Annotated in this window: 164 protein-coding genes and 5 tRNA genes (1 of these 169 only partly in view); 105 read left to right on the forward strand and 64 right to left on the reverse strand. The window is 41.0% G+C overall.

Going from position 1 to position 203,404, the window contains the following annotated elements; translation table 11 throughout:
• The 4 genes in view from A9267_RS10590 to A9267_RS10605 are tightly spaced (each overlapping or abutting the next) and all read right to left on the reverse strand, a layout consistent with a single transcriptional unit that may run on beyond the window.
• Window positions 1–646, reverse strand: the 5' portion of a protein-coding gene (locus A9267_RS10590) for a beta-ketoacyl synthase N-terminal-like domain-containing protein (protein WP_082972333.1). Its footprint begins 5,390 nt before the window's first position; only the first 646 of its 6,036 coding nucleotides appear in the window; the start codon lies at window positions 644–646; the stop codon falls past the left edge of the window.
• The gene (locus A9267_RS10595; RefSeq protein WP_065109127.1) at window positions 643–2,919 is read right to left on the reverse strand and encodes a PfaB family protein; all 2,277 of its coding nucleotides are present in this window, start codon (window positions 2,917–2,919) and stop codon (window positions 643–645) included. Before A9267_RS10595 ends, A9267_RS10590 begins: the two co-directional genes overlap by 4 nt.
• Window positions 2,916–11,330 carry a type I polyketide synthase gene (locus A9267_RS10600; protein ID WP_065109128.1) on the reverse strand — a complete coding sequence of 2,805 codons (8,415 nt, stop codon included), beginning with the start codon at window positions 11,328–11,330 and terminating at the stop codon, window positions 2,916–2,918. Before A9267_RS10600 ends, A9267_RS10595 begins: the two co-directional genes overlap by 4 nt.
• Window positions 11,327–12,199, reverse strand: a complete 873-nt coding sequence (locus A9267_RS10605; protein ID WP_065109129.1) for a transcriptional regulator — start codon at window positions 12,197–12,199, stop codon at window positions 11,327–11,329. Before A9267_RS10605 ends, A9267_RS10600 begins: the two co-directional genes overlap by 4 nt.
• Window positions 12,200–12,571: 372 nt before the next feature.
• Between A9267_RS10605 and fusA the strand changes: the two genes are divergently transcribed.
• Window positions 12,572–14,599: an elongation factor G gene (gene fusA / locus A9267_RS10610; RefSeq protein ID WP_065109130.1), complete on the forward strand. Its 2,028-nt coding sequence runs from the start codon at window positions 12,572–12,574 to the stop codon at window positions 14,597–14,599.
• Window positions 14,600–14,804: 205 nt separating this feature from the next.
• The gene (locus A9267_RS10615; protein WP_156669142.1) at window positions 14,805–15,683 is read left to right on the forward strand and encodes a 4'-phosphopantetheinyl transferase family protein; all 879 of its coding nucleotides are present in this window, start codon (window positions 14,805–14,807) and stop codon (window positions 15,681–15,683) included.
• A gap of 193 nt (window positions 15,684–15,876) precedes the next feature.
• Here the strand turns inward: A9267_RS10615 and A9267_RS10620 are convergent, their stop codons facing one another.
• Entirely contained in the window at window positions 15,877–17,871 is a 1,995-nt protein-coding gene (locus A9267_RS10620) for an alkyl/aryl-sulfatase (RefSeq protein WP_065109132.1), read from the reverse strand.
• A 129-nt stretch (window positions 17,872–18,000) separates the two neighbouring features.
• On the opposite strand from A9267_RS10620, the gene A9267_RS10625 reads away from it, so the two are divergent.
• Window positions 18,001–18,960: a LysR family transcriptional regulator gene (locus A9267_RS10625; RefSeq protein WP_197495526.1), complete on the forward strand. Its 960-nt coding sequence runs from the start codon at window positions 18,001–18,003 to the stop codon at window positions 18,958–18,960.
• Window positions 18,961–18,998: 38 nt separating this feature from the next.
• On the opposite strand, the gene A9267_RS10630 is transcribed toward A9267_RS10625, so the two are convergent.
• Both A9267_RS10630 and queF read right to left on the reverse strand, forming a co-directional pair.
• A complete protein-coding gene (locus A9267_RS10630) occupies window positions 18,999–19,637 on the reverse strand; it encodes a pseudouridine synthase (protein ID WP_065109133.1) in 639 nt (212 codons plus the stop codon).
• 86 nt (window positions 19,638–19,723) lie between these two features.
• Window positions 19,724–20,578, reverse strand: a complete 855-nt coding sequence (queF, locus tag A9267_RS10635; RefSeq protein WP_055023106.1) for an NADPH-dependent 7-cyano-7-deazaguanine reductase QueF — start codon at window positions 20,576–20,578, stop codon at window positions 19,724–19,726.
• A gap of 59 nt (window positions 20,579–20,637) precedes the next feature.
• Between queF and syd the strand changes: the two genes are divergently transcribed.
• On the forward strand, window positions 20,638–21,285 hold the full coding sequence (gene syd, locus A9267_RS10640; RefSeq protein WP_065109134.1) for a SecY-interacting protein: 648 nt from the start codon (window positions 20,638–20,640) through the stop codon (window positions 21,283–21,285).
• 125 nt (window positions 21,286–21,410) lie between these two features.
• On the opposite strand, the gene A9267_RS10645 is transcribed toward syd, so the two are convergent.
• Window positions 21,411–22,184 (reverse strand): Zn-ribbon-containing protein, encoded by a 774-nt coding sequence (locus tag A9267_RS10645; RefSeq protein ID WP_055023104.1) that lies wholly within the window; start codon window positions 22,182–22,184, stop codon window positions 21,411–21,413.
• 79 nt (window positions 22,185–22,263) lie between these two features.
• Window positions 22,264–22,599 carry a hypothetical protein gene (locus tag A9267_RS10650; RefSeq protein WP_065109135.1) on the reverse strand — a complete coding sequence of 112 codons (336 nt, stop codon included), beginning with the start codon at window positions 22,597–22,599 and terminating at the stop codon, window positions 22,264–22,266.
• Between the two features lie 194 nt (window positions 22,600–22,793).
• Here A9267_RS10650 and A9267_RS10655 point away from each other — a divergent pair, with 194 nt between their 5' ends.
• Window positions 22,794–23,180: a DUF3192 domain-containing protein gene (locus A9267_RS10655; RefSeq protein ID WP_119968756.1), complete on the forward strand. Its 387-nt coding sequence runs from the start codon at window positions 22,794–22,796 to the stop codon at window positions 23,178–23,180.
• Window positions 23,181–23,193: 13 nt separating this feature from the next.
• Here A9267_RS10655 and A9267_RS10660 read toward each other — a convergent pair whose 3' ends face one another.
• Complete coding sequence (locus A9267_RS10660) at window positions 23,194–23,424, reverse strand: DUF2789 domain-containing protein (protein ID WP_065109136.1); 231 nt, start codon at window positions 23,422–23,424, stop codon at window positions 23,194–23,196.
• 127 nt (window positions 23,425–23,551) lie between these two features.
• Here A9267_RS10660 and A9267_RS10665 point away from each other — a divergent pair, with 127 nt between their 5' ends.
• Both A9267_RS10665 and A9267_RS10670 read left to right on the forward strand, forming a co-directional pair.
• Window positions 23,552–24,181 carry a GNAT family N-acetyltransferase gene (locus A9267_RS10665; RefSeq protein ID WP_065109137.1) on the forward strand — a complete coding sequence of 210 codons (630 nt, stop codon included), beginning with the start codon at window positions 23,552–23,554 and terminating at the stop codon, window positions 24,179–24,181.
• 57 nt (window positions 24,182–24,238) lie between these two features.
• Window positions 24,239–24,562 (forward strand): DUF962 domain-containing protein, encoded by a 324-nt coding sequence (locus A9267_RS10670; RefSeq protein ID WP_065109138.1) that lies wholly within the window; start codon window positions 24,239–24,241, stop codon window positions 24,560–24,562.
• Window positions 24,563–26,233: 1,671 nt separating this feature from the next.
• On the opposite strand, the gene A9267_RS10675 is transcribed toward A9267_RS10670, so the two are convergent.
• Entirely contained in the window at window positions 26,234–26,620 is a 387-nt protein-coding gene (locus A9267_RS10675) for a DUF3301 domain-containing protein (RefSeq protein WP_055023098.1), read from the reverse strand.
• Window positions 26,617–27,642 carry a DUF3549 family protein gene (locus A9267_RS10680; protein ID WP_065109139.1) on the reverse strand — a complete coding sequence of 342 codons (1,026 nt, stop codon included), beginning with the start codon at window positions 27,640–27,642 and terminating at the stop codon, window positions 26,617–26,619. Before A9267_RS10680 ends, A9267_RS10675 begins: the two co-directional genes overlap by 4 nt.
• A 120-nt stretch (window positions 27,643–27,762) precedes the next feature.
• Here A9267_RS10680 and A9267_RS10685 point away from each other — a divergent pair, with 120 nt between their 5' ends.
• A complete protein-coding gene (locus tag A9267_RS10685; RefSeq protein WP_065109140.1) occupies window positions 27,763–28,080 on the forward strand; it encodes a YqcC family protein in 318 nt (105 codons plus the stop codon).
• Between the two features lie 10 nt (window positions 28,081–28,090).
• Window positions 28,091–28,939: a tRNA pseudouridine(65) synthase TruC gene (gene truC / locus A9267_RS10690; RefSeq protein WP_055023095.1), complete on the forward strand. Its 849-nt coding sequence runs from the start codon at window positions 28,091–28,093 to the stop codon at window positions 28,937–28,939.
• A 196-nt stretch (window positions 28,940–29,135) separates the two neighbouring features.
• Here the strand turns inward: truC and A9267_RS10695 are convergent, their stop codons facing one another.
• Window positions 29,136–29,318, reverse strand: a complete 183-nt coding sequence (locus A9267_RS10695) for a hypothetical protein (protein WP_055023094.1) — start codon at window positions 29,316–29,318, stop codon at window positions 29,136–29,138.
• 157 nt (window positions 29,319–29,475) lie between these two features.
• Between A9267_RS10695 and A9267_RS10700 the strand changes: the two genes are divergently transcribed.
• The 3 genes from A9267_RS10700 (at window position 29,476) to purU (ending at window position 32,490) form a co-directional block, all read left to right on the forward strand.
• Window positions 29,476–29,937, forward strand: coding sequence for a flavodoxin (locus A9267_RS10700; protein ID WP_055023093.1), 462 nt, complete (start codon window positions 29,476–29,478; stop codon window positions 29,935–29,937).
• Window positions 29,904–31,361, forward strand: coding sequence for a PTS transporter subunit EIIC (locus tag A9267_RS10705; RefSeq protein ID WP_065109141.1), 1,458 nt, complete (start codon window positions 29,904–29,906; stop codon window positions 31,359–31,361). Before A9267_RS10700 ends, A9267_RS10705 begins: the two co-directional genes overlap by 34 nt.
• A gap of 259 nt (window positions 31,362–31,620) precedes the next feature.
• A complete protein-coding gene (purU, locus tag A9267_RS10710; protein ID WP_065109251.1) occupies window positions 31,621–32,490 on the forward strand; it encodes a formyltetrahydrofolate deformylase in 870 nt (289 codons plus the stop codon).
• A gap of 104 nt (window positions 32,491–32,594) precedes the next feature.
• Here purU and dapD read toward each other — a convergent pair whose 3' ends face one another.
• From dapD to map, 3 genes are read right to left on the reverse strand one after another with little or no spacing between them, the layout of a single operon-like run.
• Window positions 32,595–33,419 carry a 2,3,4,5-tetrahydropyridine-2,6-dicarboxylate N-succinyltransferase gene (dapD, locus tag A9267_RS10715; RefSeq protein ID WP_055023091.1) on the reverse strand — a complete coding sequence of 275 codons (825 nt, stop codon included), beginning with the start codon at window positions 33,417–33,419 and terminating at the stop codon, window positions 32,595–32,597.
• 20 nt (window positions 33,420–33,439) lie between these two features.
• Window positions 33,440–36,019 carry a bifunctional uridylyltransferase/uridylyl-removing protein GlnD gene (gene glnD / locus A9267_RS10720; protein ID WP_065109142.1) on the reverse strand — a complete coding sequence of 860 codons (2,580 nt, stop codon included), beginning with the start codon at window positions 36,017–36,019 and terminating at the stop codon, window positions 33,440–33,442.
• A 24-nt stretch (window positions 36,020–36,043) separates the two neighbouring features.
• Entirely contained in the window at window positions 36,044–36,835 is a 792-nt protein-coding gene (gene map / locus A9267_RS10725; RefSeq protein WP_065109143.1) for a type I methionyl aminopeptidase, read from the reverse strand.
• A gap of 336 nt (window positions 36,836–37,171) precedes the next feature.
• On the opposite strand from map, the gene rpsB reads away from it, so the two are divergent.
• The 17 genes from rpsB (at window position 37,172) to tilS (ending at window position 57,132) form a co-directional block, all read left to right on the forward strand.
• Complete coding sequence (gene rpsB / locus A9267_RS10730) at window positions 37,172–37,900, forward strand: 30S ribosomal protein S2 (RefSeq protein ID WP_055023088.1); 729 nt, start codon at window positions 37,172–37,174, stop codon at window positions 37,898–37,900.
• Window positions 37,901–38,017: 117 nt separating this feature from the next.
• Window positions 38,018–38,869 (forward strand): translation elongation factor Ts, encoded by an 852-nt coding sequence (gene tsf / locus A9267_RS10735; protein WP_055023087.1) that lies wholly within the window; start codon window positions 38,018–38,020, stop codon window positions 38,867–38,869.
• Window positions 38,870–38,936: 67 nt separating this feature from the next.
• Window positions 38,937–39,665: a UMP kinase gene (pyrH, locus tag A9267_RS10740; RefSeq protein WP_055023086.1), complete on the forward strand. Its 729-nt coding sequence runs from the start codon at window positions 38,937–38,939 to the stop codon at window positions 39,663–39,665.
• A 127-nt stretch (window positions 39,666–39,792) separates the two neighbouring features.
• Window positions 39,793–40,350, forward strand: a complete 558-nt coding sequence (gene frr / locus A9267_RS10745) for a ribosome recycling factor (protein ID WP_055023085.1) — start codon at window positions 39,793–39,795, stop codon at window positions 40,348–40,350.
• 83 nt (window positions 40,351–40,433) lie between these two features.
• Window positions 40,434–41,258 carry an isoprenyl transferase gene (locus A9267_RS10750; RefSeq protein ID WP_055023084.1) on the forward strand — a complete coding sequence of 275 codons (825 nt, stop codon included), beginning with the start codon at window positions 40,434–40,436 and terminating at the stop codon, window positions 41,256–41,258.
• Window positions 41,259–41,279: 21 nt separating this feature from the next.
• Window positions 41,280–42,137 carry a phosphatidate cytidylyltransferase gene (locus A9267_RS10755; protein ID WP_065109144.1) on the forward strand — a complete coding sequence of 286 codons (858 nt, stop codon included), beginning with the start codon at window positions 41,280–41,282 and terminating at the stop codon, window positions 42,135–42,137.
• 6 nt (window positions 42,138–42,143) lie between these two features.
• Window positions 42,144–43,334, forward strand: coding sequence for a 1-deoxy-D-xylulose-5-phosphate reductoisomerase (gene ispC, locus A9267_RS10760; RefSeq protein ID WP_055023082.1), 1,191 nt, complete (start codon window positions 42,144–42,146; stop codon window positions 43,332–43,334).
• A 14-nt stretch (window positions 43,335–43,348) separates the two neighbouring features.
• Window positions 43,349–44,710, forward strand: a complete 1,362-nt coding sequence (rseP, locus tag A9267_RS10765; RefSeq protein ID WP_065109145.1) for a sigma E protease regulator RseP — start codon at window positions 43,349–43,351, stop codon at window positions 44,708–44,710.
• A 30-nt stretch (window positions 44,711–44,740) separates the two neighbouring features.
• Window positions 44,741–47,224 carry an outer membrane protein assembly factor BamA gene (gene bamA, locus A9267_RS10770; protein WP_065109146.1) on the forward strand — a complete coding sequence of 828 codons (2,484 nt, stop codon included), beginning with the start codon at window positions 44,741–44,743 and terminating at the stop codon, window positions 47,222–47,224.
• Between the two features lie 56 nt (window positions 47,225–47,280).
• Window positions 47,281–47,778, forward strand: coding sequence for an OmpH family outer membrane protein (locus A9267_RS10775; protein ID WP_055023079.1), 498 nt, complete (start codon window positions 47,281–47,283; stop codon window positions 47,776–47,778).
• Entirely contained in the window at window positions 47,778–48,797 is a 1,020-nt protein-coding gene (gene lpxD / locus A9267_RS10780; RefSeq protein WP_065109147.1) for a UDP-3-O-(3-hydroxymyristoyl)glucosamine N-acyltransferase, read from the forward strand. Before A9267_RS10775 ends, lpxD begins: the two co-directional genes overlap by 1 nt.
• Window positions 48,798–48,834: 37 nt before the next feature.
• Window positions 48,835–49,296 carry a 3-hydroxyacyl-ACP dehydratase FabZ gene (gene fabZ / locus A9267_RS10785; RefSeq protein WP_055023077.1) on the forward strand — a complete coding sequence of 154 codons (462 nt, stop codon included), beginning with the start codon at window positions 48,835–48,837 and terminating at the stop codon, window positions 49,294–49,296.
• On the forward strand, window positions 49,293–50,063 hold the full coding sequence (gene lpxA / locus A9267_RS10790) for an acyl-ACP--UDP-N-acetylglucosamine O-acyltransferase (RefSeq protein WP_065109148.1): 771 nt from the start codon (window positions 49,293–49,295) through the stop codon (window positions 50,061–50,063). Before fabZ ends, lpxA begins: the two co-directional genes overlap by 4 nt.
• Window positions 50,064–50,071: 8 nt before the next feature.
• Window positions 50,072–51,241, forward strand: a complete 1,170-nt coding sequence (gene lpxB, locus A9267_RS10795; RefSeq protein WP_065109149.1) for a lipid-A-disaccharide synthase — start codon at window positions 50,072–50,074, stop codon at window positions 51,239–51,241.
• Window positions 51,238–51,867, forward strand: a complete 630-nt coding sequence (rnhB, locus tag A9267_RS10800) for a ribonuclease HII (RefSeq protein WP_065109150.1) — start codon at window positions 51,238–51,240, stop codon at window positions 51,865–51,867. Before lpxB ends, rnhB begins: the two co-directional genes overlap by 4 nt.
• 214 nt (window positions 51,868–52,081) lie before the next feature.
• The gene (dnaE, locus tag A9267_RS10805) at window positions 52,082–55,555 is read left to right on the forward strand and encodes a DNA polymerase III subunit alpha (protein WP_065109151.1); all 3,474 of its coding nucleotides are present in this window, start codon (window positions 52,082–52,084) and stop codon (window positions 55,553–55,555) included.
• 83 nt (window positions 55,556–55,638) lie between these two features.
• The gene (tilS, locus tag A9267_RS10810) at window positions 55,639–57,132 is read left to right on the forward strand and encodes a tRNA lysidine(34) synthetase TilS (RefSeq protein ID WP_082972335.1); all 1,494 of its coding nucleotides are present in this window, start codon (window positions 55,639–55,641) and stop codon (window positions 57,130–57,132) included.
• A 180-nt stretch (window positions 57,133–57,312) separates the two neighbouring features.
• Here tilS and dgcS read toward each other — a convergent pair whose 3' ends face one another.
• Complete coding sequence (gene dgcS / locus A9267_RS10815) at window positions 57,313–58,200, reverse strand: diguanylate cyclase DgcS (RefSeq protein WP_065109152.1); 888 nt, start codon at window positions 58,198–58,200, stop codon at window positions 57,313–57,315.
• Between the two features lie 200 nt (window positions 58,201–58,400).
• On the opposite strand from dgcS, the gene A9267_RS10820 reads away from it, so the two are divergent.
• Window positions 58,401–60,353: a monovalent cation:proton antiporter-2 (CPA2) family protein gene (locus A9267_RS10820; protein ID WP_065109153.1), complete on the forward strand. Its 1,953-nt coding sequence runs from the start codon at window positions 58,401–58,403 to the stop codon at window positions 60,351–60,353.
• A gap of 114 nt (window positions 60,354–60,467) precedes the next feature.
• A complete protein-coding gene (locus tag A9267_RS10825) occupies window positions 60,468–63,710 on the forward strand; it encodes a DEAD/DEAH box helicase (RefSeq protein WP_065109154.1) in 3,243 nt (1,080 codons plus the stop codon).
• Between the two features lie 8 nt (window positions 63,711–63,718).
• Here A9267_RS10825 and A9267_RS10830 read toward each other — a convergent pair whose 3' ends face one another.
• The 6 genes from A9267_RS10830 to A9267_RS10855 all read right to left on the reverse strand — a co-directional run bounded on the left by A9267_RS10830 (window position 63,719) and on the right by A9267_RS10855 (window position 71,467).
• A complete protein-coding gene (locus A9267_RS10830) occupies window positions 63,719–64,939 on the reverse strand; it encodes a CDP-glycerol glycerophosphotransferase family protein (RefSeq protein WP_156669143.1) in 1,221 nt (406 codons plus the stop codon).
• 106 nt (window positions 64,940–65,045) lie between these two features.
• Entirely contained in the window at window positions 65,046–65,438 is a 393-nt protein-coding gene (gene tagD / locus A9267_RS10835) for a glycerol-3-phosphate cytidylyltransferase (RefSeq protein WP_055023069.1), read from the reverse strand.
• A gap of 45 nt (window positions 65,439–65,483) precedes the next feature.
• The gene (locus A9267_RS10840; protein WP_055023068.1) at window positions 65,484–66,878 is read right to left on the reverse strand and encodes a sugar phosphate nucleotidyltransferase; all 1,395 of its coding nucleotides are present in this window, start codon (window positions 66,876–66,878) and stop codon (window positions 65,484–65,486) included.
• 8 nt (window positions 66,879–66,886) lie between these two features.
• Window positions 66,887–68,800 (reverse strand): WecB/TagA/CpsF family glycosyltransferase, encoded by a 1,914-nt coding sequence (locus A9267_RS10845; RefSeq protein WP_065109155.1) that lies wholly within the window; start codon window positions 68,798–68,800, stop codon window positions 66,887–66,889.
• 266 nt (window positions 68,801–69,066) lie between these two features.
• The gene (locus A9267_RS10850) at window positions 69,067–70,125 is read right to left on the reverse strand and encodes a glycosyltransferase family 2 protein (RefSeq protein WP_065109156.1); all 1,059 of its coding nucleotides are present in this window, start codon (window positions 70,123–70,125) and stop codon (window positions 69,067–69,069) included.
• 10 nt (window positions 70,126–70,135) lie between these two features.
• Window positions 70,136–71,467: an oligosaccharide flippase family protein gene (locus A9267_RS10855; RefSeq protein WP_065109157.1), complete on the reverse strand. Its 1,332-nt coding sequence runs from the start codon at window positions 71,465–71,467 to the stop codon at window positions 70,136–70,138.
• A gap of 434 nt (window positions 71,468–71,901) precedes the next feature.
• On the opposite strand from A9267_RS10855, the gene A9267_RS10860 reads away from it, so the two are divergent.
• A complete protein-coding gene (locus A9267_RS10860; protein WP_055023064.1) occupies window positions 71,902–72,261 on the forward strand; it encodes a hypothetical protein in 360 nt (119 codons plus the stop codon).
• Window positions 72,262–72,272: 11 nt separating this feature from the next.
• Here the strand turns inward: A9267_RS10860 and A9267_RS10865 are convergent, their stop codons facing one another.
• The 6 genes from A9267_RS10865 to A9267_RS10890 form a co-directional block, all read right to left on the reverse strand.
• Window positions 72,273–73,556: an O-antigen ligase family protein gene (locus tag A9267_RS10865; RefSeq protein ID WP_065109158.1), complete on the reverse strand. Its 1,284-nt coding sequence runs from the start codon at window positions 73,554–73,556 to the stop codon at window positions 72,273–72,275.
• Window positions 73,496–75,094: a GumC family protein gene (locus A9267_RS10870; RefSeq protein ID WP_225442201.1), complete on the reverse strand. Its 1,599-nt coding sequence runs from the start codon at window positions 75,092–75,094 to the stop codon at window positions 73,496–73,498. The genes A9267_RS10865 and A9267_RS10870 overlap by 61 nt, the downstream gene beginning before the upstream one ends.
• Before the next feature lie 10 nt (window positions 75,095–75,104).
• Complete coding sequence (locus A9267_RS10875; protein WP_055023062.1) at window positions 75,105–76,316, reverse strand: polysaccharide biosynthesis/export family protein; 1,212 nt, start codon at window positions 76,314–76,316, stop codon at window positions 75,105–75,107.
• A 55-nt stretch (window positions 76,317–76,371) separates the two neighbouring features.
• Window positions 76,372–76,767 (reverse strand): STAS domain-containing protein, encoded by a 396-nt coding sequence (locus tag A9267_RS10880; RefSeq protein WP_055023061.1) that lies wholly within the window; start codon window positions 76,765–76,767, stop codon window positions 76,372–76,374.
• 617 nt (window positions 76,768–77,384) lie between these two features.
• The gene (locus A9267_RS10885; protein ID WP_055023060.1) at window positions 77,385–77,783 is read right to left on the reverse strand and encodes an ATP-binding protein; all 399 of its coding nucleotides are present in this window, start codon (window positions 77,781–77,783) and stop codon (window positions 77,385–77,387) included.
• A gap of 200 nt (window positions 77,784–77,983) precedes the next feature.
• Window positions 77,984–79,171: a fused response regulator/phosphatase gene (locus A9267_RS10890; protein WP_055023059.1), complete on the reverse strand. Its 1,188-nt coding sequence runs from the start codon at window positions 79,169–79,171 to the stop codon at window positions 77,984–77,986.
• A 256-nt stretch (window positions 79,172–79,427) separates the two neighbouring features.
• Here A9267_RS10890 and A9267_RS10895 point away from each other — a divergent pair, with 256 nt between their 5' ends.
• Together A9267_RS10895 and A9267_RS10900 are read left to right on the forward strand one after the other, a co-directional pair.
• Window positions 79,428–82,916, forward strand: a complete 3,489-nt coding sequence (locus A9267_RS10895; protein WP_065109159.1) for a PAS domain S-box protein — start codon at window positions 79,428–79,430, stop codon at window positions 82,914–82,916.
• A 26-nt stretch (window positions 82,917–82,942) separates the two neighbouring features.
• Window positions 82,943–84,469, forward strand: a complete 1,527-nt coding sequence (locus tag A9267_RS10900; protein WP_065109160.1) for a sigma-54-dependent transcriptional regulator — start codon at window positions 82,943–82,945, stop codon at window positions 84,467–84,469.
• A 120-nt stretch (window positions 84,470–84,589) separates the two neighbouring features.
• On the opposite strand, the gene A9267_RS10905 is transcribed toward A9267_RS10900, so the two are convergent.
• The 4 genes from A9267_RS10905 to A9267_RS10915 all read right to left on the reverse strand — a co-directional run bounded on the left by A9267_RS10905 (window position 84,590) and on the right by A9267_RS10915 (window position 87,950).
• Window positions 84,590–86,059, reverse strand: a complete 1,470-nt coding sequence (locus A9267_RS10905; RefSeq protein ID WP_065109161.1) for a capsule assembly Wzi family protein — start codon at window positions 86,057–86,059, stop codon at window positions 84,590–84,592.
• Window positions 86,060–86,230: 171 nt separating this feature from the next.
• Entirely contained in the window at window positions 86,231–86,689 is a 459-nt protein-coding gene (locus tag A9267_RS10910; RefSeq protein ID WP_065109162.1) for a hypothetical protein, read from the reverse strand.
• A gap of 125 nt (window positions 86,690–86,814) precedes the next feature.
• Window positions 86,815–86,970: a hypothetical protein gene (locus tag A9267_RS21780; protein WP_156669144.1), complete on the reverse strand. Its 156-nt coding sequence runs from the start codon at window positions 86,968–86,970 to the stop codon at window positions 86,815–86,817.
• A gap of 368 nt (window positions 86,971–87,338) precedes the next feature.
• Window positions 87,339–87,950, reverse strand: a complete 612-nt coding sequence (locus A9267_RS10915) for a LysE family translocator (RefSeq protein ID WP_055023054.1) — start codon at window positions 87,948–87,950, stop codon at window positions 87,339–87,341.
• A gap of 198 nt (window positions 87,951–88,148) precedes the next feature.
• Between A9267_RS10915 and A9267_RS10920 the strand changes: the two genes are divergently transcribed.
• On the forward strand, window positions 88,149–88,760 hold the full coding sequence (locus A9267_RS10920) for a tRNA-uridine aminocarboxypropyltransferase (RefSeq protein ID WP_065109163.1): 612 nt from the start codon (window positions 88,149–88,151) through the stop codon (window positions 88,758–88,760).
• A 45-nt stretch (window positions 88,761–88,805) separates the two neighbouring features.
• On the opposite strand, the gene A9267_RS10925 is transcribed toward A9267_RS10920, so the two are convergent.
• From A9267_RS10925 to A9267_RS10935, 3 genes are all read right to left on the reverse strand, one after another.
• Window positions 88,806–90,278 carry an NAD(P)/FAD-dependent oxidoreductase gene (locus A9267_RS10925; RefSeq protein WP_065109164.1) on the reverse strand — a complete coding sequence of 491 codons (1,473 nt, stop codon included), beginning with the start codon at window positions 90,276–90,278 and terminating at the stop codon, window positions 88,806–88,808.
• 89 nt (window positions 90,279–90,367) lie between these two features.
• Window positions 90,368–90,676: a 2Fe-2S iron-sulfur cluster-binding protein gene (locus A9267_RS10930; RefSeq protein ID WP_055023051.1), complete on the reverse strand. Its 309-nt coding sequence runs from the start codon at window positions 90,674–90,676 to the stop codon at window positions 90,368–90,370.
• A gap of 29 nt (window positions 90,677–90,705) precedes the next feature.
• Window positions 90,706–91,902, reverse strand: a complete 1,197-nt coding sequence (locus tag A9267_RS10935) for a cytochrome P450 (protein WP_065109165.1) — start codon at window positions 91,900–91,902, stop codon at window positions 90,706–90,708.
• A 264-nt stretch (window positions 91,903–92,166) separates the two neighbouring features.
• Between A9267_RS10935 and A9267_RS10940 the strand changes: the two genes are divergently transcribed.
• On the forward strand, window positions 92,167–92,538 hold the full coding sequence (locus A9267_RS10940; protein ID WP_065109166.1) for a hypothetical protein: 372 nt from the start codon (window positions 92,167–92,169) through the stop codon (window positions 92,536–92,538).
• A 150-nt stretch (window positions 92,539–92,688) separates the two neighbouring features.
• Window positions 92,689–93,138, forward strand: coding sequence for a hypothetical protein (locus tag A9267_RS10945; RefSeq protein WP_065109167.1), 450 nt, complete (start codon window positions 92,689–92,691; stop codon window positions 93,136–93,138).
• Between the two features lie 85 nt (window positions 93,139–93,223).
• Here the strand turns inward: A9267_RS10945 and A9267_RS10950 are convergent, their stop codons facing one another.
• The 10 genes from A9267_RS10950 to A9267_RS10995 form a co-directional block, all read right to left on the reverse strand.
• Entirely contained in the window at window positions 93,224–95,854 is a 2,631-nt protein-coding gene (locus A9267_RS10950; protein WP_065109168.1) for a glycoside hydrolase family 3 C-terminal domain-containing protein, read from the reverse strand.
• Window positions 95,855–95,965: 111 nt separating this feature from the next.
• A complete protein-coding gene (locus A9267_RS10955; RefSeq protein WP_231919076.1) occupies window positions 95,966–96,721 on the reverse strand; it encodes a DUF6445 family protein in 756 nt (251 codons plus the stop codon).
• A 65-nt stretch (window positions 96,722–96,786) separates the two neighbouring features.
• Entirely contained in the window at window positions 96,787–98,304 is a 1,518-nt protein-coding gene (locus tag A9267_RS10960; RefSeq protein ID WP_065109169.1) for a tryptophan halogenase family protein, read from the reverse strand.
• 119 nt (window positions 98,305–98,423) lie between these two features.
• Window positions 98,424–99,437 carry a cupin-like domain-containing protein gene (locus A9267_RS10965; protein ID WP_065109170.1) on the reverse strand — a complete coding sequence of 338 codons (1,014 nt, stop codon included), beginning with the start codon at window positions 99,435–99,437 and terminating at the stop codon, window positions 98,424–98,426.
• Between the two features lie 41 nt (window positions 99,438–99,478).
• Window positions 99,479–100,198 (reverse strand): SapC family protein, encoded by a 720-nt coding sequence (locus A9267_RS10970; RefSeq protein WP_055023044.1) that lies wholly within the window; start codon window positions 100,196–100,198, stop codon window positions 99,479–99,481.
• Between the two features lie 79 nt (window positions 100,199–100,277).
• Window positions 100,278–101,867 carry a tryptophan halogenase family protein gene (locus A9267_RS10975; protein WP_065109171.1) on the reverse strand — a complete coding sequence of 530 codons (1,590 nt, stop codon included), beginning with the start codon at window positions 101,865–101,867 and terminating at the stop codon, window positions 100,278–100,280.
• 267 nt (window positions 101,868–102,134) lie between these two features.
• Window positions 102,135–105,134: a TonB-dependent receptor gene (locus tag A9267_RS10980; protein WP_065109172.1), complete on the reverse strand. Its 3,000-nt coding sequence runs from the start codon at window positions 105,132–105,134 to the stop codon at window positions 102,135–102,137.
• A 944-nt stretch (window positions 105,135–106,078) separates the two neighbouring features.
• On the reverse strand, window positions 106,079–107,083 hold the full coding sequence (locus A9267_RS10985; RefSeq protein WP_065109173.1) for a LacI family DNA-binding transcriptional regulator: 1,005 nt from the start codon (window positions 107,081–107,083) through the stop codon (window positions 106,079–106,081).
• A gap of 240 nt (window positions 107,084–107,323) precedes the next feature.
• Window positions 107,324–108,643, reverse strand: a complete 1,320-nt coding sequence (locus A9267_RS10990; RefSeq protein ID WP_065109174.1) for a glycoside-pentoside-hexuronide (GPH):cation symporter — start codon at window positions 108,641–108,643, stop codon at window positions 107,324–107,326.
• 56 nt (window positions 108,644–108,699) lie between these two features.
• Window positions 108,700–110,034 carry a GH1 family beta-glucosidase gene (locus A9267_RS10995; protein ID WP_065109175.1) on the reverse strand — a complete coding sequence of 445 codons (1,335 nt, stop codon included), beginning with the start codon at window positions 110,032–110,034 and terminating at the stop codon, window positions 108,700–108,702.
• Window positions 110,035–110,332: 298 nt separating this feature from the next.
• On the opposite strand from A9267_RS10995, the gene A9267_RS11000 reads away from it, so the two are divergent.
• The 7 genes from A9267_RS11000 to A9267_RS11030 all read left to right on the forward strand — a co-directional run bounded on the left by A9267_RS11000 (window position 110,333) and on the right by A9267_RS11030 (window position 120,454).
• A complete protein-coding gene (locus A9267_RS11000) occupies window positions 110,333–111,628 on the forward strand; it encodes a sugar MFS transporter (protein WP_065109176.1) in 1,296 nt (431 codons plus the stop codon).
• 62 nt (window positions 111,629–111,690) lie between these two features.
• Complete coding sequence (locus A9267_RS11005; protein WP_065109177.1) at window positions 111,691–114,330, forward strand: glycoside hydrolase family 3 protein; 2,640 nt, start codon at window positions 111,691–111,693, stop codon at window positions 114,328–114,330.
• Between the two features lie 134 nt (window positions 114,331–114,464).
• Complete coding sequence (locus tag A9267_RS11010; protein WP_065109178.1) at window positions 114,465–116,531, forward strand: glycoside hydrolase family 16 protein; 2,067 nt, start codon at window positions 114,465–114,467, stop codon at window positions 116,529–116,531.
• 325 nt (window positions 116,532–116,856) lie between these two features.
• Window positions 116,857–117,678 carry a 3'(2'),5'-bisphosphate nucleotidase CysQ gene (gene cysQ, locus A9267_RS11015; RefSeq protein WP_231919078.1) on the forward strand — a complete coding sequence of 274 codons (822 nt, stop codon included), beginning with the start codon at window positions 116,857–116,859 and terminating at the stop codon, window positions 117,676–117,678.
• Window positions 117,679–117,773: 95 nt separating this feature from the next.
• Window positions 117,774–118,679, forward strand: a complete 906-nt coding sequence (gene mak, locus A9267_RS11020; RefSeq protein WP_055023036.1) for a fructokinase — start codon at window positions 117,774–117,776, stop codon at window positions 118,677–118,679.
• 465 nt (window positions 118,680–119,144) lie between these two features.
• Entirely contained in the window at window positions 119,145–119,723 is a 579-nt protein-coding gene (locus A9267_RS11025; protein ID WP_331712003.1) for a YdcF family protein, read from the forward strand.
• Between the two features lie 35 nt (window positions 119,724–119,758).
• A complete protein-coding gene (locus tag A9267_RS11030; RefSeq protein ID WP_065109180.1) occupies window positions 119,759–120,454 on the forward strand; it encodes a DUF2982 domain-containing protein in 696 nt (231 codons plus the stop codon).
• Window positions 120,455–120,546: 92 nt separating this feature from the next.
• Here the strand turns inward: A9267_RS11030 and A9267_RS11035 are convergent, their stop codons facing one another.
• The 3 genes from A9267_RS11035 to galE all read right to left on the reverse strand — a co-directional run bounded on the left by A9267_RS11035 (window position 120,547) and on the right by galE (window position 122,699).
• Window positions 120,547–120,981, reverse strand: a complete 435-nt coding sequence (locus A9267_RS11035) for a bactofilin family protein (RefSeq protein WP_055023033.1) — start codon at window positions 120,979–120,981, stop codon at window positions 120,547–120,549.
• A gap of 170 nt (window positions 120,982–121,151) precedes the next feature.
• On the reverse strand, window positions 121,152–121,649 hold the full coding sequence (napF, locus tag A9267_RS11040; protein WP_065109181.1) for a ferredoxin-type protein NapF: 498 nt from the start codon (window positions 121,647–121,649) through the stop codon (window positions 121,152–121,154).
• A gap of 36 nt (window positions 121,650–121,685) precedes the next feature.
• Window positions 121,686–122,699 carry a UDP-glucose 4-epimerase GalE gene (gene galE, locus A9267_RS11045; RefSeq protein ID WP_065109182.1) on the reverse strand — a complete coding sequence of 338 codons (1,014 nt, stop codon included), beginning with the start codon at window positions 122,697–122,699 and terminating at the stop codon, window positions 121,686–121,688.
• A gap of 359 nt (window positions 122,700–123,058) precedes the next feature.
• Here galE and phhA point away from each other — a divergent pair, with 359 nt between their 5' ends.
• The 6 genes from phhA (at window position 123,059) to A9267_RS11075 (ending at window position 129,077) form a co-directional block, all read left to right on the forward strand.
• Window positions 123,059–123,856, forward strand: a complete 798-nt coding sequence (gene phhA, locus A9267_RS11050; RefSeq protein WP_055023030.1) for a phenylalanine 4-monooxygenase — start codon at window positions 123,059–123,061, stop codon at window positions 123,854–123,856.
• 34 nt (window positions 123,857–123,890) lie between these two features.
• Window positions 123,891–124,229: a 4a-hydroxytetrahydrobiopterin dehydratase gene (locus A9267_RS11055; RefSeq protein WP_055023029.1), complete on the forward strand. Its 339-nt coding sequence runs from the start codon at window positions 123,891–123,893 to the stop codon at window positions 124,227–124,229.
• 220 nt (window positions 124,230–124,449) lie between these two features.
• Window positions 124,450–125,988, forward strand: a complete 1,539-nt coding sequence (tyrR, locus tag A9267_RS11060; protein ID WP_055023028.1) for a transcriptional regulator TyrR — start codon at window positions 124,450–124,452, stop codon at window positions 125,986–125,988.
• A gap of 343 nt (window positions 125,989–126,331) precedes the next feature.
• The gene (locus tag A9267_RS11065) at window positions 126,332–127,318 is read left to right on the forward strand and encodes a fumarylacetoacetate hydrolase family protein (RefSeq protein ID WP_065109183.1); all 987 of its coding nucleotides are present in this window, start codon (window positions 126,332–126,334) and stop codon (window positions 127,316–127,318) included.
• Between the two features lie 95 nt (window positions 127,319–127,413).
• Window positions 127,414–128,064: a maleylacetoacetate isomerase gene (maiA, locus tag A9267_RS11070; protein ID WP_065109184.1), complete on the forward strand. Its 651-nt coding sequence runs from the start codon at window positions 127,414–127,416 to the stop codon at window positions 128,062–128,064.
• A gap of 461 nt (window positions 128,065–128,525) precedes the next feature.
• Window positions 128,526–129,077, forward strand: a complete 552-nt coding sequence (locus A9267_RS11075; protein WP_065109185.1) for a nucleotidyltransferase family protein — start codon at window positions 128,526–128,528, stop codon at window positions 129,075–129,077.
• 23 nt (window positions 129,078–129,100) lie between these two features.
• Here the strand turns inward: A9267_RS11075 and A9267_RS11080 are convergent, their stop codons facing one another.
• A complete protein-coding gene (locus A9267_RS11080) occupies window positions 129,101–130,138 on the reverse strand; it encodes a hypothetical protein (RefSeq protein WP_231919080.1) in 1,038 nt (345 codons plus the stop codon).
• A 445-nt stretch (window positions 130,139–130,583) separates the two neighbouring features.
• Between A9267_RS11080 and ompW the strand changes: the two genes are divergently transcribed.
• Window positions 130,584–131,258: an outer membrane protein OmpW gene (gene ompW / locus A9267_RS11085; RefSeq protein WP_055023024.1), complete on the forward strand. Its 675-nt coding sequence runs from the start codon at window positions 130,584–130,586 to the stop codon at window positions 131,256–131,258.
• A gap of 102 nt (window positions 131,259–131,360) precedes the next feature.
• On the opposite strand, the gene A9267_RS11090 is transcribed toward ompW, so the two are convergent.
• On the reverse strand, window positions 131,361–132,101 hold the full coding sequence (locus A9267_RS11090; protein WP_055023175.1) for an SDR family NAD(P)-dependent oxidoreductase: 741 nt from the start codon (window positions 132,099–132,101) through the stop codon (window positions 131,361–131,363).
• 125 nt (window positions 132,102–132,226) lie between these two features.
• Between A9267_RS11090 and A9267_RS11095 the strand changes: the two genes are divergently transcribed.
• The 22 genes from A9267_RS11095 (at window position 132,227) to A9267_RS11200 (ending at window position 158,775) form a co-directional block, all read left to right on the forward strand.
• Complete coding sequence (locus A9267_RS11095) at window positions 132,227–132,643, forward strand: YbaY family lipoprotein (protein WP_065109186.1); 417 nt, start codon at window positions 132,227–132,229, stop codon at window positions 132,641–132,643.
• Window positions 132,644–132,722: 79 nt separating this feature from the next.
• Window positions 132,723–133,667, forward strand: a complete 945-nt coding sequence (metA, locus tag A9267_RS11100; RefSeq protein WP_065109187.1) for a homoserine O-acetyltransferase MetA — start codon at window positions 132,723–132,725, stop codon at window positions 133,665–133,667.
• Window positions 133,668–133,928: 261 nt separating this feature from the next.
• Entirely contained in the window at window positions 133,929–136,256 is a 2,328-nt protein-coding gene (locus A9267_RS11105; RefSeq protein WP_065109258.1) for an immune inhibitor A domain-containing protein, read from the forward strand.
• 424 nt (window positions 136,257–136,680) lie between these two features.
• Entirely contained in the window at window positions 136,681–138,681 is a 2,001-nt protein-coding gene (locus A9267_RS11110; RefSeq protein ID WP_197495527.1) for a GGDEF domain-containing protein, read from the forward strand.
• Between the two features lie 424 nt (window positions 138,682–139,105).
• The gene (locus A9267_RS11115; protein WP_065109189.1) at window positions 139,106–140,299 is read left to right on the forward strand and encodes a thiolase family protein; all 1,194 of its coding nucleotides are present in this window, start codon (window positions 139,106–139,108) and stop codon (window positions 140,297–140,299) included.
• Window positions 140,300–140,484: 185 nt separating this feature from the next.
• Window positions 140,485–141,978, forward strand: coding sequence for a CoA-acylating methylmalonate-semialdehyde dehydrogenase (locus A9267_RS11120; RefSeq protein ID WP_055023017.1), 1,494 nt, complete (start codon window positions 140,485–140,487; stop codon window positions 141,976–141,978).
• A 241-nt stretch (window positions 141,979–142,219) separates the two neighbouring features.
• Window positions 142,220–143,377 carry an acyl-CoA dehydrogenase family protein gene (locus A9267_RS11125; protein ID WP_055023016.1) on the forward strand — a complete coding sequence of 386 codons (1,158 nt, stop codon included), beginning with the start codon at window positions 142,220–142,222 and terminating at the stop codon, window positions 143,375–143,377.
• Between the two features lie 68 nt (window positions 143,378–143,445).
• Window positions 143,446–144,243 (forward strand): enoyl-CoA hydratase, encoded by a 798-nt coding sequence (locus A9267_RS11130; protein ID WP_065109190.1) that lies wholly within the window; start codon window positions 143,446–143,448, stop codon window positions 144,241–144,243.
• Entirely contained in the window at window positions 144,243–145,358 is a 1,116-nt protein-coding gene (locus A9267_RS11135) for an enoyl-CoA hydratase/isomerase family protein (RefSeq protein WP_065109191.1), read from the forward strand. The genes A9267_RS11130 and A9267_RS11135 overlap by 1 nt, the downstream gene beginning before the upstream one ends.
• Before the next feature lie 12 nt (window positions 145,359–145,370).
• Window positions 145,371–146,279 (forward strand): 3-hydroxyisobutyrate dehydrogenase, encoded by a 909-nt coding sequence (mmsB, locus tag A9267_RS11140; protein WP_065109192.1) that lies wholly within the window; start codon window positions 145,371–145,373, stop codon window positions 146,277–146,279.
• 36 nt (window positions 146,280–146,315) lie between these two features.
• A complete protein-coding gene (locus A9267_RS11145) occupies window positions 146,316–147,074 on the forward strand; it encodes an SDR family oxidoreductase (RefSeq protein WP_055023012.1) in 759 nt (252 codons plus the stop codon).
• 137 nt (window positions 147,075–147,211) lie between these two features.
• Complete coding sequence (locus A9267_RS11150) at window positions 147,212–147,442, forward strand: hypothetical protein (protein ID WP_055023011.1); 231 nt, start codon at window positions 147,212–147,214, stop codon at window positions 147,440–147,442.
• Window positions 147,443–147,755: 313 nt separating this feature from the next.
• Window positions 147,756–149,351 (forward strand): ABC-F family ATPase, encoded by a 1,596-nt coding sequence (locus A9267_RS11155; protein ID WP_082419856.1) that lies wholly within the window; start codon window positions 147,756–147,758, stop codon window positions 149,349–149,351.
• A gap of 185 nt (window positions 149,352–149,536) precedes the next feature.
• Complete coding sequence (locus tag A9267_RS11160) at window positions 149,537–151,528, forward strand: methyl-accepting chemotaxis protein (RefSeq protein ID WP_065109193.1); 1,992 nt, start codon at window positions 149,537–149,539, stop codon at window positions 151,526–151,528.
• A 270-nt stretch (window positions 151,529–151,798) separates the two neighbouring features.
• Window positions 151,799–152,569 carry a class I SAM-dependent methyltransferase gene (locus A9267_RS11165; protein ID WP_065109194.1) on the forward strand — a complete coding sequence of 257 codons (771 nt, stop codon included), beginning with the start codon at window positions 151,799–151,801 and terminating at the stop codon, window positions 152,567–152,569.
• Window positions 152,570–152,968, forward strand: coding sequence for a hypothetical protein (locus A9267_RS11170; RefSeq protein ID WP_055023008.1), 399 nt, complete (start codon window positions 152,570–152,572; stop codon window positions 152,966–152,968).
• A 498-nt stretch (window positions 152,969–153,466) separates the two neighbouring features.
• Entirely contained in the window at window positions 153,467–154,345 is an 879-nt protein-coding gene (locus A9267_RS11175) for a virulence protein (RefSeq protein WP_065109195.1), read from the forward strand.
• Window positions 154,346–154,350: 5 nt separating this feature from the next.
• Window positions 154,351–155,265, forward strand: a complete 915-nt coding sequence (locus tag A9267_RS11180) for an alpha/beta fold hydrolase (RefSeq protein WP_065109196.1) — start codon at window positions 154,351–154,353, stop codon at window positions 155,263–155,265.
• Window positions 155,262–156,596, forward strand: a complete 1,335-nt coding sequence (locus tag A9267_RS11185) for a DUF4056 domain-containing protein (RefSeq protein ID WP_065109197.1) — start codon at window positions 155,262–155,264, stop codon at window positions 156,594–156,596. The genes A9267_RS11180 and A9267_RS11185 overlap by 4 nt, the downstream gene beginning before the upstream one ends.
• Window positions 156,583–157,887, forward strand: coding sequence for a BamA/TamA family outer membrane protein (locus tag A9267_RS11190; protein ID WP_231919082.1), 1,305 nt, complete (start codon window positions 156,583–156,585; stop codon window positions 157,885–157,887). The genes A9267_RS11185 and A9267_RS11190 overlap by 14 nt, the downstream gene beginning before the upstream one ends.
• Window positions 157,888–158,015: 128 nt before the next feature.
• The gene (locus tag A9267_RS11195) at window positions 158,016–158,411 is read left to right on the forward strand and encodes a GFA family protein (RefSeq protein ID WP_065109198.1); all 396 of its coding nucleotides are present in this window, start codon (window positions 158,016–158,018) and stop codon (window positions 158,409–158,411) included.
• Window positions 158,412–158,493: 82 nt separating this feature from the next.
• Window positions 158,494–158,775, forward strand: a complete 282-nt coding sequence (locus A9267_RS11200; RefSeq protein WP_065109199.1) for a putative quinol monooxygenase — start codon at window positions 158,494–158,496, stop codon at window positions 158,773–158,775.
• Window positions 158,776–158,778: 3 nt separating this feature from the next.
• On the opposite strand, the gene A9267_RS11205 is transcribed toward A9267_RS11200, so the two are convergent.
• Both A9267_RS11205 and A9267_RS11210 read right to left on the reverse strand, forming a co-directional pair.
• On the reverse strand, window positions 158,779–159,339 hold the full coding sequence (locus A9267_RS11205) for a DUF1415 domain-containing protein (protein ID WP_065109200.1): 561 nt from the start codon (window positions 159,337–159,339) through the stop codon (window positions 158,779–158,781).
• Window positions 159,340–159,466: 127 nt separating this feature from the next.
• Window positions 159,467–160,063, reverse strand: a complete 597-nt coding sequence (locus tag A9267_RS11210) for a LysE family translocator (protein ID WP_055023002.1) — start codon at window positions 160,061–160,063, stop codon at window positions 159,467–159,469.
• Between the two features lie 291 nt (window positions 160,064–160,354).
• On the opposite strand from A9267_RS11210, the gene A9267_RS11215 reads away from it, so the two are divergent.
• The gene (locus A9267_RS11215) at window positions 160,355–160,933 is read left to right on the forward strand and encodes a DUF4136 domain-containing protein (protein ID WP_055023001.1); all 579 of its coding nucleotides are present in this window, start codon (window positions 160,355–160,357) and stop codon (window positions 160,931–160,933) included.
• A gap of 99 nt (window positions 160,934–161,032) precedes the next feature.
• Here the strand turns inward: A9267_RS11215 and A9267_RS11220 are convergent, their stop codons facing one another.
• Together A9267_RS11220 and A9267_RS11225 are read right to left on the reverse strand one after the other, a co-directional pair.
• On the reverse strand, window positions 161,033–161,854 hold the full coding sequence (locus tag A9267_RS11220; RefSeq protein ID WP_065109201.1) for a DUF2797 domain-containing protein: 822 nt from the start codon (window positions 161,852–161,854) through the stop codon (window positions 161,033–161,035).
• 135 nt (window positions 161,855–161,989) lie between these two features.
• On the reverse strand, window positions 161,990–162,496 hold the full coding sequence (locus A9267_RS11225) for a glycine cleavage system protein R (protein ID WP_055022999.1): 507 nt from the start codon (window positions 162,494–162,496) through the stop codon (window positions 161,990–161,992).
• Window positions 162,497–162,753: 257 nt separating this feature from the next.
• On the opposite strand from A9267_RS11225, the gene A9267_RS11230 reads away from it, so the two are divergent.
• The 8 genes from A9267_RS11230 (at window position 162,754) to A9267_RS11265 (ending at window position 173,600) form a co-directional block, all read left to right on the forward strand.
• On the forward strand, window positions 162,754–165,009 hold the full coding sequence (locus A9267_RS11230; protein ID WP_065109202.1) for an ABC transporter permease subunit: 2,256 nt from the start codon (window positions 162,754–162,756) through the stop codon (window positions 165,007–165,009).
• A 58-nt stretch (window positions 165,010–165,067) separates the two neighbouring features.
• On the forward strand, window positions 165,068–166,726 hold the full coding sequence (pstA, locus tag A9267_RS11235; protein ID WP_065109203.1) for a phosphate ABC transporter permease PstA: 1,659 nt from the start codon (window positions 165,068–165,070) through the stop codon (window positions 166,724–166,726).
• 28 nt (window positions 166,727–166,754) lie between these two features.
• The gene (gene pstB / locus A9267_RS11240) at window positions 166,755–167,573 is read left to right on the forward strand and encodes a phosphate ABC transporter ATP-binding protein PstB (protein ID WP_055022996.1); all 819 of its coding nucleotides are present in this window, start codon (window positions 166,755–166,757) and stop codon (window positions 167,571–167,573) included.
• Between the two features lie 61 nt (window positions 167,574–167,634).
• Window positions 167,635–168,345 (forward strand): phosphate signaling complex protein PhoU, encoded by a 711-nt coding sequence (gene phoU, locus A9267_RS11245; protein ID WP_055022995.1) that lies wholly within the window; start codon window positions 167,635–167,637, stop codon window positions 168,343–168,345.
• A 290-nt stretch (window positions 168,346–168,635) separates the two neighbouring features.
• Window positions 168,636–169,778 (forward strand): putative sulfate/molybdate transporter, encoded by a 1,143-nt coding sequence (locus A9267_RS11250; RefSeq protein WP_065109204.1) that lies wholly within the window; start codon window positions 168,636–168,638, stop codon window positions 169,776–169,778.
• Window positions 169,779–169,953: 175 nt separating this feature from the next.
• Entirely contained in the window at window positions 169,954–170,625 is a 672-nt protein-coding gene (locus A9267_RS11255; RefSeq protein WP_082972339.1) for a DUF502 domain-containing protein, read from the forward strand.
• Between the two features lie 487 nt (window positions 170,626–171,112).
• Window positions 171,113–173,089 (forward strand): BCCT family transporter, encoded by a 1,977-nt coding sequence (locus tag A9267_RS11260; protein WP_065109205.1) that lies wholly within the window; start codon window positions 171,113–171,115, stop codon window positions 173,087–173,089.
• A gap of 154 nt (window positions 173,090–173,243) precedes the next feature.
• Entirely contained in the window at window positions 173,244–173,600 is a 357-nt protein-coding gene (locus A9267_RS11265) for a YajD family HNH nuclease (protein WP_055022992.1), read from the forward strand.
• A gap of 88 nt (window positions 173,601–173,688) precedes the next feature.
• Here A9267_RS11265 and A9267_RS11270 read toward each other — a convergent pair whose 3' ends face one another.
• Window positions 173,689–173,913, reverse strand: coding sequence for a DUF1289 domain-containing protein (locus tag A9267_RS11270; protein ID WP_055022991.1), 225 nt, complete (start codon window positions 173,911–173,913; stop codon window positions 173,689–173,691).
• Window positions 173,914–174,142: 229 nt separating this feature from the next.
• Here A9267_RS11270 and A9267_RS11275 point away from each other — a divergent pair, with 229 nt between their 5' ends.
• From A9267_RS11275 to oleD, 6 genes are all read left to right on the forward strand, one after another.
• On the forward strand, window positions 174,143–175,330 hold the full coding sequence (locus A9267_RS11275; protein ID WP_065109206.1) for a chemotaxis protein: 1,188 nt from the start codon (window positions 174,143–174,145) through the stop codon (window positions 175,328–175,330).
• A gap of 12 nt (window positions 175,331–175,342) precedes the next feature.
• Window positions 175,343–176,641 carry a methyltransferase gene (locus tag A9267_RS11280; RefSeq protein WP_247663119.1) on the forward strand — a complete coding sequence of 433 codons (1,299 nt, stop codon included), beginning with the start codon at window positions 175,343–175,345 and terminating at the stop codon, window positions 176,639–176,641.
• A gap of 251 nt (window positions 176,642–176,892) precedes the next feature.
• Window positions 176,893–177,942: a 3-oxoacyl-ACP synthase III gene (locus A9267_RS11285; RefSeq protein ID WP_065109207.1), complete on the forward strand. Its 1,050-nt coding sequence runs from the start codon at window positions 176,893–176,895 to the stop codon at window positions 177,940–177,942.
• 48 nt (window positions 177,943–177,990) lie between these two features.
• Window positions 177,991–178,875: an alpha/beta fold hydrolase gene (locus A9267_RS11290; RefSeq protein WP_055022989.1), complete on the forward strand. Its 885-nt coding sequence runs from the start codon at window positions 177,991–177,993 to the stop codon at window positions 178,873–178,875.
• A gap of 152 nt (window positions 178,876–179,027) precedes the next feature.
• Window positions 179,028–180,698: an olefin beta-lactone synthetase gene (gene oleC, locus A9267_RS11295; protein ID WP_065109208.1), complete on the forward strand. Its 1,671-nt coding sequence runs from the start codon at window positions 179,028–179,030 to the stop codon at window positions 180,696–180,698.
• Between the two features lie 48 nt (window positions 180,699–180,746).
• Window positions 180,747–181,814 (forward strand): 2-alkyl-3-oxoalkanoate reductase, encoded by a 1,068-nt coding sequence (gene oleD / locus A9267_RS11300; protein WP_065109261.1) that lies wholly within the window; start codon window positions 180,747–180,749, stop codon window positions 181,812–181,814.
• A 58-nt stretch (window positions 181,815–181,872) separates the two neighbouring features.
• Here oleD and A9267_RS11305 read toward each other — a convergent pair whose 3' ends face one another.
• The gene (locus tag A9267_RS11305; RefSeq protein WP_065109209.1) at window positions 181,873–182,430 is read right to left on the reverse strand and encodes a sugar O-acetyltransferase; all 558 of its coding nucleotides are present in this window, start codon (window positions 182,428–182,430) and stop codon (window positions 181,873–181,875) included.
• A gap of 183 nt (window positions 182,431–182,613) precedes the next feature.
• Here A9267_RS11305 and A9267_RS11310 point away from each other — a divergent pair, with 183 nt between their 5' ends.
• Together A9267_RS11310 and A9267_RS11315 are read left to right on the forward strand one after the other, a co-directional pair.
• The gene (locus tag A9267_RS11310) at window positions 182,614–183,114 is read left to right on the forward strand and encodes a hypothetical protein (protein WP_231919084.1); all 501 of its coding nucleotides are present in this window, start codon (window positions 182,614–182,616) and stop codon (window positions 183,112–183,114) included.
• Between the two features lie 152 nt (window positions 183,115–183,266).
• The gene (locus A9267_RS11315) at window positions 183,267–184,463 is read left to right on the forward strand and encodes a trans-sulfuration enzyme family protein (RefSeq protein WP_055022985.1); all 1,197 of its coding nucleotides are present in this window, start codon (window positions 183,267–183,269) and stop codon (window positions 184,461–184,463) included.
• 121 nt (window positions 184,464–184,584) lie between these two features.
• Here A9267_RS11315 and A9267_RS11320 read toward each other — a convergent pair.
• From A9267_RS11320 to A9267_RS11335, 4 genes are all read right to left on the reverse strand, one after another.
• Window positions 184,585–184,661 (reverse strand) — tRNA-Met (locus A9267_RS11320).
• A gap of 26 nt (window positions 184,662–184,687) precedes the next feature.
• Window positions 184,688–184,764: transfer RNA gene (locus A9267_RS11325), tRNA-Met, on the reverse strand.
• Between the two features lie 29 nt (window positions 184,765–184,793).
• Window positions 184,794–184,870: transfer RNA gene (locus tag A9267_RS11330), tRNA-Met, on the reverse strand.
• A gap of 100 nt (window positions 184,871–184,970) precedes the next feature.
• Window positions 184,971–185,047: transfer RNA gene (locus A9267_RS11335), tRNA-Met, on the reverse strand.
• A gap of 355 nt (window positions 185,048–185,402) precedes the next feature.
• On the opposite strand from A9267_RS11335, the gene rlmKL reads away from it, so the two are divergent.
• The 5 genes from rlmKL (at window position 185,403) to rmf (ending at window position 192,030) form a co-directional block, all read left to right on the forward strand.
• Window positions 185,403–187,550: a bifunctional 23S rRNA (guanine(2069)-N(7))-methyltransferase RlmK/23S rRNA (guanine(2445)-N(2))-methyltransferase RlmL gene (gene rlmKL, locus A9267_RS11340; RefSeq protein ID WP_065109263.1), complete on the forward strand. Its 2,148-nt coding sequence runs from the start codon at window positions 185,403–185,405 to the stop codon at window positions 187,548–187,550.
• A gap of 21 nt (window positions 187,551–187,571) precedes the next feature.
• Window positions 187,572–187,817, forward strand: a complete 246-nt coding sequence (locus A9267_RS11345) for a glutaredoxin family protein (protein ID WP_055022984.1) — start codon at window positions 187,572–187,574, stop codon at window positions 187,815–187,817.
• A complete protein-coding gene (locus tag A9267_RS11350; RefSeq protein ID WP_065109210.1) occupies window positions 187,814–189,739 on the forward strand; it encodes an ABC transporter ATP-binding protein in 1,926 nt (641 codons plus the stop codon). Before A9267_RS11345 ends, A9267_RS11350 begins: the two co-directional genes overlap by 4 nt.
• Window positions 189,740–189,764: 25 nt before the next feature.
• On the forward strand, window positions 189,765–191,657 hold the full coding sequence (locus A9267_RS11355) for a DUF3466 family protein (RefSeq protein WP_065109211.1): 1,893 nt from the start codon (window positions 189,765–189,767) through the stop codon (window positions 191,655–191,657).
• A 196-nt stretch (window positions 191,658–191,853) separates the two neighbouring features.
• Complete coding sequence (rmf, locus tag A9267_RS11360) at window positions 191,854–192,030, forward strand: ribosome modulation factor (RefSeq protein ID WP_055022981.1); 177 nt, start codon at window positions 191,854–191,856, stop codon at window positions 192,028–192,030.
• A gap of 160 nt (window positions 192,031–192,190) precedes the next feature.
• On the opposite strand, the gene fabA is transcribed toward rmf, so the two are convergent.
• Window positions 192,191–192,706, reverse strand: coding sequence for a bifunctional 3-hydroxydecanoyl-ACP dehydratase/trans-2-decenoyl-ACP isomerase (gene fabA / locus A9267_RS11365; protein ID WP_055022980.1), 516 nt, complete (start codon window positions 192,704–192,706; stop codon window positions 192,191–192,193).
• A gap of 72 nt (window positions 192,707–192,778) precedes the next feature.
• Window positions 192,779–194,518 (reverse strand): AAA family ATPase, encoded by a 1,740-nt coding sequence (locus tag A9267_RS11370; RefSeq protein WP_065109212.1) that lies wholly within the window; start codon window positions 194,516–194,518, stop codon window positions 192,779–192,781.
• 255 nt (window positions 194,519–194,773) lie between these two features.
• Here A9267_RS11370 and A9267_RS11375 point away from each other — a divergent pair.
• The 4 genes from A9267_RS11375 (at window position 194,774) to A9267_RS11390 (ending at window position 197,291) form a co-directional block, all read left to right on the forward strand.
• Window positions 194,774–194,864: transfer RNA gene (locus tag A9267_RS11375), tRNA-Ser, on the forward strand.
• 75 nt (window positions 194,865–194,939) lie between these two features.
• Complete coding sequence (locus A9267_RS11380) at window positions 194,940–196,271, forward strand: site-specific integrase (RefSeq protein ID WP_156669145.1); 1,332 nt, start codon at window positions 194,940–194,942, stop codon at window positions 196,269–196,271.
• A gap of 92 nt (window positions 196,272–196,363) precedes the next feature.
• Window positions 196,364–196,816: an RHS repeat-associated core domain-containing protein gene (locus A9267_RS11385; protein ID WP_065109214.1), complete on the forward strand. Its 453-nt coding sequence runs from the start codon at window positions 196,364–196,366 to the stop codon at window positions 196,814–196,816.
• A gap of 130 nt (window positions 196,817–196,946) precedes the next feature.
• Window positions 196,947–197,291 carry a DUF1493 family protein gene (locus A9267_RS11390; protein ID WP_065109215.1) on the forward strand — a complete coding sequence of 115 codons (345 nt, stop codon included), beginning with the start codon at window positions 196,947–196,949 and terminating at the stop codon, window positions 197,289–197,291.
• A 148-nt stretch (window positions 197,292–197,439) separates the two neighbouring features.
• Here A9267_RS11390 and A9267_RS11395 read toward each other — a convergent pair whose 3' ends face one another.
• Window positions 197,440–197,799, reverse strand: coding sequence for a hypothetical protein (locus A9267_RS11395; protein WP_065109216.1), 360 nt, complete (start codon window positions 197,797–197,799; stop codon window positions 197,440–197,442).
• Between the two features lie 325 nt (window positions 197,800–198,124).
• On the opposite strand from A9267_RS11395, the gene A9267_RS11400 reads away from it, so the two are divergent.
• From A9267_RS11400 to A9267_RS11425, 6 genes are all read left to right on the forward strand, one after another.
• Window positions 198,125–198,340, forward strand: a complete 216-nt coding sequence (locus A9267_RS11400) for a helix-turn-helix domain-containing protein (protein ID WP_065109217.1) — start codon at window positions 198,125–198,127, stop codon at window positions 198,338–198,340.
• A gap of 191 nt (window positions 198,341–198,531) precedes the next feature.
• Window positions 198,532–198,864 carry a phage integrase central domain-containing protein gene (locus A9267_RS11405; RefSeq protein WP_065109218.1) on the forward strand — a complete coding sequence of 111 codons (333 nt, stop codon included), beginning with the start codon at window positions 198,532–198,534 and terminating at the stop codon, window positions 198,862–198,864.
• A gap of 55 nt (window positions 198,865–198,919) precedes the next feature.
• Window positions 198,920–199,726: a site-specific integrase gene (locus A9267_RS11410; RefSeq protein WP_082972341.1), complete on the forward strand. Its 807-nt coding sequence runs from the start codon at window positions 198,920–198,922 to the stop codon at window positions 199,724–199,726.
• Window positions 199,723–200,553, forward strand: coding sequence for a hypothetical protein (locus A9267_RS11415; protein ID WP_065109220.1), 831 nt, complete (start codon window positions 199,723–199,725; stop codon window positions 200,551–200,553). The genes A9267_RS11410 and A9267_RS11415 overlap by 4 nt, the downstream gene beginning before the upstream one ends.
• A 92-nt stretch (window positions 200,554–200,645) precedes the next feature.
• Window positions 200,646–201,443: a hypothetical protein gene (locus tag A9267_RS11420; protein ID WP_156669146.1), complete on the forward strand. Its 798-nt coding sequence runs from the start codon at window positions 200,646–200,648 to the stop codon at window positions 201,441–201,443.
• Window positions 201,444–202,876: 1,433 nt separating this feature from the next.
• Window positions 202,877–203,182, forward strand: a complete 306-nt coding sequence (locus tag A9267_RS11425) for a hypothetical protein (protein ID WP_065109222.1) — start codon at window positions 202,877–202,879, stop codon at window positions 203,180–203,182.
• The last annotated feature ends 222 nt before the right edge of the window (window positions 203,183–203,404 follow it).

Genomic DNA, 203,404 nt, shown 5'->3' on the forward strand with positions numbered 1-203,404 from the left:
TCGCGCAAGCGGCATCAAGACTGAGTTGTGCTGCGCCTAACCCTAGAGCATCGGCCACTAGTTTTGATGCATTATGTGCAATGGCGCCATTAGACAAAGAGGCTGGCGTTGTTTGCTCGCTATATCCTTCACTATCAAAAGGCTGCAATGTGAAACTGGGTTGTTGCAGCTTATCTTGTAGCGCTTTTTCAACGGCGCTGTGATAAATCGGCACAAACAATTCGTTAGATTTTGCCGTTGGGAACGACAAGGTACCCATGACAATACCTGTGCGATTTAATATCGCATTATCTTGACTGTTAGTGATATCCACACCGGCATCATTGAGTGCTTTGCGCGCTGTGTCTGTTGCCCATAAAAAACTGTCGTCAAGACCATTAAACTGCGCAGCTGGAATTCGGTAACCATTGGCATCAAAACTGAAGTTTTGAATGTAGCCACCTTTGTCACAATAAAAACGGTCAGACTGGCCTTGAACACCTTGAAAGTCTGCAGGGTTTGCATTGAGCTTTTGCAGACTAATGGTGCTGCGAGAGTCTTTTTTATCTAATAAATTTTGCCAGAACTTTGCTGGCGTATCAGCATCGGGGTACTGAGTCGCTAAACCGACGATGGCAATTTGGGGAACGTTTGATTGAGAACTCAAGATTGTTCTCCTTCTAATTGTGGAGCTAACTGAGCGGCTTGGCTTTGGTGACGGTTTTCGCGAGCAATGCTAGCGGTCAACAAATGGGATAAATTCTCAGTTAGATATTGTAGAGATAAAGGCACTTTATGCGAAATAAGCTGAGCGATAYATTTAAGCAGTGCTGTTTGATCATCACCTTTGGCATTGATTGCAATGGCTGACAGTGGCGCGTTTAAATGTGAATCGGTATTAGCTGCAGTGCGAGCAATTTTATCTATCAAGGTACTGGTTTGCCTATCTGCGCCAATTTCAACAAATAAACGTGCACCTAGATGACGAGCATTATTCACCAGTTTAGTGAAGTTCAGTGGCTGACAAAATGTATCTGCAATGGAATTGGCGATGTCCTGACTGGTCAATGAAATAGGCATTTGACTCGCAGCACTAATGAATTTGATGCTACTTGCTTGTGCATCAAGCACATCTTGGTCGTGCAAAGCTTGCTGATAAAACGCTTGAACATTATCACGAATAAGCATGGCGGGTTGCGTGTGCATGGCTGTGACACGATTTGCTGCAATGCCACGTTTACCGATTTGTTTCAATAAGGCTTTACAGCTTTGCTCACAACCCGCTAATACACAGGTATCACCTTGTATAATCGCTAAATAAGCGCGAGGGTAATCGGCAAGCACGGCTTCTATTTCAGTCGGCGCAGCACGCACAACAAAGCTATTCCAAACAATATCTTCACCCTGTTCGAGTTGCCATGCTTGACGGACGCAGTCGAGTCGGCCTGAAATATCAGAGGTGAAAATACTATTAGTTTGAGTGGCTTCAATCATATTGTGAGGCGTTTTCCAGACATTAAGGCTGGCCCACATTGATGCTTCACCCATAGAATAGCCCATTGCAAAATCAGGCTTAATGGCAAAGTGTTCGGTAAGCACTTTAGTTAAGATATAACTTGCGCCAACCCCAGCAATAGCAAGCTCGCCTAAACTCATGTCTGAGGTTTTGGCATTTTCTGCATAAATACAATCAGCTTGAAGCATGGCTTTTACATCACCATCTCGTTCAAGTTGAGCAAACAGAGCGGGGAAGTACTGTGGCAGTTGCGCAAACATTTGCGGATAAACCGTACCCACACCCGGATACACAAAACACACGCCGCTACGACCAAGCGCTTCATGCTGAGTGATGGTTAAACAACTACCCGAAGGCGTTTTGTACTCAAGTTCATTTATCGATCCAGATGTGTCATCACTTGCTGTACTGATTTTGGCTAACATGGCCTCAATTTCAGCGATTGCAGTAACTACAGAGTTGGCCATGATAACTGCAGACAAGGGTTTGGTTTGATCAAATGTCTTTAAGTAATTGAGCATTAAAGAGATAACATGGCTAGGCTTGTTTAGAAGCAGCTGACTGTCTAATTGATTGCTCTGTTGCTGATTAAGCGTATTGAGCGCCGCTAATAGCTCATGCAAAGATTGGATCATGCAAGCAGAGGAGTCGGCTGCTAGGGGGAAGAATAGTCTGTTTTCATCAAGCATCGAGCTTGCTTGTGCCAGTTCAGTACCTTGCACAAATACTGCAGCATGTTGTCTACCTGCTTCTGTAAAATTAAAGCTAGCTACACGGTTTTGGTGCATTTGGGTGAACCAATATGTTGCTTCGCTTTGGCGGTTTTTACTTTCAGTGTCGGTAAGGTTATTGGCTTTTGTATCAGGTAAAAGACGTGCAGCAATACGACTTATTAGCATGACAAGCTGAGCAAACTTGTCTTTATAACAAGTTAACTCACTGACATCGACCAAGGTAGGCGTAATGTGTTCACGTTTAGCTTGCGCTAAGGCGCTTTGCATTGCGCCTTGTATGTTATCGGCTTCTCCCAAGCCCGTTAAGTAGGCGTGGGGGTGACAGCGATGTTTAGCGGCAACAATGGCTGGCATCATCAATACTCGATACGGTATTGCTGGATGGCTCAGTAACACAGTATGTTGCTGCTCAATATGGGCAATCGCTTGGGCAAAATAATCACTAAAGCTAAGCGTTTGTTGGCTTGCTGTAGCAAGGTTATCTATGCCAGTATCTAAGCTTGATACATCAATTTCAAGGTCAATGGCAGACTCGCCAATGACCTGCGCCAATGAACACGGTTTTATGGCTGCAAATATGTCATCAGCATTTTGTGCTGGTGCGAGTGATGTTTGATCATTCGCGACCAGTTTTAAGGCTATACGCATACTATTGATTGCAGCCGTTTTTGCAGTCAGTTGAGTGCTCACACAGACTCCTGCAAGTCAGCAATTGCTTTAGCAGGGGCAAGAAATGCCTCATTTAAGCTTTTGCTGATGGTCGTTTTTGCGCTTAGCATAGTGCAGCTTAAGCGGCCATCTTGATGGTAAAGTGCAATGTCAGCTGTTAACGAACGGCTGGTACTCTTAAGCACAGATAACACCAAGTAACCTTTATCACCTGATGCAAATGGTGCATAAGTCGTTAACTTACCAATAGTCGACGGCAAGCTTGCAGCATCATGCTTAATACGTGCCCAGACTAACATGGCTTGCAGTAGCAAATCTTCGGCAAATGCTTGGCTGCCACCTATGGACAGATCAGGCGCAAAGCCTTTGCAATCTGCGGAACTAATTTGTGGTAATTCCACGTTGCAAACCAGTTGCGTGTCATCAGCAATCAAGACTTGCTTGATGCCTTGCAGGCGTGGTCCATGAAATAAGCTACCGTTTGAATAAAGCTCGCTATCAGTGCTAATCACTTTACCTGCACTTGCTAACTGTTGTGCATCCGCAATGATAGTTGGCTGTGTTGTTAAAGTTTGGCCGTTAATGACGGCTTCATTGATCACAAGGTTTGCTTGATACTGAGGTCGTAGTAAGCTATCCACTGGATCGTTATGCATACGACTTGCAATCAGTGCTTTTAAGCCTGATTCAGTTTGCGTCAATGTCAGCGTTAATACTTGCGGCTCTTTAGTCTCAAAAATAATGCCTTTGAGCAATTTATAATCTTGAACCGTCACAGGCAGGCTACACAATTGCTGCGCAGTTTCACGCATCCATTGTATAGCACACACTGTTGGCAGTACTGGATTACCCGCAATGCAATGATCTTCAAGGAAGGGCATAGCAACAGGGTCTAGTACTCGTTCAACACTCACCGTGTTACTCACAACACGGTGACTTGCAGCATTATTTAAAGAAAGAATCAGCGAACCCTCGGCATTAAGCGAAGAGTCCGCATTAAGCTTTTTTACAGCTGCGCCTGTTTTATCTGCTGAGCTTGAGCCCTGCATACTTGAGCCAATTAATAGCTGTACGCCCGACTCAGACAATAGGCTGTGAGCAAACAAGTTTGCGCCTTTATCGAGTGGAATAACGTATACGCCGCGCTCAACAAACATTTTCTTCAATGCTGAACTGACCATTCCGCCATCCCAAGGGCCCCAGTTAAAGCTCATGACTTTTGCTTGCGGGTAGTTAGCTGCAAGTTGAAGTGCTGTCTTGTTGAGGATCTCATTAGACATTGAGTAGTCACTTTGGCCAGTATTGCCATAGAAACCGGCTGCTGATGAGAACATAGCAACCAGTTTTAACTTGCTTGCATCAATCGCATTGATGATGCCTGCAAAGCCCGACACTTTAGTGCCATATACACGGCCTAACTCAGCTAAGGTTTTGTCTTGAATATGTTTATCAGCGAGTACACCAGCACCATGAATGATGCCTGTAATCGGTTTAACACCTGCAAGAGATTGCTTGATGGCTGCATCTGAGCTGACATCCATGCTGATGTACTCAGCACTTGCACCGACAGCTTTAAATGCTGCTAATGAGCGATCAATTTCTAAACTGCTGGTAATCGGCCAAACTAAGGCATCAATTTGCTTAGGTGTTGGCTTGTTACCTTGAGATTGAATAAAACCAATCGCAGCAGCTTTTAACTGACTTATGTTTACTTCACTAACGTTAGGCGCAGCCGCTATGACACTCTTTGCCCAAGTTGGTAAATCACCCGCTAAATGCTCACTGCGACCCGCTAAAATAAAGTGCGACTGAGTTTGTTTGGCAAGAGTAAGGGCACATTCAAATGTGACGCCTTTAGCACCGCCAGTCACCAATACAGTATCTTCACTGTTTAAAGATGTGGTTTGGTAACGGGTTTGAGCAGTTGCCGTAGCTGATAAAGTATGACGACCTTGGTCGCTAATACCCACTTCAGCTGTTGCTGTATCAACATCAAATAACTCTGCAATAACGGCTTGTGCTAACTCGACAGCTTCAAAGCTTGGGGTAATATCCAATGCTCTACAGAACACAGTTGGCCACTCATGACCTAATGTTTTAGTTAAACCTGATAATGCAGCTTGGTTTAGCTCAGCCTTTGCAAGCTCGTTATTGTTTAAGTAACCGAATCCACCATCAATGCGGCTAACAGTCATAAAGCTTACGCGCTCAGTTTTAGCCAGTTCAGCAAATGATTGCTGAAGGTGTTTAGCCATCAAGAAAGCTTGCTCTACAGCTACAAAACCTGCATCACTTAATGGCAAAGCACCTTGTGCTGCTAGTTGAGGTTGCAGGTGAACAAAACCGGCAATCTTATGCTGCTTGCTAATTTGAGCAATGACATCGCTAATCGCGTCGTCATTGACCGCAGATAAAGTGAAGCTGGCAATATCACTGCTCAGCGGTGATTGCGAAGATGTCACTGACTCAGGACTACGAATAACGGCGACGGTTAGGCCTGTTGCTACTAATTTTTCAGCTAAAACACCTGCGTTATGGCCGTCATCATTGATAACGATACAGGCGTCTTTTGAAAAACCGTCAACTAACTTATCCGCCGCTGGTAGCTTTTTTAGCGCAACTTCCTGATGAGGAGGTAAGTCAGTTGCTAACTCAGCTGCGGGTGCAGATTGAGTTTCAACGCTCGCTTGCTTTTTGTTCATAGCGCCTGCGGCTGGCAGTTTAGCGCCCATATAAGATACGATTTCGCCTAGGGTGCGACACTCTGCTAAATCTTCAGGATTTAATTCAGGTAAGCCTGGTAGCTCGTCTTGAACCGTCCCTAAAATTTCAACACGCTTGATCGAATCGATGCCTAAATCCGCTTCCATATCCATGCTTAATTCAAGCATTTCAGTTGGGTAACCGGTTTTTTCAGCAACCACAGTCATCATTGTGCTTTGAACTTGCTCTGCTGTTAATGCTGACGAGGCGCTCAGGGCTGTTTCTGCGGTTGAGGCAGCTACTTGAGAAGCGCCTGCTGCGGCCTGTGTATTAGCGCCTGCGGCGGGTAGTTTACTCCCCATATAAGATACGATTTCACCTAGTGTACGACACTCAGCTAAATCTTCAGGGTTAAGCTCTGGTAGCGTAGGAAGTTCATCTTGAACTGTACCTAAGATCTCAACTCGCTTGATTGAATCGATGCCTAAATCCGCTTCCATATCCATGCTTAATTCAAGCATTTCAGTCGGGTAACCTGTTTTTTCAGCAACTACAGTCATCATCGTGCTTTGTACTTCTTGTGCGCTCAAGGCTGTTTCAATACTTAAACCTGATTCTGGTGTGACTGTGTGAGTCGCATCTGCAGTATTGCTGTTCATAGCGCCTGCGGCGGGTAGTTTACTCCCCATATAAGATACGATTTCGCCAAGAGTACGACACTCAGCTAAATCTTCAGGACTTAGCTCTGGCAGTGTTGGTAATTCGTCTTGAACTGTACCTAGAATTTCAACACGTTTGATTGAATCGATGCCTAAATCCGCTTCCATATCCATGCTTAATTCAAGCATTTCAGTCGGGTAACCAGTTTTTTCAGCAACCACAGTCATCATCGTGCTTTGAACTTCTTGTGCGCTTAAACCTGATGCTTGAGCAGCTACTTGAGAAGCGCCTGCTGCGGCCGGTGTATTAGCGCCTGCTGCGCCCGGTGTATTAGCGCCTGCAGCTGAAGTTGTAGGAAGCTTAGAATTCATATAGTCAACAATTTCACCAAGTGTACGACACTCAGCTAAATCTTCAGGACTGAGTTCAGGGAGTGTTGGCAGTTCGTCTTGAACAGTACCTAAAATTTCAACACGCTTGATTGAATCGATGCCTAAATCCGCTTCCATATCCATGCTTAATTCAAGCATTTCAGTTGGGTAACCGGTTTTTTCAGCAACGACTTCTAGCATGGTATTCAAAACTGTTTCAGCGCTAAGACCAGATACCGGAGCCGCAGACTGAACTGGTGATGCAACTGGGGCAGAACCAGCAGCGGGTAGCTTAGAGTTCATGTAGTCAACGATTTCACCAAGAGTACGACACTCGGCTAAATCTTCAGGACTAAGCTCTGGCAGTGTTGGCAATTCATCTTGAACGGTACCTAAAATTTCAACGCGTTTGATTGAGTCGATGCCTAAATCGGCTTCCATATCCATGCTTAATTCAAGCATTTCAGTTGGGTAACCTGTTTTTTCTGCAACGACTTCTAGCATGGTATTCAGAACTGTTTCAGCGCTAAGGCCTGATGCTGCTTGAGCTGGCGCGGTTTGGGTTTGAGCTACTTCGGCGGCACTTGCAGGAAGTTTAGCGCCTGCAGCGGGTAGCTTGGAGTTCATGTAGTCAACGATTTCGCCCAATGTACGACACTCGGCTAAATCTTCAGGGCTTAGCTCTGGCAGTGTTGGTAGTTCGTCTTGCACTGTACCTAAGATTTCAACACGTTTAATTGAATCGATGCCTAAGTCTGCTTCCATATCCATGCTAAGTTCAAGCATTTCAGTTGGGTAACCGGTTTTTTCAGCAACCACTTCTAGCATAGTATCCAGAACAGTTTGTGTGCTCAGGGCTGTTTGTGAGCTCAGGGCTGTTTGTGAGCTCAGGGCTGTTTGCGCGCTCTGAACTGTTCCTGCGTTTAAGCCAGCAGGAGCTGTTACTGCAGAATCTGTTACTACAGGAGCGGCTACAGGAGCAGGTGCTTTAATTGGTTCAACACGTGGGGCTGGAGCGGCCATCGCGGCAGGTTGAGCTACAGGTGTGGCCTTTACTACTGGCGTGTTTACGACAGGAGTTTGTACAGGAGGTGCTACTTTCACCGCTTCAACTACTGGTGAATTAACGACTGGCGTATTAACAATTGGTGCGTTAACAATAGGAGCTGTAACAGGTGTTTGACCCGTTAGCATGTTTAATGCATTTTGGCTTGCCTGAGCTTGCTGCTCTAAAAACAGGGTGTGACTTTGCAGCGTTTGCGCTTGATGCTGATGGAATAACTCAATCGAGCGTTGCAAGCTTTCAGGAATGGCTTGGCCTGCTGCAACCATTTTACTTTGCTCTGCCATCAAGTGAGTAAAGGTGTCACCGTATTGTTGCGGAATGGCCAAGAATTGTTGATGCAGTTCAGCGGCTTGTTGCTGTGCATTAAAGAACGCTTCTAAACTGCCTGAAGCAGGAGCAGCCTGAGCTGATGCATGAGGTGCTATTGCTTGAGGCGCTGCGTTAGACACTGTTGTTGCGCCAGATGTGGCAACTTCAACATATTCAGTTTTAATGACTTCTTTTTCCACGATCTTCTCTACTACTTTTTCAACAGGTTTTTCGATAACTTTCTCAACAATTGTTTCGACAACTTGAGAGGTTACTTGGCCTGTTGCTAATGATTTTTCCATCTTGGCACGAGTAGGTGCACTGATGTGGTTGGTTGCATTGAGTTTAACGTTCATGCCTTTTGGTACCGCAGGCGCTGCGATTTCAGCTTGATAAGGGTCAATGCTTGAGAGTGGCGCACCTAAAACGCTAAGTTGCATAGCTGCAACACGAAGTTGCACATCACTGTTGCCCTTAGGGTTTGGATTGATGCTGATAACGGATACCGCTTCAGCTTTATTACCTAGGGTCGCTTCAACCAGTTTTTGCAGAATGTTCTTAGGGCCGAACTCGACAAATACGCGCGCTCCCGCATCGTACATATTGTTCAGCTGATCAGTAAAACGAACTGATTGCAGCATATGTTGCTTGAAAGCGGCTTTAATTGATTTAGCGTCACTTGGGTGTTTGTCACCAGTGGCATTTGAGAACAGGTCGACTTTGCTCGCCGTGAACTTAGCTTTATCAATGGCTTTAGCAAATGGCTTTTGCGCATGCCCCACAAGTGGTGTGTGGAAGGCGCCAGAAACAGGTAGCGCGATAGCTTTAAAGCCTAAAGCAGCAATGGCTTTAGCTGCATCGGCGCAGCTTTGTGTTGGGCCTGCAATAACTAGCTGAGTGGCTGAGTTGTAGTTAGCCACCTTAACGCCTTCAAACTCGCTAATGCAGCTTTCTAATTTAGCGATGTTATCGCTATTTGCTGCATCATTTTCATTAGCTGACAAGATAATGGCGTACATCGTGCCTTTATCTAATTCATTGCCATCTTTATCAACTGCTGATGCGGCCATTGAAGCGCCGCGAGCATAGGATAATTGGTAGTAGTCGTCATTAGAAATAACGCCAGCAGCGCAAAGAGCTGAAAGCTCACCAAAGCTGTGACCTGCAAACATATCTGCGCTAAAACCTGATTGAGTAAACAGTTGGTATTGGCTCATGCTCATTACACCAATGGCGCTTTGCGCGTTATCAGTGCGGGTGAGTAAAGCTGCTTGCGCATCTTTATCTGCTTTTTCAAAGGCTGGAATTGGGAACATCACTTGCGATAATGGCGTTTTATCAAAGCTTGCAAATACCTTGTCGGCTTTGATTAATTGCTGGCGCATTTCAGGGAAGTGACAAGCAACATCAATCCCCATGTTGACGTACTGAGAACCTTGACCTGCAAATAATGCTGCTACTTTCGGTGTGTTAGCTGCTTTTTTACCTTTAGTCGTCTTTTGGTTGGCATTAATCGTGATGAGCGCAGATGAGCGATAGCTCGTACCTGATGGTAATTGCCATGCTTCAGCGTCGTTACTTAGCTGCTTTAACGCTAAACCAAGTTGAGTGGTTAATTCATTAAGGCTTGAGACCACAAGACCCAAACGGGCTGCTGAAGTATCTAAAGTGCGAACAGCATATAGTTTAGCAATGCGGGCAAGTTCAGCTTGTTCGATGCTGCTGTTATCTGTGCCTTTAAGCGCGCTGATGTCAGCGTTAAGCTTGTTGATTTCTGCAATGAGCTCAGCTTTATTGTCAGCGCTAATCAATAAGCTTTGTGCTACTTGGCGCTGACGATATTTCTCATCACGGCTGTGCTCTGGGCTGTATTCTTCTAGTACTAAGTGGAAGTTTGTGCCACCAAAACCGAACGAACTTATACCAGCTCGGCGTGGTGTGCCATCAGGGCGAGGCATCCAAGGGCGAGTTTCAGTGTTAATGAAAAACGGTGAATCCTCAACATTAAGCTTAGGGTTAGGCTTAGAGACGTTGATGGTTGGCGGCAGCACTTTATGATGCAGTGCTAACGCCGCTTTAATCACACCCGCGGTTCCCGCAGTTGATTTAGTATGGCCCACTTGTGACTTAACTGAACCTAAAGCAATGTGTTGCTTGGTTGAGTCATTCTCACCAAATACAGATTTAAGACCATTAAATTCTGCCACATCACCCGCTGCAGTGCCTGTTCCGTGAGCTTCAATTAAGCCAACGGTTTCAGGTGCAAAGCCGGCGTCATCATAAGCACGCCTCAGCGCTTTAGCTTGGCCTTCAGGTCGAGGTGCATAAATTGATTTGAACTTACCATCAGATGAAGCGCCGACCCCTTTAATGACTGAGTAAATACGGTCACCGTCACGTTCAGCATCTTCAAGACGTTTTAATGCCACCATGCCAATGCCTTCACCAATCATCATGCCTTTTGAGTCGATATCAAATGGCTGAATCGTTTCATTGGTGGTAAACGCTGGGGTTTTTGAAAAACTCATGTACATCGATGGCGAGTTATCGGTACACACACCACCTGTGATCATCATTTCACTGCGGCCTTCAACCAGTTCGGTTAACGCCATTCGCATTGCCGCAAGTGAACCTGCACATGCTGCATCAACCACACAGTTCATGCCGCCTAAGTCAAAGCGGTTAGCAATACGACCAGCAATAACATTACCAAGCGATCCTGGGAACGAGTTTTCTTCCCAGTGAATGTATTGGTCTTGGAACTTTTTGATCAACATATCGCTGTCGGCATCGCTTAGGCCGCTGCTTTTAAATACTTTTTTAAGCACAGGGTATTGCAGACGTGCTGTTAGGCTGGCATTAATTTTTTGGCCACCACCCACACCCAGCGTAATACCAATTTTATCGGTATCGTACTCAGAGGTAACGCCCGCATCTGCAAGCACTTCTTTGGCAATCACTAATGACAATAATTGCGAAGTATCGGTCAGTTCTAGGATATTTGGCGGCAGGCCAAATTCCATTGGGTTAAAGTCCACTTCAGGGATAAAACCACCGCGTTTACAGTAGCTCTTATCTGGCGTGCTCTTGTCAGCATCAAAGTAATCTTCAGCGCGCCAGTGGGTATCAGGTACTTCGGTAATAGCATCAATTTTTTCGCTGATTAAGTCCCAAAACTTATTCAGGTAACGAGAGTTGGCAAAGATACTGGCCATGCCGACAATGGCAATAGGCATGTCTTTAAGACGTTTATTCAGTCTTGTATCTTGCGACTCGTTATTATCTTGAGAGCTAGTCTCAGGATTTGTAGGGGCTTGGCTCATTTTGAGTCTCCAGTGTTCAGCTGATCCTTAGCTGATTTATTTTTTTGGTTTGCCGCTTCCGTGGATTGTAAAACTGTTGCGCCAGGAAAGCGGGCTAAAAAGGTGTGGTAATTTTTGACTAATAACTTACGTAAATGAAACGGGCCGTGCTTTAACACATAAGCGATATAACGATTTGTCGCTTGTGTGTGATTGTCTTGATATATGTCGAGATACACCCAGTCGGTTGCAAAGTCGACACCGAGCAAAATGGAATAACTGTCAGCTTGAGTGAGTTGAGGTGGAATCGTTAACGATACAACCTGTACAACGTTATCTGGTGTCGCCTCAGGTAATGCAAGGGTTGTAGCGAGCGTTTCAGGGTTCAGCGTATAAGTCGCTACATCTGTACCCTGAACAATAGGCAGCTGATTAAAATAACGTTCAGGCACATGAGGGCTTTCAAATTCATCTAGTTTTGATATGCCGTAGCGCTTTAAACATCGGGCTAAACCAGAGCGAGAGACGTTAGGGTTGATAAATTGTTGTGTGACGTGAAGCAATCTATCCAGTGACATTTTTAATTGATAACGAAGTCCCACAACCACGTATTCCTCCATTGGTGAAAGAGTGGTTTTCAAATGATGTGGAGTATTGGGCGTATCACTGATTGAGTCGCGCTTGCGCCACTTTCTGACAGTGGCTTCCGAGATATTAAGAATCTTAGCCAATTGACTAACACTGAAATCAGAAGTCTGAATAAATTGACGCATTTCAGGAGTCGTTGTTGCATTGCGATGGCGAACAGGGGCCATCGCAACATCGGTTTCTGATGTGGCTTTCTTAGCGGCTGTTTGAGTTACAGCGTGAGCTTTTCTATTTGCGGTCATTTAAGGACTGCCATAGTTCGATGAATACTCCGTACAATCTGTTGGGACTCGGTATAAAAACGTGAAGATTAACGTTTGTTCATCTTCAAAATTAGCGTTTTAGCACAATCGAGCATGCAGAGTACCTGAGGTTTCGGGTCGATACAATCACCCGAAACTAATTAATCACTGATACGACCAGAATTAGCTAACACTTGTAAGCCGAATAGGTGATTTTGTTATAAAAAACGTTGCCGATGTAAACACTGATCTAGGTCAATTCATCTGAGTTGTTAGCCCCGTATACTATTTTTATGCGCAATAAATAGCCAAACGTAAACAAAGTTAGACAAAAATATGGAAAGTTTAATAATGTGAAAACAGGAGGCCATTATGGCTGAGTTTACTACTGAGCAAACCCGTAATTTGGCTGTGCTCGGACATGTTGGAGCAGGCAAATCATCCTTGCTTGAAGCATTGCTGTATAGAGCTAAGGCAATATCGTTAAAAGGCAGGGTCGACAAGGGCACAAATCATGCTGATTTCACTGCCCAAGAAAAATCCCACCGTCACAGTTTAGAGCCTTCATTTTTACACCTTCAGTATCAACAGCATCATATCAACTTTATCGACACGCCAGGTTTACCTGACTTTTTCGGGCGAGCCTTATTACCTTTGCCTGCCGTTGAGTCAGTATTGTTGGTTATTAATGCCGCCGTTGGTATAGAGTCTGTGACTAAACGTGCTTTTGAAGCTGCAAGAGCGCAAGGTAAAGCGGTGATTATTGCCATTAACCACCTCGACAGTAATCTCACGCGAGTGTCAGATGTGATGATCGACATTCAGCATCAATTTGGACACCGATGTTTACCGGTTAACTTGCCCAGTGCCGATGGAAAAGCCGTTGTTGATTGTTATTTACATTGTGATGAAAGTGCAGAGACGTTATTTAGTCAACCTGCTAGTGCTAGAGATGAGCTAGTTGATACGGTACTTGAAGAAGATGAAGCGTTAATGACCTTGTATTTAGAGCAGGGTGAGTCGTTAACGCCTCAGCAGCTTCATGCTCCGCTAGAAAAAGCACTCAGAATGGGGCACTTAGTGCCAGTCTGCTTTACAAGTGCAGAACAAGATATTGGGATTAGTTCATTGTTAGAAATGCTGATTAAACTCATGCCAAGTCCACTTGAAGCCAATGCACCACAATTTATGAAAGGATTTGGTGAACAGGCGACACCAGTAACAGTGACACAAAAGGAAACAGATCATGTTTTAGCCCATGTGTTTAGCGTTTCAATTGACCCATTTTTAGGAAGACTGGGTGTATTTAGGTTGTACCAAGGGACACTGAATGTTGGCATGAAGCTGTTTATTGGCCAAGGCCGCAAACCTTTCAAAGTCTCTCACTTAATGAGGCTTCAAGGTGATAAACAAATTAATGTATCCCAAGCGTTTCCTGGCGATATTTGCGCTATTGCAAAATTGGATGCATTAAGTGTTGGTTCTGTACTGCATGATAGCCATGATGAAGATGAATTTCATTTACCAGAACTGGAAGTGCCACAACCTATTTTTGGCTTGGCTGTATCAGCCAAACGTCGTGGTGATGAACAAAAGATCTCCGATGTTCTCAATAAACTGGTCGCAGAAGATCCAAGTTTACACATCACTCGAAGTGAAGTTGAAGGGCAAACCGTATTGCAAGGTCAAGGGGATTTGCATTTAAAAATTGCGCTTGAAAAAGCGCAAAATATGTTCCACCTCGACATGGATACTGATACGCCGGCGGTGGCTTATCGAGAAACCATCACCGAGAAAGCACAATGCCGTTATCGCCATAAAAAACAATCAGGCGGATCTGGTCAATTTGGTGAAGTTGAATTAGCCATTGAGCCACTTGAGCGTGGTGAAGGCTTTGAGTTTATTTCGAAGGTGGTTGGTGGCTCAGTGCCAAGTCAATATATTCCAGCAGTAGAGAAAGGCGTGCGAGAAGCCATGCTAGCCGGTGAGTTAGGTGGCTATCCATTACAAGACATAAAAGTCACGTTATTGGATGGCAAACACCACAGTGTAGACTCTAAAGAAATTGCTTTTGTGATGGCGGGTAAAAAAGCTTTTATAGAAGCGGTATCGTTAGCAAAACCTGTAATGTTAGAACCATTAGTTGATATGAGCATTTTAGTTGGGCAAGATCATGTCGGCGAAGTGACAGGTGACATTAGCGCATCTAGAGGCATTATTTGTGGAACGCAGGCAAATGCCAATGGACTTGTTGAGGTCAGCGTTGAAGTGCCACTTGCCAATGTCAGTAGCTACTCTTCAAAGCTTAAATCTATGACAGGTGGAGAAGGTCAGTTTTCAATGCAGTTTAGCCGTTATGATGTTTTACCTAAAAAGGCGGTAAAAGCACTGGTAGATTGATGGGCTAATACTTATTGAAATAACAGATGATATGCAAAGGGTTAAGGATGGCTTAACCCTTTTTATTTGTCTGAACCTTCCATTATTGGTTTAAACCTTAGATGACATTTTCAATCAACATTGTTTATGTGTTGAATTTATGTGTTGAATTAGCGACCTAGAACAAGCGACAATGTCTTATTGCAATTATAAATGCGAGTTTAGTTTGAGCCCTTTACCCACTATTCAATTATTTTTTTGTCCTTTAGATACCAATTTATTAGATGAGAAAACCGTCTCTACAGTGCGTTCATGGTTATCTGATGCTGAGATAAATAAAGTGGATCGTTTTATTCAACGCACTGCTCAACAGCAAGGGTTAATGGTGCGTGGGTATTTGCGCAGCGTATTATCGAGCTTTGCAAATATCGAACCAGACGATTGGCAATTTGAGTATGGTGAGAAGGGCAAACCTAGGCTATCGGCTGTGCAATATAAACAAACTGGCTTGCAGTTTAATTTAAGTCACAGTGGTAACTGGTTGCTTATTGGTGTTATTCACTCCAAAGAGAACGCTTCAATGCCCATTCAATTGGGGGTCGATATTGAACGCCGCCGAGAAAGCACGAATATCCATTCAATTTTACATCACTATTTTTCAAAACCAGAAGAAGCTGCATTATTGGCGTTACCTGAAAGTCAGCAGCGTGAGCGATTTTTCGATTTATGGGCACTGAAAGAATCTTATATTAAAGCAAAGGGACTGGGACTGGCCTTGTCGCTTAAATCGTTTGCATTTGACTTATCTGCGCCGAGCTTAGCTAACCTAACATTAGATGATAAGTCGTTGCCAATTCAGCATGATATTTCACTTAGCTTATTGAAGCATATAGACGTTGATGAGCTTGAACAGACTAATGATGTTGAGTCTTGTTATGAAGTCTCACCTTTATGGCAATGTTGTTTAGGTAAGCTTAATAATTCATACCGATTTGCTGTGAGTGTGGGCGAGTTCGCTTTTGGCGAAAAGCCATTAACACTTCAATTAAAGGCAAAAAAAATCAGCTGGCATGAACAAATAAAAATGTTCATAAAAACCAACTGATTTATCGAACTGTTAAGGTTTTTTGGATGTTTAACTGCTAATCAAAAACGGCTTATCAGAACAATCTTCCCTCACTTGTCTTAGTCGGTCATTGTCGCTTTAAACTCTCATGCCATTACTCTTGGTAAAGTAGTGAATATCAGCATAGAAGCAGAGTGAAAAACTTTGCAGCCGAATTTCGTTAAGTTATGAGCTAATGAGTATGCTGTAGCGGTACGATTTCAAAATCAGGATTGAATTGCACCAATGTTGATGCAATTTTGGCAAATGCTAATTTATCACCTTGCATACTCGCAGCTCCTGATTGCATTAGCGCTTTCATATCTGCTTTACCTAATAATATTGCCACGACATCAGACTTATTAATTGTCAGTGTGGCATCGGCTTTTTTGGCCTTGTCTACTCTGATATTACTCAAGTTTCCGTTACTTAACTCTACAAAGAGCGTGTCAGTTTTATCGCCGCTTTGTGTCACCACATTTAAAGTGATATTGCCAAGCTTGGCGGCGTTAATGCTGTCAACTTTAACCGCGAGAAAGTCAAATAAAGTGGACATGTCCATTTCGCTGATAACATCAGCGGATGCGGATTTAGGTGCGCCAGGTTTTATGCCGATACGTAATTCTTGCGCACCGGTTAAGTAAATATTTCGCCAACCAGCTCCTTCGGCTTGGTAGCCAAGTTGCTCATAGGTATCGGCAAGTAATTCTCGAGCTTGGGGGTGTTGTGGTTCGGCCATGACCACCTTATTTAATGCAGTGGCGACAAACCGATACTCGCCTTGATTGAAGTCTGCTTGCGCTTTTGATACTACATTGTTGGCGCCGCCCATATATTCTACAAACTTAATTGCTTCAGCCTTTGTAGGTAAGGGGTTTAAGTTGGCTGGGTTCATATCAAAATAGCCTAAATACATGTTGTACACAGCTTTAGCGTTATGGCTGTATGTACCGTGATAACCATTGGTGTACCATTCGTCTTGGACATTTTGTGGAATGGTTTCCATGATTGCATCACCAATATCTTGTATTACCACACCTTCATTGGCTAAACGTAAAGATTGATTATGAACGAGGCCATAATTATCTCGCTGCATGCGAAGGTAATGATTAATTTCTTTATTTCCCCATACCGGCGCAGAATGTGAAGCAAATAATACCTGAACATTTTCGCCAAATGCATTAATCATCTCGTTAATGTCTTTGGACCATTTTAATGCGTCGCGAACTTTAGCGCCTCGTAAGGTATAAATATTGTGCATACCATCATATGTTAATTCGCCTGACCATAGCGCCTTCATAGACGGTATATAGGTGATCATTTCACTGGCAGCTTCAGTGCCAGATGCATTCATAAAGACCATTTCAAGACCATCAATGGTCAAGGTTTCCCATTTGCCTTGATGATGAAGTTCATAATCAGGTTTGACGTATGTGATTTCGCCTTTTGATAAACCTTTTGCTAACGCTGCATCGACAATTCCGTGATTGTGTTTATCGAGTGTAACGCCGTATTGGTAAGCAGCTCGACGGCTCATGACATTACCCGCGAGTACATTTTCATCCACTATCTCTTGTGTAATATTATATGAACCATACACTTTGACATCAGGGTAGCGTTCCTGAACGCCACGGGCACCGCCGAAATGATCTGCATGACTGTGAGAGTAAATCATTGCAACAACAGGTAAATCTTTGCCCTCAGGCAAGTGAGCAAAAGCAAATGTTAATGATTGCTGAACAGCTTCTTTAGTTAATAAAACGTCATATACAATCCAACCCGTTTTACCTCGAATAAGGGTTAAGTTAGATAAGTCAGTGCCTCGCACTTGGTAAATGCCATCAGTCACTTTATAAAGTCCGTCTGGTACCATATTAAGTTGAGCTTGGCGATATAACGAAGGGTTGACTGAATCAGGAAGCGTGTCACTGATAAAGTTAAATTCTGCACGCAGTATCTTGGCGGTGGCTTCATCAAAAGAGGCAATTTTATGTCGACTAAAGCGCTCAAAAGCGGATTTATCTTCGAACGGTAACTTTTGTGCTATGGCTTTGTTGTGCTCTGCGGTAATGGGCGTCGCAGGCTTACCCTGGTAGTCAAGACTGATGTGGTCATGTTCGTGCTGCGCAGCAGCCACTGCATTGGTAAATGATAAACTGATGACTAAAGCAACTCGTGTTTTTCTCATGTAAGCCTCGGGTACTTTTTATTGTTAAAGATAAGTTATCAATAAAAAGCCCAAATATAACTATAGCTAAAAATGGTTAATACATTTATCGTGTGAATGTATTTGGCGATATGTGTTATGGGAGAAGTGATGAAGCAAGAGAACTTAGCGTCTGATGCGCTCATGCAACAACAATTACCTAAGTTGGATCTTAACCTTATTAGAGTGTTTTGCTGTGTATGTGATTATCAATCTATCACGCTTGCAGCGGAGCACCTTGCATTAACTCAGTCGTCAGTCAGTAATGCTATTAATCGGTTTAAAGCGGTTGTGGGTGTTGAACTATTTATTAGGCAAGGAAGAGGGATCGCTCTCACTGCGATTGGTCAGCACTTGCACCGACAGTTAAGTTCGCCACTCATCGAAATCGAACAATGCATTAATAGCGTTAAAGCTTTTGACCCTTCGTTGTCAAAACGGGTATTTCATGTCAGCGCTAATGAATCAATTATTGATTTGATTGAAGCAGATATCGAAAAGTCACTGACGGATAAAGGCGTTGAAATCATTTTTACAGAAGCGATTTTAGATGAGGGTAATTTATATCAAGCCCTTAAAAATCAGCAAATTGATTTAGCGCTAGATATTGTTGCGCCAACTGAAGCGAGCTTTACCAGTAAGCAAATTGCCACCGAAAAGCTTGTTTGTGTTGCTAGGGCTGAGCACCCGCAATTTAAACATGGAATTGATGAAGTGTCTTACTTCGCGGCTAAGCATCTGTTTTATCGACTTCATCGTCATAACCAGCGAGTYGCAGAGATGATTTCAACAGACCATTTACCTGAACGATATATGTATGGTGAAAAATCCTCTTTACTGACGATGTTATCTGGCGTGAGTAAATCCGATGCCATTTGTATTGCGCCTTATACCTACGCGAAAAACTATCAATCTATTTTTAATTTAATTTTGATGGACTTGCCTTTTGAAAGCCAAGTGATTTCGATTTACAGTATTTGGCCAACACGTAATCATCAAGACCCTGCGATAAAGTGGTTACGAGAGCTGGTGGAGTCTGCGATGGAGAAAGTGTATTTAACCAAGAACTAGTAAGGTAAGCCGATAAATGAATAGCCCCGTTTTAAGGGTTATACGAGGTTAGAGTTTATTACTGAATCTAAGTTATTAAGTGCAATAACGTCGCCAGCACGCATATCATTAATTTGTATATCACCAATTCTGACCCTAACAAGCCTTAATGTGGCAAAGCCAACGGCAGCGGTCATTTTTCTGATTTGACGGTTTTTACCTTCAGTTAATGTGATTGAAACCCAGCTGGTGGGGCCATGTCTTGGATCGCGGATTTTTTTACCGCGTGAGGGAAGCATTGGCTCTGCGTTTAACTTGAATGCTTTACAGGGCAGAGTGAGATATTTCGTGCCATTAATGCCAATTTCAACTCCGTTTTGTAGTAGTGACACCGCTTTGGTATCAATATCGCCATCCACTTGAACATAATATTCTTTTTCGATGCCTTTACTTCTCACTTTATGGCTCATCATGCCGTCAGTTGTTAGCAGTAATAAGCCTTCAGAATCATGGTCTAATCGACCAATTGCCATGGTTTTATCTGGAAACTGACATAACTCGCCCAATAAGTGTTTTTTCTTTCGAGTTTCTGGCACAAACTGACTTAAAAAACCAAAGGGTTTAAATATTTTGAAATGCTGATGGGACTGAATATCGTCAGTTGTTGGTGTTAAACAAGTAACATTGTCTGTAGGCATGAAGGGCTCGGTATTACGACAGAAAATAAATGAATAAAGCCTAGGGATTAGGCTTTATTCATTAAGCTGATTGATGAATAAGCAATTTATTGTCTTGCTAAACGGTGCGTCTCTGGAGGTTGCTCAAAGTCGCTTCTGAATGGGTTGATATCCAATCCACCGCGGCGAGTATAACGTGCATAAACAGTGAGTTTAGTACAATGACAGTATCGTTTTAGGTCGGTAAAAATACGCTCTACACATTGCTCATGAAATTCATTATGTTGGCGGAATGAGATTAAATAGCGCAATAGCTTTTCATGATTAATCTTTGGGCCTTGATAACGGATCATCACACTTCCCCAATCTGGCTGTGAAGTGATTAAACAGTTAGATTTTAATAAGTTTGACGTGAGTGTTTCGACAACATTTTTCTCTTCAGTGCTGTCTTGCAAGTACTCAGGGTTAAATTCATAATCATTGACTTCAATATCAAGCTCATCGATACAATTGCCAGGTAGTTCAACAATACGTTGAGTATTGAAATGCTTAGGCTCAATCACTTTCACTGTTACCTTACCATTAGCGCATTGGCTTAAGTCAGTGGTTAAGGTTTGCTGAACGTGCTCTACACTGTCAAAACGTGTTTGGTTAAAGCTGTTTAAATACAACTTGAACGATTTTGATTCGATTAAATTATCACTTTCGATAGCAAGGTAAACTTCAATCATTGCGACCATAGGTTTACCTTTGGCGTTCAACCAAGATAACTCGTAGCCAGTCCAAATATCTGCCCCTTGAAACGGCAGAGTATCAGTTAATTCAATAGCGTCGCGATTAAGTTTACGAGGAACCCCTTGCAGCAGTGAAGCATCATATTCTGCTTGATATTGCGTCGATTGACCTAAAGTGAGTCCTTTAAGTGCATCTGCATCACTATAGGGGTCGTGATTGTGTGTCATCTAGTCTGTTTCCGTGTCAAAATAGACTTTTATTATAACCCAAAACTGGAGCATCTTAAGTGTCTTGTTCAACTTCATTGGAACATTTTTCTAGCCGTTATATACAAGCTTATCAGGATGTATTAGACGAGTTACCCCGTTATTTCCCACTTGGGCAAGGATCCGCTTGTATTGAAGGCAAGTATGATCTTGAATCTGACGATGCGGTTTTTTGGAAAGCGGTAAAACGAAAAAGTAATTCAGATTTCAGTAATGTAGAACATGCATTAGACATCAAGCTTCATCAAGATATTAATGCCTTTTATGGTGAGTTTTTTTCTGCGCCACTTTTTTTCGATTCTAAATGGGGAGAAGGGGAGTTACTGCAGGTTTGGAACCAGCAAGATTTTGAATCTTTGCAACAAAATGTGATTGGTCACTTAATGATGAAGAAAAAGCTTAAACAAGCACCAACTTGGTTTGTTGGCGTTTTAGGCGATGGCGAACAGATGATTACTGTCGATAATGAAGATGGCAGTGTGTGGATTGAAATTCCAGGTGATAGGCCCAAAGATAAATTAGCCGATAGTCTTGCGGAATTTATTGATGCGCTAACACCACGAGTAACGCCGCCAGTTGAGCCGATTGTAGAGGAATATGTTGCTCACCCAGGTATTTGGCAGCGAATGAAAATGATGTGGAATGATTTGATTAAAGGCAAGAAATAATTGCTTATTCGGATATAAAATATAAAAGCCAGACTATAGATGCGGTCTGGCTTTTTTATTGAATGAACCGATAATGCGTAATCAGCTAACTCGTTGTATTAGTATCTATTGACGAGAAGATAATTTTACTGATGATCCCATGAGATATTCGATACGATTCGACATGGCTCGCACCTAAAGTGGAACATGTCTAATAATGGCTCATCTAAACGCCACGCTTTTGAGCCGCAACGTGGACAAGCTCGGTTTTTTTCACTGGCAAGGTTTTCGCCACCGACACGGTATAAATAATAATAAGTTGGGATTTTAGTTAAATATTCAACTCTGCCCCTGATATCCCAGCCCCGTCTAAATAAATCACTTTGATGACTGGTAATTTCTTCTAATGCTGCAAATTCAGCCTGAGTGGCCGCTGCCATTTGTAATTCATCACAGGCTTGCCACTCTGTCTGCCATCGAATGACGCGTTTATGATCGCCGTTAAAGGTTGCAGGCAGCTGATACAGTGGAATGGGGAGCAAGTTATCGCCAGATCGGATAGGTGAACACATATGTACATAGCTGGTATATAACACTTGCCAGCTAGGCTGCTCCGTATTACTGACTTCAGAGTTAATATCTTGGCCTATATATTTCTCGCGCGGTGCTAACAGTTTTGCGTCTGTTAATTGTTGTAAGGCTTGTTTAGTCCAAGGACTATTGTGACGAGTTGCTAAGCTGGTTTTTTCTGGCATCAACAATCGCACTTTAAACTCACCTTCGTTAAAGGCGACTGCAAATTCTCTTCCCAATATTTGACCGTTTGCTCGTAATGATTCGAGATAATGGTTGATGGCTTTTTCTGCCGCGGTGATGGTGGTATCCGCAAAACATTCAAATCTGAGCTCAGTGACAAACATGGGAGTTCCGTTAATGTGTTAAGTGTTTGGGTGTCGTTAAAAAGTCTTGTGGTCAATCTAATTTAAACTAATAACAGGGTTATGATTGATTTTCTAATTGGGCTATACGCTGTTCTAGCAATTCAATTTTTTTGTCAAAGTCAGCTTTCATTTGTTGAATTTGCGTTTGAAATAGTTGCTCAAGTTGTTGTCGCTCAGCATTGGCTGTTTGTTTGGTCGACTCTAGCGCATCGCCCAGATCTGGCAAGGTTTGCCACTGATCTTTTGGGATAGCTTTAAACTGTTGCAAGCCTTGGATTAACAAAGGCATTGGCACTTTACCACCCAGTTTTCCTTTTACTAATGCCATCGTCGGAGTGTGGCCATTCATTGCAATGGTTTTGGCCGCTGCGAGGACTTGTTCGATTGGACTCATAATTAGTGAAAATCCTCAATGTTGATTGGTGAAAATGATGATTTAATCAAATGTTATTTTAAAAATATAATGAAATCAATAATATAACTTTTGGCATACTTTTAGCTTAATCATAATGGACAACATTATAACGTATCTCAAAAACAGTTTGAGTAGAAATTACGTGAGAATCATTTTAATAATAAGGAAGTATCATGAAAGCAAAATTGGGTTTAGCATTGTTAATGGCTGTAAGCAGTCTTTCATTGAGTGGTTGTGTGTTGAATGTGGGTGATCACGAAGGTAATCGCAGCAGTTCTTATTGGGAAAAACAACAACAAACTAATCGTACTAATTTATCTAAGTTGACGATTGGTATGGCGCGAGATCAAGTAACGACTTTAATGGGTACTGCTGATTTCAGTGAGGCTTATGTTACTCAAGCTGACGCAGACAGTCCGAAAAAAGAAGTCCATGTATTCTTCTATCGTACTCAGTGGAGTAAAGGTGATGGTAAAACCACTAAGGATGAATGTACTCCTGTGGTGATCAGTGATAATAAATTAGTTGGTTGGGGCGATACGGCTTACCAAAAAATCTAGACTGTAGTTACTGTTATTGCCTTAATAAGACGTCCAGTTGGTCGACGAGTTCTGACCACTGGGCGTCTTGCGTTAAGGCCTCGGTAATAAATGCTTTTTGGGCCTCATTCCAAAAGCTAGCTTGGGTAATTGGTGTTTCGTTAGGAATGTTATGCGTAGTAATAAAGTGCTCAATTCCAGTCGGTGATGCATCCAGTCCGAGTTGTTCAAATAGGTGGTTTAACGTTATTGAGGTGGTATCCATGATGACGACCTTATTAAGAAGTGAATGGACTTATCTTCACTAAGCCTAGGCGAGCGGATTAAAATTGCAATATGTTTCAAACTTGTTAACTTGTAACTATTCACTGAACTTCAATGAGACTGAAATTATGGAACAGACTACTATGGCGGAATATCGTGCAGTGTACCTGACAGCAGAAGATTTACGGGTGGCTGCGTCAATAATATACAACGCCTATCATGATGATCCGTTTTTCATTGAAGCCTTGTCCACGGCTAATAAAGCCAGTTACGAGCAAAAATTACGTGCCGCTATTAGGGAAGAATTAACTGAGTTATGGCAGCAAGAGCAGCCTTTAATTGGCTGGTTTAATGGTGAAAGATTGATTGGTGTTGCGTGCGTGATTACTCATCAAGTGCCATTAGGTGAAAGCCGCTATTGGCATTGGCGTTTGAAAATGGTGCTGGGAACCGGTTGGAGCTCCACGCAAGCCTTAATCAACAAAGAGAATAGTATTTTAGAAAGCCTACCAAGTAATCAATATGGCATTCTGCAGTTTATAGCGTTATCGCCCATTGAACAGGGTAAAGGGAATGGCGCTAAATTGATTCACGCTGTGTTAAGTTGGTGTGATGACCAACCTGAACTCGATGGTATCGGCGTGTTTATTAATAATCCTAAACACGGTGAGTTATTTATCCGCGAGGGTTTTCAGCACCTTTCTCAACTGACGATCGGCACTGTAGATGGTGAAGTATTGATATATTCGAGTAAATAACTCGGTTCGTAGTTTATATAGTGAGCGTATTGATTTAATCGCTAGGTAGGATGGAAAATGAGCACGAAAAAATACCAAGACTTTAATTCTTTTTATCCTTTTTATTTATCTCAACATCAAGATGTAACATGCAGACGACTTCACTATATCGGTAGCGGAATTATTGTAGTCATGTTGATTATAGTGTTGTTATCAGAACAATGGTGGCTTTTATGGACATTGCCCGTAATTGGTTATGGCTTTGCTTGGGTTGGTCACTTCTTCTTTGAAAAGAATAAACCTGCCACCTTTGAGTACCCCTTTTATAGTTTGCTTGCTGACTGGGTCATGTTTGCACAAATGTTAAAAAATAAACTCGGCCTCAAGAAAAACTCAGGTTAAGTGTTAATCAGGAATGTAAGAGATCTCTCACCTTACTGTAGGTTTTCATATTCTTTAATCGAGTTGATTTCTTTTATTTAATTTTTATATTCTTTTAAAACAATAGTTTAGTTGTTTTGGTTTGACGTTGGCTATTGTGAATATTTTGTTTCATCCACTTTTTTCCATTTTTCTATTACATGATTTCAATACAATAAAGTCACTAAGCAATTAATTGAATGACTAAACAAATCGTTACAGGAAGTCACTTTTTAAAAAGTCAGTGAACAGTAATAGTAGTGCTTAGAAAGTATTTGGCGATTAACACTCAGGATGAGAATTATTGATACGAATACATGTAATGATTTTCAGGATGAAAGTAGGACACGCTCAAGGAGTGGGCAAAAGCTCAGTTAAGGATTAACTGAAACATGGATGACCCCAAGTCAGGAAGATATGGGTAGCAGGAAGCAAATACCAGGAAGGTAATTTTAGGAGTTAGATTCGGTCAAAAGGATTGACTGTTCAAAGGATTGAGAACTCAAGTATGGCTTAAAAGGCATATACAAGGATATTGAGTAAAAAAGGAATAAGGGAGCAAGGAGCAAGACGATTCGCAAGGATGGAGCAGGGAGCACAACTTAGCAGGATGGCTAACAAAGCGTAAAACTGGCGCAACCTTACATGTTAGGGTTGCGCTTTTTATTATATGAGATATTCATTTGTTAAATATGTGAACAGCTTAACTGCTTCAAAAGTGCATTTGTCTACCTGGTTTGTAAGAGATATCTCACAAGGGATGTAAGAATAATCGCTTTTAAAATAGACTTACACCAAGTGTTTTTTTTAAGTTGCTGATAATTTTAACTTTATTATGTTTGTTTGAGATTTGTAGTGTTGTTTTTTTGTTAACCTGCTGTTTTGTGCATATTTATTTATTCGGACATCTCTTAAAATATACCCAAGCAGTAAATGCACGAGAGAGATAATTTGTTCATCAGGATGATGATTAAGAATTCACTTTCTCGACGACAGTAAAACAACCGTTATGGATAACGGCAGTGTCAAAGGATGATACTGACATCATTAAGATGAAGGGTTTTATTGTAGAAAAGGATTTTTAGGACATCAATAAAAGGATTTACGCTGTTATGGATAACAGTGATTGCATTGGATGCAAATGATTGAATCATGGATGTCATGGAAGAAAACCAAGGATGAATTAAAGGACACGCTTAAGGATTTGAGCAGGCTCGGTCAAGGGATAATCGAGTAAGAGGGACAGTACTTCAGTGTACAAGGAACATCAAGGATTGAATAAGGATAGCGCACGGAGCAAGTTAGACGCATGGATGGTGCAGGGAGCACAAAAATAGCAGGAAGGCTTAACAAGAGTACAAGAGGCCGCGGCAATTTATTGTCGCGGTCTTTCTTTTGGAATTTGTAAAGTTTGGACTCAAGTTTATTTTGGCAAGGTGAAGCGTTAATTACCGTTATTTTTTACTTTTTAAAGGCGTGCATTGGTTCAGGCATTCTGGTGTAAGTGAAAACTCTACTTTACCTCTACTTTACCACTACTTTTACTATGACTTTTCACGCTTATTATCGTGTTTTTAAAAGTGTTAGCGACAGATATAAAAAACGCTATCAAAATGATAGTGTTAGTGATAAAAAAGCGCATCAATGTCGCTATTATCGGCATTTACCCGAATTGCAGCTCGAAGCACCGCCGCAACCACCAAATTTGCCTTTAGCCATTGGTGCGTCCATCCATTCAGGCTCTGGGAAAATTGGCCAATTAATTTTTTCAATTTTTTTGCCGTGCATGTTGATATGGCCACGGTATTGGTTAATACCGTCGGTGCTGAACTCAAACATGAATTTAGCTCGCCAACATAACCCTGTTGTACCGCCAATACTCGGTTTTGCCGACTCCATTGCGATAGCAAGCAGTTGAACCTTCTGACCGGCGCAAGACTTTTCAGCATAACGGCGGCTGATCTCTGCCATTTGGCGTAATTGCCAAAAAAATGCAGCGACCACTACAACGGCAACGATTAATATAAAATCTGACATCATTGGCTTACGGCCCTAAATAATCCGCCAATGGCGGAAGAAAGTGTGGCGCTGCGGTCGGTACTTCTTAAGTCTAGTAATAGCGATTCTCGCAGGCTTGGTATTGCTACGATATCAGCAAATACTTGATTAAAGAAGTTTTGCGGTTGATTGGCTAAAACTTCTAGATAAAGTTTGCGAGTTGCATCATCTTTTAATGCTATCCAGCTTCTTGCTGCAATAGTGATCAATAAGTTTTCATCTAATTGCTGAAAATTAACCAACTGTTTAATGGCTTTTTGGGTTAATTCAGGCTGAGACGATAGTGCTCGCAGATAGATATGTTTGTGCTCAATGTCTGCTGCCGATAATTTATCAAAAATGGTTTCGGCCAATGAGTTTGAGATGGTGACATGTTCTAAACACTGACACACAGCAGCTTGTACTTCTAAAGGCGCGAATGAAAATGATGAATTGATGTGTTTGTCATGATCAAATTTGTCTAAACGAACACAGACATCAGCAATGCCCTGTAAACCCAATTGTTGCCAATTATCGCTTTGGGCTTGTGTTTCATCTAACTGTGCAAAATATTGAGCCGCATATTCATATTGTGCAGATGCTTGTTGGCTTAGCTGTTTTTTTACCAATGCGTTAAATAATGCTAACTTTTCTTGGCTTGGTTTAAAGCTAAATGGGTGATTGGCATAGCGTTCTTGTTCTTCATCAGTTAACGCTTTTGTTGGATCACGTCCAAGTGCTTCTAAAATCATTTTAATGAACTGACTACGCTGTGCTGGTGACAGTAATCCTCGCTCATCTAACGGGAGCTTTAAAAACCAGATAAAAGGTGGCTGGTCTTCACGCCAAAATACAATGGCAAATTGAGCGTGACCTTGAATTGGATATGGGTAAGGCGTGTTTAGTGCTTCAATTTGGCTAAATAGCACAGGGTCGATATTGGCTACTCTGCGGCCTAAATCATAAACCTGAAATTGGGTATTAGCAGTGTCGAGGAATTGGCTTAAGGTTTCGAGTTGTGTCATGAGAGCTTATTTTTCGCGATTAACTTGCCGCTATTATAGGGTTAACTGCCGCCTGATGATATGATTAGTCGCACAAACACCTGTGATATTTTCAAACCGTTTAAGCGATAATCTTCTGTTATGCCTTATATTCAAACTGTTCAATTACTAGAGTCGCTGGAACAGCAACTTAAAATCAATCATTTATGGTCAATCCAATCGCCATCTGATGCTGAGCTTGCCAGTGTCGCTCCATTTGCCTGTGATACGTTACGTTTCGAGCAATGGCTGCAATTTATTTTTATTCCTAAGATGTCGATGTTGATCCGAACACAATCGCCGTTACCTAGCAAAATTTCACTGGCTCCGATGGCTGAGCATGTGTGGGGCAATCGAGCTGAACTCGCTGAGTTAACCAAGCTTTTAGCTGTATTAGATAATCTGTTAACGGGTCAATAAGGTGAAAGTGATGACTGAAGAAAAATACATAAGCCCGTTTGCTGATGATGAATATATTGGCACCGATATTGATTTTGCTGAAGACGCAGAGAATGATGAAGTCGCGCCAGAATTGGAAATATTATTTCAAGATGAGCATATCGTTGCGATTCATAAGCCTGCAGGTTTATTAGTTCACCGCTCTTACTTGGCAAGAAAAGAGCGATTTTTTGCGATGCAACTTACTCGAGATCTCGTCGGTTGTCATGTTTTTCCGGTACATAGGCTCGATAGGCCGACATCTGGTGTGCTGTTGTTTGCCAAAAATAGTGAAGTAGCACGGGCCTTGTGTGAGCAATTTGAACAACATCATGTGAAGAAACAATATTTAGCATTAGTGCGTGGCAATATGCATGAAGCAGCGAGACTAGATTATGCCCTTAAGGTTGAGCTGGATGATGTCGCGGATAAAAAAGCCCGTAAAGATAAACCTGCCCAAGATGCTGTTACAGACTATGAGCCGTTATTAAATGCTGAGATCCCTTTTAGCTCTGGCCGCTATCCTACCAGCCGTTTTTGTTTGATTAAATTAACGCCTCAAACTGGTCGAAAGCATCAATTGCGCCGCCATATGGCTCATTTGCGTCACCCCATTATCGGTGATACGACTCATGGCGATGGCAAACAAAATAAGTTTTTTAGAAGCCACTTTGAAATTAACCGACTTTGGTTAATTGCTAAGTCGCTGCAGTTTACTCACCCGGTGACCAACGAGTTAATGCATATTGAAACCGAACTTGAGCAGGAATGGTCAACTTTATTTGACCAATTTGGTTGGCAAGAACATTTGGATATTGATACTCCCCTAGACATAGCTTAATTGGCTCTAGTCAATATAAAGGCTTGGTATGGGCTTAATAAGGCTTGGTTTAGGCTTAGATTAGAAATATCAAAGAGATACTCAATGCAGTATCTCTTTCTAATGCGTTACATTATCTTTCCGCTCACAGCATACGTATCTTTTATGTACTTAATATAACCATTCTCGATACGGGTTTAGCGCTTAAGAGTCTGCGTTAACTGGCTTTAAAAGGTGCTTTGGTATGCTCAAGTAAAACTGATTTAAGCTTTTCAAACTCTTCAATCTTCTCAAGTGGCTTACTGGTATCTTGTTGCTCAGACCGAAAATAGAAGTTACGCCTAATGTGAGCGGACTTATGTTGCAGCTTAAACAATCTGTGCCTGTTGGCTTGACGCATAACAGTAACCTTAAGGTATATGTAAGTTATTACTTTTGTTTGTATTTCATACTTGCAGCTTAGCGTGAGAATACAGTATGGTGAAGTTATCAACCTCATGTCTTAGCCGCTAGCTAAGTGAATAATAGAAGTTAGTTAACTTGAAGAGAAGTATAACATGGAAAAAGTTAATTTAGTGTTTGGCACCGTATATGGCAGTGCTCAGTTTGTTGCTGAAACACTGGCAAGCAAAATTGCTGAACTTGATTTTGAAACTAACCTTATTCAATCATCTGATTTAACGGGATTTGTGCCTAAGGAAGATGAACTATTAATCATAGTTACTTCAACTACAGGTCAAGGTGATTTACCTGATGATATTGCGCCTTGGTTTGCTGAAATGAAGTCCGCAGCGCCTTATCTTCCTGGTTTACGTTACAGCATTATTGGTTTAGGTGATTCAAGTTACGAGACTTTCTGTGGCGCGGCTAAACAATTCGATGAATTATTTGCAGAACTTGGCGCCAAACCGCTAACAGCGCGTTTAGATATTGATGCATGTGAAACCATGGAGCCAGAAACTGACGCGGTGCAATGGATACCAACATGGCACTCAGCCGCTCAGTCTCTCAATCAATAAGACGATTAAGTCAGCAGTGGTTTAAATTTGCCCAGCGCCTCAGTCAGGCGCTGCTCATTCCTATTGCCATTTTACCTGCTGCTGGTGTGATGTTGGGCTTGTCATATAATCCACTTCCTTTTATTCCTCAAGAACTTGCAACGGTATTTTCAGCTGTTGGTAATTTAATCTTCACCATGATGCCATTGTTATTTGCGGTAGCAATTGCCATTGGCTTTTGTAAAGACCAAGGTATAGCGGCTTTTGTGGCAGTGTTTGGCTTTGGTGTTTTTATCTCGTCAATGGGGGCATTTACTGCAATTTATCAATTGCCTGCTCGACCTTTATGGGGAATTGACACCATAGATACAGGTATTGCTGGCGGTATTTTAGTGGGGGCGATGACATGTTTTGTGGTGAGAATGAGCCAAGATGTCAAATTGCCTGCGATGTTTTCATTTTTTGAAGGCCAGCGAAGTGCCGGTTTGCTGATTATTCCTTTTGCAATGGCATTGGCATTTTTGTTGGCTCACATATGGCCAACGCTCGCTTATCAGATAGATAGCTTATCACTATGGGCCGTTTATCAAGATCCTGCATTAGCTTTTGCCGTTTACGGCACGATAGAACGTTTTTTGATTCCGCTGGGGCTTCATCACATTTGGAATGCACCATTTTATCTTGAAGTGGGTCAGTACTTTCATGAAGGTAAAATGGTTAGAGGTGAGATAGCACGTTATCTTGCTGGCGACCCTTTAGCGGGAAATCTAGCGGGAGGCTACTTGATTAAAATGTGGGGATTACCTGCCGCAGCGCTTGCGATTTGGCGCTGCGCTGATAAATCCGAACAAAATCGGGTTGCAGGAATTATGCTTTCTGCTGCGGCAACTTGCTGGCTGACTGGTATCACTGAGCCTATTGAATTTGCTTTTATGTTTGTCGCGCCGCTGTTATTTATTATTCATGCGTTATTAAGTGGTGCGGCTTATGCGATTTGCATCTTGCTTGATATCAACCACAGTGTGGTGTTTTCTCATGGCTTGATTGACTTTAGCGTGTTATTTGCACAATCAAGTAATACCAGTTGGTTTTGGTTTTTAGGCCCATTAACGGCGTTTATCTATTATTTGATATTTAGGGTCAGTATTGTTGCGTTTAACTTGAAAACTCCAGGGCGAATAGCAGCAGAAGATACCGGAAATAAAGAAAGTTTACGTGCAATGGTCAGTGCATTGGGTGGTCCTGAAAATATCATTGAGCTTAATGCTTGTTTAACCCGCCTAAGAATAGCTGTAGTTGATCCTAAATTAGTTGATAAGCCACGTTTAATGAGATTAGGTGCTAAGGGAGTGATTAAAGTAGGTAAGGGCGTGCAGGTCGTTTTTGGCACAAAAGCAGAAAGTTTACGCAAGTTACTACAAAGGTACTTGGATACAAGGCAGTAATGCTTGCTCTGGCTTATATTTCATAAGGCTGGGTTATCTTCTAAGTGAGCTGTATTATTGGTCATCTCTAGAGCGTATAAGATAAACAATTCATAATTATTCCTCCATTAAATTAAAGATTCTGTATATGGCTTACCTTATTTATCAAATTACCCATAAATATTGATGTTCTTATCTTGTGCTTGCCCTAGCTGTGTTATTAATGAATTAATTTAGTTTGAAAGGCCTATTGGCAAAAATTGATGTGAGTCGTGTAGTTATGAAAAAAAACCAATCTGATACCCCTGCATTAAGTGTAGATCGTAAAATTCTTATTACTGATTGTGAAGATGCACAAGGCTTGATTGCCAAAATTACCGGGGTATGTTTTGCCCACCACCTAAATATTGTTAAAAACACCGAGTTTGTAGACCATCAACAAGGACGCTTTTTTATGCGTACTGTGCTTGAAGGTCATATTGATGATGATGCTTTGCTAGCCGATCTTAGGCAGGTGCTGCCTGAGCAAAATCATATGAAATTGGTAGATGCTGGTCGTAAGCGCATCGTGATCTTAGTGACCAAGGAAGCGCACTGTTTAGGTGATATTTTAATGAAGTCCTATTATGGCGGCCTTGATTTGGAAATTGCTGCAGTTATTGGTAATTACGATAACCTGCAAGCATTAACTGAGAAGTTTGATATCCCGTTTCATCATGTTTGCCATCAAGGGATTGATAGACAACAACACGAAATGGCCATTTTAGAAATCATTAAGCAGTACTCGCCTGATTATATTGTATTAGCAAAATTTATGCGTATTTTGACGCCAGAGTTTGTTGCTCATTATCCAAACACGATTATTAATATTCACCATTCATTTTTGCCAGCCTTTATCGGTGCATCACCATATCGACAAGCATGGGAGAGGGGGGTAAAAATTATTGGCGCAACTGCGCACTTTGTGAATAACTGTTTAGATGAAGGGCCGATTATTAAGCAGGATGTGATTAATGTTGATCATAGCTTTAGTGCAGAAGAATTGGCGCATAATGGCCGAGATGTTGAAAAAAGCGTTTTGAGTAAAGCCTTACAATTGGTACTAGATGAGCAAGTTGTGGTGTATGGCAATAAGACTGTGGTGTTTTAACGATGCTTGTATTTTGTTACTGCAAATAGTCACAGTAAAATGTTAAGTTTATAAAAAAGGCCTCATTTCGAGGCCTTTTTGAATCATTTATCAGATGATTAATATTAATCAACGATACGTAATAACTCGTTAATACCGACTTTTCCGCGGGTTTTAGCATCGACTTTCTTAACAATGATTGCCGCATATAAGCTGTAAGTGCCACATTTAGAAGGTAGGTTACCTGAAACCACTACAGAGCCTGCTGGTACGCGACCGTAATGTACTTCACCAGTTTCACGGTCAAAAATACGGGTACTTTGACCAATGTAAACACCCATTGAAATTACGCTGCCTTCTTCAACAACAACGCCTTCAACAATTTCACTGCGTGCGCCGATAAAACAGTTATCTTCAATAATGGTCGGGCCGGCTTGTAATGGCTCCAGTACACCACCAATGCCGACACCACCAGATAAATGCACATTCTTACCAATCTGTGCACAAGAACCAACTGTAGCCCAAGTATCTACCATAGTGCCTTCATCCACATAAGCACCTAGGTTTACGTAAGATGGCATGAGTACGGTGTTCTTTCCGATGAATGAACCTTTACGTACCGTTGCAGGTGGTACAACACGGATTGCTTCTTCTTTAAATCTTTCAGCTGTGTAATCAGAGAACTTTTGCGGTACTTTATCAAAGTACTTAGTGTCACCACCTTCAACCACTTCGTTGTCAAAGATACGGAAAGAAAGTAGTACTGCTTTCTTTAACCATTGGTGTACGTGCCATTCGCCATCAATCTTCTCTGCAACACGAGCTTGGCCTTTATCAAGCATGCTAATGACAGTTTCGATATCTGCACGAACACTTGGCTCAACTGTGCTAGGTGTGATGTCCTGACGAGCCTCAAATGCAGCTTCTATGCGTTGGCGTAATGCCTCCATTACTATCTCCCAAATTGTGTTTATTGATGTAAAGGTTGAGAAAGCGCTCCTGAAAGCGCTTCGGATAATTGTGTTTGTTGTTCTTCATTTAACGCTTGTCCATCTGAAGTTTGCAGAATGAAGAAGTCTTCAGCTCGTTCGCCAATAGTGGTGATTTTAGCTGATAATAACGTGGTATCGCAGCGATATAATACATCACCGACTTTGGCCAGTAATCCCGGGCTATCCAATGCAATAAGCTCCATCATACTTGTATCATGCTTTGCACCTGGCAAGAAACTCACTTGTGTACGAACGTTAAAAGGTTTCATGATACGGGCCATTTTCCTAAATTTAGGTGGTTTAGGTTTTTGGCTCGCTAATGCTTTTTCAAGCGACTTTTTAATCGATTGAATTCGCGAGAGCTGAGTGATGGGTTCGCCATCTTGCTCTAAGATAACAAAGGTATCTAGGGCGTAATCATCATTTGATGTCATGACATTTGCATCATGAACATTAATATTTTTATTGTCTAATACTGTCATCACCGTGGCGAATAACTTTGGCTTGTCTTTAGCATAAACAAATAGCTCGCTGCCGCCACGAGTCGTATGCTTTGAAATAAGCACTAATGGCTTTTGCTTGTCATGCTTGAGCAAGGCTTCTGTGTGCCACGAGACTTGATTAGGCTGATGGCGTAAAAAGTAATCGTCTTTAAAGCGCAGCCACAGCTCGTTGATGCTTTTTTGTTTAAGGCCACGTCTAAGTAGTTCTTTTTGCGCTTTTTGTTGGATTTCTAATACGCGATCAGCAACATCAATAGGTTTCTCTTTACCGCGCGACAGCACCCTTTGAGTTGAAAAATATAAGTCTCGTAGTAATGAACCTTTCCAGTTATTCCATGCTTTGTGATTAGTCGCGCATATGTCTGCCACAGTTAGACAGTACAAATAACTGAGATGCACGGCATCTTGCACTCTATCAGCAAAAGTAGCGACAACATCAGGATCAGAAATATCACGACGCTGCGCAGTTACAGACATCACCAAGTGATTTTCAACCAACCAAGCCACGAGCCGTCCGTCATGATCGCTTAATCCATGTAACTTACAAAAATCAAGTGCATCAGTCGCGCCGAGTTTACTGTGGTCTCCGCCACGGCCTTTAGCGATATCATGAAAGATTGCGCCTAGCACCAATAACCCTTTTTTTGGTAATTGGTTGATCAAAATCGCCCCGAGTGGAAACTCATCTTTCTGATCTGCTTGGGCAAATCGGTCAATATTCAGCAGCAATCGATGTGTATGTTCATCAACAGTGTATGCATGGAACAAATCAAACTGCATTTGGCCTTCAATTTTGCGCCACGCAGGTAAATAAGAAGATAAAATCCCATGCTTATGCATTAATGACAAGGCGGCAATTCCACGAGGATGCTTTAATATTGCTATGAAATACTTGCGGCATTCAGGATTATCTTGCAAAGGACCTGTGAGTTTACGCCTTGCTTGCCTTAAAAGGCGCAACGTCGGGGCGTATATTCGTTGAATATTAGAGTTACGTGCTACTTGTAAAAAGAGATTAAGAATTTGTTCTGGCTGGTTTTCAAATACACTTTCATCCAAAACTTCAATATAACGGCCGCGGCGCTGAAATTGATTATTGATAGGGTATATCGTTAATGACGTCGTTTGATTAAGTGTTGCCCGTTTAAACAATTGCAACAGCATTTCATTCAGCTCCATCACACGTCTAACCGTGCGATAGTAACGTTTCATCATTTGCTCAACAGCCAGTTGAGTGGCATCTTCATAACCCATTGCTGTCGCAACTTGGCGTTGTAAATCAAATAGCAGCCTGTTTTCATTTCTACCCGACGTCATATGCAGAGCAAAGCGTAGTTGCCATAAAAAATCACGACATTCGAGCAGCTCAGTTAATTCAACAGGAGTTAGGAAATCATGCTCAACTAAATCTTGTAATGAGGCTGCATCAAAATGACGCATCGCTACCCAAGCAATGGTTTGAATATCTCTTAAACCGCCAGGGCAAGATTTGATGTTAGGTTCTAAATCAAAAGCGTTGGCTTTTTCGTGGCGCAGATCTTGTTCTTCTTTTTTGCCTAAAAAGAATGTTTGCGAAGGCCAGAAGTCAGGCTGGCGGATAGCATCGTATAATTCGTCGTATAAACCGCTATCACCCATTAATAACCTTGCTTCCAACAGATTGGTGGCAATAGTGATGTCTTGAGCACCTTGAGAAAGTGTATCTGCAATAGTGCGAACACTATGGCCAATTTCTAACCCAGAGTCCCACAGGTAAGTGATGAACTGACTAATGGCATCTTTGGCTTGCTGACTGGTTTCATCAGATTGGGATAGTAGTAATAGGTCGATATCTGAATGCGGATGCAGTTCTCCTCGTCCATAACCGCCCACAGCGATTAAGCAAATAGATGCTTGGTCTAAACCAAACTTTTGCCAGCTGTCGAGTAAAAGAGCATCAACAAATTGGCAGCGCTGCTGAACTAAGTCCGTAATTGGCTGTTTAGCAGTAAATTGCTCCAATAAGCGCTGGTTGAATTCGATGAGGGTGTTTTTTGCTACCAGCGCTGTGTTCATTGATGTCCTTATTGAGTGTTTAAGTTATATCGTTCTTGGGAAGTCTTCTTCGCCACGTAAGGTTAATACCTCAACACCAGTTTCTGTAACGAGTAAGGTATGTTCCCATTGAGCTGATTTTTTACCATCTGACGTGGTGACTGTCCAGTTATCTTCTTTATCTAAAACAGTTGTATAACGTCCTGCATTAATCATTGGCTCAATTGTGAAACACATGCCGGCTTTTAATACAGTATTGTCATTGTTTTTGTAGTGAACCACTTGAGGTTCTTCATGGAAGCCTTCACCAATTCCATGACCACAATAATCTTGAACAATTGAGTATTTGTCCAAGCCTGATTTACTTGCTTTGATGAATTTTTCTATTGCAGTACCAATTTCACCTAATTTAACACCAGGTCGTACTTTTTTAATCGCAAGATATAAGCTTTCTTGAGCGATACGAGCAAGACGTCTGTCTTTCGGGCTAACATCGCCAATTAAAAACATTTTTGACGTGTCACCATGGAAACCATCTTTAATGACAGTGATATCGATATTTAGAATGTCGCCATTCTTGAGTTGGTAACCGCTTGGAATGCCATGACAAACGACTTCATTGACTGAAGTACAAATTGATTTGGGGAAACCATGGTAATTTAATGGTGCTGAAATCGCGCCTTGTTCTTCGGTGTATTTAGCGCAGATATCATTGAGTTCATCTGTGGTCACACCGACCTTGACGTGAGGTGCAATCATTTCCAGTACTTCTGCTGCTAATTTACCCGCAGCACGCATTTTTTCGATTTGTTCTGCTGTCTTGATGACTATGCTCATGAATATTCTCTTACCCTTGTATCGGTCAAAAAAGGCGTAAATAAATTTGTCAAAATTTGTGCTTTTTACCCAGTTATGGTATAAAGCGCGCCGTTATGTTTAAGTCTTAATGAACGAGTCATTTGAATTAAGTATAAATACTTTCTTCACTTAGTGCTTCACTAAGCGTAAAATATGGCGGCCATTATACATGTTATAGATGGCAATTTAACTAAATACTAAATCACACACGTATCGACACATTCTTCGGGGTGCTCTTAGTGCGCTATTTTAGCAAGCAAGAGTCGAAGGTATGGGATTCGTGGAGGTCTAACCCCCCAAATTAAGGTATATAAAATGACTACTGTTTCAATGCGCGACATGCTTCAAGCTGGTGTTCACTTCGGTCACCAAACTCGTTACTGGAATCCTAAGATGAAGCCTTTCATCTTCGGTGCACGTAATGGTGTTCACATCATCAACCTTGAGCACACTGTGCCAATGTTCAACGAAGCATTAGCGTTCATTAGCAACGTTGCTTCTAAAAAAGGTAAAATCCTTTTTGTTGGTACTAAGCGCGCTGCTGGCGAAGCTATCAAAGAAGCTGCAATCTCTTGTGACCAGTACTACGTTGATCACCGCTGGTTAGGCGGTATGTTAACTAACTGGAAAACTGTTCGTCAGTCAATCAAGCGTCTTAAAGAGCTAGAAAGCCAGTCAGTTGACGGTACTTTCGACAAGCTTACTAAGAAAGAAGCGTTAATGCGTACTCGCGAGCTAGAGAAGTTAGAAAAATCTTTAGGCGGTATCAAAAACATGGGCGGTTTACCTGACGTATTATTCGTTATCGGTGCTGACCATGAGCATATTGCTATTAAAGAAGCTAACAACCTAGGTATCCCAGTTGTTGCTGTTGTTGATACTAACTCTGCTCCAGACGGCGTTAACTACATCGTTCCTGGTAACGATGATGCTATGCGTTCTATCCGTTTGTACACTACTTCTGTTGCTGCAGCTGCTAACTCAGGCCGCGGTCAAGATTTAGCTGTTCAAGCTGAGCAAGACGGTTTCGTAGAAACTGTTTAATAAGGTGTGATGGTTACCATCCCCCTTATGTACCAATAGTTAATTGGTGAACAGGGGCCTTATGGGCCCCTGTTTTTAAATGCAATATTAGACGAATTTAAAATAGAGGATTTAACAATGGCAATTACTGCTGCCCAAGTTAAAGAACTTCGTGACCGCACTGGCGCTGGCATGATGGATTGTAAGAAAGCACTAACTGAAACTAACGGTGATATCGAGCTAGCTATCGATAACATGCGTAAAAGTGGTGCTGCTAAGGCTGCTAAAAAAGCAGGTAACATCGCTGCTGAAGGTACTATCCTTATTCAAGCAGGTGAAGGTTACACAGCTTTATTAGAAGTTAACTGTCAAACTGACTTCGTTGCTAAAGATGCAAACTTCTTAGCATTCGCTAACGAAGTATTAGCTGTTGCAGCTGCTTCTAAAGTAACTATTGAAGATCTTAAAGCACAATTCGAAGAAACTCGTGTTGCGCTAGTTGCTAAAATCGGTGAGAACATCAATGTTCGTCGTGTTGAATACATCGATGGTGCTTCTCAATCTTCTTACCGTCACGGCGACCGTATCGGTGTTGTTGTTTCTGGTGAAGCTGACGAAGAAACATTAAAGCACATTGCAATGCATGTTGCTGCTTCTAAGCCTGAATTCGTTAACCCAACTGACGTTCCAGCTGATGTTGTTGCTCGTGAGCAAGCACTTCAAGTTGAGATCGCGATGAACGAAGGTAAGCCTCAAGAAATCGCTGAGAAAATGGTTATCGGTCGCATGAAGAAGTTTACTGGTGAGATCTCTCTTACTGGCCAAGCTTACATCATGGAGCCAAAGAAAACTGTTGGCGACATTCTGAAAGAGAAAGGCGCTACTGTTTCTAACTTCATCCGTTTAGAAGTTGGTGAAGGCATCGAGAAGAAAGAAGAAGATTTCGCTGCAGAAGTTGCTGCACAAATTGCTGCTACTAAAAAAGCATAAGTAATTATCTCTTCATCCCCTAAAGCCGCAGCAACCGCTGCGGTTTTGTTATAATCAGGAAAAAATTATGAGCACCAATCCAAAACCTGCATTTAGACGCGTTCTTTTAAAACTAAGCGGCGAAGCGTTAATGGGCGAAGAAGGCTTCGGCATTGACCCTAAAGTTTTAGACCGTATGGCTCAAGAAGTGAAAGAGTTGGTTGAGTTAGGTATTCAAGTTGGTGTTGTTATTGGTGGTGGTAATCTATTCCGTGGTGAAGGCTTAGCGCAAGCTGGAATGAATCGTGTTGTCGGTGACCATATGGGGATGCTTGCAACTGTGATGAACGGCCTAGCGATGCGTGATGCACTGCACCGTGCCTATGTCAACGCACGTTTAATGTCTGCAATTCCTTTAAAAGGTGTTTGTGATGACTATAACTGGGCAGAGGCAATTAGTTTATTAAAATCTGGCCGAGTTGTTATTTTTGCAGCTGGTACAGGTAACCCATTTTGTACAACTGATTCAGCAGCCTGTTTACGCGGTATCGAAATTGAAGCAGAAGTTGTACTTAAAGGCACAAAAGTTGATGGTGTTTATTCTGCTGATCCAATGAAAGATCCTGACGCAGTTAAATATGATACTTTGACCTATGACGAAGTATTAGAAAATGAATTCAAGGTAATGGACTTAGCGGCATTTACGTTAGCCCGTGACCACGATATGCCTATTTTAGTTTTCAACATGAATAAACCGGGTGCTTTACGCCGTGTTATCATGGGTGAAGATGAAGGTACGCATATTAAAACGAAATAATCTCATAAAGGTTATTTGTTTAAACTAAATGTATACCAATGAGCGAATATCGACATAGCAACGACTATGTGCCATTCTCAGATTATCGCTTAAGTAATAAGTATTTGTGACCAAAAGGATATTTATCGTGATTGATACAATTAAAGAAGATGCTCAAGAGCGCATGACAAAATGTGTTGAAGCTACTAAAAACCAAATGGCTAAAGTACGTACTGGTCGTGCTCACCCAAGCCTACTTGATTCAATTCAAGTGTCATATTACGGTGCAATGACACCACTTAAGCAAGTGGCAAACATTGGTATTGAAGATTCTCGCACATTAAATGTAACTGTTTTTGATGCCACTATGGTTCAAGCTGTTGAGAAAGCGATCATGAGTTCAGACTTAGGTCTAAACCCAATGACTGCTGGTAACGCAATGCGTATTCCATTACCTGCACTGACTGAAGAACGTCGTAAAGACTTCATCAAAGTCGTACGTGGCGAAGCTGAAAATGGTCGTGTTGCAGTACGTAATGTACGTCGTGATGCTATCAGTGAAGTTAAAAAGCTTGAGAAAGCCAAAGAGTGTACTGAAGATGATGTTCGCCGTAGCGAAGATGAAATCCAAAAGTTCACTGATGCAAGCATCAAGAATATTGATGGAATTTTAGCTGCTAAAGAAAAAGAATTGATGGAAGTCTAATTCTCAACCTAGCAAAGCTAGAGTTAAAGCGCCGTGTAAGGTTATACTACACGGCGTTTGTCTATTTGAAAGGGTTGTAATAGATGTCATCCACTGTTGGATATGAGCCAGAAACAAAGTCGAGTGCTGATATTGCGTCATCAGAACAATTGCCAGGGCAATTATCTGAAGCAGTAAAGCAGTCGCTACCTAAGCATGTCGCTATTATTATGGACGGTAATGGCCGCTGGGCTCAGCAGCAAGGAAAACCAAGGGTGTTTGGTCATAAGGCTGGTGTAAAAGCTGTACGCCGAGCTGTGAGTGTCGCGAGCCAACTAGGCATTGAGTCACTGACCTTATTTGCATTTTCAAGTGAAAACTGGCGCAGGCCAGATAAAGAAGTCAGTTTACTAATGGAGTTGTTTTTCTCAGTATTACAAAGAGAAATTAAACTACTGCATAATAACCATGTAAGATTAAATATCATTGGTGATACCAGTCGTTTTTCTGCACGTTTACAAAAACAGATTGAAAAAGCACAACAACACACTGCAGAAAATACCGGATTAGTGCTTAATGTTGCAGCTAACTACGGTGGCCGTTGGGATATTTTACAAGCAGCTCAAAAGCTTGCAGATAAAGTTGCCCAAGGCGAGATTGAGTCAAGTGAATTGACAGAAGAGTCGTTAAATCAACAACTGTGTATGAGTGAACAGCACGAAGTAGATTTAATGATACGAACTGGCGGTGATTACCGTATCAGTAATTTTATTTTATGGCAGGCTGCATATGCAGAATTGGTCTTTACTGAGACTTTGTGGCCAGACTTCAACGAGCAAGCTTTTAAAGATGCACTTGCCGTTTTTGCCAGTAGGCAGCGTCGATTTGGTTTGACTGGCAGTCAAATTGAAGAAATACGAGCTGTATAAAAAATTTAAGAGGCTTTTGCTTTGTTAAAACAACGAATTATGACTGTACTATGGCTCCTTCCATTAGTGATAGGTGCCATTTTCTTTTTACCCGCAGAATATTTTGCTTGGGCACTCGTGCCTGTTTTTATGATTGGAGCAAAAGAGTGGGGGAGTTTTATTGACCCACAATGTACAGTCACTCAATGGACGTTTACCGTCACGGTTTCGTTAATTCTTATTGCACTTAATATATTTGTTCCAGTTGAGGCATTATGGCTGAAAGGCCAAGTTCATCCTATCTTTTTAGCCGTCATTTCAATTGGCCTTTTTTGGTGGGTAATTAGCACCTTGTTAGTGTTTACTTATCCTAAAAGTGGCAGCATTTGGCAAGCCAGTCCGATGTTAAAATCAATGTTTGGACAGTTAACGTTAATTCCCTGTTTTGTCTCACTTATCACCCTCAAGTCAATCAGTGCTAATGTTGATCCTTACTTTGGTGGTACTTTAGTCTTTTTAGTCATGCTAATTGTTTGGGCAGCTGATACAGGAGCTTATTTTGCTGGTCGTTCATTAGGCAAGCATAAATTGATGCCGAAAGTGAGCCCTAATAAGACTTTAGAAGGCCTTGGTGGTGGTTTAGTTGCGACTATGGCGGTTGTGGCAGGTGTTATGTATTACTCACCAGAACAAGAGCTTGGGCTTGTCATTGCGGTTACCTTAATTACGGCAATGGCTTCAGCATTTGGTGACCTGTCTGAAAGTATGTTTAAACGAGCAGCTAATATAAAAGACTCAGGAAAAATCTTACCGGGTCACGGTGGTGTATTAGATAGAATGGACAGTCTGACTGCAGCATTACCTGTTTTTACTTTCATTTATCTCGCATTCTGGATTTAATCAACCATGCAAAATATGGTCATCCTTGGAGCCACGGGCTCTATCGGAAGCAGTACGCTAAGTGTTATCGAGCATAATCCAGAGCAATACTGCGTTTATGGTTTAGTTGCCAATGCCAGTGTAGAAAAGATGCTTCAATTGTGTCTGAAGCATAAACCTCGTGTCGCGCATATGGTGGATTCAACTGCGGCGCAAGCGCTTAAAGAAGCGATACCAGCGAACCTCAATATTGATGTCACCACAGGCGCCGATGAACTTGAAAGTCTTGTTACAGCCACTCAAGTAGATACCGTGATGGCGGCAATTGTTGGTGCAGCGGGGTTAATGTCAACTTACGCTGCGGTTAAAGCGGGCAAAAGGGTGCTATTAGCCAATAAAGAGTCACTGGTGATGTCTGGTGAACTTTTTATGAAGGCTGCCCGTGAAAATAATGCGACGCTACTGCCAGTCGATAGTGAGCATAACGCAATTTTTCAATGCCTCCCTGCCGATATTCAAGCAAATCTCGGAACCTGTGATTTAACGGCATCTGGTATTTCCCATATCTTATTAACGGGTTCTGGTGGACCATTTCTGACTTCAGATATTGCCGCTTTAAGTGCAATGACACCAACACAAGCATGTAATCATCCTAATTGGTCTATGGGACCTAAGATTTCTGTTGATTCAGCCACCATGATGAATAAAGGGCTCGAATTTATTGAAGCGCGCTGGCTTTTTAATACCAATAAAGAGCAATTGAAAGTGGTGATTCACCCTCAAAGCGTGATTCACTCCATGGTGCAATACAAAGATGGTTCAGTGATTGCACAAATGGGTAACCCTGATATGCGCACTCCTATTGCGCATTGTATGTCTTTTCCAGAAAGAATTTACGCTGGAGTTGAACCTTTGGATTTTTTCAAAGTCCGAGAATTAAGCTTTTGTGAACCTGACTACCAACGTTTCCCTTGTTTAGCTCTTGCGATGAAAGCATGTGAACAAGGTCAAGAGGCTACAACTGTACTCAATGCAGCAAATGAAATTGCTGTTGATGCTTTTTTAAATGAAAAGATTAAGTTTACTGATATCGCTCGTGTTAATGAGTCATGTTTAGAACGGGTATCACATTCAGCATTAGGTACGATTGAAGATATTATGGCGTTAGACGGGCAAGCTCGTATAATCGCAAAAGAAGCAATCAAATCGATTAACTAGTTCGTAGGAGAACAATGTTAGATTTTTTATGGAACCTGGGGTCATTTATTGTCGCACTGGGTATTTTGATTACTGCACATGAATACGGACATTTTTGGGTTGCACGTCGTTGTGGCATCAAAGTAGAACGTTTTTCTATTGGCTTTGGTAAAGCCATTTGGCGTAAAGTGGGTCAAGATGGCACTGAGTATGTCGTTGCCATGATCCCTTTAGGTGGTTACGTCAAAATGCTCGATGAGCGAGTTGAGGATGTGCCTGAAGAGTTAAAAGATCAGGCATTTAATCGTAAAACCGTTTGGCAACGGATTGCGGTTGTGTCCGCAGGACCGATTGCAAACTTTTTATTTGCTATTGTGGCACTTTATTTAATGTATCTTATTGGGGTCCCTTCACTAAAACCTGTTATTGATACAACAAGAGCAAATACTCCAGCCGCTCAAATTGAGCTAAAAGAACCGATGCAAATTGTGGCAGTTTCTGGCCAGAAAGTTAGAAACTGGGAAGAAGTTAATCTTGCTTTAGTTGGCCATATTGGCGGTAAAGAACTGGACATTAGCTTAGTTCCTTTATCTTCGACAACAGCATCAGAAAAAACTTACACACTAGATATCCGTGATTGGCAATTCGATCCAGACAAAGAGTCGCCTATTGGGGCTATGGGTCTAGGAATATATCGCCCAGGGATTAAGCCAGTGATTGCGCTTGTAACCAACGGTAGTGCGGCCGAAATCGCTGGTTTGCAGTTGGGTGACGAAATACTCAAGGTGCATGGTCAACCTTATCAAGATTGGAATGATTTTGTTGATGTGATACAAACGTCTGCAAACAAAGACGTTAACCTGACCATCGCACGTAACAATGAGCAATTAACTATCATTGTCACTCCTCAAGCACAAACAAATGCAAACGGAGAAACCATTGGCATTGTTGGTGTAAGCCCAACTCAAATTGATTGGCCTGAAAGTATGCGCTTCCAGCTTGAGTATGGCATAGTAGATTCCTTTGCTGCAGCTGCAGATAAAACCTGGCAACTGGTTGTTGTCAGCTTTAAGATGATTGGAAAATTATTTACCGGCGATGTGTCGGTGAAAAACCTGAGTGGACCTATATCAATAGCTCAAGGTGCTGGCACCAGCGCAGACTATGGATTAGTGTATTTTCTTGGGTTTATCGCACTCATCAGTGTGAACTTAGGGATTATTAATTTAATGCCTTTGCCAGTACTCGATGGGGGACACTTGCTGTATTACTTTATCGAAGTGATTACGGGTAAGCCTGTACCAGAAAAGGTTCAGGACATAGGATTCAGGTTTGGTGCAGTTATGCTGCTGTTGTTGATGAGCATTGCCATCTTCAATGATTTTTCCAGACTCTGAGCAGGGAACACAAATAATTAGAAGTGCTCTATGAGATTTAATAAACTTTTTGCCTCGATGATTTTAGTCGGTGCGTCATTTTCAGGCAATGGTGTGGCTGATACTTTCCAACCATTTGAAGTGACCGACATCCAGATTGATGGTTTACRGCGAGTTGCACTTGGTGCCGCCTTGCTTAGTCTCCCCGTTAAAGTGGGCGATACTGTAGATCAAATTAAATTACAGCAAGCGATTAAAAGCTTGTACGCCTCAACTAACTTTGAAACGATTAACGTTGCTCATGAAGATGGGGTGTTAATCGTTACAGTCAAAGAACGTGCGACAATTAGTGCCGTGACCTTTGAAGGTAACAAAGACATTAAAGATGAGCAGCTTCAAGAAAGTTTAGATGGCTCAGGTATTAAAATAGGTGAGTCTCTCGATAGAACCATGTTATCGGGGATTGAAAAAGGCTTACAAGACTTCTACTACGGTGTCGGTAAATATGGCGCAAAAGTAGAAGCTGAAGTCATTAACTTACCGCGTAACCGCGTTGAGCTGAAGTTTAACTTCACCGAAGGTCTTGCGGCTGAAATTCGCCAAATCAACGTGGTTGGTAACAGCGTGTTTTCAGATGCTGAATTGATCGGTTTATTAGAGCTTAAAGACTATGTTGCTTGGTGGGATTTATTCGGCGAACGTCGATACCAAAAGCAAAAACTACAAGCAGATTTAGAAACGGTAAAAACCTACTATCATAACCAAGGTTACATTCGTTTTGAGGTGACTTCCACACAAGTTGCGATGACACCTGACAGAAAAGGATTGTATATCACCATCAATGTTGATGAAGGTGAGAAGTATCAGGTTTCTGAAGTTAACTTAACCGGTGAGCTAATGGGCCGTGAAAAGTTAATGAAAGCGATTTTGCCGATTAAAGAAGGTGATACTTACAACGGTGGCGATGTTACGTTCACCGAAGAAATGTACAGCAAATACCTTGGCCGATTTGGTTATGCTTATCCAGAAGTGAAGACCTACCCTGAAATTGATGACGAATCTAAAGAAGTTGCGCTAAACATCAATGTTAACCCTGGTAAACGTGTCTACGTTCGCTCGGTTAATTTCACTGGTAATACAGTGACAAAAGATGAAGTAATGCGTCGTGAATTACGTCAAATGGAAGGTGCATGGTTAAACTCTGCACAAGTCGAACAATCAAAAGCACGTCTTAACCGTCTAGGTTACTTCGAGACCGTTGATACAGAGACTGTTCAGGTACCTGGAAGTGATGATCTTGTCGATGTCGCATTTAACGTTAAAGAGCAACCATCGGGTTCATTTAACGCAGGTGTTGGTTACGGTACTGAATCTGGTCTGAGCCTTCAGTTTGGTGTTCAGCAAAGTAACTTCTTAGGTACAGGTAACCAAGCTGGCGTCAGCTTAAACACCAACAAATACTCTAAGAATGTAAACTTCTCGTACACTGACCCATACTTTACTAAAGATGGTGTGAGTTTAGGTGGTAGCATTTATTGGAATGAGTTTGATGCGAATGAGGCTAACCTTGAGCGCTATAAAAACAAATCTTATGGTATTGCATTAAATTCAGGTTTCCCGATTAACGAATACAACCGTTTAAACGGTGGTATTGGTTACCGTCATAACCAAATTTCTGAAATTTCTGCTTACGAACAAGCATTACGTTTTTATAATGTTTATCGTGAGTCAGATGATCCTAATGCTGATTTAAGTTTTGATAACTTTGAGCTAAATGGTGGTTGGAGCCGCAGTACATTAAACCGTGGTACTTTCCCAACCGATGGTTCATCACAGCGCTTTAGCGCTAAAGCGACCATTCCAGGTTCTGATTTACAGTACTTTAAAACAGATTTGGATACCAACTTCTATTTCCCATTAACTCGTAATCATAGCTTTGTATTATTGACCCGTGCACGTTTGGGTTATGCTAATGGTTATGGCCAGTTTAATGATAATGACCAAATTCTTCCTTTCTGGGAAAATTACTATTCAGGTGGTAGTAGCTCATTACGTGGTTTCCAGTCTAACTCTGTTGGTCCACGTTCATTCTATTTATACCGTGGTAGCGAACCATGTTCTCCAGATCCTTCTGGTGACAGCTGTTCATTACCGGGTGAGCCAAATAGAGTACAAGTGAGCTCAGGAAGATCAATTGGTGGTAACGCAATTGCGACTGCCAGTATGGAAATGATTGTGCCGACTCCATTCTTGGATGAAGCTTATTCAAATTCAGTACGTACCAGCTTCTTCGTTGATGCAGGTAACGTATGGGATACCGAGTTCGATTATGACTCGTATAGATATCTTCCAGCCGATGAGTTTGATAAATTGGAAGATTATAGTGACCCAAGCAGAATACGTGCCTCATGGGGTATGAGTGTTCAGTGGCTATCGCCGATGGGACCTATGGTGTTTAGCTTGGCTTGGCCGATTAAAGAATACGAAGATGATGAAACTGAGATCTTTTCGTTCAATATTGGCAAAACGTTCTAAAACAAATACACTCGGCAAGTTTTGCTGATAATAACAAGGAGTCTATTTTGAAAAAGATGGTAAATCGCGCGTTAGTAACAATGGCATTTTTAAGTGCACCTATGATGGCACATGCTGAGAAAATTGCTGTGGTTGATATGGGCGAAGTGTTTGAGCAACTACCTCAACGTGAACAAATTTCACAATCACTAAAAACTGAATTTGGTGACCGTGTTGCTGAAGTACAAAAAATGCAAGAAGAAATGCGTACTATGGTTGAGAAGCAGCAACGTGATGGCGCGTTGATGAGCGACAGCCAAAAGACAGATCTTGTACGTCAAATGGAGTCGTTAAAATCTGACTTCCAACTAAAAGGCAAAGCACTTGATGAAGATATGCGTCGTCGTCAAGGTGAAGAGCAAAACAAGCTTTTAGTTAAAGTACAAGAAGCAATCAACACCATTGCACAGAAAGAGTCTTATGACATCGTTCTTCAACGTGGTGCTGTAATCTTTGTAAAACCAGAAGCTGATATCAGCGACAAAGTTGTTCAAGCGTTAAGTAAAGGCAACTAATGAAAACTGTGACTTTAAAAGAGCTTGGTCAGCTGTTGGGCGCAACGATTTTGGGTGATGATTCTCTGGAAATAACCAGCGTTGCGACCCTTGAAGATGCTGCTTCAGATCAACTTTCTTTTTTAGCCAATAGTAAGTACCGTGCACAGCTTGAATCTTCTCAAGCTGGTGCGGTGTTATTGAGTGAAAAAGATGCCGAAGATTACTCTGGTAATGCTTTGGTTTTAAAAGATCCTTACGTAGGATTTGCACGCGTAGCGCAATTACTTGATACCACCCCGAAAGTGGCAACAGGTATTCATCCCTCAGCAGTTATTCATGCTTCTGCCCAATTAGGTGAGAATGTTGCTATTGCGGCGAATGTCGTAATTGATGCCAATGTGATTATTGGCAATGATGTGCAAATCGGTGCTGGAAGCGTTGTCGCAGAGCAATCAATTATTGGTTCTGGCACATGTTTGAAGGCAAATGTCACCTTCTATCATGACGTGATAGTGGGACAAAATTGTATCTTTCATTCTGGTTGTGTCATTGGCTCTGACGGTTTTGGCTATGCCAATGAGCGCGGTAACTGGATTAAAATTCCACAAACCGGTGGCGTGAGAATTGGTGATAATGTCGAAATCGGAGCTGGTACTACAGTTGACCGTGGCGCATTGTCACACACTGAAATTCACGATGGCGTTATCATCGATAACCAAGTCCAAATCGCCCACAATTGTGTTGTAGGCCAAAATACAGCAATTGCAGGGACGTCTTTCTTAGCCGGTAGCTCAACTTTGGGYAAATATTGTATTGTTGGCGGCGGAAGTGGAATTGCAGGCCACCTTAAAGTGGCGGATGGCACACATATTTCAGGCAGTACCAATGTAACAAGCGAAATTCGTAAGCCTGGTCTGTATTCATCTGCTACAATTGCAATGGATAATAAGAGCTGGCGACGTAATACGGTTCGTTTCCGCCATTTAGATGAATTGTTCAATCGTGTGAAAGAGATTGAGAAAAAAATAAAAGATTAGCAGTAAATGGCGTTAACGCCATTTCGAGGAATTACGTGTGGCAAACCAATTGAATACAATGGATATTGAAGAAATTCTTCAATATCTTCCTCATCGTTACCCATTTTTACTTGTCGATCGTGTTTTAGATTACACCGTTGGTGAATCATTACATGCGATCAAAAACGTGACGTTTAACGAACCTTTCTTCCAAGGCCATTTTCCTGTTAAACCTGTCATGCCCGGCGTGTTAATTATTGAAGCAATGGCACAGGCTACTGGCTTACTTGCATTTAAAACCATGAGCCCAGATCCTTCTCCAGATGTGCTATACCTACTCGCTGGTGTTGATAAAGCCCGTTTTAAACGTGTTGTATCACCAGGGGATCAATTACATTTTCACGTTAAAATGATTAAAGAGCGCCGAGGGATTGGTGTATTTGAAGGACAGGCATTTGTTGATGGTGAACTAGCTTGTTCAGCCGAAATAATGTGTGCACGCAGAGAGATTAACAAGTGATTGATAAGTTAGCATTCGTACATCCCGATGCAAAAATTGGTAACAACGTTACCATTGGTCCTTGGAGTTATATCGGCGCTGATGTTGAAATCGGCGATGATACTTGGATTAGTTCCCATGTGGTTATTAAAGGCCCAAGCGTCATAGGTAAGGGTAATCGCTTCTTTCAATTTTCATCTATTGGTGAAGAATGTCAGGACAAAAAATACGCAGGTGAACCAACGACATTAATCATGGGCGACAACAATATTGTTCGTGAAAATGTCACCATTCATCGTGGCACGATTCAAGACAACAGTGAAACGCGTATTGGTTCGAACAATTTATTGATGGCTTACGTGCACATTGCTCATGATTGCGTATTAGGCGATAACATTATTATGGCTAACAATGCGTCAATTGCTGGTCATGTACACGTCGGTGACTGGGCAATTTTAGGCGGCATGACAGGCGTACATCAATTTGTTCATATTGGTGCTCATGCGTTTACTGCAGGTTCTTCTACTATCTTCCAAGATGTGCCGCCATTTGTGATGGCAGCAGGTAGCCCAGCAATCCCTCGCGGGTTAAATGTTGAAGGTCTTAAGCGCCGTGGTTTCACTAAAGAGACTCAACATGCTATTCGCCGTACGTATAAATCGTTGTACCGTAAAAACCTGACAATTGAAGAAGCATTAGCTGAAATCACAACCGATGCTGAATCAGATGAACATGTAAAAGGGATGGTTGAGTTTATTAATGGCTCATCTCGCGGGATCATTCGATAGAAGATAACATGACAAATAATACCCCTCGTATATTTGCAATGGTCGCCGGAGAACTCTCCGGCGATATTTTAGGTGCAGGATTAATAAAGTCACTGCAAAAACAATATCCTGATGCACGATTTATCGGTATTGGTGGGCCGCAAATGGAAGCGCTCGGTTTTGAGAGTTACTTTTCATTTGAAGAGCTTGCTGTCATGGGAATTGTTGAAGTCCTCGCGCGATTACCACGATTGCTTAAAGTGCGCGCGACGTTAATTAAAAATATTTGTGCTGAAAAACCTGACTGTTTTATTGGCATAGATGCACCCGATTTTAATATTGGTCTTGAGCTTAAACTCAAAGCACAAGGGATTAAAACCGTTCACTATGTCAGTCCATCTGTATGGGCTTGGCGTCCAAAACGTATTTTTAAAATCGCAAAAGCAACCAACATGGTGCTGTCATTACTGCCGTTTGAAAAAGCATTTTATGACAAGCATCAGGTACCTTGTACTTTTGTTGGTCACACTTTAGCTGATGATATTCCCATGGAAAGCGACAAGCTTGAAGCCCGTGAGCAGCTTGGCTTAGACCCGCAAGCGGAATATTTAGCGATTTTGCCAGGTTCTCGGGGTGGCGAACTCAAGCAACTTGCCGAACCATTTATCAAAGCTGCAGTCATTATTAAACAAACCTATCCAGATATTAAATTTGTGACGCCTTTGGTTAATCAAGCTCGCCGTGAACAGTTTATAACGGCGCTTAAACAGTTTGCGCCAGATCTTGAAATCGAATTGGTTGAAGGACAATCTCGTGCTGTGATGGCGGCATCAGATGCCATATTGTTAGCATCCGGTACGGCGGCGTTAGAAGCCATGCTTGTTAAGCGTCCGATGGTGATGTCATATCGTGTTAATGCGATGACATACACTTTGGCAAAGCGACTGATGTTGGTCGAGCACTATTCTTTACCAAATTTATTAGCGGGTCGTGCGTTAATCCCTGAAATTGTTCAAGATGAATGTAACGAGAACAATATTTCTGCAGCTGTGATTGAACAGCTAAATCGTGACTTTACGCCATTGAAAGCTGAGTTTGAGCAAATCCATGAAACCCTTCGCTGCAACGCCAGCGATCGAGCTGCAGACGCTGTTATCGAATTAATAAGCCACTCTCCACTGCAAGAAGTGAAATCATGAGCAGAATACCGACAGTCATTAAAGGGATTACACCTGAGCAAGTTGCGTATATCACTCGTGGTGTTGTTGCTGGTGTGGATGAAGTCGGCCGCGGTCCTTTAGTAGGGGATGTGGTGACTGCCGCTGTTATTCTTGATCCTAATCAGCCGATAGCGGGGTTAAATGATTCTAAAAAGCTATCAGAAAAGCGTCGAGAGTTATTGTTTAACGAGATAACAGATAAAGCCTTAGCCATCAGTGTTGGTAGAGCAACGCCAACCGAAATTGATGATATCAATATTCTGCACGCCACTATGTTAGCAATGCAGCGAGCTGTTGCTGGATTATCCATTCAACCAGAAAAGGTGTTAGTCGATGGTAATCGTACCCCTGATTTTGGTATTCAAAGCCATGCGATTATAAAAGGTGACGGATTAGTAGCAGCGATTAGCGCAGCGTCAATTATCGCTAAAGTCACTCGCGATCGTGAAATGGATGCATTAGATGCCAGATATCCTCAATATGGATTTGCTAATCACAAAGGTTATCCAACAAAAGCTCACTACGAAGCATTAGAAGCACACGGCGTATTACCTGAGCATCGCAAAAGTTTTAAACCAGTGATGGCTATTCTTAATCAGTCATGATGAGCGATGACTTTTAGTTCATTATTTTTACCTCATTATTTTTAGATTATTATTTGTTACTAAGCCCTGTAATTTCAACTTACGAGGTCAGGGCTGAACCGTTGACTTTCCGCTTAGATTGATATTAATTTCGCTATTATAAATTGGCGTAGTTTGCTAATCTGGTCAGCGGTTTTTTCCTTTTAATCATGCATTTCAAAGATACTCATATTCTATGTCCGATCCTCGTTTCGTCCATCTTCGTGTTCACAGTGATTTTTCCATGTCTGATGGCGTGGCAAAAGTTAAACCTATTCTGGCGAAAGCCTCAGAACTGGGTATGGGAGCATTAGCAATTACTGACCAGAATAACTTTTGTGGTCTAGTAAAATTCTATGGCGGTTGTCACGGCGCGGGAATAAAACCGATTATCGGCGCTGACTTTTGGATGAAAGTGCCAGGCTTTGCGGATGAATACTGTGCTATTACCATTATCGCCTTAGACAATGACGGTTATCAAAGCTTAACTCAATTAATCAGTGAAGCGTATTTACGCGGCCAGCTTAACGGCAGAGTGGTCATCGATCAGGAATGGTTAGTCAAATTTAATCAAGGCATCTTGCTGATTTCCGGTGCTAAAGATGGCGATATTGGTAAAGCGCTATTGAAAGGTAACATGGCGCAAGTTGAAGAGCTGGTGTCATTCTATAAAACTCACTTCCATGACCGTTACTTTTTAGAGTTGATCAGAACGGGCAGACCGGATGAAGAACGTTATCTTCATATGGCTGTTAAACTGGCTTCAGAAAATGAATTACCTGTTGTTGCAACTAACCAAGTGGTGTTTTTAAAAGCAGATGACTTTGAGTCTCACGAAATTCGGGTTGCGATTCATGACGGCTTTACGTTAGCCGATCCTCGTAGACCTAAAAAATACAGTGAACAACAATATCTCCGAACCGAAGATGAAATGTGTGATTTGTTTGCTGATATTCCATCTGCATTATCAAACAGTGTCGAAATTGCCAAACGCTGTAATGTCACGATTCGTTTAAATGAATATTTCTTACCTAATTTCCCAACAGGCGATTTGACCATTGAAGACTTTTTGGTTGAAGTGTCTGAAAAAGGTCTGGAAGAGCGTCTAGCGTTTTTATTCCCTGACGAGCAAGAGCGTAAAGAGAAACGTCCTGAGTATGATGAACGTCTCGATGTTGAACTAAAAGTGATTAACCAAATGGGGTTCCCTGGTTACTTCTTGATCGTAATGGAGTTCATTCAATGGGGTAAAGATAATGGCATACCTGTTGGGCCGGGGCGTGGCTCTGGTGCCGGTTCTTTAGTGGCTTATGCGCTTAAAATTACTGACTTAGATCCATTAGAATACGATTTATTATTTGAACGTTTCTTGAACCCTGAACGTGTATCCATGCCCGATTTCGACGTTGACTTCTGTATGGACCGCCGTGATGAGGTAATTGACCACGTTGCCGATTTATATGGCCGTGATGCAGTATCTCAAATTATTACCTTCGGTACGATGGCGGCAAAAGCAGTAGTACGAGATGTTGGGCGGGTGTTAGGCCATCCTTATGGTTTTGTTGAACGGCTTACCAAAATGATCCCAGCCGAGCCTGGCATGACACTGGCTAAAGCGTTCGAAGTCGAGCCGTCACTGCCAGAAGCTTATAATAGCGATGAAGATGTCAAAGAGCTTATTGACATGTGTCGCCGCCTTGAAGGTGTGACTCGAAACGCGGGTAAACATGCTGGTGGTGTTGTAATTTCACCGACAGTCATCACTGACTTCTCACCACTATATTGTGATGCAGAAGGCTTAAACCCAGTGACTCAGTTTGATAAAAATGACGTTGAAACGGCTGGCTTAGTTAAATTCGATTTCTTGGGATTAAGAACTCTAACTATTATCGACTGGGCTTTGCAGATGATTAACCCTCGCTTAGAAAAAGCAGGGGAAGAACCCGTCAGAATTGAATCCATTAGCTTGACTGACCCTAAATCATTTAGATTATTGCAGCGCTATGAAACCACGGCGGTATTCCAGTTGGAGTCTCGTGGTATGAAAGACTTGATTAAACGTCTGCAGCCCGATTGTTTTGAAGACATGATTGCATTAGTGGCGTTATTCCGCCCAGGACCTTTGCAGTCCGGCATGGTAGACAACTTTATTGAACGTAAGCATGGCCGTGAAGAAGTCTCTTATCCTGATGCTGAGTATCAACATGAGTCGTTAAAAGACTTACTAGAGCCGACATACGGTATTATTTTATACCAAGAACAGGTTATGCAAATTGCGCAGGTATTGGCTGGATATACCTTAGGTGGCGCGGACATGCTTCGTCGTGCTATGGGTAAGAAAAAACCTGAAGAAATGGCTAAGCAACGGGGTACTTTCGAAGCTGGCGCAATTAAGAATGGCGTTGATGGGCCATTGTCGATGAAAATTTTCGACTTGGTAGAAAAGTTCGCGGGTTATGGTTTCAACAAATCTCACTCGGCTGCTTATGCGCTAGTTTCATATCAAACCTTGTGGCTAAAAACCCATTATCCTGCAGAGTTTATGGCTGCAGTAATGTCCGCTGATATGGATAACACGGATAAAATTGTGATTTTGGTTGATGAGTGTGAGCGTATGGGCTTGCCAATTATTCCACCTGATGTGAATAAGGGATTGTTCAAGTTTACTGTCGATGACGACTTAAACATTGTTTATGGGATTGGCGCGATTAAAGGGGTGGGTGATGGCCCTGTAGAATCGATTTTAAATGCGCGTAAAGATGGCCCATTTACCGATTTGTTTGATTTCTGTGCTCGTATCGATCTTAAAAAGCTAAATAAGCGGGTGATTGAAAAGCTAATTTGCGCAGGAGCACTCGATAACTTAGGCCCACATCGTGCGGCCATGATGGCGACCTTACCTGAAGCGATTTTAGCCGCTGCTCAACATGCGAAAGCTGAAGCCATTGGCCAGAATGATATGTTTGGCTTACTTAATTCTGAGCCAGAAGATAACAAACAAAGCTTTGTCGAATGTCCTACATGGCCTGACAAAGTTTGGCTTGAAGGCGAGCGTGACACATTAGGTTTATACCTTACTGGTCACCCAATTAATCAGTATTTAAAAGAGTTAAGACAATACACTTCTGGACGATTGAAAGACGTTCACCCAACTGATCGCGGTAAAACCGTTAAAGCTGCTGGGTTAGTTATTGCTACTCGAGTGATGATCACCAAGCGAGGCTCAAAAATGGGCTTGGTCACTCTTGATGATAAAAGTGCGCGATTAGAAGTCATGTTGTTTACTGAGGCATTTGAGAAATTTAATCATCTCTTAGAGAAAGATCGTATTTTGATTTGTGAAGGTGAAGTGAGCTTTGATGACTTTGCTGGCGGTAACCGAATGACTGCACGCAATATTATCGAAATCGGTGAGGCGAGAAGTCACTTTGCTAATGCGGTAGAAATTAATGTTACTGCTGAGGATATTAACCCTGAGTGGCTGGAAAAATTTGAACAAGCGCTTTCGCCTTGGAAAAATGGCAGTGTACCAGTAGTGATTAATTATCAGCAGCGTGAAGCCGCAGGGCAATTACGTTTAGGGGATGAGTGGCGTGTTAATCCTACCGATGAGCTGATGTTAGCAATTGAAAGCTTGGTCGGCTCGAGTAACGTTAAGATTGTTTTTTAGTGTTAACTCTGCGTAACTTTGTCGTGTTAAGTGCGCTGAGTAACGCACTGGATTAATCATAGTATGTTAAAAGGGACAAGCTGATGAAAATCATTAATATCTGTGAAGCGATTAAGCAGCACACATCAGCTTTGTTACCGATTAACAGCCCAGCTGGTGCTGTTAATGCTGCTCATCATTCATCGAATAAAATTGTACTGGCATACAGCGGCGGGGTTGATTCTGAGTGTCTTTGTTACGGCTTGAGCCAGTTTGCCCAGCAAAACCCGCATATTTCATGTTTATTGGTCCATGTGCATCATGGTTTAAGCCCAAATGCAGATGAGTGGGCACAGCACTGTGTATCACAAGCGAGTCAATATCAACTCCCTATTCAAGTAGAACATGTCTCATTGACTAAAACATCTCGGACGAGCCTTGAAGCAATCGCCCGAGATGCTCGCTATCAAGTTTTTAAAAAGTACCTTAATCCTGGTGATATTCTCTTAACGGCCCATCATCAAGATGATCAGCTTGAAACGTTATTACTAGCGTTAAAGCGTGGTCAAGGCCCGAAAGGTTTGGCAGCTATGGGGAGCATCCAAGCATTTCATCAACAAAGTTGGGTCATTAGACCTTTGCTGGGCTTTTCTCGTAGTGACATTGAGGCATTTGCAATTGATAAGTCATTAATTCATATCGAAGATGAGAGTAACTTAGACACCCAGTATGATCGAAATTTTCTGCGTCAAGATATCATTCCTAGGCTAAAGCAACGTTGGCCGAGTATTGCTGCAACAGCATCTCGCAGTGCGCAGCTTTGTGCGCAGCAGCAATCTATCGTTGACGCTGAAGTGGCTCAGCGACTTCCTGAATTCATTACGTACTCTCCGAGTTTTAGTTTATCAGGCCCTGGTTTAGCGCTATTAACATTCAAAGAACAATCCAGTGAATGGCAAAACTTGCTGTTACGCGGTTTTATTTTAGCTCAAGGCTACAAATTACCGTCTCAGTCGCAGCTTGAGCAAATTGTGAGTCAACTATTGTACGCTGCTAATGATGCTAACGTAGATGTCCAGTGTGCTGGATATTCGATTAAACGTTTTGCTGGATGTGCCTATGTTGTACCCAAGATCAGTAAAAAGGACTTAGAGGCAACACAGAGCATTGATGCTGAGTTGCTGACTAATGCGATTCAGCGGTTAGACATGCGAACTGAAGAGGTTTGTACTGTTGAGCTATCCAGTCTATCTATTAATAATTTAGAAGGTGAGCAATCACCTCAACCTTTACATGTTTCAGTGGGAGCGAGTACTCAAGGAGCGCGACTATCGATAACGGATTTAACCTCGGTTAGCATTGCCTTTACAGCGAAAGGGAGTACCCGCTGTCAACCCCACTTTAGGGATAAAGGACGAGAGCTTAAAAAGATATGGCAAGAACTTGCCGTTCCGCCTTGGATGAGGGATAGAGTAGCTTTGGTTTTTTTTGGCGAAGTGTTAGTTGCCGCGATTGGCTTGTGGGTCGATAAACGCTACTTAGCTAAAGCTGATGAAATCGGTTTACTATTAAACTATAAAATGCAGACATCAGATTAACGTTTACAAACAGTTACTGCATTTCTTCAAGGTAACTTAATATAAAACAGCAATCTTTTTACTCACTAAGAACACTCAACGTTAAAGTTATTCAGCTAATATAGTATAGCTGAACACTCACAACTATTTTTGTGATTTATTATCAATAATTTAACTCGTTAAGTATTGTCTGTTCATACCTTAGTGATTGCAAATTCTAAAACAATTTCTGCCTGCATCTTTGGCTTCATATAACGCCATGTCAGCACTTTCATACAGTTTATCTTGGGTTTGTGCGCCGCTTGAACTTGCCACGCCTAAGCTGCATTTAACTTGAAAAGTGCTCATTAACGGATGTGACTCCATGGTGTTAATGATACGCTGACACAAAGGCGTCATTTCGAGTGCATTTCCTTGAGCTATAATTATAAATTCGTCACCACCAATACGAAAAGCTTGATCGGTATTTCGAATAGCGTCATTAATCAGTTCAGCAAATGAAGATAAAATCGTATCGCCAAGTTTATGTCCGTGTTGATCATTTACACTTTTAAAGTTGTCTAAATCGAGCACAACCAAAGAGATATCACCTTGGTTTCTGTTGGCTCTGGCCAATGCGCTCTTGATACTTTGTCGATAATAATAGCGATTACCTAAGCCTGTTAATGCATCAAACATGGCTTGATTCGACATTTGACTGTACTTAGTTGCATTTAAAAATGGTTGGCAAAACAATTTTTCAATTTCATTAAGCTGTATTAATTGGTCGGGTGTTAATGGCGAGCTGAGGTAATACTTGATGCTATAAGGCTCACCAAAGCCGCTAATCACTCTTTGTTGATTAAGTCCATGACAACGACCCCAGTTCAGTTTTAGCTGGTGATTCAGTTGTACACCTTGGATCGGCAAAAATTGGCCTAGTGATTTGCCGTAACTGGCAAAGACCGTTCTTGGCTCTAAACTTGCGTGCATTTGCTGCAAGATTTCCATCAAATTATTATCTGAGTTGTGATCTTTGCCAGCTGTGTAAGGCGCTGATTTTCCCCAGTTTTGTTCTGGATATGGCTGTGAAGCTATGGCGTAATCCATTTTTACTACCTCATTTGATGCAAATACATGCGAATGCGAAACATATAAATAAAATTGTTTTTACCTGTATCAAAATGTAAGCAAAAACTGTGCCTGATATTTTTAGTTACTAATTATCATAAGGTTATTGTTAATTGGTTTTATTGTTAATAGACTGTTTCATTGGATCGCTATTTTATTGACTCGGAGAACTCGCATTTATGGAGCACAGCATCTTTATCCATATTCTCTCAATGCTCGTGATAGCTATTGTGGCTATTTCACTGCTAAGGCGATTTGGTTTACCTCCTATTCTTGCTTATCTACTGACAGGAGTTGTGAGCGGTCCTAGCGGTTTTCATTGGTTCACCCAGCAGCAAATGCATTCAGTGGCTGAGCTTGGCGTTGTGTTATTGATGTTCAGTTTAGGGCTTGAATTCTCTGTACCTAAGTTGTGGTCAATGCGAAGAACGGTATTTGGCTTAGGTAGTGCGCAAGTGACCTTTACTGCGCTGTTAGCCGGTTTGGTGGCACTGCTATTTGGCCAAGATATGATTTCAGCCATTGTTATTGGTTCTGCAGTTGCATTGTCTTCAACGGCGATTGTATTAAAGCTGGTTAACGAGCAAGGGTGGATGCGAAGACGTCACGGCGAGCTCTCTGTCAGTGTGCTGCTCTTTCAAGATATTGCAGTGGTGCCGCTATTAATTATCTTACCTTTACTATCAACCAATGGTGAGCCGATAGGCTTTCTAGATATTGCTTGGGGTATGCTTACAGGCATTTTGGCATTCATTGGTTTGATGTCTTTCGGTAAGTGGGTGTTACCTCGAATTTTTGACGAAGTAGCTCGTTCTCGTTCAAATGAATTGTTCGTGTTATCCACCTTAGTTGTTGTATTAGTCACAGGAGCCTTTACTCAGTGGTTAGGTTTATCGATGGCGCTCGGTGCTTTTATTGCGGGTATGTTATTGGGTGAGAGTCAATATCGTCGTCAACTTGAAGCTGATATAAGACCATTTAGAGATCTCTTAATGGGTCTGTTTTTTATCTCTATCGGTATGCTGCTAGATTTTACGATTGTTGCGCAATTTTGGTGGCAAATTCTATTAATTTTAGTTGCTGTTTTAGTGACTAAAACTGTCGTGGTATTCGGTATTTTAAAGTTGGGCGGTGAACAGTTTAAAGTGGCGTTAAGTACAGCCATTAATTTGGCACAAGTGGGTGAGTTTAGTTTTGTACTGTTAGCGTTGGCGGTTAATTATCAGCTATTAGAAACTCAAATGAGTACCATTTTTGTCATGGTAGCCGTTTTGTCTATGTCAATTGCGCCTTGGCTTATCAGAAACAGTGTTGATATAGCGCAGGCTATCGAAGGTAAAACATCACGTAAAAAACAGATTGAAGATGAGTTTCAATTGCCGCCACCAGAAGACGGGGATTTAGTATTAATTCTTGGTTACGGCCGAGTGGGGCAAACCATCGCCCGATTTTTGAAAAAAGAAGCAGTGCCATTTGTAGTGTTAGATCTTGACCCTACGAGAGTGTCAGAAGCTAAGAATGCTGGCGAACCTGTATTTTTCGGTGACGCTTGTAAAATGGGGTTATTAAAACAAATTGGTATACGTCGTGCCAGCATGGTGGTCATTACATTTGGAGAGTCTCGCCAAGTGGAAGATTGCCTGGCACTGTCGCGCAAATTGGCGCCAGATACTAAGATTTTAGTGAGAACCACGGATGATGCCGAGCTTGATAGTTTAAAAGAGATGGGCGCCACGCAGGTTATTCCCGAAAAGCTTGAAGGCAGCTTAATGCTGGTATCACAAGTGCTATACAAATGTGGGGTGCCACTACCAAGAATTATTAAGCGATTAGAATCAGAAAGGCGTAACCATTATCAATATCTTCATGGCTTTTTTACTGGAGCTGAGACGGATATGACCTTAGAGCTATTGCACGCGGTGTCGTTAGATACTGGTTCTAATGCGGTTGGTAAGCGCATCGCTAAAATCCCTTGGTCTCAGTTAGGTGTTGAACTTAGAGCGGTAAGAAGGAAAGGCGAGGAGATAAGTCCTGCACCAGAAGACTGGGTTTTCGAGCGTAATGACATCATCATGTTGGTCGGTAAACCACGCTCAATAGAGGCTGCAGAAGAGTATTTATTGCAAGGTTGATGGTTTTTTTTGAAGATGGCTAATTACAGTAGAATTTTGCCATCTTCTTCCATACAATGGCTAGTTACGTTTGTTGTTGAGTAGCCATGTGGTTACTGCTTGTATGGGATAGTCATGTCGGCCAAATTGTTTAATCTTCCTATCAAAATAAGCTTAGAGTTGATTGCTAAGTTATTTTCATCAGTTCAATTACAAAAAGCGCAGAATTATCTCATTGAAGGCCGAGTGCTTGAAGTGCACGCAAGCCAAGAAAATCATAATGTTGAATCTTATGTGGCTGGCTCTGCGATCGAGCCTTATCGCCAAGACATTACGCTGGTAAATGTAAATCACAAAATCGTGATGAAATCACATTGTACTTGCCCTGTCGGCTCCAACTGTAAGCATGTTGCAGCCGCCTTGTTAGCGCTAATTGATAAAAAACCAGTTGAAGAACAACGATTAAGCCAGTGGTTGATGCAGCTTGAAAAGCAAGATTTAGTGCACGCCACAGAAGAAGATGAAGAAAAAGATCGAATTATTTTCACGCTTTCAAGCGATCATCATGGCATTTTTGTCGACTTTAAGCGCAGTAAGCTAAATAAAAAACAACAGTTTAATAAGGGCAGTAAAATTGCCTTAAATGATGTTAAATATCATCTACCTTGGTGGATCAGCCCTGAAGATAGTCAGATTATTAGCTTGCTGTTATCTTCTTCAAAAAGTGCTTCAAAAATATACCTTGAGGGCGAAATTTGCGCTCTTGCATTAACAAAAATGCTTGAACTTGGTACGTGTTTCTGGGAAGAAAATCGCACACCTTTAACGCTAACTTCTAAACTGGCTCCTGATTTTGTTTGGCAAGAAACTGACGCCCGTCATACTCAAATTAGCATGAGTATGCCAGAGCTAGATAATTGGGAGTTTATCGCTACCAATCCACCAATGTTCGTTGACTTAGATTATTTAAAAGTTGGCTATTTAGACACGGATTTATCAGTAGATAAATTAAAGCTGCTACAGCAAATGCCGCCAGTGCCATTAGATAAGGTGGATGATATTAGCGATAAAATGCTGCGTCATTTTTCACCTAAAAGTGTGCCAGTTCCCAGTGAGATTGAATTTCATGAGATAGAAGATCCGCTCAAAGTCTCGCTAACCTTTACGATGGCACAGCTAAATGACAGTCCTATCATGCAGCCTGTGCTACAAGTCGAGTTTCTATATGGTGATATCAGCATTGCTGGTAGAAAAAGCCGAGAAAAAATTAATCTTATCAAACAAGGTAAGGTGCAATATCAAATACATCGAGAGCTTGAGTTAGAAGCTCAAGCACTTGAATGTCTTGAAAGCCTACAGTTACAGGCGATTGATAACAGTATCCTGACCTATAACAATCAACATGTTAGCTATTTTAGCCTTGGTTTAATGCCAGAGATGGTTAACGAGTGGGCGCAACTCACGACTTTTGGCATTATGACCTTAGAAGATTTAGGCTATAACGTGGAGTTTGCTGCTGACTTTGACTTAAACATTGTTGATGCAGATATTGAGGTAGATTTAGATGACGATGAAGACAGTGGTTGGTTTTCGTTATCGTTAAATGCTGATATCGAAGGGCAGAGTGTGCCGCTGTTGAGCCTTGTTGCCCGTTGGCTCCAGCAAAATGGTGAGCCTGATGATGAGCAAGAGCTTATTTTACCTGGGCCAAATGGACGGTTTGTCAAAATTAAAGCCAAAACAATTAAGCCGCTAATCTCGGTGATTCAAGAGTTATTTCAGCGAGGCGGTGGTGATGTTCTCGAAGTTCCACGTAACCGAGCTGATTTGCTTAATGAATTGTCAGAAAGCGATATTAGATTACTCAATGGTGAAAGAGTCAGGCATTTAGCGACAAAATTAGCCGAATTTAAAGGGATTGAGTCAGTTGCATTACCCACAGGGCTTAATGCCACTTTACGAGACTATCAAAAACAAGGGTTTGATTGGTTGTGCTTTTTAAAAGAATATCAACTGGGCGGTATTCTTGCTGATGATATGGGCTTAGGTAAGACGTTACAGACATTGGCATTTTTATTAAAAGCCAAACAGATGAAAGCGCAAAATATTGACTCGAGCAGCACGACGTCATTAACACCAAGACCGAGTCTTATCGTTTGTCCTACTAGTTTAGTGGGTAACTGGTATAAAGAAGCGCAAAAGTTTACTCCCGAGCTAAAAGTGTTGGTTATTCATGGCAACAAGCGTCAAGCATTACTCGAAAAAATCGAAGAGTTTGATGTCATTGTCACCACATACCCTCTGATTTTACGTGATGAAATGGTGTATAGCGAATATAGCTTTGAGCACATTATTTTAGATGAAGCACAACAAATCAAAAATGCGCAAGCAAAGGTGACCCAAGCGTTAAAGACTTTTAAAGGTCAATTCCGTTTGTGTTTGTCAGGCACACCGTTAGAAAATCATTTAGGTGAATTAAAGTCGTTAATGGATTTTTGTTTACCAGGATTATTAGGCCAACATACTTACTTTAATAAAGAGTTTCGTGGCCCAATTGAGAAACAAGCTGATACAGAAAAGTCAGCTATTTTGCTTAACCGAATTGCGCCATTTTTACTACGTCGTACTAAAAACGAAGTGATGTCGGAGTTACCTGAAAAAACCATCATAGTACAAACCCTTGAACTGGAAAAAGATCAACGTAACTTATATGAAAGTATCCGCTTAGTGATGGAGAAAAAACTGCGAGAACTGTTTGCAAAACAAGGTGTTTCAAGCAGTCATATTGAGTTTTTAGATGCGTTATTAAAACTACGCCAAGCCTGTTGCGATCCTAGACTGGTTAAGTTAGAACAAGCCCAATACGTTGAAGATAATGCGAAGTTAACTTGGCTGACGCAAAACGTGCCAGAAATGGTTGAAGAAGGTCGAAAGATCCTTATCTTTAGCCAGTTCACAGGTATGCTGGCATTGATTGAACAAGAGTTTATTAATATGGGTATTCCATATAGTAAATTAACCGGCCAAACTCGACAGCGCCAAGATGAAATCGATGCGTTTCAAGAGGGAGATGTGCCGGTGTTTTTAATCAGTTTAAAAGCGGGCGGAACAGGGCTTAATTTAACCGCTGCAGATACTGTGATTCACTTTGATCCATGGTGGAACCCCGCAGCAGAAAAACAAGCGACCGACCGAGCGCACCGCATTGGTCAGCTAAATCCAGTATTTGTTTATAAGCTAATTGCTCAAGGTACAGTTGAAGAGAAAATTCAAGAAATGCAGCAACATAAACAAAGTCTTGCTGATAGTATTCTCGCTGGAAGTGCCAAGAGTCAGTGGCAAGGCAATGCCGATGACTTACTGGCACTATTGAGATAATACAGCTGCTAAGATTGACTGACTAAATTATCAAGTACAGTAAAGCTTTCAATATGCTGATATTGCCAATATAGCTGAGTTAACTCAGCTCTATTTTTTTTGTGTGTTAACGAGGCAATATTGGGGCTCTCAGCCATGACGTGCAAATAGCTCAACAGTGCATCAAATTCAAAAATGACTTCGCCCGCCATGGGAAGGTTCTCTGCGTAGGGGTAACACTGGCGGCTATCAGCTTGATATTGTTGATGATCGAATTGAAAAAACACAATGTCTGCTCGAGTTTGCAGCATATCAATATACAAAGATGAATAGTCAGTTATCAGTAAATCAACCTCATTGATGATTTCGTAGGTGTCTTGCCAATCAGAGATATTAATAATATTCGGATAGTGACTAATATCTTTGGCTAACTCAGCTTCGTTAGGGTGTAAGCGTAATAATAATAGCTGCTTATTGTAGACGAGTGCTTCCGATAAGCTCTCAAAATTAATGGCTTGTAGATAAGGGTTAGTGCGAGTTTCCCTATCATCCGCAATACCACTGTCGCGCCAAGAAGGGGCGTACAATAACACCTGCGACACATTATTATTCTGTTTCAATGTTTGTATTATGGATGTTGATTTAGGGTATCGCTGATAAAAATCTGTACGAGGATTGCCCGATAACAACATATGGTGCTCGTTAATATGAAAAGCTGTAGCAAATAATGCTGAGACTAAATCGCTTGGTGCAATCATGTAATCTGGAGCTACTCTTTGCTGGTGGTATTGCGTTACGGAGACAAACTTTTGATGCAAGCTCTGAGGGTGATAAATCGAGAATAATGGGCCGTTATTGATATCATATTCAATACGTTTTAATGGCGAACCATGCCATAAATTAATCTTGACAGCTCCATTGGCAAAGTACTGATTCACATCTCCAATATAGCTGTTATACACGTAATATTTGGCAGTAAGGGCATGGAAAATGCCTTTTATACTCCAACGATAATAAGCTTCATAACCTTGAATGGTCAGTTGAGCAATGACATTTTTGTCACCGGAAATCCAAATAGAGCGAATCGTTTTCACTTGTTGCCAATGCAGGTATAGGTACTTACTATTATCTGCGAATTTGTTTTTGTAGCTTCCCATCACAGCCTTTTGAGTTCTTGGAAACAAGGCTGCAATAAAATAGATGGATTGAGTGACTACAAACCTGATGCTGTTGACAATGTATTGGCCCAATTTATGATCCCATAACAATTGAAAAATCCGTTAAATACAGAATAGCACTAATCAAGTTAACTGCCAGATATAAAAGAAATTTATTAAAAATGTTACCTGCCTGCGATTAAGCAGGCACTGCAAGATTATTTTTAATTTCAGTCGTTGAAATATCATCGGTACGAGTAAGATATAACACATCACATTGACTTTTTAGATGATCAAATTGACCTTCCCAGTCGTCACCGATAGCAAAAACATCGACATCAAATTTCTCTATATCTGTACTTTTTTGTTGCCAGTTTTGCTCAGGAATGACTTTAGATACATATTTACAAGCGGCAATGATTTCACTGCGTTGCTCATAACTGAAAAAAGCAGCTTTGCCTTTCATTGCATTAAATTCGTCGGTGGACACCCCAACAATAAGTTGGTCACACATTTCGCTTAAACGAGCCAGTAATCTAACGTGACCAAAGTGAAATAAATCAAAAGTACCGTAAGTTATAATCGTTTTCATAATGATATTCCTTAATCGTATTCATGCGATAAATGAGTATTAGGGTTAACCTTTTATAACGATGTCCGTATTGGCTTTATTCATTTGCTGTTGCAACAGGTTGACTAAATATTGTGGTTTATTCGCTTGTTCAAATTCTATTTCAACCATTTGGACTTCTTCGATTGGGGTTGTTTCATCAAAATTAAGTTGTACTGGTCCATAAACACCATATGGCGTTGAACTATTGATTTTGCTTTGGAATTGCGTTGAGGCACCAAACAAGTTGAGGTCTCCTTTTGCAGCACTCCAAAGCTGAGGTAATAATGCAAAACTAGGGCTAGCAATATTGAACTTATGTACTTTAATCGGTTGATTATCATTGCTAACAACGGTGTCAGTTACTATGGGTTTTCTGGGTTTATTAATGCATGCACATAAAAATAACGTCAGTAAAAGTGGCGATAATAGGACGTATAGTATGAGTAATCCTGCACGCTGAACTAACGTATTGTATTGCGTTGGCTCTTGAACTGACTTGGCAATAAGACTGGGATCTTCAATACGAGTCCAGCTATTGGTTTGCGGGTCTATCATCAAGTCTTGCGAGATGATTTTATTGTTTACACTGAGCTGTGGTCCAACATATGAGTTAGGTAAAATGATGCTGTTTTGAATGGTGCTATCTTCAATAAAGCAGTACTCACCGACAACTACGCCTTCAGTAAGCGATGCTTTTGGAGATACTTTTGTAAACTCGCCGATGGCGCCATATACATCTGTTTTTGATAAATCAGGTAATTGACATTGCGCTTCAACAATCAAATGTTGTTTGGTATTGTTTGTCGCTATCGCACGACCTTTAACGCAAAAATCACGACTGTTGATGACATATTCAGATGCTTCAACATAGGCAGCTAAACTATCTAAGTAAAAGCATTCACCATGAAGTAACTGCGCAACACTATCTGCATGGTTAACTTCTTTCGTCTCAAGCGGCCAGTTCATTAACTCATGATGTTTCCAACCAGCAGGTAGCATCATCATTGCTGGATTACGCTGTGACATTTTTGCATGCACAAACTTTGATGGCATTAGACTGGCAAATTCAATAAAACGACCCAAACAAGGACTGCGTAACATATCTCCACGAACCACTAATGCTTGGGTGTCTTTGTTGATGCTCATGCGAGACAGCACGCTATTAACTTGCTCTTCAGGTTTGCTTAAGAAGTAATCTATTTTTAATCCCCATTGCTGACCATTTCCGAGTTGACTTTCGATTTTTTTTGCGTCGCTACAGATGACTAGCTTCACGTCGGTAACACCTGCTGACGCTAAGTCTTCTAAGGTATATTCAACCAATGCTTTATTAGCAACGGGCAAAAGCGCTGGGCAGTATTGTTGATTTAAAGGGGCTAATTCATTGCCTGTACGATTTGCAAATACGATAGCTTGCATAATGTCTCCTAGTAGGCGCCGCGCGCCAAAAGTACTGCCGGAATGGTTTTCAATAACAAGCTGATATCTTCTTTTAGTGATTGCTTGTAGATATAGTCAATGTCGAGTTCTACTTGCTTATCAAAAGGGATATCTGAACGTCCGCTAACTTGCCATATGCAGGTTATACCTGGTTTAACTCCCAATCTGCGACGGTCACTTAACTGATATTGGCTTACTTCATTAGGTAGTGCAGGTCTTGGGCCAACTAGTGACATATCACCAATTAATACGTTCCAAAGTTGCGGTAATTCGTCAATTGAAGCCTTTCTTATCAGTTTTCCTATCGTGGTGATACGCGGATCTTTTTTCATCTTAAAGATTACGCCACCTTGCATTTCATTGTTTTTCTTGATTTTTTCTAGTATTTCTTCTGCATCAATATACATTGAACGGAACTTCCACATCGTGAATGGTTGATTATTACGACCACTTCGAGTTTGTGAAAAAAAGATTGCTCCTTTTGATTCAACACGGATGCATAAGGCGGTGAGTAGGAACAAAGGCGCCAATAGGATTAGCAAAATGCTAGCGGCCACAATATCAAATGTGCGTTTTGCAAATTGACCACATTTGATTCCAAAGAAATACCAGCGACGCTTATTTTGGTTGTTCACTTGGCCTAGATTAGTTGCAATGTTTGTAGGTGCTTGTTCAATAGATGCATGACTTAAACGTTTTTGCTTTAATACTCGAGCGATAAAAAGTGGGTTACCAACCACATAACGTTTCCACATACGTGTTGGCTCTTGGGCTAAGCGCCATACCCACTCCATACCGACTTGTCTTACTGCAATTGGTGCTCTTGAAACGTTATTGGCAAAGAAATCAAATAATCCCCCCACACCAACAGCAACTCCAACGCTAAGTGCTGATTTATGCTGACGTATCCAAGCCTCTTGTTTAGGTGCGCCCATGCCAACTAACAAGATGTGCGCTCCAGATTGATTGATTTGTTCAATAACTTGTTGCTCATTTTCATCGGTTAAGTAACCGTGGTGACAACCTACAACCTCAAGGTTTGGGTATTGCGCAGCCAAGTTAGCAGCGGCTTCGTCGGCAGTGTTACCTTTGCCTCCTAAGAAGAATAATTTGATGCCAATTAAGGATGCTTTCTCGCAAAGTAATGGCAGCATATCTGTGCCGTTTACATTATCTTTAAGACCGATATGATGTAGCTGGCAGGCAATCCTAATACCGCTTCCATCAGCAAAAACCTGGTCGCATTGGTTTACCGTATCGCGATAGTCAGAGTCACTCGCTGCAATGTTTAAACAATCGGCATTTACGAAAGCAAATTGTTTAGTGCTAGTTGATTGTGATGAATGGATAAGTAACTCAATACTTTCATCCATGGTGTTGTTATCGATATCGACACCTAAAAGATTAAACTGTTTTGGGTAGTTTAATTGTGTAGAAACAACCACTAATTTGCTGATTAGGCATTTAAAAATGTTCGATACATAACCTAAGAGGCCAAATGTTGGCACTGTATTGTGGGGAGTATTGATATGCGTAATGCCCATACGACGCTGCATTTGTTCAACTGATAAGATCCCTGGGCGCTGGTTAGCGTGGCTTGGCTCAAATACAGCGTACTCAAATGACGTACCTAACAATCCAACTTGGCCTTTTAAGACACTGAACAGCAAAGGGAGTGACGAAAATCGGCCTTGTGAGAATGTCCGAATCGCAACTTCCTTTCCACCAGAATGAATAAAAAGTGTTTCGAAAATAGGGTGCTTAGAACAGGCAAGGAATGCCACTTTCACTACCCAAATCGGGCTTGATAAGATCAGAATGCTGCATGCCACAACCCAGTCGAAAACTAAGATGCTAATAGGCGTTTTATGTGAATGAGTGTTGTTAGGTGCAGTTTTCATATGTTGCCTCACACAGGATCGACGTAATTGATACCTTGGTAAAGCAGGAAGTGTTCCAACTTTTTAAGTTGTTGTTATTTAGGTGATTATGTTGGTTTTTACTGTGTTAAGGAATGGATGGTAACAGGCGATTACCATAATGAAAAAGTCGGCTTTGCAGATTGCAAACAAGTCTGCAAAGCCAAACAGGGAAGCTTTTTCATATATCGATAATTCACTCAAGTTTATCTTGGCCTTATAAAGGCATTTTATGGTCAGTGATGCGTTTACAGTTTGTTGTCTTGCATAAACTCACTTGATACGCCATCTTTCGCAATGCGAAGTTTTTGCATCATGCTAATACATTTTTGACCGACGCCTTCGATAACCAGGTATCCCCAAGAAGGGATTAACCATTGCGCATAAGCTGCAATTAAAGTGGTTACTGTACGACCCGTTTCTGATTGCAAAATACTTGGTGATGTCGAAATCGCTTGGTTTACCAGTTTTACCGCTGCTGCACCATCACCTAAGCGAATCGCTTGTCTTGATAAATAACGTAACTGGTAAGCACGCGCGGCTTTCTCATGGCGTGCAAGTAGCGTAGGCGCGAAATCACGTGCTTTTTCAATCATCTTTTCCCACGAAGCATATTGCTTCATTAGATTTGCAGATAAACCACCATGATTTAGACGGTAATATGTTAGTGGCTCTGGTAAGCCTTCAATTTTCCAAGAGGTAGTTGCAGCAATACGTAACCAACATTCAATATCTTCAGATTGACGGAAGCTCTCATCAAAATAACAGCTATAACGTTCTGCAGTACTCATTGATTGGTAGCGAATGTCATTTAATGTAGTACGGCGAATGACTGGTGCGCTGCCATTACCAACAGGGTTGCGACATAATAAGTGTGCAGCATCAATATCAGTTAGTTTTGGCATTTGATAAAAATCAATAAACTTGCCTGTGTAATCAATGAAACTTGAGCGAGAAAAGCTAACACCGATTTGTGGATCGCTTTCTAAATGTGCCACGTGACGAGCTAGTTTTTCTGAGTGCCATAAATCGTCGGAATCAATAAAAGCGATATACTCACCTAGTGCATGACGTATACCCGTGTTTCTCGCTGCTGCTAACCCTTTATTTTTAGCGTGACGAATAATGTGCACACGTGGGTCACCAACAAATTGTTTACAGATTTGGATACTGCGGTCATCGCCGCGGTCATCAATAATAAGTAATTCAAAATTATCAAATGTTTGACTCAATACAGATTCAATTGCTGATTTAACGAATTTTTCAACATTATAAACTGGCATGACGACTGAGATTCTTGGAGACATAGTGTTTTCCTTAACTGTTTATAACAGTTGATTGAGTAAAAGTGATGCGGCTGCTGTACCAGCAAAGCCAAGGCATGATGATTAAGTAAGTCACCATTACGCTGCATGCGACGGTGGTTAAATCAAACTGGCTAGCGATACTGATAACCAGTGTTAAAAGGGCGGTGATAGAGATATTTAGTTTGAAATTTAAGTGGCTGTGTCCATGTGCCAACAGTAGTTGGCTGGCTGCTTCAGCCATCGGACGAACTAAACCGCTTAAACATAAAAATACGAAAACCGAAATTGCATCTGTGCTTATCCATTGCTCGCCGTAGACAAAAGGGACATACAATGGCGCTAAACTGGTTTGTAAGATAATGATTGGCGCAGCAATTGCGGTGATTGCTATGACACTACTACGATATTTCTGCTGTGCTGACTGTTCATCTGATGTTGGGTTACTGCCACAAATGTGAGAGTAAAAAGCAGTGCCAAAACTTTGTACTAGACCAAGACTGACGCCCAAGCTGACGTTGTAAGCAAAGAAGTAAACGCCAAGTGCTTCAACACCCATGAAATAGCCAATAACAAGGTAATCAATGCTCTGTCTTAGGGTATTAATTAAGTCGCTTAAACTTACTGGTACACTAAAGTTAAGCAGTGCTTTAACTTGATTGGCAGACGGCTTTTGAGTGCTTACTGGTAATTTAGTGTCTTTTTTATGGATGTATATCCAAACCAATACCATCACCACTTTTGGGATAATAATGGCCCATAATCCAAAACCGCTTAAGGCTAAGGTTGCTGTTAACACGCCATCACCTATGGTTTGCCATAAGTTAGCACTTGCCACTTTACGCATATTGTTATTACGTAAGTTGGCCGTTGCGTACATCATCCCAAAAGGTAAAAGTAGGTAGCTTGATGCAACAAAGATAATTGGCAGCACTAATTGCGTATCTTGATAGTAATATGCAAGTGGAATACTGATTAAGCTCATTAAAGCAAATGCAATTACACAGCTGGCAAGGTTGATAAGGTTAGCGCTGGCAAGGTTGTCACTAAAGTCGCTGTCATTCATACGAATTAATGCAGCGGAAGTGATACGTCTTGTAGGAGTGCAGATTAATTCAAATAAGGTTAATACGATTGCTACTTGACCAAATATCTCTGGGGTCAATAATCGAGCCGTTATAACGCTTGCACCTAGTCTCACCACTCGACCGCTGAATTGTGCACTAGCTAACCATAAAAGGTTTTTACCTAATGAACGTATGCCTTGATTAAGCATCTCATTAAGCGCTAGCTTTTGATTCAGCGTTTGCTTCGATTGTGATTGAAGCTTAGTGATGTTCTGCATGACCGCTATCCTTGATATTAAATTGCATTTTGCTGTTTAGCATTGAGAGCAAGTTGCGTTGATACCTAGGTATTACAGTTATTGTGCCAACTCTTAAGTTATTGATTTTGTGTTATTTTATTTTTAATTTTTAAAGCTTAATATGTGAAGTTAGCATTTTGAAAGTGGAGGATTGCAGAATGCAATTTGCAATAAATCTGCTTTTTGGGGGAAATTTCACGCTGTCAGTAAGGAAGTCAGGGGCTTGATGTCTGTCTAGAGCAAGTAATGAGTATGCTAATAATTTAAAAACGTGATGGATATGAGATCATATAAGGTGACATCATATTAAGTGACTTCATATTAGGTGACTTCATATTAAGTGACTTCATATTAAGTGATATTTAAAGATAAACTTGTGCTGAGATAGAGCGATTAACCTTGAGGTATAAATAGTGATTAAAGTAAGAACAATAAAAGTAAAAGTAGCAAAAGCAATCAAAACGAGCTTCCCAGACCTAAGGTTATTGATTGGTACATTTCTGGTATCTGGGTTTCTGATAGGTTGTGGTGAAGAACAAGACGTTGCTGCAAAAGCACAAGTTTCGGTAGAAATGCAGGAACAGTGTGGAGAGCAGGAGTTTTTAGTTATTGCTGAAAAAGTGAGTGCTGGTGACGGCCAAGGACATGGTCCAGATATTGGCTCAGATGAATGGCAATCAGTCATTGAATTTAAACTTGGCATTAGAGGGCAGGCAGACGTGCCTGCAAGAGATGATGTTCAATGGTGCCAATTTATTCTTAAAAAGCTATAAGCATTCATTTGTTATGGAGCATCCAGTGCATCTGCTTTAGCAAATACGTCGTCAGGCTCTTCAGCGCGAAGGGCCATGCCTAATACAATAAGGCCTGGCCAAAATAAATAGGCGAGAATTTCTAAATTTTCCCCAAAGGTATACAGTCCTAGCATAAGTAAGATAGCCATGCCTACTTTGGCTAATGGGTTGCTAAAAAGGCGTATTAGCAAGGTGATAAAGGTGACTAACATAGGGATGGCTAACGCGACAGCACCTACGACCCCTTTAACAAATAGCAATCCGTACCAAGTGTGATGCGAACCTATCGGCATATACTCCACCATATGTGGGCCTCGCTCGACAATACCATGGCCAAAAACAACCGCTTCGTTCATCCACCGTTCAACAGCGATATCTGCCAAAGCTTGTCTTACTCGAGTGGAGTCGGCGCGAGCCGCTTTAACGGCATCGATACTTTGCTCAATTTTAGAAATGGTGGATTCACCGATAACACCGACAAATAACATCACAGGGCTGAGCAATAAGTACAACCAAGGAGAACGCACAAAGCGTAACGTGGTAAAAAAGCCAATTAATGCAAGGTAGCAGACAATGGCAAGTCGAGACTGTGACATGAGGATCATCAGTAAACTGCCGCCGTAGCCCCATCTTCTCCATGTTGCATTTTTTTCTTGTAAGGCAAAAATAAAGTACAAATTCCCTAGCATCCCCAGTGCAGGTGCCCACGGAGTAAATAGTCGCCAACGGGGGACGCCGCTTCCAGGGTCAATTTCATAAAGGCTGACACTAAAAAACTCAGGCCCTGGGCCACCAATGATGCTTAAAGGGGAAACATATAAAGTGCTAGGTAAACCAGCGACCCAAGCAAATACAAACACTGGGAATAACATGATGGTATGTTTGCAAACTCGACAACTTGCGCGGTAAATAATTTCAGGTCGAATAGGTAAGCAACCGATTAAAGGGAATATCGCTAATAAAGCCCAACCTTTAGCCCAGCCAATGGAGGATTTTATAAGTTTGCCCGTGCCAAGGCCAAACTGCAGGTGGCCAACAACCAACGCAATTAACATGACCCACATGCCTAGTACCCAAACATAATGTGTGATGCTAATACGAAATGCGGGTTGGTTATCTAACTTTTTGACAAGAAGTCGTAAGAATAGAATCCAAGCAATCACAGGTGCAATGACGTAAAGCGCACCTATTAACCAGAATAAGTAACTAAAACTTATGCAGTTGTAGATGATTTTTTCGTCAACATTTTCCGTAATAATGGTTTGCGAATCCATAAAATGCTTAGTCCTACTAATGACATGAATGATGCACATATACCGCCGAAAATAATCAAAATAATGGCGAGTTTATCGGGTGATGCAGGCAAACTTGGTGCTGACAGTAACTGCAACATAGGGTAAGCGGTGTAAATATCTGATTTACCAACATCCATTTTTGCCATGGCTGAAGTTAATACTGCCGAAGCTAATTGATGTTCACGCTGTAAGTCTGCAAGTTTCGCTGCATCGTCATTGCTGTGTTGTAAACGTTGTTCCCATTGATTGATTTGAGCAGTTAACGAGTCAACTTCTGACTGGGTCGCTTTGCGATTAGAGGCGAGTGTGATGAATTCTTGCATCATTTCAGCTCGACCATCAACGTCATCAACAGTGAGCATCATGAGTAGTTTTTCATCTTGAAAACCTATCACGGTATTAAAGCGCTTTTTCATACTGTCTAAAATACTGTCTAATTCTGCTTTTAATGACACTAAAACAGGATGGCGGGCACCTAATCTGCCAGCATTTTCGATATACATAGTGTTTGCAGTATTGTGCTTTTCAACTAATTGTTGGAACAGTTTGTCATTATTTAGCTTTAGCAACATTGCTGCTTGGGCATCACTTAAACCCAAGTGGTTTTCGTATAAAAAGTAACTTGCATTTAACCCTTGTAATTCGGCAAGCATAGTGACTTTACTGTGTCTCAGACGTTCGATAGTAATCGCTAACTCTTTAAATTGGTCAAGTGTGACTAAGCCTCGCTCAGATTGAAAATCTAAAAGTTGCTTTTGGGTTTCTTTTACTCGAGTTGAATAACTTTTAAGGCCTTCTTTTATTCCGATTTCACGTAAAGCAATTTCGTCGGCGCGTAAATCATCTAAAATATTTTGCAACGAGCGATACATTGCCCAGCCTCGCTCTTGAGCTGCTTCTGGACTGTCAGCTTTAATACTGTATTCCATTAAGCCTGTTTGACTGGGTAGTTTTAGTTTAGGCTTTTTAATGGCTGATGTTGGAACATCAAGATAGTGAGCTGCACTTTGCATTAACAAGGTGCTCATTGAAATTGCTTTGTAGTTTTCTCGTGGATCGATGGCAGAGCTCATGTAAGGCGAAATACTAGAGGTACTTGCTTGACCTAAGCTATCAAGGCTTAAAGATGATCCCGCTGCTGCACCAGGTAAAATGAGTACCCACTTGCTTACGTATTGCGTTGGCGTGAGCATAATGAAAATGCCTGCCAGTAACCAGATGATGAGTAATGCGCCAAAACCTGTTTTAAGGTAAAGGCGTTTACGCAATTTAGGCGTCAGTTTACTGCCTTCTAATGTGGCGCGTTTTATCCAATATAAGTAAGCAAGTTCAGAGAAACTTGTTTGCTCACTCGTTTCGTCATTGTTGTCGTCGGCTTTTTCTTGTTTAGTATTTTGTTGGTCAGTGTGTTGCTGGCTATCAGCAATGGCTTTTTCAATAGCTTGTTCTATAACAGGAGCCGCTTGTTGGCTATCCGTGCTGGTTTGAGTCTTATCTTCATCATGAATTCGGCTCATTGCTGACTCCTTACAACCATCCAATAAGAGTGGTTGGTACGACTAACTCAGTCACTGTTCTTGCTATTTCGCGCATGTTGGTAACACGAGAGTCATAACATGCAAGACCATCACCAGGAAGTAACACTGGGTTTGATTGATCATTCCAAGCGCTTTGTATTAGTCCATCAATTGAACGCTCAACAACATCAATTTGATTTGAAAGTGGATTTTTGGTTACAAGTATCACATATCGACTTGCGTTAGTTGATTGCGCACCACCCACACAGTTAGCTGCGATAGCCCCATTGAGTAAGCGAGTACCATATGGAAAACGTGTTGCTTCACGATCGACCGCTGACTGACTGTTTGAGCTAGCTGGCTGTGTTAAATTTGACATAAATACCCTGATCCCTGGAGCTGTCAATTGTGAAGGTCTAGCAAGTTGATCATTAAATGAATGTGTCGATGGTACATGAACATGATCGCCAGCCATTAATGTCATGCTGGGTACTTTTTCACCTGTTAGCATACCACGTAAATCCATATTGAAAACCTGACCATTACGGATAACTTTAATCGCAGAAATATCAGCATCAGGGCGCACACCACCTGAAGATTTTACAGCGGCACCAATACTACGGTTAATAGCTTGGTCACCAGCATAATTACTACCGTCATCTTTTAGTTCTATCGGTAGTTTCTTATTGATCATGTGTTGACCAGGTTCAAATACCGCACCTGAAGTCGTAATTTCAATTGGCGCCCAGCTGATAGGTAAAATACTAATGCGCACTGCGTGAGCTAACATTAACCTTTCATCAATGAGTAGCTTATTGATATATGTATTAAGCTGCTTAAGTGTTAAGCCTTTTGCTGCAATTGCAGGTAAGTAAGGTAGATAAATATTACCATCGGCATCCACTTCAACATCTTTACTGAATTCTTCACCGTTTAGGATGTTAATCGAGATTTTGTCACCTACTGATAATGACAATGCTTGATTACTTGCATCGACAATCATGGCTTTGTCACCAAAGATTGGAGCGGTTGGAAAAGTGGTATGGTTTGAGGTAACCGCACTGACTTTTCGATTGTAAGGTGTTTGCTGACCAAAATAGTGACAGCTAGTAAGTTGTTTTTCTAAATCACAAACGTCCTGTTGCGCTGGCTGCGAAGGGGTGACGCAAGCGGTTAAACTTGCGACCATTGCGATTGAAATTAGAGTATTAATCATTTTCATTGCGTTATTCCCTTTACGTTTAGTTTAGAAAAATTTCAGTTATTGTCAGTTTTTATTAACTGGCTAAATCAGCGATGACACGTTTATCAAAATCAGACTCTTCGACAATGCTGCTGTGACGTAAAAACTCGAGCGCTAATTTTTCCGTTTCAAAGATTTCGAAAATATGATGTAAACGTGTTAGCTCAATCAGTGATCTCACTGCGGGTGTTGGCGATAACAACACAATGTTGCCTTGATAATTGAGTGCTTGATTTCTTGCAGATATAAGCACTGATAATCCACTAGAGTCGATATATTCAAGGTGCTGCATATCGATGACTAAACGTGTGTGACCTCTATCGATATAATCAACAAGTGCGGCTCTATAAGTTGGTGTGTGCGCCATAAACATTCTGATTGGTAGGGTTACTACGCTCGCATGTTGCGCTACTTTTAATTCAAATTTCATATCGTGCTCCTAGACTGTAATGATGCTTCTATATGTATTGTTTATTTGAAGCTTGTAATCTTTAATAGCAGGTACTATGCCAACTTTTTATTCGTTTTATTTCAATTGTTTATGTGTTTGTTTTGTTTTTTCGCTATTTGGGTTTGCTGTTTGCGAAGAGGAAAATTGCTGTTTGCAACAGAGGTTTTTGATGATGTTTGCAGTTTGCAATTTGCAAAATGAACGCATATCAATTGATCTGGGGCAGAACTGTGACTGGCTATTACATGTTTAAGAGGCTGGAATGCTGGTGTTTAAATATGGAGATAAAGCGCAATACTGAAGTTATGTGTTAAGTGATATAAAAGGGTAAAGAAGCAGGCTTAATAAAAGGTAAATATAAATAAGAGGCAAAGAGAAGCAAGAGGTGAGAGAAGTAACAGTGTTTCGATTCTAAAAATGATTAAAGGAACGAGAATACGGCATTAGAAGTCGCAATAGTGGAGTGGTGACAAATAGTAAGGCTACAAGCTTAAACAATAATGATGGAGGTAGAGTTCAGTATCATTCAGCAATAAGCTTGTTCTATGTAAACTTGTAGCCAGTCTTGCTTGGGGCAGCGCAATATTTGTTGATCATCAAATTGCTGCCTTTTCTAATGAGAGTCGCAGATGAGTGCCTAATACGGTGGCTTTCTTGTTTACCTTGTCCATCCATTGATCCATGATCCACAGGCCTCTGCCATTAGGTCTATCGTTAGTCGGGCACTTTTTAGGCGCAGAAAGCTCAACAAACTCTGCTGTATCAAGAATATCAACGACGATATTGTCTTTGTTGTTTTGCACTAACAAGGTCACATCCTCTGTGTTATCAGGGCAATGCTGCGATACATTATTAACGGCCTCCAAGATACAGAGCATTAATTTGAACCTTTGCAGAGAGGTAATTTCGTTGGCAATTAAAAAGGCCTCAACTTCATCATAAATCTGTTCAGGTGTCATGAGCTGTAAGTTTAAATTCATTTGTAAACTATTCATTGTTAGTCCTTAAAAGTGGCTATAGCACTTCATGGGTTAGGTTACTTTGCAGTAAATGATTTAGTTATCAACGTTGGCATCAATCAATCTTAATTATCTGATTGTCTTGTATCTTGGCATCACAGATCCAAAATAGCGTTAGCCTGTTCATTGCGATACTTTTCTCATTACTATGCCTTTGTAATTCATAAGCTTAGTGACTAAGTTTCGGGTGCTGTAAACAATAACAGCGACATATCATCCTGAGGTTGATTTTGCTTCCATAGGTTTAATACATAAGTAAGGTGTTTAAGTAGTTTATTGGCAGGCAAATTTTTGGCTTCTGCACAACGCTGCTTGAAACGTGCTAAGCCAAACATGCCATGTTGTGGATGATTGACTTCATAAACACCATCTGAAAAAAGTAGTAACTGTTCGCCAGGATAAAGCTGATACTCACCGGTTGAATATTGACTGTTTTTATCAATACCAATAGGGAGACCAGAAGGCACAGATAATGTTTGGACATCATTTTTGGAAATGATTAAAGGCATTGGGTGGCCTGCACTAGACATGTAAACCTGATGAGTTTTAATATTGATTTTACCAAGGATCACCGTGGCAAATTGGCCTAAATTAGCGGGATCATCAAACAATAAGTTTAATCTGTGCATTAACACTTCTGGTTCAAGCTGCCAATCCATTCTTTGAGGAGATAAGCCTTGAGCTAGGGTGAAACTTAGCATTGCAGCTCTAGCGCCATGACCCGATACATCAATCACATAAAAACCAATCCACTCTTCATCAATTTTAAAACACTGAAAAATATCGCCAGCAAGTTCTGCTGCAGGTTCAAAAAAATGCTTAACATGCCAATTATCGAATGATAAATCTTCTTTGGGCAGTAAAGATTGTTGTAAAGTCGCTGCTTGCTCAAGCTCAGTTTGCTTGTTGTTTAATTCAATTTCTAACTTTTGGTTATTCTCTAATATTTTTTTTTTGGCTTGTATTAACCTCACAGCGGCTAAAACTTTCACCTTTAAAACAGAGGCTAAAAAAGGCTTAGTAATGTAGTCATCAGCACCAGTTTCCATGGCATAAACCATATCTTCAGTTTTATCGTTACCAGTAAGCAAAAGGAAAAAAGCGGGATTATTTGAGGCTTTTAAACGTTTACATAATTCTATACCCGTCATATTGGGCATACGCCAATCACTGATGATTAAGTCAAAATCATGCAGTTTACAGGTATCAAGTGCTGTTAACCCATCTTCACATTGAGTTATTTCAAACTCGATGTCATCAGGTTGAAAGCTTTGGAGTAAACTTGCTATGTAGTAACGCTCACTAAAAGTGTCTTCAACTAATAATATTGACAACCTTTTGGGCGTTGTACTTGCATTTTGCATAGCTGTTTCCTAAAAATATAGAGATATGTCTGATAAAAGCAATTACTGTACCTAAATTGTTTTAGTGTTTAATATCAGTGTTATAGCGTATGTTGTTATTTAGGTTTATTCATGTTTTTTCATTTTGCGAATAATTTTTTGCAAAATGCAACAAGGTGATTCATAGTGAGTTGTGGCGTGGTTATTGTCAGCTCTGTCAGCGCTTTTTCAGCTTGAAAACATGGATTGATTTGCAAAATGCAATAGGAGAAGGAATTTGTCTTTCAGATTAAAAGCCATCATTGCGATTGGGTTGATGCAATCAGCATTGTTATTGATGCTTATCTATAACGCCTTAGGGGTAATAAAGTCCGCTAATCAAGCCGAAATTCAACAGCAGGGGCATCTGTCTGCCATACTCGTCGCCAATAGTGTCGATGTCACTAATCCACGCCAATCTATATTATTACTTAAGCAATCCCTCGAAGAACATCAAATTAGCCACATAGAATCTGTGCAGGTATTTCAAGCTGATAAACGCTTATATGCCGCAGAGCGCAATAGCCTTGGGGAGTTTGCATTAGTTGAACAGCCCGTTCGTATCGATAACTTAGTACCTATTGAAGCCCAGTCGAATAACGGTAGTGGGGTTGCTATTAAGGTGATGGTCAATACTGATGAGTTTGACCACAGCGTTAACAATGTTGCGATAAAATACAGTGCGTTAATGCTGTTAGTCATTGTGCTGATATCCATTTTATCTTGGTATCAGGGACTTAACCTTATCAAACATGTGTTCAATATCCAGCGGGCATCTAAACAAGTCCTCGAAGGCGATACAGGGGTTCAAGTTAACGAGCCTGGCACTCAAGATATTACAGATACCACCAATGCCTTTAATGAAATGCTGCAATTTTTAGATCAGCAGCGCCACGATCTTCAAGGTGCTAATGTCCGATTAAATACCATTTTAGATTCAGCAGCAGACGGCTTTGTGATTATTGACACTAGCGGTGTGATAACCGAGGTTAATAAAGCGGTAAGTAGTTTATTTGGTTATCAAAAAGAAGAATTAATAGACCAGAATGTATCCATTCTCATGCCGATGGCTGATAGGTTTATGCATGATGGTTATATTCAGGATTACTTAAAAGGCGGTGACGCCAAAATTGTTGGCTTAGGTGGTGGACGAGCATTAAAAGCTCAACATAAAGAAGGCCACCTTTTTCCGATTGAGTTGTCTATTTCCAAAATGGAAATCGATGGTGATGTGTTATTTCTTGGCTTTATTAAAGACATGTCTGAACTTAAAAAGGAACAAGCATCTGCGGCTCGAACTCAATCAATTCATTTAGCAACATTAGAAGCCAGCCACGATGCGTTAATCACGATTAATATCGCCGGGCGAGTAGAAGAGTTTAATGCTGCAGCTGTGAAGTTGTTTGGCTACGAGCGTGAGGAAGCTTTAGGTGAGTTACTTGAGGATTTGATTATTCCTGAAGGGTTCCATAAGGCGCATAAAAATGGCATGGATCATCATCGTAAAACCGGTGAAGGACCAGTGTTGAATAACCGAATAGAAGTGCCAGCACATAATAAAGCAGGAGACGAATTCCCTGTGGAGTTGCGGGTTATACCGATTCAATTAGATGACGAAATGTATTACACCGCTTTCTTACGTAATATTTCAGAACAGAAATCAAAAGAAGAAGAACTGCGCCAAGCTAAAGAGCAAGCCGAAGAGGGCAGTAAAGCAAAATCTCGCTTCTTAGCAACAATGAGCCATGAGATCCGCTCACCACTTAATGCGGTGCTCGGTAGTGTTGATTTATTGCTTGATTCTAGCTTAGAGAAAGGTCAGAGGATGTACGCTAGGACGGCTAAAGAAGCTGGTTCTGTGCTGTTAAGTACCATTAATGACATTTTGGATTTTTCTAAAATTGAAGCGGGCCAAATGGTGTTGGAGCCCAAAGAGTTTGAACCTGACGAGTTAGTAGCGCAAGTATTACAAATCTTATCCCATAAAGCCCATGATAAAGGGGTTCATTTAGCCAGTTATATCAACCGAAATGTACCGCAAAAGCTGGTGGGTGATGCGCAGCGTATTAGGCAGGTAGTGCAAAACTTAGTAGATAATGCGATTAAGTTTTCTACTGAGGGCTGTATCTCTGTGGAAGTTTGGATCCCAAATCGTGATAACGATAAAGTGCAATTATGTTGTCGAGTCACTGATCAAGGTATTGGTATTGGGGATGCCTCACAAGAGAAACTATTTAGAGAATTCTCTCAGGTTCATGATACTCATACCACAAGTTACGCAGGCACAGGTTTGGGTTTAGCGATTTGTTCAGAACTTGCTCGAATGATGGGCGGTAACTTAGTGGTTGAAAGTAAGCTGGGTGAAGGTAGCCAATTTACCTTATCTGTATTGTTAGATGAATCTAGTCAAGCCAGTAATCACAATGTTCGCTTACCAGAGCACCCGCGTGTACTACTTATTCACCCCGATGAAACCTTGTGTAAACTGATCAAGAAACAGTACAGTCAATATGGTGTTGAAACGAAGTATGAGCACCATGTTAGCGATATATTTAATAGTAAAATAGTGCGTGGACGATTTGATTTAATCATGCTCGATGATGCATGTCTCTTATCTGCTAAAGAAAAAGATGTCAGTATTTTACACAGTGATTATTTATTCGAAACTGGCTATATCGCAGCTCTTGCCACTGGCGTTAATAATGATGCGCAATCACTGATTGAAAAATTGGGCATTGAAGAATCGGTGAGTAAACCGCTAAGCCGTGCAATGCTATTGAGTTTAATTAGTGGCGCGACAGCTGAAAATAAACATGAAAAGCCATTAGAGAAAGTCGCTAGTTTACCTCAAGGCTGCCGCCTATTATTAGCTGAAGATAGCCCTGCTAATCAGATGGTCGCAGGTACAATGCTCACCAATGAAGGCGCAGTAATGACCTATGCCAATAATGGCGTAGAAGCTGTTGAATTAGCACTGAGCCAAGACTTTGATTTGATATTGATGGATATCAGAATGCCTGAAATGGATGGCTTAGAGGCATGTCAAAAGATATTAGCTCATAAACCAGATCAAATTATTTTGGCGATGACTGCCAATGTATTTAGTGAAGAAATCGCTGCGTGTAAAGCCGTTGGCATGCTTGATTGTATTGGCAAACCTGTGAATAAATCTGATTTGATCTCAGGTGTGAGTCATTGGTTAGGTCAAGTAAAGCAGGCATCTTCAATGGGAATGGGGATGCAAATAGAGTTAACTCATGACAAGCCGCAAGTTGAAAATAAAGATAAGGTGACAGCTGAAATAAGCGAACAAAGTACTGAATTATCCGCCCCCAAAGTTTCTACAGACACAGACACTGATGAATTGTTCACAGAGGTCATGCTAGATGAGGCTGTTTTTGACGAATTACTCTCAGCTGTGGGTGAAGCTAGCTTAGCCAAAATGATGCAAGTGTTTTATCACGAGACGATAATGCGGGTTAATACACTTAAAGCCTTAACGCCTCAAGGAAGTCGTCATGATATCGAAACGGAAGTGCATACCATTAAAAGTAGTGCAGGTAGTTTCGGCGCTAAGACCTTAGCTGATGTTGCTGTTAGATTAGAAGCGGCTTCAAGAACAGAAGATGAGCCTTTAGATGCGTTATTCAATGAAATGTTTGCCGTTGCTGAACAGAGTTTAAACCTGATCCAGCAACGCTTTAATATTACTCAAAAATCAGAGTAATCGAATGAATGATAAGGAATGAACAAATGGGTTTTAGTGCCATTCTTGTAGAAGACAGTATGTCCTTAGGCGCACTTTATAGTGAGTACCTTTGCGCAGAAGGGGCTGAAGTCACTCATGTTAACTTTGGCGAAGATGCGTTAAAAGAATTAGCGCGCAAGCAACCAGACTTATTAGTATTAGATATCAAGCTACCTGACATGTCAGGAATGGATATTTTAACGAAGGTGCAAAAAGAATACCCAAATATTACCGTTATTATGATCACCGCCCATGGCACGATTGATCTCGCTGTAGATGCAATGCGTGCAGGTGCATTTGATTTTTTGATCAAACCATTCGACAGTAAACGCTTATCGATTACCGTGCGTAATGCTTTAAAGCAAAGGGATTTATTAGCGTTAGTTTCCAATTATGAGAACAGTTTACCGAAAACCAATTTTCATGGTTTTATCGGTGACTCACTGGCAATGCAAACGGTATACAACACCATTGATTGTGTTGCTAACAGTAAGGCTTCTGTGTTTGTTGTGGGTGAAAGTGGCACAGGTAAAGAAGTGTGCGCACAAGCGATTCATGAAGCTGGAATTCGATCAGAAGCCCCATTTATTGCCTTAAATTGTGCATCAATTCCAAAAGATCTCATTGAGAGTGAAATTTTCGGCCATACAAAAGGGGCATTTACTGGCGCAGTCAGTCATCGTGATGGTGCAGCTACTCGTGCAGATGGTGGTACGCTATTTCTTGATGAACTCTGTGAAATGGATTTAGAACTGCAAAGTAAGTTATTACGGTTCATTCAAACGGGTGTTTTTCAGCGTGTGGGTGGCAGCAAAGAAGAAAAAGTCGATGTCAGGTTTATTAGTGCAACTAACCGAGACCCTTGGAAAGAAGTGCAAGAAGGACGTTTTAGAGAAGATTTATATTATCGTCTTCACGTTATTCCGATTGAATTACCGCCATTAAGACAACGGGGTAAAGATGTTATTGCTATTGCTAAAAAGCTATTAAAGCAATACAGCAAAGAAGAGGGCAAAAACTTTAAAGGCTTTAGCAAAGAGGTTGAACGTTGTTTTGGCCTATATTCATGGCCTGGCAATGTGCGGCAATTACAAAATATTATTCGCCAAGTCGTAGTGTTAAATGTGGCTGATGAAGTTGCGATTACCATGTTACCCGCTCAAGTGACTGCGGCTTTATCTCAAGCCAATGTTAAATCTGTCAAGGTCAGTGAACAGGTTGCACAAACAGCAGTAACGAGCGCAACAGTGACAGATATTCATGCTAAACCTCAAGCGCATGCTGTTGGTGAGAGTACCGTCGCTGCCGCGACATCAGATGATATTGTTAATAATAATATGCCAGTTAATAGTGGAATAAACGCTATCGAATCGGAAGAAGATATTCAACCTTTGTGGCTTACTGAAAAAATCACCATTGAAACCGCCATTAAACAATGTGATGGCAACATCCCCAAAGCGGCTGCTTTATTAGATGTCAGTCCTTCAACGATTTACCGTAAAAAACAGCAGTGGGAAGACAAAGGTTTGTAGAGCATTATTTTATCACTGGAGTAGTTGCACAGAGATAGAACATCAGCAGATAGCGTAAAAGGTTCAAATAAAAAGCCCATCATATGATGGGCTTTTTATGTAAAAACGACTTTTCAGCAATTAAAAATCTCGTTCCCAACCTGCATAAAAGGTCGTTTCCCAGTCACTACTGGTATCAATTTCTGGGTATTCACTGTAACCAATGGTACCGCCGACTTTTAACTTACCTGCATAGAATGGTCTATGGTAACTGGCATCGAGTTGATATAAGCGCTCGTAACGACCAGGTGAAACTGGGTTTCCACCAGAAGGGTTGCCAGTATCTACTCCATCAAAGTTAAGTTTAGCGTAACGGAATTTGGTGCTTAGGCTCTGCCCATGCTCAAGCTGAGTGATCCCGCCTAATACCACTACTCTTGAGTCATTATCATAGGTGCTGCCGAGACTGCGCCCGTAATAACGGTAACCACTTTTGTAGAAGCCATGCTCATACATACAGTTATAAACGTCAGATTCGACGCCACATGATGCTGCAGTATCTGAGTATTCAGCAAAAAATCGAGTGTTTAAATCGGCAATGAAAATATCAACGCCACCCATGTTTGATGCGTTAATTAAACGATTTTTACCTTTATGATAATCTTCATGAATACGCTCGTAGTATATGCCATAAGGCACTCCCCATGCGGTATCTGACCATCTGAAATCATAACCTGCGAGCATGTTTTCTTGGCCATTTTCTTTATCGCCTTCATTAACACCGCCGTTAAACAAACCATCCCACCAGTCTGAAAGGCTATTACCATAACCTTCGCCGCCCCATTGCATAGTCCATGAAAAACCTACCTCTAGTTTAGATATAGGCTTAAAGGTACCTCGAGCCCCCCAATGTTGGGTATCAGGTACATAACGCTCACTTTCCATTTGGCTAAAGCTTGTGGTGAAAGTCCACGGGCCAATCCAATTAAGCCATGGCGTTTCAAATGCATTACTGTTGTTACGAGAAAAAGTTATGCCTGGCATTGGGCGTGCATTCGTTGTTTGTATTAAACCTGAGTCCCAACCTGGCCCCCAGTATTTTTGGACTGCACCACCTGTCACAATCCAATTGCCCAGCTTAACGGCAGCAAAGCTATTATCTAATCGGGACTCGTTACCATCAATGGCATCGTAATGATAACTGGCAGCTAATCGCCCACTAAACCAGTCTTTGGTGACTTCAGCGGTGAACTCCACTTCGGCTTTATCGCGGTAATCATTACCATAGCCAATAAAGCGAGCTTCCTCGTTTGCCCCAGATAAGCTGGCACCTAAACTGACCGTTTGATGGTCTTTGTCGTAGGCCCGCATCACCCGATGAAAAGCATCTTTTTGATGCACAGTCATTGGGCTATCAACGGCATTATCTAAATCAGATTTTATCCCTGACCACATTAGAGGGAAGGTGGTGACTGGCTGAAGGATGATACCTGTATCAGCAAGTAATTGAATATCAGCGCGAAGCGGTAAGTCGGTAGGTTCAATCCACCAAGCAGCTTGTGTTGAAAAGCTGCTAAGTAATGCTATCCCTGCTAAAAATTTTAACTTCATTAGGTACTCTTTAAGATGAACAAATACATCAACTAATAAAAAAGGCTGTTATCGTTAATGATAACAGCCTATTGAATTAGAGCACTAATACTGAAGACAATTTTTCAATTTGTTAGGTAAGTATTGAAACAAGTGATGAATTAGATGTGAATAATGTTGCTTATTCGCTGCTTACACAGTTTCATTTATACTTTTTGTTGTTTCAACATAAGCATCTAACATGTTTTGTTGATTATTCATATTTGCGGCATTGACAGTTGCAGCTCTCGCATCATCATTATTTTTGATGATATAAGCTGAAGTTGCACTTATCGAATCGTCACTGCCATTGGCTACGCCTGCTAAGTCCGAGTAAAACTGATATTGGGTCTGAGCTTTTTTATAGTGGACATAGTTCTCCACTTTTTCGCCGTTATTTGGCAAGCTAGGTTGAGTTTCAGGCTCTGATTGACTTTGTGATAAGGCCATTGCTTGAGCACTTATCGTTACTGAATCTCGTTGAGTCGTATTAAGATGACTGACTTGTTCACTTGACGGCTTATTTACTGACGTATTTTGCTGAGTGCTATTGGCTGGGCTAACAGTATTCGCACTCATTTGTTGAGCGGCAGTATAAGATTGAATTTGCATGATAACCCCTGTTTAAATAACGGTGACGAAAAACTTGATGCTATGCTAATTGGTACTAGCTGTACTGAAGTTGAACAAAACAGACTGAACAATACAGCTTGAACAATATTGTTAACCAATAATTATTAATACAAAGGAACCGTTTTACCCCAGCTAAATGGGTTGTACCACTTAGATACTGACCGCATTTCGACTATTGTTTGGGTAAAGTCACAATGAGTTTGGCAACTTGGGCATAAGCATCCGCTTAATCCATCAGGATAGTAGCGAGTATTAGTCATGATGTGTTCTTTGCAATGACTGCAGTGCACTTTGACTTCTATTATCATTTTTAGCCCCCTGACTTGTTATTATCTCGCTTGGGACATGATGTAATTAACTCCAACTTGATTATTGAGCTAGTTACATAAGTGGCAAGGCGTAGATAATGTTAGAAAACGTTTGATATTTAATCAATATTTTAACCTTGAATATGAGATGTATTAAGTGTTCTGTTTGCTGATAAGAGAAATAACACCAGCGCTGTAACAAATGTGAAAACTGGCAGCGTGAATGTGGTTGATTATTTAACAATAGATCGCGTGGTTAACATTACTGTGTCTGCGAAATGGAATACGAGTCGATTAATAAGCTGCGCTTTGATGTTGGGCTATAAATTGATTGCGATGAGCATGCCTGCAGAAATCATGATGCTTCCAGCGGTGCGATTAATCACCCGGATGGCTTTAGCTGAACGAAAAACTTTTTTGGCCTGTGTGGCCATTAACGAGTAGCCCAAATTGATACTGCCAAATGCCAATGTTGAAATCAGCATGACAAGAATAACATCGTTTAACGTGGTATGTAGTGGAACAAACGCAGGGAAAAAACCAACATAAAAAATAATCGCTTTGGGGTTACTTAATCCAATCATTAATCCTGTCATTAGGTTTTGATAAGCTGATGTTTTTGTCCCAGTGGCCATTGGATTAGATTGACGCTGAGCTTGAAATAATTGAAAGCCTAACCAACAAAGATAAGCCGCACTGACATATTTTATGACGATAAAACTGGGCCCCATTGCATTGGCTAAAGCAGATAAGCCAAATAAAGCAGTGCAAATGAAAATATAATCAGCAATTAATACCCCTAAAAACAGCTGCATGGCCGCAAGAAGGCCATGTGAGAATGACCGTGAAATAATTGCAAATACCACTGGCCCAGGAATGATAGCCAGTACTAACATGGTAAAGAGTAGGCTTAATGATTGCTGCAATTCCATTGTTTATTAAGTTCCCTACTTATCGCTGTTATCAATCAAGCTGAGTGTGCTTCAAGATATTCCGTCGCTGAATTGTACCTGTTTTTTCGCTAGTGTATTGGAGCTATCACTCTGAATAGTGATAACATTCAGTTTGTACAACAGACTGTAAATACTGCGATATCCCTATTCTTATTCCTATTTACCTTGGCTCCTTATATGAAGATAGTGCTACTTACTCACCAAAAAGAAATCAGTCGGCTAAATAATACTGGCAGATGCGTGACCACCATTTTAAAAGACGATGCCTTGGTTGTGGTTTGGGATAGAGTAAACCCTGATCTTCAATTACTGAATATGATTAACACGTGCAAAGTGGGATTATTGTATCCTGATAATCAACAACTCAATGATGCTAAAGTACCAGAAGCGACGGCTCAACAATCACTTTGCCAAATGCATACAAACGTTGCGCAAATTAAAGAACATAGACAAGAACAACACCAAGAGAGAAACCAAGATCAAAACCGAGAGCAACAGCAAAAAACAAATCAAGATAAGTTTGATGCGTTAATACTCATCGACGCAACATGGCAAGAGGCACGCAAAATATATAATCGCAGTGACTACCTAAAGGCGTTACAAAAAATCTCGATATCTAGCCAGCAAGAGTCGATTTATAAACTTAGACGAAATCAAGTTGAAGGGGGATTATGTACTGCAGAATGCGCAGCACATATACTTTCAGCTTCAGGTGAGCCCCAAAAAGCAGAGCAGATAATGGCATTACTTGTTCAGCAAATTGCTGATGAGCAAAGTTATCGAAACTAAAGTCATCGAAACTAATGTATTACTTAATTAATCATATATTCATTATTAATTTAAAATGAGCTGCTCCACTTTCGTCGTTAATAAGCTGTCTTGTAATTTAGCTTTATTTACATTGGATTTGTTTTGGATAATCTTAGTAGCAAGCACATAGGCTTTTGCATGATTGATAGCATCGACAGCGAGTAAAGTATCTCCTTTAAAGTACCAAACTGAAAATGACGTTGGCTTGTTTTCTTCAACTTGTTTAATGATTTCATCATAGCCTTGGGCTAAGCCAACCATTTGTAATTTAGTATCAAATTGATCAGACCAAAACCAAGGTATGGCTTGGTATGTTAACTTTTCAATTTCATTCAATGTTGCTTCAATACGCATTGAATGCGCTGTTGAATAGTGATCTTTTTGGTTTTGTGCAATCACCTTTGCTGCAACTTTGGCTTGTTCAACTGCGTTCTGTACTGATTCAAGCCGAATCATACGATCATAATGTGGATTGTGATGATATGTGCAGTCACCAATTGCAAAAATATTCTCGTCACTGGTTTGCAATGAAGCGTTTACCCATATCCCAGATTTAGGTGTGCTTTTAGGTTTATCACGGCCATTTGCTTCATTATGATTAGGCTGCTCATTAGGCATATCAGATGCGAGTTTAATCCCACACGCTTTGGCAAGCTCAGTGTTAACTGTAATACCAACGCCAATCACAATGACATCCGCAATATAGCTGCTGCCATCTGCGCAGGTAATCTTATGTGCTAATGGCATATTTTTATCATTATTCAAATTTGATGTGCTGATTTGTTGAACTAACTTGTCGGTTAATACCTCAACCTGATTTTCTTGATGCAATTGGGTAAAAAATTCAGACATTAGCGGGGCAGTGACTCGAGCTAAAATACGCGGCTCTCTTTCTAATACCGTCACCGTTGCACCAAGCTTTTTTAATGAAGAAGCGGTTTCTAGTCCTACATAACCGCCACCAATAATAACGACGCGTTTTTGCTCACTTGTAGCTAAGGCCTGTTTAATGCGGCTGACATCACTAACGGTTCTTAAACAAAAAGCTTCTTTACAAGCTTTTAAGCCCGAAATTGGTGGAATAAAAGGTCTTGCTCCTGTGGCTAATACGAGCTTGTCATAAGCTTGTTTTGAACCATTACTTAATGTCACTTGTTTGGCGTTTCTATTAATTTCCGTTACCGTGAGCCCCAATTTAAGGGTGATGTTTTGCTTGCGATAACTATCTGGGGATTTTAGTTGAATACTGCTGGGTTCAAGATGGTTTTTATGGCTAGCGCATTCATTCACATTATGATTAAGTAAGAAAGCTTTCGATAAAGGAGGTCTGTGGTAGGGCAAATTTGGATCTGAATCAATCAAGATAATATTACCTTGCCAACCTTGTTTTCTCAGTGAAAAAGCAAGGTTAACGCCGCCATGACTTGCGCCAATGATCACACAGGTATCATTTTGGGTTAACGTCTGTATTGCATTATCAGTAAGTTGAATAGTCATATTTGGCCTGTTTAATGAAATACCGTGGTTGAAGTTAATCGTTATTGGGTGAATTGAGTGGGTAGCGACTATTGCGAAAAACTATCGCGCTATGGCGCTACGGTTAATATAAGACCGTCTAAGTCATCAGATAGCGTTATCTGGCAGCAAAGCCGGCTTAATTCTGTGACATTATCATCAAGCTCTAACATGTCTTTTTCGATTTCACTGATAGCACCTGTTTTATCAAGTTGATCAGAGGCCACATATACATGGCAGGTAGCGCAAGAACAAACACCGCCACAATCTCCATCAATGCCTTCAATGTTATTTTCAACTGCTAGCTCCATGACTGAACCCTGATGTCCTTCAACTGTTGTTGATTGTTCATTTGAAGTAATAAATGTAATTTTTGCCATGGTAAATTCCTTCTATATTTAGTGTGGTGTTATCGGTAAGGACTGAATATCGCATTCAGTTGCTCATAGCCGACTTTTCGCTGAAATGCGCCCCAGTCTTCGATGTTATCTTGTTGTGATAGCACCTCAATCGTGTCAACTTTATTGGTTAGTGTCGTGATGAGCGTCTTGATTATTTGCCTTGCATGAGTGGCTCCAAGACAGTTATGGGGGCCAAAACCGAAAGCGACATGAGGGTTAATTTTTCTATCTAAAATGACTTCATTTGGTTGCTCGAAAACCGAGGCATCGCGATTTGCTGAAGCCCAGCAAAGTGATATTCGTGAGTCAGCTGTCACTCCCTGCTGAGCTACATCTGTATCTTGGGTAACGACTCGGCCCATATGAGTTAACGGTGAAAAATAGCGAATTAATTCCTCGACAGCTCTGGGTATAATTTCGGGCTCTTTTCTGAGTCGAGAAAGAGACGATGGCTGACTGGCAAAGTAGGCAATGGTATTGGTGACAGCATTAATCACCGTATCTCTGCCGCCTGCAAAGGTTAATATCATCACGCCTTTAATTTGCTCTTTAGATAGCTTTTTACCGTCGATACTGGCACTAAGTAAGGATGAGTAAAGGCTGTCGCTTGGCATTTTTATGGCTAATTCAATTTGATTATCAATATAATCGTATAAGATTGCGGCTTTTTCGCCGTCTAACTCTGACTCGTTACTGCGAAACACATGGGTGCCCCAATTAATCCAGACTAAGGATTCTTCATAAGGTACATTTAAAAGCAAAGTGAGTGCCCGAGATTGTAGTTTTAGCGAAAATTCGCTCACAATATCGGTCGAACCATTGTGAATAACATCATCAACGAGTTCTGCAATGATTTGTTGTAATGAGTTGATATAGCCTTGTTCCAGTGGTCTTTTAAACCATGGATTAAGTAAATCACGAAATTGCTTATGCTCTGGAGGGTCTAGCTCAAAAGGAATTTGCCTTGTCTCTCTAATACTGACTTCTGAAGGAACAACGATGCGCCCTGGAACTGCCCCAGATTGGAATATCTTCCAGTTATGAGCACACTTTCGTACGTCTTTTAACCCTAAAATCATCGTCACAGGATCATCCTGATCTTCAATGAAACCCAATCCTTTTGTAATACGTGCTTGTTCAAAAACATCAGGTAACTGGTCAGTAGGGTTAATAGGGCATCGATTTATCGGGCGATTATTATTCATGTCACTATTCCCCTGTGCTGGCGACTAAAAAACGGTTATCTTGTTAAACTAATAGTGTTAATCCTATGGCATCAATCGATGCCTAAATACGCATATTAGGGCTAGAAGTATCAAATATTTGCACTATTGGCATGGTTGCTGTGAAATAGAAGCAGTCAATACAAGCGCATTAACCTTAAGAACGGATTAACGGATGAAACAGATGGGATAGAGTCAGTGAGTGAATACTTTTTGGCATAGACTCTCGCAAAACAAGGATTGAACGTGGTACACAAATTAACAGCCATCACGCTGAGTATATATGCATTGATAGCAGGGTGTTTATTATTGTTTTCATATGCAGACAAGACAATTTGGCAACAATTTATTTATGCCATTGTATTTATTGTTATTCCCATTATCGGCACGCTTAGTAGTCTTTATGGTGATAAAGGAGGCATTAGCTTAGTGTTATTACTCATGGCATCGCAGGTAATTAGACCCTTGACTCCGTTTGAGGTTTTTCCTTTTCATGCGCCTTTTTCTCTTGCTTTTCCTTTTGGCCAAATTGAGCAAGGAAAGGGCTATTTATTTGATATTTTTGCCTTTGTGATGTTGCTTGTCGTTGCTTTTATGTTGAAACCCAAAAAGCGATAGCTTAAAGATTAGGGCTGAGGGTTGAACTTGAAGCTGACATTAATGTCTTAAAAATGGCCAAAGTTTACATAAAATATGACGTATAAAATACGAGCCTATAGTAAACAGACGTTAGAAACTGAACATTAGATAAACATCAAAGGAAAGAAAATGTGTGCTATCAAAGGATTGTTATATATCGCTGCAAGCGTCGTTGTTTTGTATCCATTATGGGGATTAATTCAACCCGCAAGTTATTTGACTGAAATTGTCGAGGTTTATCCTTTTGCTGGTGATGCTAATGAGGCTCAAGTTAGAGTCGCTGCAGGATTATTATTGTTGAGTAATACCGTGATGGGCTTATCTTTGGTAAGCATTGCTGGGTTTATCGCGCGTCCAACGTCTATTCACCTATTGAAGCTTTCCGCTTTATTACTGATTACGTATCCGTTTCTATTAATTGTCGTTGAGGTGTTTTCTGCTAAAGCACTTTCAAGTCACCTTGAGGCATCTGCTGTAACAGTAGAGTTTTCAGCAATGAAGTTGTTTTATGTGATTTTTGGTATCGGGTTATTGGGCGTATTTAAAACAATTTCACTTAATGATGTTACAAAGGCCTAAATCAAAAACAGCGTAAACCGTGAGTCACTCAATCGGTATACGCTGTTTTAAATGCTGGATAAGATTCGTCTAGCAAGCCGTCTTGCTATTTTTGATAGTTAAAGCTTTTTTGCAAACGAATATCTTCTACTGATGAGCCAAGCATTACAGTAAATTTCCCCGCCTCAGCAAGCCAATCATTTGAGTTAATATCCCAAAAAGACAGGTCTCGCTGAGTCAAAGTAAAGCTAACTTGGCCCGTTTCGCCCGCTTTGAGCCATATTTTATCAAAACCTTTTAGCTCTTTTTGTGGACGCGAGACGCTGGCTTTTACGTCATGAAGATATAGTTGCGCGACTTCGGCACCATCAATGCCACTAGTATTAGTAATGTCTGCTGTAATGGTCATTGTGCCACCTTCAGCCATTGTACTTTTAGATAGCTTGATATTGTCATAACTAAATTGACTGTATGATAAGCCATGGCCAAAAGGGAATGCAGGAGCAATTTTTTGTTGCTCAAACCAGCGATAACCAATAAATACGCCTTCGGAATATAACGACTCCGTTTCATTGTAATCATTCAACGCTATCGGTGCGGTGTCCTGTAATGACTTAGGTAAAGTGATAGGCATTTTTCCATTTGGGTTGGCATCACCAAAGAGGATGTCACTATAAGCATGGCCCGCTTCCATTCCGCCGTACCAGCCCCAAGCAATAGCGTTAGCTTTGTCTGCCCATGGCATTTCAACTGCCGAGCCTCCAATGATAAACACAACAGTATTCGGGTTAACCGCAAGGAGTTTATTGATAATTTCATCTTGTTGACCTGGAAGCTTCATATCTGGGCGATCAATGGACTCACGATCATCAGCATGGCTCAGGCCGCCAAAATACAACACGGCATCGGCATTTTTGGCTGCTGCTAAATATTCAGCTTCATCGTTATATAAACTGTTTGGCGTTTCCCAGCCTAAAGTGACTTGCTGTTGACCTTGATAAATTAATCTAATGGCATAGGTCTCTTCAGCGGTGAGCTCAATGACATACTCGATAATGTTGGCTGGATTTGCTTTTTTATTGACTAATACCTTGTCATTAACAGCAAGGCTAACATCGCCATCCGCTAGTATTTTTAAGGTATGCTTACCTGATTCAACTGGCTTAATATTGGCTTTTATCTCAACATTTTGAGGCTGATTTTTGGCATCGAATTGGGGATCGGCAATCCAAGATTCACTGGTTAGCTGATTAAGTTGTTTATCGGCATAGTAGTTAATCTGCCAAGAAGGGGTGCCTGTCCAATGACGTGTCGTAAGGTAATCATTAGGGATAGGCATAAACTGACTACTTGCAGGGCGCATATGCTGAATATTAACGTTTTTTCCTGCTTGTTTAAACTTGGCCTTGAGTCCGTCTAATGGGCTGATTTCGTACAATGCTTTTACTTCTGATGAGCCGCCACCAAAGCCGTGACGTTTATCTGCATTAGGGCCAAGCACTAAGATATTGTTAACTTTTTTGGCATCTAAAGGCAGCACTTTACCGTCATTTTTAAGCAGTACCACGCCATTAGTAGCGATGGTGCGCGCATCATTTCGGTGAGCCTGAGTATTACGCTCACCTGACAATCGCTGTTTATCCATCATGCCAATACTTAATTGTACTCTAAGAATTCGGCGCACTTTATCATCAAGCTCTGACTCAGGCACTTTGCCAGCTTTTATCATGTTTAGCAGCGGTGTTGCGAGAAAATACTCATCATAACTGGCGACATCTGTGCCCATTTCGATATCAAGGCCATTCATCGCAGCGTCATAGGTATTAATATCGACATTCCAGTCAGTCAATAATACGCCCTCGTAGCCCCATTCACCTTTTAAGATGGTTTTAATCAGGTGATGACTTTGGTTAGCGTTAGTTCCGCGAAATTCATTATATGCTCCCATGATGGCATAAACGCTGGCCTCTTTAACTGCTGCTTCAAAAGCGGGCAGGTAAACTTCACGTAATGTGCGTTCATCGGGTTTTGCATTCACTCCAGTGCGATTTAATTCTTGGGTGTTTAGCGCATAGTGTTTGACAGTTGCACCAACATCGTTGGCTTGAATGGCTTTGACAGTGGGGACAACCAAGGCTGCAGCGAGATAAGGATCTTCACCCATGTATTCAAAATTACGACCGTAAAGAGGTAAACGAGCCAAGTTGACACCTGGGCCGAGTATGAGGTCTTTATTACGGTGGCGAGCCTCAGCGCCAAGCACATTGCCATGTAAGCTCGCCATGTTCGGATCCCAACTTGCTGCGACAGCGGTAAGTGGTGGTAAATAGGTCGAGTAGTCATTAGTCCAGCCTGCTGGTGCCCAAGAATTTCTGTCAATTTCATAGCGTACGCCGTGAGGCCCATCCGACATCCACATTTCATGAATATTGAGTCTCTCGATAGCTGGGATATGAAATTTACCCCCTGCATGCACTAAGGAGACTTTTTCTTCTAAAGTCAGTTGTGGCAGTAATCTTTCAATTTCAGCTTCTACTTTCGATAGTCGTGTCTGTAAACGCTGCTGCTCAGATTGGCTTAATACAGAAAGCGCATGGATCTGATTAGTGTTCATCCCATCTGATTGAGCGAAACTGCTGGAAGTACTGATAAGCATTGATGCCGAAAGGGAAACAACAAGGGCGTGTTTAATACCTCTTGTAAGCGCTTTCATTTTGTGGCGATGTTTCATTGTCATGTCAGAGTCCTTGCTGATTATTTTTATTTAATTTGGTTATTCACTGCAGCTGGTTTCGAATTAGTGGATTCGAATTAGTGGATTCGAATAACGAGATAATTTGCTCAACGCTTATGTCACATTGATAAATATATTGGCGGTTAAGCGCCCGGAACTTGGATTACTATCTATATCCGTTTGTTGATCAACTAAGGTTGAGTGCAATAAGTTTCCAGGGTAAATGACTAATCGATGTTGTTTGTAATCGACTTGATGGTATTGCTGGTAGTATTCATTACTGTCAACGAAGTATTTCGCAGGAAAGGGCGCTAACGCCTGTAAATAGGGCTCAGCAGCGCGAAAATAATTATCCATATTCGCTTGTGTAATTCGCTCATAACCTGTTGGTTGATGCTTAAAAAAAGCCGTGGCGCCATGTGTACTGTCATTAAGGTATTGTAATAATGCAAAATAATATGGCGCTGGGGTGTCAAAATGAGGAATACGCTGCAAAGTCGTTAAACTTTCCGGTGGTCGGTTTATCAATGAAAAGTAGGTCGCTTGCGGCTTGATACGCAAGTTTTTAGGGATTTTATAGACATCGTAAATCAGCTGAAATACCTGATTTAGCACTTCAATGACGTAGTCTCTAGGGAGCTTGGCTCTAACACCTGGATAGTAAGAGCCTTTATCGAGATTAAAGTCGATTTGGTTAGCATAATTCTGTAACGCTGATAAATCGGTTGTAAAGTCATCGATAACAATCACAGGCGTTTGCTGCTCACCGATATAATGGATCTCAGGGTTCAAAGGCTTGTTGATTAACACCAATGAATCGAGATTTTTCATATCTTGCGCCCGCTGACGCTGTGATTGAGAACTTGTCATACTCTACCTTTACACTTCATTTAGTGACTTAATAACGTTCCTAACTTACTCACTGCATTGCAGACTTACAGCATTTTTGACTTGCAGTAATGCTGCACGAAATCATAATGATCAGGCAAGTTTGCCACTTTTTGTTTTGCTTTTGCCTTTATTGATGCAAGGAAGTTTTCTAGCTCATCATCTTCCATCATGTCAACAATTGGGTGGTATTGTTTTGGAGCAAGACCCTGTCCCATCATGACTTGAATCCAAGAGCTCTCACCAAATAACTCATTACCATGTTTATATACTTTGCCAGATGCATCAAACATATCGATTCGGTGTTGAAGTGATGCAGGTACGCTCATGTTTTTACAATAACGCCAGAATCGGCTATCAGTTCGGTCAGTGACTTTGTAATGCAAAACAATAAAGTCGCGAATATTTTCAGTTTCGGTGCGAGTTTGTTCATTAAACTCATTAATGTCTTCTTCAACGAGCCCTTGAGAAGGAAACATTTGCAATAAGCGCACAATGCCACGTTGAATTAAATGAATGCTGGTGGACTCTAGGGGTTCTAAGAACCCGGAAGATAGACCTATAGCAACACAGTTCTTATGCCAGGTTTTACGGCGGCTACCTGTGCGGAATTTGATGACACGAGGGTCTGTTAATGGTTCACCTTCGATATTGTCCATCAAGGTGGCTTTAGCTTCTTCATCGCTCATGTACTTACTGCAAAATACTAAGCCATTGCCTGTACGACTTTGCAGTGGAATGCGCCATTGCCAGCCTGATTCTCGCGCAATTGAGCGAGTATAAGGAATCGGTTTTTCAGTGGTTTTAGTTTGCACCGCAATAGCGCTGTCGCAAGGTAACCAGTGACTCCAGTCATCAAAGCCGGTATTGAGAGTCTGCTCAATTAACAGCGCTCTAAATCCAGTGCAATCAAGAAACAAATCACCCTCGATAACGTCTCCTGATTCAAGGGCTAATCCGCGAATATTACCAGTATCATCATGCTGGAGGACTTCTTTAATTTTGCCCTCAATTCGGGTGATGCCATGTTGCTCAGCAATACCCCTTAAGAACTTGGCGTACAAAGTGGCATCCATATGGTAGGCATGGTTGTAATCTTGATTAGGTAATACGGCAAAACGCCCCTCACGAGCCGCTAAATGCTCGGTACAGTAATCACCAATTTGGCTGACGATACCGCGTTGTTGCCCTTTGAGCCAAAAATGTTGAAATCCACATGCCCAACAGTCTTTGCCTAAAAATCCAAAGGAGTGAATATAATCTTTACCTACGTCATGCCAGTTTTCAAATGCAATTCCGAGCTTAAAGGTTGCATTGGTCGCAGCCATGACATCTTGTTCTTTAATGCCAAGTAAACGGTGAAAGATGTGTAGCGTTGGAATCGTGGCTTCACCAACCCCAACGGTGCCTATTTGGTCTGACTCAACCAGCACCACTTCTAGGTGTTTTCCCAGTAACTTTGTTAATGCAGCTGCAGCCATCCAGCCCGCAGTACCACCACCGGCAATCACGACTTTTTTAATCGGTTTGTTTGAACTTATTGTATTTGAAGCTTGCTTTTGCATAACAAAATGTCCTTTGAATCAACTTATACCCGAGGTAATTTTATTTTCGTTGTTGATTTTGTTCGTTAAGTTGCTGTTTGTGTAAATCAAATGGCCGCACATTAGTATCACAGAGGCGATTACCGCTTGAGCTTGTTTATTAAGTCTGCTCTTAACTTACGTGCGTTTAATTCATCCAGTGGCTTAGTTTGCATGCCCTGAGCTGAATCTGGTATGTGCGAAACGTCATCGTCATCATGGTCAAAAATATAATGATTAAAATGCGCCTTCCAAGCTTGTCGTTGCGCTTTAGGTAAAGAGCGTAAGCTGAGCATTGCCAGTGCTAGGGCGTTATTGGGTCTTCCTAGGTAAGCGGGTGTATCTCGCCACCAATGGGTAATGAGTACATTAAATGCTTCGATACCACTGACTTGATGCCACCACATGCTTGGAACATACAGTACATCGCCAGGCTCTAGCTCGGCAGTTTGAGCAGCGTTGAGGGCATGTTGGTATTTGGGGAATTTTTCAAAGTTAGGATTATCAAAATCCACCATACTGATTTCTTGGCCGCCGGGTGCAAATTCCATTGGGCCAGTATATAAATTGCCTACTTGCTCAGGAGGGAATAAGGTAAATGTTCGCTTTCCCACAACGTTACAGGCTAGATTCTGAGGAAAATCAAAATGCGCCGCAATGCGAGATTGATTGCCTAACCACACACTTGTCAGAGGATGAATCTTGTCAAATGTTAGACTGTTTTCAGCAGCAAGCCCTGGCAGAAACTGATTAATTTCTGTTGATCCCATATAAATACTGGGTGGAAGGGCATCGTCTTTATGGGTAAATAGCTTATCAATGACTTGGCGTAAGTTTAGCTGCGCTGCTTGATAGTTAAAACCATTGACTTGCTCGTTATAAAAAACGCGCCCTTTATGCTCTGGTGAAACATAATAGGCGGTAACTGGTGCTTCTTGATAAAATGTCAGTAAGTATTGTGCTGCGGCTTCAGCACTTTGTTGTCCTGCTTGCACAATAGGCCAATGGGCACATGCGCCTTTAAAAATCACAGGCTCATCTGTGTTATCAATCACTTTTAAAATATGACTGATTTCAGTGTTATCAATGACCCTGACTGCCTGCTTTTTTTCCATTGACTACAACCTTTTAAATAATCCTAACGAGACATTGCTATCTATTGTGCATTTTTAAAGTTGAGTAATTGTCTGATATTGGATTGTGATGCCAACGTCATATAAATTGCGCTCAAATAGCCGTTTTGATGCAGCTCACCTAAAGTTTCGGCAGGTAAGCTTGCTAAGGTTTCTTCATTGATGGTGTAAAAACCAATCATTTGGTGCTTGGCGCCATTATCAAGTTCAATATCTAAAGTGAATGATTCGAGCAGTTCTAGCTTGATGAGCGTTTCAATGAACTGTTTACTGTCAATTAACCCATGATGGATTACTTCAAGCATTTCACCGACTTCATCTAAATAAGGTGTATTACCGCCGTATGGAAAAAATAGCGGCTCACCTTCAGTTTCATTAATACGAGGATGATTAGGGTCAAGGTGAATCACACGTTGTACTTGCTCTACACCGTCTTCTTGAATAGTTTGTTGGCCGATTAAAAATGGCTGACGACGGACGGTAAGCGGGATATAAGATGCTTGCCATTTGCCATCTTGTAAAAACAAATTCTCTTTATGTTGAAAACCAAACATGGCAACAGAGTAAAACTGACCTGTATTACTGTCTTTTTGAAAAAAGATGGGATAGTGCGCTTGAACACTTCTGAATTCAGCAGGAAAAGTCACTGTATACCATAGGTTATCACCGTACTTTTCTGAGCGTTCGGTAATAATTTTAATATCTTTATGATCGACACTGTTGAGTAATACTGGTTTGTTCATGCTGACATCCTAATCAAATATTATTGGTTTTTGCTGTTTTTCAATTGTTCAAAAGAAAACAGATATTGTTATTTTGTTGCTAAATATGGGGCAAGCCATATTGACGAATTTTATTGAGCAGCTCGCGATTGGTTGGCAGGATTTGCTTTAATCCCTGGGTTCGCTTGATATTTTCAGTAAACAACTGCTGAGCACGCTGTTGAAGCGTTGGTTTTAGGTGAGTTGGCACATGGGTCTCAAACGCCATTCCGTATAATACAAACTGAAAACTTGCAGCGGGAAATAACACGTCAGTGTGCTGAATATCATGCTTATTGGGCGTTTGGGTTCGCCATAGCGCTATCTGCTGTTGCAATGATTCTGGTATGGTCGATGACTCTCGATGATCATGCCAATAATCACTATCGCTGCGCTGACTTAATACGTAATGTAACTTTAAAAATTCAATAATTTGTTGCCAATGCCGAGAAAATCGTTGATTGACTCTAGTGGCAACAATATCCATAACTTGTCTATTGGCAGGTAGTTGCTGCGCTAAGGTATTGGCGCTCCATTCAACTAATGCTAATGCAGAGGCTTCTAACGGCTCAATAAAGCCCGATGCCATACCAATTGCCATACAATTGTTTTTCCAGCAAATTTTTCGGTGACCTGGTGCTATTGATAGTTTTCTAATATCAAGGTTATCGAGGTCAACATTGACACTGGGTCTTAAGTAGTCAATCAATTGCTGTTCAGCTTGCGCTTGAACAGTATGGCTAGACGAATACACATGGCCCACACCACGTCTTGTCGGTAAGCCGATATCCCATATCCAACCATTGGTTTGTGCGGTTGAATGAGTGCATGAAGCAATCTCAGTATCATCAGTTGGGTAAGGGACTTGAATCGCTAACGCTGAATCGTTAAATAACACTGATTTTTGACATACAAACGGTACATGCATTTGCTCACCGAGTAGCAAAGATTTTACCCCTGTACAGTCAACAAAGAAGTCTGCTGTCAGCTCGCCTGAATGTTGAGTGACTAATGAACGAATATCGCCATTCTCAGCTTTTTGAATATCGCTGACATGGTCTTGAATATGAGTTACACCGAGCTTTTCGGTACAATGTTGTTGCAGTAACTGACTAAATTTACCCGCATTGAGATGGTAACCGTAGTTGTTTTGAAACTGGTATTCACCGGTAGTAATTTGTTTAGGTGCCAAGCCCTGCATACTCAGTTGGTTTTGTTGGCCAACAGCGTCAGCAAAACTGACTTGTTGACGGTGAGGCAGCCAAAAAGGGCATAAATCAATTTCGTTAGTGCCAATTGGTAAACTGAATGGATGAAGGTAATGATCTCGGGGTTGCTTGGTTAGATCAGCGTCTGGGCTATGGGTCCAATTGATAAAACGAGAGCCTTGTTTAAAGCTTGCATCGCAGCTGATTAAGAACTCAGTTTCACTGATACCGATTTTTTTCAGCGTCGTGCGCATTGAAGGCCAAGTGCCTTCACCAACACCAATAGTGGCAACATCTGGTGATTCAATTAATGTAATGTTGAGCTTAGGGGAGGGCGATAATTTGCCATTGTCAGCGTTATGTTCAGCAGCCAAAATGCCAGCGGTAATCCATCCCGCAGTGCCGCCGCCAACAATAATGATGTCTCTTATCGCGTGTTCCATAATCTGCCTATTATTGTTTTGTTTTATCGTTAAGGCTGTATTGAAATGTTTGTTACTAAGAATAATGTGATTTTGAGTTTATTTAGCATTGAATATTTTTCAATCACTTACAAGAGGTATAGCGTAATAATTTGTATTAATAAAAATCAAAATGAAATTTAAAAAAGGTGCAACGTCCTTGTTGCTAACGGATGTAGCTTAAAAAAGAGGTGACCATAATAGTCACCTCAAACGACCTTAGTTTACATTTTGCAAAAGGTGCACACGTTAGAATGTATAACGAGCGCCAAGACTGTATCGAGCTCCTGTTTGTGTGTAGTTAAGTACTTGAGTACTTGAACGACCATGAGTTCGAGTATTCTCTTCAGTAATGTTTAACCCTTCGAAGAATACTGTTAAGCCTTCAACTGCGGCGATGTCGTAACCAATATTGAAGTCAACTTGCGAGTACTCTTCAGTGTAAGATGGGTTAGCACCTGTACCGTCACCAGTCGAGTTCAAGAACTCATCACGCCAGTTCCAAGCAAGACGAGCTGAGAAACCGTAGTTTTCATAGATAGCAACAACGTTCGCTGTATCACTGATATTAGTTAATACGTTTTGCGGCTCATCACCTGGACGGTTTAAGTTGAAGTTGTCATAAGAATCACCCGCATTCACTAACGTGTAGTTAGCTTGCATACCGAAACCAGACTCTCCAAAGAAGTGCTGTACCGCAAACTCCCAACCATCAATAACTGAGCTGTCGCTGCTATTAGACGGTGTGGTAATCACGAAGTTTAAATCAGGGTCACCAGGGTTACCTGTAATTTCGATATTACCGTTATCAGGGTTTAACGTAACGTTTGGATCTGTTGCGCCGTAGTTATCATAAATCCACTGGCGTTGCTCAATTGCGGTTGTTGCACCTGCAGCAATGGCTTCTTGAACGTAAACACCATTTGATGGATCTGGGATGTTGTAGATATTTGAATTAACAGGGTTACTGTCAATGAAGTTTGTTACGTCTTTACGGAAGTAACCAACAGAAACATAACTGCCTTCAGCATAGTACCACTCACCAGAGAAATCATAGTTAGTTGATTCAAGCGGTAATAAACTTGGGTTACCACTTTCACCACTACCACCACCACGGTTAGCGAGTGTGCCTACCGACGTGCCACCTTGAATAGAGGTATAATCTGGACGACCAATGGTTTCACTGTAAGCTGCACGTAAATAGATATCTTCTACCACTTCAATGTTGAAGTTAAAGCTTGGTAGTAAGTAATCGTATGATCCTGTTTGAGTACCAAATACGCGGTTATCAGCCGTTGTACTTTCTAGAGCAATCTCAGTTTCCGCAATCCAAGTCGCTTGATCGTACGATGATACTGCAGACTTAGATTCAACATCGGTTTTCTCGTAACGCAAACCTAAGTGAACATCAAATGGCATATCACCAAGCTCGCCTTCGTAGTTATATTGTACGTAAGCAGATTGAGATTCTTCTTGAGTGAAGCGGTCAGTATCGCTAGCGTAATCAGTCGATGGGCAGAAACCATTACCACAATCACCAATCGCCGTTGAGCCGTATAATTCAGCTGCACGTGCTCTTACTGCTTCAAAGTCCCATAAGAAGATAACGTCTTGTGGGTCAATAGAGGCAGAACCTTGATAATCAGAGAAGTCACCTTGTGAACCATCAAACTTATCTTGAACACTATCTGCAGGGAACCATGAAGGGTCAAAGTCGCCTTCAGCACCTACACCACCCCAGTCATTACGTTGAACGTTAACTGATTGAGAATGGTTATTAACGTCAGTTGCAGCGATACCGAAATCAATACTACCCGCTTCTTCAAATACGTAAGTACCGTTAATTTGTAATTGTTCAATTTCAGATTTATTACGAGCGTTACCAAATACAGAACCGGTCACGCGCATATCTTCGGGGCGAACAGCATTACCGCCACCCACAGCGAGAACGGGTACATCACCAGTAAAGTCAGTCGCTGCACTTGTACGAATAAATGCTGCTGTACTTAAGTTACTGTTACTACCATTTTTGTTGTTTGGTGAGCGTTCAGCTTCTGAAGTATGGTAATCCAATGATAAGAATAAATTATCAGTAGCATCCCACTCTAAGTTAAAGCCTAATGAGCCACTTTCATCTCGGGTACCGTAATCACCAGCTGCCATTGATAAATCGGCGCCGCCATCAGGGTAAGTTTCAGAGTAAACAAGTGGCGAAGATACTGGGCCGTCAGACCAAGTACTTTCTTGTGTTGGTACGAAGTTAAACCATGCAGAAACATCATGAGATTGGGTATCAATATCATTTTGCATGTAGGTGTAATCTAAAGTTGCACGTAATGAATCAATTGGCTCATATTGCAGTACTAATTGACCATTTGTGCGGGTACGTTGTTGCTCTTCAAAACGGTAAACCGTGGTTTGAGGAACTGCATATACGTCATCTTCTCCTGGACGGTTGATTTGGTTATCATCTTTTGGAACACCACCCCATTCAGCGTTATCGCCGCCCCAATCTTGGTCAACAATACCAGGGAAACTACGCCAGCCTGTACCTACTTGCGCTTGCTGATTACCACTTTCACGTTCTTGGTAGCTTGCAGAAATAGAAATACCAAACTTGCCATCAGCAAAGGTATTTGAATATAAACCTGATAATTCAGGTGTTACAGAGCCTTCATCTGTTGATGTGTCATCAACGGCTTTAACACCAAATGTGGCTTTAAGACCTGGAGAGCTTAAAGGGCGATGAGTTAGAACATTAATGGTTGCACCGATACCACCGGTTGAGTTTTTCGCTTGGCTGGTTTTTTCAACTTCAACAGCACTAATTGCTTCAGAAGCAATATTGGCGAAGTCGAATGAACGCGAACCTGTGGTTACTGGCATTTGACGATTGTTCAGCATAACCAAGTTTTGGTCTGCACCGAAACCACGAACAGACACTCGGCTACCTTCACCATTTTGTCTGTCGATAGATACACCAGTAATACGTTGCAGAGATTCTGCTAAGTTACTATCCGGGAATTTACCAATATCTTCTGCGTTAATCGCATCAACGATACCGTCAGAGCTTCTTTTTAAATCCATTGATTTAATTAAGCTTCCACGAATACCAGTGACCTGAAGCACCTCGATGTTTTCATCTGCAGCGACTTCGTCTGCTGCAAATGCAGGCATCATGGTGCTTGCACTCAGTACTACCGACAAACTAGTGGCAATTCTGGTCTTTTTGAATGTTCTAGATTTCATCTAAGTCTCCCCTCGACTAGATCTCAGGCTACTACTCTCTGATTTTTTATTCGGATTACGCATTCACGTAATGTGTTTTATTCATCATTTGTAAACGCTTTTAAAAGCCTTTATGTAAAAGTTAATGTAAGCGCTTACATAAAACTAGATTAATTTGTTAACAGCGTCAACAATAATTACGATAAAAAGTCACAACTTGTTAACCTTGTTTTTATAAAAGGATAAAGTAAAATTTTTTAGTTTATTGTTTTAATTGATTTAAATTTATTTTTTGTGCTTTTTTTTGTAGAAATAAAAAAGAAATATTTTTGTGATAGCGCTTACATTTTTATTGTAAATTTTAAGGTAGGGAGTTTGGTTTGTTGCAAATTTAAAATCATCATTTTTAAATCAAGACAATATACTGATTTAACGGGTTCCGATTTAAGGTTTCTTTGCCCGTTATTTGGTGCGATTAGTCATGTTTCAGCTGGCTACTTAGGGCACTTAAAAAGAGACGTTAGCCTCTAGGCAACGCTGAAGCACTTTTGAGCTTCAATTAATCAGTCAGTTCGCTCTTGAGTACCAAGCCTGATAAGTGAATAACCGAAATTAACACGATTGAAAAACAAAAGTGCCAGGGCATATTACTTGAACAGAGTACCTAGACAGAGCACAGAGTGAAGAGTGAATAACGGTAAAGCGAGTAGAAGGTTATAGGGAATAAAGCGGTAGCGAGTAAACGATAAAGGAGGGTGATATTAACACCTTGTGGATATCATGATAGGCGAGATGCCAGTTGTGCTTGTACTCATTACTGCGGAAACGCTAACTGTTTAAAGGAATAGGCAGAGAGGATATTGGCAAAGTATTAAGGTTATCGGGGTAATATAAAGCGTATAGGGAAACAGTATATGAGGGAATAGCGAGTTAGACTATTCCCTTAACGTCTTCAATTTCGAAGGTTACTTGTGTGGTGATGTCGCAGAGTCTCTCACTATCAGTTGCGGGATGAAGGTGTTTTCGACTATCGCCTTAGGGTCATTATATACATGCTTAAGCACCCAAAATGCAGCCATTTTACCCATTTCATGGATGGGGTTGTTCACTGTGGTGAGTTTTGGTGAAATATATTGTGGAAAAGGAATATTATCGTAGCCAACAAAAGAGAGTTCTTGAGGGATTTTCATGCCTCTTTCTAAGCAAACTGCAATCGCTCCTGAAGCCATCTGATCACTGGCACATACCACCGCTGTGAAAGGCTTATCGATGGTTAATAAATGATTCATCGCATCACTGCCGCCAAATTCACGGAAGTTACCTTCATAAAATAATGTCTTATCAAAGTCGACATTGAACTCTTTTAATGCTCGTTTATGTCCGAGTAAACGGTCTTGAGCATCTAGCTTGTATAACGGGCCTGAAACGTAAGCTAGATCAGTATGGCCTTGGCTTAAAATATGTTTAGTTGCTAAATAACCACCTAACTCATTATCTAAATAAACGCAGCAATCACTGATTTCTTCAATATAGCGGTTAATGAGCACAATGGGAGTGTTGCCTTTATGTAGATTTATCAAGTATTCATCATCGACAGCTTCAACGTCTAGAATCAACGCATCACAGCCACGGCTCATTAAAAACTCGACACCGTCTTTTTCCTGTGATTCAACACTATGGCCAGCGGCAATAATAACGTGCTTATTGCCAGCTCGAAGCGCGGTTTCAATCTCGGTCATCATAGGGCCATAGTATGGACCATCAAGTTGAGAGACTAAGACTCCAACACTGTTTGAGCGACTAGACGCTAGTGATTGAGCGATGGTATTAGGTCGATAACCTAACTGATCCATTGCGCTTAATACTTTCTGGCGTGTTTTTTCACTGACCTTAGTATTGTTATTCATCACTCTTGATACCGTTGCCAGCGAAACACCTGCTAACACTGATACATCATATATAGTCGCCATATATCCCTATTTAATACTTGTTTTGCTAGTCAAAATCGAAAAACGCCGATAAGACTAGCATGAACCTTTTAGCATAATCATCAAAAAAACAGATAAATTGACGAGTAGAATTGTATTATCAAGCCAATTTAACAGCTTTTTATGTTGATAGTGTAAATTGTATCAAGGCAGTTTGTTGTTAACTATATACAATTTTGAGTAAATTTATACTAACAGCTTTATCTATTAACCCATTGATAGTTACTCTGTAATCGCAGCATGAACCTGACTTACCGCTTTGTTATCTAAGGTATACCATTTCATTACGATGGCTACGATGATAGAGCCGACAGCAGGGTAAAGGGTAAATGACATTAAAATACCGTGTTGTGTCGCTTCTGTTTGCTCTACATCTGCTTGATAGCCATAAAAAGCCAATAACCAGCCAGCAGCTGCGCCACCAATTGCAACACCAAGCTTAATAAAGAAAATGATTGAAGAATAAATCATGCCAGTAATTCTAACGCCTGTTTTGTATTGGCCGTAATCGACAACATCCGCCATTTTAGCCCATAGCAATGGGGTGCCCATATTGAAGGTGAAGCCCCAAACAATGAACAGCGCAAATGCCAATTCCACTTGTTCACCCGATACAAAGTAGGCTGCTATACATAACGCAGCAGCAATAATTTGAATGGTAATATAAGCTTTTACTTTACAGACTCGTTTGGCTAAAGGCTCAGCTAAGATACAGCCAAAAATATTACCTATCATTCCAAGCGTGATAAATAAGGTAATGGAGTCAGGCATATTCAAATAATACTTAACGTAATAAATCGCTAAACTGGTTTTTAATACCATACCTGATAATAACCAAATCGCAGCGATTGAAAGAATGCGCCACTGATCGTTTTGCCAGAGTAATTTAAAGTCTTTTTTGAAGCTGAGGTTTTGATCTTTAGGAGGATGTAAGCGCTCTTTGGTTCCTAAGAAGCACAAGATAAACATCACTACGCCCAAGGCACTCATTGCCGCAATCGTAAGCTGATAACCTTTAGCTTGATCACCTTGTCCGAAATATTCAACTAAAGGTAAGGTTAATGCCGACACCATTAATCCACCAATCATGGCAAACACAAAGCGATAAGACTGGACGGAAACACGTTCTTTTGGATCTGCGGTTAATACGCCGCCTAATGCACAATAAGGAATATTAATGGCGGTATAAACCATCATCAGGGCGGTGTAGGTAACAAAGGCATAGATCATCTTGCCTTCTTCCGCTAAATCTGGCGTGGTGAAGGCCATAACACTGATAATACCGAAGGGCAGGGCAAACCAAATAAGGTAGGGGCGGAACTTACCCCATTTTGTTTCGGTTCTATCGGTTAATGCGCCCATTAGCGGATCGGTTATTGCGTCGATAAATCGTACAGCAAGGAACATGGTGCCGACAAATGCCGGCGAAATTCCAAAAATATCAGTATAGAAAAAGGTTAAAAATAACATCACGGTTTGAAACACGATGTTACTGGCGGTATCACCTAATCCATAGGCTATTTTCTCTTTAACGCTAATCATTGAAAACCTCTTTCGGGTTATTATTCTTTTTAAGTAGGGTTTTGAGTATGTATCGATTAATCAATGCGTTGATTAATAAAGTCACGGTAAGCTAAGCCACTGCGCTTTATGGTGCGTTTTTGTGTTTGGTAATCAACATACACTATTCCGAAGCGTTTTAAATAGCCTTCCGCCCATTCAAAGTTGTCCATTAAGCTCCAAGCAAAATAGCCATCAACTTTCACGCCTTGCTCTATAGCATTATTTACAGCGTTTAAATGGGCTTTATAATATTCTAGGCGGTCAATATCGTTAACGGCGTTATCTTCAATGTGATCGTCAATTGCCGCACCATTTTCAGTAATATAAATAGGAGGTAATGAGTAGGTATTATTGAGACTGGTTAATAAGTCAGTGAAGGCTTCTGGATAAATTTCCCACCCAATATCTGTTTTAGGGGCATCCTTCATATCTATTTGGACAAATTGATTGTCGCTACATGCTTGATAAACGGCGCGGGTATAAAAGTTAATGCCTAAAAAGTCGATTGGCTGACTAATGATTGCCATATCGCCTGGTTCAATGTCGGGTTTATCACCAGCTGCAAAATCGTTAATGATTGCTGGATACTCACCATCCATAATGGGTTTGATATACCACTGGTTAAAGTAGTCATCTGCAATCTGTGTCGCTTTTTTATCTTCTGCGCTTTGGGTCAGTGGATAGCATGGCGTAAAGTTAAGCACAATACCATTAAGAGATTGGGGACTATTTTTTTGAATCACTTGCATAGCCAATCCATGTGCAAGTAATAAATGGTGCGCAGATTTGCGGCCAAAAGCTTTGGTAGCAAGCCCTGGTGCATGAATACCAATTTCATAACCTAGATATGAACTACAAAAAGGTTCATTTAAGGTGGCGTAGGAATACACTCTATCACCTAAGGCTTTAGTAATTTTGTCCGCGTAGTCTTGAAAAAGGTATGCCGTATTTCGATTAAGCCAGCCACCTTCATCTTCAATATGTTGAGGTAGATCCCAGTGATATAGGGTGACGTACACTTTGATATCACGACGGTTTAATTCATCCATTAAGTTGATATAAAAGTTAACCCCATCTTGATTTAAGCTGCCATCTTGGTTAATCACTCTTCCCCACGAAAGTGATAAACGATAAGCATCGACACCTAAAGATTCGATTAAATTGACATCTTCTTTCCAAAGCGCAACGTGCTCGCAGGCTTGCTTACCGTCTGAACCATCTCGAATTTTATCTGGAGTCGCACAAAAGGTATCCCAAATACAAGGCAAGCGAGAATCTGCTGCTCCTTCAATTTGGAAAGAGGCAGTTGCCACTCCAAACGTAAATGATTTTGAGTGCATTTTAGAATTTTCGGGTATAGAAATTTTCATATTTATTATTCACTTAATATGTTTCAGGCGTATTTGTGTCAACGAAACTACAGCGTCTTTTACTCAGGGTAATACCTAAGTGTTTTTACAATGATTACTTACAAAAAGCGTTGACTTTCGTTATCGATATGTTAAAAATGAAAGCGCTTACATCGAGATTAGTGATTAATTAACAAAAGGTCAATAATTGATTTAGATAAATCTTGAAACAGCCTATCTGCGTACTACTAAAGGTGTACAGCTACAGTGCTTAGATAGTCATCGACCATAAATAGATAATAATTAAAGAGGGAATGACATGGCCAGTGCACCATTAAATGCAGAGTCTGCAGAAATGGGAAGTGTTCATCAAAGCGGTAACTTTAAGTTTGCGTTGATGGCATTAACCTCATTATTTTTTATGTGGGGATTTTTGACCTGCTTAAATGACATCTTAATTCCATATTTAAAAAGTATGTTTGAATTAAGTTACACCCAAGCCATGTTAGTGCAGTTTTGCTTCTTCGGTGCTTACTTTATTGTTTCCGTACCTGCTGGGGCTTTAGTTGGCAAAATAGGCTATCAAAAAGGCATTGTGACAGGGCTTGCGATTGCCTGCGTTGGCTGCTTGATGTTTTATCCATCAGCTAGCTATGCCTCTTATTGGATGTTTTTAAGCGCGTTTTTTGTATTGGCTGCTGGTATTACAATTTTACAAGTTGCAGCGAACCCTTATGTCAGTGCGTTAGGCCCAGCTGAAACCGCTTCTTCTAGACTGACGATGACCCAAGCATTTAATGCGCTTGGTACCACTGTCGCACCGTTTTTTGGCAGTTACCTCATTCTTAGCAATATGAGTCACAGTGATGATTCAGCTGCTGTTGAAAGTGCAACCATTGAAGCCGTTCATCAAGCAAGTACTGTGCAAGTTCCTTATTTAATGTTAGCTGGTGCATTATGTGTACTGGCGATAATTTTCTTTGTTTTAAAGCTACCTGTACTTGGTATCAGTGAACAAAACACCCAACAGTCTTCTTCTGATACTGGTAGCGCTTGGAAGTTTCCACACCTTGTTTTAGGTGCAGTAGGTATTTTTGTTTATGTGGGCGCTGAAGTGGGTATTGGTAGCTTTCTGATTAACTTTTTAACTCAACCTGATATTGGTGGCTTTACTGAAGCGCAAGCGGCTAAATACATTGCGTATTACTTTGGTGGTGCCATGGTCGGACGCTTCATTGGCGCATTAGTCATGCAAAAAATTGCGGCGGGTAAAGTACTGGCCTTTAATGCAACTTGCGCCGTGCTATTAGTGGCCGTTGCGATGCTTGCTGAGGGCACGACTGCGATGTGGGCTCTGTTGTTGGTTGGGTTATGCAATTCAATCATGTTCCCGACGATTTTCAGTTTAGCACTGACCGATTTAAAGCAACACACCAGTCAAGGTTCAGGCGTACTGTGTTTAGCCATTGTGGGTGGGGCTATTGTGCCGCTACTACAAGGCATGCTAGCTGACTCATTTGGTATTCAAATGGCGTTTATTTTACCGTTAGTTTGTTATGCCTTTATTGCCCATTATGGCCTTATTGGCAGTAAGGCAAAGCGTCCACAAGTGTAATACCACAAGTTTTTTATTAATTAATCTTCTGCGAAGGCAGATTGGATAGAAAAGGCAATATTATGGATAAGGCAACTCACGTATTCGCAAATAAGCAAATAACCTTGCCACTCACTCTGCTAGCTGTCGTGATGGGTTTATCGGCATGTGGCGAAGATGATACAAAGAAATCAGTACCAAAGGTAAGTGATGATAAACCTGCACCTGTAGCTGAAACGTCACAAACGGTGTCCAATAAGATTGTTTCTGGGACTGTTTCAGGTGACATTTCTATTTGGCCGGAGTTAGCGATTCCATTCACAAAAGACGCTGCGCTTGAGAAGCGTATTTCTGATTTGATGGCGACAATGACACTTGAGCAGAAAGTTGCGCAGATGATCCAACCAGAGATCCGTGATATTACCGTTGAAGATATGCGTACTTATGGATTTGGCTCTTACCTTAATGGTGGTGGCGCCTATCCTAATAATGATAAACATGCCACGCCTGCAGATTGGATTAAACTCGCCGAAGATATGTACCAAGCATCTATAGATGACAGTATTGATGGCAATGCAATTCCAACTATGTGGGGCACAGATGCCGTACACGGTCATAATAACGTTATTGGCGCTACGCTTTTCCCTCATAACATTGGTTTAGGTGCGGCGAATAATCCAGACTTAATTCGTGAAATAGCCGCCATTACCGCTAAAGAGGTGATGGTAACAGGTATTGATTGGGTATTTGCCCCCACGGTTGCTGTTGTACGTGATGATCGCTGGGGACGTACATACGAAGGCTATTCTGAAGATCCACAAATAGTTAAAGCCTACTCACATGCTATCGTCGAAGGTCTTCAAGGCAAGGTCGGAGATGACTTTTTATCTGATCAACATGTTATTTCCACAGTGAAGCATTTCTTAGGAGATGGTGGGACTGAAAAAGGGATAGACCAAGGACAAAACCTAGATTCTGAGCAAGAACTATTTGATATTCATGCTCAAGGTTATGTGGGTGGATTGACTGCTGGCGCTCAAACCGTCATGGCGTCGTTTAACAGCTGGCAAGGCAAGAAAATTCATGGCGAAAAATACCTACTGAATGATGTGCTTAAAGACAAAATGGGCTTTGATGGCTTTGTTGTAGGAGATTGGAACGGTCATGGACAAGTCGATGGCTGTACTAATGAGTCATGTGCGCAAGCGGCAAATGCTGGGTTAGATGTGTACATGGTTCCTACAAGTGCATGGAAACCATTATATGAGAATACGATTGCCCAAGTGAGAAATGGTGAAATCCCTCAAGCAAGAATAGATGATGCAGTTAGCCGTATACTCAGAGTGAAAATTCGTGCTGGCTTGTTCGAAAAACCCAGTCCTGCTAACCGTGAAATTTCAGGTAAAACTGAACTTATTGGTGCTAAAGCACATCGTGATGTCGCCAGACAAGCAGTACGCGAATCGTTAGTTTTACTGAAAAACAATAATAATGTGTTACCACTTTCTCCAAAAATGAACGTTTTAGTCGCTGGTGATGGCGCAGATAATATTGGTAAGCAATCTGGCGGGTGGAGTATCACTTGGCAAGGCACCGATAATCTAAATGAAGACTTTCCAGGTGCAACCTCTATTTATGCTGGTATTGCTAAAGATGTGACAGCGGCTGGTGGCCAAGTAACACTTAATGTTGATGGTCAGTTTGAAGCAAACAATAAACCAGATGTTGCTATTGTTGTATTCGGTGAAGAGCCTTATGCAGAAGGGAATGGTGACATTGATAACCTTGAATACCAACGTGGTGATAAACGTGATTTAGCATTACTTCGTTCACTTAAGTCTCAAGGTATTCCTGTTGTGTCTATCTTTATCAGTGGTCGTCCTATGTGGGTTAATCCTGAGCTAAATGCATCGGATGCCTTTGTTGCTGCTTGGCTTCCAGGTACTGAAGGCGATGGTATTTCACAAGTGCTATTTAGTGATAAAGACGGCAAAGTAAATCATGACTTTACCGGTAAACTTTCATTTTCGTGGCCAACTCGACCTCAGCAAACAGAAGTTAATGTCCATGATGAAAATTATCAGCCTTTATTCGCTTATGGCTATGGCCTGAAGTATGGCGAGAAGAGTGACGTGTCTAATGCGCTTTCAGAAGATAATTTTGCAGCCCAGGAGAAGTTAACTTCATTAGCATTGTTTGAACGTGCAGTAAAAGCGCCTTGGCGATTAATGATTGGTACTGAATCATCGTCCGATACTGTCAGTAGCAGCATTCAAAGTAATGATGTTGTGACGATCAGAACTTTTGATAAAGTTGTTCAAGAAGATGCTCGTTTAGTTAGTTTTAATGGTACAGGCCTTGGGTTTGTAGGATTAATCAGTAACTTCCCTCGTGACTTACGAGCATACTCAAACACCGATTCAGCGCTGTCAGTGTTAATTAAAACCACCAATAAAGTTGAGCAGCCAGTGATGTTAGGGGTTGCATGTGACCGAGATTGCCGCGCAGATGTGGATATTGCTAATGCCTTAAATACAGCGGTAGGTGAGTGGCAAACCATCAGTGTTGATTTGAAGTGCTTTGCAAATAAAGACGTCAATTTCGGTAACATCAATACACCTTTCTATTTGGCAACCAATGGGAGCGCTGAGATTAACTTTAGCGACTTATTGATTGTGCCTAATGCGGCAGAAACAGCCACAATAACCTGCCCAGACGCCTAATATAATTTTTGTTTTGCCGGCTAGCATAATGCTAGCTGGCAAGTTATTCCTGCACTGTTGTGAATTTGCAATTAATTTTGTAGGGGATTTTGCTGGATTTTTTTCGTGATTTTTGAGTATTCCTTGGGGGGAAAATGAAAAAAAGAGCATCAGTTTTAACTATCACAAGTGTGAGTCTCGCTGCAGCCATGTTATTAGGATGCGGCTCTGACAGTGCCACAGATGTTGTTGAAGACACGGCACCTGTCGATAACAGCGAAGAACAAGAAAACCTATGGAATTTGGTATGGAGCGATGAGTTTGATGGTACCACTATCGATTTAGACAAGTGGAACCTCGCATATAATTGTTATGGCGGAGGCAATGAGGAGCAGCAATGTTATACCCAGCGTTCCGAAAATAGCCAAGTTGCTGATGGAAAGTTAGTGATTACTGCACAGCGAGAAGATTTTAGTGGTCCTGCTGTTGCATTGGGCGATCCTAATTATGATGAAAACGATACGTCAAAACAGCAAGCGTACACATCAGCACGATTAGATTCGACGAACAAAGGTGACTGGAAATATGGCCGTTTTGAAATCCGTGCCAAAATGCCGCAAGGGCAAGGTACATGGCCAGCGATTTGGATGTTGCCAACAGATTGGGTTTATGGCCCGTGGGCTGGTTCCGGCGAAATCGATATTATGGAAGCGGTTAACCTTAAAGTGGTGACAGAAGGCTCTGTTCCAGAAGCTAAAATTCATGGCACCTTGCATTACGGTAAAGCCTGGCCTGGCAATGTGTACTCTGGCGCTGAATATAGCTTACCTGATGGGGCTAACCCAGCTGACGATTTTCATGTTTATGCCATTGAGTGGGAGAAGGATGAAATTCGTTGGTATGTTGATGACGTCCACTTTGCAACTCAACGTTCAACAGGTTGGTACAGTCAATACGTCGATAGTGATGGTAATCTCGCTAATGCAGCGGAAGATGCTCCTTATAATCAACCATTTCATATGATTTTAAATTTAGCAGTTGGTGGAACTTGGGCGGGTAATGTCAATAACACTGGGGTTGATGAAAGTGTTTTCCCGCAAGTATTAGAAGTGGACTACGTTAGAGTTTATGAGTGCAGTGTGTCACCCGAAACTGGGGCTGGTTGTGCCAGCGTAGGTGACAATGCTGAGATTGTTGAAGGGCATGTTGCCCCTGAAATTACTGTGCCATCAACAGATATAGGTGCGGGGCCAGAATTCATACTATATGACGAAGGACTCGCTGAGGGGTTAAGTCTTGATAGCTACAATTCTGATAATGCGGTGACATTACAAACGATAACTGTTGAGGGAAAGGGGGAAGTGCTTCAGCTAGATAAAGTTGGCGCGACAGGTAATGCTTATTTTAGTTATCCACCTACTGCTGATTTGTCACATTGGTCAGCAAACGGCACTTTAGTTTTTGACTTAAATCTATTAAGCACAGACAACGACGTTGAGTTATTGGTCAAAATTGATAGTGGTTGGCCGAATGTTAGTGATGTGAGTGTTAGCTTACCTGAATTGAATACTTGGACAGAAATCCGTATACCTATTGCGGAACTTGTTGCCAGTGGTAATCGGTTTTCTCCAGGAAGTTTCGTTGATTTAGCATCAGTATCAAATCCCTTTGTCATTGAACCATTAGGCAATATGAGCTTACAAATCGATAATGTCCGTTATGAATATCAAGTATCAACGGCTAATGAGCTTATTATTTATGATGATGAAGTAAAAGCTCCTTTTACTATTGGTCATTATGCGGCATCAGGCAGCGTTGCAATTGAGCAACTAGACGTCGGTGCTGACCATGGCATTGTCAACCAGTTTAGTTTTAATACCGATGAGGCTGTGGTGTATTTTCAAAGTACAGGCTTGCAGCAAGATGTCAGTAGCTTTGCTGCGGTCGAATTTGATCTTAACGTCATAACAGACCCTCGCGAAGTACGCGATTTTAATATTAAAGTCGATTGTGGCCACCCATGTAGTTCAGGAGATTTTGCCATCCCAGCGCCTGAAGTTGGCGCATGGACACATTACCGTATTGCGTTAGCTGATCTCGTCGCCAATACAGGTTCAAGCTTGGTATTAACGCAAGTGGATACGCCGTTAGTTATTTTCCCTGCATGGGGCAATCAAAATGGTGTTGTAATGCAGGTGGATAACGTGCAGCTGGTTAAATAAATGGGACAATACTTTTAAGATAACAAGTGTTAGTTACAGTAGCGTCACTGGATAACTCCAGCCTTTTAGCCACCATTTTGTGGCTAAAAGGATAATAACATTCAGGTTTGAATACGAATGCAGCCAAGGGTTAGAGGCTTTCAAGCTTATCCGACTTGGCTTACTATCAAACCTGTTATTACAAATGAGTAACAATAGCGGTATTAGCAAGGCTAATGATTAATGTCTAAGACAAGCTAAATAGTTATAAATATTTACCTTGTTCAATGGCATAATGTGTTGATTATTTACGACTTAATCGTCGATATTTTCCAAGGAGTTACCTTTGAGTAGCCAGAGAATAGATCAACCTTTTGATATAACAGAAAATCAGTTACAGCAAGTTATCAGCATCGCTAAAGACGCTGGTAATGCCATTATGCAGGTGTATTCATCTTCAGACTTGCAAGTCGTCACTAAACAGGATGACAGCCCAGTCACGGCTGCTGACATTGCAAGTCATAATGTCATTGTCGCAGGACTTGAAAGTCAGTTTGCAGGTATTCCAATCATGAGTGAGGAAGCTGCAGATATTCCGTGGCAAGAACGTCAATTATGGAACACCTATTGGCTTATAGACCCACTGGATGGAACGAAAGAATTTATAAAACGAAATGGTGAATTTACTGTCAATATTGCGCTAATACATCATGGTAAAGCCATCGCTGGAGTGGTGTATGCGCCAGTCCTAGAAACGTGTTATTCAGGTATTTGCCATCAAGGTGCTTGGCTAGAACAAGGTGATAAGCGAGTTAAGCTCGATATCAGCCAACGTCCTATTAGTGAAAACCCGATTGTTGTTGGTAGTCGCTCGCACATTAGCCCTGACGTAGCAGCGTATGTCGCTAATATTGGTGAGCATGAGATGCAAAGTGTCGGCAGCTCCCTTAAATTTTGTTTAGTGGCAGAGGGTAAAGCTGATGTGTACCCAAGAATGGGGCTAACAAGTGAATGGGATACCGCGGCGGCGCAAGCAGTATTAGAAAGTGCAGGTGGACAAGTGTTACGCCACCCAGATTTAGCACCGTTAGATTACAACCAAAAAGAAGATATTTTAAACCCGTATTTTATTGCGGCATCACCGAAATGGTTTGAGCGACAGTCCTGACTTCGTCATACATGACAGCTCATTATCACTCGTTGGGTTAATGCCGTGAATCTACGTGTTAAATGATAGATTATAATTAAATGGAGAGTGAAGCTATGATGCGCATGGGTGTTGACCTTGGCGGGACAAAAATCGAGTTAGTAGCGTTAGCGGATGATGGCAGCGAGCTGTTTCGTAAACGTGTTCCTACCCCAAAAAATTATCCTGGAACCTTAGATGCGATAATTGGACTCGTTTCTGAAGCTGAAGCTGAAACTCAGCAAACAGGCTCAGTTGGTGTAGGGATCCCTGGCGTTGTTTCACCTTTTACAGGATTAGTTAAAAACTCAAATTCTACTTGGATTAATGGACATCCATTAGATAAAGATTTGAGCGCCCGTCTTGATAGAGAAGTACGAGTTGCCAATGATGCTAACTGCTTTGCTGTATCTGAGTCAGTAGATGGCGCCGCAGCAGGAAAAGGCGTGGTTTTTGGTGTGATTATTGGAACGGGTTGTGGCGGTGGTTTATCTATTAATGGCAAAGTCCACGGCGGGGGTAATGGTATCGGCGGTGAATGGGGGCATAACCCATTACCTTGGATGACGCCTGATGAGTTCAACTCAACATCGTGTTTTTGTGGCAATAAAGATTGTATTGAAACCTTTATTTCGGGGACTGGCTGGGTAAGAGATTTTCGCCGAGCAGGAGGTGAGGCTGACAGTGGAATACAAATTTCACAGATGATGGCTGAAGGGCATCCCTTGGCTACTCAAGCTTTTGTTCGTTATATCGACCGTTTAGCACGCTCTCTTGCCCACTTAATCAATATGATTGACCCTGACGTTATTGTATTAGGTGGCGGAGTATCGAACATTGATGCCATTTACAAAGAGTTGCCTAAGGTGTTGCCTAAATATGTCGTCGGCCGTGAATGCGACACGATAGTGGTCAAAAACCAGTTTGGCGCGTCATCAGGTGTACGTGGCGCAGCGTGGCTATGGGGTAAAGACAGCCATTAATGAGAGTTTTTGATTTGTTTTTGTATTGATTATTTAGGGCATTACACTTCAAATTCAAAGCATATAAAAACATATTAGCGACGCTTATCATAGGGTCGCTTTTTTATGCTTAAAGCAATTTTATGTTCATCGTATTGGTGACGATATGATGTTGGTGAAATGTGGAGCGTGACTGGATAACATATAGGTATTAGTAATCTATTCCTTAACAAGCTAATATATTGCTGCGAATAATCTTTGGGTATCTTAATGTTTTGGCTTAAAAAAATACTTTCACAATTAGTCATGCCTGTACCATTTACACTTTTGTGTTTGCTCATGGCTCTACTCATTTGGCGTTACTGCAGTAAACACAAAAAAGTTATTGGACAGCTGTGTCTATTTTTAGGCTTTTCAACCTTATTGGTCTTCAGTAACTCATATGTATCTGCTGCGCTATCCCATAGTTTAGAGTCAAGGTACTCAGTGAACGAAATTCCGCTGTCTTTTGCTTATGACGAAAATGAAAATTATCAATGCTATGTGATGGTGTTAGGCTCAGGCCATACTGAAAATATCGAGATCAGTGCTGTACAGCAGTTATCATCGACCGCACTTGCAAGGTTGATGGAAGGTCTACGGCAGCTAAATATCGCTGACAGGCCATGTACCTTAGTCGTCAGTGGTTGGAGCGGCGGAATTACCCCAACGCCCCATGCGATGATCATGAAACGTGCAGCCATTGAACTTGGGGTGCCAGCTGAAAGCATTACTATTTTTCCAACAGCGTTAGATACCATAGAAGAAGCACAAGCAATGAAGCAGCTGGTAGGAAAAACACCATTTATACTGGTTACCTCAGCGACGCATATGCCAAGATCGATAAAAATATTTAGCCAAGAAAATCTATTCCCAGTGGCAGCGCCAACGAACTTTATCAGTTCTACAGGCTATTGGTGGCGGTTTAGCGCTTCAAACTTGTTTATTTCTCAACGGTCGATTCATGAATATGTCGGGATGGAATGGCTAAAAATAAAACGGTTTTTGATTGAAACCTTTGAATAACAACCTTTAATCCTTACAAGCTAAACGTTGGCAACATGACTCAAGAAAACACATTATTAATCAGTCCATTTGGTAAGCGTAATGGTATAACCTTAACCGTGTTCGGTTCGCTAGCGTTATTTATCAGCCTAGTGTTATTTATCACTGCAAAACACCTATTTGGGATCGGCATTGTGTTGTTTGGTTTTGGCAGTGTGAGTTTAATTTTAGGTATCGCTAAAATTAACCAACCTAGTGCCAGTTTTAAGTTAACACAGGCAGGAGTCGAATATTTCCATCGACGCGGTACTGTCCATATCGGGTGGAACAATATCCAGCGAATTGATGTATCAAGAGTGACTCAAAACCTTGAATTAATCGAATTGCCTTACATTGGCTTTAAGCTCAAAAAAATTAACCCCATTCTAGACAATATTTCCCCACGATTGGCGACAGGTCTGTTAACTGAGCAGCGCCCGTTATTGATGACGGCAGCGACACAAGATGAAGACTTACAAAGTTTAGAAACCTACCTAGGCGCTGAGTTTACTCCTTTGGTCGTTAATGGGGATCGTTACAGAGGCGTGTTAGCAATGTTTGGCCATCGCTGTCAGACACTTGAAAGTCATCTCGGGTTTCATTTATATATTTCTGTAGATAGCCTTGATAGGGCACCAATGGCGTTTGTGGCTTTACTAAGGGAGTGGCAGCAAGAGTTTGGTGGAGAAGGAGAAGGAGAAGAAGTAACGTAAACTTTGTTATTGTCTCGTGGGTGATGGTTCAAACATCACTTGAAACAACAACAAAGCTTATTAATACAGTTATCAACACATTTCGGTGAAAACTAAGCTGTCACGGCTGCAGAAAGTTGTGGGTTATCGGTTTTTTCTTCTGATGAATCACTGATCACTTTTTCATTTGAGATTAACTGATGTTCAGCGCTTTCGTCATAAGCTTTGCGGTATCCGATAAACTGACCATTATCTAAGATTTCCATACGCTTACTGTAAACTTCACCATCAAACGTACCTGTATTGGTGATTGATAATTTATCGCACGTAATATTACCTGTCATCAAGCCTGACACTGACGCTTCAACACAAATCACGCCACCAGTCACTACACCTGTTGATTCTACTGTTACGTTACCTGTTGCACGAATTTCACCGTTGATTTTGCCTGCAATCAAGACGTCCCCAACAACTTTGATATTACCCGTGACTTCACAGTCGTTTGCGATAAAACTGAGGTTGTTTGCCGGACTTTTTTTACTAAACATGTAGACTCTCTTTTCGCATAATTAGGCCGCAATAAAACTGATAAGCGCGACGAAAATGACTTTGTTATAGATATTTAACATTTAATATAGCGACAATTAAATGCAAAAAAAACAATTAAATTTTGACTGTTAGGACTTTTTTTTGACGGCGGTCACTCAATTAGCCTCAATTACTCGGCTTTAGCGTGAGGTTCTGTCACGGTAATTGACTGTGCAGGGCAAGGAGATACGCATGCGCCGCAGCCAGTACAAGCATCAATATCAATAATGGGTTTAGGGATTTGACCGACTGCCATCTTAAACGTAATCGCTCTAGGATCGCATGCATCTTTGCAACTTTGACACCACACACCTTTGTAGGTCAGGCATGAATCATTGATTGACGCTTTAATTGTCCATGGTAAAGCTTGAGATACATCGAAAACCTTTTCTTCGCAGACGGTTGCACACTGCTGACAAAAAGTGCATTCATCTTCAGAAAATTTAATTTCTGGAAAGCCGCCATCTCCTTTAATAAGCACTTTGGTTTCGCAAGCATCGATACAGGCATTACAACGAGTGCATTCGTCAGTAAACTCGATAGAGTCTATCACCCATGGTGGACGTTGAGCATTGTCTTTTCTGCGTCTGAATAGGTTTCTACGGCTATGATTAATGGATTGGCTCATGATTTATTTCCAGCCTTACAATGATTCATTTCGTGTTTATTCTCGATAACCTTTAGGGTTTTTTGATTGCCATTGCCAGCTACTTTTAACCATTGACTCAAGGGTATGAGTGGGCTGCCAATCAAGTTCTTTGTGCGCCAAAGTCGCATCAGCGAAATAGGCGGCTAAATCTCCTGTACGGCGATCTGTAAAGCGATAAGGTATAGTCTTACCACTGGCTTGTTCAAATGCCGTAATTAACTCGATGACGCTATAACCTCTACCTGTACCGAGGTTGTAAGTCACAATGCCAGGGTTTTCAGACAGTTTATTTAAAGCCTTGATGTGGCCTGTTGCGAGATCTTCGACATGAATATAATCTCGAACACCAGTGCCATCAGGTGTGAGGTAATCATTCCCAAAAACGCGTAATTCTTTGATATTCCCAATCGCGACTTGGCAAATAAATGGCATTAAATTGTTGGGTATATCACTAGGATCTTCGCCTATTAACCCACTTTTATGGGCACCAACAGGGTTAAAATATCGTAATACAGCAATATTCCATTGGTTATCTGCAGCGTATAAGTCAGCCAATAGCTGCTCAACCATAAGTTTAGATTGCCCATAAGGGTTGGTAGCACCTGTGGCAAAATCCTCTCGAATTGGCAGACTTTCAGGTAGGCCGTAAACAGTGGCTGATGAGCTAAAGACTAAGTTTTTTACATTATGCTCAGCCATGACTTGGCAAAGTATGATGGAACCTGTGACGTTGGTTTCATAATATTGCAATGGGTTAGTGACAGACTCGCCTACCGCTTTTAAGCCAGCAAAGTGAATCACTGAGTCGATAACATGATCGGTAAAGATCTTGTGTAACAGGGCTTTATTGAGCACGCTACCTTGATAAAAAGTGCAATCTTTCCCTGTAATTTGGCGGATTCTGTCGAGCGCATTAACGTTGGCATTCGATAAATTATCAACAATGATCACTTGTTGATTGGCATCTAACAGTTCTACGACAGTATGAGAGCCGATATAGCCAACACCGCCAGTCACTAGAATTGCCATGGTTTGTCCTTAACACTGTGGAGTAAAAAGTAATTGCTCATACTATTGTACTTAACTTAGCGTGATGAATATAACTTTTGTTACTGATATCCATTCGAATAATCAGTAAATAGCAGCATTCATTCTAAGATGCGCTACAAAAAAGTCTGCAACATTGATAGCGTTTAACTCATTCGTCAAACTATAACTACATTTTAAGTCTCTGTTTTTAAATTACTATTCTTTATCAATATTGACTTTGTAGCGAATGGTTTACGTTTTTAGCTAGCAAACTGCCAATCAATAAAGTGTGAGCCTGTTAACAAATATGAAACCTTAGCTCACTATGAAGGCAGAGAAGTTTACGTAAAGTGACACTTATGAGTAAAGCAACAAATTACACAGCTAAAATCCCCGATAGTCAGGGTTATATTCAGTACACTGATGAAGAACATGATGTCTGGCATGAGTTATATCAGCGTCAAATGGTTAACATGCCAGGACGTGCATGTGATGCGTATATGCAAGGCCTTAAGGCGCTCAATATGCCGACCAACAGGGTGCCGCAATTACAAGAAATCGATAAAGTGCTAACCGAAACGACTGGTTGGAAAACCGCGGGCGTGCCGGCTTTAATTTCTTTTGGAAAATTTTTTGAATTGCTAGCGAGTAAACAGTTCCCCGTCGCCACGTTTATTCGTACCAAAGAAGAGTTTGATTACTTACAAGAACCGGATATTTTTCATGAAATTTTTGGCCATTGCCCGTTATTGACGAACCCAGCATTTGCGCGCTTTTCACATATTTATGGTCAGCTAGGTTTGGCTGCATCAAAAGAAGAGCGGGTATATTTAGCTAGACTGTATTGGTTTACTGTGGAATTTGGTTTAGTCAAAAGTGCTGACGGCGGTCTTAATATTTATGGTGGGGGGATTTTAAGTTCTCCTGGCGAGACCTTATATGCGTTAAGTGATGAACCTGAACGTAAGCCATTTGATTTGATAGAAGTGCTAAGAACGCCTTACCGAATCGATATTATGCAACCTATTTACTATGTGATTGACAGCGTCGACTATTTGGATGAAATCGCTCAAATGGACATTATGGCTGCAGTGACAAAAGCACGTCAGTTGGGGTTACTTGAACCTAAATTTGCCCCAAAGACGATTGCAAGTTAATACGAATAAAAGAACAAAAAACTCAGGAGTAGTTATGTCTGATTTATCAGAATTAAAATGTGAAGCTTGCCAAATTGATGCCCCAAAAGTGACCGAGCAAGAAATGGTCGAGTTCAGTCAAATGATCCCAGAATGGACCGTAGAGAATCGTGACGGAATTAATCAGTTAGAGCGTGTGTATAAGTTCAAGAACTTCAAATTGGCGATGGTTTTTACCAATAAATTAGCTGAACTTGCTGAAGAAGAGTTTCATCACCCTGGTATTTTAACGGAATGGGGCAAAGTGACAGTGACTTGGTGGTCACACTCAATTAAAGGACTTCATAAAAATGATTTTATCATGGCGGCGAAAACCGACCAGTTGATAGACTAGCCAGCTTCATTATTAATTTCAGCAGGTTACGTTAACGTAACCTGCTGGAATACGTCATCTGTTACAATTCCGCTGTAAACAACACTTGCCACAAGCCGCATAACCTTTTAACGTATCGCTCACAAATAAAGAAGGATGACAATTTTCATTCAATTTTGAATGGTTATTGCCTTGAATCCTCGTATATTGCTGCAAAATGACTGATAGGGAATAGTTGTATATGCGTTTGGAAGTGAGTTGTTTAGATCGCATTGGCCTTGCGAAAGATATTCTTGAAGTATTAGAGACTTATGGCATTAATTTGATTGCAATTGATGCTAGTAACAAAGGTTTTCTCTATTTACAATTCGCTGAAATTGGGTTTGAAACCTTAAGCGAATTAATGCCACTTATTAGAAAAGTAGAAAGTGTTCATGATGTACGAACTGTATCGTTTATGCCTTCTGAGCAAGAGCATTATGCATTAAAAACCTTGTTAAAAACGTTACCCGATTCGGTATTTTCTATTAATTCCAAAGGGCGTATTCGTATCGTCAATGAATCTGCATTGTTGACCTTGAATATGCAAGAGCATGAAGTTATTGATGAATCACTAAATCACTGGGTTCAAGGCTTTAACTTTTCTCGTTGGTTAACAGAAGCACCTGTCTTAGCTCAAGCTACCCGAGTACAAATTGGTAGTAACGAGTATCTAGCTGAAATGCTCCCGATTTATTTACCAGATGAAAACAATGCCAGTATCTTAGCTGGTGCTGTTGTATCACTTAAATCGCCTGCCAGAGTAGGTAAACAGTTTAATGCACTTCAAAATCAAACAACGGGTTTTGATAATGTTCTTGCTGTTAGCGATAAGATGAAAGATGTCCTTAAGCAAGCTAAACGTATGGCACAACTTGATGCGCCTTTATTGATCACTGGTGAAACGGGAACGGGTAAAGAGTTAATGGCTAAAGCAAGCCATGATGCCAGTATGCGCCGTGAACATCCGTTTATTCCAATTAACTGTGCAGCTTTGCCTGATAGTGTGGCTGAGGAAGAGTTATTTGGTTTTGTTTCAAATGGTGATGTTATAAAACGTGGCCTATTTGAAGAAGCGAAAGGCGGCACCGTCTTTTTAGATGAAATCGCCGAAATGTCAAAAGCGGCACAAGTTAAGTTATTGCGCCTTTTACAAGATGGCACCTTCAGACGAATTGGTGGCGATGAAGAAGTCCGTGCTGATGTACGTATTATTTGCTCCACTCAGAAAAACCTAGCAGAGCTTTGTCAGTCTGGAGAGTTCAGAGAAGATCTATATTACCGAATTCATGTACTCAGTTACCACATGCCGTCGCTGCGCGAGCGAAAGGTTGATGTTATCCCATTAACTGAAATGTTCTTAGAGCATTACAGTCAGCAGCTATCAAGCCCACTTCGCCGTATTTCAGCATCTTGTCGTGATTACCTGTTTACCTATGCGTGGCCTGGTAATGTTCGTCAGCTTAAAAACGCTATTTTTAGAGCGGTTTCAATGTGGGATGGATCAGCTGAATTAACTGTTGAACAGCTTAAACTGCCGTCTTACGCTGAAGGGTTTGGTTATTTTGATGAAGAGTTTGAGGGTAGCCTTGATCAAGCAATGAAAGAATATGAAGCGTCATTGTTAAGGCGTTTATATCCTGCTTATCCAAGTACCCGACAATTAGCCAAAAAGTTAGGTGTTTCTCATACGGCGATTGCAAACAAACTTAGAGATTACAAAATCACTAAAAAGCGTTAGCCGTGAACTTAAGGTTCATTAGGTAAAACAGACTGTAACGATATAATGCCAGCAAAATGCTGGCATTATGGTATTTTTCAGGCATATATTGCTGATATTGCCACTATCTTGCACTGTGTATTAAAAGCTTTACAAAATCACCGCCAACTAACCAAAGTGTGATTTATCTCACGCTATATTAATTTGGCTGAGCTTAATGTATTCCTAGCGTTATAACGCTATTTTCGTTGATATTAACCCGCAATCTGTTCGGCAAATGCTTCATTAGCGTCTTAGGTACAGATTGCCAGAAATAACAATTTAAAATCTAGTATCAACTTTATTTGTTCCCTTAGGAGTCAAAATGAAACTTGCAAGTTACAACAACGGCCGCCGTGATGGCCAACTTATGTTGGTGAGTAAAGATTTATCAAAAGCCGTTGCCGTTCCTGCTATTGCCAATACCATGCAGCAACTATTGGATGCATGGGATTTACTTAATCCTCAATTGCAAGAGCTGTATGAAGCGTTAAATGCTGGTCAAATGGATAATGCTATCGATTTTGATGAGTCACGTTGTCTGTCACCTTTACCACGTGCATACCAGTGGGCAGATGGTAGTGCTTATGTTAATCACGTTGAGTTAGTTCGTAAGGCTCGTGGTGCTGAAATGCCTGAGTCTTTTTGGACAGATCCGTTAGTTTACCAAGGTGGCTCTGATTGCTTTATCGCACCTAAAGCGGATATTGAAATGGCAAGCGAAGAGTTTGGCATTGATTTCGAATCTGAAATTGCCGTTGTTACGGATGATGTTGCAATGGGTGTTGATACCGATAATGCAGCTAAACATATTAAATTACTGATGCTAGTGAATGATGTGTCACTGCGTAATTTAATTCCTGGTGAGTTGGCTAAAGGATTTGGTTTTTTCCAATCTAAGCCTTCTAGTGCATTTTCTCCTGTTGCGATTACCCCAGATGAGTTAGGTGATAAGTGGCAAGACAGTAAAGTTCACTTACCATTAGTCACACATTTAAACGGCGACCTATTTGGCCAACCCAATGCTGGCGTTGATATGACGTTCAACTTCAGCCAACTGGTTTCTCATGTGGCTAAAACCCGTCCATTATGCGCTGGTGCTGTGATTGGTTCAGGCACGATATCAAACTATGATCGCAGTGCAGGTTCTAGCTGTTTAGCTGAGAAACGTATGTTAGAAATCATTGCAGATGGCAAAGCTTCAACTCCATTCATGCATTTCGGTGATACTGTCAGAATCGAAATGTTTGATGAAGAAAACAACAGTATCTTTGGCTCAATAGACCAAAAAGTGGTTGAGTACAAAGGCTAGTCGTTACGGTTTAATACCCTAAAGCAATAGCGCTATGCGTTATTGCTTTTTTTATGCTCATTAGGCTGTTAGCTCAATGATGATAAGGAGATAAAATGAAACTATATGGATACTGGCGCTCAAGTGCCGCCTATCGAGTACGCATTGCACTCAATTTAAAGCAACTGGTGGCAGAACAGGTTTCAGTGCATTTAGTTAACAATGGCGGGGAGCAGCATAGCGAGATGTTTGCAGCGTTAAACCCTCAGCAATTAGTTCCCGCTTTTGTCGACTCTAACGATGACGGGGAATTTTGCCTTACTCAATCAATGGCAATTATTGAATATTTAGAAGAGCAGTATCCTCAAAGCCCACTATTGCCAAAAACGCCAAAGGATAGGGCGATTGTTCGTGCGATGGCGCAATCTATTGCTTGCGAAATTCACCCATTAGATAATTTGCGTGTGTTGCAATTTTTAGTGAAAGAGATGGATGTAGATGAAGAAGCTAAAATGAAGTGGTATCACCATTGGATCCACATTGGCTTTAAAGCATTAGAATCACAAATGAAGACTCATTCTGGCAAATATTGTTTCGGTGATACTCCTACGTTAGTGGATTTATGTTTAATCCCACAGGTTTATAATGCTAAACGATTCAATGTTGATTTAACTGAGTACCCGAACATTTTAAGAGTTTGGACGTATTGTAATCAACAATCTGCTTTTGCTGATGCCGCTCCAGAACAGCAGGCAGATGCCACTTAAACCTTGTTGACTCTTTCGCTATACAGCCAGTTAATGTTGAGCGTGTTCTACAATCACATGCTCTGACCACTTAACTGGCAGTTGCTCTTTTCAGTGCGTTATTCGTGTTTAAACTTACTATATATTTTCCAATATTTTTCCCTATCAACTTGAAATGGCGCGTTGTTTATTAATAGCTTAGTGGCATAAAATCAGTTAACTTAACTCACCAATATTAGCATGTGTTAATATTGTCATGTGTTAATATTGGTTTTGTTATTATTGTTTTTTGTCAAAATTGTCGTTTAGCAAGTTTTGTCGAAAGAGTCGCGTTATTTATCGATCAAAATGTAAATTATTAAAGTTCTTCATTAATTAAGCCGATAAAGTGGTAGCTTTTGATTTACCGTTTTTAAATCTGCAAATTAGCATCGGTACACTGTGGTTAATTTAAATAGTACAAATAACACTCGGAATAGGTCATGGATTTTGAATCTCAAATAAAACAGTGGATTACAAACGACCCAATGCGCATGAAAGCATTGGATCTGACTGCGCAAATGTTTAAAGAGCTTGAGGTTGATGATTGGTATATTGCTGCAGGTTTTGTTCGTAATTTAGTGTGGGATAAATTGCATGGTGCTGCGGAATCAGTATTAGATGATATTGACGTGATTTATTACTGCAATGAAGAAACCAGTGTTTATCGTGACAAGTTAATCGAACTTGCTTTAGCGGAAATGGCTTCATTCCCTTGGTCCGTTAAAAACCAAGCAAGAATGCACATAAAAAACCAGCATCCTGCTTATACTTCTGCTAAAGATGCGATGTCTTATTGGCCTGAACTGCAAACAGCGATTGGGGTGAAGCTCGATGAGCGTGGTGACATTGTCGTTGAGTCAGTGTTCGGTTTGCCTTGTCTATTTAACTTGACTGTAAATTACAATCCTAAAGCTGATGAGTCAGTGTTTATGGAGCGAGTTGCCAGCAAGCCTTGGTTTAATGAGTACCAGAATTTGTCATTAGAGCTTTAATTCGTTTAGTTAGCATAGCTAATTCAAACATTTTGAAATAACACTTCGATGGTGACAGTCAAAACGGCTTGATTCAAGCGCTCACTGTCTTCATCTTCACTCCATGTGTATTCAGGCGTAATGCCAAAAAATAACCATTCTCTCAAATAACTTTGTCTATATGTGAGCCCAATACTGGCTTTATCAATATAATGGTAGGGCTTATTGACGCCATTTATTTTTGCTTGATAGCTAATGGCTTGTGTCTCACTAATATATTGATAAAGCTGTAAACCAGTGCCTATTTTCCAGCCGTTACCTTTATTCTCATATTGTGCTGCACTATGCCAACGGAGCAAAAATTGAGGATTAAAAGCATGTTCAAAATCTAACTCTGTAGATTCACCTGTTACGCTTTTTTCCTGGTATAACTTTTGTGTAAATCGCCAAAGGCTGTTGTCCGAAATCGGTAAAGTGTAACGGTAGCGCGCTTCAATTTTGGGTTTAAAACTGGCTTTGATATTGAAACTACTTCTTTCTTTTGTATACCAGTCATATCGTAAGCCGACATCAACATCTCTTTCTTCATCAGGACGTTTAATAAAAGAGAAAGGATCATCTTCGCCCGTGGAGTCAAAAATAAGCTTTAATTTCTTGCTCATTCCCGGCAAGTTTAAACGCGCATTTAAGTTAGCTCGGTACTTAAACCCCTCCTTTTCAAAATAAGAGAAGTCGTTATACCAGCGAATGATGGTGCCTGCTCGTCCATCATCTTCTATACGATCATCGACAAAAAAGCTGTCAAACCAGATAGCGGGTTCGCAAAACTTGGTATTCAAATAAGCGAATGTTTTATCTAACGGTAGTTCTGATTGTGAGCGGCTATAGCATGGAGAGTCTTCAGTAGCGCTTTGCTCACCGTTGGCTTTTGTAGCGTTTGGTTTAATTTTTTGAACAGCTTCTACGGTTGCATCGCTTGCCGTTTCTGATTTACTTTCAGCTTGCTTCGATGCTTGCTCAAAAACCGTACTCGCTTGAGTAGAGTTAATATTGGCAAACAACAATAGCCAGCTAATTATCATAAAAATTTGTTTTGATAGGCGCGACAAAGCGATGTGATTCCAAAAAGAAAGTCGATAAATTTGATTGTATCACTTATGTAACAAATTTCTGATGGTTAACATCTTAGTGGCATAAAACAAATCTTATACCAATTAGATAGATGAAATTGTTGTCAACATGTGAATTATTTATTTTGCCTGAATATTTATGCGATACCTAGAATTGAGTGAAATCTGTTCATTTTTAGTACGATATGCTGGATTTATAGCTGTATATTAAATGCGTGTTATCTAAATCTGCTAGGTAAATGTGATCTCAGTCATTAATGTTGCTTACCTAGTTTGGTATAGGTGTTTTTATTGATTTGGATCAATATTGTTAATCAAATACTCTGGCAGTGTAGCGGCAATTGTTAACAGTGTTTGCACAAAGCACTAATTATGTTGCGCACATGGAGTTGTCACAATGAATAAAAAAATAGCCTTAAGTATTGTCGCAGCCAGTTTATTATCTACTGGTATTTCTTCTTCTGTTTTTGCTCACCAAGCGGGTGATTTTATTTTTCGTGTAGGGGCAGTTGCTGTCGCGCCGAATGATGAAAGTCAAAATGTTGATACCCCAGACTTAGGTGATTTAGGCCAATTCTCTGTTGATGACAACACTCAAGTTGGTTTAAATTTTGGCTACATGCTGACAGATAATTGGGGAGTTGAATTATTAGCAGCAACGCCTTTTACTCATGACATCTCAATTGCTGGCATGAAAGTGGCTGAAACTAAGCATTTACCGCCAACCTTAGTTGCACAATATTACTTTGGTAATGCGCAATCTAAATTACGCCCGTATATTGGTGTAGGTGTTAACTTTACTAACTTTTTTGACAATGAAATTACCAACAGTGTTGATGGTCGTTTATCTGACTTAAGCTTGTCTAACTCTTGGGGTTTAGCTGCTCAAGTAGGCTTAGATTACAACATTAATCAAAATTGGTTAGTTAATGCTTCAGTTTGGTATGCACAGATTTCAACTGATGCAAGCTTTAACTACGCGCCAAACGGTGGTGCAGATTCAGTACCTGTGACAATTGAAACTGATATAAACCCGTGGGTTTATATGGTGAGCGTAGGTTACAAGTTCTAAGTCAGAGCGTTATTGTTACCAATAAAAACAGGAGCTTAGCTCCTGTTTTTATTGATTGACGAGACAGTATTAAATCAACTTTTACGCCATTTTTAACTAAGGCTATTTCTTCTTTTTGTTTTTCCAGTGGCGGGTGTTGTAAATAAATTCCGGCAACATCATGGTTAACCAAGCAACCAGACGCCAGCGTTTAGTCACATATACCTTACGTTTACCTTTTTTCATTGCTGCAATTATCTGATCTGCCACTTTAGCAAGAGGCGGGAGCCATAACTTACTTTGCTGCATCGCAGCCTTATCTAATAAGCCTAATTGAATATCTGTAATGGTGATGGGTAATTTCAGGCGCTGAGCATGCATACTCAAGCCTTCAAGGTAGTTCTGTGCATACGCCTTAGATGCATGGTAAGCAACGCTTGGTCCACCTCTCAGTCCGGCAATTGAGTTAATAGCGGCTATTTGGCCATACCCTTGCTCTCGCATGAGTCGGAAAGTGGTATTACAAATAGCAGTAAAACCAGTGACATTGACGTCAATAATATCTTGCTCAAGTTGCCATGGCAGCGTCTCGTTGTAACCATTTAGCCCTGTGTTTATTAAGACCAAATGTGCGCCATCAATTCGTTGCCACTCTTGTTCTAATTGGCGAATTATCTCAACAGGCTGCTCAATATTTAACGGTAAAACGTTAACTTCAGTCTCAAGTTGTGAAGCAAACTCTTTTAATGAGTCTGGATCTTGGACAAAAAGTGTCAAAGCAACTTTTTCTGCGGCCAATTTACGGGCGATTTCTTTACTAAGATGTGAGCTAGCGCCCACTATTATTGCGTTTGCTTGTGTCATGCGCTTTAAGGCTTCGAAATGATGACCTATGATAAAAACAACTGCTTTCGATAACAAGCAAGAATATTATTCAATATAAGACGTATAGACTTCTAGAAGTCTTTATGTATGATAAGGAGACTGAAATGAGCAAGGCAATGATGCGATTATTTAATGGAGTGCTTGTCGCGGTAGTGGTGCTTTTAGGATTAGGTGCATGTGCTTCGCACAATGATCTTGTCAGTGTATCAGGTGAGATCATGTATCGAGAGCGCATCGCTTTACCTGATAACGCAGTTATTAAAGTGCAACTTAAAGATGTTTCTTTGCAAGATACGAAAGCGATTGTAATGGCTGAAATGACTTCAGATGAAGTGACGACGCCCCATGCATTTACATTTGAACTTGCTCGCGATCAATTTCAGCAGGGTCATACCTATGCAGTAGGTGCCCGTATTGAGGTGGAAGGTAAGCTTTGGTTTATCAATACTCAATCTTATGTAGTTGATATTAATAGTAATGAGGCTATTAATCTTATCGTAAATAAAGTCGGTAATGAGTGATAAATATCGGACGCAACACGGTTGTGTGTTGTTGATGTTTTCCAAGTACCGAATCTTATAGTGTTAAAAAGGTGCTTTGATGCCGGTTAGAATCCCAGATAATTTACCCGCTGCAGAAATCTTAGAATCAGAGAATATTTTCGTTATGTCCGAAACACGGGCTGCGAATCAAGATATTCGTCCAATGCGTGTGCTGATTTTAAATTTGATGCCTAATAAAATTGAGACAGAAACTCAGTTGTTACGTTTATTAGGAAATACGCCTTTGCAAGTGGATGTGGATTTATTACGTATCCATGATAAAGCTTCAAAACACACCTCAATTGATCATATGAACACTTTTTATCGTGATTTCGAAGCGGTAAAAACACGCAATTATGATGGTCTAATTATCACTGGTGCGCCACTAGGGCAATTAGATTTTGAAGATGTTGTGTATTGGGAACACATAAAAGAAATTATCGATTGGTCTCAGCAGCATGTCACATCGGTATTGTTTTTATGCTGGGCTGCCCATGCGGGCTTGTTTCACTTATATGATTTACATCGAAAACTGTTAGAGAAGAAACGTTCTGGTGTGTTTAACCACAGTCGCTGTAATAAACCACATCCGTTATTACGTGGTTTCGATGATGAATTTTTTGCGCCTCATTCACGTTTCGCTGAAATGGATATTAATGATATTAAACAGCATCCTGATTTAGAAGTATTAGCTGAATCAAAAGAAGCTGGAGCTTATATCGTGTTAAGTCGAAATAATCGAAACTTGTTTGTAATGGGTCATCCAGAATATCAAAAATCGACGTTAAACGACGAATACCTGCGTGATATTGAGCAAGGTCTAAATCCAAGTGTTCCCACTCACTATTATCGTGACGATAACCCTAAAAATGACGCCGTTGCCAAATGGCATAGTCATGGCAGTTTGTTAGTCAGTAATTGGCTTAATTATTATGTTTATCAGTTAACGCCGTATGATTTATCTGACATGAGTGCAATGACGCCATGGGAAACCGGTCGTTAGTGTCTCAATATTAACTCATTCGTTTAATTAAAGGCGCCATTTAGTATGACTAAGTGGCGCTTTTAGTCTCACCTTATTGCCTGAAAAATACCCAAAATAATTAGTTGTTTAGCACAAGTTAATACTTGGGATTGAAATCAAGCCCAACCAGTGTCGTGTCGTTGTTTCTTCGGTTAGGATTTTTGAATACTTAGTTAACGTAGCTGAGTCTTGCTGAGTATTACTTTTCAAACGGATCTGAAATTTAATGAGGGTATTCAATTGAATAACAAGAAACTACTCCCGCTAGCGTTTGCTATTGCTGGGTTATCTGGAGCCTTGCAAGCCGCACCGCATGCTCCCACGCCACAAACGGGCGCTTTCGATTTAGTGATTGCCGATGAGCAGAAGTTAATAGAAATGCTCAAGAAATCAGGCAAAATCTCGCAAAGTGCTAGCTTAAAAGAAGCTGAAACAGCGTTAAAAACCTACCTTAAAAAACGTCAATCAGAAGCGGTACTAAATGCCGCAGCGCTCGATGCTGCTGTAGTCAGTCAGTATCCCATGACTAATGAAATTAAAGGTAAGGCTAAACATCATAAACGGCATGAAGCGTCAAAAGGACAGCTAACAGCCAATGCGATGCGAAGCCGTCCTGCGAATGTTCAAGAAGAAGTATATGAAGGTGAAACACGAGAAGCACGTGTTTTAGCGATTTTGATGGAGTTCCCTGACTTTGTGCATAATTCTATCTTACCTGATGAAACAGGTATGTATTATGAGGATTACAACCCAGACCATTATCGTCATATCCTTTTTGGTGACGATGGTTGGGTTGCGCCGAATGGTCATCATGCTAATTCGTTTAGACAATTTTATGAAAAACAGTCAGGTGACAGTTATACCGTCACTGGCGATGTTGCTGGTTGGTATATGGCAGAAATGCCTGCAGCATTCTATGGCAACAATGTTGATGGTGATGCGAGAAGCTTAATTCGAGAAGCTTTAACAGCAGCCTCACAAGATCCCACTGTTGACTTAAATCAATTTGATATTGAAGACAGGTATGATCTTGATGGAGATGGTAATTACTGGGAACCAGATGGATTGGTTGATCATGTGATGGTATTCCATTCTGCAGTGGGGGAAGAAGCTGGTGGTGGTCAAGTAGGTGAAGATGCTATTTGGTCACATCGTTGGAATTTGGGGGGAGTATTTGGGATCCCTGATTCTTCAAGCTCAGCGCCTTATTGGGGCGGACTAATGGGGGCTTTTGATTATACCATCGCTCCGATTGACAGTGCTGTTGGAGTCATTAGCCATGAATATGGTCATGATTTAGGGTTACCTGATGAATATGACACTCAATATACTGGCCAAGGTGAGCCGGTATCTATGTGGTCTATTATGTCATCTGGTAGTTGGGCGGGTGAAATCGGCGGCACAGAGCCCGTTGGTTTTAGTCCATTCGCAAAAGAGTATTTACAAGCAAGCCTTGGTGGCAATTGGCAACACGGTGCTGTGGTGAATTTTGATGATATTCCTCGTCGAGGTGTCGTTGGTCTATTAGATCAAGCATCCAGTAAAGGCACTAATCATGATGTGATTAGGGTGAGTCTGCCAAACAAGCAACAGGTTATCACTGTGCCAACCAGTGGTGAATATGCGTATTTCAGTGGTTCTGGAGATAATCTAGAAAACCTGATGGCCGTTTCTGTCGATTTAACTGATGCAACCACTGCTGCAGTGCAGTTTAAAACATGGTATGACATCGAGCTTGATTGGGATTATGGCTATGTGATTGCTGTTGGTAGCTTTGGTCAGATGATGCTTGAAGGCAATATCACCAGTAACACAAATCCGAATGATACTAATTTGGGTAACGGTATAACAGGTAATTCAGCGGGCTGGATTGATGCTGAATTTGATCTCACCGCGCTTGCGGGTGAGGCATTTGATTTATACATAATGTATAAAACCGATGGCGCGGTATCCAACCCTGGTATGTACGTTGATGATTTAAACATTGTTGTCGATGAAACGATTGTTGCGACAGCGAATGCTGATGTGATGCCAGAAGTCATGATGCTAAATGGATTTGATGTATCGACGGGCGTTTCTGAAACTGAGCACTATTATTTAGTTGAGTGGCGAACTCATCATGGTGTCGACAGTGGTTTAGCGCATATCAATGTTGCTGGACAGCCAATGACCTATGAAAAGGGCATGCTCATTTGGTACGTGGATAATCAATATTCAGATAACTGGGTTGGTGTTCACCCTGGTGACGGTTTCTTAGGTGTTGTGGATGCTGATCAAAATACCTTGTCATGGAGTAATGGTAATGTTGCAACGACACGCTACCAAATCCACGATGCGACATTTAGAATCGATAGACCTGAAAAAATGTTTATCGATTTGTCTGAAGATTATGGCATCACTATGTATGACAACCGTACTCGTGCCCAACGTACTTTTAGAGATTCTCGTGATTACTCTGGCGGCGACTTACTTGATGCTGGACGTAATATTCCTGAATACGGGTTAACAATTCGCTTATTAAATCAAAGTGAAGATCGTAGCGTTGGTGCGGTAATGATCCAAAAGTAGTGCCTTTTTGCATAAACAGCTTGAAATAAAGCTTGCAGTTAATTGCAGATGATTCACCAACAGTGAAGTTAATGAGTGGCCTAAATAAGCCACTTTACTTCTGCAAAAAGCGCTGAGATTCAGCGCTTTTTTTATTTTTCATATTTATTTTTATACGCGAGTTATCAGTTAAAAATATCAATAGTCCTGATATTTTGCCGATAAATTATGGCAACTAAGCTAGATACAGATTAATTATCTAATCGCATTAGCGTTAGCACCGATTCAAGCATAAGCCTGCGGTCTTCGCTACATTGTCATATCGAAGCAACTCACTTATGCTGATACAATCTGTTAACCCTTGTGACAGTTTAAATCTTGTTTTGCAGACCGTGATTTATAATGGTAAGCAGGGGCATAGCGAAATCAGATGTTGAGGCGCCCATTGATTGAATTTCACCTTTGTTATTACCGAGTGCTATCGATAAGCCGATTCATTGCGTTGGTAGGCTTTATCAGTCTGGTTACTCCAGTTTATGCCAATGACAATGCAGAGCGAGCGATACAGTCAAATGATGCTCACGTCATGACATTAGATTCAGTTAAACAAGCGCTGGATAAGTTTACTGCGCCAGAGGAAAAGCTTGAGTATTTACAACAAGCTCAGCAACACCATTCGTGGAACCCAATTGATAATGCCCATATATTCAATTTTATTGCGATTGAACAAGAGGCATTAGACAAATTAGATGATGCCGTTGAATCATATTCTTTAGCGATTCAATCTGCTGAGCAAGTTGCCACTTCAGATATTTTAGTTATCAGTTATATTGAGCGTTCATTCATTAAATATTTACAGGTTAATGATAAAGAGCGCTATTGCCCTGATAGAGAATATGCATTGGAATTAGCACGCGCTATTGACTCTCCTATCGTGTTGTCCAAAGCACTCACGCAAAGCGCATTTTGCTACACTGATACACAAGTGTTTGAGCAAGGATTACAGCGCCTTGAAGAAGCTTTGTTGATTGCCAAGAAGCACCATTTCCCTCCGAACAAGCAAGCGATGATTTATAACTCAACTGGCGCGATTTACCGCTCTAATGGATTACATAAATACGCTTATGAATACTTCAATGAAGCCTATCGGTTATGGAGTGAAGTTGACGATATTCAAGACATGTTCAATATGCTGCACAACTTGGTTGGTGAGGCGATAAAAATGTCAGACTGGGAAGCGGCTGAAATTCATGTTGTCGGCCTGTTTGATTTAGCCAAGCGGCATCCTGAATTTAACGACTTCTTATTTTTCGCTTATTTTAATGCGGGTCGGCTAAGTTATTATAATAATGATCATGAGTTGGCAATTGAGCGATTGCAAAACGCTAAACAGTTAAGCTCAACCACTAATGAACAATATTTTATTGGCTTAATGTATGCCTATCTCGCTTTAGCTCACATGCAGCAAGAGCAGCCAGAAATGGCTTATGAAGCTGCTGATGAATTTATAAATTCTGACACATTTTCAGCGAGCTCTTCCTTTCTCAAAACGTCAATAATGGCGCTTAAACAGTTTTCCGAACAAGAGTACTTAGCCAGCTTTAACTTGTTGATGTCGAGCTTAAATCATGAACGTTTGACCTATGCCTCCATCATGGACAAAGACGTTATCTACTCGTCGCTAGAGCACAATTCAAAAGTCGCTGAATATGAAATCCAAATCCTAGAAAATCAGCTTGCGATTAATTTACTGAAGTTAAAGTCAGAAACAGATAAGCAGCAAATATCTCAATTAACCTTAATCGTTACCAGTTTGATTATTGTGGTTTTACTTGTTGCAACGGCTTTTTTAATTCAGTCTCGCCGCTTTTTTAAACGCCGTTCGCAAACAGATTATCTTACAGGGATATCAAATCGACGTTACACCATGGAGCAGGGGAATAGGTTATTTAGTCTTGCCCTAAAACGAGCGGAGCCATTAGCGGTGATCATTTTTGATATTGATAAATTTAAAATGATTAATGACACATACGGTCATCATATCGGGGACTTAACAATTAAAGCTGCGGCACGAAAAGCAAGAAATTGGGTCAAAAAAACGGATGTATTAGGCCGAATTGGTGGAGAAGAGTTTTTATTAATATTGCCTAATACCAATATAGACCAAGCAGTTGAAGTGGCTGAGCGACTCCGTAACAGTATCGAGCAGCAAACATTTACTTTTGATCATGTCGAAGTGAAATTTACCATTAGCTTAGGGGTTACTGTAAGTCAGCTAAGCGAAGTTGATGGTGTTGTCATAGAGCATAGCGAGCAAGATGAATTAGCAGAGCAAGATCTTGGAACTGAAGAAAGCCTAGATTCACTATCTAAGATGATAAAACGAGCGGATGCTGGTATGTATAAAGCGAAACAAAATGGCCGTAATCAAACCTTTTCGATGTGATATTTTCCTATTGATCCAATGCGTGTTGATTTGATGGCTTTCCACCAAACGGGCATTAGCAACTCAATTAACCTTGATGCCCTTTAAAACCTCCGCAAGTAACCACTGTTATTTCTTTCCCATCTATTTCTTTCCCATCTATTTCTTCCCATCATAGTCTGCAGCGATTAATTCCCCGTGTAAGTAAACTCACTTTTTGACAACAATAAACTTGGCAGTCCTAGTTATAAATCCCCTTAATTATTAATGGTATATCGTTTTTGTAAATTTTCAATGACAGCCGTGTTGAAATCTTAATATGAAATTGACGATTTTTTCTTGCTTTACGTTAGCGTAAACGTCAGAGTGTGATAATTGAACTAGATCACATTTTACTGTGTATTAATCTCGGCCAGAATATTTGCCGGTTTACAGCGGAGAAGTTATGAGCACCACACATTCATCACCACAAGATATCGTTATCGTTGCTGCTAAGCGTACCCCAATGGGTGGCTTTCAAGGCGCATTATCAGCAGTGACATCTCCAACATTAGCCGCCAATGCGATTAAAGGGTTAATCAGTCACACTCAGATTGATACTCATTTAATTGATGAAGTCTTAATGGGTTGTGTATTGCCTGCAGGTTTAGGACAGGCGCCAGCTCGTCAAGCGACATTAGGAGCTGAATTACCTTTAAGTGTTGGTGCAACGACCATCAATAAAGTCTGCGGTTCAGGTATGAAGACTGTGATGATGGCGCACGACTTAATCAAAGCGGGTAGTGCAGAGGTTGTTGTTGCTGGTGGTATGGAAAGTATGACCCAAGCGCCTTATTTATTAGATAAGGCGCGTAGTGGAATGCGTATGGGTCATGGCAAAGTTTTGGACCATATGTTCCTCGATGGCCTTGAAGATGCTTACACAGGCGGTGCAATGGGGACTTTTGCCCAAAAAACTGCTGATGATTTTGGCTTAACTCGTGAAAACATGGACCAATTCGCACTGAACTCTTTAGAAAAGGCTAACACAGCGATTCAGTCTGGAGCGTTTAAAGATGAAATCGTGCCAGTGACGATTTCAAGTCGTCGAGGTGATGTCACAGTGGATACGGATGAGCAGCCAGGCAATGCGCGTCCTGAAAAAATTCCTTCACTACGTCCAGCATTTGCTAAAGACGGCACAATTACAGCCGCTAACTCAAGCTCTATTTCAGATGGTGCTGCGGCCTTAATGTTAATGAGCCGAGAAAAAGCGGAGTCATTAGGTCTCACTATTATGGCGACAATTAAAGGCCATACCACTCATTCTCAAGAACCTTCAATGTTTACCACTGCACCCGTCGGTGCAATGAACAAGCTATTCGATAAAGTTAATTGGTCTAAAGCTGATGTGGATTTATTCGAAATTAACGAAGCATTCGCCATGGTGACTATGTTAGCTATTAGCGAATTACAACTTGACGAATCTAAAGTCAATATCAATGGCGGCGCTTGCGCATTAGGCCATCCTATTGGGTGCTCTGGTGCACGTGTACTTGTGACGTTAATTCATTCGCTAAAAGCCAAGGGCTTATCTAAAGGTGTGGCGTCATTATGTATTGGTGGCGGCGAAGCAACGGCAATGGCAATTGAAGTATAACTATCTCGCTATAACCGTTTAAGTGTCACAATCGATTAGAAAATCATTCAACAAGACTCAAGTGCTGCACGAGCTAGACAATTATTCGTAACACTAATAAGTAACAGTAATTAGTCAAAAATAACAAGCCGGCAGTACTTCACTTTCACAGAGCTTTGGGGCTCTACAGGGATTTAGGAAGCAAGATGACAGTTCAAGTGAAACATTATATCAACGGTGAATTTACCGAAGGCATGGGAACCCAACAGATTTCGGTGACCAATCCTGCAAATAACTTACCGATTGCCAATATTAATGCCGCCACGGTAGAGGAAGTTAATCAAGCGATTCATAGTGCTAAAGAAGCATTTAAAACATGGAAAGAAGTGCCGGTCTCTGAACGTGCCAGAGTGATGTTGCGTTATCAACATTTGCTAAAAGAGCATCATGACGAGCTCGCAACCATACTAGCCCAAGAAACAGGTAAAACCTTTGAAGATGCTAAAGGTGATGTTTGGCGTGGCATCGAAGTCGCTGAGCACGCATGTAACATCGCCTCAATGTTAATGGGCGAAACGGTTGAAAATGTGGCAAGAAATATCGATACCTATAGTTACACGCAACCATTAGGTGTTTGTGCGGGTATTACCCCATTTAACTTCCCAGCGATGATCCCATTATGGATGTTCCCGCTAGCCATTGCGTGTGGTAATACCTTTATCTTAAAACCTTCAGAGCAAGATCCAATGACGCCACAACGCTTGGTTGAGCTATTTGTTGAAGCGGGGGCGCCAAAAGGGGTACTGCAGCTAATCCATGGCGATAAAACGGCAGTTGATGTGTTGCTCAATGATAAAGAAATTAAAGCGATTTCATTTGTCGGTTCTGTCGGTGTAGGACAATACATCTATAAAACGGGTACCGATAACTTAAAACGTGTTCAAGCCTTTGCTGGTGCGAAAAACCATTGTGTGATTATGCCTGATGCGAACAAGCAACAAGTGATTAATAACATGGTAGGCGCCTCTGTTGGTGCGGCGGGTCAACGTTGTATGGCGATTTCTGTTGCTGTATTTGTCGGCGCTGCCAAAGAGTGGATCCCTGAGCTTAAAGAAGCACTAGCAAAAGTACGCCCAGGATTATGGAATGATGAAAATGCGGCTTATGGTCCAGTCATTAGCCCGGCTGCTAAAGCGCGTGTGCTAAAACTGATTGCTCAAGGTAAAGAAGAAGGCGCTGAGTGTTTACTCGATGGCAGTGACTTTACTGTTGAAGGATATGAGTCTGGTAACTGGATTGGCCCAACCATGTTCAGCAATGTCACCACAGACATGAGCATCTACAAAGAAGAAATCTTTGGTCCTGTACTCTGTTGTATGGAAGCTGAAAGCCTTGATGAAGCGATTGACGTTGTTAATAACAGCCCTTATGGCAACGGCACTTCTATCTTTACAGCATCAGGCGGTGCAGCACGTAAATATCAACATCATATTGATGTTGGCCAAGTGGGAATTAATGTCCCTATTCCTGTGCCATTACCGTTTTTCTCATTTACGGGATGGAAAGGCAGTTTCTATGGCGACCAACACGCCTATGGTAAGCAAGCGGTTCGTTTTTACACTGAAACCAAAACCATTACCTCTCGCTGGTTTGATGATGAAGTCGTCAGTGGCCCAAATATGAGTATTAATCTTAAGTAATTGATAAAGGCCTTCTGATGGGAGAAGGCCTTTTATCGACGTTGTAATAAGGCCGCAATGTTTGGCCTGCCGAGACATGCCATTCAGCAGGAAGCTGAATAACTAAACAACATACTACGCCTAAGTATCTGCAAACAGAGCAATATAGCTCACACAAATCTATTGCAGAACTTTAGCTTTAGTGACCACTGATAGTGGCAATTCAAATGACCATAGAGTCATAGTAAAAAAGGATTCAAACATGAATTTTGATTTCAACGAAGACCAACGCCAGTTCGCCGATCTCGCTCGTCAATTTGCTGCTGAAGAACTCACACCATTTGCAGCAAAATGGGATGAAGAGCACTATTTTCCAAAAGATGTCATTAAAAAAGCGGGTGAGTTAGGTTTTTGCTCATTGTACTCGCCAGAGTCAGAAGGTGGCATGGGGTTATCTCGCCTTGATGCTTCAATTATCTTCGAAGAATTATCCCAAGGTTGCACTGCAACAACCGCCATGTTGACCATTCATAATATGGCCACATGGATGGTAACAACTTGGGGAACCGAAACCTTACGTCAGCAATGGTCTGAAGGTTTGACGACAGGACAATTATTAGCATCTTATTGCCTAACGGAACCGGGTGCAGGTAGTGATGCCGCTTCTTTGCAAACCAAAGCGATTAAAGATGGCGATGATTACATCATTAATGGTTCGAAAATGTTTATTTCTGGCGCCGGTGAGACTGAGTTATTAGTTGTTATGTGCCGTACCGGTGACGCTGGTGCTAAAGGCATCTCAGCGATTGCGATTCCAGCTGATGCACCAGGCATCACATACGGAAAAGCAGAAGAAAAAATGGGCTGGAACGCACAGCCAACTCGATTAATCAGTTTTGAAAATGTACGTGTGCCACAAGCCAACTTGTTAGGCGATGAAGGACAAGGGTTTACCTTTGCCATGAAGGGCCTTGATGGTGGTCGCATTAATATTGCGACTTGTTCAGTTGGAACAGCGCAAGCGGCATTAGAACGCGCGACAGAATACATGAATGAGCGTAAGCAATTTGGTAAACCCATTGCCGCTTTTCAAGGGTTACAATTTAAACTAGCGGATATGGCGACTGAGCTTGTTGCTGCAAGACAAATGGTACGTTTAGCCGCATTTAAACTTGATAACAATGATCCTGAAGCAACGGCTTATTGCGCTATGGCCAAACGTTTTGCCACCGATATTGGTTTTCAAGTGTGTGATAGTGCGTTGCAAATCCACGGTGGTTACGGATATATCCGTGAGTACCCATTGGAGCGACACTTTAGGGATGTTCGTGTTCATCAAATATTGGAAGGCACCAATGAAATCATGCGTTTGATCATTGCTCGCCGTCTATTAGATGAGAATTCACACGCCATTTTATAAGTTGCCAGCTTGCTCCGTTTCGATAACGGAGCATTAATGCGCATGCACTATTGTTAAAGGATTAAATCATGACGACGACAACTGCCCAAACAGGGCCCGCTATCGTAGAAACCATTGATGGTCATACCGCCATTTTGACCTTAAATAACCCGCCAGCAAACACCTGGACATCAGCCAGTTTGATGTTGCTTAAAGATATCGTATTACGCCTAAATCAAGACAATAATATTTATGCGCTGGTGATTACAGGTCAAGGAGAGAAGTTTTTCTCAGCAGGTGCTGATTTAAAATTATTTGCCGACGGCGATAAAGGCAATGCAGCGACAATGGCCAAGTGTTTTGGAGAAGCATTTGAAACATTAAGCGCCTTTCGTGGAGTGTCTATTGCGGCTATCAATGGCTATGCCATGGGTGGCGGGCTAGAAGTGGCATTAGCGTGCGATTTACGCATTGCTGAGTCGCAAGCACAAATGGCCTTACCTGAAGCCACAGTCGGCTTGTTACCTTGTGCGGGCGGCACACAAAACTTAACGGCTTTGGTCGGGGAAGGTTGGGCAAAAAGAATGATTCTATGCGGCGAGAGAATCGATGCAGTTAAAGCCCAAACGATTGGTTTAGTAGAAGAAGTGGTTGAACAAGGTCAATCATTAGCTGCTGCGATATCGCTTGCGGCAAAAGTGGCTCGTCAATCACCGAGCAGCGTGAAAGTATGTAAAGCATTAATTCAAGCTGGAAGAACCATGCCTCGCACCCAAGCTTTACCCCTAGAGCGTGAGTTGTTTGTAGGATTATTTGATACCGAAGATCAGGCTGAAGGCGTCAATGCCTTTTTGGATAAACGCACTGCAAATTGGAAGAATAACTAATGAATCAAGATGTGATTTTTCAGACATTAGGAACACTATCAGGCAAGTCGATTGGTGTGGTTACGCTTAATATTGAAAAAGCGTTAAATTCACTGAATCTTGGTATGGTTCAAGCAATGACTAAGCAGTTATTAGCTTGGCAGCAAGACAATGATATTGCTTTTGTTGTACTCGATGGCGCTGGTGAGAAAGCTTTTTGTGCTGGTGGTGATGTCAGAGCTATCTATCATGCTTCTATGGCTAACCCTCAATCAATGACTCAAGAAGCGTGTGACTTTTTTAGCGAAGAATACCAACTTGACTACCTATTACATCAGTACGGAAAGCCTGTATTAGTGTGGGGTGATGGAATTGTGATGGGCGGCGGCTTAGGGCTTATGGCTGGCGGCAGCCACCGAGTGTTAACTGAGCGAAGCCGTATTGCAATGCCCGAAATTACCATTGGTTTATATCCAGATGTTGGCGGTAGTTACTTCCTTAATAGAATGCCTGGTAAAACAGGATTATTCTTGGGATTAACGGCTTACAACATGACCGCTGCTGATGCCCATTACGTCGGATTAGGCWATCACTTTTTAAGTAGTGATGATAAAGAACCCTTGTTTGATGCTATAGCTGAAGTAAGTTGGAGTGATGATGTTGCTTTAAATCACTTACAACTAAGTGATTTACTTAATTCAATGCAGGAAAACGCGACGGCGAGTATGGGCGATAGTCTGCTAGCACAATATCAAGTTGAAATTGATCAACTCATGAGCGGTGAAATCGAAGAAGTGCATCATCAAATTTCAAGTTTAGATACTGAACTTGATTGGCTAAAGCGCGCACAAAAAACGGCATTAGCAGGTAGCCCGTTAAGTTGGTTTTTAATTTTTGCTCAAGCCAGTATCGGTAAAGATAAAACCTTAGCTGAGTGCTTTAAATGGGAATTAGGCATCAGTGTTAATTGCTGTTCTTACGGTGACTTTTGTGAAGGGGTACGAGCACTGTTAATCGATAAAGATCGAAATCCACAATGGCGTTTTCCTCACGCAAGTGATGTGACACCAGAGGCGGTGACGCAGCTATTAACGTCACCTTGGAATAATGACAATCACCCATTAAAAGACATGTAAAAGGACATTATTATGGCAACTGTAGCATTTATTGGACTCGGTAATATGGGTGGCCCTATGGCTGTAAACTTAATTAAAGCAGGCATGACCGTGACTGTTTTTGATTTGGTTCCTGCAGCGGTAGATGCACTCACATCTCAAGGTGCGCTTAGTGCCAAAACTGCCTGTGGTGCTGCGGCTTCGGCAGATTTTGTGATAACTATGTTGCCCGCTGGAAAGCATGTCCATAGTTTGTATATTGGCGATGCTGACAATAAAGGATTGTTGGATGTTGTAGCAGAAGATGCAGTGTTAATTGATTGTTCGACCATTGATGCAGGCACTGCGCAAACAGTGGGTGCACACGCGAAAGCAAAAGGCATTGAGTTTATGGATGCGCCTGTATCTGGTGGCACAGCTGGCGCCGCAGCGGGCACATTAACCTTTATTTGTGGTGGCTCAGATAACGCGTATCAAAAAGCACAAACGGTATTAACTGTGATGGGGGCAAACATATTCCACGCAGGAGCAACGGGTGCAGGTCAAATAGCTAAAATTTGTAATAACATGCTGTTGTCGGTATTGATGGTCGGTACGAGTGAATCTTTGCAATTGGGTATTGATAATGGTTTAGACCCTAAAGTGTTATCTGATATCATGAAAGTCAGTAGCGGTGGTAACTGGACTTTAGAGAAATATAATCCTTGTCCAGATGTCATGGACAATGTGCCATCATCAAATGATTACCAAGGCGGATTTATGGTTGATTTGATGGTGAAAGATTTAGGCTTGTCTCAGCAAGCATCATTGGCGTCAAATTCTAGTACGCCGATGGGAGCATTAGCACGTAGTTTATATGTAAACCATGCAAGGAAAGGTAATGGCCGCCGCGATTTTTCAAGTATATTTGAGCAGTTTGCTCAAGCGGATAAGAAATCATAACGATTGATTTTAATAAATTAAGAAAGGATCCAGTTAATGGAAATTAAAGATAAAGTTGTTGTCATTACTGGCGGAGCAGGTGGATTAGGGCTAGCGATGGCGCAAGAGTTTGCCTCTCAAGGCGCAAGACTTGCACTTATCGATGTTGATCAAGAAAAATTAGAGCGTGCTTGTGCTGATTTAGGAGCGACAACAGAAGTACAAGGTTATGCCTTAGACATTACTGATGAAGAAGACGTCGTGGCAGGTTTTAACTATATCCTTGAAGATTTTGGTCAAGTGAACGTATTAGTTAACAATGCAGGTATTCTTCGTGATGGCATGATGATCAAAGCAAAAGAAGGTCTTGTGACTGACCGTATGTCTTTTGAGCAGTTTCAATCGGTCATCAATGTTAACTTAACAGGGACTTTCTTGTGTGGGCGTGAAGCGGCTGCAGCGATGATTCATTCAAAGCAAGCAGGGGTAATTATTAATATCTCTAGTATTGCTAAGGCAGGTAATATTGGTCAGTCAAATTATTCTGCATCTAAAGCTGGTGTTGCAGCAATGAGTGTTGGTTGGTCTAAAGAACTTGCGCGTTATAACATCAGAAGCGCCGCAGTTGCGCCAGGTGTAATAGCAACAGAAATGACCGCTGGTATGAAACCAGAAGCCTTGGAGCGTCTTGAAAAAATGGTGCCAGTTGGGCGTTTAGGTCAAGCACAAGAAGTGGCTGCAACAGTTAAGTTTATTGTTGAAAATGATTATGTAAATGGCCGCGTTTTTGAAATTGATGGCGGTTTAAGCATGTAATTGCTACTGACTCAGACTAAAGCCAACCCGTTAATGGTTGGCTTTTTTATTACTGCGATTATTGTTACCATCTTGGCGAGTGTTATCGACAGCACTTTGTTCAGGGTATTTCACAGAATAATTAAAGGGATTGCGAAATGGATAGGCTAGAAAAAGCAATGAAGCTAACCATGCTGACAGTGGGGATTGCTGGTATTGCCGTGATTTATTTTGGCTTCTTTTATCTGCAATATAATGCTGAATTAGGCATGACAATGCCGTGGTATTTTTTGATCTCTCCTTGGGTGTGTGTTTATTTTGGACTAAGTGAACAACAACAAAGCGCCACTATTGCCTGGTTTACTCGAAAATTCACCGCAAAGAAATAGTCTGTTATTCCCTTCATTCTTCAGTTACTGAGTGGTTCTGACCTTCAATATTCCCCATCTATCATTTTTGACTTAATAAATTCATGGAATTTCGCCTGTTTTATGGCGCCTTGTGGCTAAGTTAAGTTGAAAAAATAAGCTGAAATGCTATAGTACGCCGCCTATTTAATATGGCCATGCTTAACTAATTAAGGGTGGCTAGAAACCAGTGCTAACTGAGCAATAACCGCTATACTCGTTGAACGTTATAGCCGTTACATAATTCGGCACTGGTTTTTTGTTTTTATCATAACTTGAATTTTGGAATCTCATTTTGATTACTACAGCTAACATCACCATGCAGTTTGGTTCAAAGCCTCTGTTTGAAAATATCTCAGTTAAATTCGGTGGCGGTAACCGCTACGGTCTTATCGGAGCCAATGGTTGTGGTAAATCCACCTTCATGAAAATCCTAACTGGTGACCTTGAGCCGTCAAGCGGTAATGTGTCAATTGACCCAGGCGAGCGCATGGGTAAGTTGAACCAGGATCAGTTTGCATATGAAGCATATTCAGTGGTTGATACTGTGATCATGGGTCATAAAGAGCTATGGGAAGTTAAGCAAGAGCGTGATCGTATCTACTCATTACCAGAAATGAGTGAAGAAGACGGCATCAAAGTGGCTGAACTTGAAATGCAGTTTGCTGAAATGGACGGTTACACTGCTGAATCTCGTGCTGGTGACTTACTGATGGGCGTCGGTATTGGTGTTGACCAACACTTTGGCTTAATGAGTGAAATTGCACCAGGTTTCAAATTACGTGTGCTACTTGCACAAGCCTTGTTCTCAGACCCAGATGTATTATTACTTGATGAACCAACCAACAACTTGGACATTGATACCATTCGCTGGTTACAAGAAATGCTAAACCAACGTAATAGCACCATGGTGATTATTTCGCATGATAGATATTTCTTGAACTCTGTATGTACCCATATGGCAGATATCGATTACGGTGAACTACGTGTTTACCCTGGTAACTACGATGAATACATGATGGCAGCGCAGCAAGCTCGTGAGCGTCTACAGTCAGATAATGCCAAGAAGAAAGCACAAATTGCAGAACTTCAAGGCTTCGTAGCTCGTTTTTCGGCTAACGCATCTAAAGCAAAGCAAGCTACATCACGTGCTAAGCAAATCGATAAGATTAAAATTGAAGAAGTTAAAGCATCTAGCCGTGTGAATCCGTTTATTCGTTTCGAACAAGAGAAGAAATTGTTCCGTAACGCATTAGTGGTTGAGCAGTTAGCTAAAGGCTTTGACGAAACGCCGTTATTCTCTGGTTTTGACATGATGGCTGAAGTTGGCGAGCGAATTGCTATTTTGGGTGAAAATGGCGTGGGTAAAACCACCTTGTTACGTACCTTAGTCCATGATTTACCACAAGATGCGGGTACGATTCAATGGTCAGAAAACTCAAACATTGGTTATTATGCACAGGATCATGAAGCTGATTTTGCTAATGATATGACCTTGTTTGATTGGATGAGCCAATGGCGTAAGCCTGAAGATGACGACCAAACAGTACGTGGTATTTTAGGACGTATGTTATTTGGTTCTGACGATATTAAAAAGTCAGTAAAAGTCTTATCTGGTGGTGAAAAAGGTCGCATGTATTTTGGTAAGCTTATTATGCAAAAGCCAAATATCTTGCTGCTTGATGAACCAACTAACCACATGGATATGGAATCAATTGAGTCATTAAACAACGCGTTAGAAATGTATGAAGGTACGTTGTTGTTTGTATCTCACGACCGTGCGTTTGTATCATCTCTTGCTACTCGAATTCTTGAAGTGACGCCACAAGGCATTAATGACTTCAAAGGAACTTATGATGAGTTCTTAGCAAGCAAAGGCGTTGAAGGTTAAGCTAAAGCTTTTATTTAAATAGCCGATAAACCTGTAATACTCATATAGAGTTTTACAGGTTTTTTTTTGCGCGAACGATATTCTCATACTAATTTGAAAAGAAATTAAGTCGCCTTAGTTACATCAAAGCATGTAATTTATTGCGATAAATTGCATGGAGCACTTACTCTAAGGGTAAAGATACAATGAAATGGATTACCGATCTAAAAACGCTACATAAACTGCTATTGCTAATTGTCCCGCCTCTGCTGATTTGTCTGATTTATGGTGGCATGTTTGTTCACAATAAATATGAAACTAAATCAGAATTAAATACGGTACTTTCGTTAACTGAGCTCGCTGTAATTAATAGTGCATTAGTCCATGAGTTACAAAAAGAGCGTGGCATGAGTGCCGGCTATATTGGTTCACAAGGACAATCATTTGCCGATGCGCTACCTCAGCAGCGTGGGATGTCTGATAGACAAATAAGTCGTTTTAATAGCATTCCAAATGTTGATGATTTTCCTGTTCAGATTAGTGCTACTTTGAGACAAATTAGCAACCAGTTGCAGCAATTGCAGTCAATGAGACGTTCTGTTGATTCATTGACGGTTACGGTTGCTGATGAAGTGAAGTATTACACAGGTTTAAATACGGCATTGTTATCGGTTGTTGATGAAACGGCAATGCAAAGCACTGACAGTGAATTATCACTCAAGTTGGCATCATTTGGTGCGTTTTTACAGTTAAAAGAACGTGCCGGTATTGAGCGTGCTGTACTTAGCACAACCTTCGGCCAACAAGGGTTTAAAGATGGCGTTTTTAGCCGATTTGTCACTTTAGTGTCTGAACAAAATACTTATGGTGAACGCTTTAAGGCGTTAGCGACTCCAGATTGGATATCGCAATTTGAACAAGTTTCACGATCTCGAGAACAGTCAGCGGTGCAGCAATTACGTGATATCGCTTTTTCTCAAGATGTCACTAATATCAGCGCCCAAAATCCGGAAACTTGGTTTAGCACTTCTACAGCAAGAATTAACGTGCTAACTGACTTTGAACATTTCTTAGCTGATGATTTGATTAAGTTAACTAAACTAAGATTGGATTCAGCCAACCAAATGATGTGGACATCATTACTCGCATTAACAATATCCATAGTATTGCTAGCGTGGTTGAGTTTATCAGTGTCTAATTACTTGAATAAGAGCTTGAGTCACTTATTTGATAAAGTCACCCATGCAGGTAACCATTTTGATTTAAGCACGCGGATTGAACACAAATCTGCAGATGAATTCGGCCAATTGTCTGCCGCCTTTAATGCCATGATGACTGACTTTGAAACGATAATCGCTCAAGTTAGACAAAGTGCTTCGCAAGTGGTGAGTGTTGTTGAGCAAGTTAATGGTCATACTCAGACCATGAAGCAAGATGTTGAACTTGGCTACCAAGAGGCTGAGCAAGTGGCTTCGGCTATGACTGAGATGAGTGCAACAGTCACTCAAATTGCGGCTAATGCGGTGCAAGCATCAGATGCATCTACGTCTGCTAATAAAGAGGCACATATTGGTAATAAGGGCGTTTCACAAACGACGGTATCGATAAAACATCTTGCCAGCGAAATCAATGAAGCCTCAAATGCGATCGAGACATTAGATCAAGATGTGCAATCTATTGCGACTATTTTGGATGTCATTAGCGCGATTTCAGAGCAAACTAATTTACTGGCACTTAACGCGGCCATTGAAGCGGCAAGAGCGGGAGAGCAAGGACGAGGCTTTGCTGTTGTGGCTGATGAGGTCAGAACCTTAGCGCAACGAACACAATCATCAACGGACGATATCAAGCGGATGACTGATAGGCTTAAATCAGGTGCTCAGTTAGCCGTTAAAACCATGCAGCGTGGCATGGTCAGTGCTGATGAAAGCGTTATTGAAGTTGAAAATGCGGGTAAAGAGTTGAAACAGATTGTGGCGGATGTTGATGTTATTGACAGTATGAATCAACAAATTGCTTCAGCAACTCATGAACAAGCAGCTGTTGCCGAAGAAGTGAATCAAAATGCGATGAAAATCAGTGAGATTTATAATCAAACGCAAGAAATCGCTAATGCGTTAAGTCAACTCAATGAAACCTTACTTGAAGATGCAGCAGTGATGTCTGAACAAGTTCAGAAATTTACTCTAACTCGGTAATAATCGCATTGAGTATTGTTTAAATTCAGAAAAGTTGACGTAACAAAGGCCGGCACTTGTTGTCGGCTTTTTTTATTTACACCATTTTATGTAAACAAATTCAGAAAAAGCTAATGTATTCTAGATTTTGATAATAAAAGGCATTAAGGTTGCTGAAATTAAGGCAAGTGCTTACATATACACTAAAAATGTACTATAGAAGAATGTGCATTACACTATAAGGAATCGGTTTAATACGGTATTGGGCTGTTAAAAACGGATTAAGTTTAAATGGATTATTTAGCGACAAACAAACAGGCTTGGAATGAAAGAGCAAAAGTGCACTTTGACTCATCGTTTTATGATGTTCCAAGCTTTATTGCTGGCGAAACCACATTGACTGAAATTGAGCTCGCAGAACTCAATGATGTTGCGGATAAGTCGTTATTACATCTTCAGTGTCATTTTGGGTTAGATACGCTGTCATGGGCAAGAAGAGGGGCTAAAGTGACTGGTGTTGATTTATCAAATACAGCCATTGATAAAGCGAATGAGCTGGCTAAACAATGCCAAATAAGCGCTGATTTTGTTTGCTCGGATGTTTATAGCTATTCAGCTGATAGTCAGCATAGTTTTGATATTGTCTTCACCTCGTTTGGCGCTATTTGTTGGCTGCCTTGTTTGACTCAGTGGGCAAAAGTGATAGCAGATAATTTAACATCCGGTGGCACCTTTTATATGGCTGAATTTCATCCTGTACAGGATGTGCTAGAAGGGTATCCGTATTTTCATCAATCCAAGCCAGATATTGTCACTGAAGGCAGTTATACTGATGTAGAAGATGATACGCCGCAAACGATGGTGACTTGGGCACATTCATTGGGAGAAGTGATTAACGCTTTGATACAAGCTGGTATTCGCATTGATAGCGTCAATGAATATCCTTATAGCCCTTATAATTGCTTTGAAAACTTAATTGAGCAGCAACCGAACCAGTTTCACTCTATTGTAAAAGGCCAATCAATTCCTTTGGTGTTTTCTATAAAAGGAACAAAAACGTAAATGTTATTTTCAACCGATCAAAAGTTAGACATTGGTAATCGTTGGTTAGGCATTTTTACTAAAGTCTCTTTAGGGATTTGTGCAGCTGTTGCACTAATGTATTGGTCATATTTTTATGTCAGCCCGAGTGTGACAGTTAAGAATAGCTCTGAATTTGTTATTGATTCTGCAGTCATTCAATTGCCACATAGTCGTCTCGATTTTGGTGAGATAAACATTGGTGAGCAAAATCGAATCTACTATGACTTAGCTCAACTTGATGGTGATTATCAGTATCAGCTAGTGCTTAATAGTGGTGAAACCCTTGATGGACGATGTGGTTATGTGACTAATCTTGAAGTCAATAAACGTGCTGTGTTGACTCTTAATGATAACGGGAAAATCCGTTGTGATTTTTAGTATTTTATTTATATTGTCATCTCGTTAAGCTTAACCACAATTTTGAATCTGTTCATTCAAAAGCTAATTTATATCTCACTCTTATGTCGACAAACACTTTGAACAAACGCTGAAATACGGGCTCCCCCACGTATTAGCGAATCAAGCTGAAGCTATGGCTGTCCGTCATTATCCTTTCTAAACGAACAAATAACAGTTTGATACACATGTTAAGTTTGTGGTGGGTCATCTGGGTGGTTGTTAATTGCTCTGGCTTGCTGTTAGTGGCATTGTCAAGATATTGGATTTCTTAAACATCCATATTCCTTTTAGCTCAATTTTAATTTTAAATTAATACTTCATCTCTATCATCCTCGCTCCCAAATTTATCTGTCTATTTTATCATCAATGCTGAGATTAATTTTACCAGTACAGAAGCATTGAATGAGTCACTTATTTATTTATCTCAATGTTTTTAATGTTGATTAACATTGAAGCTGTTAAGGATTTTTCGCTCTAATGCTACGAACTTTTACTCTTGTTATTGCTCTTTCGACGCTTTTTATTAGTCATATCGTTTTTGCTGAAGATTCGATAGAAGTCACTCCCAAATACCAACGTGCTTTCCCTATTTGGGCACAAGAAGCGATTGATTTAGGTTACGAACTCCCAAAACCTTATGGCTTTAGCATCAATTATATGATGATGGAACAGCCTTTAGTGGTCGATAGTGTTGCCTTTACAGGATTAGGGGACTTTATTGATGACAAGATTTCGATTAATGGCAGCGAAGCACTACAAGACTCTGAAACATTAACGTTTCGGGCAGACATGTGGGTGCTTCCATTTTTGAACTTGTATGGTGTTATTGGTCATACAAAAGGCAGTAGCGTCGCCAATGTGCAAGTGGATGTCGATTTACCTTTTTTCCCTGAGTTAGATCCTTTTGATTTTGAATTAAATTTTAAAGGAACAACCTATGGCGTTGGCGGCACCATTGTTGGCGGTATTGATAACTGGTTTGCGTTATTGGATGTGAATTATACCAATACAGATCTGGATATTCTCGATGGTGAAATCAGCACGATAGTTGTGTCGCCACGAGTGGGGTATCGCACCAAAGTATATGGTAATGATCTGCAGGTATGGGTCGGTGGTATGTACCAAAACGTTGAACAGACTTTCAGTGGCTATCTTAAAGATATTCTTCCTATCGGTGACTCGAGTATTGGAGATCTGATAGGTGATGGTAAATTTGAAGTTAACCAACATCTAGCTGATAAATGGAACACCTTGGTGGGGGCTCAATTACACCTTGGCGCTGGCTTTGACTTGTTGCTTGAGGGTGGTTTTGGTACTCGTACAAGCTTTATGGCCTCCATTGGATATCGGTTTTAATACTGATGCGATTATTGATTACCAGTATCGTTATTTGGCTCATTTCCGGTTGCTCGACCGTCTCTATGGTGGATAGTTATCAGCAAAAACAGCTAAGTAATGCTGGTTTTGAGCGAAACTATTTAACGCTAGCGCAGGACGGGGAATTACATTATTGGCAAGGCGGCAATGAACAGGATCCTGTAATCATTTTACTCCATGGTTTTGGTGGTACAGGCATGACAAGTTGGTATGAAACCATGCAAAATCTTGTCGTCGATTACCATATTATTGTTCCTGATTTATTGTGGTTTGGCGATTCATATAGCCATGCTCCAGCAACCATTGAAAGCGAAACTTCGGCGATTCAACAGCTCATAAGTGAACTTAGGCTTAAACAAGTAAACCTTGTTGGTATTTCGTTCGGTGGCTTTGTGACGTTTGACTTAATGATTAAAGCGCCAGAAGTAAAAAAAGCAATGATGCTTGCCAGTCCGGGGATTGTCTTTAGTGATGCTGATATGGATGCGATGAGTGAGCGATTAGGCCAAACAACCCCTGAAGCGGTGTTTGTGCCTCAAGATAAAGAAGGTGTAAGGCATCTTTTGGAACATACCTTTGTCGCACACCCTTGGTACCCAAGCTTTATCGATGAACAAATCTATCAAACATACTTTGCGAATTACCTCGAAGAAAAACGCTCGTTGATTACCACATTACCTGCGTATCGAAATCAATTGGAACCTGCTGAATTCAGAGATAACTTGCCTCCATCTTTATTGATATGGGGTGAAAACGATCAGGTGTTTCCATTAGAGAAAGGGCATGAGTTTTCAGTTTTTCTAGATGCGCCACTTATCATTATTCCTGATGCTTCCCACGGGCTAACGAATGACTTTCCGGAGCTCATCAATCAAATGATCCGAGATTTTATAAAATGATGCAGTTTCTCAACAAAAACCTATTACTCCTTTCAATAATCACTATCGCTAGTGGCTGCTCAAGCAGTGAATGGCAAGTCAGTGCGACGCCATCTGATGTGGCAGTGGAAGCAGCGCTTGATAATGAGCCTGACAACGCATTACTCAAGGACATCAAATTACCAGAGCAAGCAGCTTTACCTTTACCGACAAGTGTTAGACCTTGTTGTGCATTTGGTAGTGGCCAGAAAGTTAAACTTGGACCGATTCCGGTGCCATTTTTTAGACATGCCAATACGATTGAGCTGGATGATATTGGTGCTCATGCGTTTGAAGCGGGAAGCTTTAGCCATCAAAAGTCGGCGCCGAATGCTGGCCGAAGTGGTGAGAATAACGGTTTGGTATACACCCTAAAAGGTGGCTTTATTGACCTCGCTCATGTGCGTGATACTGCTGATAACGCTGTGGCTTTGTTTTACCGCATTCAGCCTTATTTAGGTGAGGCGCAAACTATTGAGCTGCCGTTTGAAATCGGTCCAAGAACCATTGAGTTAGCGGCGTTTGACGTCAGCGAGTTAACCGCTACTGAGCGCTGGGAACTGGCGGCAAGTATAGCGGTTCGTTTGGCTTACTCTATGGCAGAAGCCCATGAAATCGCGCAATACCATGGTTATCGTAGCTTTAGTCTCTGGACCGAAGATGTGTCGGCGTATTCACCTGAAGATCTTTACTCGAATATGTTAGGGGCGAAAATCGCTCTTGCAGTGCTCACCAATAATTTAGCCATGACACGTCAGCAATATAATTTTCATATGACAGCGTGGATTTCTGCAACCATCGCTTGGTTAGAACCCGTTTCTGCCCAACAAACTGATGCCATGTTTGAAGCCATTGATGGTTATTGGTGGGATTCAAACGAACCGTTACCGAATAAATTCATGCTGCTTAAACGTCACTATGAATTAGGAGATGAACAATCACCTTACATCGTGCCTAAGGGCTTGGCATTTATTAGTAAATCATGGCCAGCGATCAGCGCTCTTTATGAGCAAACGGTTGAGCCGCATGAGTTACAACTTGCCAATCTTGTCCACGGGATTGCCATCGATGATGTCGCAAAGCAGTGGCTATTCGTAGACCCTAAATTTTCAGCCTCATTTGATCATGTGCCTGCATCGCTTTGGCAGCAAGGTTTTACACAAGAGCAGTTTCTTGAGTTATCTCGTTATAACCAAATTCGAGATCAAGCCATGTTAGCTGAACATTTAGCTAAGTACCCTAAGTTGCCATTGGCGAAACAACTGAAACAAGCTGATAGCTCAAACCAAGGACACGTTAATGAAGCTAATTAATTCTGTGGCACGCACATTGGCTGTTACAGTGAGCTCAAAGCGCAATCATGCTTGCAGGCGTTCAGCGTTACTTTTGCCGATTTTATCTCTATCAATTTCACTCATGCTGAGTTTTAGTGTGTTAGCAGCACAGCCTCAATCAGTGAATGGCGCGACTAAACAGATCACAGAACAAGAGCTGCATAAGGCTAACGGTGCTGATGAAGTGCCATTTCAAGACGACAATGAAGCGCTCGGCTGGGTAGAAAATTTTTTACAAAAGCTGGGGGCTGATGGCGAATTTGACCCGAGTAAACCTATTGATTTTAGCTTTTTACCAGGGCCATTTTACAATCCTGAAATGGATTTAGGTGTTGGCATTTCTGCTGTAGGCTTGTATCAAGTTGATCCTGACGATGAGGTAAGTCAACTATCTTCGTTGGTCATTAATGGTTTAGCCTCTATTAATGGCGCATTAGGTGTGTCCATTGAAAATAAAACCTTTCTGAATGAAGATAGGCAGCGCCTATATCTCAACGCCGAATTGTCAGATATTCCCGATGTGTTTTATGGCATTGGGTATGATGAAAACTATCAAGATGATAATCGTACTGATTTTAGTGGCAGAGTGATTAGTGCAAATCCAATGTTCCTTCAGCGGGTGTCGTCAAATGTGTTTGTTGGAGCAGGTTTTGACTTCAGTTATGCCAAAGCCAGTAGTATAGATATCTTAGAATCTGAAGTTGATATCACGCCATTAGAAGCGTCATCACGCAGCGTAGGTATTAACTTATTGGCCAATTATGATAGCCGAGATAATGTACTCAATCCTGAACAGGGAAAAATTGCTCAGATAGATGTCGGTGTATATCGTAAAGACTTAGGTAGCAAAACAGACTTTGAAGTCGTTAATGCTCTATACAGCACTTATTATCCAGTTGCAGGTAGTGACGTTCTGGCATGGCAAATACGTGGTCGATTTACCCATGGTGATGTACCTTGGGATCAGCTATCTAAAGCTGGTGGCGGAGATTTACTACGAGGTTACACCTCAGGTCGTTATCGCGATAAGCAAATGCTCCTTGCTCAAGTAGAATATCGTCAAAACTTATCTGGTCGTCATGGCATGGTATATTGGGTAGGTGCTGGGGTTATTTCTGATAAATTTAGTGAATTAGCGTCATCTGATGTGCTACCCAACACGGGCATTGGTTATCGTTTTGAAGTGAAACCGCGAGTTAACCTTAGATTAGACTTGGCCTTTGGTGATGGCGACAGTGGGTTTTATTTCAATGTAAATGAAGCTTTTTAGGTTTCAATCTTGTTTTTTCAAACTTGTATTTTAAATCTTCTATTTTAAAAATAGGCATCTGGATTGAGTGATGTGCATGCTATAACGTTACTCTGGATAAGTATATTTAAAGCATGGAGGCTTGATTAATGATACAAAAAGTTGGTGCAACCCTTATTAAGCTGCGGCATATTGCTCGTTGCCATTGCGGCGAAGTGAACATTGAATTGTTTCTCCCTAATGGAATAGAAAATCCCAGACGTTGTGATTGTTCTATTTGTCGCCGTAAAGGTGCCATTGTGGCTTCTGTTCCTCTAGCAAATTTAACGATTATTGCAGGCGAGCAGCATTTAACTTGCTATCAATTTAATACTCATACCGCTAAACATTACTTTTGCTCTAAATGTGGCATCTATACACATCACCAACGACGCTCCAATCCCAATGAATATGGCTATAACATTGGGTGTCTGGTTGGAGTGAACCCATATGAATTAGGCGATGTAGTGATAAATGATGGTGTAAATCATCCTGCTGACAAGTAGGATTACAATAAGCGCAAAAACAAAGCTAAGCGTTAGTGTTGTCGTTTAGTTTTAGCTATCACCCAACTTCAAGGAAGATGAATTGAGTAGAGTCAGATTAACAGGCTATATTTTAGTGGCTGATGAGGATTTATCCGCAGTAAAACAAGCCTTACCTTTGCACCGCAAGCTGACGCTAGCAGAGTCTGGCTGCGTTAGTTTTGAAGTGCTTCCTGATAACAAAAATCCCAATAAGTATAATGTCGATGAAGTGTTTACAGATCAAATGGCATTCGAAGTGCATCAAGCACGAGTGAAGCAATCAGCTTGGGGGCGGCTTACTGTCAATGTCACTCGACATTACCAAATGAGTGATACCGAGTAATGTTTACTTAATCTCGTTTCCTACCTTGCATTGTTTTAATAATGCAGTAAAAAATTCAGTGCCTTTACGTTCAGCAAAAGCGATATTCCTCTCAGGGATAGACTCTGGCTCATCATATTCAGCTAAAGCGGCTTCCATACTCGCTTCACGAATGATGTGAATCGTTGGATAAGGTGAGCGGTTGGTATAATTTGTGGGACTATCTTGTGGCTCGCCATCAAAACAATAGTCCGGGTGAAAACTGGCAAGTTGATAGACACCTTCATAGTCATTTTCGAGTAATTTATCATTGGCTAAATCGACAAGATCGAGATAGTGATAAAAGCCTTCAAAACCTCGGGGTAAAACGAATAGTGTGGTCTCGGTATCGGGATGGTTATCTAGGTATTCACATTCTGACAGAAAGTCTTTTAGCACCTGTTTGACTTTAGTGTTTTCGCTGCAAATGTATCGGATGCTGTTATTTTCAACTTCTCGACGTGCAAATGGGCAAATATTGTATTTCATGATCACTTTATTGACCCAGTTTGCTGTTTCAATATGGTATTCGCTTTGCTCTTGCATGTTCTTTCCTGTCATATGTTCAATTCGTCATAGCGGGCTTACGCTAAAACTAATGTTCGTCGCTATAACTAACGTTCGGCGTAAAAGCTAACAGCCTTACTAACAGTGTTGTTGACTCAGTGTAAGGCTAATCAGGTAAAGCCATCTGTATGATAGATAACACTAATAGCAGGGCCATTGAGATATTGAATATTCTTTGCTGACGCTCGTTTTTAAGCAGTTTTTTAAGGCCAATACCAAAGCTTAACCAAATTGAGGCACAAGGTAATGCCACCATAAAAAATACCACTGCAATGGTTAATACTTGCGGAATTAAAGCGTGTGAAATGTCAGTAAAGGTAGCGATGGCGCCGACAGCCATAATCCAGCCTTTAGGATTAACCCATTGAAATGCAGCAGCTTGAAAGAAGTTAAATGGTTTAGCTGTTTGTTTACCTTCTAAGTTGCTTGAGCTATTAGCGATGCGCCAAGAAAGGTAAAGTAGGTAGATGATACCAGCAACTTTAATGACTTGATGCGTCATTGGGTAGGCTTGAAAGACGGCACTCAGTCCTAAGCCAATAGCGACCACCATACTCGGGAAGCCAATAATAATCCCTAGTAAATGTGGCATGCTGCGTTTTATACCGAAATTAACGCCAGACGTCATTAACATGATGTTATTGGGGCCGGGTGTAATTCCTGCAGAAAAAGCGAATAGTGCAATAGTAAAAACGAGTTCCATAAATCGGTAAAATATATCAATACGGCAGTGCTAATAGGTGATCATCTTAACGGGAATATACTGGCTAACCTAGTGTTAATTACATTTTTCGTGGATGGTGCTTTTACATTTGTACTGTAATTGTTTGTAGCTTGCTAATCTTGTGTGTAGCTTTTGCTGGTAACATGACATAACTTGTTATTGAAATTGAGTCAGGTTAGGTTAGGGTTTAAGTGTTATATTGATAACGAAATTTCAATAGCTTGATACAATAAAGATAGGCTAACTTGCTGACTACAGGACTAAATGTGAATGAATAGCAAAAAATGGTGTTTATGGATAAGTCTTTTCGCTGTATTGATTTCAGGTTGTGCAACCAAAGAAGAGGTCAACAAGCCTGCTCCTAGTCGAATCACAATGGTGACTTCAGGAGATCTTAGCTTTATTTCTTCGCAAGCAAAGAGCTTTGCTTGGCACCCAACGATGTTTACTGTTCATAGTGCAAATAAACTTGATGATGCTGAATTAGTGAGACATATGCGTCAATCGATAACAAAAATCATGGAGCAAAAGGGCTACCATTTTGCTAAAGATAATGAGAATCCAAATGTGCTTATTGGTTTTGGTATGGCGCTAGAGTCGGAAATGAGTGACGCAGAAATCATGAAAAGAGCAGGTCTCGTTGCTGGCTTGTCAACATCAGGTATTGATGATGATTTTGAAAAAGGATCTGTACTGGTGGCTTTGTTTAGTCCTAATCGTATTCAACCTATTTGGAAAGTGTTAGCACAAGGGTTTACAGAGACAGGAAAACCTATCGAAGATCGTGAGATCCGCTTTGATAAATTGACTGGTATGATGCTGAGCTCTATCCCTAATCATACGATGTAACGATTTTCCTGAGCGAGAAACTATTATAAAAAAGCCGCAGAGCCTAAGTTCTGCGGCTTTTTATTTAGCCTATATTCAGTTTACCGTTCAATTGAAGTGTTATTCAGTGTCAACATTCACTTCGTATGATGAGAACTTACGGATATTGATAACGCCTGTGTCAAAAATGAGGTACTGACCTTTAATACCTTGCAAAACCCCCGTTACTTCAGGTGTTTTATCAAAGTTATGAGATTTTACTTTTTTAGGGAACTCGGTAATAGGGAAGCGAATACCTTGAATTTGATCATTGAGTCGCTCAATCACAAAGTCAGGATTTTGCTCTTTTATCTTTAACAGTTTTGCTTCAATCTCTGGGATTAATTGATTGGCCATATCGACTAAATCAACATCATCAGCATTACCTTTTAACATGGCTTGCCAATTGGTTTTATCATTAATCAGTTTTGCCAATTCGACTTCAATAAGGCCTGAAAGTTGGCGAGTTGAAACTTTAAAGATAGGTAACCCTTGTGTGGCGCCTTGATCTATCCAGCGAGTCGGTATTTGCGTGTAACGCGTAATGCCAACTTTGATCCCAGATGTATTAGATAAATAGACAAAGTGAGGAACAAAGCAATGACTTTGTGCCCATTCAGGTTCACGGCAGGTACCTTGATCAAAGTGACACGTTTCAGGCTTCATGATGCATAAGTCACAGCTAGCAAGCTTTGACATACACACGTAACAATGTCCCTGAGAGTAGCTTTTTTTGGTTTTCTTACCACAACTTGAGCATAAAATTTTACCCGTATGGGTCAAGGTGAGTGTTTTACCGATTAAAGGGTTTAACTCTAAGAGTGCATCCCCTACTGGTAATTGATAGTGCACTTCATTTTGCTCATCAAGCTGAGTGCGCATTTTTGATAACGTTCCTAACATCTCTAAACTCATTTTTTGTTATGATTTGTTAATAGTCTAACAGATGGTAGTCAGTAAATTTAAACGGTTTTTTAGATTGAATAGAAGGGATATCTGTTGCGCTAATACATTCATTAACGCAACAAACAAAAGGAGCTAGGCGCTTTTACTGAGTTTATCTAACACCACATCGTCACCGAGTTCATATAGTGATTCTGTGAGTTGTTCTTCCTGGCTTGGATCTGATAACCCTAAACCCATGGTGGCTCTAAACAATGCAATACCACTGTGGCCTGCAGTTTCTTGCTGACTACTAAATTGCTCGATATTAATACCAAGTGCATTTATTTTATTTGAAATTTCAAGCACTAAGCCTTCACGGTCGTAGGCTACTAAATTAAAACTTAATCGTTTAATCGGCTCTGCTATGTGGCCCGTTTTACTGTAAGTACAGCTTAGCCCTTCGATACACTCCAAAGACTCAAGCAAGGTATCCCATTTTAATGCCGATACTTCTAACTGTAATATTGCGGCAAAAACGCCGTCAATATGGCGCATTTCGGAGTCGAGCCAGTTGCCGTTGTGACGACTGATAACATTTGCAATCTGTTCAACTAACCCTTTTCTATCAGGGGCTTGCAAGGTAACTAGATAACGTAACATAAAAGAAACTCCCAAATGTTTAACAAATAAATCGCCTGTAACACTACTGTCATATATACGTCATATAATTCAGCCAATTAAAATAGGCATCTAAAAAATGTCATCAATTAATCACTTAAACGTACTGATTTGAACTGACAATTGTTGAGTTGTAATCACAAACGCTTAAGGTAAATAAAACAGCTATTTATTTAGTATCACAGCGGATTAAACAATCATAGCGAAATTTCGCTGACGATTAATTATAGAGGTTCTGAATGGAAAGTCAGGTCAATCAACCTGGTTCTGAGACGAAGAGTCTGCTAGTAGGCAGAAAAGCGAATCGAAGAGCATTTACGGATAAGGCAGCAGAAGTGGGTGTAACTGTGGGTGGAACCATGGTTTTTGTCGCTTTGTTGTTGATTTTCTTTTACTTATTGTATGTTATTAAGCCAATTTTTGATGGTGCTGATGTTGAACCTGTATCAACAATCAGTTATCAAAATACCGAGACTGCCACTTTAATGGTGGGAAGTGATGAGCAAAATGAAATAGCTTATCGCGTACTGGTAAATGGCCAAGTTGATTTTTATTCAGTAGCCAGTAAACAGTTAATTGAGAGTTTTCAGCCTCCGCTTCCTGTAGGGGCGACAGTGGTGAGCAGTGCCAAAGCTAAACCAAATGAGCAACGTTTTGCGCTTGGGTTAAGTACGGGTGAGGCGTTAATCGTTGGGGTTGATTTTGGCGTGACTTACCCTGACAACGTGCGCACAATTACACCACGTTTACGCTACCCATTAGGTGAAACACCAATCATGGTTGATGAAGGTCAGGCTTTACACCATTTAGCCTTTGACTATATCGATAACCGTATTGGTTTTGCGTACCAAGATGAACAAGGTGCATGGAAGTTAAATCGCCTTGAAGGTGAAGAAAACATGATGACCGAAGAGATCGAGTGGTATTCAGATCTATCGGTAGTTGAGGATGCACCTAAAGATGCGTTAACAGCCTTGATGACACCAGATCATCGTCAATTGATATTGCCTACAACTAATAAAATCTTTATTTATGACATCCGTGACACCGATGAACCATCATTATTACAAGTACTTGATGTAAAAGATGGCTCAAACAAAGTTTCAAATGTCAGCCTACTTGCTGGTGCCAGTTCAATTCTGATTAATTATGAAGACGGCACGATTGATCAATATTTTCAAGTCAGTAGCCGAAATGGCCGTTTGTATCAAAAAATTCGCGACTTTGAGATTGATTCACCTGTACAAACAATCGCCACTGAGTTCTACCGCAAAAGTTTTGCTGTAGTCAGTCCTGAAGGCGAGTTATCTCTTTTATACACCACAAGTCAGCGTAATTTATTCACTGAAAAATTTAATATTGCTAAGCCTGGTGAAATGGCATTTAGCCCTCGCTCAAATGCGTTAATCGTTGAAGCGAATAATAGCTTGAATGTATTTGCAGTAGACAATGACCATCCAGAAGTCTCTTGGAGTGCTTTGTGGCAAAAAGTTTGGTACGAAGGTTACCCAGAGCCACAGTATGTTTGGCAGTCAACTTCAGGCTCTGATGATTTTGAAGCAAAACTAAGCTTAATGCCGTTAGCATTCGGTACCATGAAAGCGGCATTTTACGCGATGCTTTTCGCTGTGCCATTAGCGATTGCTGGTGCAATTTATACTGCTTACTTCATGTCACCTAAAGTCCGTAGTGTTGTTAAGCCAACCATTGAAATCATGGAAGCACTTCCTACGGTTATTTTAGGTTTCTTAGCGGGCCTTTGGTTAGCGCCGTTAATTGAAGACCATCTTCCAGGCATTTTAGTATTACTGACATTGTTACCAACCAGTATTTTACTAAGTGCATTTACTTGGAGCAGGTTACCAAACTCGTGGAAGCAACGATTACCTGAAACGTACCAAGAAATCATGCTAATCCCAGTTATCTTGTTTGTGGGTTGGTTCTCATTCGAAATCAGTCCAGTGATTGAGATTGCTTTCTTTGATGGTAATACTCGCCAATTTATTACCAATGATTTAGGGATTACCTTTGACCAACGTAATGCATTTGTTGTCGGTATTGCGATGGGCTTTGCTGTTATTCCAACGATTTTCTCAATTGCTGAAGATGCTATTTTCTCGGTGCCACGTCATTTATCAAATGGCTCATTAGCACTTGGCGCGACAAACTGGCAGACACTGACTCGCGTGGTGCTATTGACAGCCAGTCCAGGTATCTTTTCCGCTGTGATGATGGGACTTGGCCGTGCAGTGGGAGAAACCATGATTGTACTGATGGCGACAGGTAACACCGCAATCCTTGAATGGAGTGTATTTGAAGGTATGCGGACATTAGCGGCTAACATTGCGGTAGAAATGCCTGAATCTGCCATTGGTAGTTCGCACTATCGTGTATTGTTCCTTGCGGCATTCGTCTTGTTTGTATTTACCTTTGTCTTTAACACCATTGCAGAAGTGGTACGTCAACGTCTACGTGAACGTTACAGCTCACTTTAAGGAATGAAGATGAAAATAATAATGAATATTTCGCCAATCGCTTTGAGAGGTTTGAGCAATGGGTAAGTGGGTTAAATCGGGTTCTCCATGGATTTGGATGACCGGTGGTGCAGTCAGTATCAGCTTGATTGCAGTATTAGGTTTGTTGTTATTAATTGCATGGCGTGGATTAAGTTACTTTTGGCCTGCCGATATTTATCAATGGCAACTTGAAGATAATAATGGTGTTAAATCAACCTTAATTGGAGAGATTTATGACCGTGAAGAAGTGCCTACTGAACGATTGATTTCAGCAGGTCATCAGTTTAACGAACATCCTGGTGAGTTTGTCACTCGCTATCTAGTGAAAACAGGTAACCGTGAATTCGTTGGTTTGGATTTTCGCTGGATTTTGGCTACAGACATCGTTAGTCGTGAAAAGCCTACTGATATCGCTATGTTGGAGCGTACCAAAAATGGTAACTTCTACGGCTACCCGGTTGCTGTGATTGAAAATGGTGAACGTTTACCATTATCAGGCGAGCAAATCGAAATCGCGTTAGAAGAGCACATTGACCGTGCTGTGACCATCGGCGAGCAGGCGTTAAAGCTTCAAAAGTCTGAGATTGGTTCAGTTAACTATGAACTTGAGCGTTTACGTTTAAAAGAACGTGGTTATGAATTAGACGGTAAATTAACCCCAGAGCGTAAAGCTGAATTAGATGCACAAGCAGAAAAGCTCAATCAAGATTACTTAGTCATGGAAAAAGACTTGTTCGCGTTGCGTGACCAAGCGGCAAGAGATTCTGTGATAATTCGAGACATGCGCGGTGAAGAAGTCACGCTCAAGTTAGATTCAGTATTAGACGTTAGCTACGTCAATCGTATGAACAGTTTCGATAAAGTAGTACATTGGTTTGTCGGTTTAGGTCGCTTTGTTAGTCATGACCCACGTGAAGCAAATACTGAGGGTGGGGTATTTCCAGCTATCTTTGGTACGGTATTTATGGTGATGCTGATGGCCGTTATTGTAACGCCATTCGGGGTTATCGCTGCTATTTACCTACACGAATATGCTAAAAAGGGTCCAATTACTAAGATGATCCGTATCGCGGTAATTAACTTAGCGGGTGTTCCGTCAATTGTTTACGGTGTTTTTGGCTTAGGCTTCTTTGTATACATGCTTGGTGGTTCATTAGACCAATTGTTTTATCCAGAAGCGCTACCTTCACCCACTTTTGGTTCGCCAGGTGTGATTTGGTCAGCATTAACGTTAGCGATTCTAACGCTTCCAGTGGTCATTGTATCGACTGAAGAAGGCTTAAGCCGAATCCCAAGTGCAGTGCGTCAAGGCAGTTTAGCGCTTGGTGCGACTAAGTTTGAGACCTTATGGCGAATTGTTATTCCAATGGCGAGTCCTGCAATTATGACAGGCCTTATTTTGGCTGTTGCGCGGGCAGCAGGTGAAGTTGCACCATTGATGTTAGTGGGTGTTGTTAAACTCGCACCGACTTTACCTATTGATATGAACTTTCCGTTTATCCATTTAGAACGTAAGTTTATGCATTTAGGTTTCCATATTTACGACGTTGGCTTCCAAAGTCCTAACGTAGAAGCGGCAAGACCATTAGTTTATGCCACTTCATTCTTATTAGTATCTGTGATTGTGACACTTAACTTAACAGCTATCAGTGTACGTAATCACTTACGTGAAAAATTCCGTTCGCTAGAACACTAATTAGCGATATCCTGAGGAAAAAAGAAAAATGATTTCTATTGATCAAAGCGCTATTAAATCTGAAGTTGTCGATTTAGCTAACCTACCTGCACAGGATACTGCGCTAGAAATTCGTAATTTAGATTTACGTTATGGTGATAAACAAGCTCTATTTGATGTGAGCATGAAAATCCCGAAAAACCAAGTGACAGCATTTATTGGTCCAAGTGGTTGTGGTAAATCGACGCTTTTACGTTGTATTAACCGTATGAATGACTTAGTTGAAACTTGTCATATTGACGGTGAAATTTTACTTCACGGTCAAAATATTTATGACAAGAAAGTTGATGTTGCTGCACTTCGTCGAAATGTCGGTATGGTGTTCCAGCGTCCTAACCCGTTTCCAAAATCGATTTACGAGAACGTGGTTTACGGTTTACGCCTGCAAGGGGTGAGTAACCGTCGTGAGTTAGATGAAGCCGCCGAGCGTTCATTACGCGGTGCAGCAATTTGGGATGAAGTTAAAGACCGTTTGCACGATAACGCCTTCGGATTATCTGGTGGTCAGCAACAACGTCTTGTTATTGCCCGTGCCATTGCCATTGAGCCAGAGGTATTGCTGCTTGATGAACCAACATCGGCATTGGATCCAATTTCAACGTTAACGATTGAAGAGTTAATCACGGATCTTAAATCAAAATATACTGTGGTTATCGTAACGCATAACATGCAACAGGCTGCACGTGTATCAGATCAAACGGCATTCATGTATATGGGTGAACTGATTGAATATGCTGACACTAATACTATCTTCACTACGCCACAAAAGCGTAAAACAGAAGATTACATTACCGGTCGTTACGGCTAAATTTATTGCATTAGAGCTGATGGCTTAGGTCAATATAGTAAAGAATAAGGTTGATACAGTAATGGAAAACAAAAGTTTAAATAAGCATATCTCGGGTCAATTTAACGCCGAACTTGAAGATATTCGTAACCGTGTTTTAGCCATGGGCGGCCTAGTTGAACGCCAACTAGAAGAATCTCTAGATGCACTTGCTTCTTTAGATGCTGAGCTTGCGCAAAAAGTCATTGATGGTGATCACCGTGTTAATGGCATGGAAGTGTCTATTGATGAAGAATGTACTCGTATCATCGCTAAACGCCAACCAGCAGCCAGTGATTTACGTTTGATTATCACAATCACTAAAACCATTACCGATCTTGAACGTATCGGAGATGCCTGTGTTCGTATTGCTAAAGCTGCGTTAGATAAGCGCTTGAACAATCAACAACCATTGCTAGTAAGCATTGAAAACATGGGGCGCCATGCTACTCGTACACTGCATTCAACCTTGGACGCTTTGGCCCGTATGGATGCAGATAATGCATTTGAGTTACACAAAGAAGATGCCAAATTAGATAAAGAGTATGAAGGGATTATTCGTCAATTGATGACCTATATGATGGAAGATCCTCGCTCTATCCCTGGTGTACTAGATGTTCTTTGGGCTGCTCGTGCTGTTGAGCGAGTGGGCGACCGCTGTAAAAACATCTGTGAATACATTATTTACTTCGTTAAAGGTAAAGATGTTCGCCATACTTCATACGAAGATATGGAAAAAGATCTTAACTTATAATAAGTAAGGCAAACTAACTTTGAGTGAGTTCTAGATAACTCATTAATTAATAAGCACCTTTCGAGGTGCTTTTTTATTGCGAAAACCTGAGTTCACTCACCTCGATGTCATCATATTAAGAATGACTAATTTGGACATATTGACCTTTTAAAGAATTTTTGTGTGGGTCAATATGTCTATTGTTTTTGGCTAAACGATTAACTTCACAGCATTATTTTGAACTAGTTCACATTATTTTTGTTGGCATTCAAATTGCTATATTTCAGTATCCAATCCCTACGGCAAGATATATGAGATGTAAGACCAACCGTTTTAATAATTTCAACAAAATTTCAGGTGAGTTCAGTGGTGCTTTTGCGGACTTAGGCACTTTTCTTCCTTTAGTGCTTGGGCTTATTGCCCTCAATCAATTTTCCCCCCAAGGCATATTCTTAGGCTTTGGTTGTTTTGCAATTTTTACTGCTTTTTATTATCGAAGACCTATTCCTATCCAACCGATGAAAGTGATAAGCGCGCTAGTGATTGCTGAAGGGTTAACCCCCGGTATGTTGCAAGCATCTGCCATGTTGATGGGGGTGATCCTTCTGATATTGGCATACAGCGGTATTATTCAGTGGATGGCAAAACAATTGTCGCCTGCCATCAGTATCGGTATTCAACTCGCCATTGGTATTCAGTTGATGTGGATGGGCGGTTTCATGATGAGTGAAACATGGGGCGTAGGCTTATTGGCATTTGGTATTTTGTTTTTAAGTCGGTTTATGCCAATGCAGTATTTGGTTATGCCTTTGGTGATTTTTCTAGGCATTCTATGGCAATTATTTAGCCAATCTAGCCCGAACTTTGACTTTACTCAAACCACAGGTTGGCAATTCAGTTGGCCTGAGTCTAATGAGTGGAGTTCAGCTGCATTATTGTTAGTATTACCGCAATTAGCACTCACCTTAACTAACGCTGTCATTGCGATTTCGGCAATGGCTAAAGACAAATTCCCCGAAGACAGTGACAAGTTTACTCCACAAGCTTTTGCAAAAACTTCAGGTTGGTCAAACTTACTCATGGCGCCATTTGGCGGCGCAGCAATGTGCCATGGCGCTGGAGGACTTGCTGTTCAGCATCACTTTGGCGCTAGAACATGGTTAGCACCGGCAATCTTTGGTGGAACGTGTTTATTCATAGCCATTTTTTGGGGACAGGGCATTGCGACTGTTTTATCGTTAATTCCCCTAGCGGTGTTGGGAAGCTTGCTTGCTATTGCTGGAACGCAGCTCGCTTGGTCTAAGCGATTTATCGATGGTAAGCCCTTTTGTATTTTTGTCATTTTTTCAACGGCATTAGCATGTTTGGCAATTAATACAGCTGTAGGGCTGGCAGTGGGCGTTGTACTCGAGTTAGGCCGAAATCAATGGCTGCAACTGAGTGCGCCTAAATAGCAGTATTCGCTCGCTATAACTGTATGTTGATGCAGATTAAAGATGGCTTTGCAGATCTATTCGTGATTTAGCTCACAAAGCCAGCTTTGCTCCTTTAGCTATGATGAATATACGTCATGGCTTATGAGCATTGTGTGCTACCATTTTCGTCCTGATTTCTATTTGCGTGGACGTAATGAAAAACACCCTTTCTAGAGGCCTAACTAATCTGTTACCTATGGTACTCAGCCTTTGGTTATTCTGGTCTTTATTTATCTCTTTAGATGGCTTAGGTCATTTCTTGCTTGATATTGTCGAACTGGACAACGCTTTTGTTGGCACAGGTTTTATCCTGGTTGCAGTATTGGTTTTTATCTCGGGGTTATTATTCTCGTTTAGTCCGTTTGCTTGGTTATATTCATGGCTTGAACAGCAATTAATGAAATTTCCTTTGTTTAAGTCGGTATATGGCAGTATTCGTGATATTGCAGGGTTAATGAAAAGCGATGGTAAGCCAAAAAACCAAAAGACCGTGCTGATTAAACAGGCAAACGATGGTTATGTTGTTGGTTTTATTATGAACCAAACCGCGCCTAAACCATTAACTGACGCGCTACCAGACGGGGATTGGGTACCGGTTTTATTTCAGCTGAGTTATCAAATGGCTGGTGTTACGAGTTTAGTTAAACGAGAAGATTTAATTGAAGTTGATTGGTCGTTTGAAGATGCGATGCGCTTTAATTTAACCGCAGGAATTTCGGCAAAATCAATCACAGCCACTAACGCTAAAAGGCCTATTAAAGACAGTGCCAAAGACACATTAGTAGACAGTGAGCTTGAGGCTAAAAATAGCGACAATAACCATTAAGCTAAACTACATACCAGTCTTAATACGCATTTAATTGCGAGCGGCCTTGAGCAAGGATAAAGCTAATAGATGCTATTTTCGTCGATGATTGCATATTAAGTCGCTCAGGGATAAATGGACTGCCCCTGAGCTTACTGAAAACTCGTCATTAATCCTGTTGCTTAAAGCACGACATCCTCATCACTAAGTACTTACATCTTACAGTCAACTCAAAATGTTAGTCTCAGGGCTTGCTGTTACATTGACTTGCAGAGCAAATTTAATGTTATAGATCTGTGTTTATCTGTATCTTAATCCTGACAGTTGTTAACTGTGGGTAAACTTTTGCTTAAAGCGTGTGCTGTAAGACAAAAACATCCATTAGATTGTGCTATTGTGAAGGTTAGTTTATAAGTTAATCAAAGCATTAAGTTCGACAAATAGATTTTTGAACGACTTAGCGCTTAGGTTAGCTTAGATATCTTTTCACTCCAAACTAGGAGTATTAATGTTACCTAAGGCTAGTATAAATCCGCCTGTATTTTTTTCGTCTGTCACCCTTATTACTATGATGGTTCTCCTGTGTGCTTTTTGGCCACAGCAATCCGCAGCTTTTTTCCAAACGGTTCAGTCTTGGCTGCAACTTAAAGTTGGTTGGTTTTACATCGTAGGCGTCGCAATTTTTATCATCTTTATCATGTTCGTTATGATGAGCCGTTTTGGTGATATCAAGTTAGGTCCAGATCACGCCGTCCCAGACTATAGTTACAAAAGCTGGATTGCCATGCTGTTTTCTGCTGGTATGGGAATTGGCTTGATGTTCTTTGGTGTGGCTGAGCCTGTGATGCATTTTCTTGCGCCACCTGATACCAGCCCTGAAACCATAGAAGCCGCAAAAGAAGCAATGAAAATTACCTTCTTTCATTGGGGTATTCACGCTTGGGCGATTTATGCCATTGTGGCGTTAAGTTTGGCGTATTTTTCTTATCGACATAAGTTACCACTATTACCTCGCTCTGCGCTTTATCCGTTAATTGGAGAGCGCATATATGGTCCAATCGGCCACGCAGTTGATACATTTGCTGTATTAGGCACTATGTTCGGTGTCGCGACCTCATTAGGCTTTGGTGTGTTGCAAGTCAACTCTGGCTTAAGCTATTTAATTGACGGATTGCCAAACAATATCACTGTCCAAGTGATATTGATTATTGCCATCACTGGCGTGGCGACTTTATCGGTGTTCTCAGGCTTAGATAAAGGCGTTAAAAGGCTCAGCGAGTTAAACCTAGGGTTAGCTTTGTTACTCTTAGTTGCTGTGCTTTTACTTGGCCCGACAATTGCGTTATTGCAAGCCTTTGTGCAAAACACTGGCGGCTATTTAAGTGATATTGTGGGTAAAACATTTAACTTATATGCCTACGATCAAAAAGAAGATTGGATTGGTGGTTGGACACTACTTTATTGGGGCTGGTGGATATCATGGTCCCCATTTGTCGGTACCTTTATTGCCAGAGTAAGCCGTGGACGAACCATTCGTGAGTTTTTGATTGGGGTGTTATTTGTTCCATCAGGGATTACTTTCCTATGGATGACGGCATTTGGTAATACCGCAATCGATGCTGTAATGAATCATGGTGCAACCTATTTGTCGGATGCTGTTTCAAGTGACGTTTCAGTAGCGCTATTTAAGTTCTTTGAACACTTACCATTTTCGAACATCTTATCGGTTATTGCCGTGTTCTTAGTGGTGACATTTTTCGTTACGTCGTCAGACTCAGGTTCGTTAGTGATTGATAACCTTACATCTGGTGGCGACAATAGTGCACCAGTATGGCAACGAATTTTTTGGGCAATTTTACAAGGGGTTGTTGCATCGGTACTGCTAATTGCGGGTGGGTTACAAGCATTACAAACTGCGGCAATAGCCAGTGCAATGCCGTTTTTAATTGTTATGCTATTAATGTGTGTCGGCTTGTTTAGAGCCTTACAAGATGATTATTTGAAGATAAACAGTGTCCAATCTCATAATACCAGTGTGCAATTTGCTAAAGCGAATATGAGTTGGAAAGATCGCATTGATGTGCTTATATCTCAGCCGAGTCATCAAGATGCACAAGAGTTTTTAGATAACATCGCCAAGCCTGGTCTTGACCAAGTGAAGCAAATATTTTTGCAAAAAAATATCGCTGCTGTAATCACCCAAGATGAGCAACGTGTCAGGTTGGTTATCGGTAATGAAGATAATGATACTCTGCCATTTGCTTATGGGCTGCGGTTACGTGCGTTTAATATGAATGGTGCGGATGTTGAGTTGTTTGATAGCGAACAAGACTATTATCGTGTTGAAGTGTTTTTAGAGCACGGTGGTCAGCAGTATGATGTTATGGGGTACACCCAAGAGCAAATCATTGCAGATATTGTTAATCAATATGAACGTTATCTACACTATTTACATTTGTCGAACTCTGAGTTGGTGACAGAGTAGTCATATTGGCTTTAGCGGTAATGTAAGCTGTATTAAATGCGTTTGTGATAGAAACCATTGCCCCAATGGATAACTGAGATTATCCTTGGGGTAATTTTTTGACAACGATTTAGCGTTAGTCACTCATATTTAATTATCAAAAGTTGGAAACTCGATGTCAGGTACGCAAAGTAAATTAGATAAAGTACTCGCTGAAGCAAGAGAATATAAAGCGAGTCGTGAAAAAGGCTATCGTGAGCAAGCATTGAAATTATACCCTTGGGTATGTGGTCGATGCACTCGAGAGTTCACTCATAAAAATTTGTCTGAATTAACTGTGCACCATGTTGATCATAACCATGATAACAACCCATCAGATGGCTCTAATTGGGAATTATTATGCTTATATTGCCATGATAATGAGCATTCTCGATTTGAGGAGTTAATTCGTTATGGCAGTACGACTGAAGTGAAGCAAGAGGCGGCAACATACAACCCTTTTGCAGATTTAAAATCAATGATGAAAAAGTGATGTTGCGTTAATACGTTAAGCATCATTCATCTGAATATTAAAAGGTTACCCGTGGGGTAACCTTTTTTATTGCAAGCAGCATGTTGAACTAATCTAATTTCCCTTCGGCAGCCAGCCATTTTTCACGACTGATAGTTTGAAAGTTATTGCCTCCTTTCATCACCGCTTTTCGCTCAGGTAATTGCGCCCAAATTTGTTGTTGTCTTTCTTCACTTGCTTTGCCCCAGCCAACAATTTCATTGATATGCCTAAAACATCCCATACAAAAGTCGTCATCATTGAGACCGCATTTAGCGACACAAGGAGAGTGCATATAAACATCCTATACTGAATTAATAAACCTGAATTCTACTGAGCCAAATAGCATTTAGCCCTAGACAGAAAATGTAAAAATAACTAGTCTCGATAATATTTATTTTATATATATCAGATAGTTAAATTAAACCTGTAGCTGTGTCACAAGTGTTTCATTTGTAAGGCAAGCTATGGGTAACTGTTGGTGTTTGTTTGTTGTTTTGCTGCTTATTTGTGTGGAGAATACCATGAATACATGGGAAAGTTCAGCCGTTAACCGTTTGGTTCAAGTGTTATTGTTGTTAGTGAGCGTCAGCGTATTAACAGGCTGCTCTTTATTGGAGGTTAAGCTTGAAAGTGGCGTAGAGCCCTTGCCTAAAGAGCAAATTAATATGCGTATGTTCAGCCGTGAATATAGCTATAACTTTTATACAGAGGTTGAATCCAGCGCAGATTTAATTGCTAATGACACGGATGATGTGGCAATAAAATCTAATACTCTGATGTGGAAAATTTATTCAGAGCAAAGCCTACAACGCGCCATTTTTCAGGCATCCCCGATTGCAGCTATGATTGATACTTGGGTGTTTACTGAGCAAATGAACCACTATTTTACAACTGGTGCGGGACGCGAGGTTTTTGGGGAGCATCAGCATATTGCTATTGAAGCGAGTCAACATCTATCGGCTCGATTTGCTAAAACGGCAAAGGGATTTAATGTGAGTAATTTTAAACAGCATCAGAAATTTGTTGAGCAATACGTAGCTAAAAACCCAATCAGTGATTTGACGTTTAGCCGAACCTCAGCTTTTAATGATTGGCTTGAGTTTAGTAATATATCTGAGTTTGAAGCGATAACCACATTCGGCTCTATGCCTGAAGTGATGAGTGACATGTCAGATCGTATGGCGATGACAACCCAACAAATGCCGAAAATCTTGGGCTGGAAAGCCGAACTGTATGCGTTACATTCTGATGTTAATGCGGCAGATGTTGAAAAGGCACTGACAGATATCAGTCAAACTACCGTTAAATTTCAAGCATTAATGGAGCAAACCCCTGAGTTAATGACACAGCTTGCCGCTGATATGCGCACGGAACTAAGCCCGCTTATTGAACAGTTAAGTCAAGTGACTGATGATAAGTTAATGCAGTTATCTAAAGAGCGTGCTTCATTGGCGTTAATCATTACTCACGAGCGGGAAGCTCTCGTTCAAATGATTGCAGATGAGCGAGTTGCGGCAGTTCAAGATTTAGATGCATTAAGCCATAAAACCGTCGAATTAGTGTTTCAACAGATCACAGAAACCATTAAGAGTGTCATTGTGTATTTCATTTTGTTTTTAATTACAGTATTTTTCGCACCACTCGGTTTAGGTGTTTGGTTGGGTAAACGAATGGCGACCAATAAGAACAACTCGGTAGTTAACAATTAACAAGGTGAAATATTGTCTATTGCTAAAGTAAATACATCTGCAACTCATCGTCTAACTTTCAGTGAGCAGTTATCGATTCGAAGCGATTGTTTATTGTTACTTACCCCTTTGTGGCAAGTGCAGGCTTTTGAGTGTGCCGAGTTACCTTGGGAGACACAATTCCCAGCGCTGGCGAAAGCAGTTTGGCAAATTGATGACAGTGAAATTGATACAATAGACGCAGATCAAACTGCTTTAGTTGAGTGTTTATTGCCAAGCTTACAGCTTGATTTAGCCTCAAATAACTTGAGCATAGATGGCTTATTTGAACTACTCACCAGTAAGGTAAAAGCTCAGGTTGAAGTTAGCGTTAATCAAATGCAAAACAAGGTTGCTGAGCAGGGACTAACTGAAAGCGAGCTTAGTCATTTTAGCGCGCATATCAAAGGGCGCAAATGGCAACAAATTACTGCGTTTGCTCACTTTATTCCTGCGGATGATTTACCCATTCTTGAATGGTGTGCGGGGAAGGGGCATTTAGGGCGGTATTTAGCGAAGAAAAAAGCGACAAAGGTAACCAGCTTAGAATGGCAGCAAAGCTTATGTGAGCAAGGGCAAGCCTTTGCTGATAAATGGCATTTACCCCAAACGTTTACTTGCACTGATGTATTTGAAATAGCGAATAGCCCTTTAATTAATAAACAGCATGCGGTTGCGTTGCATGCCTGTGGTGATTTGCATGTAAGGCTGATTGATTTAGCTGTACAGGCGTCGACTCGCGCTATTTCATTCTCGCCTTGTTGTTATCATTTAATCCAAGCAAGTCACTATCAGGCACTATCTGATGTAGCTAAAGACTCGGGGTTAACGTTTTCACGTCATGACTTGCAGTTGCCTTTACAGCAAAGTGTTATTGCTAACCCAAAGCAGCAACTATTACGTCATCAAGAAATAAGCTGGCGCTTGGGGTTTGATTCTTTACAAAGAGACATCACTGGTAGCGGTCGATATTTACCCATTCCCAGCGTAAAACGCAGTCAATTATCCGCAAGCTTTGATGAGTTTTGTCGATGGGCAGCCAATCAAAAAGGCGTTGCACTTAACGGGTCAATTGATTTTGATGACTATCTTATCAAAGGTGAGCACAGACAGGCATTAACGCGTCGAATCGATCTCGTCGCGCACCTATTTCGTCTAATAATAGAGCAGTGGTTATTATTAGATAGAGTGTGCTTTTTAGAACAACATGGTTATCAGGTTGAGATGTTTGAATTCTGTGCAAACAGTATTACACCCAGAAATTGTTTAATTCAGGCTAAAAAGCAGCCATAGCAGACTTCTTTGTTCGAATGCTAGCTTAACCTACTGTTTATTAATGTAAAATTTTATGGTTTAGTATTAATTCTGATTTTTTTTGGCTGTTTTTTCTGTATTCATGTCTCATTGAAGTAGATTTAAATGGCCCGTAAAGTGGTTTTGTATTGAATATTTAGATTTTTCTTGTTCAAATGGCGGGTTAATAACAAATACCAATAAATTCGGTTGCTGATAGCGACCTTAAAGTGAGCGATTGATACGGTTTCATGAAATATTCCCGCGTTTTTATTAATAGTATGGCTTATGAACTTGCACCCCAAGTGGTGTCAAGTCTAGACCTAGAATCTCGCCTTGCGCCGCTTTATCAAAAGTTTCGTATCCCGATGGGGCAATTAGCCGCATTAACCGGTATTAAAGAACGCCGCTGGTGGCCGAAAGGTTATCGTTTATCTGATGGGGCACTTTGTGCTGCCAGAAAAGCGGTCGATGAGACAGGCATTAGTGTTAGCGACTTAGGTGCAGTGGTTTATACCGGCGTATGTCGTGACCAACATGAGCCAGCTACGGCTTGTCGAGTTGCAGCAGAGCTTGGCGTATCAAAAGATACAGCGATTTATGATATTAGCAATGCCTGCTTAGGTGTGCTGTCAGGTATCTTAGATATKGCAAACCGTATTGAGTTAGGCCAAATCAAAGCGGGTATGGTGGTATCGTGTGAATCTGCACGTGACATTGTTGAGGTGACGATTGATAACATGTTGTCAGACCCAACTATGCAAAACTTTGCCCAATCTCTTGCCACGCTAACAGGTGGTTCAGGTGCCATTGCCGTCATTTTAACCGATGGAAGCCTGCCGCTTAAAAACACTCGTCAGCATCAATTGTTAGGTGCAAGTCATTTATCGGCACCAGAGCATCACGAGCTATGTCAGTGGGGGCTACAGGAGACGAGCCAGAAGCTGTATCGTGAGTTTATGCGAACTGACGCTGTCACATTACTTAAAGAAGGTGTCGACTTAGCTAAACACACTTGGGAGCATTTCTTAACCCAACGTGATTGGTTAGTCGAACAAGTTGATAAAGTGATTTGTCACCAAGTCGGTGCTTCAAACCGCAAACAAGTTTTAAATGCGCTTAATATCCCGCATGAAAAAGAATTCCCTACTTATGAAACCTTAGGCAATATGGGCACCGTTTCGCTGCCTGTCACTGCTGCAATTGCCCATGATCAAGGTTTTTTAAAACTTGGCGATCAAGTGAGCTTCCTAGGAATAGGTAGCGGACTCAACTGTATGATGCTTGGCATCAAGTGGTAGTTCGTTAGCTGTGTATTTAGGATTAATAAAAAAAGATTAGGAAGCATCATGTTAGAGAATTTATTACCTTTTGATAGCCATTTCTTAGACCGTAATGGCAATAAATTGCATTATGTCAACGAAGGTCAAGGTGAGCCTGTTGTTATGGTTCATGGTAATCCAAGCTGGAGCTATTATTACCGTAATTTGGTGGGTGCATTAAGCCCGACTCATCAGTGTATCGTGCCTGATCATATCGGTTGTGGTTTGTCTGATAAACCTGACGATCCAGATTATGACTACACGCTTAAAAATCGTATTGATGATTTGGAAGCTTTACTTGATCATCTAGACGTAAAAGACAACATTACCTTGGTTGTTCATGATTGGGGCGGAATGATTGGTATGGGCTATGCTGCTCGTTACCCTGACAGAATTAAGCGTTTAGTATTTTTAAATACAGCGGCTTTCCATTTGCCAGAATCAAAGCCGTTTCCTTGGGCACTTTGGGTGTGTCGTGAAACTATTCTCGGTACTTTTTTAGTTCGTGGCTTTAACGCATTTTCTTCAATTGCATCATACGTAGGCGTTAAACGTAACCCAATGCCAAAAGAAGTAAGAGAAGCCTACGTTGCACCGTTTAATAACTGGAAAAATCGTATTTCGACTTTACGGTTTGTGCAAGATATTCCATTAAAACCAGAAGACAGAAACTATGATTTGGTTTCTAGTATTGCTGATAGCTTACCGCAGTTCTCGAATGTACCGACTTTGATTTGTTGGGGTTTACAGGACTTTGTATTCGACAAGCATTTTCTTGATAAATGGCGTCAACATATGCCTCATGCCCAAGTACGTGAGTTTGATGATTGTGGCCATTATATTTTAGAAGATGCCAGTGAAGATGTGATTGGCTTAATCCAACATTTTATGGCCGAGCAACCTCAATCTTAATCCATAAAATATTGAACGTTGTAGTATCTAAGGGCATTTTAACAATGCCCTTTTTTATTAAAATGAATACTCTATAGGTTTAAGAGATAACTAATACATTAATGAGATACTTCAGTGGTTACAGGTATCCCCAATAAGATGACATCAACATTATGACTTTACCTTCGGCCAATATTTGTCAGCACCTTCAGCATGCAGCTGTTCACTTTCCAACAGAGCTTGCCGTTGCCGTGCAAACGGCATCATCGACACTGTCATATCAAGAAGTCGATTTTAACCAGCTAAATGTGCAATCCGATGAAATGGCTTATCGCTTAAATGCCGATGGTATTACAGCTGGAATGAAAGCGGTATTAATGGTGACGCCCAGTATTGATTTTTTTGTACTGACGTTTGCCTTATTCAAAGCAGGAATTATTCCCATTCTGGTTGACCCTGGAATGGGCGTAAAAAATCTAAAACAATGTTTTGAAGAGTCGCAACCTGATGCTTTTATCGGTATTACGAAGGCAAATATTGCAAGGCGCATTCTTGGATGGGGTAAAGGCTCAGTTAAGCAATGCCTCAATGTGGGAGGCAGTCGGGTCGCATGCTTTTTGGCAGGGGCAAAGGCGATAGATGACTTACCCCAAAATACGGCCTCTGCACCTTATCCCATTGCTGCATTGGCAAAAGATGCCATGGCGGCGATATTGTTTACCAGTGGTAGCACTGGCACCCCAAAGGGGGTGGTTTATAGTCACGAGATGTTTGAAGCTCAAATTCAAGCATTGAAACATGATTATGGCATTAAGCCTGGTGAGCGAGACCTAGCGACATTTCCGTTATTTTCATTATTTGGTCCAGCGCTTGGAATGGCATCGATTGTGCCAGCTATGGATGCCAGTAAACCGATTACCGCCACCCCTGATTACTTGTTTGCGGCAATTGAAAAGTATCAATGTTCAAATATGTTTGTTAACCCAGCTTTATTGGAGCGTTTAGGTGAAGCAGGTGAGACTAAACAGCATAAATTACCTAGCGTTAAACGCGTAATTTCAGCTGGCGCCCCAGCAACAATAGCTTCGATAAAGCGCTTCAGTCACATGCTGAATAGCGGTGTTGAAGTGCTAAACTCTTATGGTGCTACCGAGTCGTTACCCATTAGTATGATGCCGAGTTCGGCGTTATTTGAGACCACAGAGGCAACAGATAACGGCTTAGGAATTTGTGTGGGTCACCCGATTAAAGGTGTTGATATTGCGATTATTGATATCACAGAAAACCCGCTTAAACAGTGGGATGATAACTTGATGCTTGATAGCGGTAGCATTGGTGAAATTGTGGTAAAAGGTCCCATGGTGAGCCGCAGTTATTATCATCGTGAAAGTGCAACTGCAATTGCTAAAATCTCAGATGGTGAGCATATTCGTCATAGAATGGGCGATGTTGGCTATATTGATGAAAAAGGGCAGTTATGGATGTGTGGCCGCAAGGCGCATCGTGTTGACCAAACTGGTACAGATAAAAAACGTTATTTTTCTATTCCCTGTGAAAGAGTATTTAATACCCATCCGCAGGTTAAACGTTCTGCACTTGTTCCTGTCAACATAAACGGTGAAACTTTGCCTTTGTTGTGTATTGAACTAGATAAAGGCCTCGCCTGTTCGGATAGTAAAATGCTCTATAGTGACCTGCTAGCAATCGCTGAAAAGCATTCTCAGACCGTGGGGATCAGTCGATTCCTTATTCATCCTGATTTTCCTGTTGATGTCCGCCATAATGCAAAAATATTTCGCGAAAAGCTGGCAGTTTGGGCACAAGCACAATGGAAGGAAGCGTAAGTGATTCAAATTGAAAATAAGCCCTTAACTCATTTGGAAGCGAACTCAATGACCTCAGTAAATAGCGCTCAGCTTCAATTAACTGATTTACTGCCTCAAGAACAAACGGCATTAGCAGCACTTAAACAAACGGCAAACAAGGCATTTGTTACCGGAGCGGGCGGCTTTCTAGGCAAGAGTATTTGTAAACGTCTGCGCGCCGCGCAAATTGAGGTCGTAGGATTTGCCCGTGGTGATTACCCTGAACTCACTGCAATGGGTGTTGAGATGTTTAAAGGTGATCTTGCTGATTATGATAGAGTGGTTAACGCTATGGAAGGCTGCGATCTCGTGTTTCACGTTGCTTCAAAAGCCGGTGTTTGGGGAACTAGAGATAGTTATTTTGAACCTAACGTTAATGGCACCGCCAATATCATTAGAGCGAGTAAAGCCCACCAAATAGACCGTATTGTGTATACCAGTACCCCAAGTGTGACTTTTGCTGGTGAAGATGAAGCAGGAATTGATGAATCAGCGCCATATGCGGCTAAATTTTTAAATTATTATGGCCACTCAAAAGCGCTAGCAGAAAAGATGATTCTTGATGCAGATAGCAAAGAACTCAAAACCACAGCATTACGACCTCATTTAATCTGGGGGCCTGAGGATCCGCACTTGGTTCCAAGGGTGATTGAGCGTGCTAAAAAAGGCAAATTAAAACTAGTAGGCAAGCAAGATAAGTTAGTTGATACGATCTTTGTCGATAATGCTGCATTTGCACATATTCTTGCCGCTGTAGAGTTAAGTCATCAAGCAAACTGTGCTGGGAAAGCCTACTTCTTGAGTAATGATGAACCAATAACAATGGCTAACATGCTCAATAAAATTTTAGCTTGTGTTGATATCCCCCCCGTTGAAAAACGAGTACCTGCAGGGGTTGCCTATGCAGCAGGAGTGGTATTAGAAGGCATATATGGCCTTTTAAAGAAACAGCAAGAACCGATAATGACACGATTTGTAGCAAGGCAATTATCAACCAGTCATTACTTTGATATTAGCGCAGCAAAAAACGATTTTGGGTATCAAGCGCTAATCAGTATTGATGAAGGCATGATAAGACTAAAGCAGTCGCTTTAGTCTTATGTTAATTGTCACTAAATAAAATCAATAAGTTGAGCCAATGAACCACATTGTGCTAAGCGATTGGTTTGATAAAACGACAAGGGTTGCCGGCATACACACCATTGCCGGCGATATCTTTAGTCACGACACTTCCTGCACCAATCACAGTGTTATCGTGAATGGTAATGCCTGGCAATACAGAAACATTTCCGCCTAACCAAACATCATTTCCTATCGTAATCGGCTTTCCGAATTCAGTATTGCGGCGTGCAATAGGATCAATCGGGTGTGTGGCCGTTGATAACATAACGTTAGGGCCAAACATAACATTGCTTCCTATTTTGACTTCACAGACGTCTAAAATAACCAAATTATGATTGGCATAAAAATTATCGCCGATGGTGATATTAGTGCCATAGTCACAGAAGAAGTTTGCTTCGATATGACAGTGTCCAGTGATATTAAGTAATGTTTTTAGCATCGCTTGGCGTTTATCGTTATCCAATGGACTAAGTTGATTAAACTGATGACACATTAATTTTGCCTGATTTCTTGCAGCTAGAAGCACTTCATCCCACGCATCATATGCCAGGCCAGCTAACATTTTTTGTTTCTCAGTCTGTTTTTGCATCACGATAACCTTAAGTGCGTGAATAATTTTTCTTTAGTATGACTTAAGTTTGCAAACCAAACATAGACTTATGTCTGCTATACGCCGAGTGTAACTTGATTATCATAACGGTATTACTTTAACGCATTGTTATAGAGGGACTTATCGTACCTAAATTACATGCAATTGGATGGATACTGGCAGATGAACATTAAATTCACTGAGTTATATCGTCAAATAGGGCGTCTAACCAAGGCTAAAAACTTTAAGGTTTTGGGGCTGTTTTGCATCATGCTAACAAGTATGCCTTTAGCAATAGGCCAAAATCAGCCTAAGCAAGAATCCCTTCATAATCCTTTGATTGGTAGCTGGGCGCTGTTTGATGGCAAGTACCTCAATGAGAATAAACAATGGGTTGATTATAAGACACTTAATTTATCTGCTATTAAACTTGTGTCGGCAACGCACTTTAGCTTCACGACAATGAAAAAAGAGGGCGGGAAAAAGACATTTTGGGCAAGTGCTAGTGGTCATTACGAATTAATTAATAATCAATATACCGAGTTTCCGACGTTGAGCTCATTTGGGGTGAAGCCAGGAGAGTCCTATCGCTTTTTATTTATGTTAAAAGAAAATGAGTGGCATACACAAAGATACGATGGTGAAGATCTCGTTGAAGAGGAGGTGTGGAAAAGGCTTGATTAAAGGGCTTGCGGATTTTCGTAATCTTGGCTTTACAAGTTTGAAGGTATCAAAAAGTCGTTTTAGCATTGGCTAATTTATCAGCACATGTATCTTGAGTTTGACTTACCCACACCAATCACAATTCTAATGAATGGGTAAGAAGGGAGAAAAAGATGCATAAACCATGGAATTTAGCCACATTAGCCATCCACGCAGGGCACGAGAAAGATGCGCTTGGGGCGTTGGTATCGCCACTATATCAAAGTGCGACATTCGTTTTTGATAATGCAGAGCAAGGAGGAGCCCGCTTTGCGGGTGATGAAGCTGGATACATTTATACTCGTTTAGGTAACCCGACAACCAATGAGTTAGAGCGTAAAATGGCTTTGTTAGAGGGGGCTGAACAAGCAGCTGCCTGTGCGTCTGGGATGGCTGCAGTATCGGCATCGCTTATGACTCATTTGGAATCAGGTGATCATCTCATTGCCTCAAACGCGATTTACGGCTGTACTTTCGCTTTACTAAGTAGTCAGTTAACCCGTTTTGGGGTTGAAACAACCTTCGTCGATTTTAGTGATCTTTTAGCCATAGAAGCGGCCATTCAACCGAATACCAAATTATTATTTTGTGAAACCCCAGTGAACCCTCACTTACAAGTGTTCGATTTGAGCGCCATCGTCGATATCGCCAAAACCAATAACCTGATTACGATTGTCGATAACACCTTTATGACGCCATTGTTACAGCAGCCTATTAACATGGGAGTCGACATGGTTATCCACAGTGCCACAAAATATTTAAATGGTCACGGTGATGTTATTGCCGGAATAGTGTGCGGTTCTGAGGCGCATATCCACAAATTGAAGTATGAGATTTTAAAAGATTTTGGTGGCGTACTTTCGCCACATGATGCTTGGTTGATTTTGCGTGGAATAAAAACCTTAGATGTGCGATTACAAAGACATTGTGATAATGCAGAGATATTAGCTGAATACCTTAATCAGCATCAAGCTATAGCAAAGGTGTTCTATCCAGGGCTTAAGTCTCATCAAGGTCATGGATTTCTTGGCTCACAAATGAAACGTGCGGGCGGGGTGATTGCATTTGAAATAAAAGGAGACATCAAACAGGCAATCAAATTTGTCGATAGTTTGTCACTATTTACTATTGCTGTCAGTTTAGGAGATGCAGAGTCGTTAATTCAGCACCCAGCTTCTATGACTCATTCGCCATATACCCCAGAAGCCAGAGCTGCTGCTGGCATTACCGATAATCTATTGCGTATCTCTGTCGGATTGGAAAACGTAGAAGACTTGATAGAAGATATTTCACGAGCATTGAATATGTGCGCAATCGATAGCAAAGCGTAGAGATAGATACATAAACTGGGTAGATATCAAAAATTAAATTCTTTAATTGTAATAACAAACTAAGAAATAAACAGAAGTATAACAAGGGGAAATAACTAAATAAGATAGGTATTGATAAAATTGGTTGCGGGAGCTGGATTTGAACCAACGACCTTCGGGTTATGAGCCCGACGAGCTACCAAACTGCTCCATCCCGCGTCCGATTTTTATCTTTTGTTATTAAGTGGTTGCGGGAGCTGGATTTGAACCAACGACCTTCGGGTTATGAGCCCGACGAGCTACCAAACTGCTCCATCCCGCGTCCGTACTTAATAATGATAGTGGTTATATTGGTTGCGGGAGCTGGATTTGAACCAACGACCTTCGGGTTATGAGCCCGACGAGCTACCAAACTGCTCCATCCCGCGTCCGAATATAAACTATCTTGCTTAAACAGTGCGATATAGCTTAGCTATAATACCTTGTTGCCATCATTATATTGGTAATCAATTGATACCATTACAAAATTGGTTGCGGGAGCTGGATTTGAACCAACGACCTTCGGGTTATGAGCCCGACGAGCTACCAAACTGCTCCATCCCGCGTCCGTTTAAGCGGGGCGAACTATAACGACCTAAGCTGTACTTGGCAAGTCATAATGACAATTTTATGATCGTTTGCTGGGTTAATGAGCATAAATCGATATTTTAGTCACATTCAGTCGTTTTAATCGCCAAATCCGCTATCTCTATTCTGAGTCGCTTGCCTATTGACCGAGCGATACTTGGGCTAAGGGAACGACTTATTAGTGAGAATGACCCATTTGGTGAGGCAATTTGAATTAAATTGTCTTAAAAAGAGGAGTATTTATCCAATTCAACCACATTTTCTCACTTGAACTCTTGATTAGGTATATAATGCCGACTTAATTATATCTGTGAGATGATGACTGCCAATTCCATGTTAAATTTTTTTGCTGCAGCCCCTAAGGGTTTTGAATATAGCTTAGCCAATGAGCTTAAAGAGTTTGGTGCTACTGATGTTAAGGAAAGCGTTGCGGGCGTATATTTTTCTGCTCCACTTGAGCTTGCCTATAGAATTACATTGTGGACAAGACTAGCGAGTCGCATTGTCGTGGTTATCTATAAAGGGGCTTGTGAGTCAGCCGAGCAACTTTATAACGCAGCTTACTGTATTGGTTGGCCGTCGCATTTTTCTAATAAGAGTACATTCAGTATCGACTTCCATGGTACGGGTGGCTTTATCAATAATACGCAATTCGGTGCATTAAAAATTAAAGATGCAGTCGTTGACCGTTTTCGTGATGATGGCGAGCGCCGTCCTGACGTTGAACGGTTAAATGCTGAATTTAGAATTGACGCTCACTTTAGAAATAATCAATTAACAGTATCGATTAACTTTTCTGGGCCTTCATTGCATCAACGTGGGTATCGTGCCACAACAGGTGAAGCACCACTAAAAGAAAATCTAGCAGCGAATATGTTGGCCCGTAGTGGCTGGCAAGCCAAGCCAACGGATTTGCTMGACCCATTTTGTGGTAGTGGAACAGTCGTCATTGAAGCGGCATTAATGGCGTCAGATATCGCCCCTGGTTTGCAACGTGCACGTTTTGGGTTTGAGCATTGGCAACGTCATGATGACGCAGTTTGGCAAGCCGTACTACAGGAAGCTAAAGCACGTGCTTCTTTGGGCAAGACCCGTTGCCAAGTGAAGTTTTTTGCATCTGATATCGATTCTCGCTTAGTGGCATTAGCTAAGAAAAATGCTGAAAATGCCGGTGTCGCTGATTTGATCGAATTTTCCGTTTCAGATGCGCTGAATGTCACCCCACCAGTTACTGAAGGTTTTTTAATTTCTAATCCGCCTTACGGGGAACGATTAGGTAGCATCACTGAGTTATTACAACTTTATTACCAACTTGGTGATAAGTTCAAAAAAGACTTTGGCGGATGGAAAATCGCCATGCTATGTAGTGACATCGAATTATTGTCAGCCTTGAAGCTTAAAGCTGATAAACAAATGAAGATGTTTAATGGTGCATTAGAGTGTGGCTTTAACTTGTACACTTTACATGCTAAAAGCACCCGTCGTGAAGCGCCTGTATTGCCAGAAGGTGTCGATATTGCTGATATTTCGCCAGCATTTGCTAATCGTATTAAAAAGAATATGAAGCAACTAACTAAATGGGCGAAAAAAGAGGGTATCGATAGTTACCGTATTTATGATGCCGATTTACCTGAATATAACGTTGCTATTGATAAATATGTCGATCACGTTGTGATTCAGGAGTATTCAGCGCCAGCCAGTATTCCAGAGGCTGTTACCAAACGTCGTCTTACTGATGTATTGCTTTCGCTTCCTGCTGCGTTAGGTATTGACCCTGATTTAGTTACCCTTAAAACCCGTGAGCGTCAAAAAGGCACTAATCAATACCAAAAACTTGATGAGCAAAAGCTTGAGATTATTACCCAAGAATATAATGCGCGCTTTAAGTTAAACCTGACTGGCTATTTAGACACAGGCCTATTTTTAGACCATCGTTTAACGCGTAAATTGGTCGGCGAGAAATCTGCTGGCAAGCGTGTATTGAATTTGTTTTCTTATACGGGATCGGCGTCAGTCCATGCTGCACTTGGCGGTGCTAAGTCGGTAACGACTGTCGATATGTCTAATACCTATCTTGCTTGGGCAAAAGAGAATTTTGAGCTTAATAATCTCAATGTTAGACAATACCAATTTGAACAAGCTAACTGCATTCAATGGATTAAAGATTGCGACCAGCAATTTGATTTGATTTTCATCGACCCACCGACTTTTTCCAACTCTAAAAGAATGGAAGACAGTTGGGATGTTCAGCGTGACCACGCCGCTTTATTGGTTGATTTAATTAAGTTACTTAGCCCAAATGGTGAGATCATCTTCTCTAATAACAAGCGTAAGTTTAAGATGGACATCGATTTATTAAGCCAGTACAAAATGGATATTAAAAATATCGATAGCCAAACCTTGCCAATGGATTATAAGCGCAACCCGCATATCCATAACACGTGGTTAATTACGCATGCAAAATCTCCTTACGCTAAATAAATAGACGCAAAGAGGTATCGTTTGCAAAGCAAAACAACAGAAAGTCATTTGATTTTATATCACACAGATGGTTGTCATCTGTGTGAAATTGCTCAGGCCCTGGTTGAGCAATTAGGTATTCATTATCAACATATTGATATCTGCGATGATGAAAATCTCGCTGCACGCTATGGCGTGTCAATTCCAGTGGTATCTGTGGGTGATAAAGAGCTGTTTTGGCCATTTGATGAGTCACAGCTAACTGATTTTATTAGGAGCGTCGTTTGAGTTTAGTTCGTATTAATAATGGTTCTTTAGCGTATGGTTACACACCATTATTGAAAAACGCAGACTTTACCATTTTACCGGGTGAGCGTGTTTGTATTGTAGGCCGAAATGGTGCAGGTAAGTCGAGTTTAATGAAAGTATTGTCTGGTGACGTATTACTCGATGATGGTGAATTCAATATTGCCTCTGATGTCAATGTTAGCCGCTTACAGCAAGACCCGCCTAAAGCAGAAACGGGTACAGTATATAAGTATATTTCAGCTGGGCTTAAAGAGATTGGTGAACAATTAGATAGATACCACCAATTGTCACATGATGTGGCAACCGCCGATCCTGATGCGATGGAAAAAATGCTTAATCAAATGACTCGTTTACAAGAGTCACTTGATCATAACAATGGCTGGCACTTAGATTCTCGTATTAAACAGAATTGCGAACTGCTAGGGCTTGACCCTGATAAGCCACTTAATGAGTTATCTGGTGGCTGGCAACGTAAGGTCGCATTAGCTCGTGCATTAGTAAGCGAGCCAGATTTATTGCTCCTTGATGAACCAACTAACCACCTTGATATTGACACCATTGAATGGCTTGAGCAGTTTTTATTAAGTTTTAAAGGCGCCATTGTATTTGTGAGCCATGACCGTGGATTTATTCACCGCATGGCAACACGGATTGTCGACCTTGACCGAGGGGTTGTCACATCTTGGCCTGGTAACTACAAAATGTACCTTGAAGGTAAGCAAGAGTGGTTACGTGTTGAAGCTGAACAAAATGCTCATTTTGATAAGAAACTAGCAGAAGAAGAAGCGTGGATTAGACAGGGCGTTAAGGCTCGTCGTACCCGTAATGAAGGCCGAGTAAGAGCGTTGAAAGCCTTACGAGTTGAGCGAAGTGAACGCTTAAATCGTCAAGGAAACGCTAAGATGAATGTCAGTGACTCAGAGCGTTCAGGTAAGTTAGTCTTCGACATTAAAAATGTAAATTACAACCTACCTGAAAAAGACTTAGTTAAAAACTTCAGTTCAACCGTGATGCGCGGCGATAGAATTGCACTGATTGGTCCTAATGGCTGTGGTAAATCAACCTTGATTAAGTTATTGATTGAGCAGTTAACGCCACAATCTGGTGAAGTTAAAGTCGGCACTAAACTTGAGGTTGCTTACTTTGACCAGTATCGTGAAGCGCTAGATCCTGAAAAAACAGTGGAAGAAAATGTTGGCGACGGTAAAAGTACTGTCACCATTAATGGCCAAGACCGCCATATTTTGAGCTATTTACAAGACTTCTTGTTTTCACCTGCCAGAGCAAGGACGCCAGTAAAAGCCTTATCTGGTGGTGAGAAAAACCGGTTATTGTTAGCGCGCTTACTGTTACGACCTGCAAACTTAATTATTCTTGATGAACCAACCAATGACCTTGATGTTGAGACACTAGAATTGTTAGAGTCTTTGCTAACGGATTTTGAAGGTACCTTACTGATTGTAAGTCATGACCGTGAATTTATTGATAATACGGTCACCAGTAGTTGGTGGTTTGCCGGTAATGGTGCATGGCACGAATATGTTGGCGGCTATAATGATGCAGTTTCTCAAGGCGCTAAATTTTATTCTGAGGAACCTGAAGCAACATCTGTTGTCATACCATCAGCACCTGCAGAAACTAAGCAAGAAAAACCGAAGAAAGTGGCTGCTGCAGCACCGAAAAAATTATCGTTCAAGCTTCAACGGGAGTTAGATCAATTACCCGCCAAAATGGAGAAGCTTGAGCAAGAAGTAGAAGAGTTACAAAATACTGTGGCTTCGGCTGATTTTTATAGCCAACCACAAGATAAAGTCAACACAGTGTTACAAGCGTTGGCAACAAAAGAACAGGAATTGGACACTTGCTTTGAACGTTGGGAAGAACTCGAGTCATTGAAGTAAGCGCATAATAACAATAGGAATTAAAATGAAGTCGAAGTTTGATAAGGCATTATCAGTCGTTGCCTTGAGTGTGCTAGGCGCTATAGGAAGTGTTCAAGCAGCACCCGTATACGAAATCGTTAATATTGAAGATTTTGATCTCAAAGGAAATGTTGACGGAACCAGCCGTGGTTATGCATTAGCTGTTAATGCAAATAATGAATTAGTTGGCGTATCAAAAGGTAAAAAGAAATTATCTGTTGATGACGAAGACGAAGATGATGTTATTGACGTTGAAGATGGTATTGCGCCTGAAGAAGCGATTGTCTATTCGGTATTTTTACCGATTGTGGCGAATAACTTCACTTTCACTGCGGAAGAAAATGACCCTGAGTCTCCATGGAATCCAAACTTTTACAGCATTAATGGTACAACACCACCAACAGAAGTTGATGATGAAGGCGAGTTAGTGGTTAACTCTGTTGATACTTATTTTTATGGTATGAACGATTCAGAAGTGAAAGTGGGTTCATACACAGCGCCAGAAAAAACCATTGATTACGAAGGCACTGACGAAGATCAAGAGTTTTGGTATTACCGAGATTTTGAACTGCGTGGCGTGGCTGTGACCGCAGACGGTACTGAGATTGAACTTGTCCCTTCATACGAAACTTATGTTCGTGAAGAAGATGACTTTGTTGTTGAGCTAGGTGGTTGGTCAGCAGCAGCTGCCGTTAACAATAATAACCTAGTCGCAGGTTATGCAAGTACTGATATCATTGAGTACAGTGCAGGTCGTATCGATGATTGTATCGACGCAAGCCAAAACGAAGATGCTGAGTTTCCAGTTCCAGTAGAAATCTGTGTTCAGGCAGATCAATACCCATCAAACGGTACACGTAATATTTCTTACCAAACACGTGCACATGTATGGCAAATTGAAGCTGATAATACGATACCTGAAGATAACATCGTAGAACTTCCATTGGGACTAACACCAGATGAAGATTCAACACTGAACTACATTGCTCAAGGTTTAGGTATCAATAATGATGGTGTGGTCGTCGGTCGCTCTCATACATACCGTAATGGTAAAGAAGATGACTTGTACCAGGATGCTGCCTACTGGCAAAAAGATAGCAATGGTGACTACCAATATAACTGGATTGATCCAGATATTTTCAGTGATACAGTTTATAGCTCTATTGCATACGATATTAACGATAACGGTATCGTGATTGGTAGCTTACAAAAATACATCAGTGGCTACTTACGTGAAAAGTTTTTCTATTACGATATTAATGATCCAGGCGCAGAAATTGTTATTCCTGATGACTTTCAAGACGGCATCTCAGATCTAACCAGCAAGCCTAAGTCGATTAACAATGCCGGACAAGTCGTCGGTAATATTGAAGTGACTTATGATAAAGATAAGCCACGTCCGAAAGCTGCCTTCTTGTTTAACATGAATGATAATGAATTTATCAATATCAATGACAATTTGACCTGTGAGTCAAAAGGTTATGAACAAGATGAAGACGGTAACTGGTCACGTCACCCAATTGAAGTGATTGATGGTGACGGCTCTATTCTTACCTATGGTTCTGAGTTTTATGTGGTAGAAGCAAACAGTATCAATGAAGAAGGTACGATTGTTGGTACTGCTTTTGTTCGTAAACCAGTTTACCAATATGATACTGATGGTAATTTGATTTTGGGTGAGAACGGTACACCATTATTTGAGATTGATGGTAATGGCGATCCTGTTACTTCATTCTTAACGCGTATGGTCGTACTTAAGCCAGCAGCAGGAAATCAAGAAGCCTGTACTGAGTCTGACTTAGTTGAAGACGAGCCATATGAGCGTAAAGGTGCTTCATCTTGGGCTTGGTTGTTCAGTTTACCTTTGCTTTGGTTACGTCGTCGAAAAGCAAACTAGCTTGAGCATTTTTTGAACAAAAAGTCGAGGTTTTTTCCTCGATTTTTTTTTCTGTTTTTTCTCAATACGTTAATTAAAATCCCATAAATTTGTCATAAATCGACATTGATCTTGTCTAAAAAAGCGCCTATTCCTAATGATGAAGCTTTGGTATTTATCGACCCAAAAGCTTAATTAACAAAACGAGGATGTGTTAATGAAAAGACAAAAAAGAGATCGACTAGATAGAGCTTTTTCTAAAGGATTCCAAGCAGGCATTGCTGGACGTTCGAAAGAAATTTGTCCTTATGGCACTTTAGATTCTAAATCACAATGGCTAGGCGGGTGGCGTGAAGGTGTTGACGGCAGGTTAAGTGGATTGTTTAACAAATAGTAAGGAAACACATATTAAAAAAGCCCTCAAACGATGTTGAGGGCTTTAAAGTAGTATCAACCTATATCTTTATCATATTTGCTCTGAGTAAGCAGTATTGGCAGCTAAAGTGTCTTTAAACTGATTAGATACTTTTATTCACGGACAATTAAAAGTTTGCTTAAAAAGTCGATGTATCTTTGAAAATACCGACTTTTAGATCTGTAGCGGAATAAATCTCGCGGCCATCAACTTCCATTGTTGCATCAGCAATTCCCATAACCAACTTACGATGTATTTTACGCTTTAAAGTTAACTTGTAAGTGACTTTTTTGGCATCTGGTAATACTTGACCAGTAAACTTAACTTCACCAACACCCAGTGCACGGCCTTTACCTTCAGCGCCTTCCCAGCCGAGATAAAAACCAACTAATTGCCACATGGCATCTAAACCTAAGCAACCAGGCATAACGGGATCACCATTGAAGTGGCAATCAAAAAACCATAACTCAGGTGTTATATCGAGTTCAGCGACGATTTCGCCTTTGCCAAATTCACCGCCATCTTCATTAATTTTGGTAATTCTGTCGATCATCAGCATATTATCAACAGGTAAGCGAGGTGAGTTAGGCGCAAAAAGGGTACCGTTACCGCAAGCGATTAGCTCTTCTTTTGTGAAACTATTAGCTTTTACCATTTAAAAATTACCACTTATTCGAGAATAGGCAGACAAGATAGCGAACACGTGTAAGCTAAACAACTCCGATCACTAGATTATCCGTAATTTAATTAAAATTCGTTGTAAAAATGACGGTTCAATCTCTTCTTCATCTTGCCCAGCCATTTTTTCTAAGCGCTGCTGAACTAAACCATAAAGAGATTTTTCAGGAAAATCATTGTCTTCATTTCTCTGGCCTGCTTCAATGTCCATTAACAAACTGATGGCCTGATCCATATGCTCAATGGCATGAATGTGGAATTTACCATTTGCAACCGCTTCAATAATTTCAGGAGACAGGTTCAGTTGTAACACGTTTGCTTTTGGAATAATGACGCTTTGTTCGCCGGTTAATCCACGTTGTAAACATAAGCGATAGAAACCTTCAATCTTTTCATTCACCCCACCAATTGCTTGGACATTACCAAATTGATCAAGTGCGCCAGTGACTGCAATCGATTGATTAATAGGTTGCTCCGCAATTGCTGACATTAGACAGCAATATTCTGCTAGTGAGGCGCTATCACCATCAATTTCTTGATAGGATTGTTCAAATACAATATTGGCATTCAAATGTAATGGCGCATCGCGGCCGAATATACGATACAAAGAGGCTGAAAGGATCATCATGCCTTTAGTATGAATGTTACCGCCTAATTCAGATTTTCTTTCAATATCGATAACTTCGCCGTCACCATAATGAACTGTTGTGGTAATTCTGGCTGGCTCACCGTAGCTTGCATCGTCGGTATCGACCACAGTTAATCCGTTTATTTGGCCTATCATCTCACCTGATGTTTGCAAATTAATGAAATTATCTGCAAAGTTTTGAGCGGCATAAAGCTCAGAGGTTTCGTGACGACGTTTAGCTTGTTTTATGGCTTTGGTAACTGACGTGCCGCTGACCGTTTTTGATGTTGTATAACTCGCTGCTTGGAGCATTAATTGTGATAATAAAATGCTTGATAGGCTTAAGCGTTGTTGGTGTTCAGTGAGCTTTGCACTATGCCAAAATAACGTCATTAGGGCTGAAGTTTCTAATGTAACGTCGACTTGCTTTGCGAGGCTATGTAACCACTGTAAATATTGGGCTTCAGAGTATTGGGTTAGATCTAATTCTGAATTGAGTTCAGCCAGTAAAGGGAAGTACTTTAAAAATACCGGATCTTCAGAACGCAAATGACTGAATAAGTTAGCATTACCCACTAAAATGATTTTACAATTAAGTGGAATAGGGGCAAGTTCACTGTTAATTTTGTAGCAATTATCTTGGAGAATTTGCATCACAAATTCCCAAAGCCCTTCGCGCTTCCATAATGACTCTACGTCGATGAATACATAATGGTGACTGGCTAATATCCCTGCCTTATATTGGCTAGACTTGTCTGTTTTAACCATTCTTCCGATTAGTTCAGCGCGGCGAATAGAGCCACTGAGGTAATGATATGACTTATTTTGGCTTGCAATAATACCAACTGATGCTGCAGGCAATGCTGTTTGCCATCGAAAACTAAAATCCAAATCCTCAGTGGGTGTTTTGCTGGCCACTAAATAGGAGTCAGATGGCGTATCAGCTTGCTCGACAATCGCTTTTATTAATAATTGACGATCGATACCCGCATAATCAGCCAAGAATAGATGTTGATTCTCAAGCTTAGTCATTAGCTGAAAAGCTTCGACAGCTCGCTCTTGACCCAATAGCAAATGGCTTAAGTAAACGGTACTCGGTAAAGACTGAGGTAAAGTGAATTGAGGTGCAAGTTGCGACGTCGGGATCAAAGTTGTGGTCATAGCTACAAGTATTAGAAATAATTAATTGCGATTTTAGCACACTATGTCGTCATATCATCGTCATATGGCTGAAATGATTCGTATAACAATCGTTACCGATTTTAAATAAGCCTATTTATTGGCGTGGTTAACTGCGTAATGTGGGTTTGTTTTGGTTAATTATTATCTAAAAAGACGATTTGATGACCATTTGAATAATTTTTCAAAATTTACGGTTTACAATGACCGCTGATACTTATATTATTCACGGCGTTCGGAGAGATGGCAGAGTGGTCGAATGCACCGGTCTTGAAAACCGGCATGGGTTTGTAGCCCATCTAGGGTTCAAATCCCTATCTCTCCGCCATATTAAATACGAAAAAAGCCGTTGATTATCAACGGCTTTTTTTGTTTTTGATTTCGGAAAGGCTTTCTGAGAGGATTGACTCAGACAATGTACCTTTATCGAGCCCCCAATAATGTGTATTTCACACGTATCTGTTTAGCCAAGTCACTTCGTGATAAAGGCTTTCCTTTTGATGTTAAAGTGTCGCTATTTACCTCTGACAGAGCAGAGGCTGTCATTCGCAACATTGATGTTGCTGGCACACTGAAAAGAATCATTAACTCCATAGACCACACAACGCGTATAAATGACTTTATTCGATATGTAGATGAAGTGATTAACGAGATTCGTACTGAGTTTGATAAAGGGAACCCTGCCAGTAGCGCTTCACCTAAAAGGGTTTACATCCCCATCAGAGAAACAAAGCTGTATGAGCACCGTGAAACCACAGCTGTAGCTCAAGCCATGCCTGTTATAGCCCTTGATGATGCATTATCAGATTTTGTTGTTTCAAAGCAGAAAACAGATATGAGGCCGTTATCTATAAAACAGCTTAAACAGCGAACCCTTCATTTCATCAACATGATGCCTGAAATAGCAAACCGGTCATCAAAAAGCAATCAACGTATTTGTGTCAATGACATCTGTACTGGTGATGCAATGAAGTACCGTGATGCTTTACTCACTCAAGGTCGCAGCTATAAAAGCAATAAAGAATACTTGGCAGCAGTATTTCAGTTTTTTAAGTGGTGTCAGCTTATGAATTATTGCAGTCAAAATCCTTTTGAAAATGTATCTATTGGACAAAAGCCAAAAGTAAAAGTAAATCAAGCCAGAGAACGCTGGTCTCATACTGAGCTGAGGAAGCTGTTTACTAGCCCTCATTTCAACGAAGCAAAAGCAGATTTTAAATGGGTATCGCAGTTAATGCTTTATGCAGGGTTAAGGCCGTCTGAAGCCTGCCAGCTTAAATCCACAGATATACAGCTTATTGAAGGCGTGCAGTGTATTTGCATTAATGACAGCGGCAAAAAGCAAAGACTGAAAAACCTCAATGCAAAGCGGATAGTACCATTACATTCAGCTTTAATAGCACAAGGCTTTTTAACGTTTGTAGAGGAGCGAAAGCAGCATGTTCAACTATTTACCTACCAGCCAGTTGGCAGCAATGACCATTGGTCAAAAACCTATTGCAGACAGTTAGCTCAATTACAAACCCAAATAGGCATGAGAGCCAACCAGCGGCCAACGTCTTATGGTTTTAGGCACACTTTTATAGACGAAATGAAGCAATTAGATGTTAGTGAACATATTGTGGCACAAATGGTAGGGCACAGTAATCCCAACATCAGTTATAGCCGATATGGTAAGGATATTAATGCAAAGACACTGGTAAAATACATCGCAAAAATTAACTATGATTTTTGATGAACGGGTGGGTGAAGTGTGAACTTAGCAGGGTAAAGCTGACAAGGTTTTGCTGTATTCTGAGTTAGCGGAAGAGTTTGGTAAAAATTTATATGCAGGCACGATACTATGATCCAGTCATAGGTCGTTTTTACTCGAATGATCCCATTGATGCTGTCTCACATCTCAGTAATGAAGAAGGGGTTAGAGGGTTCAATAGATATTCATATGCAATCAATAACCCGTACAAATATACAGATCCAGATGGGAAAGCTATTTGTGGTGGGCTTTGTGTAATAGGTGTTAGTTTAGCAGTAGGATATGCATTTGATTTAGCTGTTGAGGCTATAAGAGGTGAAGAAAACTCAACTGGAAATACCGCTGGTAATGTAGCAACTGGTGGAGCTGTTGCAGCAACAGGCCCGTTTGCTGATAAGCCAATAGGTGGGATTGCAGGTGGAGGTAAGGCTGGCACTAAAACTTCAGTAGCTAGTAAAGCCAACCATAAGGCTGCACAAGATGGTAAGATTAGTAAGAAAACTAGTCTGCAGTTACTAAAGTTCTGAGGAAAGTTCCATATGGAGGCACTGCTATAGCTGCTGGTCAACTCGTTGATGCAGTTGTGGTTCGAGTTGAAAAAGAAACTGCTTCTGAACCTACTGAAAAAGTAGAAAACAAAGAGTTGGAAAAGCAATAATGGCAACAAACGATAATTTTAACAGTTTTATCAAAGATTCTGGGTTGTCAGATTATTACAAATCAAGCTCTGACTTGGAGTTGAGGTTGTATCATGATTTAGGTATCTATGGTGACATCGCAGAAAGTTGTATTGAAACACTTAATGATAAATGCGGTGTTGATGTTTCATGCTTTAAATTTGACAATTATTTTCCTGAAGAATTTTCAGGTAAAAGTCAGTTTCAAAGAGTGTTGTTTAGCCTTATTCCTTTTTTAAGAGTATCTAAAGAAGATAAAACGGACTTTAAACCTCTCACATTTTTAATGTTGAAGAATGCTATAGACAAAGGTAGGTTGGAATAGACTTACCTGACTTTTGAATCCAAAGCCCCGTCCTCTAAAGAGTAGGGCTTTGTTTTATCTAGCTTTGGTGGCTTGGGATTTTCATTTCAATACTAGGCTCTATGGATTACGATATTTTCATTTAAAATTAATACTTTAGTAATATTTACTAGACATTAGCTGTGGGCGATTGACTCTCTTTCCTGATTTCATCTATTAAGTCGGTGACAACCTTGAATTCAGCGAGTGTTGTATATAGCTTGCTGTCTAAAGTTTTCATTTTACGATTAATGATAGGGCTATAGAATGAAAATTTAATGCTAAGTGACTTAGAGGCCGTGATTTCATGTGTTAACAGCTTGATATGTTGCTGAAGTGCATTATAGTGGCTGTTTAATAATTGTTGGTTATTAATATGCTCATTTAATGCGGGTTTGGTTTGTCTATGAAGCATTGGTGATATGTGCTGTGATTTCAACTGGCTTTCGTAAAGTGCATTACGAGCTCTTTTAGGTGAATGACGTTTCACTAAATGTTGCTTTTCTAGGCGCTATAAATGGTTATACATACACTTTCGAAGAATAGCGATATCTTCATTCTTGTTAGTGAATGCAATTAATGCCTGTAATAAGAACTCAGTATGAAAGAAAACGGAGCAATGTGTATTAATGATATTTATAAATTCAACTTGTTTCATCTTTGATAGATTCGAGTTGTGAGTAAATAAACCCACTGACGCATGCATCAGTGGGTCGGCGTTTAGCTAATAAGGCAGCGGCAAACTGATATTAGCTAAGTGATTCATCATCGCGAAGCACACTATAGTGTGCTTTGTTTTAATCTACAAGATAAGAATGAAAAAAAAGATTGCGATTGAGTTTGGCAAAAAGCTTGCTGAAATAAGAAAAGATAAAGGGTTGCTTCAAAAAGACTTGTCACAGCAATGTGGTTTTAGTCTTAACTATATTGGTATTTTAGAACGAGGAGAAAAAAGCATAACCTTAGAGAAAGTGTATGTAATTGCGAGTGTGCTTGAGTGTTCGGTATATGATTTAATCCCTGATGAATGAGATTAGCCCGTGTTTTTTTCGCATTTATATCAAACATATTGAAGATGATTTAAGGGAAGAAACTACATGAATCACACTTCAAAAATTTGACATTTTTAAAATTCAGTAATAACTTTTAGTATTTATAATCAATAGCTTGCGCAATTCTTTTTAGGGGCGTATATTATCCGTAAGAATACCGGATATGTCGTATGAGTTATGTAATAAAAGATTATCTCAAAATATACCTTTCTTTCAGGCGCATTAATTCAGCGCCTTCCACGTTTAATTCTGAGCGAAGTAAAGCAGCAAAACTGTCAGCGTTAATAGGGCGTCAGGCCATTGATTCCATTAGGCACTCTGACATTTTAAAGTTGATTGAAAAACTAGATAAAACGTATTCCAACAAAACCATCAATGAATTCTTTATCATCTTACGGGCTGTTTTTACTTACGCACTCAGAGATGGCTTGATTCATCAAAACCCGATGGAAGGCATACAAAACCGTAAGGTGTCGCATAAAGAGCCGCAGCCTTTTCCCTAGAAGAATTAAAACAGTTAAACACCGTTGCGCTTGAGGGTGAAAAGCACCTTATTCAATTGGGGTCTTAACAGGTCTTCGTATTAGTGAGTTGCAGGCATTAGGCTGGGATGCAGTCGATTTTAATAAATCAGTCCTGTATATCAGTATTGCACTAGTGGATAAATGTTATAAAACCCCAAAAACGGCAGGCTCGACAAGAGTTGTTGAGTTATGTGACTTAGCGGTATCGATATTACAGCAGCAATATCGCATCACGGTGCATTTAAAGCCGCGCAAAGTCTGTGTATTGCAGGCCGATAATAAAAACAAGCGCATAACGCTATTGCGCTCAGTCTTTTACAATAGCAAAACGAACAAACCGTTTTTGAATGCAAAGCAATTCAATAAAAGCTTTTTTGCTCCATTACTAAAATCCGCAGGAGTGAGTCATCGTGGGGTGGGGCAGTTAAGGCACACCTTTGCAAGCCAGGCATTAACCACGGGCATATCTAAAGAGTGGATAGCGAAGCAAATGGGGCATACCTCCGCCGCCATGATAGATATTCATTACGGTCGTTGGATGGCGCAAGATGCACCTAATCATGCCGAAAAAATATCGACACAATTTGCCACAGTATTTGGCAGTGGTGACGCCACAAACCAAGCTGTACAGCCACCTTCTACAAAGACCGACTTAGCTGAACAAAATACACAGTCTGCGACGCCAAACTCCATAACGAGGCCTGTTACATCCCATGAGGACATTGCATTAACGTCTGAGCAGTTAAGCCTCTTTGTACGCCAGCATCGGGAATATCAGGCATTGCTGGAAAGGTGTATAGACCAAGTGGTTGGACGGTCTGACGGGGAGGGGGCAAAATGAAGGATATTAGAGTTTTTTTCTCATGTTTAAATTTTTCCTTTAATAAAAAAGGTCGCAAGACTGCTAAGGCATCACTGATGCATTCATTGCGCCTTAACAACCCTAGCGGTAACGGCATACCCTATCTTGGTAATTTGCAAAAATACTTTCGAACCAAAGATGAATTGCATGCTGAATGGGATACATCATTATCAGATAGTAATCTGATAGATACGCCAGAGGGTATTGTCCCACTTAGCACGGTATCGCAAGCGCAGCGCGAAGCAATATTGCTCGATGTTATGGGAAAAACCACTCAACATGCGGGAAATTATGAGCAAACAAGTAAAGCTAAATCGAAATCAAAAGCCAAGCTCAATAAGTGGGCTTCAGATGTTAAAACACCAAGACAAGTGGCTGACTTATTCACAAGGTGCATAACATCCTCTGCCTTTATCGATGCTAATGAGGTGAGCGCTGAATATAATCAGTTTGAACTGGACAGAAAAAACCAAAAACACAAACAACTTATCAACTATATCAATTTACATAATGCGTTAATTGAAAAACCGAAAACCCTCAACTCGACAAACTTTCAGGAGTTACTTTTTAAAATTCCTGTCAAACATGGCGTTAATTCGGATGAGATGAGCCATGTCGAAATGATGAATGCAATGAAGTTGTATTTAAAAACCTTTTACCTCCAATATCCAATTAAATTAATGGTTTTACACCATGGTGAACGGTTACCTGAAGAAAACACTAGGGGCATGTTCACGTATTTATTTCTGGTCAAAACAGCGAAACAGGTGAGTATGATTTACGCCGGTCTCAAATCCAATGTGTGAATGCGTTTTTAGCGAAGCGGGGTGATGTTGATGATTGCTTACCAGTGTCAGGGCAGTTGAAGTATATTCAAACCAGTGAGGTTTATCGTTATATGCAACAGATGTTCTATGTATTTATCAATGCAAACCTATTTAACTCCAAAGGCCTTAATGCAGAATTCTCTCCCGCCTCAGAGCGTCACTCAGCGTTACGCAAAAAAATGAAGGCAGAGGCTAGACAGCCAAAGCATCAGCGTCCATTTAATTTTCACACCCGCAAAGTCGAATATTTACAACAACAAGTTATTGATTTGAAGAAGGAGCATCAGTCGATTACTCATACCCTCTCAGATAGTGAGCAAACCCTCGCAAGGTTGAAGATTGAAAACCGTAAAATACACAAGCAAAATATTGATTGGCAACAAAAAATAGTTGAATTACAAAGTGAGTACAAGCAATTGCGCGTTAAGCACGACAATATCCGTAATGTTATGGAGCAAGGGCAGGTGTTTATTCGCGAGCAGGCCTCAGTGAGAGACCAATTAGATGTTGAAGTTAATAAGCTAACTCAAGCGGCCAAGGTTAAACAGAAGGAAGTCATTAAACTCGGTGAGGAAATCGGCAAAAGAGAGGCAGTATTAGCGCGTCTAAAAGAGCTTACCAATCAGGCAATACTGCCGATACAGTGTATGATAAAAAAATTCATGATGCGTTTTGGCAGTAAAGGTAGCAGCGCAGAAAATTTCTATTTTAATCGTGTTATAGATGTATTCGATGACAGCTTATCACCAGAATATCGGGATATTTCTATTGGTATAACCAAAGCGCTCAATGACGACAAACTGGAGTCGGCATTAATCAAGAAAAATAAAAAGCTAATGAAAAACAGCCTGGATTACACTTATAAATAAAACAAACAGGGTAGATGTTACCTTCTCAAAAGCTTGTCAAAAAGGCTTATTGCGCACATCTGTGCCAATAAGCCCTTTTGCGTACATACCACCCTCGTTATTTCCCTAAACTCGGTATAGCATTTTAATTCGACATTAAGCCCCAGTGTCATGGTCACACCTTAAAACTCGTTGATAGTTTACTTGGTGTTCAAGAGTCAATATTTACCCTCTTAGCGATATAGCGGCTTTATAAGGTGTGTAAGCACTTTCGAATAGAAACCGTGCATAACCCTTACTTAAGCCGACACTATCAGTAGTCATCGATTCTCGAATTATATGGTGTCACCATAGTTAGGTGAGGGAGGGTACTGCCACTGATGGCAATGCTACTGCCACAACGGGCAGTAATAATGTCAAATATGGCAGTACGGATGCTACATTTCACTGCAATGGTCGCAAAACATCGGCAATTAATATCAGACAATGAGGTTCTGAAGAAATATCGCTGAATTTTGAGCGCATTTCCTGACGTATTAACGCGATATAGCTCCTATAAAACGCTCTGAGAGATGACGCTGTGAAGTGAAATTTCGACTTTCTCACAAGCCTTTTATCGAACCTTATGAGTCAAAAAATACAAAAAAATCGCAATCAGAAAGAGCGATTTCTTAATGTATTTCACCTGTAAGGTTGAATTTGATTAAAAAACCTATTTCAGCATGTCATTTCAACAAAAAGCGGTAAATACAACGAGTGAGGTTCGAACAACTGTCAACATTTCGCTACAGCAGAGAGCGGTCCGTTTTTAAACTCGTTTGCATTCGCTCTCAGTGATAGCAATATTTTTTAATTTATTGGCAACGAGATAAGCTCAAGAGCGGTATTTGGTCGCTATAACGTGCTTGTAGTGCTGTATTTATGATGATTTCAACCCCATAGTGCAGAATTTGTGATTGAAGGCGCTAGAGGCATGGCTCAATTGCCAGTAAAACCGCACTCAGCGAGTGCGAAAAAAGGCTTGTCACCGCAGTCTAGACTGCGAAAAAGAATAGCCCACTTGAAAGTGGGACAACATAGTAACCCGGTACGCTAGTATCCCACTTTTTGTTCCAAAAAGGTCGGATATTAGCTACGGGCAAGGGGAGTACCCCTTTGAACCCAAAAGCCACATGCTTTGCATGTGAAAAATCAAAAGCGTTAAAGACAAAAGCAGTAAGATTACTCTTATATAGTCTGCTCTGAATTACCGTCTTATGATTTCATTTCCGTCATTACATATCTTGCAGTACGTGCAAGCTCAGTTTGTTTTTGTCTACTAGATACAATTAGTTACTTTACTTCAATGTTATAGCAAATATAGGATGTTCTTAATCAATAAGTTGAGGGGCTTACTTTACTGTGATAGGCCTTCAATAAGCTGTTATGCATCATTCATTAAGGAACGTAATCTCTTGAAGCTTCTTATAGAGTCGCTTAACAAGTATGCCAAAGACTTTCCACTTGAAAGCAATTTTGATTTGGAAGTACCAGATAATTGTCCCCTACACATTCCAGATGATATTACTGATAACTTTGCAAAAAACATTTATATGAAGAAAAATTTTCATACAGTTCTATCAAAAGAAAGCCCTATTGAAAATAGATACTGGATTATTCAAAAGTGGGGGGGGATAGGTGGATTAAAGGAGACTGACCGTAACAACACTATATTAAATAAATTAGACTCTGAACCTGAGGTATCCCCACAAATAATATAGCGGAATCAGTAAGATAAAAAATAAGGGAACATTCATGACGTTTGGTGATCAAATCTTTTGCCAAAAACAAATGAAGGTTAAACGCCATGAATGCTCTTTCTATTGTGAACAAAGTCATATCGCTTGTCAGCTATAAAATGCATAAAACACGTCAAAATGCAGTAATTGCCTGCGTGAATAGCTTGCTCAATGGGAACGTTGCGACCGTCACGAGTATCGGTC

The sequence above is a fragment of the Shewanella sp. UCD-FRSSP16_17 genome (genome assembly GCF_001675935.1).
GTDB classification, from domain to species: domain Bacteria; phylum Pseudomonadota; class Gammaproteobacteria; order Enterobacterales; family Shewanellaceae; genus Shewanella; species Shewanella japonica.

Bases quoted from the DNA above. Each gene is read 5' to 3' on its own strand.
- A9267_RS10600 (WP_065109128.1), bottom strand. From the start codon at position 11,330: ATGAGCCAAGCCCCTACAAATCCTGAGACTAGCTCTCAAGATAATAAC.
- A9267_RS10605 (WP_065109129.1), bottom strand. From the start codon at position 12,199: ATGACCGCAAATAGAAAAGCTCACGCTGTAACTCAAACAGCCGCTAAG.
- fusA (WP_065109130.1), top strand. From the start codon at position 12,572: ATGGCTGAGTTTACTACTGAGCAAACCCGTAATTTGGCTGTGCTCGGA.
- A9267_RS10620 (WP_065109132.1), bottom strand. From the start codon at position 17,871: ATGAGAAAAACACGAGTTGCTTTAGTCATCAGTTTATCATTTACCAAT.
- A9267_RS10630 (WP_065109133.1), bottom strand. From the start codon at position 19,637: ATGCCTACAGACAATGTTACTTGTTTAACACCAACAACTGACGATATT.
- queF (WP_055023106.1), bottom strand. From the start codon at position 20,578: ATGACACACAATCACGACCCCTATAGTGATGCAGATGCACTTAAAGGA.
- A9267_RS10645 (WP_055023104.1), bottom strand. From the start codon at position 22,184: ATGTTTGTCACTGAGCTCAGATTTGAATGTTTTGCGGATACCACCATC.
- A9267_RS10650 (WP_065109135.1), bottom strand. From the start codon at position 22,599: ATGAGTCCAATCGAACAAGTCCTCGCAGCGGCCAAAACCATTGCAATG.
- A9267_RS10655 (WP_119968756.1), top strand. From the start codon at position 22,794: ATGAAAGCAAAATTGGGTTTAGCATTGTTAATGGCTGTAAGCAGTCTT.
- A9267_RS10660 (WP_065109136.1), bottom strand. From the start codon at position 23,424: ATGGATACCACCTCAATAACGTTAAACCACCTATTTGAACAACTCGGA.
- A9267_RS10665 (WP_065109137.1), top strand. From the start codon at position 23,552: ATGGAACAGACTACTATGGCGGAATATCGTGCAGTGTACCTGACAGCA.
- A9267_RS10670 (WP_065109138.1), top strand. From the start codon at position 24,239: ATGAGCACGAAAAAATACCAAGACTTTAATTCTTTTTATCCTTTTTAT.
- A9267_RS10675 (WP_055023098.1), bottom strand. From the start codon at position 26,620: ATGATGTCAGATTTTATATTAATCGTTGCCGTTGTAGTGGTCGCTGCA.
- A9267_RS10680 (WP_065109139.1), bottom strand. From the start codon at position 27,642: ATGACACAACTCGAAACCTTAAGCCAATTCCTCGACACTGCTAATACC.
- A9267_RS10685 (WP_065109140.1), top strand. From the start codon at position 27,763: ATGCCTTATATTCAAACTGTTCAATTACTAGAGTCGCTGGAACAGCAA.
- truC (WP_055023095.1), top strand. From the start codon at position 28,091: ATGACTGAAGAAAAATACATAAGCCCGTTTGCTGATGATGAATATATT.
- A9267_RS10695 (WP_055023094.1), bottom strand. From the start codon at position 29,318: ATGCGTCAAGCCAACAGGCACAGATTGTTTAAGCTGCAACATAAGTCC.
- A9267_RS10700 (WP_055023093.1), top strand. From the start codon at position 29,476: ATGGAAAAAGTTAATTTAGTGTTTGGCACCGTATATGGCAGTGCTCAG.
- A9267_RS10705 (WP_065109141.1), top strand. From the start codon at position 29,904: ATGGCACTCAGCCGCTCAGTCTCTCAATCAATAAGACGATTAAGTCAG.
- purU (WP_065109251.1), top strand. From the start codon at position 31,621: ATGAAAAAAAACCAATCTGATACCCCTGCATTAAGTGTAGATCGTAAA.
- dapD (WP_055023091.1), bottom strand. From the start codon at position 33,419: ATGGAGGCATTACGCCAACGCATAGAAGCTGCATTTGAGGCTCGTCAG.
- glnD (WP_065109142.1), bottom strand. From the start codon at position 36,019: ATGAACACAGCGCTGGTAGCAAAAAACACCCTCATCGAATTCAACCAG.
- map (WP_065109143.1), bottom strand. From the start codon at position 36,835: ATGAGCATAGTCATCAAGACAGCAGAACAAATCGAAAAAATGCGTGCT.
- rpsB (WP_055023088.1), top strand. From the start codon at position 37,172: ATGACTACTGTTTCAATGCGCGACATGCTTCAAGCTGGTGTTCACTTC.
- tsf (WP_055023087.1), top strand. From the start codon at position 38,018: ATGGCAATTACTGCTGCCCAAGTTAAAGAACTTCGTGACCGCACTGGC.
- pyrH (WP_055023086.1), top strand. From the start codon at position 38,937: ATGAGCACCAATCCAAAACCTGCATTTAGACGCGTTCTTTTAAAACTA.
- A9267_RS10750 (WP_055023084.1), top strand. From the start codon at position 40,434: ATGTCATCCACTGTTGGATATGAGCCAGAAACAAAGTCGAGTGCTGAT.
- ispC (WP_055023082.1), top strand. From the start codon at position 42,144: ATGCAAAATATGGTCATCCTTGGAGCCACGGGCTCTATCGGAAGCAGT.
- rseP (WP_065109145.1), top strand. From the start codon at position 43,349: ATGTTAGATTTTTTATGGAACCTGGGGTCATTTATTGTCGCACTGGGT.
- A9267_RS10775 (WP_055023079.1), top strand. From the start codon at position 47,281: ATGGTAAATCGCGCGTTAGTAACAATGGCATTTTTAAGTGCACCTATG.
- lpxB (WP_065109149.1), top strand. From the start codon at position 50,072: ATGACAAATAATACCCCTCGTATATTTGCAATGGTCGCCGGAGAACTC.
- rnhB (WP_065109150.1), top strand. From the start codon at position 51,238: ATGAGCAGAATACCGACAGTCATTAAAGGGATTACACCTGAGCAAGTT.
- dnaE (WP_065109151.1), top strand. From the start codon at position 52,082: ATGTCCGATCCTCGTTTCGTCCATCTTCGTGTTCACAGTGATTTTTCC.
- tilS (WP_082972335.1), top strand. From the start codon at position 55,639: ATGAAAATCATTAATATCTGTGAAGCGATTAAGCAGCACACATCAGCT.
- dgcS (WP_065109152.1), bottom strand. From the start codon at position 58,200: ATGGATTACGCCATAGCTTCACAGCCATATCCAGAACAAAACTGGGGA.
- A9267_RS10820 (WP_065109153.1), top strand. From the start codon at position 58,401: ATGGAGCACAGCATCTTTATCCATATTCTCTCAATGCTCGTGATAGCT.
- A9267_RS10825 (WP_065109154.1), top strand. From the start codon at position 60,468: ATGTCGGCCAAATTGTTTAATCTTCCTATCAAAATAAGCTTAGAGTTG.
- tagD (WP_055023069.1), bottom strand. From the start codon at position 65,438: ATGAAAACGATTATAACTTACGGTACTTTTGATTTATTTCACTTTGGT.
- A9267_RS10840 (WP_055023068.1), bottom strand. From the start codon at position 66,878: ATGCAAGCTATCGTATTTGCAAATCGTACAGGCAATGAATTAGCCCCT.
- A9267_RS10845 (WP_065109155.1), bottom strand. From the start codon at position 68,800: ATGAAAACTGCACCTAACAACACTCATTCACATAAAACGCCTATTAGC.
- A9267_RS10850 (WP_065109156.1), bottom strand. From the start codon at position 70,125: ATGTCTCCAAGAATCTCAGTCGTCATGCCAGTTTATAATGTTGAAAAA.
- A9267_RS10855 (WP_065109157.1), bottom strand. From the start codon at position 71,467: ATGCAGAACATCACTAAGCTTCAATCACAATCGAAGCAAACGCTGAAT.
- A9267_RS10865 (WP_065109158.1), bottom strand. From the start codon at position 73,556: ATGGATTCGCAAACCATTATTACGGAAAATGTTGACGAAAAAATCATC.
- A9267_RS10870 (WP_225442201.1), bottom strand. From the start codon at position 75,094: ATGAGCCGAATTCATGATGAAGATAAGACTCAAACCAGCACGGATAGC.
- A9267_RS10875 (WP_055023062.1), bottom strand. From the start codon at position 76,316: ATGAAAATGATTAATACTCTAATTTCAATCGCAATGGTCGCAAGTTTA.
- A9267_RS10880 (WP_055023061.1), bottom strand. From the start codon at position 76,767: ATGAAATTTGAATTAAAAGTAGCGCAACATGCGAGCGTAGTAACCCTA.
- A9267_RS10885 (WP_055023060.1), bottom strand. From the start codon at position 77,783: ATGAATAGTTTACAAATGAATTTAAACTTACAGCTCATGACACCTGAA.
- A9267_RS10890 (WP_055023059.1), bottom strand. From the start codon at position 79,171: ATGCAAAATGCAAGTACAACGCCCAAAAGGTTGTCAATATTATTAGTT.
- A9267_RS10900 (WP_065109160.1), top strand. From the start codon at position 82,943: ATGGGTTTTAGTGCCATTCTTGTAGAAGACAGTATGTCCTTAGGCGCA.
- A9267_RS10905 (WP_065109161.1), bottom strand. From the start codon at position 86,059: ATGAAGTTAAAATTTTTAGCAGGGATAGCATTACTTAGCAGCTTTTCA.
- A9267_RS10910 (WP_065109162.1), bottom strand. From the start codon at position 86,689: ATGCAAATTCAATCTTATACTGCCGCTCAACAAATGAGTGCGAATACT.
- A9267_RS21780 (WP_156669144.1), bottom strand. From the start codon at position 86,970: ATGACTAATACTCGCTACTATCCTGATGGATTAAGCGGATGCTTATGC.
- A9267_RS10915 (WP_055023054.1), bottom strand. From the start codon at position 87,950: ATGGAATTGCAGCAATCATTAAGCCTACTCTTTACCATGTTAGTACTG.
- A9267_RS10920 (WP_065109163.1), top strand. From the start codon at position 88,149: ATGAAGATAGTGCTACTTACTCACCAAAAAGAAATCAGTCGGCTAAAT.
- A9267_RS10925 (WP_065109164.1), bottom strand. From the start codon at position 90,278: ATGACTATTCAACTTACTGATAATGCAATACAGACGTTAACCCAAAAT.
- A9267_RS10930 (WP_055023051.1), bottom strand. From the start codon at position 90,676: ATGGCAAAAATTACATTTATTACTTCAAATGAACAATCAACAACAGTT.
- A9267_RS10935 (WP_065109165.1), bottom strand. From the start codon at position 91,902: ATGAATAATAATCGCCCGATAAATCGATGCCCTATTAACCCTACTGAC.
- A9267_RS10945 (WP_065109167.1), top strand. From the start codon at position 92,689: ATGTGTGCTATCAAAGGATTGTTATATATCGCTGCAAGCGTCGTTGTT.
- A9267_RS10950 (WP_065109168.1), bottom strand. From the start codon at position 95,854: ATGACAATGAAACATCGCCACAAAATGAAAGCGCTTACAAGAGGTATT.
- A9267_RS10955 (WP_231919076.1), bottom strand. From the start codon at position 96,721: ATGACAAGTTCTCAATCACAGCGTCAGCGGGCGCAAGATATGAAAAAT.
- A9267_RS10960 (WP_065109169.1), bottom strand. From the start codon at position 98,304: ATGCAAAAGCAAGCTTCAAATACAATAAGTTCAAACAAACCGATTAAA.
- A9267_RS10965 (WP_065109170.1), bottom strand. From the start codon at position 99,437: ATGGAAAAAAAGCAGGCAGTCAGGGTCATTGATAACACTGAAATCAGT.
- A9267_RS10970 (WP_055023044.1), bottom strand. From the start codon at position 100,198: ATGAACAAACCAGTATTACTCAACAGTGTCGATCATAAAGATATTAAA.
- A9267_RS10975 (WP_065109171.1), bottom strand. From the start codon at position 101,867: ATGGAACACGCGATAAGAGACATCATTATTGTTGGCGGCGGCACTGCG.
- A9267_RS10980 (WP_065109172.1), bottom strand. From the start codon at position 105,134: ATGAAATCTAGAACATTCAAAAAGACCAGAATTGCCACTAGTTTGTCG.
- A9267_RS10985 (WP_065109173.1), bottom strand. From the start codon at position 107,083: ATGGCGACTATATATGATGTATCAGTGTTAGCAGGTGTTTCGCTGGCA.
- A9267_RS10990 (WP_065109174.1), bottom strand. From the start codon at position 108,643: ATGATTAGCGTTAAAGAGAAAATAGCCTATGGATTAGGTGATACCGCC.
- A9267_RS10995 (WP_065109175.1), bottom strand. From the start codon at position 110,034: ATGAAAATTTCTATACCCGAAAATTCTAAAATGCACTCAAAATCATTT.
- A9267_RS11000 (WP_065109176.1), top strand. From the start codon at position 110,333: ATGGCCAGTGCACCATTAAATGCAGAGTCTGCAGAAATGGGAAGTGTT.
- A9267_RS11005 (WP_065109177.1), top strand. From the start codon at position 111,691: ATGGATAAGGCAACTCACGTATTCGCAAATAAGCAAATAACCTTGCCA.
- A9267_RS11010 (WP_065109178.1), top strand. From the start codon at position 114,465: ATGAAAAAAAGAGCATCAGTTTTAACTATCACAAGTGTGAGTCTCGCT.
- mak (WP_055023036.1), top strand. From the start codon at position 117,774: ATGATGCGCATGGGTGTTGACCTTGGCGGGACAAAAATCGAGTTAGTA.
- A9267_RS11030 (WP_065109180.1), top strand. From the start codon at position 119,759: ATGACTCAAGAAAACACATTATTAATCAGTCCATTTGGTAAGCGTAAT.
- A9267_RS11035 (WP_055023033.1), bottom strand. From the start codon at position 120,981: ATGTTTAGTAAAAAAAGTCCGGCAAACAACCTCAGTTTTATCGCAAAC.
- napF (WP_065109181.1), bottom strand. From the start codon at position 121,649: ATGAGCCAATCCATTAATCATAGCCGTAGAAACCTATTCAGACGCAGA.
- galE (WP_065109182.1), bottom strand. From the start codon at position 122,699: ATGGCAATTCTAGTGACTGGCGGTGTTGGCTATATCGGCTCTCATACT.
- phhA (WP_055023030.1), top strand. From the start codon at position 123,059: ATGAGTAAAGCAACAAATTACACAGCTAAAATCCCCGATAGTCAGGGT.
- A9267_RS11055 (WP_055023029.1), top strand. From the start codon at position 123,891: ATGTCTGATTTATCAGAATTAAAATGTGAAGCTTGCCAAATTGATGCC.
- tyrR (WP_055023028.1), top strand. From the start codon at position 124,450: ATGCGTTTGGAAGTGAGTTGTTTAGATCGCATTGGCCTTGCGAAAGAT.
- A9267_RS11065 (WP_065109183.1), top strand. From the start codon at position 126,332: ATGAAACTTGCAAGTTACAACAACGGCCGCCGTGATGGCCAACTTATG.
- maiA (WP_065109184.1), top strand. From the start codon at position 127,414: ATGAAACTATATGGATACTGGCGCTCAAGTGCCGCCTATCGAGTACGC.
- A9267_RS11075 (WP_065109185.1), top strand. From the start codon at position 128,526: ATGGATTTTGAATCTCAAATAAAACAGTGGATTACAAACGACCCAATG.
- A9267_RS11080 (WP_231919080.1), bottom strand. From the start codon at position 130,138: ATGATAATTAGCTGGCTATTGTTGTTTGCCAATATTAACTCTACTCAA.
- ompW (WP_055023024.1), top strand. From the start codon at position 130,584: ATGAATAAAAAAATAGCCTTAAGTATTGTCGCAGCCAGTTTATTATCT.
- A9267_RS11090 (WP_055023175.1), bottom strand. From the start codon at position 132,101: ATGACACAAGCAAACGCAATAATAGTGGGCGCTAGCTCACATCTTAGT.
- A9267_RS11095 (WP_065109186.1), top strand. From the start codon at position 132,227: ATGAGCAAGGCAATGATGCGATTATTTAATGGAGTGCTTGTCGCGGTA.
- metA (WP_065109187.1), top strand. From the start codon at position 132,723: ATGCCGGTTAGAATCCCAGATAATTTACCCGCTGCAGAAATCTTAGAA.
- A9267_RS11115 (WP_065109189.1), top strand. From the start codon at position 139,106: ATGAGCACCACACATTCATCACCACAAGATATCGTTATCGTTGCTGCT.
- A9267_RS11120 (WP_055023017.1), top strand. From the start codon at position 140,485: ATGACAGTTCAAGTGAAACATTATATCAACGGTGAATTTACCGAAGGC.
- A9267_RS11125 (WP_055023016.1), top strand. From the start codon at position 142,220: ATGAATTTTGATTTCAACGAAGACCAACGCCAGTTCGCCGATCTCGCT.
- A9267_RS11130 (WP_065109190.1), top strand. From the start codon at position 143,446: ATGACGACGACAACTGCCCAAACAGGGCCCGCTATCGTAGAAACCATT.
- mmsB (WP_065109192.1), top strand. From the start codon at position 145,371: ATGGCAACTGTAGCATTTATTGGACTCGGTAATATGGGTGGCCCTATG.
- A9267_RS11145 (WP_055023012.1), top strand. From the start codon at position 146,316: ATGGAAATTAAAGATAAAGTTGTTGTCATTACTGGCGGAGCAGGTGGA.
- A9267_RS11150 (WP_055023011.1), top strand. From the start codon at position 147,212: ATGGATAGGCTAGAAAAAGCAATGAAGCTAACCATGCTGACAGTGGGG.
- A9267_RS11160 (WP_065109193.1), top strand. From the start codon at position 149,537: ATGAAATGGATTACCGATCTAAAAACGCTACATAAACTGCTATTGCTA.
- A9267_RS11165 (WP_065109194.1), top strand. From the start codon at position 151,799: ATGGATTATTTAGCGACAAACAAACAGGCTTGGAATGAAAGAGCAAAA.
- A9267_RS11170 (WP_055023008.1), top strand. From the start codon at position 152,570: ATGTTATTTTCAACCGATCAAAAGTTAGACATTGGTAATCGTTGGTTA.
- A9267_RS11175 (WP_065109195.1), top strand. From the start codon at position 153,467: ATGCTACGAACTTTTACTCTTGTTATTGCTCTTTCGACGCTTTTTATT.
- A9267_RS11180 (WP_065109196.1), top strand. From the start codon at position 154,351: ATGCGATTATTGATTACCAGTATCGTTATTTGGCTCATTTCCGGTTGC.
- A9267_RS11185 (WP_065109197.1), top strand. From the start codon at position 155,262: ATGATGCAGTTTCTCAACAAAAACCTATTACTCCTTTCAATAATCACT.
- A9267_RS11190 (WP_231919082.1), top strand. From the start codon at position 156,583: ATGAAGCTAATTAATTCTGTGGCACGCACATTGGCTGTTACAGTGAGC.
- A9267_RS11195 (WP_065109198.1), top strand. From the start codon at position 158,016: ATGATACAAAAAGTTGGTGCAACCCTTATTAAGCTGCGGCATATTGCT.
- A9267_RS11205 (WP_065109200.1), bottom strand. From the start codon at position 159,339: ATGCAAGAGCAAAGCGAATACCATATTGAAACAGCAAACTGGGTCAAT.
- A9267_RS11210 (WP_055023002.1), bottom strand. From the start codon at position 160,063: ATGGAACTCGTTTTTACTATTGCACTATTCGCTTTTTCTGCAGGAATT.
- A9267_RS11215 (WP_055023001.1), top strand. From the start codon at position 160,355: ATGAATAGCAAAAAATGGTGTTTATGGATAAGTCTTTTCGCTGTATTG.
- A9267_RS11220 (WP_065109201.1), bottom strand. From the start codon at position 161,854: ATGTTAGGAACGTTATCAAAAATGCGCACTCAGCTTGATGAGCAAAAT.
- A9267_RS11225 (WP_055022999.1), bottom strand. From the start codon at position 162,496: ATGTTACGTTATCTAGTTACCTTGCAAGCCCCTGATAGAAAAGGGTTA.
- A9267_RS11230 (WP_065109202.1), top strand. From the start codon at position 162,754: ATGGAAAGTCAGGTCAATCAACCTGGTTCTGAGACGAAGAGTCTGCTA.
- pstA (WP_065109203.1), top strand. From the start codon at position 165,068: ATGGGTAAGTGGGTTAAATCGGGTTCTCCATGGATTTGGATGACCGGT.
- pstB (WP_055022996.1), top strand. From the start codon at position 166,755: ATGATTTCTATTGATCAAAGCGCTATTAAATCTGAAGTTGTCGATTTA.
- phoU (WP_055022995.1), top strand. From the start codon at position 167,635: ATGGAAAACAAAAGTTTAAATAAGCATATCTCGGGTCAATTTAACGCC.
- A9267_RS11250 (WP_065109204.1), top strand. From the start codon at position 168,636: ATGAGATGTAAGACCAACCGTTTTAATAATTTCAACAAAATTTCAGGT.
- A9267_RS11255 (WP_082972339.1), top strand. From the start codon at position 169,954: ATGAAAAACACCCTTTCTAGAGGCCTAACTAATCTGTTACCTATGGTA.
- A9267_RS11260 (WP_065109205.1), top strand. From the start codon at position 171,113: ATGTTACCTAAGGCTAGTATAAATCCGCCTGTATTTTTTTCGTCTGTC.
- A9267_RS11265 (WP_055022992.1), top strand. From the start codon at position 173,244: ATGTCAGGTACGCAAAGTAAATTAGATAAAGTACTCGCTGAAGCAAGA.
- A9267_RS11270 (WP_055022991.1), bottom strand. From the start codon at position 173,913: ATGCACTCTCCTTGTGTCGCTAAATGCGGTCTCAATGATGACGACTTT.
- A9267_RS11275 (WP_065109206.1), top strand. From the start codon at position 174,143: ATGAATACATGGGAAAGTTCAGCCGTTAACCGTTTGGTTCAAGTGTTA.
- A9267_RS11290 (WP_055022989.1), top strand. From the start codon at position 177,991: ATGTTAGAGAATTTATTACCTTTTGATAGCCATTTCTTAGACCGTAAT.
- oleC (WP_065109208.1), top strand. From the start codon at position 179,028: ATGACTTTACCTTCGGCCAATATTTGTCAGCACCTTCAGCATGCAGCT.
- oleD (WP_065109261.1), top strand. From the start codon at position 180,747: ATGACCTCAGTAAATAGCGCTCAGCTTCAATTAACTGATTTACTGCCT.
- A9267_RS11305 (WP_065109209.1), bottom strand. From the start codon at position 182,430: ATGCAAAAACAGACTGAGAAACAAAAAATGTTAGCTGGCCTGGCATAT.
- A9267_RS11310 (WP_231919084.1), top strand. From the start codon at position 182,614: ATGAACATTAAATTCACTGAGTTATATCGTCAAATAGGGCGTCTAACC.
- A9267_RS11315 (WP_055022985.1), top strand. From the start codon at position 183,267: ATGCATAAACCATGGAATTTAGCCACATTAGCCATCCACGCAGGGCAC.
- A9267_RS11355 (WP_065109211.1), top strand. From the start codon at position 189,765: ATGAAGTCGAAGTTTGATAAGGCATTATCAGTCGTTGCCTTGAGTGTG.
- rmf (WP_055022981.1), top strand. From the start codon at position 191,854: ATGAAAAGACAAAAAAGAGATCGACTAGATAGAGCTTTTTCTAAAGGA.
- fabA (WP_055022980.1), bottom strand. From the start codon at position 192,706: ATGGTAAAAGCTAATAGTTTCACAAAAGAAGAGCTAATCGCTTGCGGT.
- A9267_RS11370 (WP_065109212.1), bottom strand. From the start codon at position 194,518: ATGACCACAACTTTGATCCCGACGTCGCAACTTGCACCTCAATTCACT.
- A9267_RS11385 (WP_065109214.1), top strand. From the start codon at position 196,364: ATGCAGGCACGATACTATGATCCAGTCATAGGTCGTTTTTACTCGAAT.
- A9267_RS11390 (WP_065109215.1), top strand. From the start codon at position 196,947: ATGGCAACAAACGATAATTTTAACAGTTTTATCAAAGATTCTGGGTTG.
- A9267_RS11400 (WP_065109217.1), top strand. From the start codon at position 198,125: ATGAAAAAAAAGATTGCGATTGAGTTTGGCAAAAAGCTTGCTGAAATA.
- A9267_RS11405 (WP_065109218.1), top strand. From the start codon at position 198,532: ATGAGTTATGTAATAAAAGATTATCTCAAAATATACCTTTCTTTCAGG.
- A9267_RS11415 (WP_065109220.1), top strand. From the start codon at position 199,723: ATGAAGGATATTAGAGTTTTTTTCTCATGTTTAAATTTTTCCTTTAAT.
- A9267_RS11420 (WP_156669146.1), top strand. From the start codon at position 200,646: ATGCAACAGATGTTCTATGTATTTATCAATGCAAACCTATTTAACTCC.